The organism is Paraburkholderia caffeinitolerans (genome assembly GCF_902859945.1).
GTDB lineage: Bacteria > Pseudomonadota > Gammaproteobacteria > Burkholderiales > Burkholderiaceae > Paraburkholderia > Paraburkholderia caffeinitolerans.
Genome location: NZ_CADIKL010000004.1, coordinates 56,105 through 286,161 on the forward strand (window position 1 = coordinate 56,105; position 230,057 = coordinate 286,161).

Sequence of the window (230,057 nt, forward strand, 5' to 3'; positions counted from 1 at the left end):
CACGACGCCCGGGATCAGCGCGAGCAGCACCGAGACGCAGCCGATCCACAGCGAGAGCCGCGCGCCGTACATCAGGCGCGAGAGGATGTCGCGGCCCGCTTCGTCGGTGCCGAGAATGAACTTCCAGTTGCCGCCGTCGAGCCAGGCGGGCGGGATCTTCACGAAGTCGCGGTACTGCTCGATGGGGCTGTGCGGCGCGATCAGCGGCGCGAAAACCGCCAGGAACACGAGCAGCAACACGATGATGCCGGCGCCCACGGCGCCCTTGTTGCGCGAAAAGTTCGCCCAGAATTCGCGCAGCACGAGCGCGCGGCCCGAAGGCGGCGTGACGGCGCGGGGCACGCTGTTCTGAATGTCAGCCATCATGCCTCCACGGTTCGATGAGCGGTTTGCGGGTTTTGCATCGTCATGGCGTGATTACCTCGTATGTCGAATGCGCGGATTGAGCACGCCGTACAGCAAATCGACGAACAGGTTCACGACGATCACGAGCGTCGCGATCATGAGAATGCCGCCCTGCACCACCGGATAGTCGCGCCGGCTGATCGCATCGATCAGCCATTTGCCGATGCCGGGCCAGGAGAACAGCGTCTCGGTCAGCACGGCGCCCGCGAGCAGCGTGCCGACCTGCAGGCCGATTACGGTCACCACGGGAATCAGCGCGTTGCGCAGCGCATGCACGACGATCACACGCACAGGCGAAAGGCCCTTGGCGCGCGCGGTGCGGATGTAGTCCTCGCGCAGCACTTCGAGCATGGACGAGCGCGTCATGCGCGCAACCACCGCCAGCGGAATCGTGCCGAGCACGATGGCCGGCAGGATCAGATGCGAGAGTACCGAGCGGAACGCGCCTTCGTCAGTGCCGGGCAGCAGCGAATCGATCAGCATGAAGCCGGTGACGTGCGGGATGTCGAATTCCACGGCGATGCGCCCCGACACCGGCGTCCAGCCAAGCTTGGACGAGAACACCATGATGAGGATGAGGCCCCACCAGAAGATCGGCATCGAATAGCCGGTGAGCGCGGTACCCATCACGCCGTGATCGACGACGGTGCCGCGCCTGAGCGCCGCGAACACGCCGGCGGGCAGGCCCACGGCGAGCGCGAAGATGAGCGCACAGAGCGAGAGTTCGACGGTGGCGGGAAAGCGCGCGAGGAATTCGCCCATCACGCTGGTGTTGGTAATGATCGACGTGCCGAGGTTGCCGTGCAGTGCGCGCCAGACGTAGTGCACGTACTGCATTGGCAGCGGCTCGTCGAGCCCGAGGCGGTGCATGGCCTCGGCGTGCATTTGGGGATCGACGCCGCGCTCGCCCATCATCACTTCGATGGGGTCGCCCGGAATCAGGTGGATGAGCGCGAACGCAAGCAGCGTGATGCCAATGAAGGTTGGGATCACCATGCCGATGCGGCGCAAGACGAAGCGGAACATGTGACGTTCCCCCGAAAGCTTGAAATGAAACGCAACCGGCGACAGGAGCTCGTGACCCCGGTCGCCGGACCATTTTCGCGGGCCCTCGGTGTATGAGTGAAGGCCGCGCGAAAAACTACCCGATAGACATTACTGCATGCCGACGCCGTCGAAGCGCGCATAGCCGAGCGGCTCGATGCGCATGTCGGTCACCTTCTTGCTGACCGGCTGATAGACGGTCGAGTGGGCGATCGGCGAGAACGGCAGTTGCTGCGCGAAGATCTGCTGCGCCTGCTGGTAGAACTTCGTGCGCTGCGCCTGATCGGAGGTCTGGCGGCCCTTCTGGACCAGCTCGTCGAACGGCTTGTAGCACCACTTGCCGAAGTTGTTGCCGTTCACGGCCTCGCAGCCGAGCAGCGTGCCGAGCCAGTTGTCGGGGTCGCCGTTGTCGCCGGTCCAGCCGATCAGCATCGAGTCGTCTTCGCCCGCGTGCGCGCGCTTGATGTACTCGCCCCACTCGTACGTGACGATCTTCGCCTTCACGCCGATCTTGGCCCAGTCGGCCTGGATCATCTCGGCCATCAGGCGTGCGTTCGGGTTGTAGGCGCGCTGCACGGGCATGGCCCAGAGCGTCATCTCAAAGCCGCTGGACAAGCCGGCCTTCGCCAGCAGCGCCTTGGCCTTCTCGGGATCGTACGGCTGCGCCTTCAGGCTCTTGTCGTAGGACCATTGCGTGGGCGGCATCGGGTTGGTCGCGGCCTGGCCCGCGCCCTGATACACCGACTCGATGATCGCCTTCTTGTTGATCGCCATGTCGAGCGCCTGGCGCACTTCGAGCTTGTCCATCGGCTTGTGCTCGACGTTGTACGACAGGTAGCCGAGGTTGAAGCCCGGCTGCGACGGCATGGCGATGTTCGGGTCGGCCTTCAGCGGCGCGATGTCGGCGGGACGCGGATAGCTCATCACCTGGCATTCGTCGCGCTTGAGCTTCTGCACGCGCACGCTAGCGTCGGGCGTGATCGAGAAGATCAGCTTCGAGAGCTTCACCGCACCCGGCTTCCAATAGTCAGGATTGCCATCGAAACGGATGGTCGCGTCCTTCGTGTAGCTCTTGAAGATGAACGGGCCCGTGCCGACCGGATACTGGTTGATGTCGGCGGCCTTGCCGGCCTTCATCAGTTGATCCGCGTATTCAGCCGAGAGAATCGAGGCGAACTCCATCGCCATGTTCTGGATGAACGGCGCGTTCGGCTCGTTCAACGTGAACTTCACCGTGTACGGGTCGACCTTCTCGACCTTCGCGATGAGCTTGTCCAGACCCATGTCGGTGAAGTACGGGAACGACACCGGGTACGCCTTGCGGAACGCGTTGTTCGCGTTGAGCATGCGGTCGAACGTGAACACGACGTCGTCGGCGTTGAATTCGCGCGTGGGCTTGAAGTACGCCGTGGTCTGGAACTTCACGCCATGGCGCAGATGGAACGTGTAGGTCTTGCCATCAGGGGAAACATCCCACGATTGCGCGAGGCCCGGTTCGACCTTGGTGCCGCCGCGCTCGAATTCGACGAGGCGGTTGTAGACGGTGAACGTGGCCGCGGTGAAATCGACGCCCGTGGTGTATTGGGCGGAGTCGAAGCCAGCGGGGCTGCCTTCCGAGCAGTACACGAGCGTCTTGTTCGGGATGCTGCCCGCGGCATGCGCGACGGTGGCCCCTGCAATCGATGCCGCTGCGAGCGCCACGAGCGACGTCATTCGCGCGGCACGCAACAGATTGTTTTCTTTCATGTTTCCTCCAGTTCGGTGCCGGCCTGAGCCAGCGTAGCGCGATCTTACTTGAGCACTGCCTACGCTCACAAGCCGGCCAAAATGACCATCGCGCGCAGGAAATGCCTGGTTGACAGGGTTGCTGCGAGCGGCTTTCCGGGCGATATGCCGGCTCTAGCCGCGCGTGCTCTTCTCATATTCCGCCTTTGTCCCGCTTTTGCCTGCATTTGTTCTCTGAAGCACGATAGCGCGCTGTCATTTTGCTTGCAGTTTCCTTGGCCGGCCGTGCCGGCGCAGACGCCCGCCCAAAAGTTCAGGCTCGGCTTCGGCTGGCCTTGGGTGGCCGTATCAGCCGCTCACCGGCTGCGCGCGAGCGCACCAGTCGCGCCACATGAGGCGGTATGCAGCTTCCATATTGCGCGCAAAGCGTGCGCCGTCCATCAGCGGCGATGCCGCCATGCGCGGGCGCAGGCCCGCGCGCAGCGCGGCGAGACGCGCCGGATCGCGCGCGAGCGAGACCACGAGTTCGACGTACTCGGCATCGCTATGCGCGGCCAGTTCCGCCAGCCCCAGGTTGGCGAGCAGCGAAAGCCCCGCGCGGCCCGCCGCCGAGCGGCCAATGCGCGTGGGCACGGGCACGCCCATCCAGAGCGCATCGAGGCTCGTGGTATGGCCGTTGTAGGGAAACGTGTCGAGCGCGAGATCGACTTTTGCCCAGGTGCGCAGGTAGTCGTCGCGCGGCTGAAAGCCCACGAAACGCACGCGCGCTGGCTCCACGCCGTGAGCCGCGAGACGCGCCAAGAGCCGCTCGCGCGCGGCGCCGGGCGGCGCCATCAGCACGAGCCGCGCCGTGGGCAGCGCCGCGAACACGCCCGACCAGAGCGCGAACGTGGCGTCGGTGAGCTTGCAGGGGTTGTTCAGGCAGCCGAACGTGATGGCGCCGTCGTGTCCCTCGGCCAGCATCGGCAAGCCGTTGACTTCGATGCCGGGCGCGAGCGCGTCGTAGCACCAGAACGTGTCGGGCAGGCGGAGCGTGCGCTCGGTGTACTGATCGTCCACGCCCGGTGCGCCGGGCGGGTCGAGCCACGGATCGGTGAGCCGCCAGCCGATGGCCGCGCTGCCCGTGGTGCCCGGGTAAGCGAGCCACGCCACCTGCACCGGCGCGGGCCGCCGCGCGAACATGAGACGGCGCGCGCCGTCCATGTGCATCGTCAGGTCTACGAGGATGTCGATGCGGTCGTCGTGAATCTGCTGCGCGAGCCGCGCATTGTCGAACTCGCGCACGTCGCGCCAGAGGTCGGCGTGGGCGGCGAGGCGCGCCGTCACCTCGTCCGACTGCGCGACGCTCGAATAGCAGACGATCTCGAACGCCGCGTGATCGTGATGCCGGAACAGCGGCGTCGTGAACAGCATCTGGCAGTGATTGCGAAAGTCCGGCGAGACATAGCCGATGCGCAACCGTCGCTGCGCGTCGGGCGTGGTCGCGTGCGCAACGGGCTGCGCAAGCAAGGCTGCTTCATGCTGCTTCGAAAGTTGCTCGGCAGTGGCGCGGATCGCGTGGCCGTCCTCGGTCGCGAACATCAGACCATACGCGTAGTTGCTGTGCGCGCCGAGGTTGCCGGGCTCGCGCGCGAGTGCTTCGCGATAGCACACGAGCGCCGGCCCGATTTCGCCCGCATGCTTGTGCGCGTTGCCCAGATTGCTCCAGGCGTTGGCTAAATCCGGCTTCAGTTCGAGGGCGCGCGTGAAGCACGTGTGCGCGTCATCGATGCGCGAGAGATCCACGAACACATTGCCGAGGTTGTTCCATGCCGAGGCGTCGTCGGGAGCGAGTTCGAGCGCGCGCTCCAATGCCGCCTGGGCCTCGGCCTGGCGGCCGCGGGTGCGCAACAGGCAGCCGAGATTCGTGAGCACATTGGACGATTCGGGCGTGAGCGTCCGGGCGTGTTCGAGCACCGCCTGCGCTTCGTCCATGCGCTTGAGCGCGATCAGGACGTTCGCGAGATTGTTCCAGGCGTTCACGGCCCCCGGGTCCAGCGCCACGGCGCGGCGCAGCGGCGCCTGGGCGCGCGCCGCGTCGCCGCTCGCGAATAGTGCGCTGCCGTAGTTGTAATGCGCGCCCGCATAGTCGGGCGTAAGCGCCAGCGCCCGCTCGAAGGCGGCCAGCGCGCGCGGGAAGTCGCCCTGGCTCACATGGAGGTTCGCGAGGTTGTTCAGCGCGATCGAAAAATCGGGCTTGAGCGCGAGCGCGCGTTCGAGCGCCGCGAACGCATCTTGTGCCTCAGTGGCCGCGTCGTGGGTGAGCCCAAGGCTCACGAGGAAGTACGGGTCCTCGCGCACCGCGAGCGCGCGCTCGATCAGCGCGCGCGCCGCGAGCCGGTCGCGCGCCGCTTCGAGGATGCCGGCGAGATGCAAGGCATCGGCATCGCGTGCATTGGCCTCGATCAGCCGCTCGCAGCGCGCGCGTGCCTCGTCGAGCGCGCCGGCGCGCCACGCGGCGACAGCATCGGCAAAAGTGCCGGCTTGCGAAAGAGTTTCGGGAACGGAAGTCGTCATGCGCAAAGGCCTGCCGCGCACGACGCATGCCATGGCGCGATTACGTGGGCAAAAAGGAAAGCCTTCGATTATCGGCACCGCGACATCCGTGGCCTTTGACGCAGATCACGTCCGCTAGCTGGAACGGCGGCGCACAAAAAAACCGCGCGGCACCCGGTAAAGGATGCCGCGCGGTTTGCATGGCGCCGCGCGCAGGCGACAGGCCAGGACTCAGCAGGACTCAGGCGCTCACAAATCGAGCCGTTCGCAGATCGCCTTGGTCGCGCCCGCCGCGTTGAGCGTGTAGAAGTGCAGACCCGGCGCGCCGCCTTCGACGAGGCGGCGGCACAGGTCCGTCACCACGTCGAGGCCGAACGCGCGGATCGACTCGCGGTCGTCGCCGAAGCTTTCCAGGCGTCGTGCGACCCAGCGCGGCACTTCCGCGCCGCACATTTCCGAGAAGCGCATGAGCTGCGTGTAGTTCGTGATCGGCATGATGCCGGGCACGATGGGCACGTCCACGCCGAGCTTCTTCGCGTCTTCCACGAAGCGGAAGTACGCGTCGCCGTTGAAGAAGTACTGCGTAATGGCCGAGTCCGCACCGGCCTTCACCTTCTTCGCGAACGCTTCGAGGTCGTGGCGCGGCGAGCGCGACTGCGGGTGGTACTCGGGATAGCCGGCCACTTCGATGTGGAACGCGTCGCCGGTTTCCTCGCGGATAAACGCCACGAGTTCCGACGCATAGCGCAGCTCGCCCACTTCGCCCATGCCCGAAGGCAGGTCGCCGCGCAGCGCCACGATGTGGCGGATGCCGTGCGAGCGGTACTGGCGCAGGATCTCGCGCAGACTTTCCTTCGACGAGCCGATGCACGAAAGGTGGGGCGCCGCATCGACGCCTTCCTTGGCGATTTCGACGATGGTGTCGAGCGTGCCTTGCTGCGTGGAGCCGCCCGCGCCGAAGGTGACCGAGACGAAGCGCGGCTTGAGCGTGAGCAGTTGCGCGCGCGTGGCGCGCAGCTTTTCGACGCCGTCCGGGGTCTTCGGCGGGAAGAATTCGAATGAGAGTTCGATCGGTTTCATGATCGGTTTGGAAATAAGCGGGACCGAAGTGCAAGGCCTCGGTCCGCGCATGCATCAGCCGAGGCTGCGGTTGCCGAAGATCAGCGCCGAGAGCAGCCAGGAGACGATGCTGTAGAGGATCGAGCCGAAGAACGCCGACCAGAAGCCCGACACCTCGAAGCCCTTGAGCAACGATGCCGCCAGCCAGAAGCACAGCGCGTTCACCACGAGAATGAACAGGCCAAGCGTGAGGACGGTCACGGGCAGCGTGAGGATGATGAGCACCGGACGCAGGATCGCGTTGATGAGGCCGAGCACGAGCGCGATGATCAGCGCAGTGCCGAAGCTGCGCACGTGGATCGACGGAACGAGCCAGGTGATGATCAGAAGCGCGAGCGCATTGATCAGCCAGGTCAACAGCACGGTCATGGGAACTCCTTTTGCGTCGTTGTGATGTGTGCCGCCCGTGCGCGGCCGCAAGAGGCACATCGCACGGGCGTTCACACAGCTTCGTTCTGGTCGCTTAAACGCGGCTTAAAAATAAGGGCCGCGCTGTTTCGCGTTCTACAGCGTTGTATCGATTAGTAACCGATTAATAGCGGTAGTGGTTCGGCTTGAACGGACCATTCTTGTCGACGCCGATATACGCAGCCTGGTCGTCGGACAGCACGGACAGGTTCGCGCCGATGCGCGCGAGGTGCAGGCGCGCGACCTTTTCGTCGAGGTGCTTGGGCAGCACGTAGACCTTGTTCTCGTACTTCTCGCCCTGCGTGAACAGTTCGATCTGCGCGAGCGTCTGGTTCGTGAACGAGTTCGACATCACGAACGACGGGTGGCCCGTGGCGCAGCCGAGGTTCACGAGGCGGCCTTCGGCCAGCAGGATCACGCGCTTGCCGTCCGGGAAGATGATGTGGTCGACCTGCGGCTTGATGTTGTCCCACTGGTACTGGCGCGTGGAAGCAACGTCGATTTCCGAGTCGAAGTGGCCGATGTTGCAGACGATCGCGTTATGGCGCATCGCCTTCATGTGGTCATGGCCGATCACGTGGTAGTTGCCGGTGGCCGTCACGAAGATGTCGGCCTTGTCGGCGGCGTATTCCATCGTCACGACGCGGTACCCTTCCATCGCCGCCTGCAGCGCGCAGATCGGATCGATTTCGGTGACCCACACCGTTGCGCCCAGGCCGCGCAGCGATTGCGCGCAGCCCTTGCCCACGTCGCCGTAACCGGCCACGACCGCGATCTTGCCCGCGATCATCACGTCGGTCGCGCGCTTGATGCCGTCCACGAGCGATTCGCGGCAGCCGTACAGGTTGTCGAACTTCGACTTGGTGACCGAATCGTTCACGTTGATCGCCGGGAACGGCAGACGGCCTTCCTTCTCCATCTGGTACAGGCGATGCACGCCGGTCGTGGTTTCCTCGGTCACGCCCTGGATGTGCGAGAGGCGCGTCGAGTACCACGTCGGGTCGATCTCGAGGTGCGCGGCGATCGACTTGTACAGCGCGACTTCTTCTTCGTTCGTCGGCTTGGCGATGACCGAGCGGTCCTTTTCTGCCTTCGAGCCGAGGATCAGCAGGAGCGTGGCGTCGCCGCCGTCGTCGAGGATCATGTTGGCGAACTCGCCGTTCGGCCATTCGAAGATGCGGTGCGAGAACTCCCAGTATTCGTCGAGCGATTCGCCCTTGAACGCGAACACCGGCGTGCCGCCCTGCGCGATCGCAGCGGCAGCGTGATCCTGGGTCGAGAAGATATTGCACGAGGCCCAGCGCACGTCGGCGCCGAGCGCCGTCAGGGTCTCGATCAGGACACCCGTCTGGATGGTCATGTGCAGCGAGCCCGCGATGCGCGCGCCCTTGAGCGGCTGCTGCGCCTTGTACTCTTCGCGGGTTTGCACGAGACCGGGCATTTCGGTTTCGGCGATGTCGAGTTCCTTGCGGCCCCAGCCGGCAAGCGCCATATCGGCAACGACGAAATCCTGGGATGAGTTGTGCATGACTGCGGCGTTCATCACGCCCTCCTTTCTAAAAGTGACTAGAAATTAAAGACGTGAGCGCCGTTTTTCAGTGCGGTCGATTCAGGGAATACAACCGGATTGAGCACCTTCGAGCCTGGCGGATCACAGAAAATCCGTCGCAACGCTCCTCGAAGGCGAGGCGTGATTGTAGCAAAACGGGATGGCTCGCGCGTGACGCGGCGTTTAGCGCGCGAGCACGCCATGCGCGGATTCAGCGCTCCGGTTGCGCGAGGTCGAGCGCGCGCATCTGCCGGACGCTTGCGAACGCGGCTTCGAGAAAGGCCTGCGAGCAGCGCACCGTTTCGGCCGTCGTGACCGTGTCGGCTTGGACGAAGCCCATCTGGATGTTCAGGAAGCGCTCCGCATGAATGCCGTCGTGGTAGTGCATGCGCACCTGCTTTTGGCCCGTGAAGCGGCGCTGCCCAAAAATCTCGCGCAGCGCCCACGAGAACGCGCCGTCTTCGCCGCCGTGGCGGCGGAAAAAATCGTCCATCGGGAAGCCGCCCATTGCGAGAAAGGCGCTGCGGCGGATCACGAGGCTGCTCGGCACCGTGTTGCTGAGCACGACCGCGTATTGCTCGAAGTCAGGATGGCTCGTCAGCCGCTCGGGGAAGCCTGCGTAGTCGACGTCGAGGCGGATCGCCGCTTCGCGCGGGTGCTGCTCCAAGTGCGCATGAGCGGCGGCGAGCGCGCCGGGCAGGTATTCGTCGTCGGCGTCGAGAAACGCGAGGAGCGGCGTTGCCGCGTGCAGCGCCGCCCAGTTGCGCGCACGCGCCGCGCCGCCGTTGCTCGCCGTCTGCAGCAGCTGCACGCGCGGGTCGCGCTGGGCATGCGCGCGGGTGATGGACGCCGAGGCGTCGGTCGAGCCGTCGTCGACGACGAAGATGCGGGCGGCCTCGGGCTGCCCGCGACAGCTTTCGAGCGCGCGCGCCAGTGTGGCGGCGCCGTTGAAGCACGGGATGACGATGGAAATGGGGGACATGAGAGGCGGCGGCGATGGTCGTCGATCCGTGGCAACAAACCGGATCATAGGCGGGTCACAAAATCGCGAAACCCTGGGCGGCCGCCGCGCAACGACTCGCCCGGAAATGCGGCGCGCTTAAACCGGCAGGAAGCCGAGCGCCGGCGCGAGCAGCACCATCACCACGCCCGCGATCATCATCGTGAGGCTCGACACCACGCCTTCCTCGCTGCCCAACTCGCGCGCCTTCGCGGTGCCCACGCCGTGCGCCGCCGCGCCGAACAAGGCGCCGCGCGCGAGCCGCGTGCGAAGCGGCACGAAGCCGAGCACCAGTTCGCCGAACAACATCCCGCACACGCCGGTGGCGATCACGAACAGCGCGGTGAGATCGCGCGGCGCATGAATCTTGTCGGAAACCGCGAGCGCGAACGGCGTGGATACCGAGCGCGTCATCAGACTGCGCTGCAATTCGGGCGACAGGTGCAACAGCTTGGCCAGCGCGAGCGAGCCGCCCACGGCCACCACGATGCCCACCGTCACGCCCACGCTCAGCGAGATCCAGTGGCGCTTGAGCAAGGCGCGGTATTCGTGGATAGGCACGGCGAACGCGACGGTGGCCGGGCCGAGCAGCCACATGAGCCAGCGCGTGTCCTGGAAGTAGACCGGATACGGAATATGGAGCAGCAGCACGATCGCGGCGAGCACGGCCGGCACCGCGACGACCGGCGTGAGCCACGGCGTGCGAAAGCGCGCGTACAACGCCTTCGACGCGAAATAGAGCACGACGGTGACGATGAAGCAGCCGGCGGCGATCAGCCGCGAGGCGTCGTCGGCGAACAGGGATGCGTAGAACGTGGTCATGACGGGGTCATCCTTGTTGTGGGTACGTGAAGATGAAGACGCTCAAGCCGCGTGCCGTGCTTGACGCGCGTGGTGCACGCGGCGCAGCGCGAGGCGGCGCTCCAGCCGCGCGGCCTGATCCACCGCGAAAGCCACGGCCACCATCACCATCAGCGTGCCGCCGATCACCACCAGCGCGAGGCGCCAGCCGTCGGCGCGAAAGAGGCCGCCGTACTGCACCGCCGCCACGGCGGCGGGGATGAAGAACAGCAGCATGTCCGAGAGCAGCCAGTCCGCGCCCGCCTTCACCCAGCGCGGCGTCACGCCGCCGCAAAACAGCAGTGCGAGCAGCAGCACGAGGCCCACCACGCCGCCCGGCACGGGCAGGTGCGCCGTGCGCACGAGCGCATCGGCGGCGACCCAAAGCCCGCAGAGCAGCGCCGCCTGCACGAAAATCCGGCCGGCGCGTGCGAGCCCGCCCGTTGGCGCGGTCCGTGCGGAGGTGTTCGGTGCAGTCATGGCAAACCCTAAGTGACAGTGGAATGGAAGTCAGTATATGGCCCTCATCGACATAAATAAAATGACTTAGAATTATTGAATGCATTCCATAATGGAATACGATAGCCTGACGTGCATCGGGAAACACGAGGAGGCAAAACCATGGAATTGCGCGCGCTTCGCTATTTCATCGAGGTGGTGCGGCAGCAGAGCTTCACGATCGCCGCCGAACATCTGCACGTAACCCAGCCCACCATCAGCAAGATGGTGAAGACGCTGGAGGACGAGACCGGCACCCCGCTGCTGCTGCGCGACGCGCGCCAGATGGTGCTCACCGACGCCGGGCGCATCGTCTATCAGCGTGGCCAGGACGTGCTCGCCGCGCACGCGCGCCTGCAAGCCGAACTCGCCGATCTGGGCACGCTCGGGCGCGGCGAGCTCACCATCGGCATTCCGCCGATGGGCGGGTCGCTGTTCACGCCCGCCATTGCCGCGTTCCGTCAGCGATATCCGAAGATCGAGCTCAAGCTCTTCGAACAAGGCTCGCGCGCGATCGAGGCCGCGCTCATCTCCGGCGAGCTCGAACTGGGCGGCGTGCTGCTGCCGGTCGACCCGGACCAGATCGACGTGCTGCCGATGTCGCATGAACTCCTGTGGCTGGTCGCGCAGCGCGGCTCGCGCTGGGACGGCGCGCGAGGCGTGCCGCTCGCCGATCTCGCCAGCGAGCCGTTCGTGTTCTACGGTGAGAGCCTCGCGCTGAACGACGTCGTGCTCGCCGCCTGCCGCACCGCGGGCTTCACGCCGCAGATCGTGGGCCGCAGCGGCCACTGGGACCTGATGGCGGCACTCGTGCTCGCGGGCGTGGGCATCGCGCTGCTGCCCGCGCCTTATGTGCGCCGGCTCGACGCGGCGCGCTTCACCTGCCTGCCCGTCACCGATCCGCAGATCGAGTGGGACATGGCCATCGGCTGGAAGCGCAACGGCTATCTCTCGCATGCCGCGCGCGCGTGGCTCGGCGTGGCGCGCGAGGAATACGGCAAGCCCTCCACGTTCCTCGATGACTTCGTGCACCCGCCGGGTCTCGAAAAGCCCGCCGACGAGGGGCGCTGACGCTCATCATCTGACGTGCATCGTCTTTGAGTCCGCGCAATGTGAAAGAGCCGTCCGGCTCACGCCGGACAGCTCTTTACGCGCTTTTTTTAGAGGTGGTCTCCTCGCATTGCACGCCGCGTAACGCGCCTTGCGCTTACTGCCTACTCCTTACCGCTTACTGCTGTGCCACGAACTCGATGCGGCGATTGCGGAAACGCCCGCCCTCGGTGTCGTTGCTGTCGATGGGATGGGCTTCGCCGTAACCCTCGGCCGTGAGCGTCGATCCATTCACGCCTTGCGCGACCAGGTACGTACGCACGGCCTGCGCGCGCCGTTTGGAGAGCGCGAGATTACCCGCTTTGTTGCCGGCGTTATCCGAATAGCCCGCCACTTCGACCTTGACCGGCTTGCCTTCCTTCTCGCAGGCCTTGAGCACCTTGGCCGACTGGCGCAGATCCTCGCCCGCCGAAGCCGGAATGGTCGTGCTGCCCGTTGCGAAGTTCACCACTTGCAGGTTGAGCACCTTCACGATGTCGGCCGAAGCACACGAGGCATCCGCGCCGAACAGGCCCTTCACCGCGTCGCGGAACGACTGCGTGGCGTCGGCCACGGCCTTCTGCACGTTGAACACGCCGATGTCGAAGCCCGTGCCGAACAGCGTCTTGAGCTTGTCGAGCCAGCCCAGTTTGGCGTCCGCCGCCGTGCCGCTCAACTCCACGTGCGAGCCGTCGATCTTCACTTCGGCGCCGGGCAGCGCGAGCAGCGGCAGCAGGCCGTCGAGATGCGCGAGCCAGGCGGCGGGCTTCGTTGCGGCATCTACGGTCACGTTGGCGTTGAACTTGCCTTCGCCGAGTTGCTTCGTGAGCGCGTCGATGAGCTGGGTTTTCTCCTCCTGCGTACCCACGGTCGCGGTGATCGTCGGCACGCCAGCCTTGTCGACCGTGACCGAGAAGTGCGAGTCGTTGGTGGGCGCGGGAGCAGCTTCGCTCGCCGCAGAAGCGGCCTCGGCGGCCGATGCTGCATCCGATGCAACCGCAGCCGGCGCAGCGTCCGATGCCTGCGAAGCCGCGACGGCTCCGCTCGCGTCCGATGCAGCTTCCGCCGCCGGCGCGACGCTCGAAGCGGCTTGAGAAGCGGCTTGAGAAGCGGCCTGAGAAGCTGCCTGAGAAGCTGCCTGAGAAGCTGCCTGAGAAGCGCCGGTCTGGGTGGTGTCTTCGGCGTTATCGCGCTGGCACGAGCGCAGCGCGAAGAACGCGATGATCACGGCGATTGCGGCCAGCAGCCACCACAGCCATGAATGTCCGCGCGCGGCGGCCTTGACCGGCGGCGCAGGGTGCACGACGGTCTGCGGCGGCACGGCAGCCGGAACCGGGCGCACGACCGGCTCCGGATGGCTCAGATGCGTCGAGACGTCTTTCAGGCGCGCGATGATCGAATCCGAGAATGCCGCCGCCGAGCCGAGGCCCACGGCTTGCGCAAGGCGGTCGGTGAGGTTCGCGTTGACCGACGAGAGTTGATGGCCGAGCAGCGTGGGCAATTGTCCGACCACGCCCTGCGAGGCCGTGAAGTGATGCTTCAGAATGCCCAGGATCGCCGCGCCGGCCACACCAGTCAGCGAGAAGACCGTCGATTGCGCCGCGCCGGTTTGCGCGGCCACCGCGTCGGCGAGTGCGCCGACATTGACGCCCGCGGCCTTCTGGATCAGCTCGCGGCCCGCGGTTTCGAGCTGGCTCACGCCCGAGGTGCTCGCGAGCAGGTCGGGCAGTTGCTTGCCGATCTGCGCGTTGACGTCCGGCGACATGATGGTGGAAAAGAGGCCGCGCGCCCCCTCGGCCGTGCTGCCGCGCTGCATGATCGCAGCGACGATGGCTGGAGCGGCTGCGCTCGCGACCTTGCGGGCGAGATCGGGCGCGAGGCCGAAGCGGCCAGCGAGTGTGCGCACGACATCGTCGCTCAGAACCGTTTCCAGCAGTTGAAAGACGTTGATGCTCATCGAAGCGGGTTCTCCTGTTCGCGGGCGCGCCAGCTGGCACGCCCAAGTCCGGGGCGATTATAGGGAGTCCGAAATCTCGAAAATGCGGCGAACCCGTACCCCGCACACTCTTTGACGAAAACCTTTCGATCGCGCGGTGCTTCGTCAATGCAAAGCCGAAACGAGGCGCTCGCAAGTGCCCCGGAGAGTCAGAAGCCCGATGTCAGGCGATGACGGTTGGGCTGTGCGTTGTCGTGTCGGCGTGCGCCGCGATGGCCGCGCGCAGTTCGACGTCGCTCTGATCCGCGCGCGTATAAAGCTCGCGGCCGCCCATTTGCGCAAGCGCGGGCGCGTCGAGAATGCGCCGCGCGAGGCGCGCGCCTTGCACCAGCAGATCGAGATCGCGCGCATCGGAGATAAAGCGCGGATCGATCACGGGCGCGGCGCGCGCATCGGCGCTCGCGAGCGTGACCGTGCCGTAGCTCGCCGGGCGCAGCACGCACACGTGCAGCGAGTAGCTGTGGCTCCAGTGCAGGCGGCGGCTATGGTCGTCGACGAGCGCGGTGTTCGCCTCGGGACAGCGCTGCGCCGCCCGAACCGCCGCCTACGATGACGTAGTCGTATTGCATGCCTCCTCCCTTGGTCCGGCGTGACATGCAAAAGGCGTTGAAAGCACGCTTGATGCACGCTCGTTCGATTTCGCTTTTTCGCGCTTTGCAGGAAACGTTGTCGGATCGATTCAGTTTTTATGTCAGAACCTTTCCTCTAATCATCGGACCGTGTAGGCGGCGCGCACGCGACTACCATGAAAGGCCGCAGCGCCCTTCCCACCAGGACCGACCATGAAACAGGATTTGCCCGCAGCACTGGCGCGTGACGACGGCCCCGAAAGCGGCGGTGAGCGTAGCCGTGGCACGCCGGGTTTCCCGGGCGACGATTCGCCTGAATTGCCGCATGAGTCATCGCATGAGTTGCTGCATGCCCTGCACGCTGCGCAGCGCGCGGCCTATCTGCGTGCGCCGTTTCCCGCATGGAGCGAACGCGCGCGCGATCTGAGGGCGCTGCGCGACGTGCTGTTCGCCAATCAGGACGCGCTCGCCGAGGCGATGAACGCCGACTTCGGCCAGCGTTCGAAAGCCGAGGTCGCGCTGGCCGAGTTCATGGTGCTCAAGCAGGAGATCGACGCCGCGCTCAAGCATGGCGAGCGCTGGATGCGCCCGCAGCGCCGCCGCGTCGGCAAATGGCTCGCGCCGGGCCGTGCGCGCGTGGTGCCGCAGCCGCTCGGCGTGGCGGGCATCGTCGTGCCGTGGAACTATCCGCTGCTGCTAGGCGCGAGCCCGCTCGTGTGCGCGCTCGCGGCGGGCAACCGCGCGATGATCAAGATGTCGGAGCTGACGCCGCGCACCTCGGCGCTGTTCGCAGAACTGATCAGTCAGACCTTCGCGCGCGACCATGTGGCGGTCGTGAACGGCGACGCCGCCGTGGGCGCGGCGTTCACGGCGCTGCCGTTCGACCACCTGCTGTTCACAGGCTCGACGCGCGTGGGCCACGAGGTGATGCGCGCGGCTGCCGCGAACCTCACGCCCGTTACGCTGGAGTTGGGCGGCAAGTCGCCCGTGCTGATCGGCGAGCATGCGCGCTTCGACTATGCCGTCGACAGCCTGCTGCTCGGCAAGACGCTGAACGCGGGGCAAACCTGCATCGCGCCCGACTACGTGCTGCTGCCGCGCGGCAGCGAGGACGCCTTCATCGCCCGGGCGCGCACGCGCTTTGGCGAGCTCTACCCCGACTTCGCGAACAACCGCGACTACACGTCGATCATTTCAGCGCGCCACTACGAGCGGCTCGAACGTCTGGCCGACGAAGCGCGCGCCGAAGGTGCGCAACTGCATGCGCTGGGTCCGCGCGACGCCGCCACGCGGCGCTTCGCGCCCGTGATCGTGACGGGCGCGGGCGAGCACACGCAGTTGATGCAGGAGGAAATCTTCGGGCCGCTGCTGCCGCTCGTGCCTTACGACTCGCTCGACGAAGCGCTCCACTATGTGAATGCACGACCGCGGCCGCTGGCGCTCTACCTCTACGCCGACGACGCGCGCACCGTCGAACGCGTGACGCGCGAGACCGTGGCGGGCGGCATGTCGGTGAACGAGACGCTCATGCATATCGCGGCCGAGGGGCTGCCGTTCGGCGGCGTCGGCCCGAGCGGCATGGGCGTGTATCACGGCTACGAGGGCTTCGCCACGTTCTCGCAGATGAAGCCCGTGTTCACGCAGGCGCGGTTGAACGCACGGCGGCTGATCGCGCCGCCTTACGGCAAGCGGTTTGGGTTGCTGATCCGGGCGATGTTGCGGTTCTAGCGGAGGCGCAGGCCGCAAACACCACTAGCGGGGCAGCGCGGGCAGGCGCAACGGGTTGCCCGCGAGCGACTTGGCGTCCGGCATGCGTGATTGCGACGAGGCCTGAGTGGCTTGTGCTGTTTGCGCGGTTTGTTGCGCGTCGCTCTCCGCTGCTTCAAGCCCATGCAGCCACGCCAGCAGTTCCGCCACGGCCTGATATAGCTGCGGCGGGATCTGCGAATCCAGATCCACCTGCATCAGCAGCGAGACCATCTCCGGCGCTTCGTGCACGTAGAGGCCCGCTTCCTTCGCGCGCTGCACGATCATCTCGGCCACGAGCCCATAACCCTTCGCGACCACGCGCGGCGCGCCGTCGCGCGCGACCGGGTCGTCGTAAGCCAGTGCGGCGGCGCTTCGGCGGTGCGTGCGGCTCATCCGAGCTCCCAATCTGTCGAGTCGATGGCGTGAGGTGCATCGGCCGCGTGCGTGGCCGGTGCTGCGTGCGTGGCAACGGCTGCGCGCGCATAGGCGCCGGCGGCCCGCGCGCCATCCACGCCCGCTGTGCCACCCAAGCCACCCAAACCACCCGCACCGCCGATCTCGCGGATCGACAGCCCGGTGAGCGCGAGTCCAAGCGCTTCGAGCCGCCCGCGCAATGCCTCGCTGTGCGCGTTGAGGCGCTGCGCGCCGTCCGGGCTCGCCTGCACGCGCACCGCGAGCGTCGAGCCCGTGAGCGCAAGCTCCGCGTCGACGGTGCCCAGCGCCGGCAGCGCCAGCGTGAGACGCGTGCGCCAGGGCGTTTCGTCTTCGTCCGCGCCGCGCCCTGCGCGCGAGTCGTGCTGAGCGTGGCGCTCGTCGTCGTCCGGCTGAATGGTCCAGTCGAGCCGCACACCCGGCCACGCCTCGCCGGTCCAGCGGAATTCCCCGGTCGCGAGCAAGTCGAGTTGCTGGCGCACGAGCGGCAGCAGCGCCTCGTGCACGCCAACGCCCGCGCCGGCCCCGGCCGGCGTGCGAGTGGCGGGCAGCAGCGCGTCGGCGAGCGCAGCCGCTGTGCCGCCGGCTTCGCGCTCCGCATCGTCGGCGAATGCAGCGGCATGGGTTTCGCCGCGAGCGCCCGAGGCCGCCGCCGTCCCCCCCGCGCCGCCCGCCCGCGCGCCTTGCTGGGTGGCGCTGGGCAGATCAATCCACAGCACGTCATCGATGTCGGCGGCGGCGTGGCTCCTGTCGCCCGGAAATTCGAGCGGCAACTGCGCGCTGCCGCCGGTCAGGCGGTTCTGCGGTTCGTCGGCGAGTTCGCCGGGCGTGCGCTGGCCGCGCAGCCATTGGGCGAGATGCGATTCGTAGAAGAGCCCGCTCGACGCCACCGTCTGAGCGAGCGCGGCCGCGAGCGCGGCGACCTGGCCGGATTGCGCAGCAAGTGCGGTGCGCTGGGCCGCTTGCGCTCCTTGTGCGTCCTGCGTGCCTTGAGACGAGGCGCCTTGCGCGCCGCTTGTGCCACCGGTCATGCCGCCATTCGCAGCGCCATTCGCGCTCCCCGCGCCGTCAGCGCCTTCGGCGCCTTGCGCACTGCCTGGCAGTCCTGCCTGCGGCGCATCAACCGTCGATGCCTCAAGGTCGGCGAGCAACGCGGCCTCCAGCGCCTGGGCCTGAACAGTGGCCCCTGTCTGATCGATGGGATTCGCCAGGCCCGGCAATGGCAGCGAGCCAGCGTCCCCCACCATCGCCTCGCCGGCAGCCGCCGGATCGGCCCAGATCGGCGCGCGCCCGACCACGGCGGGCGTGGCCTCGCCACCCGAGCGGATGATCGCGTCGAGCGCGAGCGCAACGGCGGAAAGCACCGTTTGCGCCGATGCCTGCGGTGAGCCGGCGCTGCGCGGATCGGCCAGCCCGGCTGCGCCGCCCGTGAGCGCCGAAACGCCCGCCTGCGCAGCGCCCGTGCTGCCCTGGGAGCCCGCCGCGCCCAGGCCGCCTATGCGGCTCGCGAGCAGCGCCGCAGCGCTCGTATCGATTCCGTTCATGCGGAGCGTGGCCCGCATGGGCCAGGTTGTGCGCCGCGCGTCCCAAGCGGTGACGCGGCGCTGTCAGTTTTCGTGCACGAGCGTGCCTGCCCGTGCCGGTTCGCGCGCGCCGATCAGAAGCCGCGCACCATCCCGCCCTACCGCGCGCCGTACAGCTCCTGCAACACCCGCGACGGCTGCGCCGTGCCGTGGAAAAGCGCCGCAAGGCGCGCCATGCACGGGCTCGCGAGGTCGCGGATCGCGGCGTCGTCGGCGAGGATCTGGCGGATCAGCTCGTACTTGCGCGTGCGCTCGGCGGCGGTGAGCCGCACGCCGAAATCGGCGTTCTTGAGTGCGTCCACCAAGTGCCGGTACTCCTCCTGAAGGCCGATCAGCTCGTTCCAGCTTGCGCCGCGCGCGGCATGAAGCATTTGCTCCGAGACCGCCGCAATCGCCTCGTAGCGGGCAAAGTAGTCTGCTTTCGAATTCATCTCGTCAATGAACCGGATACCGGCGCGGACGACGCTCTCGCCATCCGCTCCACTTCCGGCGCAATCCCTAACCAGGCTTCCTCGAGCGTCGCAAGCAGGCCATCGACTTCGACCAGCATGGACTCGCTCTGTTGAATGTTCGCTTCGAGCAGACGTCGCGTCATATAGCCGTAAAGTGCGTTCAGGCGCTGCGCGACTTCGCCGCCCGCCTCGACGTTCAACGCCAGCTGAAGCCCGCTTTCGACAATCCGGATGGCCTTGCCGATCGCCTCGCCGCGTGGTCCCACATTGCCCATCTGCAAATGCATGCGGGCCTGCGCAATCGCCTTGCGCGCTCCTTCGTACAAGAGCGCGATCAGCTTGTGCGGACTCGCGCCCATGACCCCTGTTTCGACACCCACGCGTGCATAAGCGTTGGCTCCAGACTGTGCAGGGGAAAACATCGGCGCTTCTCCTTCGAACGTGCGGCTATGGATACGGTGCATCCGGCCCTTTGCCTTGCGTGGCACGAGCCGGGTATAGCCGTGTTATCGGAACGGCGCAGGAGAAGCTTTAATGTCTTCGGCAGGCGCGAAGTGGCGAACCAGGCGCCACGGGGCGCAACGGGGCGCAACGGGGCGCGCTAGACCTGGATCTGCATGATGTCGGTGTAAGCCGCAACGAGCTTGTTGCGCACCTGCAGGCCGAACTGGAAGCCCACATTGGCCTTCTGCATGTCGACCATGACGTCGTTGAGCGAAACGTTGCCGGCCCCGAGTTCGAACGCCTGCGACTCGCCCACGGCCTTTTGCTGGTCGCCGCTGATCTTGTCGATGGACGACTTGAGCGCCGCGGCAAAGCCGCCCGCGGTGGCCGCGCCCGAGCCGACGTCGGCGGCGCTGGTATCACTGGCGCCGCTGGCCGCCTGCGCGGCCATGGACTGCATCTGCGCGAGGGCCGACGTGAGTGGGTTGACTGGCACGGTCATGTTTGCTCCACGAATAAAGAGGGATCGCGCGAGGGCGGATGCCGCCGCCCGGCGAATCCGGCGCGCCTGTGAGTGACAAGCAGTGACAAGCGCAATGCATACAGCGCGCCGAATCTGGAGAGGAGCATAGCAATTCGCCATTTCCGGCAGCCTCGAAACTAGGGGGAAAACCCGGCTCTATTCGCGCAATCGGCTTGCCAGCGGGTGCGGATAATCGCTGTCGTGAAAGTTTCCGCCGCGCGCATGCCGCGCGAGCAGGAACAGCCAGTCTCCCGGAGAAACCCGTCGCATGGATTCGTCTGCCAACTCGTTGATCAACCCCGATGCCCGCGTGGGCCTCGCCACCAGCGGCGCCGCCCCCGGCGTGGCCGCTACCGGCGTGGCGGGCGCAGCGGGTGGCCTCGCGGAGGACCTGGGCGGCGGCTTTGCGCAGCGCCTCGGTTCGCTTTCTTCGCTGCGCAATGTGCGCGGCAACCCGCGCGCGCCGCTCATCGTGGCCGTGGCGGTGCTCGTCGCCGTGGTCGCGGGCCTGATCCTGTGGTCGCGCGCGCCCGACTACAAAGTGCTCTACAGCAATCTCTCGGACCGCGACGGCGGCGCGATCATCACGGCGCTGCAAGCCGCCAACGTGCCGTACAAGCTCTCGGAGGGCGGCGGCGCGATTCTCGTGCCGTCCGAGCAGGTAGCCGAAATGCGCCTGCGCCTCGCCCAGCAGGGCCTGCCCAAGAGCGGCTCGGTGGGCTTCGAGCTGATGGACAACCAGAAGTTCGGCATTAGCCAGTTCGCCGAGCAGGTGAACTACCAGCGCGCTCTAGAAGGCGAGCTCGAGCAAACGATTCAATCGATCCAGAGCGTGAAGTCCGCGCGCGTGCATCTGGCGATTCCGAAGCCCTCGGTGTTCGTGCGCGAGCGCGAAGCGCCCACGGCCTCGGTGCTCGTCAACCTGTATCCCGGCCGCATGCTCGACGAAGGCCAGGTGGCCGCCATCACGCACATGGTCGCCTCGGCCGTGCCCGATCTGCCGGTGCGCAATGTGACCGTGGCCGACCAGGACGGCAACCTGCTCACGCAGAGCGCCGCGAGCGCCGGTCTCGACGCCTCGCAGCTCAAGTACGTGCGCCAGGTCGAGCACGACACCCAGGCGCGCATCGACGCGATCCTCGCGCCCCTGTTCGGCGCCGGCAACGCGCGCTCGCAGGTGAGCGCCGATCTCGACTTCTCGAAGCTCGAGCAGACTTCGGAGAACTACAGCCCGAACGGCAGCCCGCAGCAGGCCGCGATCCGCAGCCAGCAGCAGAGCATTGCCACCGACTCGCAGCAATCGAGCGCCGGCGGCGTGCCGGGCGCGCTCTCGAACACGCCGCCGCAGCCGGCTTCCGCGCCCATCACCGCTCCCGCTGCGGGCGCGAACGGCGCACCGGGCGCCACGCCCGTCTCGGATCACCGCGACACCACCACGAACTACGAGCTCGACAAGACCGTGCGCCACTTCAGCCAGGCGCCGGGCAGCATCAAGCGTCTTTCGGTGGCGGTGGTCGTGAACTATCAGCAGAAGGTGGATGCCAAGGGGCACGCCACGCTGCAGCCGCTCGACGCGCAAAAGCTCGCGCAGGTCGAGCAGCTCGTGAAGGACTCGATGGGCTACGACGCGAAGCGCGGCGACTCGGTGAACGTGGTGAACGCCGCGTTCCAGCAGGAAGTCGATCCGAACGCGAACCTGCCCTGGTGGCGCCAGCCCGACATGCTCGCGCTCGCGAAGCAACTCGCGACGTGGCTCGGCATCGGCGCGGTGGCACTGTTCCTCTACTTCGTGATGGTCAAGCCCGCGCTGCGCCGCGCCTTCCCGCCGCCCGCGCCGGCCGCCGCCCTGCCCGGGCTCGCGGGCCTCGGGGGCCTCGGGGGCAATAGCGAGCCGATGCTGCTCGACGGCCTGCCGTCCGCGGACAAGCTCGAAGGCGCAGCAGACGCCGAGGCAGACCCGGCCCTGCTCGCGCTCGAAAACGACAAACACAAGTTCGAACGCAACCTCGAATTCGCGCGCAGCATCGCGCGTCAGGATCCGAAGATCGTCGCAACCGTGGTCAAGAACTGGGTGAACGATGAACGCTGAAGGAGCCACCAAGAGCGCGCTGCTGCTCATGTCGATCGGCGAGGAAGAGGCCGCGCAGGTCTTCAAGTTCCTCGGCCCGCGCGAGGTGCAGAAGATCGGCGCCGCCATGGCCGCGCTCAAGAACGTCAAGCGCGAAGAGATCGACGCGGTGCTGCAGGAGTTCGTGAAGGAAGCCGAGCAGCACAGCGCGCTCTCGCTCGACTCGAACGACTACATCCGCAGCGTGCTCACCAAGGCGCTGGGCGAGGACAAGGCCGGCGCCGTGATCGACCGCATCCTGCAAGGCGGCGACACGAGCGGCATCGAAGGCCTCAAGTGGATGGATTCGGGCTCGGTGGCCGAACTCATCAAGAACGAGCATCCGCAGATCATCGCCACGATCCTCGTGCATCTGGACCGCGATCAGGCCTCCGAGATCGCCTCGTGCTTCACCGAGCGCCTGCGCAACGACGTGCTGCTGCGCATCGCGACGCTCGACGGCATCCAGCCGCAGGCGCTGCGCGAACTCGACGACGTGCTCACGGGCCTGCTCTCGGGCAGCGACAACCTCAAGCGCAGCCCGATGGGCGGCATCCGCACGGCTGCCGAAATCCTCAACTTCATGACCAGCCAGCATGAGGAAGGCGTGATCGAGAACGTGCGCCAGTACGACGCCGAGCTGGCCCAGAAGATCATCGACCAGATGTTTGTTTTCGAGAACCTGCTCGACCTCGAAGACCGCGCGATCCAGTTGCTGCTCAAGGAAGTGGAATCGGAGTCGCTCATCATCTCGCTCAAGGGCGCGCCGCCCGCGCTGCGCACCAAGTTCCTCTCGAACATGTCGCAGCGCGCCGCCGAACTGCTCGCCGAAGACCTCGACGCGCGCGGCCCTGTACGTGTTTCGGAGGTCGAAGCACAACAACGGCGTATCCTTCAAATCGTTCGCAACCTTGCTGAAAGCGGCCAGATCGTGATCGGCGGAAAGGCGGAAGACGCTTATGTCTGACGAGGCAATGCAGATGGCCGCGCAACCGTCTCACGCGCGCTCCGCGTACCAGCGCTGGGAGATGGCGTCGTTCGACCCGCCGCCCCCGCCGCCGCCGCCGCCCACGCCCGATGAAACGGCCGCGTTCGAGGCGCAGTTGCTGCGCATTCGCGAGAACGCCCATCAGGAAGGCCTGAAGTCGGGGCACGTGGCGGGCCAGGCGCTCGGCTATCAGGCCGGCTACGACCAGGGCCACAAGCAGGGCTTCGAGCAGGGTCGCGAAGAGGCGCGTGCCCAGGCGCGGCAGCTTGCGTTGCTCGCACAACATTTTGCCGAGGCGCTGCAAACGGCCGAAGCGGGCGTGGCCGATACGCTCGTCGAACTCGCGATCGACATTGCGCAGCAGGTGGTGCGCCAGCACGTGCAGCACGACCCGACGGCGCTGGTTGCCGCGGCGCGCGAAGTGCTCGCACACGAGCCGCAACTCACAGGCTCGCCCCAACTCGTGGTGAGTCCCGCCGATCTGCCGGTGGTGGAGGCGTATCTGATGGAAGAACTGCAAGCGCGCGGCTGGTCCGTGCGCACCGATGCGACGCTCGAACGCGGCGGCTGCCGCGCACAGGCTGCGAGCGGCGAAGCGGATGCGGCAATCGGCACGCGCTGGGAGCGCGTGGCGCTGGCGCTCGGCAAGGCACGGCCGTGGTGAGCGCTGGGTGAACACGATGAGCCCCAACCCGCACCAGACCATCCACACGGGCGGCCTCACGCCGCTCGAGCAGGAGCTTGCGCTCGCATCGTTCGGGCCCGGCGCGCACGACCTGGCGCAAACGCACGGAATGCTGGTGGGCGACGACGCGCAAGCCAGCCAGCATGGCGCCGATACAGCCGCACATGCCGTCACTCAAGCCGCCGCGACGCTCGACGCCGTCGAGGCCGCTATCGCCGATGCGGCCGATGCGGCCGATGCAGCCAATGCGGCCGATACCTCCCGCGCAGCGCGGAACGGCGCCGATGCCGGCCACGACAATCCATCGGCCAGCCAGAGCGGCCCGCGTGACCCGGCCGCCGACCCGCGCGTGTCCCACACTCCGCCGCCCAGCTACGACCCGGCCAACCCGCACCTGACCACCTGGAACGCCCGCCTCGCGAGCGTGCGCGCGCGCAACGCGCTGGCCTTGCCGCTGCGCGGCTGCGGCCGTCTCACGCGCGCAGCGGGCCTCGTGCTCGAAGCCGTGGGGCTGCGTCTCGCCGTGGGCGCCGAAGTGATGATCGAACTGCCGCCGGGCAGTTCGCTGCCGATGGCCGAAGCCGAGGTCGTGGGCTTCGCCGGCGACAAGCTCTTTCTGATGCCGACCACCGAAGTCGCGGGCCTCTTGCCCGGCGCGCGGGTCTGGCCGCTGGAAAGCGCGCCGATTGCGGACCCGATGGCCGGCGCCAAGCGCCTGCCGGTGGGCTGGGGGCTGCTCGGGCGCGTGCTCGACGCCTCGGGCCGCCCGCTCGACGGCTTGGGCGCGTTGAATGTGGAAGCCGATGCGCCGCTCACCGCGCCCGTCATCAACCCGCTGAAGCGCGAGCCGATCCACAAGGTGCTCGACGTGGGCGTGCGCGCGATCAACGCGCTGCTGACGGTCGGGCGCGGCCAGCGCATGGGCCTCTTTGCAGGCTCGGGCGTCGGCAAGTCGGTGCTGCTCGGCACCATGGCGCGGGCCACCAGCGCGGAAGTCATCGTGATCGGTCTGATCGGCGAGCGCGGCCGCGAAGTGAAGGAATTCATCGAGCAGATCCTGGGCGTTGACGGCCTCGCTCGCTCGGTTGTGGTGGCCGCGCCCGCCGACGTCTCGCCGCTCCTGCGCATGCAGGCCGCCGCGTACACGACTACGCTCGCCGAATATTTCCGCGACCAGGGCAAGCACGTGCTGCTGCTGATGGATTCGCTCACGCGCTACGCGATGGCGCAGCGCGAGATCGCGCTCGCGATTGGCGAGCCGCCCGCGACCAAGGGCTATCCGCCCTCGGTGTTCGCGAAGCTGCCCGCGCTCGTCGAGCGCACTGGCAACGGCCCCGAAGGCGGCGGCTCGATCACCGCGTTCTACACCGTGCTCACCGAAGGCGACGACCAGCAAGATCCGATCGCCGACTCGGCGCGCGCGATTCTCGACGGCCACATCGTGCTCTCGCGCACGCTGGCCGAAGCGGGCCACTATCCGGCCATCGACATCGAGGCGTCGATCAGCCGCGCGATGACCGCGCTCATCGACGAGCCGCATCTGAACCGCACGCGCGCGTTCAAGCAGATGCTCTCGCGCTACCAGCGCAACCGCGACCTCATCAACGTGGGCGCTTACGTGAGCGGACGCGATGCGGTGCTTGACCGCGCCATCGCGCTGTATCCGCGCATCGAAGCGTTTCTTCAGCAGGGCTTTCGCGAAACCGCGAACTACGAACAAAGCGTCGAGATGCTCGGCGCGCTCATCGGTAATGCACAGGGGACCAGGACATGACGAGGCAGACCGCACTGCAAACCCTCATCGGGCTCGCGCAAGACGATGTCGACACCGCGACGCAAAAACTCGGGCGCGTGCAGCGCGAGCGCGGGGAAATCGAAAAGCAGTTGAAGTCGCTGATCGATTACCGCGACGAGTATCACACGCGCTTCACCGAATCGGCGCGCGCCGGCATGGCCGCCGGCAATGTGCGCAACTTCCAGGCGTTCATCGACACGCTCGACACCGCCATCGAGCAGCAGCGCCGCCTGCTGGATCAAGCCACGCAGCGCGTGGAGGCCGCCAAGCCCGACTGGCAGCGCAGCAAGCAGAAGCTCGGCTCGTACGAGGTGCTGCAATCGCGCCATGACGAGGTGCAGGCGCGCAAGGATGCGCGCACCGAACAGCGCGACGCCGACGAGCACGCCGCCCGCGCGCTGCGCATGCGCAACGCGCATTAGTGAAATTAGTGACTTATTAGTGGCACCGGCGCGTCCGGATCACGTTCAAGAGAGCTAGCAGCATGTCGCTTCTATCCGCAGTCAGTTCGTTGCTCGGCGCCGCCGTGGATGCGGCCACGGGCGCGCAGAGCGGCGCCAGCAATGGCGCCGCCGCGAGCGCTTCCGACCTCGCGAGCCAAGGCTTCGCGCAAACGCTCCAGCAAAGCATTTCCGCGCAGAACGCGCGGAGCGGCGCATTACGCCAGGTAGCCCAGGCCAGTTCGCCACAGCAAGGGGCGCAGGCTTCGGCGAATGCCGCGGGTGCGGGTTCGTCTGCCCACAGCGGCGCGCGCGCGGCTGCGGCGCAGCCTGCTCAATCCACGTCATCCGCGCAAGCGTCCCAGCAGACCGGTAACCGCGCTTCGCACGGCGTCGATCACCGCGCCGACAACGCCCTCGCACGCCAGAAGCAGGCCGAAGCCGCCGGCTCGCAGGCCGCCGCGGCACAGGCTCAGGCGCAGCAAGCCCAACAGGCCATGCAGACGGCGCAGCAGGCGCTCAGCAACGGCGATGCCACTGCCGAGGCCGCGCTCGCGGGCGTAGCCTCGGCGGCAGCCGGAGCAACGGGCGCGAGCACCGACGCGAACGGCATTGGCGGCACCAATGGCACAAGCACCTCGAGCGGCACGGCCGGCGACGGCACGAGCACCGCCAGCGGCGACCCGAAGTCGGTGAGCGACGCGCTGCACGCCGCGCTCGCGACGCTGCGCGGCGGTACGGGCACGCTGAACACGCCGGTTGCGGGCAGCGCTGCCACGCCCCCGGCCAATTCGACGATAGCGGGCAGCTTTGCGGCGCACATGGGCACGCAGGCGAAGGCCAAAACCCTGGGCGCGGGCATCGACGACAAGAACGCCGCCGACAACGCCGCGAAGTCGGTAGCCGCCACGCCGCAGGACGCAGCCGCGCAAAACGCCAATGCCACGCTGGCCGCAGCAGCGCAGCAACAGGCAACGTCCGCGCAACCGGCTGCATCGAGCAGCGCCACCGACGCCCTGGCGGCCGCTCAAGCCGCCGCAGCAGCGGCTCAAGCACAAGCGACCCAGGCCGCCCAGAGCGCGAGCGCCAACCCCGCTGCATCAGCGGCTGCATCCGCCACGCTCGCGCCGCAAGTGGGCACGCCGCCTTGGGAAGACGCGCTTAGCCAGAAAGTGGTGTTCCTCTCGAACGCCCACCAGCAATCGGCGGAACTCACGCTCAATCCCAAGGACCTCGGGCCGTTGCAGGTCGTGCTGCAAGTCGCCGACAACCATGCGCACGCGCTGTTCGTCTCGCAGCACCAGCAGGTGCGCGAGGCCGTGGAGGCCGCGCTGCCGAAGCTGCGCGAACAGATGCAGCAGAACGGCATCGGCCTTGGCAGCGCGAGCGTGAGCGACGGCTTCTCGCGCCAGATGAACCAGCAGGCCCAACAAGACAGCGGCAGCGGCGCGAGCTCGCGCGGATCGCGTGGGTCGGGTTCGGCTGGCGTGGCGGGCATCGGCACGGCCAGTGGCGCGGACAGCGCCACCAACACCGCCGCCACGGCCACGCAGCGTAGCGTGGGCCTGATCGACACGTTTGCCTGAGACGTTCCCGCGCAGTCCCGCGCAGTCCCGCGGTCTCTCGCATCGGCGCAAGCACAGAGCGAGGCGTCGATCCATCGACGCCTCAACCCGCCCATGCCTCGCCGCCCAAGCCGCGCTCGCGCAACAAAGCCGCGAGATAGCCGCAAATCCCCCGTCTATTCCTCCCATCGCTGTAATGCAAAAGCCGGAACAATGCAGGCTGCCGGTATGAATGCGCGCGCGCCATGGCGATCATGGCAATCGGCAACGAAGCGCCGCCCGGCCCCGACAACAGCATGATCCGCACGATCACGACTCACCCAGGCTCACGACCGACATGGCGACCACGACCGCAACCCAGCAAGCCGCGCCCCAGGGCACGCAACCCGGACCGCTGAAGCGCGTCCTTCTCATCGTGCTCATCGCGGTGCTTGCCGCAGGAGCTGCGGGCGGCGGCGTCTGGTTCTTCATGTCGCGCCACGCAGCGAGCGCCCCGGCGGCGAGCGCGCCCCCGCCGCCGGCCGTGCCCGTCTACTACGCGCTCGAGCCGATGACCGTCAATCTGCAATCCGACGACGGCGAGACGCACTATCTGCGCATTGGCCTCACGCTCAAGCTCGACAGCCAGGCGACCCAGGACGCGCTCGCCGCGCACATGCCCGAGATCCGCAGCCGCCTGCTGCTCGCGCTTTCGAACAAACACCCGGCCGATCTCGCGCCGCTCGACGGCAAGCGCGCGCTCGCTACCGAGCTCGCTACGCTGATCGCCCAGCCGTCCGATTCGCGCGGCACGGCCGCTCGCGTCGAAGACGTGCTGTTCACCGAATTCGTCGTGCAATAAGCCCAGCATGAACACGCTCAACATGAACCCGCGCGTTCGCCTGCATGCCGTGCGCGCCAGCGCGCATAGCGTGGATGGCGTGGATAGCGCGCAGCCAATCCGGAGCCTTGCATCATGAGCATGGGTCACGACGAGTTCATGTCGCAGGAGGAGGTCGATGCCCTCCTCAAGGGCGTCACCGGCGAAATCGAAACCGAGGCCGCCCAGACCGAAAAGCCCGGCGTGCGGCCGTACAACATCGCGACGCAGGAACGCATCGTGCGCGGGCGCATGCCCGGCCTCGAAATCATCAACGAGCGTTTCGCGCGTTTGCTGCGTGTGGGCATTTTCAACTTCATGCGCCGCACCGCCGAGATTTCCGTGGGCCCCGTGCGCGTGCAGAAGTACAGCGAATTCACGCGCAACCTGCCGATCCCGACGAACCTGAACCTCGTGCACGTGAAGCCGCTGCGCGGCACGTCGCTGTTCGTGTTCGATCCGAACCTCGTGTTTTTCGTGGTGGACAACCTGTTCGGCGGCGACGGGCGCTTTCACACGCGCGTCGAAGGCCGCGACTTCACGCAGACCGAGCAGCGCATCATCAGCAAGCTGCTCAACCTCGTGTTCGATCACTACACCACCGCTTGGAAAAGCGTGCGCCCGCTCACGTTCGAATACGTGCGCTCGGAAATGCACACGCAGTTCGCCAACGTCGCGACGCCCAACGAAATCGTGATCGTCACGCAGTTTTCGATCGAGTTCGGCTCGACGGGCGGCACGCTGCACATCTGCATGCCCTACTCGATGATCGAGCCGATCCGCGACGTGCTCTCCTCGCCGCTGCAAGGCGAAGTACTCGACGTGGACCGCCGCTGGGTGCGCGTGCTCTCCCAGCAGGTGCAGGCTGCCGAAGTGGAGCTCACCGCGGATCTCGCGCAAGTACCGGTCACGTTCGAGCAGATCCTGAACATGAAAAAAGGCGATGTGCTGCCGATCAACATTCCCGAGCACATCGTCGCCAAGGTGGACGGCGTGCCGGTGATGGAGTGCGGCTACGGAATTTTCAATGGTCAATACGCGTTGCGGGTCCAGAAGATGATCAGCGCAGCCGACACGATGAAGGAAGGTGGATATGAGTGACGTGAACACCCTGCAAGGCAGCGAGCCCGTGCGCGAACCGGCCCCCGCGGCCGATCCAGCTGGCGCAATGGAGATGGACGATTGGGCCGCGGCGCTCGCCGAGCAGAACGGCCACGAAAGCCACGAAGTGGCCGCGCAGCCCGCCGCCGTGTTCCAGCCGCTTTCGAAGGTCGATTCGGGCGCGACGCGCAACGACATCGACATGATCCTGGACATCCCCGTCCAGATGACCGTCGAACTGGGCCGCACCAAGATCGCCATCCGCAACCTGCTGCAGCTCGCGCAGGGCTCGGTGGTGGAGCTCGACGGCCTCGCCGGCGAGCCCATGGACGTGCTCGTGAACGGCTGCCTCATCGCCCAGGGCGAAGTGGTGGTGGTGAACGACAAGTTCGGCATCCGCCTGACCGACATCATCACGCCCTCCGAGCGCATCCGGAAGCTCAATCGATGAAACGCCTTGCCGCATCCGGTTTTGCGCGGCTCAGTGCGCGGATTAGTGCCTTCGCTGGCGCCTGCACATGCGCGTGGCTCGCCGCCGCGCCCGCGCAAGCCGCCGACCTCCAGGCCGTGAACGAAGCCGCACGCTCGGCGTCGAGCGCATCCGCGGTGATCGTGGGCAGCGCGGCGCCCTCGCTCGGCTTCGGCGCGGTGCTGCAAACCGTGTTCGGCCTTCTGCTCGTGATTGGCGTGGTGTTCGGCTGCGCGTGGCTCGCGCGGCGTCTCGGCCTCCAGCACGGCCCGAAGAGCGCGCTCGTGAAGACCGTGGGCGGCGCTTCGCTCGGCGGCAAGGAGCGCGTGGCCGTGGTCGAGATCGGCGACACCTGGCTCGTGCTCGGCGCAGCCCCCGGCAATGTGCGGCTCCTGCACACGATGCCCGCAGGCGAACTGCCTGCCGCCGCCGGTGCTTCAACCGGCTCCATCGCCCTTCAAGGCAACTTCGGACAGCGCTTTCGTGACGCGTTGAAACACGAAGCAGGCAAACGTTTCAAGCGTCACGACGGCGGAGCGCAGTAAATGTACGGCAGCCCCCTTCCAGAGGCGCGCGCTCGCGCGCACACTTCCTTGATCGAGAAAATCTCGCGCGCCGCATTGCCCATTGCGCTGTTGCTCGGCATAGCCGCGGTGGCGATGCTGCTGCCGCACCTCGCGAACGCACAGACGCTTGCGCAGCCGCAAGGCCTGCCTGCCTTCAACACGAGCCCGGGCCCGAACGGCGGCACCACGTATTCGCTGAGCGTGCAGACGATGCTGCTGCTCACGATGCTGTCGTTCCTGCCCGCGATGGTGCTGATGATGACGAGCTTCACGCGCATCATCATCGTGCTCTCGCTGCTGCGCCAGGCGCTCGGCACGACCACCACGCCGCCCAACCAGGTGCTCGTGGGCCTCGCGCTGTTTCTCACGCTGTTCGTGATGTCGCCGGTGCTCGATAAAGCCTACAACGACGGCTACAAGCCGTTCGCCGCCGGCACGCTGCCGATGGACGAAGCCGTGACGCGCGGCGTCGCGCCCTTCAAGACCTTCATGCTGCGCCAGACCCGCGAGTCCGACCTCGCGCTGTTCGCGCGCATCTCGCACGCGGCGCCCATGCAGGGCCCCGAGGACGTGCCGCTCACGCTGCTCGTGCCCTCGTTCGTCACGAGCGAATTGAAGACCGGCTTCCAGATCGGCTTCACGATCTTCATTCCGTTTCTCATCATCGACATGGTGGTGGCGAGCGTGCTCATGTCGATGGGCATGATGATGGTTTCGCCCGCAACGATCTCGCTGCCGTTCAAGCTCATGCTGTTCGTGCTCGTGGACGGCTGGCAACTGCTGATCGGCTCGCTTGCGCAGAGCTTTACCTGAGGTAGCCATGACGCCCGAAACCGTCTTGACCCTTTCGCACGAAGCCATGTACGTGGCGTTGCTGCTGGCCGCGCCGCTGCTGCTCGTGTCGCTCGCGGTGGGTCTCGTGGTGAGCCTGTTCCAGGCGGCCACGCAAATCAACGAAAGCACGCTCTCGTTCATTCCCAAGCTGATCGCGATTGCGGTGACGCTCGTGATTGCGGGGCCGTGGATGCTCACGACGATGCTCGATTACATGCATCACATGTTCGCGAGCATTCCGGCGCTCGCGGGCTGAGCGCGTTTTTGCGTGATCTTTTTGCGCGCGCTTCTCGACATTCACCGACGCTCGCCTGCCGATGTTCACCGTCACCTACGCGCAGCTCAATCTCTGGCTCACGGCGTTCCTCTGGCCGTTCACGCGCATTCTTGCGCTGGTGGCCGCCGCGCCGCTGGTGGGCCATCGCTCCGTGCCCACGCGCGTGAAGATCGGGCTTGCTACGTTCGTTACGCTTATCGTTGCGCCCACGCTTCAGGCGATGCCGCAGGTCACGGTGTTTTCTGCCGAAGGCGTGTGGATTCTCGTCAATCAGTTTCTGATCGGCGCGGCGCTGGGTTTTACGATGCAGATCGTGTTCGCGGTGGTGACGGCGGCGGGCGATTTGATGGGCCTGGGGATGGGGCTGGGTTTTGCGTCGTTCTTCGACCCGCAGGCCAATACATCGACTCCGGCGCTTTCATCGTGGCTCAATATCATGGCCATGCTCGCGTTTCTCGTCTTCGACGGGCATTTGCAGATGATTGCCGCGCTGGTGGAAACGTTTCATAGCGTGCCGGTGTCAGCCAACGTGCTTTCCGGCAATGGCTACCGGCTGATCGTGAATTGGGGCGCGACGGTTTTCAATGCGGGGCTGCTGCTTTCGCTGCCGGTGGTGGTGGCGTTGCTCATCACGAATATCTCGCTTGGCATTTTGAATCGCGCCGCACCGCAGATCGGGATCTTTCAGATCGGGTTTGCGCTCACGATGCTCGTGGGCTTGCTGTTGATTCAGTTGATGATGCCGAATTTGATTCCGTACTTCGCGCGGCTTTTCGATGGCGGGGTCGAGCAGATGGGGCGGGTGGCGGCGGGGTTCAGGCCAGTGCCGTGAGGCACTGCAACGCCAATCACGCCCTATATCGCCGCCGTCAACGTCACCCACGTCTGCTGACGCGCCGCATGCTCGGGCGCGGATCCCGCGCGCATCGCGTAGCTGATCTGCGCCGACACGCGCTTGCCGGTATAGCTCGCGCCAACCCCGTAACCCTGCAATCGCACCGACGCCCCCGTCATGGCGCCATCGTTGCGGATCCGGCCGTGCGCCTCGTCATAGAAGACCTGCAATGCGACACCGGGCAGCGGCGGGATGAACTGGCTCACGCCAACCGAGGCAATTACGCCATCGTCGACAGACGCGGTGTTCTGGTCGTACGCGCGCACGGCCGTCGGCCCACCCAGGCCGAGTTGCTGTGAACCGTTCAGGCTTCGGCTCGCCCATTGGCCATGCACCGAGAGTGTCGCCTGCGTGGTCGACGTCAGCGCTTGAATAAACGTGGCGGTCGGTTCGATCTTCAGGAAATTAGAACGGCGATCCACATACACCGGGTTCGCTGTGGTGTAGTCGTATTCCTTCTGCGTGGTCGTGCCATAGCTCGTCACGAAGCTGTACTGCGTCGCGTTGCGCCGTCCGCCCCACTGGCCGTAGTAGTTGCCGTCGGCGCGCATCGACGCAACGTAATTGCGTTGCCGGCTCTCGAGGATGTTGTCGAGTCGTTCGTCGCTCGTGAACCACGCTTCCATGCTCGCGCCGAGGTCGAGACTCGCATTGGCGGTGCGGATCAGCGGCGAAGAGCCATACACGCTGGCGACGTCGGCACTCCCGGTGCCGAGGCCGCTGAACTCCTCGCCAAGCCGGTAATCGACATGCGAGTACGCGATGCCCGCCCGGCTCGCGCCCAATCCGGTCAGCATGTCGTAGGACAGCCGGCCGAGGCGGGTTCGTCCTTCCTCGCCTGAGCTCGTCTGCATGAAACGCGGCGTGAAGTTGACGCTCGCCTGCAACTGGTCGCCGAGGCCGAGCAGGTTATTGACGCCGCCGGACACGCCGACGCGGCGCCAACCCGCCTGGCGCGACCCCGAGTTGTCGATGGTCGCGGAGGCGTAATAGCGGTCGGCGGGCGTGACGTCGACACCGACGATCGTGCCGCCCGCTTCGGTTCCGGTCGCGAGCGTCGACGACACCGAACCGACGCCCGGAACGCCTTCGACAACCCGCATGTTGCGCTCGATTTCGCGCAGGGTCGGCGTGGCCTCGCTCGTGGTCGCCAGGATGGCCTTGAGCCTTGGCGTCGATACCTTCGAACCGTTCTCCACAGCGACCGATTCCACATGGCCGCGCTCGATGCCGAAGCGCACCACGCCTGCCGTGACGGTCTGCGGCGGCAGCGTCACGCGCACGAGCGTATCGCCGCCGTTGTACAGCACCGTCGTTAGTTCGTCGCGCAGCGCATGCAATTGCGCAAGCGTCACGCTGCGTCCGCGCCATGGTGCGAGGAATGCATCGACGCGCTGCTGCTCCGCTGCGGAAAGCGCGCCGTCAAACGCGAAGGCGTTGACGACGAAGGTGAACTCGCCCTCGGCGGGAGCGGTCTCGGCCGGCGTCGACGGCTGCAAAGCGGGCGCGCGCTCGACTGCGGACTCGCCTTCGATGCCGCGCGTCGTGTCGGCGTTCTGCCGGATCAATGCGCCGGCGTTGGGGAGTTCGAAGGCTTGTGCGGAGACATGCCACGCCGTCAGGCCGAGCAACGGCAGACAGGCAGGGCCGAGGCGATGGCAAAGGTGCCGGTACCGGTTAGAGACTTTCAAGGTGCAAAAGAAAACAAGGGTGCAAATCGGCGCGACCCAATCCGCAAGACGTGCCGGTGGTGCCGGAACGCGAAAGGGAGGAGAGGGAGGACCAATCAGGGAGGGAGCGGCAACGCGTGCCTCTCCCTTGTCGTATGGGCCGGCCAATTGAAGCTAAAGCCGGCTGGAGACGGGCGGCTGCCCGTCTCCGCGACCACCGGAAACGGCGCCGGTGATCGATGCTGCCGTTACTGCCGGTTACTGGCCGCTGCCGTTATCCGAAACGGAAATGGCCTGGGGCAGCGTGATCGTCGGCGCCTTCAGCGTGCCCTGATACTTCGCGAGCCCGGCATCCACCGTGATCGACTTGCCTGCCGTGTTGTTGGCCGCATAGACCGCAACTCCGCGCAGCGCGATGTCAGTGGCCGCGCGAGTCTGCGACGAGGCGTACTGGCCGATCATGCCGGTATAGGCGATGGTCGGAATGCCCGTCCTCGGATCGATCGAGACGCCCGGATCGACGGCCAGCAGAACGCCACCGTTGCGGCTGGTGATGTTGCCCAGCTGGAAGACGCCCTTCGTGCCGGTGCTGCATCCTGCGTCCGCAGGTGTGCAAACACGATTCGTTGCGTGAGCAACGATATCGCCATCGGCATTCACATCGCGCAGCAGGTAGACGGTGTCACCTTCGACCGAGACGGTCTTGCCGGTCAGCAGCCCTGCCTGGAGCGTGCCGCTGGTGCCGATCTTCACGTCCTGACCCGCAGTGGTGCTCACGCCATAGTCCTGCACGACGTTGGAGCCCGCGAGCAAGACCGAGCCCTTGTTGGCCGTCACGTTCGCGTACTGCTTCAGGTTGCCGGGAAGCGCGCCGTCGGCCTGGACCTGCACGTCGCCCGTCGTGGCGGTCACATTGCCATTGATGTTGACGCCCGAGCCCATCATGGTCACGCTGCCGCCCCGGACCTCCGAGTTCGTCGTCAGCGCTCCGTCGCCGACCGCAGCGAGCAGGACGTCGCCGCCCGCGCTCACCCGTTGTGCCCGGAGCTCGCCGGCCGCGGCGATGTTCACGTCTTGACCCGCAACGGTATTGACGCCCGAGGTCTGAATGACGTTGCCGCCGATGAGGTTGACCGAACCCTTGTTGGCCGTCACGTTCGCGAACTGCGTCAGATCGCCGAGCTTGGTGTTGAACGCCTGGATCGACACGTCGCCCTTGGTGGCCGTGATCGGCGCGGTGATCTCGACGCCCGTGCCCTGCATGGCCACGCTTGCGCCGTTGACCTCGCCGGTTACCGCCAGGTCGCCATCGCCCAGCGTGCCCATCTGGATATCGCCGCCCGCAATCACGCGTGCAGTCTGGAGCGTGCCCGTCGCACCGATATTCACGCCGTTGCCGGCATTGGTGCTGACGCCCTTCTTCTGCGTGATGTTGGTGCCCGTGAGGTTGACCGAACCCTGGTTCGCCGCCACGTTCGCGGTCTGATTCAGGTCGCCGTTGCCAAGAGCATCGGACTTGATGGACACGTCGCCCTTCGTGGCGGTAATCCACGAATTGACGTCGACGCCCGTGCCCTGCATCGACACGCTGCTGCCGTTGATGCCGTCGGTGACCTTGATCGGACCCGCTGCGCCAAGCTGCACGTCGCCCGCGGTGTCGATCCGTGCCGTCTGGAGCGCGCCGGTTGCGCCAATATTCACGCCGTTAGCGGCATAGGTGACGTAGCCCTTCTGCGTGACGTTGGTCCCCGTGAGATTGACTGCACCCTTGAACGCCTTCACTTCGCCGTTCTGGTTCAGGTCGCCCTTGCCCAGGGCATCGGCCTTGATCGACACGTCGCCCGTCGAGGCGTTGATCCACGAGTTGATGTCGACGCCCGTGCCCTGCATGGCCACGCTGCCGCCGTTGATCGCGTCGCTGACCGTAATGCCACCCAGTGCGCCCAGTTGGACATCGCCGTTGTTGCCGTTCACCCGTGCGGCCTGAAGCGTGCCGGTCGCGCCAATTTTTACGCCGTTGTTGCCATAGGTGGTAATGCCCTTCTTCTGCAGGACATTGGTGGCCGTGAGGTTGACCGAACCCTGGTTCGACGTCACGCTGGCGTTCTGATTGAGGTCGCCATTACCAAGGCCATTGGCCTTGATGGACACGTCGCCCTTCGTGGCGGTGATCCACGAATTGAGATCGACGCCCGTGCCCTGCATCGACACGCTGCGGCCGTTGACGCCGTCGACGACCTTGACCGGGCCTGCCGCGCCGAGTTGCACGTCGCCCACGGAGTCCACGCGCGCCACCTGCAGCGCGTTGGTTGCGCCGATATTCACGCCGCTGGTGGCCGTATTCACGCCGTCGCCGCCGGCATAGGTGACGTAGCCCAGCTTCTGCGTGACGTTGGTGCCCGTGAGGTTGACCGAACCCCTGAACGCCTTCACGTCCGCGTTCTGGTTCAGGTCGCCCTGGCCGCTCAGGCCCACCGGACCATCGGCCTTGATGGACACATCGCCAGCCGAAGCGGTAATCCACGAATTGACATCGACGCCTGTGCCCTGGATGGCCACGCTGCGGCCGCTGATCGCATCGGTAACCTTGATTGCGCCCGCCGCACCAAGTTTCACGTCGCCCGCGGAGTCGATCCGCGAGGTCTGAAGCGCGTTGCTTGCGCCGATGTTCACGCCGTTGCCGGCATAGGTGACGTAGCCCTTCTGGGTAACGTTGGTGCCCGTGAGGTTGACCGCGCCCTTGAACGCCTTCACTTCCCCGTTCTGGTTCAGGTTACCGGGTCCCGCAGCATCGGCCTTGATCGACACGTCGCCCGTCGAGGCGTTGATCCACGAATTGATGTCGACGCCCGTGCCCTGCATGGCCACGCTGCGGCCGTTGATCGCGTCGTTGACCGCAATGGGACCCGCCGCGCCGATCTGGACATCGCCGTTGGCGCTCACCCGCGCTGCCTGGAGCGCGCCGGTTGCGCCGATATTCACGCCGTTGCCGGCATAGGTGCCGATGCCTCTCTTCTGGGCGATGTTGGTGCCCGTGAGGTTGACCGAACCCTGGTTCGAAGTCACGTTGGCGTTCTGGTTCAGGTCGCCGTTGCCAAGAGCATCGGACTTGATGGACACGTCGCCCTTCGTGGCGGTAATCCACGAATTGACGTCGACGCCCGTGCCCTGCATCGACACGCTGCTGCCGTTGATGCCGTCGGTGACCTTGATCGGACCCGCCGCGCCGATCTGCACGTCGCCCGCGGTGTCGATCCGCGCCGTCTGGAGCGCGCCGGTTGCGCCAATATTCACGCCGTTAGCGGCATAGGTGACGTAGCCCTTCTGCGTGACGTTGGTCCCCGTGAGATTGACTGCGCCCTTGAACGCCTTCACTTCGCCGTTCTGGTTCAGGTCGCCCTTGCCCAGGGCATCGGCCTTGATCGACACGTCGCCCGTCGAGGCGTTGATCCACGAGTTGACGTCGACGCCCGTGCCCTGCATGGCCACGCTGCCGCCGTTGATCGCGTCGCTGACCGTAATGCCGCCCAGTGCGCCCAGTTGGACATCGCCGTTGTTGCCGTTCACCCGTGCGGCCTGAAGCGTGCCGGTCGCGCCGATCTGCACGCCGTTGCCGCCATAGATGCTGGTGCCCTTCTTCTGCGTGACGTTGGTGCCCGTGAGGTTGACCGTGCCCTTCGTCGCTTCCAGGTTCGCGTTCTGGTTCAGGTTGCCTGCACCCGCGCCATCGGCCTTGATGGACAGGTCGCCGGTCGAGGCGGTCATCCACGAATTGATGTCGACGCCGGTGCCTTGCACGGCCACGCTGCGCCCGTTGATCGCTTCGTTGACCGCGACGGCGCCAGTGCCGCCCGCGCCGATCTTGACGTCGCCGCTGCTGCTGATGCGGCCGTTCGACACGACGTCGCCGCCCGCGCTGCCGATCGACACCGAGCCTTGCGAAGTGGTCAGATTCGCGCCTTTCTCGATGGTCACATTGTGGCCGGCGCTGGCGTATTCGCCACCCGACGGCGCCGTGTCGGCGTTGAACGGCGACAGGAGCGGCGGGTAGTTGACCGGCGCGGAGCCGATCGTAATGTCGGTTGCCGCGTTGATGCGGCCGCCCGCGCTGACGTTGCCGTCGAGTTGCGAACCGAGGATGATCGAGCCGCCCTCGCCCGTGGTGGCGCGCGTGGCTTCCAGCGTGCCCGAGTTCTGCACCACCGTGGCGAGCATCGCGCCCGTTGCCGCGGCGTTGAGCTGGACGTTGCCGCCGCTCGCCGTGATCACGCCGCTATTGGCCGCGAGCGCGTTCTGCGCTTCGCGACCGAGCATGACCTTGAAGCCCGAGCCGTTCATCTGCATGGCCACGCCGTCGGCGGCGCCGAGCGTGACGTCCTTCGCGCGAATCGTGCCCTGGTTGGTCGCCTTCGCGCCGAGCAGCACGACCGCTTCGCGCGCGGTGATTTGACCGTCGTTCGAGACGACGCCCTGACCACCGTTCGCGGACAGATTCATGATGCCGGTGACGGGTTCCCCGCCGTCCATGAACTTCTGGCTATCGACGCTGAGCGTCGACGCCACGAGGCTGCCCACGTTCACCTGCGAGGTCTTGCCGAACATCACGCCCGAGGGGTTGACCACGAACACGCGGCCGTTCGCCGTCAGCGCGCCGTCGATCTGGGTGGGCGCCGCCGTCGTCACGCGGTTGAGCACCGCCGAGGTTGCGCTGGGCTGGTTGAACGCCACGCTCTGGTCACGGGCGATGTTGAAGTTGTTCCAGTTGACGACCATCCTGTCGGTGGCCTGATTGATCGTCGTTTTGGTGCCCTGCGTGGCGATCGTGCCGCTGCCCGCCGCGACGACCCCGCCTTCGACCGCGCCAGCGCCGTTTGCATAGCCGAGAGCGGCAGTCAGCATGGCGGGCATGATCGCGAGCCGGAAAGCCGGCTGGTGTGGCGTTCGGGAGCGTCGGTGGCGAATGGACTTGTTGTAGCTCATTTCCTGACCTTGTAACGAGTTCTTTTCATTACCCGGACGGGGCGCTATGGTCTATTCCCACGCCGGGGGCTCTTCGGACTGCTTACATAAGCACATCTGAAAAATGTAAGTAAACGTAAGCAGAGCGAGGATTCTATTGGGTCGAAGGAAAGCGATACGTAAGATGACTCTTAAAAGAACCCGGGCTCAGAGATAAAAAAAGCGGAGGTGCGCCGAATGCGCACCTCCGCTTTTTTATTCAGGAAATGATTCCCAGATTTAACCGTCAGGGATTGATGTACTGGAATAGCGAAAGATTCTGAGTCGCTGCAAAACTCTTCTGCGAAGCTGTCAGTGCATTGGAAAGTTGCGTGTACTGAGCAATGGCCGCAGTCATGTCGGTGCCCGTGAGATCGCTGAGATTCGACGTCACTTGCAACGAATTCGTCGACGTCACCGTTTGCAGCGCCTTCACTTCCTGTTCTCTGCCGCCCACCGACGCCTGGATCGTGACCACGTTCGAGATCGAATTGCCGATTGCGGTTAAACCGCTTTGCAGCGCATTCGTGAGATTCGCGCCGGCCGACGGGCTGCCGTTCACCGGCGTTTGCAGCGCGGCAATCACGCTGTCGATGGTGCTGAACACGCTGCTGTTCTGCGGTGCGGTAGCAGGCGTGACCGAGAACGTATCGCCCGCCACGGGCGTGCCCGAGATCGTCACGTTCATGCCGATATTGCCGGCGGCGCCGAGGTCGATCGGCGAGCCATCCGTGTAGGGTTGATCCGACGCGAGTGTCGTCGCCGGATTGGTCGAGTTGTCCATCACCGAATAGGTGAGCGCGCCGGAGGTGGTGTCGGTGCCGAACTGGATCGACAGCGGATGGCCGTTCGTGGCCTGGGTCGGATCGGTCACCGTGACGCCGCTGATCGTGCCGGTGCCTGTGTTCTTCATGCTGCCGCCGGCGACAGCCTGCGAGCCCACCGCCGAGACGTTCAGGAACACCGCCGCGCCCGTGTCGCTCACCGAGATCTGGCGCGAGCCGCCCACCTGGACCAGGCGCTGGCCCTGGTCGCCGTTATACGTCACGCCGCCGCCGGTGGCGTTGGTGAACACCTGCGCGGTGCTCTTGAATCCCGAGAACAGATAGTTGCCCTGGCCATCGGTGGTGTTGGCGAGCGTGAACAACTGGCTGCGTTCGCCCTGCAATTGCTTGGCGAGCGCCTGGCGGTCGGAGTCGTTGAGCGAGCCGTTGATCGCCGACTGAATCTGCTGGCTGATGGCCTGCAGCGTGGTCGTCACGCTGCCGAGCGTCGAATCCTCGAGCTGCAGCGAGGACAGCGCCATGTTCTGGTTCGACGCGTACTGCGTGAGCGTCGCGCTGGTGGCCGAGAGCTGCACGGCCTGGGCCGCGCCGAGCGGGTTGTCGGCGGGCGTCGAAAGCGATACGCCGGTCGAGATTTGCTGTTGCGTCTGGAGCAGCTGCGATTGCTGGTTCTCCATCGTCGCCACGCTGGACGAATAAAGCTGGGAAGTCGCGATACGCATGGGTCAGCGCCTCACTGGAAGATGCCAAGCAGGGTCTGGAACAGCGAGGCCGCCGTCTGGATCACCTTGCTGTTGGCCTGGTAGAGCTGCTGAAACTGCAGCAGATTGGCGGCCTCTTCGTCGAGGTTGACGCCTTGCACGGACTGCTGCTGCGAAGTGAGCTGCGTGACGAGCGATTGCTGCGAGGTGCTCGACGCCTTCAACTGGCTCGCCGTGTTGCCGATCGTGTTCACGTAGTTCGAGTACGCGTTCGTGAGCGTCTGCGAACCGGCGAACGCCGTGCCCGAGGTGAGGTTCGCGAGCGCGAGCGCATTGCGGCCGTCCTGCGCACCGCTCGTGTTCGGCGCGATGGTGAAGGTGTCGCCGTTCGCGGGCGCGCCCGTCATCGAGAAGCTCACGTTGTTGGCCGTGCCGCTGGTGTCGCCGCTGATGGCGATGGTCGCGCCCGTGCTCGGGTCGTACGGGATCGTCGTGGTGCTGCTCGTGATGGTGTACGGCGTGGGCGTGCTCGAGCCCGGCACCGTGACGGAGACCGTCGAGCCCACCGGGAATCCCGATAGCGTGCCGGTAGTCGATCCCGTGCCCGGAGCCGCATAGCTCAGTTGCAGGCCCGGCGAGGCCACGGCATAGCCCGCGCTGACCGTGCCCTGCGTGACGGTGGCCGTGCCCGTGTTGGTGCCGCCCGCCGTGACTAGAACGGGCGAGGCGGCCGCGATCAGCGACGGATCGCTCGTCGCGACGGCGAAGCTGTCGAGCGCGCCCGCAGTCGGCTGGATCGAGAACGAGTCGCCGTCGTTCATCGTGCCCGTCGACGTGATCGAAAGGCCGCTGCCCGTGGGCGCGAATGGATTGCCCTGGCTCGGCTGGGTGGTGGTCGTGTACGTCGCGTTGGTGGTCGAGTCGGTGAGCGTCCACGTGCCGCCCGCCGCGCTCGAATACGAGAGCGTGTAGTTGTCGGTGGGCGGGTTCGCGGCGTTGGTGAGCGTGGCCGAGACCGCGCCGGTGCTGTTGGGGTTGTTGCCGAGATTAGCCGTGACCACCGGCCCGCTCACGGTAAACAGCGCGCCGCCCGCAGCGCCGCCGAGCGTGAGGCCGAGCGCGTTTTGCTGGTTCACCTGCGCGGCGAAGCTCGTGGCGATCGCGCCCAGTTGCGCCTGCGCCGGGTCCAGCGTGTTCTGCATGAACGAGACGAGGCCGCCCACGGTGCCGCCCTGCAATGCCGCGCTGGAAAGCGGCTGCGCCTTGGCGGTCGAACCGGGCAAACCTTGCCATGCCACGGTCATTTCCGCGGGGTTGGCGTTGGAGGGCTGCGTGGTCAGGTTGTAGTTCTGCCCGCTCACCACGAGCGGCTGGCCGTTGCCGAGAAACACGCTATAGCCGCTGCTGTTCTGCACGACCTGCACGCCCACGAGCTGCGAAAGATTCGACACCGCGAGGTCGCGCTGGTCGAGCAACTGGTTCGGCGGCTGGCCCGCGCTGCTCGCCATCGAAATCTGCGTGTTGAGCTGCGCGATCTGCTGCGTGTAGGTGTTGATCTGCGTGACCGCGTTCGACAACTGCGTGTTCACGCTCTGGCGCATCGCGTCGTACTGCTGGCCGGCGGCGTTGATCTGGTCGGCGAGCGACTGCGCGTCGGACAGCGCGGTCTGACGCGTGGCCGTGCTCGCGGGCGAGTTCGACACGTTCTGCAATCCGGAGAAGAACGTCGTGATCGACGTGGCGATCCCCGAGGTCGGGCTGCCCACGAGGTTCGAGAGCTGCGTGGCGAGCGTGTACGACGCGGTGAGCGCGCTGTTGCCCGATTGCGCATTGTTCAGCGCGGTCGTGAGGTACTGGCTATAGGCGCGCTGCACCGTGGCCGTGGTCACGCCGCCGCCCTGGTAGCCCGAGCCCGTGTACTGGCCGGCCGCTTCCTGGTAGACCGCGGTTTCCACGTTGTAGCCCGGCGTCGACGAATTGCTGATGTTCTGACCGGCGGTGGCAATGCCGACCTGGGCCGCCTGCAACCCGGAGAGCCCGATCGAGAAGATGTTGGACATGCTTGATCCTCAGGAGCGGCCTTGATGCAGTGTGTTCAGGCCGCGTGGATGAACCCATGTAATAACGGCAGCGAGGCGCGGAAATTGAGCGCCTGCATGAGCATGTGTATGTGATTGGGCGCTCGCAGGCCGCGGCCGCCCGCCGTCCGCGGCCCGCTCGCGATGCTCAGGCGCGCTGGAACGCGCGGCGCTTCATTTCGAGCTGCGTGATGTAGCGCTGGAGACTGTTCTCCGCCGCGCCCGGCAGCGCCACGAATCGAAACCCGAGGTGATAGCGCCGCTCGCCATTGGGCAAGTCGATGAAGCGCAGCACCGCAAGCGCGAGATCCACGCGCAGCGTGCCGTGCGAGCGCAAGTCGAGTTCGACGTTCGCGAGCTTCAGCCCCATTTCGAACGTGGCCGCGCGCTCGTCGGTCGTGCGCAGGCCGATGCCGCCGAGCGACAGGTCGTGCACCTCGAACTGGAAGCGCTCGCCGGTGGCGGGCAGCGCGCCCTTGCACAGGCAGGGCTCCAGCACCGGCGTATCGACGCGGAAATACTCGCGGCGCTGCATGTAGAAGAGCACCTCGGGGAAAGCGGCCTCGAACGCGGGGCGGCCTTCGAATTCGGTCTCGCGCGGCGTGGCGGTGGAGAATTCCACCCGCACGCCGTCGGGCGACGCGTGGAACTGGCAGCGCGCACTCGCGAGCACGTCGCGGTTCTGCTCGGGCAATGCGCCCCAGTCGAACACGAAGCTGCGCTCGCGCGTGTTCACGTCGAGGATGCGCGTGACCAACTGACCACCGCCATATTGCAGGGTCAGGAAATCGCCGCGAGTGGCGAGGTTGCGCAACTGCACGCCAACTTCCAGCGGGTTGCGCCGCCCATAGTCGGGGACTTCGTCCTCGGGAGCATGCTGTTGATTCGACTGAACGGTATTCATCGGCCTGGCGGAATTTCGTGGACATGCCGGCGCGCCGTGGGCTGAGCCCCCACACGCCGTCCTGGCGGTTCTCCCCGCCCGTGATTCTTTTGGATCTCGCCTGCATTAGCGGCAAGCGCGGGCGGAAATTTAGGGGGATCGCACAAATATTCCACGCGCTGGCGCACAGGCGCGCGCTCAGGCCATCTGCTGCATGATCGACATGAGCTTTTTCGCGTAGTGCGGGTCAGTCGCGTAGCCCGCGCGCTGCATGCCGTGCGCGAAGCTTTCCGCGCTGCGCGAGTTGTTGATCACCGAGGCGTAGCGCGGGTTGTTCTTGAGCATGCTCGCGTAATCGGCCATCGCGTCGTCGTAGGAGTCGTAGGCGCGGAACTTCTCCACCACGCGGTGCGGCTCGCCGTTCACGTACTCGGTCGTCATGGTCGAGACGGTCTTGCCGGTCCAGTCCTTGGTGGCCTTGATGCCGAACACGTTGTAGCTCGTCGAGCCGTCGGCCTTCATGATCTCGCGCTTGCCCCAGCCCGACTCCAGCGCCGCCTGGCCGACGATGAAGCGCGCCGGAATGCCGGTGGCCGCGCTCGCTTGCTGCGCGCCGCCCGCAAGCTTGTTCACGAAGGCGTCCACCTTTTCGTCGCCGTTGCCGCGCACCGGCGGCGTGAGCGCGCTATTGGCGTCCCAACCCTGCGAGCGGCCCAGCGCGCCGTTCGCAGCGGCGTTGCCGTAGGCGCGGCCCAGCGCGTTCAGCATCGCCAGGTTGCCTTCGTTGCCGTTGCCGCTGCCGCCCGCGCCCGACATCGCGCCGGAAATACCGCCAGCGCCACCCGCACCCGCATCGCCGCCCATGCTGCGCATGAGCTGCTTGATCATCGCGTTCGCCACGCCAATGCCCTTATTCGACATCTGCTGCGCGAGCTGCTGGTCCATCATCGAAACGAACTGCGCGCCGTCCTTCGAGTCGAGCGGGCCGTCGTCGGGCGTCGCGTCGCGCATGCTCTTGAGCATCATCTGCGTGAACACGGCGTCGAACTGCTTCGCGGCCATCTTCACGCCCTGCTGCGGCGAGGCATTGGCGGCGGCGCGCATCGAGTTAAAGCCCTGCACATCCAGCGCGAAGCGGTTCGTGAGGTCGAGGCTGTTGCCGAGATTCGCGTTATCCATGCTGGCTCCCTAAATAATCTGAAGATCGGCGCGCAACGCGCCTGCCGCCTTCATCGCCTGCAGGATCGACATGAGGTCCGCGGGCGTCGCGCCCAGCGCGTTGAGCGCCTTCACGACTTCCGCGAGATTGGCGCCCGCCGTCACGAGCTTGAGCGATCCGTTGTCCTGCTTCAACTGGATCTGCGACTGGCGCGCCGCCACGGTGGTGCCGTTCGAGAACGCGCCGGGCTGGCTCACCGCCGTCTGCGTGTTCACGACCACGGAGAGATTGCCGTGCGCGACCGCGCAGCTATCGAGCGTGACCATCTGGTTCATCACGATCGAGCCGGTGCGCGCGTTGAGAATCACCTTCGCCGCCGGCTGCGCCGGACGCACGTCGAGATTCTGGATTTGCGCGATGAAGCCCACTTGCTCCGCGGGATTGAGCGGGCCGTGCACCTGGATCGTGCGGCCGTCCACGGCCGCCGCGACGCCCTGGCCGAACATGTTGTTGATCGCCGCCACGATGCGCTGGGTCGTGTCGTAATCCATGTCGTTGACTTCCATCTGCAGGATGCCGCCCGCCTGCGTGACGGGCGACGGCACTGCGCGCTCCACGGTTGCGCCGCCCGAGATGCGGCCCGCCGCAAGCTGGTTCACCTGCACCTTGCTGCCGTTGGCCGACGCGCCCGCGCCGCCCACCGCCACATTGCCCTGCGCGATGGCGTAGACCTGGCCATCGGCGCCCTTAAGCGGCGTGAGCAGCAGCGTGCCGCCGCGAATGCTCTTGGCGTTGGCGAGGGAGGACACCGTCACGTCGATCTGCTCGCCGGGTCGCGCGAACGGCGGCAGCGTGGCGGTCACGATCACGGCCGCGACGTTCTTCAACTGCATGTTGTTGAGCGTCTGCGAGGAGCCCGTCGCGCTCGACGTGTTGTTGATCGAGATGCCCAGGTTCGCGAGCATGTTCGCGAGCGTCTGGGTCGTGAACGGCGCCTGGGTGGTCTGGTCGCCGGTGCCGTCGAGACCGACCACGAGGCCATAGCCGATCAGCGGGTTGTCGCGCACGCCGGAGATCGACACGAGGTCTTTCACGCGCTCGGCATGCGCGGGCACGGCGTAGGCCAGCAACGCGCCGCACGCGAAGATGAGGCCGACCACGAAGCCCAGTGCGGTGAGCAGGTCCTTCACGCGCGAGCGGCGCGTGTGGCGGAAACGGATCTTTACCATGGCGCGAGATTCAGGAAAAAGCGTTGCAGCCAGCCCATGGTCTCGGCTTCGTCGATCACGCCTTTCGCGGAGTATTCGATCCTCGCGTCGGCCACATCGGTCGAGAGCACGGAGTTGTCGCCGGCCACGGTGTTCGGGTTCACCACGCCGGAGAAGCGTACGAATTCGTTGCCCTGGTTGATCAGCATCTGCTTTTCGCCCGAGACCACGAGGTTGCCGTTGGGCAGCACGTTCGTCACGGTCACGGTGATCACGCCCGTGAAGGTGTTCGATGCGTTCGCGCCGCCCGTGGCGTCGAACTGGTTCGTGCCTGAAGCCGTGAGATTCATGCGCGTGAAGAAGCCCGGCGCAAAGCCGGCGACCGGCGCGGCCAGGCCCGTGCTGCCGCCGCGCTTGGTGTTCGCGCCCGAGGATTTGGTCGCGTTGATGTTTTCGGAAATGACGATGGTGAGAATGTCGCCGATATTGCGCGGGCGCTGATCCTCGAAGAGCGGCCGTCCTACGTAGCCGGGGTTGTAGATCGACCCCGGCGAGCTGTTGACCGGCGGCGAAGGCGGCACGGCCGTCATCGGCTGCTGGGTGATCGGCTGCCGGTTCGGGATATAGGCGCAGCCCGCCAGCGTGGCGAGCGCGATGGCCGCCACGGTGGTGTGCAGGCTCGCTCGCGCACGCGTGTGCGCGGCGTGCTGGCGAGCGGGGTTTCGTACGGACGGGCTCATGCTCAAACCTGCATCTGGCTCAGCGTCTGCAGCATCTGGTCGGAGGTCGTGACCGCCTTGCTGTTGATCTCGTAGGCGCGCTGCGTCTCGATCATGTTCACGAGCTCTTGCACCACGTTCACGTTCGAGGCTTCCACGTAGCCCTGGTTGAGCGTACCCGAGCCGTTGAGGCCCGGCGTGGTCACCGTGGGCGCGCCCGACGAGGCGGTTTCCGAGAGCAGGTTCTGGCCGTTGCTCTGCAAGCCGGCCGGATTGATGAACATGGCCAGTTGCAGCGAGCCGACCGTGGTGTTGTTCGCCGAGCCGGGCGTGGTGACCGTCACCACGCCGTCGCTGCCGATGGTGAGCGAGGTGGCGTTGGCGGGCACCGTGATGGTGGGCAGCACCGGATAGCCGCTCGACGTCACGAGCTGGCCCTGCGAGTTGGTCTGAAACGAGCCGTCGCGCGTGTAGGCCGTGGTGCCGTCGGGCATCTGCACCTGGAGAAAGCCCGCGCCGTTGATGGCCACGTCTTTCGAGTTGCCGGTCTGCTGCAGGTTGCCCTGGGTGTAGAGGCGCTCGGTGGCGACCTGCTGCACGCCCGTGCCCACCTGGCTGCCCGAGGGCAGCTCGGTGGTCTGCGTGGAGTTCGCGCCCGGCTGGCGCAACGTCTGGTACATGAGGTCCTCGAACACCGCGCGCGAGCCCTTGAAGCCATTGGTGCTCACGTTCGCGAGATTGTTGGAGATCACGTCCATTTGCGCCTGCTGCGCATTCATGCCGGTGGCGGCGATATAGAGCGATCGGTTCACGGTGTCTTTCTCCGGGAAGGCTTAAGGCTTTGGGCTTAAGGCTTGGGCTTAGCTGAAGTTGAGCAGCTGGTTAGCGCTCTGTTCGTTCTGGTCGGCGGTTTGCAGCAGCTTGGTCTGCATTTGAAACTGGCGCGCGTTGTCGATCATCGAGACCATCGCCGCGACCGGACTCACGTTGCTGCCTTCGAGCGACTCGGTTGCAATCTGCACGCTCGGGTCGGCGTCGGCGGGGTTGCCGTCGCCGGTGCGAAACAGGCCATCGTCGCCCCGCGTGAGCGAGCCCGCGGGCGGGTTCACGAACTTGATCTGATCGATCATGGCGATGGCGCTCGCGGGGCTACCCGGCGCAATCGCCGAAACTGTGCCGTCCTGGCCGATCGTGACCGCCGAGCCCGGCGGCACCGCGATCGGGCCGCCGCCGCCGATCACCTGGTAATTCGCGGCGGTCACGAGCTGGCCGTTCTCGTCCACGTGCAGATTGCCCGCGCGCGTGTAGGCCTCGTTGCCGTCCGGGGTCAGCACGGAGATGAAGCCCGAGCCCTGGATGGCGATGTCGAGCGGGTTGCCGGTGCGCGAGATCGCGCCGGGCGTCATGTCCGCGCCGGGCGTGGCCGACAGCACGAAGGTGCGCGTGGTCGTGTTGTTCACGCTCGAACCGTCGCCGAACGACATCGGCACGGAGCGGAAATTCGCGAGCTGCGCGCGAAAGCCCGTGGTCGAAACGTTCGCGAGGTTGTTCGCGACTACGGCCTGCTGCTCGAGCGCCTGGCTGGCGCCCGTCATCGCGGTGTAGATCAGTCGGTCCATGATGTGCCCGGTGTCGTCTTATCAGGAGAGCGTGTGCTTACATCTGCAGCAGCGTCTGGTCGACGGTCTGCTGCGTCTTGATGGTCTGCGCGTTCGCCTGGTAGTTGCGCTGCGCCGTGATCAGGTCGACCAGCTGGTTCGTGAGGTCGACGTTCGACGACTCCACCGCGCCGCCCGTAAGCGTGCCGTGGTTGGTGCTGCCGGGCGTGGAGACCTGCGGCACGCCCGAGGCGGCCGTTTGCTGGAACTGGTTGCCGCCGAGGTTCAACAGCCCGTTCGGATTGTTGAAGTTGGCAAGCACGACCTGGCCGAGCGTCTTGGTCTGGCCGTTCGAGTAGTTGCCGGTGATGGTGCCGTCCGAGCCGATCGTGAAGTTCGACAGCGTGCCGCTCGCATAGCCGTCCTGCGCGAGGTTGTTCACGCCGTTGGCGCTGCCGTACTGCGTCGTGCCCGCGAAGTTCAGCGTGATCGCCTGGTTGGTCTTCGAGCCGTCGGTCGGGTTGATCGTGATGGGAATCTCGCCGAGCGTGGTGGGCGCGCCCGTCGAATCAGCCGTGCTCAGGAGCTTGCCGGCGTTGTCGAACGTCATCGTGCCCACGGCCGTGGACGGCACCGCGCCCGCCGCGCCCGAGTAGACGCTCCACTGCTGGTTGCCGCTCGCGTCGAGGCCGCCCTTCACGAAATACATGTTGATCTGCTGCGTGCCGCCCAGCGAGTCGTAGGCCGTGATCGACGTCGAGTAGTTGTAGGTGTTCGAGTTGGCAGCGTCGAACGGCGTCCCGGCGGGCGTAGTGGACTGCGCGTTGAGGTTCAGCTGCGCCGTGATGCTGGTCGTCGTGACCGGCGAGATATTGGTCGTCGGCACCTGGAGCGGCACCGTCTGCGCCGAGTTCACCACGCCGTTCGTGCCCGCGCCATAGCCCATCAACTGAAGGCCCGAGGCATCGGTGATATAGCCGTCCTTGTTGAGCTGGAACACGCCGTTGCGCGAGTACGTAACCGTGCCGTTGTTCGACATCTGGTAGAAGCCGTTGCCGTTGATGGCGACGTCGAGCGCCTGGCCAGTCGTGGTGATCGTGCCTTGCGAGAAGTTCTGCTGCACTTGCGAAAGCGCCGCGCCCAGGCCGATCTGCGTGTTGACCGCCGTGGCGACGGTGTTCGCGTAGACATCGGCGAACTGCGCGGTGCTCTGCTTGAAGCCCACCGTGTTCGCGTTGGCGATGTTGTTGCCGATGACGTCGAGGTCGTTCGACGCTGCGGCGAGGCCGCTCAATCCTTGCTGGTAGCCCATGAGTATCGACTCCGCTTATGTCTTGTCTGGTTCAGAGAATGCCGGCCACGCCCGAGAGCGAAACCGTCTTGCCGTTGGCGAGCGAGAGGCCCGCGCCGCCGTCCGATTGCTGGATCACGCCCTGCACCTTGCTCGCGACGAGCGCCGTGGCGGTGGCGGCCTGGCCGTTGACGATCGCGCTCGCGCTCACGGTGTAGTTGCCGTCGGCCACCGCGTTGCCCGCCGCATCGGTACCGTTCCAGGTGATGGGCACGGTGCCCGCCGACTGCGCGCCGAGATCGAGCGTGTTGACGACCTGGCCCGCCGAGTTGGTGATCGTGAGCTTCACGTCCGAGGCCGCCGAGGGCAGCGTCACACCCAGTTGCGGCGCCGCGCCGCTCGTCACCGTCATGCTGTTGCCGGGCGCGAGCACGGTCGAGCCGATCAGCAGCGCGGCCTGTGCGTTCTGCCCCGCCGAAAGCTGCGTCGACAGCGACGAGAGCGACGTGTTGAGCTGCTGGATGCCCGTGACCGTGTTGATCTGGGCAAGCTGCGAGGTCATCTGCGAGCTGTCCATCGGATTGGTCGGATCCTGGTTCTGCAACTGCGTGACGAGCAATTGCAGGAAGGTGTTCTGCAAGTCGGTGCCGCTCGTGCTGCCCGTGCCGCTGGTCGAGGATGCGCCCGACGCAGCCGCCGTGGGATTCATGGTGTCGAGCAGTTGCTGCGACACGGTGGCGGTGCTGCCGCCGATGGTGGTGTTGCTGGAGGTCAACGTGGTCTCCGCTCGATGTTTCGGTGTGGTTCGGTGTGCCCTGGGCCCGGATTTCTGCTCAGGTCTCGGCTCAGGTGCCAGCTCAGGTCTCGGCTCAGGTGCCGATGGTCAGGGTCTTGAGCATCAGCGTCTTCGCGGTGTTCAGCGTCTCGATGTTGGCCTGATACGAGCGCGAGGCCGAAATCATGTTCACCATCTCCTGCACCGGGTCCACGTTCGGCATCGAGACGTAGCCGTTGGCGTCCGCTGCGGGGTTGTCGGGCTCGTAGCTCTGCTTCATGGGCGTCGGGTCGTCGATCACGCCGGTCACCTTCACGCCGCCCACCTGCTGGCCCGACGCGGTGCGCGCGCCGCCGAGCGGGTCGACCGCGAACACGACCTGCTTGGCCTTGTAGGGCTGGCCGTCGGGGCCGGTCGTGCTGTCGGCGTTGGCGAGATTGGACGCCGTCACGTTCAGACGCTGCGATTGCGCCGACATGGCGGAGCCCGCAACGCTGAAAATGTTCATCAGGGATGGCATGGTTTCGTTGTCCTTCAGTTCATTCAGTTCGAACCCGACTGGATCGCCGAGAGCATCGTCTTGATCTGTTGTGAAAGCACCGTCATGCCCGACTCGAAATGCAGCGCGTTATCGGCGAACTGCACGCGCTCGGTGTCGAGATCAACCGTGTTGCCGTCGAGCGCGGGCTGCGTCGGGTTGCGGTACATCACCGGGCTCGAGTAGGTGTCGGCCTGGCCGCCGGTCGGGATCAGCTTCGCGTTGCCGGCCATGTGGCCCGCCTCGGTCGCGGCCATCGACATGCCGCTCGTCACGCCCGCGGGCTGCGTCAGCGCGAGCGGCTGGAAGTTGCCGCTTGCGCCGCCCGCTCCACCCGAGGTGGCTACACCCGGCGTAGCCGCACCCGCTTGCTTGAGCGCGCCCGCAAGCGAGGCCGAGAAGTCGACGTCGCGCGCCCGGTAGCCCGGCGTGTCGGCGTTCGCGATGTTCGAGGACAGCAGCGCCTGGCGCGTCGCTCGCACATCGAGCGCTTCGCGGCCAAAGGCGAATTCGGCGTCGAGTTTGTCCAGCATCGGGCGTTCTCCGTGACTCGAATTGAGGGGCTGCATGAGCGCATGCATCGCGCATCCAGCAACGTGGCGAAGCGCACAGACTTTTGCGCATGGAGACGAATGTTAGGCGCGCCTGACAAGAACCAATCGGACGAATAGCCGGTAAAGGCCCCCTCTATTCGACGCAAGCACGCGAGGGCCGCCGCCTAGAATGCGAGGCGTGTCAATGCAATGAATGGAGAACGACGATGCCGCACACAGCCCTCTTTCGCGCGCGCCGCGAGGCTGCGGCGAGCCGCGCGCAGCGCCGTTCGGTCTCGCGTGCGTTCGCTGTGGTGGTTGCGGCGCTGGCCGTGAGCGGCGGCGCGCACGCACAAAGCGAAGCCGAAGCGGCAGGACAGCAGATCTATATTGCGGGCCCCGGCGACCGCGCAGGCTCGGACGCCGCGCGGATGAGCGCGATGCTCGCGCAGGGCGGCGGCGCGGGCTCGAGAGGGGCTGCGGCAAACGCCAACGCGAGCGCTAATGCTTACGCTCAGAACGCGGCCGTGCTCGCGCAAAGCCCGCGACAGGATCAGCAGCAGGATTTCGCGCAAGCGCAAAACCAGCCGGGCATGATCGCGATTCCGGGGCCGGGCGAACGCGGCCGCGCGGGCGATGCCGCAGCACCCGAGATCGTCACGATTCCCGCGCCGGGCACACCGGGCACCTCCGCCGCAGCCACGCCGCCCGCGCTGCGCCCCGCTCTCGCGCGCGCCGTGCAGCCGATGCGCGTGCCAGCGGCGAGTGTGTCTGCAAGCGCGTCTGCGAGCGCATCGGCGTACCCGACTGCCGCCATGAACGGCAACGCAGGCACGGGCGGATTGCAGCGCGTGAATGTCGTCAGGCCGTCTAGCGCAGTCGCTCCGGTCGTCGTCGAGACGGCCGCGCCGGCTGCCGCCGCAAGACTTTCCACCGTGCCGGTAACGCGTGCGCCGGCCGTGACCGCCGCCAATTCCGCGCCCGCCGCGAGCGCCATGGCATACGCCCAGACCGCGCAACTGCCGCCGGGCCAGGAAGACGGCGAACGCATCCGCGCCACCGTGGTCGCGTACCTCCAGCAGCAGGCCGCGGGCTTGCCGGGCAAGGTGAGCGTGAGCGTCGGGCCGGTGTTCCCGCGCGGCCTCGCCGCCTGCGCCGCGCTCGAGCCCTTCATGCCGCCAGGCGCGCGCACGTGGGGCCGCACGACCGTGGGCGTGCGCTGCGTCGGCGCGAAACCGTGGACGCTCTATGTGGTGGGACGCGTGGCCGTCGACATCACCTATTACGTGGCCGCGCGCCAGATCGACGCGGGCCAGATGCTCTCCAGCGCCGACTTCATGCCGCGCGAAGGCGACCTCGCGAGCCTGCCGCAAACCATCATCACGGATCCGACGCAAGCCAACGGCGCGGTCGCGCTCGCGCGCATCACGGCGGGCTTGCCGCTGCGCACCGACATGCTGCGCAGTGCTTCATCGGTGGTGATCGGCCAGACGGTCAAGGTGGTCGCGGTGGGCTCGAATTTCACGATTTCCGCTGAAGGCAGCGTGCTCAACAACGCCGCGCCCGGCCAGATGGTGCGCGTGCGCACGGCCGGCGGGCAGATCATCAGCGGTGTCGTGAAAGACGCGGCAACGGTGCAGGTGCAAATTTAGGGCTCGATTCTCGATCCGAAGAAAAGGCGGGGCGGCGGCAATGTGGGCAAGGACACGTAACAGCATGTAACGGCAGGACTTTCGCGCTAAAGTTCGCGCGAAGCCTTGCCGTTATCAAGGCCATACGGATCAGGAAGCCCAATCGTGAAAATCGACAACTCCAACCGCAATGACGCGCGTTCGCTCCAGGATGGCCCGGCGCGCACGCAGCAAGGCGAATCCGCGAGCGCGCTGGGCGCGGGCGGCACGGCGTCCGGCGCCGCATCGAGCGCCATTGCATCGGGTACGAGCGGAGACACCAACGTGAGTCTTTCGTCGCTGTCCTCTTCGCTGCGTTCGCTCGCGGCAAGCGGCGCCGCCGACATCGACATGGGCCAGGTCCAGTCGATCAAGGACGCCATCAAGAATGGCACGCTGCAAATCGACGCCGGCAAGATCGCCGACGGCATTATCGAAACCGCGCGCGGCCTGCTCAAGCCGGCCTCGGGCGGCTAACCGCGCGGGAGTCTGGCCGTCCAGCAACCCGCATTTTCAGGTGGTCCCCGATGAAAGACGCGCTTCTCGCCACATTGATCGACGAACACGCCGCAGTTGAGGCGTTCGCCTCGCTGCTCGCCTTCGAGGAGAAGGCGCTCACGACGGCGGACGGCATCGATGTGCTGCCGCAGATCGTCGAAAAGAAGACGACGCTCACGCAGCGCATGGCGGGGCTCGAAAAGGCGCGTGACGCACAACTCGCGGGGCTCGGTCTGCCGGCTGGACGCAAGGGCATCGAGATGGCCTGCGACGGCGACTCGCGGCTCGCGGGCCAGTGGGCGCTGCTCAAGGGCTCGACCGAACGCGCGCGCCGACAGAACCTCACGATCGGCATGATGGTTCGCACTCGCATGGAACATAACCGCCGGGCGCTCGCGATTTTGCGGGGAGAAACCGGCAACGGCACGTCGATGTTGTACGGGCCGGATGGACGCCTGCCGGCGTTCGGGCTGTAGCTGGCCCGTTTCCACGCGGCCGGCGGCTGCGTGGGGAATTGAAAAGCCGAAGCGCGGGGGCTTCGGCTTTTTTGTTTTTTGGGCGAACTGTCTAGCGGCAATCGTTACCGGAACGCCCGGGACGCCGTATCAGTGAAACAGCTCGGCATGAGCGAATATTCCGCGACCGACTCCCCCGGCTATGAGCACGCTGCCGTCAGTTAGCAGCGTGGCCGTATGCTGCTCGCGCGCCAGGCTCATGCTGGCTGTCTGCGTCCAGGTGCCCGTGGTGGGATCGTAAAGCTCGGCCGCATAGAGATCGGTCCCGGCTGCCAGCCCGCCAGCGGCCAGCACCCGGCCGTTTGGCAGCAAGGTGGCCGTGAGGAAGTCGCGTGCATGGATCAGGCTGCCGGTCTGCGTCCAGGTCCCCGTAGCGGGGTTGTACCGTTCGGCTGACGACAGCTCGATGTTCCCGTCCGTTCCGGCTATGGCCAGCACCGTGCCGTCGGGCAGCAACACGGCGGCGAAATCGGTGCGCACCTGACTCAGGCTAGCCGTGGGTGACCAGGTGCCCGTTGCTGGGTTGTAGAGTTCCGCCGAAGCGAGGATGCCCGAATCGCCCGTCCCGCCCACGACGAGGACGAGGCCGTTGTTCAGCAGCGTGGCAGTATGGGAAAAACGCGCTTGCGTCATGGCGCCTGTTGGCGACCAGTTTCCCGTCGCCGGGTTGTACAGTTCGGCCGACGACAGCGCTCCCGACTTGCCCTCGCCGCCCGCCACGAGCACGAGGCCGTTGGGCAACAGCGTGGCCGTGTGTGAATCACGCGCATCGCTCATGCTGCCGGTGGACGACCAGCTAGCCGAGGCCGGGTCGTACAACTCCGCCGACGACTGCTCACTGCCCGCGCCCGTTTTGAATCCCCCCGCCACGAGCACGCGGCCATTGGAGAGCAGCGTGGCCGAGTGGGATTGCCGCGCCTGACCCAGGCTGCCCGTCGATGTCCAGGTGTTGGCAACCGGATCGTACAGTTCGGCGGAGGCAGTGACCTGCTTTCTCACTCCGCCAGCGACGAGAACCTGGCCGTTGGGCAACAGTGTGGCCGTGTGCCGGAACCGTGCCTGATTCATTGAGTCAGCCGGTGTCCACTCTCCGGTTGCCGGGGCGTCGACGCCGATGACGATCTGCGTCGTCACGCTGCCCGCGCTGTTGCTGCCGGTAACCGTATAGGTCGTCGGTGGCTGCGCCTTGGTTGGCGTACCGCTGATCTCGCCCGTCTGCGTATTCAGGCTCATTCCGTCAGGTAGCGCGGGCGACACGGAGAAGACGGTGATTTCATCGCCAGTGGACAGCGGCTCGTCGTATGAGATCGGCTGGTCCACAACTTCGACGGGAGCCGGATCCGAATAACCGAGACTCAACGGTGGCTGAGTCACAGCGTGTACCTCGATCGTGAGCTGAATCTCGACGGAATCGACGCTGTTGCTGCCGGTTACCGTGTAGACGGCCGAGGGGCTAACTGTCAGGGGAGTGCCGGAAATGACGCCGGTTTGCGGATTGAACAGAAGCCCAGCAGGCAAGCCCGGCGAGATGCTGTACAGGGTGATTTCTCCGCCAGTGGCAATCGGTGTGTTGGCAATGATCGGTGCGTTGGTCGTATAGATCACAGAGGTGTTCAAGTAGCTCAGGCTTTCCGGGGCGACCGCCTCGGGCTTGACCTCGATCTCGACCCGGACGGACTCGCTACCCGCCGCATTGCCGGCGTTGATCGTATAAATGGTGTCAGGAGAGACGCCGTTTGGCGTGCCGCTGATCGCGCAGGTCTGAGGATCGAGCGATAGCCCCGCGGGCAGAGGCGGCGACACGCTGCACTGTGTGATGGGGCCGCCGCCGCTACTACTGAGCGTATTAGGAATGATTTCAGTGCCTTGCGCATAGACCACGGCAACATCGCGTTCGGTCAACCCGGCCGGCGCCACCAATGCCGTGCCGTTGCTGTTCCCGTTGCCGCTCCCTTGGCAACCCGCGGCCAGCATCACGGCGAGCAGAAGCACGCAGTTCACGGCGCGTCTGAGATGCATGGATTCGACCCTCGCTCAGTCTTATCAGCTTAGGTCGCGTAGCAAAAAAGTCAGCCAAAAACTCGGTTCCGTTGGCTACGTCGGAGACTCAGAGCGGGCCCTGTGGTCAGGAAACATGCCGGCCAATCCCCGGAGTGGACAGGGCATCCGCGTAGCGTCTGAATCGCGCCAGCCCCTCCAGTGAGAGATTGCCCCGGCCACCGAGATCGTTGCGGCACCTCTGATCAGCCTTGAGCAGTACCCGGCGTGCTCGCGTACACAATCCAAAAATATCGCTCTACCCCGGTACGAACGACAGCAGTTCTCGCCGCTCGTCCCTGGTGACTTTGCCGTTGTGCGCACGGTCGATTGTCTCGATCGCGATGAAGCGCGGCACCTTGTCCGGAGCCATCCAGTATCGACGCATCCGCTGCGCCGGGTGGTACAACCTCCAGCCGGTCACTTCCACGTGAAAGGCGTCATAGCGTCCGGCGGGCACATCGATCGCGTCCCGGCTCACGATCTTGCAGTCGAAGCTGACTGCGTCGTGCGTGCCGTTCGGCTGAACGACTCCGAAGCGCGTCCCCCATTCCTTGCCCACCGCATAGTCGCGCGGAAATACCTGATTGTCGTCGTAGCGCGCGCCCTCGATGCTGCGTAGCAGATTGCCGAGCTGATCGGTCATGAAAGCACCGTTGTTGAATTCGACCATGCCGTCGGAGATGCGCGTGACGGTCTGTGTGACTGCGCGCTCGTGACCATTGAGTCGATTCATCACCCTATACGTATAGCGGTCGCCGACGCGCATCACGCCCGCGTCGTAGCTGCCATGGCTGTACGGATTCGCGGGCGATGTCTGAATACGCACGCGCTCCTCGCCTCGCTCGGCGAGCACGCGGTCGAGCGCCGCCTGTGCGATTTCGCTGTAGTGACCGTTCGGGTGCGCCTTCAGGTAAGCGAAGATCGCCTGTGCCGTGCCCTGCTGTTGCGCCTCGTTCCAATCGTCGCGATCCTTTGCGAATTGCGCGTCCAGTTCGCTCTGCGTTGGCGTATGCATGTCGACGGGCGGGACGAAGTAAAAATCGTCTTCGAGCGATGTGCTTTCCCACGGTATCTGCCGGCCCTGCGAGCGCTGGCGAACCGATAGCCGGACGCGCTTGAACACGTCCTCGATTCGCGTGTCGGGGCGGCCAATTTCTTTCAGCAGATTCTCGGTATAGAGGCCGTTCATGCCATCGCCGTCCGATGCGACGTTGCCGGGCGCAGTCGCATAGGCGAGCAGCGTGCGCGGCGGCGCGTCCATCTGGCTCAAGCCCGCGCCGGTCTTGCCGGCCGAGCCGAATGGATTGTCGCGGCAGGCATCGAGGATCACGATGTTGGTCGAACTGTGCGCCCTGCCGAGGCCGTCGAGCAGCGTGCCGAGATCGACCGCCTGGCGCGCGAGGTCGTCTGCGTGAGACAACTTCATGTCTACCGGCAGCAGGTAATTGCGCCAATCGATCTGTATGCCGTGGCCCGCAAAATAGAACAGCGCGGTCGACTGCGCCGATGCGGCCTTGTCGCAGAACGCGCCGATGGCGTCGTCCATCTGCTGACGCGAACTATCGAGGCGCATGTCAACGGCAAAGCCTAGTGAGCGCAGCGCTGCTGCGAGTGCGCGAGCGTCGTTGCTGGGATTATTGAGCGGTGCGGGCGGATAAGCCGCGTTGCCTAGCACGAGCGCCATGCGCGGCGCGGCGGCGTGAGCGGCTTGAACGTGCAGAGCGTTCAGCCATGGGAGCGCGGCCAGGGCGGACAGCTTGCCGAGCGTGGCGCGCTTTTGTGAACGGAATGAGCGCCACGAAAGTCTGCATTTCCGCATTTGAATGCCTCACAGGGTAATGCGAGGAAACTGCGCGATCACTTATTCGATGTCTGTACGCAGCGCCGCATATGGCGATGACGTGGCGGGCGATTGCGGGTCGATAAGCCCGGTTCCCCACGAATCGGCAAAGGCTATAAAACCGATTCACCCTTGATCGACTTCCGGCCAAAGCCGTGGAAACAGAAATCGCAGGCTCTTCAGCGGCAGCGCAAAAGAAAACGCACCTCGTAGCGAAGGCGATTCCAGCAATCCAAAATCGAGCAGCGTGCGCGTGATCCGGCGCGCCAGCACGTCGCTCACATTGACGAAGCCACCCGAGCCGCTCTCGCGAAAAAAAAGCCGAAGCGCCCCCGCGCCCCGGCTTCCCCCCTCCCAGCACTGACCCCATCGGCCCAGCGCCGATTTAATTCTCCGTTCCCGCCCAGGACATCTCCCGCAGCCGCGCCCGCAACCGCGCCACCGCCTGGCTGTGCAACTGGCACACGCGCGACTCGCTCACTTCCAGCACCGCGCCAATCTCGCGCAGATTCAATCCACGCTCGTAATAAAGCGACATCAGCAGCTTCTCGCGTTCGGGCAGCCGCTCGATCGCCTCGACCAGCGCGCCGCGCAGGCTCTCGTCGAGCAGCGCCGAGAGCGGGTCCGAGTGATCGACGCGATAACGGTCGAGGAACGGCTCGTCGTCGGCGGAGCGGTCGAAGTCCTCGTAGTAGATGAGCTGGCTGCCGTGCAGATCCTGCAGCATGCTCTGGTACTCGTCGAGCGGCATCTGCAGATGCTCGGCAATCTCAGTCTCGCTCGCCGCGCGGCCAAGCCGCTGTTCCACCTTGTGCACCGCGCTCTCCACTTCGCGCGAGGTGCGCCGCAGGCTGCGCGGCAGCCAGTCGTTGCTGCGCAGCTCGTCGAGCATCGCGCCGCGAATGCGCTGGCTCGCGTAGGTCTCGAACTGCGCGCCCTGATCTTCCTTGTAACGATTCGCAGCGTCGAGCAAGCCGATCATGCCGGCCTGGATCAAGTCGTCGAGATCCACGCTCGCGGGCATTTTCGCCACGAGCTGGAGTCCCAGCCGCCGCACCAGCGGCGCGTATTTCGCGAGCACTTCTGCCTGCGAAATCTTTCCTTGAGCGTTATACATCTGGCTCTCCTTCCTGTTTCCGTCATGCATGCCGATGCGCGTGCACGGGCGAGTCCGCCCGCCATCCCGCATAAGCCGGCGCGCTCGCGGACGAAACGTCCGCGACGGATGAAACGAATGAATTCGCTGCTTGCTCCGGACTCGCCGGCACGCCCGCCGACGCCAACAGCGCGGGGCGCAGCGGCCAGTGCGGCAGTTCGGCTGCCACGTGGCGAAAATCGCGCGCGGCCGCCGTCGACGGAAACGCATCGACGATGCAGCGCGACAGTTGCAGCGCGCGCGGCATGTGCGGGTCGGCGGCCACGCTGCCCGCGCGCTCGAGCGAGACCGCGAGGTAGCGGCTCGCGACATCGGCGAGATTCTCGAGCGCGGCTTGCGCGTCGGCGGCGCTCGCCACGTGGTTCGCGAGCACGCGGAACTGGCCGATCGCATGCGCGAAATGCAGCCGCTTCATGCAGGCGTAGGCGTCGGTGATCGCCTGCGCGGCCACGCGCATCACGATCAGCACGTCGTGCGCATGCAAGGCGAGCGGCGAGAGCGCGCCTTCGGCGTCGAGCTGCGCGTCGATCAGCACGAAATCGGCGGGGCCGGCCAGCAGCTTGCTCAACGGCGCATCCAACTGCGCGCCCACGCACTGTTCGCGCGGCGCGGCCAGCACGCCGAAACCCAGCGCATGCCGAACTACCGCCTGGTCCAGCGCGATCTCGCCACGCATCACGGCCGCGAAGCTTCGCGTGAGGTTTCCTCCAATACCGCGCGCTTCGCTGCCCGCGCCGCGCATGCCACCGCCAAGCTGAGCGCTCACCGAACGCGGGCCAAGGCACTCGTCAATGACGAGCACGTCCTTGCCCAGCGCGGTCAACGCGGCCGCGAGATTGATCACCACGGTCGTGCGCCCCGGTGCGCCGTGGCCGCCCGTCACTGCGATCACGCGCGAGCCTTCGCGCGCAAGCAGCCGTCGCAGGCCTTCTGCCTGATCGATCACGAACTTATCCAAACCGGACCTCGGGAGCTTGCGTGGCCGAGCGCGTCGAGAGCGCGGAGAGCAGCGCGGGAATGTCGTCCTCGTGCGGCACGAACGGCGAGCGATCGCGCGGCACGCAGAACGCGCTGCGCACGAGAAAGCGGCGCGTGGCCACGTACAAGTTCTCGGGCACCTTCTGGCCCGTGGAGACGTAGTGCACCGGCAGCTTGTAGCGCAGGACCGTGTCGAGCGTGCTGCCGAGGTTGGTCGCCTCGTCGAGCTTGGTGAGGATGCAGCCCGCGAGCGGCGAGTTGTCCGGGCCATGCTGGTACGCCTGCACGACTTCGTTGAGCGTGTCGCCGTGGCTGGTCGCCGAAAGCAGCAGCAGACGCTGCACCGGGCGGCCCGTGCCGCACAGCATGGCGATCTGGTCGGTCACGGCGCGGTCGCGCTGGCTCATGCCGATCGTGTCGATCAGCACGATGTGCTTGTTCTTGAGTTCGGTGAGCGCGAGTTGCAGATCGGCGCCGTCACGCACCGCATGCACCGAGACGCCGAGGATCTTGCCGAAGATACGCAGTTGCTCGTGACCGCCGATACGGTAGCTGTCGGTCGTGAGCAGCGCGACCTTGCTCGCGCCGAAGCGCATCACGCAGCGCGCGGCGAGCTTTGCCGTGGTCGTGGTCTTGCCCACGCCAGTCGGGCCCATCAGCGCGAACACGCCGCCGTGCTCCATGAGCGCTTCTTCGTCTTCGAGCACCGGCAGGTTCGATTCGAGCACCGACTGAACCCACTCCATGCCGGCTTCTTCGGTCTCCACGCTGGGCAGGCGGTCGACCACCATCTTCACGAGCTGCGCCGAAAAGCCGGCCGCGAAAAGCTGCTTCGTGAGCGTGCCCTGCACCGGGCTGCGGCGCTGATGCTCGCCCCACAGCAGGCCCGCGAACTGCTCTTCCATCATGCCGCGCATGGAGGCGAGTTCGTGCATCACGGTTTCGTTGACGACCTGCTCGACGCGCGCGCGGATCGCTTCGCTCACCGTTTGCGCGGTGCTGGGCGTGGCGGGTTGCGCCGGGGTTTGTGCGGCGTGGGCCAGGTTAGCGGCGCCTGCTGCGACGGGCGCCGGGCCGGCCGCATCCGGGCTCTGGCCGATGCTGCGGGCAGCGCGGCGCGCCGCGACGTGTGCGGCCTGGCGCGCCCATTCGGGCGTGTTCGCGTCCACATCGGCGCGATGCACGGGGTCGGCGGCCACGCCGAGGCCTCTCGCCATGGCGGCGGCGGGTGTCATGCCGGACGGTTGGGTCTGATCCTGATTCGCTTGCTGGTTCGCGATGCGGCGCGCGTGGTCGATCAGCCAGGGGTTCGATTCGGCCATCGTGCGCGGCGCGGCCAAGGAATCGGCGGCGGGCTGTGTGGCTTGCATCGGTTGCGCGGCCGACGGCATCTTCGACTGCTGTGCCGCGTGGCCTGCCGCGGCTTCGGACGCTTCGGCGCTCAGCTTCGCCTGGGTGGCCTGGGCGAAGGAGACCGTGGTGTCGTCGCTGTCGTTGCTATCGTCGGCTTCGTCGTGTGCTGTGGTGTTCGCCCCGGCTGCGTTGCGCTCCGCGCCCACCTCCGGGCTCGCGCCGAACACCGACGAGAACACGTCGGGCATGCCGCCGCTTGCGTAGGGATTGCCAGCGGACGTCGCAACGCTCGCGGCAGGCTGTCCGCCGAAAGCCGTGCGCGACGGTTTCGCCGCGAAACTCGCGCCAGCCTGCGACTGAACGCTAGCGGATACAGCGCGGCCGAGAGGCGCCACGCCCAGGGGCGCTGCGCCGTCCGCCGGCGCGAGCGCCGCGAGGTCGCTATCCGCGAGTGCGACGATCTCGACGCTGCCGTCGTCGAGCGTGCGATTCGACAACACGACGGCGTCCGCACCCAGCGCTTCGCGCACGAGGCGCAACGCGTCGCGGCTGGTGCCACCGATGAATTTGCGAATGTTCAAGCCAAGCCCCTGATTGAGGTGAGCGGCCTGTGCCGCCCGTCGTTTGCGTCTGGATTACCGCGGGCCTGGCGTTCTCGCACAAGCCCTTCTCCGATGTTGGAATTATTTCGAAGGTGCGCCCCCGACGATCGGTGGATCAGGGCGGGGAAAGGTGGGTAATTCGGGGGATGGGGGAAGGCCGGGAATCTGGTGTGCTTGAGTGCGGCTTTGCGCATCACCCACTGCAGGCGCTGATCATTGACCGGAACAAGACCAAATATGCGACTAACTATTTGACCTATAATTCGGTCTATTGATCGGTGTCAGCCTGTGCCGATCTCGTCCTGTTCGCAACACTTCGGGAATCTGGAAAATGGAAAGCATTCTGGCAAGAGTATCGATCGGTATTAGCGAGCTGAAAATGAACCCAATGGCAGCAATCGAAAAAGCCGACGGCCCCGTTGCAATCCTCAACCGGAACAAGCCGGTTGCCTATCTGGTCCCGGCCAGCGAATGGGAAGCGATCTGCGACCGTCTCGAAGATATCGAGTTGGCCGAAATCGTGAAATCCCGCGCTGGCGAAGAAGTCGTGAGCGTCAAGCTTGAAGACCTATGAGCTGAAGTTCCACAAATCCGCGCTTAAAGATTGGCAACACCTTGACTCCACAGTGCGTACGCAACTCCGCAAAAAGCTCGTAGAGCGGCTGATTGCGCCTCGCGTAGATTCGGCGCGTCTCAGTAGCATGCCGGATTGCTACAAGATCAAACTGGCAGCGTCAGGCTATCGTCTCGTCTATCAGGTGATTGACGGAGAGCTCGTTGTTCTTGTGATTGCGATCGGCAAGCGCGAGGCAGATCAAGCCTATCGCAAGGCACGCACTCGCCTGGATTAAACGAAGCGGTGAAACGAAGCGGTGAAACGGAAATGGCGAAAGATCGCCGTTTTAACTACCCGCCAGCAAAGGGGCACTGAGACCAGCGCGCTCGCAACCGGGCACGGACGGCTGGTCATGTTGAACGACGCCGAGAAGGGATTCAAGGACGCACTTGAAGGCAAGGTGCAGTCAGAAGAAGCGTTTCGCAATTCGCTGTTGCGTCCTGGTTCACCGAAGTACGCGGGGTGATGGCGAAGAAGTGGCCGGGCGCGTGCCTCCCGCCCCTATCACCCCGCCCCCACCACATTCACCACCCGCACATTGCGCGTATCCGGCACCTCCGCATACGAAAGCACCTTCAACTGCGGCAGACTACGCCGCAAAAAGCGCGAAAGCATCGGCCGCAGCGCATGCTGCACGAGCAGCACGGGCGCAAGACCGAGCGCCTGCTGACGCCCCATCGCCATTTCGGTCTGCGTGAGCAGCGTATGTGCGAGGCCCGGCTCCAGCCCTGGGTTCGGTCCCGAGGTGAGCGTCTGCGAAAGCACGCGTTCGAGATTGGCGTCCAGCCCCATCACCTGCATGTCGGCATTGCCCGGGAACCACTGCTGCGTGATCGCGCGGCCCAGCGAGATGCGCACCGCCGCCGTGAGATCGTGCGCGTCGGGCGAGCGCTGCGCGTGCTCCGCGAGCGACTCCATGATCGTGCGCATGTCGCGGATCGGCACGCCTTCTTCCAGCAGGTTCTGCAACACCTTCTGCAAGGTCGTGACCGCCAGCACCTTCGGCACGAGGTCATCCACGAGCGAGGGCGTGTCCTTCTGCACGCGCTCGATCAGCGCCTGCACTTCGCGGCGGCCAAGCAGCTCGGCGGCGTGCATCACCACGAGGTGATTGAGGTGCGTCGCCACCACGGTGCTCGAATCGACCACCGTGTAGCCGAACACCTGGGCCTGCTCGCGCATGTTCGAGTCGATCCAGATCGCGGGCAGCCCGAAGGCGGGGTCTGTGGTCGGCGTGCCGGGCACCACCGCGCTCACCTGCCCCGGATTGATCGCGAGCCACTGGCCCGGGAACGCCTCGCCCGAGCCCACTTCCACGCCCTTTAGCGCGATGCGGTAGGCATTCGGGCGCAGCTCCAGGTTGTCGCGGATGTGAATGACCGGCGGCAAGAAGCCGATTTCCTGCGCGAACTTCTTGCGGATGCTCTTGATGCGCTTGAGCAGTTCGCCGTCGGTGTTCTTGTCGACGAGCGGAATGATGCGATAGCCCACTTCGAGGCCGAGCGTATCGATGAGCGCCACGTCGTCCCAGCTCGCCTCAGCGTTCTCGACCGGCGCGGCGGCGGCCGGCAGCACGTCCGCGAGCACGGCGCTCGCCTTCTTCGCCTCGGCGTTCTTTTTCAGCACGCGGCCAAGCTGGATCGCGCCCCCGCCCAGCACCAGAAATGCGAAGTGCGGCATACCCGGAATCAGGCCCATCATCAGGATGATGGTGCCGGTGATCATCATCACGCGCGGGTTCGTGAAAAGCTGGCCGGTGAGCTGCGTGCCGATGTCCTCGTTGGTCGCCACGCGCGAGACGATCACGCCCGCGGCCGTCGAGATCACGAGCGACGGAATCTGCGCGACGAGGCCGTCGCCGATGGTCAGCAGCGTATAGGTCTCGCCCGCCGCGGCGATCGGCATGCCGTGCTGCACCACGCCCACGATCAGCCCGCCGATGATGTTGATCGCCATGATCAAGAGGCCCGCGATGGCGTCGCCGCGCACGAACTTGCTCGCGCCGTCCATCGAGCCGTAGAACTCGGCTTCCTGGGCGATCTCGGTGCGGCGCTTGCGTGCGGCCTCCTCGTTGATGAGGCCGGCGTTCAAGTCGGCGTCGATCGCCATCTGCTTGCCGGGCATGGCGTCGAGCGTGAAGCGCGCCGACACTTCCGCAATCCGCCCCGCGCCCTTCGTGATCACCATGAAGTTGATCACCATGAGGATCACGAACACGACGATGCCCACGGCGAAATTGCCGCCCACGAGGAAGTGGCCGAACGACTCGATCACCTTGCCGGCTGCGGCAGGGCCGGTGTGGCCTTCTAGCAGCACGACGCGCGTGGAGGCCACGTTCAGCGACAGACGCAGCAGTGTGGAGAACAGCAGCACGCTCGGGAACGCGGCGAAGTCGAGCGGCTTCATGGTGTACATGCTGACGAGCAGCACCATCACCGAAAGCGCAATGTTGAAGGTGAACAGCAGATCCAGCAGGAACGGCGGCAACGGCAGGATCATCATGCCGAGGATCATGCAGATCAGGATCGGTCCGGCGAGCGCGCGCAGATTCGTGCCTTGCAGCACCTCCGGGCGCCGCGCGAGGAAACCGGTGCGGGCGTTCATTCTGTTGCTCCTTCGTTGCCGTTGCGTGCTGCTTTCCGCGCTTCGTCTTGCGCTTCTTTCCGATTCGCGCCGGCGGTGTTCGATGCGGTGTTGGGTGCGGCGCCCTGCGCGCCGCCGCTGGCCGCGCGCGCCTCGGGCGAGAGCGCTTCGTCGGCTTCCTCGGTGGCGTCTTCGTCGCTCACCACGCCCTTGTCCAGTTCAGGCGGCACGTCGAGGTCGGTGGGCGCCATCGGCACGTCGCCGCCGTGCTCGCGAAAGCGCTTCAACTGATAGACCCACGCCAGCACCTGCGCGACCGCGCCATAAAGCGGGCCGGGAATCTCGCGGTTGATGTCGACGTTGTAATAGAGCGCGCGCGCAAGCGGCGGCGCTTCGAGCAGCGGCACGTTGTGCTCGGTCGCGAGCTCGCGAATGCGCGCGGCCACAAGGTTCACGCCCTTGGCGACCACCTTGGGCGCGCGCATTTCGCCGTCGGCGTACTGGAGCGCGACGGCAAAGTGCGTCGGATTGGTCACCACCACGTCGGCCTTGGGCACCTGCGCCATCATGCGGCGGCGCGCCATCGCGCGCTGCTGCTGGCGAATGCGGCCCTTCACGTGCGGGTCGCCTTCGTTCTCGCGATGCTCGCGCTTCACTTCTTCCTTGGTCATGCGCAGCTTGCGGTGATACGACCAGAGCTGATACGGCACGTCGATGGCGGCCACCACGAACATGCCGGCGACGGTCGTGCCGCAGCACACGGCAACCAGATGGAGCGCTTCGGCGAACGCGCGCGGCGGAGGCTGCATGGCGAGGCCGAGAATCTCGTCGCGCCGCACCCACAGCGCCGATCCCCCGATGCCGCCCACCACGAGCGTCTTCGCGATCGACATGCCAAGCTGGATCGGCCCGTTCACCGAGAAGATGCGCCCGAGCCCCGACACCGGATTGAGGCGGCTGAACTTCATCTCCAGAGACTTAGTCGAGAACAGCCAGCCGCCCAGCGCCATGGGCGCGAGCAGCGCGGCCACGCCGGTCAGCAGCAGCACGGGCAAGAGCGCGATGAGGCCTTCGCGCGCGGCCACGCCGGCGCCCGTGAGCATGCGCTTCGTCTCGAACGCGCCCGCGTGGTTGAAGGTGAGCGCGCCGCGCAGCATCGTCTGCAAATGCTCGCCGATGGTGCCCGAGAGCATCCACGCGCCAAAGCACCCCGCCGAAAGCAGCGCGAACGTGGAAAGCTCCCGCGAACGCGCGACCTGCCCCTCCTCACGCGCCTTTTCGAGGCGCTTGGGAGTGGCTGATTCGGTTTTTTCGAGGTCGCTGTCCTCTGCCACGGATGCTCCGGTCGGCGGCGCACGCACACCCGCCACCCCTGCGGTGACGGCGCACGCCCTTTTTCAGTGAGAGCGATTATTGCCTCGGGGCGCAAGCGGCGATTGACGGATCAGGACGGGGAAACCGGGGTAGTTCGGGAGATGGGATGGCTGCGGGGGCGGGTGCGAGGGTAAGTCCGACGGCAAGAACGAGGCAGGTGTGCGCGCCCGCCGCAGCCGCGGCGGACGCACCGGCAACGGGCGTCAGAACGCGACGTAGGGCGCCTGGCCGTACCCGTAATACACGTAACGCCCATAGAAGAACGGCAAGCCGAGGTCGAGGTTCGCGGTCGAGCCGAACGCCCCGGCGAGGTCGTTGAGCGCGTAATTGGAGCCGCTATTGAGCAGCGCCGCTGCGCTCACCACGTTGAAACTCACGTTGGCCGAGACGTTGTTCTGGTCGGTGAGCGTCGCATTGAGCGTAAGCGGCTTGGCCGGGCAATAGAACGTGCCGAGGTTGCCGCCGCACTGCGCAATGCCGCTATCGGCGAAGAACAGGCCGTTCGAGCCCGAGTCGAGGAATGCGGACTTCAGGGCCCGACCGTTGTACGTACCAGTCATGTTGCCCCCTCCGTCGGTCGCGAAACGCTGCACCGAGGTGGGTATCGCATTGTTCGACTGCGTGCCAATGCCGAATACCAGCGTGCCTGTGGCGGAGGCCTGGCCGTTGTTGGAGATGGGCGGCATCTGCAGGATCACGCCGTTGTTGTCGCCGGGAAAGTTCGCGACGGGATTGGCCACCTGGTTGTTCAGCGCGACGGCCGTGTTCGCGCAGTTGCTGCTGATGGTGCCATTGGGGCATGCGTAGTACATGCTGCCCTGCGCGGAGCTCGCGCAGCTTGAGCCGCAGTCCCACGGCGCGATGCCGATGCCGAGAATGCCGTTCGCGCCGATCGCCTGCACCGAGTTCTGCGACGGGCCGATGTCCGAGCAGTTGCTTGGGACCGTGGAGCTGGCGAGGTCGCCAATCACCTGAATCGGAATGTTGCTGGCCGTCTCGCCACCGATCTTCACGTCTGCGCGGCGCACCGTGCCCCAGGTGTAGCCGTCGGCGAACCCCGTGCATTCGGCGAGCGTGGCGCCGTTGCTGGTGGTCAAGGGCAACGTGCTGCTGAAGTTGCCGAGCGCCGAGGCGACCAGGCGCAGCCCGAACGAGGCCGTGTCCACCTGAATATTGTCGATGGGCTGGCAAGTGCCGGTGTTCGGCACGCAGATGGTCACGCTCACCGTGGGGATATTGGGCACATTGCCGGTGATGCCCCGGTTCACGGTCACGACCACGGTATTCGAGGCGGTGGCGGCGATGGGCGTTTGCTGGGGACCGGCGGGCAACGACGAGGTGTCTCCGCTGCCCCCGGCACTGGAGCTGCTGCCGGAGCCACTGGAGCCGCCGCCACCGCCGCCGCACGCGGCCAGACCCGCCGTCAGGGCGAACAGCACGGCAAAGAGAAAAGCACGCGGCTCGCGCAGGGCGCGAACGAAGGCGCTGGGGATTCCGTGGATGGACACGTTTCGCCTCCCGTTCGTTATTGGATGTCGGACGTGCTGACGCCGGCCGGCAGCGCCTGCGGCAGCCACGCCTCGCCCGAGAAGGCGCCCATATGGCCGCCCGAGTGGACGACGAGGCCGCTGCTCTCGATCGCGCCGGGGCCGCGCACGCCTCTGGCGCGATTGGCTTCCACGCCGGAAACGTACTGCGGGAAATAGTTGCCGAGCAGCGTCGCGAGGTTGGGCGGCTGCGGCCCGTTCCATGCCACGCCGAACACGGTGCCGGCCTGCGAGATGTACTCGCGCACGACGGTGCCGTTCGCGAGCGTGGTCTGCTTCACCGTATAGGCGGCTGCGGAAGCCGGGGATGCCGCACTGGCTTGGGTCGCCTGGCGCACGACCGCGGACGCGGCCCCCTGGCCAGCCGGGCTGATGGCGGCGTTGGGAACATTCGGAACGGTGACGCTCGCGCCCTCGGGCGTGCTCATGGGCGCGCCGCCCAGCGCGGCGCTGGCCGGCTGCGCGATTCCGAATATGCCGATTGCGCACACGAGCGCCCCGGCAAGACGCGATGTTGAGGACATACGGGACGTGCCCGGCGCGGCGGGCACAACGGTTGCAGGGGTGGATGCGTGCGGATACAAGGTGGCCCTCCCTTCCCGGTCGCGCATTCCTCGGCGCACCGCGACGGCAATGAGTAATCGAACTCTAGTATGCCTGCACGAAATGACATTCGGCAGCTAGCCGAGCGGCCAGGTCAGTGCGCCGTCAAGCGGGTCGCGAAGCCATACGAGCGGGAGGCAGCTTGAGAGGCGACCCAACGGGCCGCCACCGCTGCGCGCCAAAGCGCTAGAACCCCAGGCTCGCGAGCAGATCGTCCACTTGCGCCTGATCCTGCACCACGTCGGCCTTGCCTTCGGGATCGATCTGCGGGCCATTCAGGAGCGCCTCGGGGCTGCCCGTGCCGCTGGCCGTCTCCGCGAGCAGCGCGGCTGTCGCCGCAAACTGTTCGCGCCGCTCCGGCGCGATGTTCTCGACCAGCACCGTGAGCAGTTGCTGCTCGATCAGATAGACCACGTCCATGATCTTCTTGATCACCTGGCCGGTCAGGTCCTGGAAATCCTGCGCGAGCATGATGGCGAGCAGCTGCTGGTTGGTCGCCGCCGTGGACTGCGGCACGCCTTCCAGAAACTGGCGCGTGTCGTCCATCAGCGCGCGCACTTCCTCGCGGCCGATCGGCGCGTCGTACCACGTGGTCCAGCGCGCCGAGAGTACTTTGGCATCGCTTTCGAGCTGGACCTGCATCGGCTTGGCCACCTCGATCGCAGTGAGCACGCGCTCGGCGGCCTGCTCCGTCATGTTCGCGACATAGCGCAGCCGGTCGCGCGCGTCGGGCACCGCCTCGGCCGCGCGCTCCACGTGCTTGTCGAGGCCGAGCTCGCGCATGGAATCGCGCAGTGTGCGCGTAAGCTGGCCGATGCGCGCGAGGATGCGGTCCGAAGCGAGCTCGCCCGTTTCGGCGTCGATCTGCTGCATCGCAGGTTGCACGCCGGGCTGCGCTTGTGGCTGCGCTTGTGGCTGCACTTCGGGCGGCACGTCGGTGAACTCGTTCACGTCAGCTCCCGGCCTTCGCCATCTTTTCGAGAATCTTGTTGAGCTTCTCGTCGAGCGTCGCCGCCGTGAACGGCTTCACCACGTAACCGCTCGCGCCCGCCTGCGCAGCGGCGATGATGTTTTCCTTCTTCGACTCCGCCGTCACCATCAGAACCGGCAGCTGCGAAAGCGACGCGTCGGCGCGGATCGCCTTGAGCATCGCGAGGCCGTCGAGGTTCGGCATGTTCCAGTCGGAAATCACGAAGTCGTAGCTGCCGCTGCGCAGGCGCGCGAGGCCCGCTGCGCCGTCCTCGGCTTCGTCGACGTTCGAGTAGCCCAGTTCCTTCAGCAGATTGCGGACGATCCGGCGCATCGTCGGAAAGTCGTCCACCACCAGAATCTTCATTCCCTTATCCATCGCGTTTCCTTCCTCTAAACCATAAATTTGCTACATGCACGGGCCCACGCCCGGCATGCCCCGCATGTACTACACGTACTACACGCGCTGCACGCGCTCGCCCATGCTGGCGAGGCGCAGCATCACCCGGCGGCTCATCTCGGCGAGCGGCGCAATCTCGTCGGCGGCGCCCATCGCGATTGCCTCGCGCGGCATGCCGAACACGATGCAGCTCGCCTCGTCCTGCGCCAGCGTGAAAGCGCCCGCCTGGCGCATCTCCAGCAGGCCCGCCGCGCCGTCGCGGCCCATGCCTGTGAGAATCACGCCGATCGCGTTCTTGCCCGCGTGCAGCGCCGCCGAGCGGAACAGCACGTCCACCGACGGCCGATGCCGGTTCACCGGCGGCTCGTCGGACAGATGGGCGATGTAGTTCGCGCCGCTTCTCGCCAACAGCAAATGCGCGTGGCCCGGCGCGATATAGGCGTGTCCGGGCAGCACGCGTTCGCCGTGCTCCGCTTCCTTCACGGTGATGCGGCACAGGCCGTTCAGGCGCTGCGCGAACGACTTCGTGAAGCCGGGCGGCATGTGCTGCGCGATCAGCACGGCGGGCGCATCGGGCGGCAGCGGCTGGAGCACTTCGCGGATGGCCTCGGTGCCGCCCGTCGACGCCCCGACGATCACCAGCTTCTCGGTCGAGACGAGCGGGTTGTTGAGCATCGGCGCGGCGTGAACCGGCGCGTGCGCGCCATGAGCACTGTGCACACTGGCGGGATGCGCCGCGTGCGCCGCGTGCGCAGCGGCGCCAGGCGTAGCAGCGCCCGAAGCCGCCATCGCAGACGTCGCCGCAACGGCGCCAGCCGGCGCATGCGCCCGCGCAGCCGGACGCACGCGGGCGCGCGAGGCGGCACGCACCTTGTCGGCTAGTTTTTCGGCGTATTCGAGCATGCCGTCGCGAATGCCCACTTTCGGCTTGGTCACGAAGTCGACCGCGCCCAGCTCCAGCGCGCGCAGCGTGATTTCGTTGCCGCGCTCGGTAAGCGAGGACACCATCACGACCGGCATGGGCCGCAGGCGCATGAGCTTCTCGAGAAAGTCGAGCCCATCCATGCGCGGCATCTCGACGTCGAGCGTGAGCACGTCGGGGTTGTGCTGCTTGATGAGCTCGCGCGCCACGAGCGGGTCGGGCGCGGTGGCGACGACGGTCATGTCCGGCTGGCCATTGATGATCTCCGTCATCAGGCTGCGGATCAGCGCCGAATCGTCGACGCATAGAACCTTGATTTTCTGCACAGCGTTCACGCCTCCTCCACTGTCCTGGCGTTGTCTTGACCGGGTGGCCGCGCCCCTGGCGCGCTCGCGCCGAACCATTCGATGCGCGGGCGTGCCGGCGGCGGCGGCGATGATGAAAATGCGGCGGCGTTGCCTGCTCCTGGCGTGCCGGCCGAGGCAATGGCATTACCCGCACTCGCCGCGCCGCCGCGCAAGCCGAACAGCTCGACGCGCGCACGGGCCCGCGCGAGCCGTTCGGCTCGCGCCTCGGGTGTTTGCTGCGCGAGTTGCTGCTCGCGCTCGGCCACGCTCGACTCCTGCGAGAGGCGCAGCTTCTTGACCATGACCTGGCCCGTGCGCGGCAAGAACGCGACCTTGCGCGGATGCGAGCCCTGCAAATCCTCGGCGACGATACGGATGCTCTCGGTCGCCAGATAGCGGCGCACGAACGCGGCGTTGCGGTCGCCGATATTCATGGTCGTCATGCCCGCGAGCACGGCCGCGCCGCCAAACACCTTCGCTTCGAAGCGCTCGCGCCGTCCGCCTGCCTTGATCAGCTCGTTGATGAGCACTTCCATGGCGTAGGCGCCGTAGCGCATTGCGTCGGAGGCGGCGGGCAGCGTGTTGCTGGCATCGGCGCCGTCGTCGGGCAGCATGAAGTGATTCATGCCGCCGATGCCCAACGAGCGGTCCTGGATGCAGGCGGCCACGCATGAACCCAGCACGGTGACGAGCACCATGTCGTCGCCGGTGGTGAAAAACTCGTTGGGCAGCAGCTTCACGCCGGGGCGCTGGAAGTGCGAGTCGAAATAGCGGTTGGCCGCGACCGGCAGGCTCATGCGGCTGCTCCAATCGGTTCGGCCTTCGCGCCGTGACGCGATGCCGCCGTACCCGCGCTTGCATTCACACTCGCGGCGCGCTCGTACACGGTCTGGCCGCGCAGGCGAAACGCCTGCGTCACGTACGTGAAGTTCTCCGAATGACCCGCGAACAACAAGCCGTCCGGCTTCATCAGCGGCTCGAAGCGCGCGAGCACCTGGGCCTGGGTCGGTTTGTCGAAGTAGATCATCACGTTGCGGCAGAAGATGGCGTCGAACGCCGTGCGCAAGCCGTAGTCCGCATCGGTGAGATTCAGTTGCTCGAAGCGGATCATCTGCCGCAATTCCGGGCGCACCTTCACGAGCCCCGCATGTCCGCCCGTGCCCTTGAGGAAGAAGCGCTTCAGGCGTTCCTGCGAGAGATGCTTCACCTGGTCGAACGCATAGACGCCCGCGTCCGCCTTCGCGAGCACTTGAGTGTCGAGATCGGTCGCGAGCACGCGCGCCTCGCGCGCGGCGCGCTCGCCGAGCGATTCGATCAGCGTCATCGCGATCGAATAGGGTTCCTCGCCCGTCGAGGCCGCCGAGCACCACACCGAAACCTGCGAGCGGCGCTGGACGAAATCGGCGAGGATCGGGAAGTGATGCGCCTCGCGAAAGAACGCCGTGAGGTTGGTGGTGAGCGCGTTGGTGAACGCCTCCCACTCGCTCGCGTCGTTGCGCTGCTCGAGTTCGTCGAGATACGCGCGAAAGCTCTCGTGCCCAAGCGCGCGCAAGCGCCGCGCTAGACGGCTGTATGCCATGTCGCGCTTGTGGTCCGAAAGCGAGATGCCCGCGCGGCGGTGGATCAGCGCGCGAATGCGCTCGAAGTCCGCCGACGTGAATTCGAAATCGCGCGCGCTGCCTTCGCCTGGCATGCCTGGCGCGCGCGAGGCGTCGCCACGCTCGACGCGTTCGACCCGTTCCGTGCGGGTAGCGCGGGAAAAACGCAGCGCCTTCATGACACGGCTCCCGCGGCCACGCCCGCCGGCAATGCGCGCGGCGCGCGCGCGGCATACAGCGCCTGCGCTGCCGCGTGGGCCGCGTGGGCCACCTCGCGGTGCGAATCTTGCCGTCCTTGTGCGCTCATGTGCGTTGCCTTGTTCGTTTCAACGTATTTCCGCGTGCTTTTCGCGTGCTTTTCGCGTGCTTTTCGCGTGCTTTTCGCGTGCTTTTCGCGTAGTCGTGCCGGGTCGGGGCGGGTTGCTCAGAACGTTTCCCAGTCGGCATCGTCCTTCACGGACGCCGTAGCGACTGCTGCTTGCGGTTCGATGCGCACGGCGTTGGCCGGCTTTGGCTGCGGCTTCGCCACGGTTGCCGGCTTCGCACTGGCACTCGCTCGCGCCGTGCCGCCAGCCACCGGCGGCGTGTGCTTGACAGCCGTAGCAGCCGAAACTGCCGTGACCGCGACTGCCGGCGCCGTCTTGACCTCGGCCTTCACGGCATGCGCGCCCGCTGCGCGCGCATGAGTGCCGTGACCGCCCGCATGACCGCTCCCATTCGTGCGCCAGTTGCCCAGCACGGCCTGCAAATTGCGCGTCTGTTCTTCGAGCGACGCCGCTGCGGCCGCCGCTTCTTCCACGAGCGCCGCGTTCTGCTGCGTGACGGTGTCCATCTGCGTGACGGCGCGGTTCACCTGCTCGATGCCGCCCGACTGCTCCTCCGAAGCCGCGCTGATCTCTCCCATGATGTCGGTCACGCGACGCACGGCCTGAAGGATTTCCTCCATCGTCGTGCCCGCGCGGCCCACCAGGGCCGATCCGCTCTGCACCTTCTGCGCCGAGTCGTTGATGAGTTCCTTGATTTCCTTCGCCGCGCTCGCACTGCGCTGCGCGAGGCTGCGCACTTCGCCCGCGACCACCGCGAAGCCACGCCCCTGCTCGCCCGCGCGCGCCGCTTCCACGGCGGCGTTGAGCGCGAGAATGTTGGTTTGGAACGCAATGCCCTCGATCACGCTGATGATGTCCACGACCTTTGCCGAGCTCGCGGCAATGTCCTGCATCGTGTCGACGACTTCGCCCACCACCACGCCGCCGCGCGTGGCGATGTCCGACGCGTTGACGGCAAGCTGGCTCGCCTGACGCGCGTTCTCGGCGTTCTGGCGCACGGTGCCGGTGAGCTGTTCCATGCTCGACGCGGTCTCTTGCAGCGAGGCGGCCTGCTGCTCGGTACGCTGCGAGAGGTCGGTGTTGCCCATGGCGATCTCGCGCGCGCCCACGTCGATGGAGCCCGCGCCCGTGTGCACGGCCGACACCAGCGTGACGAGGCTTTCCTGCATGCGCTTGATGCCCGCGAACAGACGTCCGATCTCGTTCTTGCTATAGACCTCGATGCGCTCGGTGAGGTCGCCGTGCGCGATGCGCTCGAACGCCTGCACCGCGTCTTCGAGCGGCTGCACGATGAGGCCGCGCAGCGCGAAGCGGATCGCCACCACGAGCACGAGCGCCACCGCGATCGCCACGCCGATCAGCGTGCGCATGAGCGAATTTTGCGCGCGCGCGCTTTGCTCGCGCGCCTGGGCGCCGTCCTGCATCTGCTGTTCGATCGGCGCGGCCGAGTTGTCGTAGTCGACGAACATCGGGCTGATCTTCGTCTGGGCGATCGCCTGGTACGCGGCGATATCGTATGCGCGCAGCGCCGCAAGTTCGGGCTGCACGCCTTCTTGCAGCAAGGTCGCATGCTTTGCGTTGAGCGTGTCGAGCGCCGTTGCTTCGATGCCGTGTTTGGGCGCGGCCTCGAAAGCCTTCCACGCTTCGTTGGACTTGCCAAGCAGGTATTCAGCTCGCTCGATGACCTTCTTCGCCTCGTCGACCTGGCCCGCCGCGTTAAGCGAGTTCGCGCGGTCGAATGAGACCCGCGCGCGCAGCAGATACGACGACGAATCGCTGAGCGTACGCATCGCGACGAGGTCGCCGCGCGCGATCGTGGCGAGCGAGTCGCTCGCGTTGCCGAGCGCGTACAGCCCGAGCGCGCCGACGATGCCCGTCAGCGCCAAAAGAATGAACGCGACGCCCGTGAGCGTCGTGCGAATCGACCACCTGTTCAGCATCTTGTTTGCTCCTGTCCTGTGCAGCGGTTGTGTGCGCCGGTTATAGGCGCCTCAAGCGCCGAGCGTTTCGATCAGCGCCATCTCGCGGCTCGTCATGAGCTTTTCGATGTCCATCAGGATCAGCATGCGGCCGTCCACGGTGCCGAGCCCCGTGAGGTATTCGGTCGTGAGCGTCGCGCCGAATTCGGGCGCGGGCATGATCTGGTCCGCTTGCAGCGTGAGCACGTCGGACACGCCGTCCACCACCATGCCCACCACGCGATGCGCGACGTTCAGGATGATCACGACGGTCTGATGGTCGTACTCGACACGGCCCAGGTGGAACTTGATGCGCATGTCCACGATCGGCACGATGATGCCGCGCAGGTTGATCACGCCCTTGATGAACTCGGGCGCGTTCGCGATGCGCGTCACGCTCTCGTAGCCGCGAATCTCCTGCACCTTGAGAATGTCGATGCCGTACTCTTCCGCGCCCAGCGTGAAGACGAGGAATTCCTGTCCGCCTGCATCGGCGTGCTGCGCGTCGCGGCGGTGCGCGCCAGCAACGGCGCCCGCTGCGCCGCTGCCCTGGATGGATTGGACTTCTGCCACGTTAGCCCCTGAACGGTTGGGAAATGATTGGTTGATCCGGACTACTACAAGTCTGCTCAGGCGCGCTTATGCCAGTTCGGCGAACGCGCCCGCATTTCTAGCCACAATCGTGGCCGCCTTCGCGGCCGCATGCGCCCCCACGCTCACGCCGTGCGATGCACGCGTTTCGCGGTTGAGCGCGGCCACATCGACGATCAGCGCAACGCTGCCGTCGCCGAGGATGGTCGCCGCCGAGATGCCATGCACCTTGCGATAGTTCGTTTCGAGGTTCTTCACCACGACCTGCTGCTGGCCCACCAGCTCGTCGATGAGCATCGCGAAGCGCCGGCCCTCGGTCTCCATGATGGTGACGATGCCCTGAGTGGGATCCGTGCGCGCGCCCTCCACGTTGAACACATCGTGCAGCGCCACGAGCGGCAGATATTCGCCGCGCACGCGCACCACGCGGTCGCCGTTGGTGACGGTGTAGATGTCTTCGTGGCGCGGCTGCAGCGACTCCATCACAAAGTTCAGCGGCAGGATGAAGATCTCGCTGCCAACCTTCACCGACATGCCGTCGAGAATCGCCAGCGTGAGCGGCAGCACGATGCGCGTCGTGGTGCCCTTGCCCGCGTGCGAGGTGATCTCCACGTGGCCGCCCATCGACTGGATGTTGCGCTTCACCACATCCATGCCCACGCCCCGGCCCGACACGTCGGTCACCTGATCGGCAGTCGAGAAGCCCGGCATGAAGATGAGATTCCAGACCTCCTCGTCGGTCATCGTTTCGCTCACCTGCATGCCCTGCTTGATCGCCTTCGCGAGGATCTTGTCGCGGCGCAAGCCCGCGCCGTCGTCGCTCACCTCGATCACAATGTTGCCGCCGTGATGCGCGGCCGAGAGCACGAGCTGGCCGGTGCCGTCCTTGCCGGAAGCGCGGCGCGCCTCCACCGTTTCGATGCCGTGGTCGAGCGAGTTGCGCACGAGGTGCGTAAGCGGGTCGATGATGCGTTCGATGAGGCTCTTGTCGAGTTCGGTCGCCTGGCCGAACGTGACCAGTTCCACTTCCTTGCCGAGCTTCGCGGCGAGGTCGCGCACGAGACGCGGGAAGCGGCTGAACACGTAGTCCATCGGCATCATGCGGATCGACATCACCGCTTCCTGCAAGTCGCGCGCGTTGCGCTCCAACTGCGCCATGCCGTTGAAGAGGCGGTCGTGCAACGCGGGGTCGAAGCTGCTGGTGGTTTCCGCCAGCATCGCTTGGGTGATGACGAGCTCGCCCACGAGATTGATAAGCTGATCGACTTTCTCCACGCCTACGCGAATCGAGCTGCCTTCGGTCGATGCGGCCGACGCGGCCGCGGCCGCGCGCGGCTTGCGTTCGCTGTCGGCGGCGGCGGGCGCTGCCGGAGTTGCGACCGGAGTGGCCGCGACAGGCGTGGGCGCTTCGGCTTGCACTTGCGGTGCTGCGGGCGCGGGTGCAACGGCTAGTGCCGTTTGCGGCACTGGCTCGAACACCACTGCGGGTTCGGCAACCGCGCTCGCCTCGCCTTGCACGGGCGTGCCGCGCCCGATCACGATCTGGCTTTCGTCGATCACGAAGCAGCACACGGCGACGATGTCGTCGGCGGGCACATCGGTTTCGAGCCACAGCGTGAGATCGTCGCCGGTCTTCACCTGGCCGAGAACGCGGCCCAGATTGCCGAGTTCTTCGGCGAGCAGCGCCTGATCGTTCGCGTCCACGCGGCGCAGCGTGATGCGCAGGTGCGAGCCATCAGCCCCCGCCGGCGCGGCAGCCATCGCTTCGTCCACGACGTGCTCGGGAACGCCGCTCATCGCCGAGGGCAGATTCGCTTCGAACGCGGCGTCGAGATCCTCTTCGGAATCGACGGCGGGCGCGCTCACGGCTGAAGCAACCGCGGCAACCGACACAAACGCCGACGCAGACGCAGGCACAGCAGCCGGCGCGGCAAGGCCACGGCTTTCCGCATACAGCTGCTCGAGCTTCGCGCGCACGGCCGCCGCCGCGGATGCATCGGGCTCAGCGCTCGCGCGATAGGCCGCGAGCTGGTCGGAGAGCACGTCCTTGGTTTCGAGGAACGTGTCGATCATGTCCTTGCGCAGCGCGAGTTCGTGGTTGCGCGCGCGATCGAGCAGCGACTCCAGAATGTGGGTCGTCTCGGTGAGCGCGGTGAAGCCGAACGTCGCCGCGCCGCCCTTGATCGAGTGCGCCGCGCGAAAGATCGCCGCGAGATCCTCGGGATCGGGCTGGCCGACGTTCAGGTTCAGGAGAAGCTGCTCCATCTGCGCGAGCAGCTCGTCCGCCTCGTCGAAAAACGTCTGATAGAACTGTGTGATGTCGAGAGTCATGGCTCTTTCACCGCGATAATTGCGTGGCCGTGGTGTGGCACTGGCCTGCGTAATTCATGTATTCGTTCATTAGCTTGCTTCGCCGAGCGCGCTCGCCAGATCGACGAGCAGCTCGGGGTCCACCGGCTTTTCGATCCATCCCGTCGCACCGGCGTCGCGCACCGCCGCCTTGAAGCCTTCGTCCGACTCCGTGGTCAGCACCAGGATCGGCGTTTCCTGATACGACGGGTTCGCGCGCAGCCGCTTGATCAGGTCGAGCCCGCCCATGCGCGGCATGTACAGGTCGGTGAGCACCAGATCGAAGCGCTGCGCGAGCGCGTGCTCGAGCCCGTCTTCGCCGTCGTTGGCCACCGTCACGTCGTAACCGGCCGAGCCGAACGCCGCACGCAGGATCTCCCGCATGGACGCCGAATCGTCGATTGCCAGAATATTTCTGATCATCCGTTCCTCGTTCGCGTGCTGCTTTGGTGCTCACCGCGCTGTTCATGCGCTGTTCATACGCCAGTCGCCGCGCTCGCGCCGTTATTCCTCGTCGTTATTCCCGTGTTTCGGCCGCCAGCTCCGGCGCCACGGCCTGCGCCACCGGCGCGAGCTTCACGCCGACCGGCGCGGTATTGGGCAATGGCGTCGGCAGCTGCGCCGGCACCCGCGCGGCCGGCACCTTCGCCACGCCGCCCGGACCCGGCACGAGCCCAGGCAACAGCGCCTTGCCCGAACCCGCCGCGTCGTCGGAGAGCGTGGTGGTCGTGGTGTCGTCGCGTGTCAGCGCGTCTTCCGACTTCCGGTTGAGCACGATGATGCTGATGCGGCGGTTCTCGGGATCGAGCGGGTCGGCCTTGTTCAGGTTCTGCGTGGAGGCAAGGCCCAGCACACGCAGCACCTTCGCCTCGTCCATGCCGCCCGCGATCAGCTCGCGGCGCGATGCGTTCGCGCGGTCCGCCGAAAGCTCCCAGTTGCTATAGCCGCGCTCGCCGCCCGCATAGGGCACGGCGTCGGTGTGGCCCTGCACGACGATGCGGTTGGGCACGTCATTCAAGGTCTTGCCGATCGCTTGCAGGATGTCGCGCATGTACGGCTCGACCACGTCGTGCGCGGTCGCGAACATCGGCCGCTTCTGCGAATCGACGATCTCGATGCGCAAGCCCTGCAGCGTGGAGTCGATGCGGATCTGCTGCCGGAACTGGCGCAGCACCGGGTTCGCCTCGATGGCGGCCATCAGCTTGACTTGCAGGTCGTGCAGACGCACCTGCTCCTGGCGCTCGAGCGAGCCTTGCTGCTTGTTCTGCGACTGGTCGTCGGCGTGCGCGACGGCGCGGTCCGCGTGCGCCCTCATGCCGTCGCTGCGGCGCGTGACGCCCTGCTCCTGTGAGGAGATATCGCGCCCGCCGCCCTTCACGATGCTCGAATCCTCGGCGCTGCGCTCGCCGCCCCAGAGCGTGACCTTGAGCGGCTGGTTGAAGTAGTCGGCAATGCCGCGCAACTGCACCGTCGACGCCGACGAAAGCAGCCACATCAGCAGGAAGAACGCCATCATCGCGGTCATGAAGTCCGCGTAGGCGAGCTTCCATGCGCCGCCGTGATGGCCGCCCTTTTTCGGCGCGACGCGCTTCACCACGATGGCGCGATCTTTGTTGCCGCTCATCTCCCGCCTCCCGTCTTCATCGCCTGAATCTGTTGCTTCATGACCGCCGCCGCCCTTGCTTCAATTCGCATGCCGAATTTATTTCGCCTTCATTTCGCTTTCACGCGGCGCACGTGCTCTTCGAGCTCGGTGAACGACGGACGCTCGGTCGAGTACAGCACCTTGCGGCCGAACTCGACGGCAATGGCCGGCGCGTAGCCGTTCAGGCTCGCGAGGATCGTGACCTTGATGCACTGGAACATCTTGGTGGACTCGGCCACGCGCTGCTCGGCGAGGCTCGCGAGCGGGCCGATCAGGCCATACGAAAGCAGAATGCCGAGGAAGGTGCCCACCAGGGCCTGGGCGATCATTTCGCCGAGCACCGCCGGCGGCTTGTCGGCGGATGCCATGGTGTGCACCACGCCCATCACCGCCGCGACGATGCCGAACGCCGGCATCGCGTCGCCCACCTTGGAGAGCGCGTGCGCGGGCCCTTCGCCCTCGGCGTGATGCGTCTCGATCTCCTCGTCCATGAGGCTTTCGATCTCGAAGGCGTTCATGTTGCCGCCCACCATGAGCCGCAGGTAGTCGGTGAGAAATTCGACGATGTGATGGTCGGCCAGGATCTTCGGGTACTGCGTGAAGATCGGGCTCTTCTGCGGATCGTCGATATCGGCTTCGAGCGTGAGCGTGCCTTCCTTGCGCGCCTTCGCGAGCAGGACATAGAGCAGCGCGAGCAGCTCCATGTACACGTCCTTGTTGTACTTGGAGCCCTTGAAGAGCGTAGGCAGGACGCGCAGCGTCGCCTTGATCGTCTTCATGCCGTTGCCGAGGATGAATGCGCCGAGGCCCGCGCCGCCAATCATCAACAGCTCCATCGGCTGCATGAGCGCGGCCAGATGGCCGCCCTCCAGCGCGTAGCCGCCGAAGACGCAGACGATCGTCAAGAGTGTTCCCACGATAATCAGCACTGCCGGGTCCTCACTGGAAAATTGCGCGCGAACCGCCTTCGGCCCGCTCCCTTGATTGGGTTTACGGCACCGGCGCGAAAAATCTTGAGAACGGGCAGACGCGCGGTTTCCGCGCGGGCAAACGTTTGAGGGGTGGTGTTTGAGGGTCGGTTCGGAATGGCGCGCGCAACGGCGCAGCCGGGATCGGTCGGGCTAAAGCGGGCCGCCGGCTCAGCCGGTCTGATCGGCGCTTTGATCGGCCATGAGCATGGCCGAATGAATCTGCGCGGCTTTGCCCTTTTCGGCGAGCGCGCTCAGGATGGCGTGCTCGTCGAAGCGGAAGCGGCACAGGAGCTGACTGGAGGCGGCGAGCCGCACGGCCTGCGCGGCCGTGAGCTGGGTCAGCACGTCGGCCAGCGGCTCCGAGATCCCCATGCGGAACATCCCGTCGGTGCGGTCTTCGCCCAGCAGCCGTTGCGCGAGCAACAGGTACGACAGATTTATTTCATTGATCTCGCTGAGCATGTCGCTTGGCGTCGTCGCGCTCATGGAATCCCCCGAATTCGAAACGTAGCGGCTGGTCAGGCCTGTAACGGAAACGTTTGCTCGTTCGTAGTGATGCTCACAAGGCGCGCGAAGGGCACAAGAGGCACGACTAGCCGAACGGCCCGTTTAGTGGTCGTCCACGCATTGTGGCGAGGGTGCCGGCAAATGGAAATCGGACGGATGCCGCGACGCGATGCGAGAAAAACTTTCCTTTTTATGTAGGAATTTTTCTGACAAGAGAAAGAGGGATCGAGATGAGAGGCGATTCGAATGATGCTTTTCAGATATTTTCGCCAAGCTTCTGCCGATTATAAAAGCCTTTTCATTCATACGTAATAAATCTGTCCACAGGGTCTGACCATATTGAGCGTTCAGGCACGTGAATTGCGGTTCGCCGCGCTTTCGCGCGTCACGCTTTGCAATGTGTACTTACAGGGGGTGTTTCCCGCTGTAACAACATTAAGTGATTGCAAAACAACTCGTATTCCTGATTCGAATGACCATAATCGAGCCTAGGGATTACCCCATACCGAAACATCTGACCGCGCACATTGCCATGTCAGTTGCACGTCACGCGGCAAATGCCCAAGGAGATCTAGCCAATGCGAATCGCACAAATCGCGCCACTTTACGAAGCCGTTCCGCCCAAGCTTTATGGCGGCACCGAGCGCGTCGTGTCCTATCTGACCGAAGCGCTGGTCGACCTCGGCCATGACGTGACGCTGTTCGCCAGCGGCGATTCGGTCACCTCGGCAAAGCTCGAAGCGGCGTGGCCGCGCGCGCTGCGTCTGGACCCGACGATCCGCGACGCGCTCGCCCCGCACATCGTCCTGCTCGAGCGCGTGCGCCGCATTGCGCACGAATTCGACGTGCTGCACTTTCACCTCGACTATCTGCCGTTCCCGCTGTTCTCGACGCTCGACACGCCGTTCGTGACGACGCTGCATGGGCGTCTCGATCTGCCCGAACTGCAGCCGGTGTTCGACTCGTTCTCCGAGGCACCCGTCATTTCGATTTCGGATTCGCAGCGCCAGCCGCTGGGCCAGGCCAACTGGCTGAACACGATCTATCACGGGCTGCCGAAGAACCTGCTCACGCCGCAAACGAGCCGCAAGCCCGAGTACCTCGCGTTCCTCGGCCGCATCTGCCCGGAAAAGCGCGTGGACACCGCGATCAAGATCGCCGCGCTCTCGGGGCTGCCGCTGAAGATTGCCGCGAAGGTGGACAAGGTCGACCAGGACTACTTCAAGACCGAGATCGAGCCGCTGCTTTCGCAGGCGCACGTGGAGTTCGTGGGCGAGATCAACGAAGCGCAGAAGCCGGAATTCCTCTCGGGCGCGAAGGCGCTGCTGTTCCCGATCGACTGGTCCGAGCCGTTCGGCCTCGTGATGATCGAGGCGATGGCGTGCGGTACGCCCGTGGTCGCCTTCAACCGCGGCTCGGTGCCTGAAGTGATCGATCCGGGCGTGACCGGTTATATCTGCGAGGACGTGCAGGGCGCCGTGGCGGCGCTACAAAATATTGATTCTCTTTCACGCGAATCCATTCGCGCACAGTTTGAGCAACGTTTCACGTCGCACATCATGGCCAGCAATTATGTCGAAAGCTATTCGGAGCTAATCGAAGCCACGCGTCGCCCGGTGCTTCGCCGCGTCGCGGCAGCAGGCTGAATGCGAGAAGTGCCTTACGCTGAGATAAAAAGACAAAAAAAGGCCGCGTGAATCGTTTGCGTACAGTCCAATAGCCCGACTATTCGCAGAAAAAAAGAGCCGCATGTTTCATGCGGCTCTTTTTATCCGGATAAGCAAATGCGCCCGGTCAGTCTCTTGTGGCTCATGTAGCCGCGCGGCATTGCTCAAGCTGACAATTGCATAACGCGAAATCAGGCGATCAAATAACGTTCGCGATTCTTGCCCGCGATCCATTTGGGCGGCTTTCCGCGCCCGCTCCAGGTCGCGCCGGTTTTGGGATCCTGATAGCGCGGGGGCAGCGGAGCCTTCTTGGGCGGGCGTCCGCGCTTGGCCGCTGCCGCAAAGCCGAGGTCCTGTGCAGACAGACCATACTCGACGATTTTCTCGCGGATCATCGTGATGACGTCGGCGATTTCGGTGCGTCGTGCGTCGTCGGCCTGCGCCTGGAGTTTGGCGATCTGGGCCTTGAGTTCTGAATATTGTGACATTTGGCTCTCCCCTCATTGTCGATCTAGCTGACTCGAAACGAGATTAGACGTAAATAAGAGAATTGGCAATCGATGCTAATACTGTTTTATCAGGATATTGCCGCATTTAACAATTGCTCATCGGAAGCGGCATTCGATACGCATCTACCGCAATAATAAGAGCAATTACTTCGGAATTGACAATCATTGACACCCGCGCTTTTCGTGAATCCCTAGAATCGGGCCTCTCCTGGTGCCGGCATTTTTTACCCGGCGCCCGTCAAAGACCTTTTCGAGGCATCGCGAAATGCACTTATCCAAACGACTTCTTGCCGAGCTGTTCGGCACTTTCTGGCTCGTGCTCGGCGGCTGCGGCAGCGCCGTGCTCGCCGCTCATTTCGACGGCCCGGTGCAGGGACTCGGCATCGGCTTCGTGGGCGTGGCGCTCGCGTTCGGCCTGACGGTGCTCACCATGGCGTTCGCCATCGGCCATATTTCGGGCTGCCATCTGAATCCCGCGGTTAGCGTCGGGCTCATGGTCGCCGGCCGCTTTCCGGCACGCGATCTCGTGCCGTACGTCGTGGCACAGGTGATCGGCGCCACGCTCGGCGCAGCCGCGCTCGCGTGCATCGCCACCGGCAAGCCGGGCTTCGATCTCGTCGCGAGCGGCTTCGCGACCAATGGCTACGGCGATCACTCGCCGGGCCACTACACGCTCGCCGCGGCGTTTGTCTGCGAAGTCGTATTGACGGCGTTCTTCCTGTTCGTGATCCTCGGTTCGACCGACAAGCGCGCGCCCGCTGGTTTCGCGCCCATCGCCATCGGCCTGTGCCTCACGCTCATCCACCTGATCTCAATCCCGGTCACCAATACGTCCGTGAACCCGGCGCGCTCGACCGGCCCGGCGCTCTTCGTGGGCGGCGAGGCGATCTCGCAACTGTGGCTGTTCTGGGTAGCACCGATCATCGGCGCGGTGATCGCCGGCATCGTCTACCCGCTCATCGCGGGCCGCCGCGAAGCCATGGCTGAAGCGCCGGCTCGCGTACACGCATAACAGGCGCTGCACGGTCTGGCCATACGGGCGCTTCGGCGCCCGTTTTTGCGTTGGCCTTTGCTTTGTTTTTTGCGTTTGCGCTCCGTCATAGCCACGCAAGGCGGCGCAAGCGGCGCTGCTAGAATCGGGCGATTCCATCACCCCGAATTCGAGGCGCACCGCATGAAGCGTTCAGGACATTCGCCGGACCGCCTCGCCGTATCGAAGGCGTGTGCCGCTTTGGCGCCTCGCCGCATCGGACGCAAAGCGGCGATGCTGGCGACGCTGTTCGTGGCGGCCAGCGCCGGCGCGCTCGCGTGTGCGAGCACGGCATTCGCCCAAAGCACGCAGGACATCGAAACACTGGTGTTCGTGCGTCACGGCGAAAAACCCGACGAAGGGCTCGGTCAGCTCAACTGCAAGGGATTGAACCGGGCGCTCGCGCTGCCCGCCGTGATTGCCGCGAAATACGGCAAGCCCGATGCGATCTACGCGCCCGACCCAGGCCAGCAAAAAGACGACCGCGGGCAACACTATTACTATGTGCGCCCGCTCGCGACCGTCGAGCCCACAGCCATCCAGTTCGGACTGCCGATTCAGACGCCGTTTGGCTATGCCCAGACCGACGCGCTAGAGAAAGCGCTGCTCGATCCGGCGTTGCGCGGACGCACGCTGCTGGTCGGGTGGGAACATCGGGAAATCGAGACGCTCGCGCGCAAGATCGTGGCCGAGCATGGCGGGCAGGCGTCGGACGTGCCCAAATGGAAGAGCGCCGATTTCGACAGCATCTACGTGGTGCGCATCGACTGGAGCGGCGCCACGCCGCGCGCACGCTTCAGCCACGATCGTGAAGGTCTCGATGGCCGTTCGGACGACTGTCCGTGCGCGGCGCTTCCCGCGACTCAATAGGCGAGGCGAGTAGCGCCCGGGTTAGCGTGGATTAGGGCGAGTTAGCGCGCCAACTCGTCGTCCAGCGCGAACAGCTTGCGCAAATGATGGGCAACGCCCGCTTCGAAGTTATTGCCGATGCGCGGCACCTGGGGCAGGCGCGCGATCAGGTCGGGATTGGCGTTGTTCATCATGAACGGGTGGCCCGCCGTTTCGAGCAGGTCGATGTCGTTCATGTTGTCGCCAAACGCCACGCACCGCGCGACATCGACATTCAGGCGGTCTAGCACGACGCGCAGCGCGCGCCCCTTGGAGACGCCGGCAACCATCACTTCCAGACAATCGGGCAGGGAGTAGGTGATATAGAGCGTGTCGCCAAACTCGCGCTCGAGGCTGCGCTGAACGTGCGCGAGGTCGGCCGGGTCGCCGATATAAAGCGCCTTGGCAACGCCCGCGCTACCAATCGCACCCAGATCCTCCGTCACCCGATAGGTGAAGCCCGAATCCTGGTGGTAAGCGAGCAGTTCGGGCGCATCGCGGTCGATAAACCACTCCCTGTCGGTGAAGAGGCTCACGATCACGCGGCCATGCACACCCACGGTGTCCGGCGCGACGAGGCGGCGAACCACCGGCTCGGGCAGGTCGCGTGCGTGGATCAGCGCATCGTCCGGGCCATGCACGCGCGCGCCATTCGATGTGATCAGGTACGCGGGAACGCCAAGCAAGCCGCGAATGCTCGCCACGTCGCAATAATGGCGGCCGGTCGCGATGATGAACTGTAGACCGTGCGTGTTGAGCTTATTGAACGTGGCAACCGTGAACGGATCCAGTTGATGGTCGGCGTTGAGCAGCGTTCCGTCGAGATCGGTTGCGATGACCTTGTACATGGCGATTCGGGGGCTGGGGGGAAACCCTGAATGCTAGCACCTGACGGCGGGGGCCGCAGCGGCGGCGACTCGAGCAAGCGCTCCCGGCACCCCGATGCGCGCTTATGCGCCGTTATCCCCCCTACACGCCGCCGAGCCGCTCGCCCTCGCGCCGGGCAAGCATCAAGGCCCCGGAGGCGGAATCGGCGAAGGGGGCGCGCAGGCGCTCGCGCACAACTTGCGGCACCCAATCGCGCAGCGGCTGGCCAAGGCCGCCGGCCAGCGCGGCGGGCAACGCGGCTTCGGGGTCGAGCGCCGAGATCAGGCACGCGACGGCCTCGCCGGCCTCGGCCAGCAACTTCGCCACGAACGGGTGATCGCGGTGCGCGAGCACCACGGGTGCGAGGCTCGCATAAGCGGTCTGATTGGCCGCGCACTGCCAGACGATCAGGCTCTCGCGATCGGCTGCGCCGATATGAGCGAGCAGCGCCCGCGAGAGTGCATCGGGCGTGACGCGGCCATCGAGCGACTGTTGCGCCCACACGATCGCGCGCAGGCCGAACCATGCGCCGCTCGCTTCGTCGCCCGACGGAAAACCGAAGCCGCCCGCGATGCGGCACACGCCATGCGCATCGAGCGCGGCGGCGATGCTGCCCGTGCCGAGCGCCACGACCACGCCCGGCTCGCCACCGTGCGCGCCGAGCAGTGATGTATAGACGTCACTCTCGACCGCGAGCCCTGCAACGGGCGGCGCCGCCGCGAGAAACGCGGCAAGCCAGTCTGGATTGTTCACGCCCGCGAGACCGCAGCCGAGCACGCAGCGCGACCAGTCGAACGCCAGTCCCGCTTGCGTAAAAGCGGCGCGCGCGCCGTCTTCGATCGATTGCCACGCGCGCGCGATGCCGAGTCCAAGCCCGGAAGGTCCTGCGGATGCACGCGTGAGTTCCGCGCCATTGAAGTCGCCCAGCGCGACGCGCGTGCCGGAGCCGCCGCCATCCACGCCGATCAACCAGGAATATTTCTGCATGATGATTGCCGCGCCGCGCGCGAACCGGTGAGTTGATGAGGATCGAGCCGTGAGACTAACGGCTCGGCGCCTTTCGCACAATTGGCCGGACGGCCAGGTGGCGGCGCACAGCCGATCCGCTATCCTTGCTGGGCTACTCGCAAGGAGAATTCACCGTGACACACCGCTGCAACTGGGTATCGGCCGGCGCGTCGCCGCAGTATGTGCAATACCACGATGAAGAGTGGGGCGTACCCTCGCGCGACGACCGGCATCTCTATGAAATGCTCGTGCTCGAAGGCGCGCAGGCGGGACTGTCGTGGTCCACGATCCTCAACAAGCGCGAAGGCTATCGCCGCGCATTCGCCAACTTCGACGTCGATAAAGTCGCGCGCTTCACGCCGAAGCATGTGGAAACGCTCATGCAGGACGCCTCGATCGTGCGCAACCGCGCCAAGATCGAGGCCACCATTCTCAACGCGCGCGCCGTGCAGCAAATTCAGGCGGAGCACGGCTCGCTTGCGGCATTCATCTGGTCGTTCGTCGACAACACCCCCATCCAGAACGACCTGATCTCGTACCGCGACGCGCCTACGTCCACGGAAGTCTCGGACGCACTCAGCAAGGCACTCAAGAAGTATGGCTGCAAGTTCGTCGGCACCACCATCTGCTATGCGTTCATGCAGGCCGTGGGCATGGTCAACGACCATGAACGCGACTGCATGTGCCGCAAAACCTGCGCGGCGCTTGGCGGCGCGAAACCCAAGGCACGGGGCAAGGCCCGCACGGCGGAGGGCGCCTGATACGGCGCTGCGCGAGCGGCGAAACGGCGTAATTTCATCCGGCCTTGGTGCGCGGCCTAACGGTTTTCTTCGCGCGCGCCGTTATAACTGGTAACGGATGCACCTGCGGTTGTTGCGCCGGCAGAAAACGCGACACGGGGAGCGCCTGCTGCGGGGAATGCCCGCCGCAAGGCGTGCGGCAGCGCATCCGCATGACCTCACCGCTGTGCGTCGCGCAGGGGGCTGAAATGAAAAATACGCACTTCCTGACTCATCAGGAGATCTTCGACCACGCCGTGGCGCACCTCCATGGACAAGGGCGCGCAGCGCTCCTGCCTCGCGGCGGCGGTGCCTACCGGGGCGGCTATAGCGGTGGCTCGTGCAACTACGGCGGCTGCCCGGTCGGCAGCTTCATCCGCGCGCGCGACTACATGAGCGCCATGGAAGGCATCCCCGTGCGTTACCTTTCGCGCGCCGAGAACGAGGTGCCGGCCTGGATGGACGTGGGTGTCGCCGCGCTGAAGAAAGCGCTCCTGCGCGCCCACATCAATATTTACGACCCCAATACCGTCGATCTCCTGAGCTGCCTGCAAAACGTCCACGATGTTTTTGGCGTCTGGGAGTGGCACGACCGGTTAGCGTCAATCGCCGCGCAGTTCGGGCTTTCTCCGCAGCGGCTTCAGGACGCTGCCTGAACCCACGGGGCGGAATTGAGCCGATGCAAAAACCGCTGCTAGAAATGCAAACAGCGGCGCAGCTTCTTTCGAAGCATGCGCCGCCGTCTGGCGGAAGCTGAAGCGTGCTCTTAGTGGAGCTTCTTCGGCAGCATCTGGCTGCGCAGACGCTTGTGCAGGCGCTTGACAGCAGCAGCCTTCTTGCGCTTGCGCACGGCCGTCGGCTTTTCGTAAGCTTGACGCTCACGCAGCTCGGCGATCAGGCCGTTCTTTTCGATTGCACGGCGGAAGCGGCGGATGGCCACTTCAAACGGCTCGTTTTCCTTCAGAAGAATCGTCGTCATGTATTTCCTAACTCAATCGCTTAATACGGTTCAAAGGCGCGAATGGCAAAAATCAGGCAAAAGCCAAGTAATGCCACTCACGCACCGGCCCTCCGGTCGTTCGCCACGATGGGGCGCAACGATAGGCAAGGCGGCCACGGAGGCCGGAAAAGAGAAGTAGGGGGTTCACAGCGGAACGCGATCAGGTCGACCTTGCTGCAACACACCTGACCGCCGGTTTGCGGCCGCCAACAGTAACGAACACGGCAACAAAACAGGCAAAGATCTCAATTCACTCTCAATGATATCAGGAAACGATTCGCCCGACCAGGGTTTCTTGATTCTACTCAGACACTTGAGTGGCGGACGCCGTCCGGCGGGCCCGCCACCGACCTTCAGGAGTCCTGGGTAGCGCGCTTTTGCGCCCACCAGGCGGCTCCAAACAGGTTCAACCGAGGCTCAGGCGCTCGCGTCGTTGAGCGCCTGGATGTCCGCCGGGTCGAGTTTCAGACGCACCGCCGCCACGAGGCTGTCGAGTTGCTCGAGCGACGTCGCGCTCGCGATCGGCGCGGTAATGCTGGGCCGCGCGATCAGCCACGCGAGCGCCACGGCCGCCAGCGAACTGCCATGGCGCCCGGCCACGTAATCGAGCGCCGCGAGAATGCGCACGCCACGATGGTCGAGATAACGCTCGACGCGCGAGCCGCGCGTGCTCTTCGCGAGGTCCTCGCGCGAACGGTACTTGCCCGATAGAAAGCCACTCGCAAGGCTGTAATAGGGCACGACCGCGAGTTTCTGCGCGAGCGCCACCGGCTCGATGTCGGCCTCGTAGGCCGAGCGGTCGTACAAGTTGTATTCGGGCTGGACGATCTGGTACGCAGGCAAGCCGGTCTTGTGCGCAAGCGCGAGCGCTTCCTCGATGCGCGCGCCCGTGTAGTTCGACGCGCCCACCACGCGCACCTTGCCGGCCTCGATCAGGCGCTGATACGCGCCGAGCGTCTCTTCAAGCGGCACCTTCTGGTCGTCCTCGTGCGAGAAGTAGACGTCGATATAGTCGGTCCGCAGGCGGCGCAGCGAATCCTCCACCGCGGCCGCGATATTCGCGGCCGAGAGACCGGGACGGCGCGGGTCCTTCGCGACCTTGGTGGCGATCACGACTTTTTCGCGCTTGCCGCTCTGGGCGAACCATTTGCCGATGAGGGTCTCCGATTCGCCGCCCTGGTTGCCAGGTACCCAAGCCGAGTAGACGTCGGCGGTATCGATGAAATTCAGGCCGGCGTCGGTGAACGCGTCGAGAATCGAGAACGAAGTGGCCTCGTCGGCGGTCCAGCCGAACACGTTGCCGCCGAACATGAGCGGTGCGACCTGCAAGGCCGAAGTGCCGATCCTGCGTAGTTCCATGACGTCTCCTTTGCCTTGTTGACCGGCGTGTAGTGCGAGAGCAGAAAGCGTTGAGCATACGCCCGCTCGCGCGATGCCGCAGCGCGGCCGGCCATCGTGACGAATCGCGCGGACACTCGCGCAAAATCTGCACCTCAATAAAAAACCGCGTGGCCGGCATTGCACCGGCCACGCGGCATCCCTCGCGCAATGCACCGCTTGCGCCAATTACGCCAATCAGCCCTTCACCGGACCCGGATCGCTCTGGCTCGGCCGGCCCGTCTCGAGATGGCCCGCGAAGCGGCGCACGACCGTGTCCGACGCGCCGCCCACCGTCGTCGCCGAGATGTTCAGGTCGTACCAGCCGTGGCTCGAACTGAGTTCCCAGTGATCCTGCATGGTCCGGCCGGCCTGCACCGTGTACCGGCGCGAGTGCGCGCTGCTGTACGCGTTGTCGACGGTCACGCTGCACGCGGCCGCGCCGTTGTTGCTCAGTTCGAGATAGACGTGGCGATTGCGCACGTCATAGCCGATGCGCACTTCCGGACTCGCATGATGGCCATCGACCGCGATTTGCACATTGCCCTGGAATTCGCACAGGTAACCGTTCGGGCCGTAGACGGCGAGATGGTATGCACCCTGCGCAATCGACGTGCTCCAGTAATCGGAGAATTGGTCATTTGCGGCGACCGTGTAGCGTCGCGGCGGATTGGCCGGGTTCAGGCGGTCGTAGACGTAGAACGCCGCGCCCGCCGCGCCGGTATTCGCGAAATCGAGCCACAGATTGCCGTCGTGGCCGCTCACCCGGCTGTGAACGAACACTTCGTACGGCAGCGCGCGCGCCGGACGCACGCCGTGCTCCTGCGCCGGCATGGTCTGCTGCGCGGGCACCTGGTACGCCTGACCGGCCGTCTGGATGTGCTTGGGCACCGCGAAGCTCACCGTCGACGTGTCCGGCTTGCCGGAGAAGTCGAACGCGGACGTGAGATCGCCGCAAACCGAACGGCGCCACGCGCTGATGTTGGGCTCCTGCACGCCAAAGCGCGCCTCGAGAAAACGCAGTACCGAGGTGTGATCGAAGGTCTCCGAGCAGACCCAGCCGCCCTTGGACCAGGGCGAAATCACGATCAGCGGCACGCGCGGCCCGAGGCCGATCGGCTGGATGCCGCCGGGGTCAGCGCCCGGAATCAGCGGGCCCATTTCCTGCGGATAGCGGCCGAGATCGAGATATTCGTCGCCGATGTTCGAGAGCAGGCTCGACGACATCATCCCCTGGCCATTCGGCCCGCTTGCGAGCGGCGGCACCGGCGGCACGACGTGGTCGAACAGGCCGTCGTTCTCGTCGTAGTTGAGGATGAACACGGTCTTCGCCCACACGTCCGGATTCGACGTCAGCGCCTCGAGCACCATGTTGATGTAGAACGCGCCGTCGGTCGGCGACGCGGACGGATGCTCGCTGTACTTGTACGGCGAGACAATCCACGACACCTGCGGAAGCTGGTTCGCCTGAACGTCGGCCTTGAAGCCAGCCAGCGAGCGGTCCGTCGCGCCCTTGTCGACGAGCGGGCCGCTCGCGCCTTCCTTCACCTGGAACTTCTTGAAGAACATCAGCGAGTTGTCGGTGTAGTTGTCGGTCGGGTCGCCCGGAATGCCGGTGCCGCCCTGATACACCTTCCAGCTGATGTTCGCGTTCTCGAGACGCTCGGCGTACGTGGTCCACGTGTAGCCGTTCACGTCGTCGCGCTCGCCGATGCCAGGGCCGTTCGGCGGATTGCCGTAGATGTTGCGCGGGTCGATCGTGCCGGTCCACAGGTAGATGCGGTTCGGCGCGGTATCGGCGTGCGCGGAGCAGTGGTACGCGTCGCAGATCGTGAACGCGTCGGCGAGCGCGTAGTGGTACATCACGTCTTCGCGCTTCAGATAACCCATCGTCAGCACGTCCTGCTTCTGGTTCACCCACTGGTCCCATTGGCCGTTGTTCCACGCGAGGTGGCCGGTGCTCCAGCCGTGATTCGTGCCGGGCTGGAATTCAGTGGTCTGCTTCGGATCGAGATAGAACGGCAGCACGTAGGGCGCCGTGGGGCTCAGGCCGCGCGACTGGTAGTGGGAGGTCTGCACCGATGCGGGCGGCTGCTGCCACACCGGCGCACCGCTGGGCAGCAGGTGCGGACGCGGATCGTTGAAGCCGCGCACGCCGCGCAGGCCGCCGAAGTAATGATCGAACGAGCGGTTTTCCTGCATGAAGATCACGACGTGCTCGACGTCCTGAATCGTGCCGGTGCGCGTCGCGGCGGGCATGGCCAGCGCCTTGCGGATCGCGGGCGGAAAGCTCGCATAGGCAGCCATCGCGCCCGCCGACTGGGCAGCAATGCGCAGAAAGTCGCGTCTGTTTTTCGACGACATGGGAGATCCTGTTATTGGGGGAATGGGGAAAAGCGGGGATGCGGTCAGTGAATCAATGCGCGCTGCTCGTGCCGGAACCGGGCGCCCAGTGCATCTCGGGCGCGCCCGGCGGCTTGTCTTCGGCGCCTGGGTTCGCGTTGGCGTCGGCGCCTGCCATCTGCTGGCCAGATTGCGGACTGTTTTGCTCGCTGTTTTGTTGACCGGTTTGCTGACCGGTTTGCTGACTGCGTGCGCTCGGCGAAGCCGACGAGCCATCGCTATCGCTGCCGCCGCACGCGGCCAGCGAGAGAGAAAAAAGAAGCGCCGCCCAAACGGCGCGCGAATCGATTCGACGCATGAGGATCGGTCCGTGGATGACGAATGCGTTCATTAACGCATCGGCGAATGTCCTCGCAGTGACCGGTTCCATCAGGTTTCTTTCGGTGCACCTCAGCTTTTTTGTTCGAAACCGGGTGGGTGCTTGCGCCGGCTCGACGTGCGCGCGCGTCATGCTGCGGACACATCGGCCCGCTACGCTGACGCGCGGGTGAGCCGGAAAAGAGGATGGGATTTTGTTCGATCAGTTGAAGGCGTTCCACGCAACGGTCCGTCAAGGCAGCATCACGCGTGCGGCGCGGCACCTCGGCGTGAGTCAGCCGACCATCGCCGCGCAGATCCGTCAGATCGAGCAGCTATACGGCGTCGAACTGTTCTACCGCAGCGGACGCCGCCTCGCGGTCACCGAAACCGGCATCGCGCTCTTGCCGCTCGTCGAGAAAATGATCGACCTGGAAGCGCAGGCCGACATCATGCTGCGCAACGTCGGCGGCCTGTTCGAAGGTCAATTGCGGCTCGGCGCAACGGGGCCGTACTACATCATGGAAGCGATCGGCCGCTTCTCGAAGGCGCATCCGGCCATTGCGCTCACCTGCCGGATCGGCAATTCGGAAGACATTCTCAACGCGCTTCACGAGTTTCACATCGACCTCGCGGTGTCGTCGCAGCGCAATGACGCCGATGGGCTCGAGCGGCGCGTAATTTCGAGCGATCCGCTCGTGCTCGTCGTGCATCACGGCCATCCGCTTGCGCGCTTCGATGCGATCGACGCCGAGCGCCTGGCCGATGTGCGTCTGCTGATTCGCGAAGCAGGATCGGTCACGCGCCGTTGCACCGAGGAGATTCTTGCGAAGGCCGGGGTCGCGCCAGCTTCGGTCGCGGAGATCGGCAGCCGCGAGGCGATTCGCGAAGCGATCCTGCACGGCGTAGGCGGAAGCATTTTTCCGCGCGGCGAAGCGGAACGGCATCCGGATCTGCGCGTGATTGCGCTGCGCGGCGTGGACACGACCATCGATGAGTACGTTTATTACCTGAAGGCGCGGCGGCAGAGTCCGGCGATTGATGCGTTTCTGGCGTGCCTCGTGCCGGAGGGGAATGGACGGGAACGGGTGGCGGGAATGTTTGAGGCGTCGGTGGGGTGTTGAGGGGGCGATCGCAGAATAGGAGCGGGTGGTGCTCAGCGCCGAGTCCCGCTCCCCACATCTCCAACGATCAAAGGAAAGGACCCGTATAAAGAACGGTTTGCGGCCCTATCCCGCCGTTGTTGCCGTATTTATTCACGACCGTCAGCGTGCCGCCCGCATGCGTATAAATCAGCTTCCCGTACTTTCGGAGGTCCTGATAGCCTGCCTTTTGCGTCTCAAGAGCAATCTTGTGCGCGAGAGCCTGATGATAGGCCCTGCCCGCGAGCGCCTTTTTGCTAAAGGGGCTCGCGTAAGCCTTGGGGTCGGCTCGATATTTATTGTCGATTTTGAGCCATTCTTGCGCCGCCTTGTCACTGTCGATGGCGCTTCTATAAGCCGCCCATTGCTTCATGACCTGGTCGATCTTCGGGCTGCGCAGGAATTCCTCTTTCTCCAGAGCGATATCGATCGCCGCTTCCTGCGCGACGCTCGATGCCCCCGTCGCTTCATCGAATGACACCGCCCCGGTCCTCGCAGTCAGCGTCTTCGTTTATCACGGCAAGCCGGTCTACCAGACCGCCACGGCCGCGTGGACAAAGGCGTCGCAGCGGGCCGGCATTCGCGATTTTCGCTGGCACGATCTGCGGCACACCTGGGCGAGCTGGCATGTGCAACGAGGTACGCCGCTACAGGTGCTCAAGGAGCTCGGCGGATGGGAAACGATGGAGATGGTGCAGCGGTACGCCCACCTGTCGGCTGACCACTTGGCGCATTGGGTGGCACCACTGACAGAACTGCCTGCACCGAAGTTAGCTGCAATCTGGCTGCAATGTCGGACACCGACGAAGAGGGAAAACCGCTGAAAGCCTTACGGCTATTGGCGCGCCCGGCTGGGATCGAACCAGCAACCCCTGCCTTCGGAGGGCAGTACTCTATCCATTGAGCTACGGGCGCATCGAGATGCAGATGCCGCCGGGAGCCCGAGGAAAACGGGGATAGCGACATCGCAATGAGACCGAGAGAATACCCGGTTTCGATGCGGACGTCCACCGCACGCGCCTTGACGGACACGCCCGCCAGCGGCAGGCCACACGCCTCGCCCCCACAATCCGGCACTATTTACCAGAACACCCCCGCTGCGCCGCACCACCTCGGGTAAACGCCCGCTGAAGAGTCCCCGCCTACGGCAACCCGGTGCGAAACCTTGCGTCTATAATCGTCCGTGCTTGATCCATCGCAAGGCTGTTGCCGTCCTGCTGTACCGCTCACCACAATACCAACGGGAGTCGAGACAAGCATGAGCGAAGCACCCCACGGAGCCCCGATCAAAACGCCCGGGCAGTTGATTGCCGCCATCATCGCCGGGTTTGCCGTCCCCATCGTCATCATCATTCTGCTCGCGTACTACGTCGACAACACGACGCGCACCGGCGCAGGCACCGATGAACTCTCCACCGAGCAAGTCGCCGCGCGTATCGCGCCGCTAGCACAGGTGTCGGTGCACGACGCCAATGCGCCGCGCGTCTACAAGACTGGCGAGCAGGTCTATCAGGCCGTCTGCGCCGCGTGTCACGCGAGCGGCGCGGCGGGCGCGCCCAAGTTCGGCAATTCGGGCGACTGGGCGCCGCGCATTTCCCAGGGCTTCGATACGCTCGTAAAAACGGCGCTCGCTGGCAAGGGCGCCATGCCTCCGCGCGGCGGCACGAGCCCCGACGATTACAGCGACTACGAAATCAGCCGGGCCATCGTCTACATGGCGGACCACGGCGGCGCGAACTTCCAGGATCCGCCGCAGCCCGCGCCTGCTGCGGCGGCCGCGAGCACTGCGCCGGCCTCGGGCGCCGATGCAGCCGCCAGCGCGCAAGCTGCGGCTGCGGCAGCGGCCATTGCCGCGATTCCCAAGGAGTCCGCCGCGCCAGCCGCAGGCGGCGCGGGCCAGAGCGCCGACGCCTCGCAGGCGGGCAAGGCGCTTTATCAACAGGTCTGCCAGGCGTGCCACGCTGCTGGCGTGCTCGGCGCGCCGAAGTTCGGCAACAAGGACGACTGGGCGCCGCGCCTGAAAGATCCGATGGACAAGATCTACAACTACGCGTTGCACGGCAAGGGCCAGATGCCACCCAAGGGCGGCTCGAGCGCCACCGACGACCAGGTGAAGGCCGCCGTCGACTACATGGTGAGCGCGGCTAAGTAAGCACATCTTCGCGCGCCGTCGCCGCTACATCGGCTGCGCGAGGTGCAAGCAGCAAGGCGCACAAAGACAAAGGGCTGCATCGCATGCGATGCAGCCCTTGTCACTTGACGGCCCGTAGCGGCAAAAGCCCGCGCGCTCAACCCTTCTGCAGCAACGCCTTCAGGCTGGCGAGCCGGTCCTTCGGCGACATCGGCGCTTCTTCGGCCGTGGGCGGCGGCGCGTCGTCGAGTCCCATCTCGGGGATGAAGCGCGACGCCTCGCACACCACCGTCTCGCGCGCCCGCTTGCGCTTCTTGCACCAGTTCAGATGCAGGCTGCGCTGCGCGCGCGTGATCGCCACGTACATGAGCCGGCGCTCTTCCTCGATGCGCGCGTCGTCGATCACGTCGTCTTCGGAGCCGCCACGGTGCGGCATGATCCCCTCTTCCACGCCCACCAGGAACACGTGCGGGTACTCGAGCCCCTTCGACGCGTGGACGGTCGACAGGCGCACCGCGTCCGGGTCTTCCTCCTTGCCTTCGAGCATCGACATCAGCGCAACGGTCTGAATCAGGCCCATCAGGTTCTTCCCCGTGTCGGCGAGACCGTCGGCGTTGTCATAACCCGTCGCTTCGCTGTCTTCGCCGATTTCTTGCTCGGGCTTCGTGCCCTTGCGCTTGAGCCATTCGAGGAATTCGAGCACGTTCTGCCACTTCGACTGCGCCTGGCGCTCGTCGAACGCGTCGTAGAGATACGCCTCGTAGTGGATCGCGTCCATGAGGTCGTCGAGCACGACCGTCGCCGGGTCCTTCTCCGCGCGCTCGGCGAGGCGCTGCATGAAGTCGCAGAACACGCGCATCGGCTCGACCTGGCGCGCCGAAAGCCGCGCCTCGATGCCGCCCATGTACACGGCCTCGAACAGCGACACCTTCGCTTGCCCCGCGAACGAGCCGAGCGCCTCGAGCGTGGTGTTGCCCACGCCACGGCGCGGCGTGGTGATCGCGCGGATGAACGCGGGATCGTCGTCGTGGTTGGCGATCAGGCGCAGGTACGCACAGATGTCCTTGATTTCGGCTTTGTCGAAGAACGACTGGCCACCCGAGAGCACGTAGGGAATGCGCTCGCGGCGCAGCACCTGTTCGAAGATGCGCGCCTGGAAGTTGCCGCGATAAAGAATCGCGTAGTCGCGAAACTGCGCGCGGCGTTCGAACTTGTGCGCCGAAAGGCGGAACACCACCGATTCGGCTTCGTGCTCTTCGTCGTTGCAGGGCGTGACCGTGATGGTGTCGCCCATGCCGTGCTCGGACCAGAGCTTCTTCTCGAACAGCTTCGGGTTGTTCGCGATGACGTTGTTCGCCGCCGTGAGAATGCGCACCGTCGAGCGGTAGTTCTGCTCGAGCTTGACCACGTGCAGCTTCGGATAGTCCTTGCCGAGCTGTGCGAGATTTTCGATGGTGGCGCCGCGCCAGCCGTAGATGGCCTGGTCGTCGTCGCCCACTGCCGTGAACGCGGCGCGCGGGCCCGCCAGCAGCTTGAGCAACTCGTACTGGCAGGTGTTGGTGTCCTGGTACTCGTCGATCAGCAGATAGCGCAGCTTGTTTTGCCAGCGCTCGCGCACGGGCTCGTTCTTCGCGAAGAGCTCGGTGGGCAGGCGGATCAGGTCGTCGAAATCGACGGCCTGGTAGGCATGCAGTGTCGCCACGTAGTTGCGGTAGACGATGGCGGCCTGGTGCTCGTCCTCGTTCGACGCGGTGGCGAGCGCCTCCTCGGGCATCACGAGGCCGTTCTTCCAGAGCGAGATGATCGACTGGATCTTGCGGATGAACCCTTTATCCGTCGAGCCCACTTGCTCCTGGATCATGGAGAAGCAGTCGTCGGAATCCATGATCGAGAACTGGGGCTTGAGGCCCAGATGCTCGGCTTCCTGGCGCAGGATCTGCACGCCCAGCGAGTGGAAGGTGCAGACCGTGAGCTGGTTGGTCGGCACCTTGCGGCCTTCCTTGCCCGGCGTGGTGAGCGTCTTGCCTTCGAGCAGCTTGCCCACGCGCTCGCGCATTTCGGCGGCGGCTTTATTGGTGAAGGTGACGGCCGCGATATGGCGCGGCTCGAAGCCTTTCGCTTCGATCAGGTGCGCGATCTTCTGCGTGATCACACGCGTCTTGCCGCTGCCCGCGCCGGCGAGCACGAGACAGGGACCGTCGAGATAGCGCACCGCTTCGCTTTGAGCGGGATTCAGGCCTGCGGACATCGTTGCTGGATTGGAAAAACGGGTGGTAAGGCTGGGAGGCGTGCGGCTCTTTCTGACGCTGCGGCTTCGGACGATGGCTGTCAAAGCGCGCGGCAATCCGCACGGCGCGAGGCGCGCAAAATCATGCTGCGGCCTCTCACGCGAGAGGTGCGATGTTAACACGAGGCGGCCTTACGTCGATGCGCGTCGATGCGGCCCCGATGCCGTTGACACGTCGCCCCTGCAACGCGTGCCACAATGACGGGCTCCCGCCACCCGCGGCGGCGGCTCGCGCCGCGCCGCCTCCCTGCTGGAAAGAGGACGCGCTTCATGACTGCCCCCCTGCAAATCGGCCTGATGGGCTATGGCTTCGCCGGCCAGACCTTCCACGCTCCCGTAATCGCCCATAGCGGCGCCGCCACGCTTGCCGCCATCGCGACGAGCCAGGCCGAGCGCGCGCAAGCCGACTACCCGGACACTGCGATCGTCCCCGACCTCGACGCCCTGCTCTCGCTCGACGCCATCGAATGCGTGGTGATCGCCACGCCCAACGACACGCACTACGACCTCGCGCGCCGCACGCTGGAACGCGGCAAGCATGTGCTCGTCGACAAGCCGGTCACGCTCAGCGCCGAGGAAGCGCGCACGCTCGCGGCGATTGCGAAGCAGCGCGGCCTCGTGTTCGCGCCGTTCCACAACCGCCGCTGGGACGGCGATTTCCTCACCGTACGCGATCTGCTCGCAAACGGCACGCTCGGGCGCGTCACGCACTTCGAGTCGCACTTCGACCGCTTCCGCCCTCAGGTGCGCCAGCGCTGGCGCGAGGACGCCACGCGCGGCGGCGGCCTGCTCTACGATCTCGGGCCGCATCTGATCGACCAGGCGCTCGCACTGTTCGGCGCGCCCGAGGCGGTCACGGCGTTCGTCCATACGCGCCGCGAGCGCGCCAGCGCGCCCGACTACGCGCACCTCGTGCTGCGCTACCCGGGCCACGATGCCGTGCTTCATGCAAGCGCGCTGGCCGCGTTCTCGCCGCGCTTCGTGATTCATGGCACGCGCGGCAGCTACCTGAAGAACGGGCTCGATACGCAGGAAGATCAGTTGAAGGCGGGGCTGCGTCCGGGCCAGCCCGGTTTCGGCGACGGCAACGAGGCAGGCCGCCTGCACGCGCTCGCCGACGACGGTACGGAAGCCGAGTGCGCGGTGCCCAACGCGGCCGGCAATTACGCCGATCTCTATCGCGCGCTCGCCGCCGCGATCCGCGATGGCGAGCCGTTCCCGGTGAGCCCGCAGGACGCCATCGACGTGATGAGCATCATCGAGATCGCCACGCAGAGCGCCGCCGAAGGACGCACGATTGCGTTCACGCGCACGGCCTGAGCCGCCCGCGCCGCACCTTGCATTTACCCGACGCGACTGAAAGGTCTGAACAACTGGTTACAAGTAAGCGCCGTTCCCGGGTCATCGGGCGGCGCGCGCGGCACGTTTTGCGGACGTAAGACGTAAAAAATGCAGCAACAACGACCACAAGCTGCAACACAAGGAGAGTCTTCATGACCCGTTTGAACCGTGCCATCCGCTACGCCGCCGCCGGCGCGCTCATCTCGACGCTCGCCGCGTGCGTGGTCAACCAGCCCGCCCCGCGTCCGGTGGTGGTCGCCCCGAATCCCGGCCCGAGCCCGCATGACGTGGCCGTGGAGCGCCTCCATCAGATCGACGGACGCCTCGACAATCTGAGCCGCCGCATCGATATGCGCGTGAATCAGGGCTACTATCCGCCGCCCCAGGGCGCCGCGCTGCATCACCGCCTCGACACGATCCGCGGCGAAGCGCACGACATGGCAAGCCAGCACGGCGGCGGCCTCTCCGCCGACGAGCAGCACGTGCTGAACCAGGAACTGGATACGGCAGCGCGCGCGATCGGAGAGTAATTCGGCACCCATACGGAACCAAACGGCACCGATACGGCACCTGAAGCAGTAAGCCACGCGCCGCCTGCCCCCGATTTTTTCCGCATTGACACACCCGCCAAGCGTCGCGCACAATCGCTGCGCGCGCCGGGAGAGCGCGCCGTTTGCCTCACCCAGCCACTGAGCGGGTGCAGTGCGCGGCGCCGCCGAAGGGGCAACCCACAAACTCTCAGGCAAAAGGACCGTGCGCGCCGGACCGCTGAATCCCCCGCCTCGCATTGATGCGCAGCGCGGCTTTCAGGTCCGCAACTCTGGAGAGCGGCAGTAGAACGACGGCGGATCATCCCGCAGCGTTCAGGCTGCCCACCGAAGGGGCGCGCGCCGTCAAGCATCATTAGCACGGCGCAATCTCTCAGGTATCGAGGACAGAGGGGCCATGCAAGAACCGACCCCAGGCATAGTGCCTGTGGCGTTTCCTGCATGGCCTTTTTCGTTTTCGCGCGATTTTTCGTGACCGCCTGAGGCCCCATGACCGAACTCAAACGCACCCCGCTGAATGACTCGCACCGCGCGCTCAATGCCCGCATGGTCGACTTCGGCGGCTGGGACATGCCCGTCAACTACGGCTCGCAGATCGACGAGCATCGCGCCGTGCGCACCGACGCCGGCATGTTCGACGTCTCGCACATGTGTGTCGTCGACTTCTCGGGCGCGAAGACGCGTGAGTTCTTCTCCCGCGCACTCGCCAACAACGTTGCCAAGCTCACGACGCCGGGCAAGGCGCTCTACTCGTGCATGCTGAACCCCGAAGGCGGCGTGATCGACGACCTGATCGTCTACTACTTCGCCGATGACCAGTTCCGCACCGTGGTCAACGCGGGCACCGCTGAAAAAGACATCGCCTGGTTCGAGAAGCTCAACGCCGAAGGCGGCTTCGGCCTCACCATCACGCCGCGCCGCGATCTCGCGATCGTCGCCGTGCAGGGCCCGAACGCACGCGACAAGGTCTGGCAAGTCGCGCCCTCGTCACGCAGCGCCACCGAAATCCTCAAGCCCTTCAACGCCGCAAAGATCGAAGCCTCGCCGTTCGGCGAGCTGATGGTCGCGCGCACCGGCTACACCGGTGAAGACGGCTTCGAAATCGTGCTGCCCGCCGCCGCCGTGTGCGAGTTCTGGGACGCCCTGCAGCGCCAGGGCGTGAAGCCCTGCGGCCTCGGCGCACGCGACACGCTGCGCCTCGAAGCGGGCATGAACCTCTACGGCCAGGACATGGACGACACCGTCTCGCCGCTCGACGCGGGCCTCGCCTGGACCGTCGACATGAAGGCGCCGCGCGACTTCGTCGGCCGCCCCGTGCTCGAAGCCAACGGCTCTCGCATGGCCTTCGTCGGCCTGATCCTGCAAAAGGAAAACGGCAAGGCCGGCGGCGTGCTGCGCGCGCATCAGAAAGTGCGTACGCCGCAGGGCGAAGGCGAAATCACGAGCGGCACCTTCTCGCCGACGATGCAGGAATCGATCGCCTTCGCGCGCGTGCCCCAGGGCGTGCAACCGGGCGACGTCGTGCAGGTGCTGATCCGCGACAAGGCCCTGCCCGCAAGCGTGGTAAAACTGCCCTTCGTGCGCAACGGCAAGGTGCTCGCCGCCTGATCCGCGCCACGCACGCCCCCCTCTTTCAAGCCATAACAAACCACGCATTGGAGCAACCCATGAGCATCCCGGCCGATCTGAAATACACCGAATCGCACGAGTGGATCCGCACCGAAGCCGACGGCACGCTGACCGTCGGCATCACCGACCACGCGCAGGAAGCGCTTGGCGACATCGTCTTCCTCGAACTGCCTGATGCGGGCCGCGCCGTCGCCGCCGGCGACGCGATTGCCGTGATCGAGTCGGTCAAGGCCGCCTCGGACATCTACGCGCCGGTCGCGGGCGAGATCATCGAATCGAATTCGGCGCTCGTCGACACGCCGGACCAGGTGAACGGCGCCCCGTACGAGTCGTGGCTCTTCAAGATCAAGCCGGCCGCCGGCGCCAAGCTCGACGCGCTGATCGACGCTGCCGCGTACGAAAAGGCCATCGGCGCCTGATCGGCAACCCAGCAGGCAACCCGGCAGGCAACCCCGTCTTAACCTCAACGGCGCAGCGGCACGCACTTCACCCGTGCCGCCCGCGCCGGTAGTAAAACCCGGAATCCCCATGAAGCTCGAACACCCGGATCGTCTGATGAACTCCCCGCTCTCGCTTGCTGCGCTCGAAGCGCACGACGCTTTCGCCGCCCGCCACATCGGCCCCGATTCGGCCGACCAGCAGGCGATGCTCGACGCGCTCGGCTTCGCCTCGCGCGGCGCGCTGATCGATGCGGTGATTCCGGCCAAGATCCGCCGCAACGAGACGCTGCCGCTCGGCCCGTTCTCGCAGCCGCGCTCGGAAGCGGAGGCGATCGCCGCCCTGCGCGCGCTCGCGGACAAGAACCAGGTGTTCCGCTCCTATATCGGGCAGGGCTACTACGACACGCACACGCCGGCCGTGATCCTGCGTAACGTGCTCGAAAACCCGGCCTGGTACACGGCCTACACGCCGTACCAGCCGGAAATCTCGCAGGGCCGCCTCGAAGCCCTGCTGAACTTCCAGCAGATGATCGTCGACTTGACGGGCCTCGCGATCTCGAACGCGTCGCTGCTCGACGAAGCCACCGCCGCCGCCGAAGCGATGACGCTCGTGCAGCGCGTGGGCAAGTCGAAGTCGAACGTATTCTTCGTCGCCGACGACGTGCTGCCGCAAACCATCGAAGTGGTGAAGACGCGCGCGAAGCCGATCGGCGTCGAGGTGAAGGTCGGTCCGGCCGCTGAGGCCGCCAGTGCTCAAGCATTTGGCGTGCTGCTCCAATACCCGGGCGTGAACGGCGATGTGCGCGACTACCGCGAACTCGCCGCCGCGGTCCACGCAGCCGGCGGCTCGGTGATCGCCGCCGCCGACCTGCTCGCGCTCACGATGCTCACGCCGCCCGGTGAATGGGGCGCGGACGTGGCCGTGGGCAACTCGCAGCGCTTCGGTGTGCCGATGGGCTTCGGCGGCCCGCACGCCGCGTACCTCGCGGTGAAGGACGAATTCAAGCGCCAGATGCCGGGCCGTCTCGTCGGCGTGACCGTCGACGCCCAGGGCAACCCGGCGCTGCGCCTCGCGCTGCAAACGCGCGAACAGCACATCCGCCGCGAGAAGGCCACCTCGAACGTCTGCACCGCGCAGGCGCTGCTCGCGATCATGGCGAGCATGTACGCGGTCTATCACGGCCCGCAGGGTCTCAAGCGCATCGCGCAGCGCGTGAACCGCGTCGCAGCCATTCTTGCTGCGGGCGCGAAGCAACTGGGCTACGCGCTCGTCAACGAAGCGTTCTTCGACACGCTCACGTTCGAAGCCGGTGCGCGCACCCAGGCACTGCACGACGCGGCGCTCGCGCGCGGCATGAACCTGCGCCGCGTGAGCGAAACGCGCGTGGGCGTCTCCGTCGACGAAACCACCACGCGTGGCGATCTGGCCGACCTGCTCGCTGTGTTCGCGCAAGCCGCGTTCGCGAGCGTTGCGCCCTCGGTCGACGCACTCGACGCGCAGCTGGCCTCGCAAGAAGCCGCCACGTTCCCGGCTGCGCTCGTGCGCGAAAGCGCATACCTCACGCATCCGATCTTCAACTGCCACCATTCGGAAACGGAAATGCTGCGCTACCTGCGCAGCCTCTCCGACAAGGACCTCGCGCTCGACCGCTCGATGATCCCGCTCGGCTCGTGCACGATGAAGCTCAACGCCACCTCGGAAATGCTGCCGGTCACGTGGCCCGAGTTCGGCCGCATCCACCCGTTCGCGCCCACCGAGCAGACCGTCGGCTATCGCGAGATGGTTGATCAGCTCGAGCAGATGCTGGTGGCGGCCACCGGCTACGCCGCAGTCTCGCTGCAGCCGAACGCGGGCTCGCAGGGCGAGTACGCGGGCCTGCTCATCATCCACGCGTACCATGAGTCGCGCGGCGAAGGCCACCGCAACGTCTGCCTGATTCCCGCTTCGGCGCACGGCACCAACCCGGCTTCGGCGCAGATGGCCGGCATGCAGGTCGTGGTGGTCGCATGCGACGCGCAGGGCAACATCGATCTCGCGGACCTCAAGGCGAAGGCCGAGCAGCACGCGGCGAAGCTCGCGGCGATCATGATCACCTACCCGTCCACGCACGGCGTGTTCGAAGCGAACGTGCGCGAAGTCTGCGAGATCGTGCACGCGCACGGCGGCCAGGTCTACGTGGACGGCGCGAACATGAACGCGATGGTGGGTCTCGCGGCGCCCGGCCAGTTCGGCGGCGACGTCTCGCACCTGAACCTGCACAAGACTTTCTGCATTCCGCACGGCGGCGGCGGACCCGGCGTCGGTCCGGTGGCGGTGGGCGCGCACCTCGCGCAATTCCTGCCGAACCAGCTTTCCTCGGGCTACAAGCGCTCGACCGACCAGGGCAACGGCATCGGCGCGGTGAGCGCGGCGCCTTACGGCTCGGCCTCGATTCTGCCGATCTCGTGGATGTATATCGCGATGATGGGCGCGGCCAACCTCACCGCCGCCACGGAAATGGCGATCCTCAACGCGAACTACGTCGCGAAGAAGCTCGCGCCGCACTATCCGGTGCTCTACAGCGGCCCCGGCGGCCTGGTCGCGCACGAGTGCATTCTCGACCTGCGCCCCATCAAGGATTCGAGCGGCATCACCGTGGACGACGTCGCCAAGCGCCTGATGGACTACGGCTTCCACGCGCCTACCATGAGCTTCCCGGTGCCGGGCACGCTGATGGTCGAGCCGACCGAGTCGGAGTCGAAAGAAGAGCTCGACCGCTTCATCGACGCCATGGTTGCAATCCGTGAAGAAATTCGCGCCGTGGAAGAAGGCCGCGCGGACAAGGAAGACAACCCGCTGCGTCACGCGCCGCATACGGCGGCGGTCGTGGTCGCCAACGAGTGGCCGCACGGCTACTCGCGCGAGCAGGCTGCCTACCCGGTGGCATCGCTGGTCGCGCGCAAGTACTGGCCGCCGGTTGGCCGCGCCGACAACGTCTACGGCGACCGCAACCTGTTCTGCTCGTGCGTGCCGATCGGCGAATACGCGAGCGAAAACGCCGGCCAGGGCGAATAAAACGCACCCGATCGCTCAGGCCATGCAACACGCACAGCCGCCGCGCGCTCCACGCGGAGCCGCGGCGGTTTTTGCACGCCGCACATTTGCCCCCGCAAACTCGCGCCAAACCGTTAACATCACACACCTGTCAGCCTTGAACCAGGGAGTCGCGCATGGCGCGGAAGGTGGGAACGGCCTATGCCGGGCATACCCCGGCGGCAACACAAGCCACGCGGGCCACGAGCGGTGCATCGGGCCGACACGCGCGTGCATTCGTCACGGCCTCGCTGATCGGCATGGGATTTGCTGGTCCGGGCGCGGCGAATCTCGCCCATGCGGCCATGAACTTCTGCGCGGCGCCCGCCCTGCAGACGAGCGAGCGCACCAACGCCGATCCGGGCGTGAAAGCGCTCGTGGCCGAGGTGCAGGCCCACGTGAACGACGTGCCGCATCCGCTTGCGCAACTGCATACGGAAGGCACGCTCCCGCACGAGGGCATCTACGACCAGAGCATGGAGGCCGAGAAGGAACTCGACCTGATGCGCAACGCGGCGCTCGCCTGGCGCGCCACGAGCGACGACCGCTACCTGAAGCTCGTCGACCGCTTTCTGTTCGCGTGGGTCACGACCTATCAGCCGAGCTTCAACCCCATCGACGAAACGCACTTCGACGGGCTGATTCTCGCCTACGACATGACCGCCAGCGCGCTGCCCGTGAAAACGCGCAACGCGACCATGGTGTTCCTGAACAAGTTCGTGAACGGCTACATCAAGCAGGTGGACGCGCAGCCGCGCCCGCTCACGGGCACCTTCGCGAACAACTGGCAAAGCCACCGGGTCAAACTGATAGCGATGACGGCGTTCACGCTCGACAACCGCAAGCTGATTGCGGCGGCGCAGCGACTGTTCATCGAGCAGATTGGCAACAACGTCGCGCCCGACGGCTCGACGCTCGATTTCACGGAACGCGATGCGCTGCACTACGTGACTTACGACCTGGAGCCGCTCGTGTCCGCCGCGCTCGCCGCGCGCCGCCACAACCGCAACTGGCTACCCGAGCGCGGAACCAACGGCGCGACGCTCGCGGGCGCGCTGAACTGGCTCACGCCCTATGCAATGGGCGAGAAGACCCACGAGGAATTCGTGCATTCGAGCGTGCCGTTCGACGCCAAGCGCCGCGAAGCCGGATTGCCCGGCTACACCGGCGCGTGGGATCCGAAGAACGCCGCCGAGCTGTATCACCTGGCCGCCCGACTGGACGGCCGCTATACGCCGATCGCGCTGCGTCTCGCGCCCACGCCGCCTGCGTGGCTGGCCGTCTGTCTGCCGTTGGCGGCGCGCTGAAAAGCGCGCCGTGGTGGCGGTGGGTGCGGCGGGCAGCGAGATCAAGCGCGCGCGGCACTCATTGAAACCGACTAGACGAAGCAGGAGCAGTACCCATGGCAGTAAGCGTTTTCGATCTCTTCAAAATCGGCATCGGGCCGTCGAGCTCGCACACCGTTGGGCCGATGCGCGCAGCGCTGATGTTCGCGGAAGGACTCGAGCGCGACGGGCTGCTCGCGCCCACCGCCTCAGTGAAGTGCGAGCTGTACGGCTCGCTCGGCGCGACCGGCAAGGGCCACGGCACCGACCGCGGCGTGATGCTCGGCCTGATGGGCGATGCGCCCGACACCGTCAACCCCGACACCATCTCCGAGCGCCTCGAGGCCGTGCGCGCCTCGCGCCAGCTCGCGCTGCTCGGCAAACACCCGATCCCGTTCGTGCAGAAAGAGCACATCGCCTTTTATCGCCAGGCGCTGCCCGAGCATCCGAACGGCATGAAACTGCGCGCGCTCGACGCCAGCGGCGCGACACTGCGCGAGAGCACTTATCTTTCCGTGGGCGGCGGCTTCGTGGTCACCGCGGGCGCGGCCAACACCAAAGTGCTGGGTGCCGCGCAGCAACTGCCGCACCCGTTCAGCACGGGCGCGGAAATGCTCGCGATGTGTGCATCGACGGGCAAGAGCATTGCGCAGCTGATGCTCGAAAACGAGCGCATCTGGCATAGCGACGAGGAAATCCGCTCGGGCCTGCTGCGCATCTGGGACGTGATGCAATCGTGCGTCTCGCGCGGCTGCGGCATCAACAACCCCGACGCCGACGGCACGCTGCCCGGCCCGTTCCAGGTGAAGCGGCGCGCCGCGCAGCTCTACAAAGCACTCACCGACCACCCGGAGCGCGCGCTGCAAGACCCGCTTTCGATGATCGACTGGATCAACCTCTACGCGATCGCCGTGAACGAGGAGAACGCCGCCGGCGGTCGCGTCGTGACCGCGCCCACCAACGGCGCAGCGGGCATCATTCCCGCCGTGCTCCACTACTACGTGCGCTTCACGCCCGGCGCCAGCGAGCAAGGCGTGATCGACTTCCTGCTCACGGCCGCCGCCATCGGCATTCTGTACAAACTCAACGCGTCGATCTCGGGCGCGGAAGTCGGCTGCCAGGGCGAAGTGGGCGTGGCCTGCTCGATGGCCGCGGGGGCGCTTGCCGCCGTGTTGGGCGGCACGCCCCTACAAGTGGAGAACGCCGCCGAAATCGGCATGGAACACAACCTCGGCCTCACCTGCGACCCGGTGGGCGGCATGGTGCAAATTCCCTGCATCGAGCGCAACGCCATGGCCTCGGTGAAGGCCGTGAACGCCGCGCGCATGGCACTGCGCGGCGACGGTGCGCACTACGTCTCGCTCGACTCCGTCATCAAGACGATGCGCGAGACCGGCGCCGACATGAAGACGAAGTACAAGGAAACGTCGCGCGGCGGGCTCGCGGTGAACATCGTCGAGTGCTGATGCGCGTGCTTTTCGACGTAACCCGGACGTGACCCGGACCTAAGCTGGACGCAATTCGGACGTACTCACATAACGAACGAAGGAGACTTGACCGTCATGCAGCAGCCGAACGATTCAGCTCGCGTTTCTGATTCAGCGACCGTCACCGGCGCGCGCCTTGTCGTGGACGCGCTCGTCGCCAATGGCGTCGAGCGTGTGTTCTGCGTGCCCGGCGAGAGCTATCTCGCCGTGCTCGATGCGCTCGCCGACGAGACCGCGCGCATCGACACCATCGTGTGCCGCCACGAAGCGGCGGCGGCCAATATGGCGGAAGCGGTCGGCAAGCTCACCGGCAAGCCCGGCATCGCGCTCGTCACGCGCGGCCCCGGCGCGACGCATGCGGCGATCGGCGTGCACACGGCCTATCAGGACTCCTCGCCGATGATCCTGCTGATTGGCCAGGTCGCACGCGATCAGATGGACCGTGAAGCGTTTCAGGAAATCGACTACCGGCGCATGTTCGGGCAAATGGCGAAATGGGTCGCGCAAATCGACGATGCGCGCCGCGTGCCCGAGTATTTGAGCCACGCGTTCCATGTCGCGACGTCGGGGCGCCCCGGCCCGGTCGTGCTCGCGCTGCCCGAGGACATGCTAAGCGGCGCGATTCCCGCAGCGCAAGCGCAGCACACCGCGCCTGCCGCGCAACGCGTGCAGGCGTCGCCGTCGGCCGCGCAGATGGCGCGGCTGCGCGAGTTGCTCGCCACGGCGAAAAAGCCCTTCGTGATCGCGGGCGGCCATGGCTGGACGCGCGAAGCGTGCGCGGACCTGCAGCGCTTCGTCGAGCAATGGCAGTTGCCGGTGGGCCTCGCGTTCCGCTTCCAGGACACGCTCAGCAACGATCACCCGAACTATGCGGGCGATGTGGGGCTCGGCATCAATCCGGCGCTGGCCGCGCGCATCCGCGAAGCCGATGTGCTGCTCGCGCTCGGCCCGCGCCTTGGCGAAGCCACGACCGGCGGCTACGCGCTCCTCGACATTCCGAAGACGAAGCAGACGCTCATCCACGTGCATCAGGGCGCGGAGGAGCTGGGCCGGGTCTATGCCGCCGATCTGCCGATCGTCTCGGGTCTGGCCGAAATCGCGGCGCAACTCGCGGCGCTGCCCGCGCCCGAGGCGCCGGCGTGGGCCGGCTCGGCTCAGGCCGCGCACGAAGCGTATCTCGCATGGCGCGCGCCGCGCCCCATGCCCGGCGACGTGCAACTGGGCGAAGTCATGCAGCAGCTTCGCGCGCGCCTGCCCGACGACGCCATCGTCACGAACGGCGCGGGCAATTACGCGACCTGGCTGCATCGACACTTTGCGTACCGCGATTTCCGCTCGCAGCTCGCGCCCACCAGCGGCGCGATGGGCTACGGCGTGCCTGCCGCGATCGCGGCGAAGTCGCTTTATCCGTCGCGCGCCGTGGTGGCGCTCGCCGGCGACGGCTGCTTCATGATGTCCGCGCCTGAACTGGCGACAGCGATGCAATACGGTCTCGCAGTCGTGTTCATCGTGGTGAACAACGGGCATTACGGCACGATCCGCATGCACCAGGAGCGCAACTACCCGAACCGCGTACACGGCACGCAGCTCACGAACCCCGATTTCGCGGCGTTTGCGCAATCGTTCGGCGCGCACGGCGAAACCGTCACGACGACCGCGCAGTTCGCGCCGGCGCTGGAGCGCGCGCTCAACGCGGGCAAGCCGGCGCTGATCGAGATTCGCGTGACGAAGGAAGCCAGCACGCCGGCTGCGTCACTGGAGCAGATTCGCGAGCAGGGCATCAAGGCGCGCGGGCGATGAGTCGATTGGAGTCCTGAATAAGCTCACCTTGAACGATGAGCACATAAAATAGCCCCGCAGGCTTCAACCCTGCGGGGCTTTTCACATCAACTTGCGGATCGACCGCGAGCGCAGCGCTTACTTGCCGCCCACGCTCTGCAGCGTCGTCCACTTGCCGTCGACAACCTTGTACAGCGTGATGCCGCCGTTCTTCAGGTCGCCCTTCGTGTCGTACGCGAGTTCCTTCGTCGTCACGGCCGGCATGTTGGTCTTCGCGAGGAGCGGCAGGTACTTGGCCGGGTCCGTCGAGTTCGCGGCCTTCATGGCTGCGAACATCGCCATCGCGCCGTCATAGGCGTACGGCGAGTAGGTCTGGACGTCTTCGCCAAAGCGCTTCTTGTACTTGTCGACGTACGTCTTGCCGCCCGGCATTTCTTCCAGCGGCAGGCCCGCGAGCGATGCCACCGTGCCGTTCGCCGCGTCACCCGCGATCTTCAGGAAGGTCGGCGTGTGCACCATCTCGCCGCCCATCAGCGGCGCCGTGATGCCCAGCGACTTCATCTGCTTGACCATCGGGGCAGCTTGCGAGTCGGCGCCGCCGTAGTAGATCAGGTCCGGCTTCTGCGCCTTCAGCTTGGTCAGGATCGACTTGAAGTCCACGGCCTTGTCGTTCGTGTACTCGCGGTCGATGATCGTGCCGCCCGCTTCCTTCGCGGCCTTCGCGAACTGGTCGGCGAGACCCTGGCCGTAGGCCGTGCGGTCGTCAACCACGGCGATCTTCTTCATGCCGAGGCTCTTCACCGCGAACGTGCCCGCCACCGAACCCTGCTGCGTGTCCGAGGTCATCATGCGGAACGTGGTCTTGAAGCCTTGCTGCGTGTATTCCGGCGCCGTCGCCATCGCGATTTCGGGGATGCCGGCGTTCGCGTAGATACGCGAGGCGGGAATCGTCGTGCCCGAGTTGAAGTGGCCGAGCATGCCCTTGATGCCGTCGTCCACGAGCTTCTGCGCGACCGTCGTGCCCGTGCGCGGGTCGGCCTGGTCGTCGGCTGCGTCCAGCACGAAGTGCACCGGCTTGCCGCCGATCACCGGCTTGGTCGCGTTCATGTCCTCGACCGCGAGCGTGATGCCGTTCTGGAAGTCCTTGCCGTAGTGCGCCTGCGCGCCCGTCATCGGGCCGGCGAAACCGATCTTGACGTCCTCCGCTTGCTGCGCGTTTGCCGTCCCCGCCAGCGACAGTGCGGCAACCAGCGTTGCGCCTGCCAGCTGCTTCATGGTGTGTTGCATGTTTTCTCCTTGGTACCTGGTGTATCGAATGAGCGGCGTCGGGCCCCGCCTTTGCCGCTTCCTTGTCCTTCGACGACGTGAAGTCTAGCCAATCGTCATCAGGTTCGCATTGCCGCCTGCCGCGGCGGTGTTCACGCTCACCGAACGCTCCGTGAGCAGACGTTCGAGTGCGTAGTCTTCGTCGCCATTGGCGAGCGCATGTGCCGCCACGCCCTGCACCGAGACGATCGGTCCGCCGCGCTTGGCCACTTCCTTTACGACGCCGAGCAGCTCGTCGCTGTCGCCTTCGAAAAGCACGGCGTCGAATTCCGCGTCAGCGGTCTTCTTCACCGTGACGTGCGCCTTCAGCTCGGCCGGCAGCGCGTTCACGAGCGCTTCGCCTGCCGCACCCTGGAACAGCGCCCGGTTGCCCGTGGCCAGCACGACCGCAAGCTGGGCGCGCGCACCGGTCGGCGTGGACGCCACGCACAGCACCGTGCCGCGCGCCGAAAGCGTGTAGGTGTTGCGCTCGCCGGTCGGCCCCGGCAGCACAGCCGTTGCGCCCGCAAGCACGTATTGCAGATAGCCGTCGCAGCGTGCCGCGAGTGCCGGCTCGCGCTCGGCGATGAGCCAGTCGCGCAGCGTCGTGAGCGTCGCGTGAGTCGATTGCGGCGCGCCGCTTTCCGTCTGTGGCGCATCCACCACGAGCGCCTTCGCGAGCGACTGCGGCAACCCGGCCGGACGCTTGGCCAACAGACGCGAGAGATACAGCGCGCCGCCGGCCTTCGGCCCGGTGCCCGAGAGCCCTTCGCCACCGAACGGCTGCACGCCCACCACCGCGCCAATCACGTTGCGGTTCACGTAGATATTGCCCACGTGCGCACGACCGACCACATGCGCGATCGTTTCGTCGATACGCGTATGGATGCCGAGCGTAAGGCCGTAGCCCGTCGCGCGGATCTGCTCGAGCAGTTTGTCCAACTGGCTGCGGCGATAGCGGATCACGTGCAGCACCGGCCCGAACACTTCGCGCTTGAGCTCTTCGAGGCTGTCGATTTCGATCAGCGTCGGCGGCACGAAAGTGCCTGCAGCGCAGCTCTCCGCCATCGGCATCTGCGTAACCTTGCGGCTCTTTTCGCGCATCGTGCCGATGTGCGTGTCGATGCCGCGCTTCGCTTCCATGTCGATCACCGGGCCCACGTCGATCGACAGACGATCGGGGTTGCCCACCGCGAGTTCTTTCATTGCGCCCGTGAGCATTTCGAGCGTGCGCTCGGCCACGTCTTCCTGAAGGCACAGCACGCGCAGCGCGGAGCAGCGCTGGCCCGCCGAATCGAACGCGCTTTGCAGCACATCGGCGACAACCTGCTCGGCAAGCGCCGACGAGTCGACGATCATTGCATTCTGCCCGCCCGTTTCGGCGATCAGCGGAATCGGCCGGCCATCCGAATCGAGGCGCTGCGAAAGCGTCTTGTTGATGAGGCGCGCGACTTCGGTCGAGCCCGTGAACATCACGGCGCGCGTACGCGCATCGGCCACCAACGCAGCGCCAACCGTTTCGCCGTCGCCCGGCAGCAGTTGCACCGCGCCCGCGGGCACGCCCGCTTCGCGCAGAATGCGCACGGCCTGGGCGGCGATCAGCGGCGTCTGTTCAGCGGGCTTCGCGAGCACCGTGTTGCCAGCGGCGAGCGCGGCGGCCACCTGGCCCATGAAGATCGCCAGCGGGAAATTCCACGGGCTGATACACACCACGGGGCCGAGCGGACGATGCGTGTCGTTCGAGAACTCTTCGCGGATCTGCGTGGAGTAATAACGCAGGAAGTCGATGGCCTCGCGGATTTCCGCCACGGCGTTCGGCAGCGACTTGCCAGCCTCGCGCACGATCAGGCCCATCAGCGTGTGCATCTGCGCTTCGAGCAGGTCGGCGGCGCGCGTGAGACAGTCCGCGCGCGCTTCCACGGGCGTGGCCTGCCAGATCGGCGCGGTCGAGACGGCATGCGTCAGCGCGGCGCTCACGTGCTCACTCGTTGCTTCCACAACGGTTCCCACGAGGTCGCGATGATCGGCGGGATTGCGCACGTCGCGCGCGGCGCCATCGGCAATATCAGCATCGGCGAGCATCGGCGCGGCGCGCCACGGATGATGCGCGCTCGCGAGCAGCGCCGAGGACAGCGAAGCCAGACGATGCTCGTTCGAGAGGTCGAGGCCCATCGAATTCTGGCGCTCGCCGCCATAGAGATGACGCGGCAGCGGAATCTTCGCGTGAGGCGCGCCCGTCGGCACGACCTTCGCGGCTTCGTCGATGGGGTTTGCCACCAGCTCGCTCACCGGCACGGTTTCGTCGGCAATGCGGTTCACGAACGAGGTGTTCGCGCCGTTTTCCAGCAGGCGGCGCACGAGGTACGCAAGCAGCGTTTCGTGCGTGCCGACCGGCGCGTAGACGCGGCACGGACGGTTGAGCTTGCCTTGCGCGAGCGGGCCCGTCACTTCCTCGTACAGCGGCTCGCCCATGCCGTGCAGGCACTGGAACTCGTACTGGCCGGGGTAGTAGTTATTGCCCGCAAGGTGATAGATCGCCGAGAGCGTGTACGCGTTGTGCGTGGCGAACTGCGGATACACCGCATCGGGTGCGTTCAGCAGCTTTTTCGCGCAGGCGATGTACGAAACGTCGGTGTAGATCTTGCGCGTGTAGACCGGATAGCCTTCGAGGCCATCGACTTGCGCGCGCTTGATTTCGGTGTCCCAGTACGCGCCCTTCACGAGGCGCACCATGATGCGGTGACGGCTGCGGCGCGCGAGATCGACGATGTAGTCGATCACGAACGGGCAGCGCTTCTGGTAAGCCTGCACCACGAAGCCGATGCCGTTCCAGCCCGCCAGATCCGGATCGAAGCACAGCGCTTCGAGCAGGTCGAGCGAGAGTTCGAGGCGGTCGGCTTCCTCGGCGTCGATATTGAGGCCGATGTCGTAACGGCGCGCCAGCACGGCGAGCGCACGCACGCGCGGCAGCAGTTCGCTCATCGTGCGTTCCTGCTGCGCGCGCGAATAGCGCGGGTGCAGCGCGGAAAGCTTGATCGAGATGCCCGGGCCTTCGTAGATGCCGCGCCCGCCCGCGGCCTTGCCGATCGCGTGGATCGCCTGCTCATAGGAGGCGTAGTAGCGCTGCGCGTCGGCCTCGGTCGTGGCCGCTTCGCCGAGCATGTCGTACGAGTAGCGAAAGCCCCGCGCTTCGAACTTGCGGCTGTTGGCAAGCGCCTCGGAGATGTTCTCGCCCGTGACGAACTGTTCGCCCATCAGGCGCATGGCCATGTCCACGCCCTTGCGGATCAGCGGCTCGCCGCCCTTGCCGATCATGCGCGTGAGCGCCGAGGACAGGCCCGTCTCGCTGTTGGTCGTGACCAGCTTGCCGGTGATCATGAGGCCCCAGGTGGCGGCGTTCACGAACAGCGAAGGCGCGTGGCCCACGTGCGATTTCCAGTCGCCCTTGCTGATCTTGTCGCGAATCAGCGCGTCGCGCGTGGCGCGGTCGGGAATGCGCAGCAGCGCTTCGGCGAGGCACATCAGCGCGACGCCTTCCTGGCTCGACAGCGAGAACTCGTGGATCAGGCCTTCAACGCCGCCGCCGGTGCCCTTCGCGCGCAGCGCCTCGACGAGTTTCGTCGCGAGCTTCGTCACGTCGCCGGTGAGATTCGCGGGCAGGCGCGCCTCGCCGATCAGGAACGGCACGCACTCCGGCTCCGGGCGACGGTACGCGGCCGTGATGGCCGCGCGCAGCACCGACTGCGGCTGGATGTTCTGGGCGAAATCGAGGAACGGGTGCGACGCTGCTTCTTCGTCGCTGTCGCTGGCGCCCTCGCCGAGATCGGCGGTGCTCACGTGGCCGCTCAGTTCGGGAGGCAACTGGCCGTGCTCGATCTTCTCGAGGTAAGCAAAGATCGCTTGCTTGATGAGCCAGTGCGGAGTGCGCTCGAGGCGCGTGGCGGCATCTTTGAGCCGCGAGCGGAGCAGGTCGTCGACCTTGACGCCAAGGGTGGTGCTAGCCATGTTTCCTTCGCATGCCGGCCGACCCGCACCGGCGAAAGACCAAAAAGTGGCCGAATCGTACGCCTTCAATTAAAAAGGTGCAACCCTCGAAAGCACTTGGTTGCACCAAGCGCGAAGCCTTATGCAGCAAAGGTTTGCGGCCAGCACCGGCCAGTATTGGCCCGCGCGTTGCACTCGGTATTTTCCCTGGCGAACAACAATCAGGTGAACCCTAATCGATTCCGCCGCCGTGCCGTTATACAACCCATGACAGGGGCCGATCAGTGAATCTGGCGCGAAGGTGGAAAAATGGAAAAGTGGCTGGTGGTGATGGGTGTCTGGTGCATGTGCGCGCTGTGCGCCATCTTGTTCATTCGGGGCGCGACCGCGCCGGCCACGCGCAAGGTGCGCGTATCACAAAACGGTCAGGACGAGCGAGAGCGGCGCGCGCAGGCGCACCACGCCGCACGGCGCTGATCAGATATCCAGCGGATCGACTTCGAGGTTCCAGCGCAGCACGCCCCGCAAGGCGCGCAGCGCGGGTTGCCACGCTCGCAGCGTCGCCTGCAGCGCGCCGCGCGACTGGCTCTCCACGAGCAGTTGCGCGCGATGCACGTTCATGACCTTCACGATCGTGAGCGGCACCGCGTCGTAAGCGGTCACGCGCTGCGCGGCCGGGATCGTCGCGAGCGCCTGCGCCGCTTCGGCGAGAAACGCCAGCGCGGCTTCCAGCGTGCGGCCTTCGGCGCGCAGCAACGCCTGATAGACGAACGGCGGCAGATGCGCGTCGCGGCGCTCGGCGATCTGCGAATTCGCGAAGCCCACGTAATCGTGGCGCGCCAGCGCGTGATAGATCGCATGGCGCGGGTAGCGCGTCTGCACGATCACTTCGCCAGGTAGACCTGCGCGTCCGGCGCGGCCGCTCACCTGCATCAACTGTGCGAACAGCCGCTCGCTCGCCCGGAAATCGTGGGAGAAAAGGGCGTTATCGGCATTGAGCACGCCTACCAGCGAGACGCGTTGGAAGTCGTGCCCCTTCGCGATCATCTGCGTGCCCACGAGGATGTCGACGTCGCCGGCGTGCACGTCGGAGAACAGCGCCTGCGCGCTACCCTTGCGGCGCGTGCTATCGGCATCGATGCGCAACACCCGCGCGCCCGGGACCGCGCTCGCCAGCGCCTCCTCGATGCGCTGCGTGCCGCGCCCCATCGGCGCGATATCGACGTTGCCGCAGTCGGGACACGAATGCGGGATGCGCGACTCCCAGCCGCAATGGTGGCAGCGCAGCGCCCGCTCGGGCTTGTGCAGCACCACGTAGGCGCTGCAGCGCGGGCAGCCCGCCACCCAGCCGCAGGCATCGCACGACAGCACGGGGGCATAGCCGCGCCGGTTCAGGAACACGAGACTCTGCTCGCCGCGCTCGAGACGCGCTTTCATCGCCGCGACCAACGGGCCGGAGAGGCCCTCGAACGAAGCGCGGCCTCGCCGGCGCTCTTCTTCCAGGTCGATCAGCTTGACCGCCGGCAGCACCGCATCGGCGATGGCCCGGCGTGACAGCGTGAGGCGCGTGTAGCGGCCCTGCTCGGCCTGCCACCAGCTTTCGAGCGACGGCGTGGCCGAACCCAGCACGACCGGCACGCCCAGTTGCTTCGCGCGCCAGACAGCCAGATCGCGCGCCGAATAGCGCAGCCCTTCCTGCTGCTTGTAGGCAGGGTCGTGCTCCTCGTCCACCACCAGCATGGCCAGACGCGGCAGCGAGGCCAGCACGGCGAGGCGCGTGCCCAGCACGAGCCGTGCGCGCCCCGTGTGTGCGGCCAGCCAATGGCGCGCGCGCTCGCCTTCCGCCAAACCGCTGTGGAGCGTGACGATAGCGTCGTCGGGCAGCACACCCGCGAAGCGCGTGCGGAATGCCGCCTCGAACTGCGGCGTGAGGTTAATTTCGGGGACGAGAACGAGCGCCTGCGCATCCGGCTCGCGTTCGAGCAAGCCTGACAGCGCACGCAGATAAACCTCGGTCTTGCCGCTGCCGGTTACGCCGTGCAGCAGGAACGGCGCGAAGCCGCGCGTCTCGAGGATTGTCTCTACGGCGACAGCCTGTTCGTCGCTCAGCACGGGCAAGAAAACGGCCGCGTCGGCCCCTGCAACGGCATCGCCGGGGCTTCTAGCGCGATCGGCACGGCTTTCCTCGCCATCGCCGGACAGCGAGCGCCCAGCGCCGCCAAACGCCACGCATTCATATTCGACCCAACCCGCCTCGCGCCAGGATTCGAGCGTGACAGCCGCCTTCGGATGCAGCGCGCGGGCATCGGCGAGATCGAACTCACCGGCGTCCGCCAGGGCCTGCGCGAGCCGCCGCAATGCCTGGGCGCGCGCGGGCAGCGCATCGGGCAGGGCGTCGCGTCCCGCTGGCAGCAACCGGTAACGCTCTTCGGGGGCGAGCAAGCGCGGCCAGCGAGCCGGGTCGCGCAGTGCCTGCGGCAGCGCTGGCAGCGCGACCTCACCGAGCCCGCGCTGATAGTAGTCGGCGGCAAAGCCCACGAGCGCGAGCCATTGCGGTGACAGCGGCGGCAAATCCGCGCACACGGCGCTCACATCGCGCAGCTTGTTGGCGGGCACGTCACTGTGAGCACTCACTTCGCAGATCAACCCCACCGCATCGCGGCGGCCGAACGGCACGCGCACCAGCATGCCGGGCTGCGGCGCTGGAGCATCGGGCGGATAGCGATAGTCGTAAAGGGCGGGCAGCGGGTGGTCGAGCGCCACGCGCACAAAGCACGGCGTCATGCGCCGCCCCGACCCGGACGGCACAAACACCGTGCACAGGCGCACTGACGTCCGAAGTTAAAGTAAAACTTCACTTTTCGCGCTAAGTTTTGGATTCCGCAGAACAATCGCGCTCCCGTCGCCGGGCCTGTGGATAACTTTGTTAAGAACTTGGCCACCCCACCTCGCCTGCAAGGTGCCGGGCTCATTATCTGGGACACCGCACAAATGGCCGTGGAGCGCCGAAACCCTTACCTGTCAAGGTCCTGATTGATTGTTCACAGGCCCTGCTGACGCTATGCGGCAATTTTTCCCTCTTGCGCGCCGCAGCGAGGTAAGTGTGTATAAGTCAAGTCTTGACAGCGGCGCAAGGGCATCTGGAGGGCGTCTCGCGCCGGTCGCGAATCAAGCTGGACCCTGATGCCCAGAGCCCAGATCGCTGCGACGCAACAAAATTCAGGCCGCGGCAGCGCGCATGGCGCGGCTATGGCCATGCACTTCATCCACGAGTTCAGCGACGCTCTCCGGCGGCGTGAACTGCGAAATGCCGTGTCCAAGGTTGAACACGTGGCCCGGGTGCACCCCGAAGCTGTCGAGCACCGCGCGCGCCTGCTCGCGAATCGCCGCCGGCGAGGCGAACAGCACCGTGGGATCGAGATTGCCCTGGAGCGCCACACGATCGCCCACGCGCTCGCGCGCACGGCCAAGGTTGACGGTCCAGTCGAGGCCGACTGCGTCGACGCCCGTTTCGGCGATTTCGTCGAGCCACAGGCCGCCACCCTTCGTGAAGGTGATGACCGGCACGCGCTCGCCATCGTGCTCGCGCTTGAGCTGCGCCACTACGCGCTTGATGTATGCAAGCGAGAAGCGCTGGTAGATACCGTCCGCGAGCGCGCCGCCCCAGGTGTCGAAGATCATCACGGCTTGCGCGCCGGCTTCGATCTGCGCATTGAGATACGCGGCCACGGCCTGCGCGTTGACTTCGAGAATGCGCTCCATCAGATCGGGGCGCGCGTAGAGCATTGACTTCACGGTGCGGAAATCGTCCGAGCCGCCGCCCTCCACCATATAGCAGGCGAGCGTCCACGGGCTGCCGGAGAAGCCGATGAGCGGCACACGCTGGCGACCTTGCGCGTCGGTGAGCGCGCGGCGAATCTCGCGCACGGCGTCGGTCACATAGCCGAGCGTCTCGCCGATATCGGGCACCGCGAGCTTCGCGATAGCCTCTTCGCTGCGCAGCGGATGCGCGAACTTCGGACCTTCGCCGGCCTGGAACGAGAGGCCGAGACCCATCGCATCGGGAATCGTGAGAATGTCCGAGAACAGAATGGCGGCGTCGAGAGGATAGCGGTCGAGCGGCTGCAGCGTCACCTCGGTCGCGTAGTCGGGATTCTTGGCGAGGCCGAGAAAGCTGCCCGCGCGGCTGCGCGTGGCGTTGTACTCCGGCAGATAGCGGCCCGCCTGGCGCATCAGCCAGATTGGCGTGTATTCGGTCGGCTGACGCAGCAAGGCGCGCAGGAAGGTGTCGTTCAGAAGAGTGTTTGCCACGGGCGGGAAGCGCTGGTCGCGCAAGATTCGAAAGCAGACGGCCATTCTACCGGAGCCGCCGCCGCGACATGGTGCTGATGGCCGGGATAAGGCGCACGGGACCGCGTGCCGCGCATGCACCCACCAGGTACCCACCAGGTCAGCCGACGCTTAACGCAGGAATACGGGCGGGCTATTATCGGATGCCTTTCCGATCCATTACGTCGAAACCGCTACAAGAGAGGAGACACCCCGCATGAACAAGAAGAAGGTCGCCGCCGCAAGCTCCGCCATTGCCGCGCTGGTCGCCGGCCTCGCTGGGACGCCGGACGCATTTGCGCAGAGCGCGGCCACGCCGGGCGTCGCTACGCCGGGCGCCAGTACGCCCTCGCGGCTCGACGAAGTGCTCTCGCGCGGCACGCTGCGCGTGTGCACGACCGGCGACTACAAACCGTATTCGTTCTACAAGCAGGACGGCACGTTCGAAGGTATCGACATCGACATGGCCGAGTCGCTCGCGAAGTCGCTGGGGGTGAAGGCCGAGTTCGTGAAGACGACATGGTCGAACCTGATGAACGACTTCCTCGCGAAATGCGACGTCGCGGTGGGCGGCGTGTCGACCACGCTCGAGCGGCAAAAGCGCGCGTTCTTCACCGAGGCGTACCAGGTCGACGGCAAGACGCCCATCGTGCGCTGCGACGACGTGGGCAAATATCAAACGGTCGCGCAGATCGACCAGCCTTCAACACGCGTGATCGTGAATCCGGGCGGCACGAACGAACGCTTCGCGAAGCAGTTCTTCCCGCGCGCGAATCTCACCGTCTATCCGGACAACGTAACGATTTTCAAGCAGATCCTCGCCGGCAAGGCGGACGTGATGGTGACTGACGCATCCGAAACGCTTTTGCAGCAGAAGCTCAACCCGGGTCTGTGCTCGGTGCACCCCGACAAGCCATTCCAGTACGGCGAGAAGGCATGGATGGTGCCGCGCGGCGACGTGGTGTTCCAGCAATATGTCGATCAGTGGCTGCACCTCGCACGCGCGAGCGGCGAGTATCAGGCAATCTCCGACAAATGGCTCAAATAAAGTAACGATGCAATAAACTGTGCCGGGACTCATCCCGGCGCAGCATCATTAGCAAAACCATATGATGAGTTGCAACCGCTCGTTGCAATACCATATGAGCAATCCTTGCATCGCACGCATGGATTCAATCGGGAATGCCGATTCGATACGCATAGGCAATCTGCGCTTTTTGCGCAGCCGATTTCCTCTAATGCCCACACAACGGGCCACTCTCCATGCATTTGGAATCACACGTCTAATTCGTGCCCGCGCAGCGTCTGACAGTAGAAAAAAACGCCGGTAAAAATGACTTTCACGAAACGCTCAGGATGGAAAAAAATCCCACAAAGCCTTATCTGACGGGCGTTACAACCTGAAACACTTTGTTACCGCGAAGGTTCATTAATTCGCCCACAATGCCTTCAACGGTTTCAACACGGATGCGGCGCGGTGCAAGTGTGAGCGGACACAATACACCTGCCTGTCGGCGTCATGCCGAAGCCCTGTCAGGGGCATCCTTGTTGGAGCCGTAACCGGCGTTTTGCGTTTCAAGACCCGGCTCCTCCTTTGGTCTCCTCGCGCTAACCCCGTAGCGTGTGGTTTTTAGCGGGCTCCAGGCCCGCTTTTTTTTCGTCTATTTCCCTTCCCACTCGCTTTTATCGTCGATTTGTTTCGATTTAGAGAACAATCGCGCGCGCAAATCTCATTCGCCTGCATTCCTTATTTGATTGCTCGCCGTGTTAGCCGAACGGCTAGTTCGCAACCGATCTGAATCGTCAACCGATTCGTTCGGCATGCAAAACATCAGGTAATTCAGGCCGCTTGTCCATTTTGCGCGTTTCGCGGCGGCGGCATGCCGTGCCGCCGCGAAACACCAACATCACGCGGTCTTCTGCTCGCTGATTTTCAGTTCGTCGATCATGCGCGAGCGCATCACGAACTTCTGCACCTTGCCCGTCACCGTCATCGGCATCTCGTCGACGAAACGGATGTACTTCGGGATCTTGTAGTGCGCAATTTGCCCCTGGCAAAACGCCTGAATCTCCTCGGGCGTGGCGGCTTCGCCCGGGCGCAGCACGATCCATGCGCACACCTCTTCGCCATACTTGGCGTCGGGCACGCCGAACACCTGCACCGACTGCACCTTGGGATGGCGGAACAAGAACTCCTCGATCTCGCGCGGATAGATGTTTTCTCCGCCGCGAATCAGCATGTCTTTCAAACGTCCAACGATATTGCAATAACCTTCGGCGTCGATCGTCGCGAGGTCGCCCGTGTGCATCCAGCCATCGACGATCGCTTCGGCCGTCTTCGCTTCGTCGTCCCAGTAGCCGCGCATCACCGAGTAGCCCTTCGTGCAGAGTTCGCCCGTCTCGCCCACCGGCACGATGTTGCCGAGCGGATCGACGATCTTCACCTCCAGGTGCGGCTGGATCCGCCCCACCGTGGTCGTACGCTTGTCAAACGGGTCGGTCGTCGCGCTCTGAAATGACACAGGGCTCGTCTCCGTCATGCCGTACGCGATCGTGATTTCGGCGAGGTGCATCTTCGAGACCACGCGCTTCATCGTTTCGATCGGACACGGCGAACCCGCCATGATGCCGGTGCGCAGGCGCGTGAGATCGAAGCTCGCAAAGTCAGGGTGATCAAGCTCTGCGATGAACATCGTCGGCACGCCGTGCAGCGCGGTGCAACGCTCCTCAGACACCGCTTCGAGCGTAGCGCGCGGGTCGAACGCCTCGCCCGGAAACACCATCGCCGCGCCAACCGACACACACGCGAGCACGGCAAGCACCATGCCGAAGCAATGGTAAAGCGGCACGGGAATGCATAGCGAATCCTCTTCGCTGAGCCGCATCGCCATGGCGATGAAACGCCCGTTATTGAGCACGTTGCTGTGCGTGAGCGTGGCGCCCTTCGGATTGCCTGTGGTACCGCTCGTAAACTGGATGTTGATGGAGTCGCCGGCGTTAAGCGTCGCACCGATCGCGTCAAGCTCAGCACGGCCGTTGAGTTCGAGCCGCTCCCGCCCCTGCTCGATCAGATCGCCGAAATTCAGCATGCCAGGGGTTTCCGCATCGCACATGCGGATCACCGCACGCAGTTCGGGCAGCTTCGCCGCATGCAAGTCGCCTGGCGTCGCGCTCGCGAGCTCGGGCGCGAGCGTTTGCAGCATTTCGAGGTACTTCGACGTCTTGAAGCTTTCCGCAGCGATGATGGCTTTGCAGCTCACCTTGTTCAGCGCGTACTCGAGTTCGGCAAGACGATAGGCTGGATTGATATTGACGAGCACAGCGCCGATGCGCGCCGTGGCGAACTGCGTAAGCAGCCACTCGAAGCGATTGGGCGACCAGATGCCAACCCGGTCCCCCGCTGTGATGCCAAGCGCCAGCAAACCGGCCGCCGCCACGTCCACTTCCTCTGCGAATTCGCGCCAGGTCCAGCGGATGCCCTGCTCGCGAAACACCACCGCCGGGCGCTCGGGAAAACGCTGCGCGGTCTCGCCGAGAAAAGCACCGATGGTCGCGTTGGAGAGCGGTATATCGCTCCTCCCACGGACATAGGAAAGCCCGTCTTTCGGCGCGATGAGCGCTTCACGCGCACCTGCGGCGTCGATTGCCATGATGGCTGTCTCCCCGGGAGTCTCGCTCCCGATTGAAATAGATTTGAAAACCATTTTGCCACTGCGCGCGCGGCCAGCAGCATCAAGTATTACCCGCAGCGCATGGGTTGCGGATTGCCCGCAGTGCGTCTCCGGCAGCCGCGAACCCATGATTTCGCATTACCTTTCCGTAAACGTCAAGTAGTTTTCTCCCTTGGCCAGACCGCTCCTGTATAGCGGCGTCACTTGCGTTACCCCTGCTCACCCGATCCGGAATCTTGCCATTTTTTGACACTGCGCCGTGCTCTCGCATCGTGGTCCGCTCCCGCCTAGTGGACTTTCCTTTCGGTTCGTAATGAAATAAACGTTACTTTGCAAACATCTCGCGATGTTCCCGTGTTCGGCCAATTTTATTTGCAGTCCAAATTAATCAGGCATCCAGAAGTTCCCCCGCAAAGGAGCAGCGATGAACGTCAGCAATACGTCCAGCTACATTCGTCTGAGCAAGAAAATTTGGGCCGGTGTGCCCGGCTCTGACGCCAACGGGTATTCCGATCCCGCCGATACGATCCAGTACGCGTTCGGTGTGGTGGCGGCAGGCACACGTTTCGCCGACATCGTGCTTGCCGATGGTTCCGTCGATACCAGCCGCTTGATCGGTGGTGCGCTGCTCGTCACGGGGGCGAACGCGGTCGAACTCGCGCTCGCGCCGGGGCGGTACTGGATCCACGAATTCCGCATTGCCCGCAGCGTCAACGGGTCGCTGTGCTACGTGCAGCGCACCGGCTGGGATTTCACCGCCCTCGTCAACGGCGCGCGGCTCGCCCCCACCGACGAACAGGACGGCGCGGTCGCCTTCGAAATCAGCGAGATAGCCGCGGTCGTCGACATCGTCGCGATCAACAAAAGCGTGTGCGTGAAGATCGACAAGCGCTTTAGCTCGAGCGCAGGTTCGGCGCGCAAGGAAGGCATTCTTTTCTTCGGCACCAGTTCGTATCTCGGACTGACACAGCCGCCCCCGGGCTGGGACGGCACCGCCATCGTGCGGCTCGGCCTCACCGATGCGAACGGCGAATTGCGCCTCGACGGCTTTGTGTCAGGCAACAACGTGTTCATCCACGAGGTCGTGCCCAAGGCGTATTACGATGCCGGCGTGCGTCCCGAGAAGATGGACGTCTACAACATTGATGGCTCATTCTGGTACAGCGCCGGTTTTCCCGATGCCCACGAAGTCACACAGGAAGAACTCGAGGCGCTGCTGCATAACCCCAAATTCACACCCGCCGCACGCGAGTTGATCCGCGCGAACGTGCAAGCCGGCGACTGGCTGTTCACCAACCAAAACTACTTCTACCAGCGCCAAGGCGTGATGCGGGTGGAGGTCACCAACAACGACGGGAAAAAGGGCAAGCTGCGGCTCTCAAAGAAGATCTGGGCCGGCGTGCCGGGCTCCGACGCCAACGGCTATTCCGATCCCGATGGCACGATCCAGTACGCGTTCGGGGTCGTGCCCGAGGGTACGCACTACGCGAGCATCGCCAATCCAGACGGCTCCGTCGATGCCAGCAAGTTGATCGGCGGCGTGCTGATGGTGGTTGGCGCGAACGAAGTCGAACTGGCGCTCGCCCCCGGCAAATACTGGCTTTACGAGTTCGTGATCGGCCGCGATGCCGACGGCGTCTCGTTGCAGTTCAGTCAACGCACAGGCTGGGACTTCACGGCAGTCGTGAACGGCGAGCGACGCTCACCGGTAGACGATCAGGACGGCGCCATTGCGTTCGAAATCGGCACGGGCGTGGCCGATGTGGGCATCGTCGGCATCAACAAATCGCTGAGCGTGGAAATCGACAAGCGCATGAGCAGCGGCACGGGCCGCACTGAAGGCGTCCTGTTCTTCGGCACGAGTTCATATCTCGGCCTCACGCAAACCGGCTCGCCGAATTTCGACGGCAACGCCGTGGTCCGCCTCGGTGTGACGGGCGCCGACGGCAAGCTACGTCTAGACGGCTTTGTGTCAGGCAACAACGTGTTCATCCACGAGGTCGTGCCCAAGGCGTATTACGATGCCGGCGTGCGTCCCGAGAAGATGGACGTCTACAACATCGATGGCGCATTCTGGTACAGCGCCGGTTTTCCCGATGCCCACGAAGTCACACAGGAAGAACTCGAGGCGCTGCTGCACAACCCCAAATTCACACCCGCCGCACGCGAGTTGATCCGCGCGAACGTGCATGCCGGCGACTGGCTGTTCACCAACCAGAACTACTTCTACCAGCGCCAAGGCGTGATGCGGGTGGAGGTCACCAACAACGACGGCAAAAAGGGCAAGCTGCGGCTCTCAAAGAAGATCTGGGCCGGCGTGCCGGGCTCCGACGCCAACGGCTATTCCATCCCCGACGAGACGATCCAGTACGCGTTCGGCGTGGTGCCGGCAGGAACGCATTACAGCGACCTCGCCGATGCCGACGGCGCTGTGGACGTGAGCAAGCTGATCGGAGGCGTCCTGATGGTCGTGGGCGCCAGCACGGTCGAGTTGCAACTCACACCGGGTGCGTACTGGCTCTATGAATTCGTGATCGCGCGCGCCAACGATGGCGTCTCGCTGCGCTTCCTCCAGCGCACCGGCTGGGACTTCACGGCGCTCGTCGACGGCGAGCGCCGCGCGCCCATCGACGATGCGGATGGTGCAATCGCGTTCGAAATCGGCGCGCAGACCTCCGTTGTTAACGTGGTCGGCATCAACAAATCGCTGTCAGTTCAGATCGAGAAGCAATTCACGCCCGGCGCGCAGGAGCGCGAGAAGGTCGGCATCCTGTTCCTCGCGACCGACTCGTATCTCGGCATACTGCCTCGCGCCGACAACGGCAACTCTCGCGGCATCGTGCGGCTCGGGGTAACCGGCCAGGGCGGCCAGTTACGGCTCGACGGCTTCACCTCCGGCAACAACGTCTTCATCCACGAGGTGATTCCGCAGGATGCGTATAACGGCGGCATCTTCCCGCTCAGCATGAGCGTTTATCAGCTTGATGGCACGCTTTGGTTCACCTCGCCGTTCGAGGTGCAACGCGTGATGCGCCCGACCGACGTCTGGCACGACACTGACAGTCAGCGACGCCTGACACAGGCCGATGTCGATGCCCTGCTCGCCGACCCGAAGCTCACCGAAGCAGGACGCGATCTGATCCGCAGCAAAGTTCGAGCAGGCGATTATCTGTTTTCGAGCACGCGGTACTTCTCCCAACGCCAGGGCGTCATGCGCGTAACCGTGCTCAATAGCAGCGGCCGGGGCGTATAGGCGCCGCGGCAAGTTCGGCAGGTAAAAAAAAATGGGCTCCCTCGGGAGCCCATTTCACGTCATGCAGCGCTTGAGCACCACATGTGCGCCAGCTTAGTGCTGGTTCATCTTGCGCAGGCGCTGGATCGCCGCGAGCTGCGCGACTGCGTAGGCAAGTTCTGCCTGCGCCGTTGCGTACTCGAGGTTCGAACCCGCGTTCTGCAGTGCCTCTTCGGCACGCTTGCGCGCCTCGCCGGCCTTCGCCTCATCGAGATCCTTACCGCGAATCGCCGTGTCGGCGAGCACCGTTACGGCGCCCGGTTGCACTTCGAGAATGCCGCCGGCGACGAACACGAACTCTTCATCGCCTTCCGCGCCCACGATGCGTACCGCACCCGGACGAATCCGCGTGATGAGCGGCGTGTGGCCCGGCAGAATGCCCAGCTCGCCCGCCTCGCCCGGAAGCGCGACGAACTTCGCCTGGCCGGCGTAGATGCTCTCTTCGGCGCTAACGACGTCTACCTTGATGGTTGCTGCCATATCTGTCGACTCCTGTGTCGGTCGGAGTTGGCGCTTTAGCGCCTACTCCGACCCCATGCACAGCTAGGGTTAATCGGTTGCGGCGGCGGATTGAGTAACGCGTTACTTATACGAGATAACTCATTCCGCCTCTTTGCCTGCAACGCGGACCCTTACTGGATCTTCTTGGCCTTTTCGAAGGCTTCGTCGATCGTGCCGACCATGTAGAACGCCTGCTCCGGCAGGTGATCGCACTCGCCGCCAACGATCATCTTGAAGCCGCGGATGGTTTCCTTCAGCGGCACGTACTTGCCCGGCGAGCCCGTGAAGACTTCCGCGACGTGGAACGGCTGCGAGAGGAAACGCTGGATCTTGCGCGCGCGGGCGACCGACAGCTTGTCTTCCGGCGACAGTTCGTCCATGCCCAGAATCGCGATAATGTCGCGCAGTTCCTTGTAGCGCTGGAGCGTCTGCTGCACGCCACGCGTGATCGAGTAGTGCTCTTCACCAATCACGTTCGGGTCGATCTGGCGCGAGGTCGAGTCGAGCGGATCGACTGCCGGGTAGATACCCAGCGAAGCGATGTCACGCGACAGCACGACGGTTGCGTCCAGGTGGCCGAAGGTCGTGGCCGGCGACGGGTCGGTCAAGTCGTCCGCTGGGACGTACACGGCCTGAACCGAGGTAATCGAGCCCTTCTTCGTCGACGTGATGCGCTCTTGCAGCTTGCCCATCTCTTCTGCCAGCGTCGGCTGATAGCCCACTGCCGAAGGCATACGGCCAAGCAGTGCCGACACTTCGGTACCGGCCAGCGTGAAACGGTAGATGTTGTCGACGAAGAACAGCACGTCGAGGCCTTCGTCACGGAAGTGCTCGGCCATCGTCAGACCGGTCAGCGCGACGCGCAGACGGTTGCCCGGCGGCTCGTTCATCTGGCCGTACACCAGCGCGACCTTGTCCAGAACGTTCGAGTCCTTCATTTCGTGGTAGAAGTCGTTGCCCTCACGGGTACGCTCGCCCACGCCTGCGAACACGGAGAAACCACCGTGTTCCTTCGCGATGTTGTTGATGAGCTCCATCATGTTGACGGTCTTGCCCACGCCAGCACCGCCGAACAGACCGACCTTACCGCCCTTTGCGAACGGGCAGATCAGGTCGATAACCTTGATGCCGGTTTCGAGCAGTTCAGCCGACGGCGACAGCTCGTCGAACGCCGGAGCCTTCTGGTGAATCGCGCGCTTTTGCTCGCTGACGATCGGGCCCGCTTCGTCGATCGGGCGGCCCAGCACGTCCATGATGCGGCCGAGCGTCGGCTTGCCGACCGGCACGCTGATGGGCTCGCCCGTGTTCTTGACCACGGTGCCGCGGCGCAGGCCGTCCGACGCACCCAGACAGATGGTGCGGACAACGCCGTCGCCCAGCTGCTGCTGCACTTCGAGGGTCAGTTCCGACCCTTCGAGAATCAGCGCATCGTAGATCTTCGGCATGGTCTCACGCGGGAATTCCACGTCGATCACCGCGCCGATGCACTGTACGATCTTGCCTTCTACCAAAGCAGTTGTACTCATCGATTTTCCTTTAGATACCTGAATTCTTCACTCGGCCGCTGCTAGCTGCGCATTTGCAACAACGAGCACAGCGGCGCGGTTCGCGTTCGGCTTTGTCCGGTCAGACCGCTGCTGCGCCGCCGACGATTTCCGAAAGTTCCTTCGTAATCGCGGCCTGGCGGCTCTTGTTGTACGAGAGCTGCAGTTCGTTGATGACCGTCTTCGCGTTGTCCGACGCTGCCTTCATCGCAACCATACGGGCCGACTGCTCCGACGCCATGTTTTCCGCCACGGCCTGATAGACCAGGGCTTCGACATAACGCACCAGCAGTTCGTCCACGACGGTTTGCGCGTCCGGCTCGTAGATGTAGTCCCACTGCGACTTCGGCGTCGTGCCGTCGTCGTTGCCTTCGAGGCGCTCGTTCGACAGCGGCAGCAGCTGCTCGATGACCGGCTCCTGCTTCATCGTATTGACGAAGCGCGTGTACGCGAGGTACACCGCGGAGAGCTTGCCTTCCGAGTACTGGTCGAGCTGCACCTTCACCGCGCCAATCAGCTTTTCGAGGTGCGGCGTGTCGCCGAGTTGCACGACGTTCGAGACAACCTTCGCGCGCAGACGGTTCAGGAAACCGAGGCCCTTGCTGCCGATAGCCGTTGCTTCGACCGACGTGCCCGATGCTTCCAGATCCTTGAACTTCTGCAGCGTCGCACGCAGCACGTTAGTGTTCATCCCGCCGCACAGACCCTTGTCGGTCGTGACGAGAATCACGCCGGCGACCTTCGCATCGTTGTTTTCCGTCATGAACGGATGGCGATACTCGGGGTTCGCACGGCTCATGTGCGCAGCGATGTCGCGGACCTTGTCGGCATACGGGCGGGCTGCGCGCATGCGCTCCTGGGCACGGCGCATCTTCGACGCCGCGACCATTTCCATCGCCTTGGTGATCTTGCGCGTGTTTTGCACGCTCTTGATCTTGCCGCGAATTTCCTTCATTCCAGCCATTGCTTGCTCCTTGATCGAAACGGGGCGGGCGCTGTGACCGCCGCAAACCCGCGCCGCTTCAATGTCCGTTTATCGTGGTTGATTCCCGGACGGATCAGTATGCGCCGGACTTCTTGAAGTCCTTGAGTGCCGCGTGGAGCGCGGTCTCGTCGTCCTTCGACAGGTCCTTCTTGTCCTCGATGCGCGCGACGAGGTCAGCGTGCTTCGACTTCAGGTATTCGCGCAGGCCCTTCTCGAACGCCAGGACGTCCTTGACTTCGAGGTCGTCGAGGTAGCCATTGTTCGCTGCGAACAGCGAGACGGCCAGTTCCCACACTTGCAGCGGCTGGTACTGCGGCTGCTTGAGCAGTTCCGTCACGCGGCGGCCGCGCTCGAGCTGCTTGCGGGTTGCTTCGTCGAGGTCCGATGCGAACTGGGCGAATGCCGCGAGTTCACGGTACTGCGCGAGGTCGGTACGGATACCGCCCGACAGCTTCTTCACGACCTTGGTCTGTGCCGCACCACCCACACGCGAGACCGACACACCGGCGTTAATAGCCGGGCGGATGCCTGCGTTGAAGAGGTCGGTTTCCAGGAAGATCTGGCCGTCGGTAATCGAGATCACGTTCGTCGGAACGAATGCGGTCACGTCGCCAGCTTGCGTTTCGATGATCGGCAGTGCCGTCAGCGAACCCGTCTTGCCCTTCACTTCGCCGTTCGTGAACTTCTCGACGTAGTCGGCCGAAACGCGCGCGGCGCGCTCGAGCAGACGCGAGTGCAGATAGAACACGTCACCCGGATAAGCTTCACGGCCCGGCGGGCGGCGCAGCAGCAGCGAGATCTGACGGTATGCCCAAGCCTGCTTGGTCAAGTCGTCATAAATGATCAGGGCGTCTTGACCGCGGTCGCGGAAGTATTCGCCCATCGTGCAGCCGGCGTACGGCGCGAGGTATTGCAGCGCGGCCGATTCCGAAGCCGAAGCGGCAACCACGATCGTGTATTCGATCGCGCCCGTTTCTTCGAGCTTGCGCACCACGTTCTGGATCGACGAAGCCTTCTGGCCGATCGCGACGTAGATACAGATGAGGTCCTTGCCCTTCTGGTTGATGATCGTGTCGACGGCCACTGCGGTCTTGCCGCACTGACGGTCGCCAATGATCAGCTCGCGCTGGCCACGGCCGATCGGCACCATCGAGTCGATCGACTTGAGGCCCGTTTGCATCGGCTGCGACACGCCTTCACGCCAGATCACGCCCGGAGCAATCTTTTCGATTGCGTCGGTCATCTTGGCGTTGACCGGGCCCTTGCCGTCGATCGGGTTGCCGAGCGGATCGACCACACGGCCGACCAGTTCCGGACCCACCGGCACTTCGAGAATGCGGCCCGTCGTCTTGACGATGTCGCCTTCCGAGATGTGCTCGTACTCACCCAGAATCACGGCGCCGACCGAGTCGCGCTCGAGGTTCAGCGCGAGGCCGAAGGTGTTGCCCGGGAATTCGAGCATTTCGCCCTGCATCACGTCCGACAGGCCGTGGATACGCACGATACCGTCGGTCACGGAGATCACGGTGCCCTGGTTGCGAACGTCCGCGCTCGCTTCAAGGCCCTGGATCCGGCTCTTGATCAGCTCGCTGATCTCAGAGGGATTGAGTTGCATTATTCGCTCCTGATGTTCAATTCTGTTGCGTGCCAGCCGCTGCGCCCGATGTTTTTATCGAGGCGCTCAAGCGGTCAAAGCCACCTGCATGCTGGCGAGCCGCGCGCGGACCGAGGTATCGAGGACTTCGTCGCCGACCGTGACGCGTACGCCGCCGATAAGCGACTTGTCGATCTCGACTGCCGGCTTGAGCTTGCATTTGAACTTGCGTTCGAGACTCGCGACGAGGTCGGTCAACTGCGCGCCTTCGAGCGGGTATGCGCTCACGATCAGCGCGTCGGCCGCACCGGCCTTGGCGTTCTTGAGCTCTTCGAACTGTGCGTGAATTTCCGGCAGCAGCGCAAGGCGGTGATTCGCGACCAGCATCTGCACGAGATTTTTGGCCTCGGCCGTATCCTTGAGCGGGGACTTCACAGCTGCAAGCAGCAGTTCCACGACCTGGGCATGGCTCACTTTCGGGCTTGTCGCGACCGACAGCACCTCGGGCAAGGCCGCAACCTGTGCCAGCTCCGTGACGAGCGTGGACCAGGCGGCGGTGTCACCAGCTTCGGCCACGCCAAACAGCGCTTCTGCGTACGGGCGGGCGATGGTTGCAAGTTCGGCCATGATCAGAGCTCAGCTTTCAGTTGATTCAGCAGGTCGGCGTGTGCTGCCTGGTCGACTTCGCGCTTCAGGATCTGCTCGGCGCCTTGCACGGCAAGTGCCGCGACGTCTGCGCGCAGCGCTTCGCGTGCCTTCACGACCTGCTGGTCGGCGTCGGCCTTCGCTTGAGCGATGATGCGAGCCGCTTCGGCTTGTGCCTGGGCCTTGATTTCTTCTGCGACAGCCAGCGCACGCTTTTCTGCGTCAGCGATGCGGCTTTGACCCTCGTTACGGGCCGAAGCGAGTTCTTCGCCAACGCGCTTGTGCGCAGCTTCGAGCTCCGCCTTGCCCTTATCCGCGGCAGCGAGGCCGTCAGCGATCTTCTTCGAGCGCTCGTCGAGGGCGTTGATCAACGGCGGCCACACGAACTTCATCGTGAACCACGCGAGGATCAGGAACACGACCATTTGCGCAAACAGGGTTGCGTTGATATTCACGGTGTTTCCTTTTACGTTGCTATTCCGGGGAGTTGAAACGGCAAGGCGCTCATCGGTTATGAAACTCGATCAGCGCCTCGTCACCCGTTCCGTCCTGCGCCCGCGTCTATAAGTTATAGGTCGGGCGCAACCATCCAGGGAACTTAGCCCGCGAGCTTCGAGAGCAGCGGGTTAGCGAACGCGAACAGCATTGCAACACCCACGCCAATCAGGAACGCCGCGTCGATCAGACCAGCCAGCAGGAACATCTTCGTCTGCAGCGGGTTCATCAGTTCAGGCTGACGTGCGCAGGCTTCGATGTACTTGCCGCCCATCAGGCCGATACCGATACAGGCGCCGATTGCACCCAGGCCGATGATGATGCCGATACCGATGGCCGTGAAACCCTGGATGTTGGCGATGAAAGCTTGCATGATCACTCCTTTGTGAGATTTTTTGGAACTGGGGATTTAAAACTGCAATTCTGGGTTCGACAAGCCCTTAGTGCTTGTCGTGTGCCTGGCCGATGTACACCAGCGTCAGCATCATGAAAATGAACGCCTGCAGCAGAACGATCAGAATGTGGAAGATCGCCCAGACGCTGCCCGCAATCACGTGGCCGATGAAGCCAAGCACCGTCGTGTCCGCACCGAAGCTCCACAGACCGCCCAGCAGCGCGATCAGCAGGAACAACAGTTCGCCTGCATACATGTTGCCGAACAACCGCAGGGCGAGCGAAACCGTCTTGGCGACGAACTCGATGATGTTAAGTGCAAGGTTCGGGATCCACAGGATGGGATGCGCGCCGAACGGGGCCGACAGCAGTTCGTGCACGAAGCCGCCAGGGCCCTTGATCTTGAGGTTGTAATAGATCATCAGCACGAACACGCCGAGCGCGATGCCGAACGTGCCGTTGAGGTCGGCGGTCGGGACGATGCGCTGATGCGGGAACACTTCGCTCAGGCCGAGCCAGCCGATCACGCGGGTCGGCAGGTCGACCGGAATGAAGTCGAGCGAGTTCATGAGCGCGACCCAGATGAACACGAACAGCGCGAGCGGTGCGATGAAGGTACGGTTGCCGTGGACGATGGACTTCGACTGGTCTTCGACCATCTCGACCAGCATTTCGATGGCGCACTGGAAGCGGCCAGGCACGCCCGGCGTAGCCTTGCGCGCAGCGAGACGCAGAATGAGGATGGTCACGATGCCGCAAAGGATCGACCAGAACAGCGTGTCGAGATTCCAGACATGGAAATCGACGATCGACGTCTGGTGCCCAGTGGCAAAGTTCTGCAAGTGGTGCGCAATATACTCGGACGGACCCGGAGCGCTCGTTCCTTCGCTGGCTGCCATATCGTTAAAATCACCCAAATTGTCGAAAATCGGTTTCGGCCACTCCCGCGCAACAACCTGTTGCAGGAACGCACCGCCTCGGACCGTGTCCTACTCCAACATGTGCCAACCACTTGCCGCTTCGTTCGCCTCAACGCCTTCCACATGAAAGGCGGCGCGATGTCAGCTGCGGGTCAGCGCCACGCGAGCGCGATCCAGTATGTCTTCAATACGATCAGGTAAGTGACGAGCAACGGAATCCACTGCACGTCGCGATACCAGAACGCAATGGCAACGAACATCGCAATCGTCGCCCCCATCTTGAATGCTTCGCCGAGCATCCAGTTAAACACCGTGCCGGCCTTGCTCAACTGCTTCAGGCGCGCCGCGAACAGCGCACCGGGCAACCAGCAGATCGCTCCACCCAGCAGCGCGGACAGCACCACTGCGTCCGGCGCAGTCGCCCCCGGCGGCTTATAAAACAGCCACCACAACAAAGCGGCAACCAGGGACAAAACCACTTGCGCTGCCACGACACGAAACGGCGTGACGCGCGACGGGCGGCTCACCTGTGCGCCGAAAAGTTGCTCGGCTTCGACCCGGGTGAGCGGAACGATGTCGTTGTTATCTTGCTGGTCGGCGTCTAGCTGATCCCATCGTGCGTTGTGATCCGTTGTGGAATCAACACGCGCGCTAGCGGCTTGTCCTTTCTCCGTCGCCGCACCCTGCGTCTCTCTGGATGCTTGCGTTCCGCGTTGCGGACCATCGGGCCCTTCATGCGCCTGTGGCGCTTCGTCTGGCCTCTGACCCACCATTACGTTATTCCGGATATTTGGCTTCCGCCCGGTTTCTTGCAGCGCGCTTACGGCCCCGCCAACCAAATAAATCCGGGCGATTGTAAGCGATAGTTGCAGCCAATTCAAGACTTTAGGCCGTTTCATAACACGCATGAAATGCTACTTCATCATGCGGAAAACTCACCATTACGTGCGAGGTAACGGAAACTGTAAGGTCACGCTCGAACGTCAGGAGAGCCAAGCAAAACGGGGCGCGATTTTACCGTGGAAAGACGATTGTGTCGCTGCACTGTGGTTTTTCCGTCAGAAAAAATACAACACTAGTCCGCCACCGAAAACCGCGATTGCCCAAAACGGAATAGCAATCAAGTGAAACGGCAACCACACGCCTTGCTCGCCGGAAAGACGCACGGCAATCAGATTCGCCAGTGAACCGATGGCAAGCCCAAAGCCGCCGACGCTCACGCCAAACGCCAACGCGCGCCAGTCGTGCGTGAAACCCGCGAGCACGATGGCGGCAGGCACGTTGCTGATGCCCTGTGAGAGGATGGCGCCTGCGGCATAGGCGCGAAGTGGCGTCTGCAATCCGAGGTTCGCGAGTGCGTGATGAATCCAAGGCAGCGCGGCGGCGCTGCGCAGCACGATGAACATCAGCACGAAAATCAGCAGCAAAAGCCAGTCGATCTTCAGAACGATTTGCGTGCGCCAGATGAGAAATCCGACCCCGACGCCCGCCAATGCGATGCCCGCATGATGCGTATCGGCAAGCAACACGAACGCAACAAAAAGTAATGCCGCCACGACTGCCAATGCGCGATCGACTGGATGTCGTTCGACATCGATCGTCAAATCGAGTGGCTTCGGCCTGAAAAGCAGTGCTACGAGCACGAACAGCAGCGCCATCAACAGTGCGCAGAGCGGCGCAAGCGACACAACGAAGCGACCAAATGACGCGCCACTTAGTTGCCAAAGAAACAAATTTTGCGGATTGCCTAGTGGCGTGAGCACCGAGCCCGCATTCACGGCGAGCGCGATCACGATGACAAGCCGCTTTAACGGCAGCGGCGTGAGCCGATGTAGCGACAGCACGAGCGGCACCACGACGAAGAGCGCGACATCGTTCGTCACCACCGTCGAGAGCAGCGCCGCGAATGCGACGAGAAGGAATGCAAGCGCGCGCTCGGAGTGAATCCGGTGCACGAGCCGATGTGCCACCCAAGTCAGGAATCCTGAAGATTCCAGCGCCTTGGTGAGGATCAGCAGGCCGGCGAGCGTCATCACCGTTTGCCAGTCGACCAGTGCGGGAAGCGAAGACCATGCACGCGGCGCGCAAATCTGCAATGCAACGAACGCAGCGACGAGTATCGACAAAACCGGCTCGGCAAGCGCGAACGCGCCGAGCCCGCGCAGCAGGCTTAACCGGCCGCGCGTGGCGGCATCGGATTCACGCACCGGAATCGACTCCGGGCGTCGGGTCAAACAGCAGCCTCGCCACGCAGGCGAAGCAGAATACCGTCGAGTGCATCGAGGTCGCCAAAATCGACGGTGAGCTGGCCGCGCCCTCTCCTACCAAGCTTGATCTTGACCGTGGCAGCCAGCAAATCGGACAACTCGTCTTCGAGACGGCGCGTGTCGCGGCCGCCGTCGTGCGCGGCCTTCGCCTTCACTGCGGGCGCAGCCTTGGTGGTGTTCGAAACGAGCTTTTCCGTTTCACGCACCGACATGCGCTTGTTAACCACTTGATTGGCGAGCGTGATCTGCGTGGCCGCATCGACCGCGAGCAACGCACGCGCATGGCCCATGTCGAGGTCGCCCGCGAGCAGCATGGTCTGCACCGGCGCAGCAAGATTCAGCAAACGCAGCAGGTTCGACACCGCGCTGCGCGAGCGCCCCACCGACTCGGCGGCTTGCTCGTGCGTGAAACTGAATTCGTCGAGCAAACGCTGGATGCCCTGCGCCTCTTCGAGTGGATTCAGGTCTTCGCGCTGGATGTTCTCGATCAGCGCCATCGCTGCCGCGGCCTGGTCGGGCACGTCCTTCACGAGGACGGGCACTTCCTTGAGACCGGCAATGTGCGCTGCACGGAAGCGTCGCTCGCCCGCAATGATCTCGTAGCGCTCGGGGCCAACCGGGCGCACCAGAATCGGCTGCATCAGCCCTTGCGCGCGGATGCTCGCGGCGAGCTCCTGAAGCGCGCCTTCGTCCATGCGCGTGCGCGGCTGGTACTTGCCCGCCTGCATCTGCGCGAGCGCGAGCGTGTTGGGCGCGCCCTCGATCTTCACCGCCTCGGTAATGTCCGCGCTGCCGCCGAGCAATGCCTCGAGTCCCCGGCCCAGTCCTTTCTTCCGTGCTACTGCGTTCATCGTGCTTCCCCAGTCTGCGTCAGAGTGCGCGTACGCGCTCGATCATTTCCGCGCCGAATTGCACATAAGCCTGCGCACCGCGCGACGTGCGGTCGAACACCACACCCGGCAAGCCGTAGCTAGGCGCCTCGGCAAGCCGCACGTTGCGCGGAATCACTACGTCGAACACCTTGTCGCCAAAGTGCTCCTTCAACTGCTCAGAAACCTGCTGCTGCAGCGTGATGCGCGGATCGAACATCACGCGCAAGAGACCGATCACCTTCAGGTCGCGATTCATGTTCGCGTGCACCTGCTTGATCGTGTTGACGAGGTCCGAGAGACCCTCGAGCGCAAAGTACTCGCACTGCATCGGGATCACGACACCGTGCGCCGCGCACAGTCCGTTGAGCGTGAGCAAGGACAACGCCGGCGGGCAGTCGATCAGCACGAAGTCGTATTCGTCGTCGACCTCGGCAAGCGCAGCCCTCAAGCGGCGCTCGCGCTGCTCGACCGTCACCAGCTCCACTTCGGCGCCAGCGAGCTCACGATTGGCCGGCAAAACGTCGTAGCCCACCTGCTCAGGACGCTTGCGCGCCTCAGGCACCGAAACGCCGTCGACGAGCACTTCATAAACCGTGTTCTCGCACGCCGCCTTGTCGATGCCGCTGCCCATCGTGGCATTGCCCTGCGGGTCGAGATCGATGAGAAGGACGCGCTGTCCCTGCGATGCGAGGCTCGCGGCGAGATTGACCGTTGTCGTCGTCTTGCCGACGCCGCCCTTCTGGTTCGCAACGCAGAAGATTTTTGCCATCTTTTGGGTGTCCCTTTTACTGCCTTAAAAAGTTTGCTTACGTTACAGCGTAAATGCCGCTGGGCACGCTACCCGGCCATTCAGCCTGGGCCATCACGGCCAGTGAACCACGTTATTGTGTCGGCTCGACCACTACTTCGGTCAGATGCCGCTCAGCATCGAGCATCGGTACCGTCAGACGAATCGTCTGCAGCGTGCGCGCCCCGGCTGGCAAACGCTCGATCTCGGTGTCGGGCCTCACGCCCTTCATCGCCCAGATCGCACCACCGTCTGCAACAAGGTGACGGGCCAGTGTAACGAAATCGGCCAGTTCCGCGAATGCCCGCGAGACGATCAGATCGAATTTTTTTGGCACTTCGATCCCAGGGCGCAGCGATTCGACGCGCCCGGTCACCACGGACAGATTCGCGAGACCCAGTTCGGCCTTGGCCTGCGACTGAAACGCCGATTTCTTCTGCACGATGTCGTTCAGGGTGACTTGCCAGTCCGGGCGCGCAATCGCGAGCACGATGCCCGGCAAGCCGCCGCCTGAGCCCACGTCGAGCACCGAGGCGTCGGCGCGCGTGGGCAAATGCGGCAGGATCGAAAGTGAATCGAGGATGTGCTGAATGAGCATCTGGCGCGGATCGCGAATCGCCGTCAGGTTGTAGACGGCGTTCCATTTCGCCAGCAATGCGACGTAGGCCAGCAGTTGTTCGTGCTGCCGCTCGTTCAGATCGAGGGAGAGCGCCTGCGCGCCCTCCTTCAGCAGCCGTGCGAGGGCGTCGCGGTCCGCGATGCCGGGTTGCCTTGCGCGCCCCGTCATTGAGCCACCGTCGTGTTGTCCGTGCCCTGATCGGACGGGTTCTGGCGCCGGCGGCCGAGGCCACGCTTCAGGTGAACCATCAGCAGCGAGATGGCGGCAGGCGTGATACCCGAAATGCGCGACGCCTGACCGATCGTTTCGGGGCGGAATTGATTCAGCTTCTGACGCGCCTCGAACGACAGACCACGCACCTCAGCGTAATCAATGCCTTCCGGCAGGCGCGTATTCTCGTGGGCACCATTGCGTTCAATCTCATCAGCTTGACGGTCGATATAGCCCTGATATTTGATGCCGATTTCGATCTGCTCCTTAATCTGGGCAAGCAGGATCTCGTCATCGGAGAGCGGCGTTTCAGGCGCACAGGCGCCTTCACGCAGGCCGCACACGCCGTCGTAGCTCACGCCAGGACGGCGCAGCAGATCCGCGAGGTTGTATTCGCGATCAATCGGCTTGCCGAGAAGCGCCGTCGCTTCTTCCGCACCCAGCGTCTTCGGGTTCACCCAAGTCGACTTCAGGCGCTCTGTTTCACGTGAAACAGCATCGCGCTTGCGGCTGAATGCATCCCAACGAACATCGTCGACGACACCGAGCTCACGGCCAATTTCCGTCAGGCGCATATCGGCATTGTCTTCGCGAAGGCTCAAACGGTATTCAGCACGGCTCGTGAACATGCGATACGGCTCGGAAACGCCGCGTGTCACCAGATCATCGACCAGCACCCCAAGGTACGCCTGATCGCGGCGCGGACACCACGCATCCTTACCCTGTACCTGCAAGCCAGCATTGATACCCGCGAGCAGGCCTTGAGCCGCGGCTTCTTCGTAGCCCGTCGTACCATTGATTTGGCCCGCAAAGAACAAACCACTAATCACCTTCGTTTCCAGCGATGCCTTCAGGCCACGCGGATCGAAGTAGTCGTACTCGATTGCATAGCCGGGACGCAGGATGTGAGCTTGCTCCAACCCGCGCATCGAATGCACGAGTTCAAGCTGGACATCGAACGGCAAGCTCGTCGAGATCCCATTCGGGTAGAACTCATTCGTCGTCAGACCTTCCGGCTCCAGGAAGATCTGGTGCGATTCCTTCGATGCGAAGCGGTGAATCTTGTCTTCGATCGACGGGCAATAGCGCGGCCCCACCCCTTCGATCACGCCCGTGTACATCGGCGAGCGGTCTAGACCACCGCGAATAATGTCGTGCGTGCGCTCATTGGTATGCGTAACCCAGCAGGGAATCTGCTTCGGATGCTGCTCTGCCCTGCCGAGAAACGAGAAAACCGGCACCGGATCAAGGTCACCCGGTTGCTCTTCGAGCACCGAAAAGTCGATCGAGCGACCGTCGATGCGCGGCGGCGTGCCCGTTTTAAGGCGCCCTTGGGGCAGTTTCAGCTCTTTCAGGCGCGCCGACAGCGTCACCGCCGCCGGGTCACCGGCGCGGCCGCCCGTGTAGTTGTTCAAACCCACGTGGATCTTGCCGTCGAGGAACGTTCCCGCCGTCAGCACCACCGCGCGAGCGCGGAAGCGGATGCCCACCTGCGTCACCGCCCCGACAACACGGTCGCCTTCGACCATCAGGTCTTCAACCGCCTGCTGAAACAGCCACAGATTCGGCTGATTTTCGAGGCGTCGGCGGATCGCTGCCTTGTACAGGATACGGTCGGCCTGTGCACGCGTCGCCCGCACAGCCGGCCCTTTGGACGAATTGAGAATGCGGAATTGAATGCCGCCCTCGTCGGTCGCAGCAGCCATCGCGCCGCCTAGCGCGTCGATTTCTTTGACCAGATGGCCTTTGCCAATGCCGCCAATCGACGGATTGCAGCTCATTTGGCCGAGCGTTTCAATGTTGTGCGTGAGCAGGAGCGTCTTGACGCCCATGCGAGCGGCGGCAAGCGCAGCCTCAGTGCCGGCGTGACCGCCGCCGACGACGATGACGTCAAATTCTGTGGGAAAAAGCATGGCGGGACCTCACGCACGGACGAATGGACCGCGTGAGCCTTCTCAGAAAAAAGTGGTATGCGCGAATTATAACGGTTTCAGGTTTTGGGCCGCTCACACCCGAATTTTTTGTGTGTGTCGACCAGTGTTAGCGCGTTAGCTCTTGCTCTGGTCCCATGCAAAGCTGTGCGCGCACAAATAAAAAACGGCGTGTTTCACGTGAAACACGCCGCTCTTTTCTACAGAGGTTGACGAGATCAGACCGGCTTTTTAGCCAAACCGAGGTACGTCTCGATCACTCGCGGATTCTGCGCCAACTCTTGCGCTGGCCCTTCAAGCGCCAGATCGCCCGTTTCCAGCACGTAGCCGTAATCGGAGATCTGCAACGCGGCACGCGCATTCTGTTCGATCAGAAGTGTCGCCACGCCCGTCTGTCGCAATGCGCTAATGATGTGGAAGATTTCCTTCACGATCAGCGGTGCAAGCCCAAGGCTAGGCTCGTCGAGCATCAGCAGATCCGGCTTGCCCATCAGTGCGCGGCCAACCGCGAGCATCTGGCGCTCGCCACCCGACAACGTGCCCGCAGCCTGCGCGCGCCGCTCCTTGAGACGCGGAAACAGTTGAAATACGTGATCGAGTTGATCGAGGAAGTTGCGCTCCCCTGCCCGCTTACGGCGATAGGCGCCCAGCACGAGGTTGTCTTCGACGGTCATCGAAGCAAACAGCTCGCGCTTTTCCGGTACCAGACACATGCCGCGCGCGACGCGTCGCTCGATCGGCAGCATGCCGATTTCCTCGCCCAGATAGGCAATCCGCCCGCTCGCATGGCCCGTGACAGGCAGCGAGCCCATGATCGCGTTGAGCAAAGTGGACTTGCCCGCCCCGTTCGGGCCAATCACAGAGACGATTTGCCCCGCGCCCACCTTGATCGCTGCCTTGTGCAGCGCCTCGATCTTGCCGTAACGGACGGCGAGCCCAGAGACTTCGAGTACAGGTCCGCTCATTACTCCACCCCACCCAGATAAGCCTCGAGCACCGCAGGGTCCTGCTGCACCTCTTCCGGCAATCCTTCCGCGATCCGCGTGCCGAATTCCATGACGACCAGGCGGTCGGTGAGATTCATCACGAAATCCATGTCGTGTTCGACCAGCAGCACGCTCATCCCCTCATCTTTCAGCCTGCGCAGCAGGCCGGCCAACTGTTGTTTCTCCTGATAGCGCAAGCCCGCAGCGGGTTCGTCGAGCAACAGCAGGGTCGGATCGCAACACAGCGCTCGCGCAATCTCCAGAATGCGTTGCTGCCCGAGCGCAAGACTGCCGGCCTCGTCGTACATGTGCTGCTCCAGGCCAACGCGGCGAATTTGCGCAGCCGCTTCGCTCATCAGACGGCCTTCCTCCGCAGCATTGAGCTTCACCACACTGCGCAACACGCCCGAATGGCCACGCAGATGCGCGCCGATCGCCACATTCTCCAGCACGGTCATCGTCGGCAGCAGCTTGACGTGCTGGAATGTCCGCCCGATGCCTCGCGCAACGATTTCACGTGAATTCAGACGGTCGATGCGCTCGCCGCGGAACGTAATCGCCCCGCTGGTCGGCTGCAGCACGCCGGTCACGAGATTGAAGGTGGTCGACTTGCCCGCGCCGTTCGGGCCGATCAGGCCGATGATCTGCCCCGCCCTCACCTCGAAACTCACATCGTTGACGGCGACGAGTCCGCCAAACTGCTTGCGCGCCTTATCGACAGTCAGCAGCAATTCTCCCGTTGCAGGCTTGCTGCGCTGCGGCAAAGCCTCGGCATGCTCGGGCACATGGGCCTGCGGCCCGCGCGGAAAGAAGCGCGCCACGAACGGCCACACGCCACGCCGCGCGTATTGCAGCAGCAGCACCATCAAAATGCCAAACACGATGATCTCGAAGTTGCCGTTCTCGCCCAAGAGCTTCGGCAGCAGCGTCTGCAACCAGTCTTGCAGAACGGTGAGGATTGCCGCGCCAAGGACCGCGCCCCATACATGCGCCACGCCACCCACCACGGCCATGAACAGGTATTCGATGCCGTGATTCAAGCCGAACGGCGTCGGGTTCACCGCACGTTGCAGATGGGCGTAGAGGAAGCCGGAAACCGCCGCGAGCACGGCTGCATAAACGAAGATCACGACACGCATCCACGCCGTGTTCACGCCCATCGCCTCGGCCATCAACCCGCCGCCGCGCAGCGCCCGGATGGCCCGGCCTGTGCGGCTATTAAGCAAATTTTGAACAGAGATGACCGACGCCAGCACCACCACCCAGATCAGGTAATAGATATGGCGTCCCGATTCGAGGTTGATGCCGAGCACGTTGAGCACCGGAATGCCGTTGATCCCGTCGTACTTGCCGAGCATGTCGAGGTTGCCGAACAGGAAGAACAACGCGAGGCCCCAGGCGATGGTGCCGAGCGGCAAGAAATGGCCCGACAGCCGCATGGTGACGAGCCCCAGCACGAGCGCGACGAGCGCCGTGATGACGACGCCGACGATCAGCGCAAGCCACGGCGAGACGCCGTATTGCGTGGTCAGGTAAGCCGTCGCATAGGCGCCAAGGCCGACAAACGCGGCCTGCCCAAAGCTCGTCATCCCGCCGATGCCGGTGAGCAGCACGAGCCCAATCGCGACGATCGAATAGAGGCCGATGTAGTTGAGCAGCGTGATCCAGTACTCGGGCACGTGCACGGGGCGTGGCAGCACCGGCAGCGCGAACATGACCACGAGGAACAGCCAGAAGAAGCGGTTCTGCAAGACAAGTCGTTTCATCGCGTCACTCCTCTTCCTCTTCGGCATGCGGCGTGGAAAGGCTGCGCCACAGCAGCACGGGAATGATCAGCGTGAACACGATCACTTCCTTGTAGGAACTCGCCCAGAACGACGAATACGACTCCAGCAGGCCCACGAGCACGGAGCCCGCAGCGGCGAGCGGATAGCTCACGAGGCCGCCTATGATGGCGCCCACGAAGCCCTTCAGGCCGATCAGGAAGCCCGAGTCGTAGTAGATGGTGGTGAGCGGCGCCACGAGCACGCCGCACAGCGCGCCCAGGCCCGCCGCAAGCGTGAATGCGAGCCGCCCAGCCTGCGTCGTGCCGATGCCCACGAGGCGCGCGCCCAGCCGGTTCACCGAGGTCGCGCGCAGCGCCTTGCCCGGAATCGTGCGGTCGAAATAGAAGTACAGCGCGACGATCAGCACCACTGCCGTGCCGATGACCCAGAGGCTCTGCCCCGAGATCGAGAGGCTGCCGACGTTGAACGTGGCATCGGTGAACGCGTTCGTGCGCGAACCCTCAGCGCCGAACATCACGAGCCCGAGCCCCACCATCGCGAAGTGCACGGCCACGATCAGCAGCAGCAGCGTGGTTGCCTCGGCGATCGGCTCGTACGCGAGCCGATAAATGAACGGCCCCATCGGCACGACGATCGCAAGCGTGAGCGCGATCTGCGCGAGCATGGGCAGCGGCTGCCCCGCTACGCCGCGCGTCAGCGCATAGAGTGCGATGGGAAAGAGCAGATACTTGCCTGCGAGCGTCACGAGCGTGCGCGGCGCGTGCTTGCGCCGCTCGGCGTGCCGCACGAGCCCGGCAGTCTCCACGACGAAGCACGCGGCGCCCAGCGCGACGAGCAACCAGCAGGTCGCGGGAAACTTCTGCGATTGCAGCGCGGCCAGTGTGAGCGCGCCGTACGAGACGAACTCGCCCTGCGGAATGAAGATCACCCGCGTCACGGAAAACACCAGCACCAGTGCGAGCGCAAGCAGCGCGTAGATTGCTCCGGTGGTGATGCCGTCCTGCGCGAGGATCGCGGCGATCGATAAATCCATAACCCCTCTTTGTGTAGCGCGTGAAACCTGGTACGTCGGAAATGATAGCGATGCAAGAAAAGCACGCGGCGCAGCTGCCGGGCTGCGCCGCGTTGAAAGAGGCACCGCAAGGACACGGTGCGCGGCCATTGTGAGTGGCCGAAATGAAGCGTGAGTGTTGAGTGCGCGGTGGGCGTTTCACGTGACGCCGCACAGCGTCACGTCACCACGTCGTGCGCGGCGCTCACTCGCCCTGCAACTTCCATTTGCCGTTGACGATCTCGACGATCACGCGCGCGCGCTCGTCGAGGCCGTTGTGGTTGGTCGGCGTGGTGTTCATGATGCCGTGCGAGAGCGGCAGCTCCTTGACGTTCTCGAGCGCGTCGCGCAGCGCCACGCGGAATGCCTCAGTGCCGGGCTGCCCTGACTTCAGTGCGACCGGAATTGCGCGCTGGAGCATCTGGCCCGCGTCCCAGGCGTGGCCGCCGAAGGTCGCCACGGTGCCCGCGCCGTAGGCCTTCTCATAGGCCGCCTTATAGGCGAGCGCCGACGCCTTCACAGGGTTCGAATCAGGCAGTTGATCGGCGACCAGAATCGGGCCGGCGGGCAGGATCTCGCCTTCGCAGTCCTTGCCGCACACACGCAGGAAGTCGTTGTTCGCGACACCGTGCGTCTGATAGATCTTGCCCTTGTAGCCGCGGTCCTTGAGCGTGGTCGCGGGCAGCGCCGCAGGCGTGCCGGAGCCTGCGATCAGCACCGCGTCGGGGTTCGACGACATCAGCTTGAGCACCTGGCCCGTGACCGACGAATCCGCGCGGTTATAGCGTTCGTTCGCGACGACCTTGAGGTTGTGCTTCGCCGCCGCCGCGCCGAACTCCTTGTACCAGCTGTCGCCGTAGGCATCCGTGAAGCCGATGAAGCCCACCGTCTTCACGCCGTGCTTCTCCATGTAGCTCGCGATCGCGTTGGCCATCAGGTCGTCGTTCTGCGGCGTCTTGAAGGCCCATTTACGCTTGTCGTCCATCGGCTGCACGATGGCCGCCGACGCCGCAAGCGAAATCATCGGCGTCTTGCCTTGGGCCACCACGTCGAGCATCGCCAGCGAGTTGGGCGTCACCGAGGAGCCGATGATCGCGTCCACGTGATCTTCGTCGATCAGCTTGTGCGTGTTCTGCACGGCCTTGCTCGTGTCGGAGGCATCGTCGAGCACGATGTACTGCACGCTCTTGCCCGCGATCTCCTTGGGCAGCAGCGCAACGGTGTTTTTCTCCGGAATGCCGAGCGACGCAGCCGGCCCCGTCGCCGAAAGCGTCACGCCAATCTTCACCTGCGCCACGGCCATGCCAGCCGCACCCATCAGCGCCGCTGCGAGTCCGGCGCTAATCGACCTCAAAACCCACTTTTTCGTTTTCATTGCGCGTCTCCAAACGCTTTGTCTGCGTGTTATCGAGCCATCCGGCGCCAATTACTATGATCTTCGTGAAAGCGGCGCTGGCCTCTGAGTGTAGTAACCGGGATGGTGCATGTGATGCATGGTTTTCCCTGCCCGCCCCGGCTCGTTGCATTGGCAACAAAAAAGGCACCTCGATTCGAGCGTGCCTTTTTCGTCCCTTGCTTGCTGTGCTTGCGCGTTCCTCGTGAAACTCAGTCGCCGGCCAGCTTCCACTTGCCGCCGGTAATCTGCACCATCACGCGCGCGCGTTGATCGAGGCCCGCATGATCGGTTGCGCTCATGTCGAAGATGCCATGCGCGCCCGCCACGTCGTGCGACTCTTCAAGCGCCTTGCGCAGCGCCTCGCGGAACGCCTTCGTGCCGGGCTGCCCCGCCTTCAAGGCGACCGGAATCGCGTGCTGCAACAACAAGCCCGCGTCCCACGCGTGGCCGCCGAACGTCGAGATAGAGCCTGCGCCGTAGGCCTTTTCGTAGGCCGCTTTGTACGCAAGCGCCGATTGCTTGACCGGATTCGTTGCCGGCAACTGGTCGGCCACGAGCAGCGGCCCGGCAGGCAGATACGTGCCCTCGCAATCCTTGCCGCACACGCGCAGGAAGTCGTTATTCGCCACGCCGTGCGTCTGATAGATCTTGCCTGCGTAACCGCGCTCCTTGAGTGTCTTCTGCGGCAGCGCGGCCGGCGTGCCCGCGCCGGCGATCAGTACGGCGTCGGGATGCTGGGAGATCATCTTGAGCGCCTGGCCCGTGACCGAAGCGTCGTTACGCGCGAAGCGCTCGTTCGCCACGACCTTGATGTTCTGCTTCGCGGCAGCGGCGCTGAATTCCTTGTACCAGCTCTCGCCATAGGCGTCCGAGAAGCCGATGAAGGCCACCGTCTTCACGCCGTGCGCGGCCATGTGCTGCGCGATGGCGCCAGCCATCAGCTGATCGTTCTGCGGCGTCTTGAACACCCACGCGCGCTTCGCATCCATCGGCTCGACGATCGAGGCCGCGGCGGCCATGGAGATCATCGGCGTACCCGTTTCGGCGGCGACGTCGATCATCGCGAGCGAATTCGGCACCACGGTCGAGCCAATCAGCGCGTCCACGTGATCTTCGCTCGTGAGCTTGCGCGCGTTCTTCACGGCCTGGGTGGAATCGGTGGCGTCATCGAGCACGATGTAGTCGATCTTCTGACCCGCGATTTCCTTCGGCAGCAGCGCGACCGTAAACTTCTCGGGAATCCCCAGCGATGCCGCCGGCCCCGTGGCTGACAGCGTCACGCCGATCTTCACGTCCGCCTGCGCCACACCCGCGGTCGCCGCGAGCACCCCGGTCGCGACACAAGCCGCGCTCATCCAACGCCAAACCAACTGCATCTCGACTCCTTCGATAATCGTTTTCTTTATTGCCCTGGATTTTCAGCGAATCCGGAAAACCATGCCGGCAGATAATGCTGACCGCATGGTCGGCGAATGGCGAGTGTAACGGAGCGATGTTTGGCGCGGCAAGCGCTTTCCAATGGCTTACGGCGCGAATGCAACGCCTGGCGGGATGTTGCGCGCTTTGCGGCAAAACTTGCGTAATTCGGAGTGTGAAGAAATGCGGTTGCAGGCATCGATTATTGGCAATCGACATGCGAAGGTAACGCGAGGGGAAAGAAGAAAAAACCGGAGGGAGAAAGAGATAATCGGGAAGCTAGCGCGCATGCCGGAAAAACGGGCGCACAATATAAAAAGCGCTGCTGGACTCTCATCCAACAGCGCTTCCTTGTCCGGGCACTTTGTGCCTCAGTTGTCTCCTCGTTCTCCACCTGCAAATTTGGTGCATCAGAACTAGACGAGACTTTAAACTTCACCCCCCTTTCGGGCAACTAGCATTTACCCTAGTGGTGCAGTGCGGCACCCGAATCGGGCACTCCGGGGGCATGCCGAAGCGCCATTGTCTCATTGCCGCCCGCGAAACACGATGAAGCAGCTCGCGCCACTTGCTGCACTGCCTTATCAAGCCCGCAACGGCCGCACGCGCGAGACAATCTCGCCAACGATGCCGCGCCGGAATGCCAGCACGCATGCGATGAAGATGAGGCCGGTCACGATCGTCGCCGACTCGCCCAGCGAGCGGAACCATTCCACGCCCGTCAGATGCGCGAGTGCGGTGCCGATGTCGCCGAGCCGGTCTTCGAGCGCCACGATCAACGCCGCGCCCAGCAGCGGCCCGAACAGCGTGCCCATGCCGCCCACGAGCGTCATCAGGATCACGAGGCCGGACATGGTCCAGTAGGCGTCGCCGAGCGTCTCGAAGCCGAGCACGAGCACCTTGAGCGATCCGGCAAGCCCCGCAAGTCCCGCCGAAAGCACGAAAGCGAGCAGCTTGAAGCGGTCGGTGTCGTAGCCAAGCGAAACGGCGCGCGGCTCGTTCTCCTTGATCGCGCCCAGCACCTGCCCGAATGGCGAATGCACGGTCCGCACGATCAACAGGAACGCGAGCACCATCACCACAAGCACGACGTAGTACAGCGTGAGATCGGAGTCGAGCGAGACGATCCCGAACAGCTTGCCGCGCGGCACGCCCTGCAGGCCATCCTCGCCGTGCGTGAACGGCGCCTGCAGGTACACGAAGTACACCATCTGCGCGAGCGCGAGCGTGACCATCGCGAAGTAAATGCCCTGGCGGCGGATCGCGAACAGGCCCACGATCAGCCCGAGCACCGTGCCCGCGACGGTGCCGGCCAGCACGCCCAGCTCGGGCGTGAAGCCGAGCGACTGGATCGTATAGCCGGTGGTGTAGCCCGCCGTCGCGAGGAACATCGCATGCCCGAACGAGAGCAGCCCCGTATAGCCGATCAGCAGATTGAACGCGGCGGCAAAGAGCGCGAAGCACAGCACCTTCATCACGAAGAGCGGATACGCGCCGGCGAAGGGCGCCACGATCAGCCCGATCAACAGCACGCCATAAAGCACTTTTCTTTGCATCACCGTTCCTTGCCGAAGAGGCCAGCGGGGCGAATCAGCAGCACGATCGCCATGATCACGAACACCACGGTCGCGGAAGCCTCGGGCCAGAACACGCGCGTGAATCCTTCGATCACGCCGAGCAGGAGGCCCGTGATGATCGACCCCATGATCGAACCCATGCCCCCGATCACGACCACGGCGAACACCGTGATGATCATCGGCTGGCCCATCAGCGGCGAGACCTGGATGACCGGCGCGGCCAGCACGCCCGCGAACGCGGCGAGCGCGACGCCAAAGCCATAGGTGAGCGTGATCATGAGCGGCACGTTGATGCCGAACGCCTCGACGAGCTTGGGGTTCTCGGTGCCCGCGCGCAGATAGGCGCCAAGGCGCGTCTTCTCGATCACGAACCAGGTGGCGAAACACACGGCCAGCGACGCGACCACGACCCACGCGCGATAGTTGGGCAGATACATGAAGCCGAGATTGGTCGCGCCCGAAAGCGCCTCGGGCACGTCGTACGGCTGCCCCGAGGAACCGTAGATCGAGCGGAACACGCCTTCCACCACGAGCGTGAGCCCGAAGGTCAGCAGGAGTCCATACAAATGATCGAGCCGATAAAGCCAGCGCAGCATCGAACGCTCGATCACCACACCAACGAGACCCACCAGAATGGGCGCGACGAAGATCATCACCCAGTACGGCAAGTTGAAATAAGCGAGGCCCATCCACGTGAGCATCGCGCCCAGCATGAACAACGCGCCGTGCGCGAAGTTGATCACGTTGAGCATGCCGAAAATCACTGCGAGACCCAGGCTCAGGATCGCGTAGAACGAACCGTTCACGAGCCCGAGCAACAACTGGCTCAGCATTGCCGGAAGCGGAATGCCAAAGATCGTCATGAAAGCCGCCATGAATGCCAACAACGGTTACGCACACATGCGGCACGCAGCGCGGGCTTCCCTACTACTACGCCGCGCCGCGTGCCGCATGCCTGACACCCCTGCGTCACACCCTTTGGGTCCGACAAAATGCCAGGGCGCTTACTTCCACAGCGCGCACTTGCTCTCCTGCTTCGTGGTGTAAGCCTGCTCGCCCGGAATCGTCTGCAAGACCTTGTAGTAGTCCCACGGCTTCTTCGATTCGGACGGCTTCTTCACCTCGACCAGATACATGTCGTGAATCAGCACGCCGTCCTGGCGGATATAGCCGTTGTTCGTGTACATGTCATTGACCTTGTTCTTCTTCAACTCCGCCATGACCTTGTCGGCATCGGTCGTGCCAGCCGCCTGCACCGCCTTCAGATACGACGTTGCCGCCGAATAATCGGCCGCCTGCAACTCGGACGGCATCTTCTTCGTCTGCTCGTAGTAGCGCTGCGCCCACTTGCGCGACGCGTCGTTCTGATCCCAGTACCAACCGGTCGTAAGCACGAGGCCCTGCGTGGTCTCGAGCCCGAGGCTATGCACGTCGGGCAGGAACATCAGCAGCGCAGCGGTCTTCATCGTCTTGTTGATGCCGAACTCCTTCGCGGCCTTGATCGCGTTGACCGTGTCGCCGCCGGCGTTCGCGAGACCGAGGATCTGCGCCTTCGACGCCTGCGCTTGCAGCAGGAACGACGAGAAGTCCGACGCCGAGAGCGGATGGCGCACCTCGCCCAGCACCTGGCCGCCGTTCGCCTTCACGACGTCCGCGGTGTTCTTCTCGAGCGACTTGCCGAACGCGTAATCGGCAGTCAGGAAGAACCAGGTCTTACCGCCCTGCTTGAGCACCGCGAGGCCCGTGCCTTTGGCGAGCGCAACCGTGTCGTAGCCGTAGTGGACCGTGTACGGCGTGCACTGCTCGTTCGTCAGCGCATCGGTGCCCGCGCCGGTGTTGATGAAAACGCGCTTCTTCTCGAGCGCAACCTGATTCATCGCCAGCGCGGTCGCCGAATTCGTGCCGCCTAGCAGCAGATCGAGCCCGTCACGGTCGATCCACTCACGCGCCTTCGACGCCGCGATGTCCGCCTTGTTCTGATGGTCGGCGTACACGACCTGGATCGGCTTGCCGAGCACCTTGCCGCCGAAGTCCGCCACCGCCATCTTGATGGCGGTGAGGCCGCCCGGACCGTCGTCATCCGCATAGAGGCCCGACATGTCGGTGATGAAGCCGATCTTCACCGCGTCGTTGGCGGCCTGCGCGGTCCCTGCGCTGAACGCCATCACGGCTGCCGAGGCGGCAAACAGGCCCGCAAGCCGCGCGAACGTGGTTTTCTTCATTGCAGTCTCCTTCATTTGGTTGCGTTGTTATTCAGGAACACTCCATGAACACCGGAGGCAAACGAATCGCGCGGCGCGGTCCTGCGCCCGCACGCGACAAGAGAAATGGGAATTAGACCCCCAAAAGATCGTGCAGCACGGGCATCTTGCCTTCGAGTTCGGCGATGCCGAAGCGCTCGACGATGCGCCCGTGCTCCATCACATAGAAACGGTCGGCGAGCGGCGCCGCGAAGCGGAAGTTCTGCTCGACCATCACGATCGTGTAGCCGCGCGACTTCAGCGTGATGATCATGCGGGCGAGCGTCTGCACGATGACCGGCGCGAGGCCTTCGGAAATTTCGTCGAGCAGCAGCAGGTTCGCGCCGGTGCGCAGGATGCGCGCCACGGCGAGCATCTGCTGCTCGCCGCCCGAGAGCCGCGTGCCCTGGCTGTTGCGGCGCTCCGCGAGATTCGGGAACATCGAGTAAATCTCGTCGAGCGGCATCCCCTTCGCGCCCTTCATGCCGATCGCAGGGGGCAGCAGCAGGTTTTCCTCGCACGAGAGGCTGGAGAAAATGCCGCGCTCCTCGGGGCAATAGCCCACGCCGCAATGCGCGATGCGGTAGGTGGGCATATGGATGGTTTCGCGCCCGCCGATGCGGATCGACCCGGTGCGCCGGCCGGTGAGACCCATGATCGCGCGCAGCGTGGTCGTACGCCCCGCGCCGTTGCGCCCGAGCAGCGTGACGACTTCGCCGCGTTTCACGGAAAAATCGACGCCGTGCAAGATGTGCGATTCGCCATACCAGGTTTGCAGACCCGCGATTTCGAGGGCACTTTCGCCGGATGCCGTATCCACAGTCGTAACGTGTCCTTGCTCGGTCACTGTGCTCATGCGTGCGCACCCACGAGCGCCGCGTCGGCACTGCCCATATACGCCTCAGCCACGAGCGGGTTCTTCGACACTTCCGCGTAGCTGCCCTCGGCCAGCACCTCGCCGCGCTGCAGGACCGTGATGGTGTCGGAAATGCCGGCGATCACGTTCATGTTGTGCTCGACCATCAGGATCGTCCGGCCGTTCGACACTTTCTTGATGAGCGCCGTGACGCGGTCCACGTCTTCGTGACCCATGCCCTGGGTGGGCTCGTCGAGCAGCATGAGTTCGGGCTCCATCGCGAGCGTGGTCGCGATCTCGAGCGCGCGCTTGCGTCCATAGGCAAGCTCAACGGTGGGCACATCGGCGAAATCGGTCAGGCCAACCTGAGTGAGCAGATCCATCGCGCGATCGTCGAGTTCGGCGAGCGTGCGCTCGCTCTTCCAGAAGTGATACGCGGTGCCAAGCTGGCGTTGCAGGCCGATGCGCACGTTCTGCAGCGCAGTCAAATGCGGAAACACCGCCGAAATCTGAAACGAGCGAATGATGCCGCGCCGCGCGATTTGCGCGGGCCGCTCATGCGTGATGTCGATCCCGTTGAAGACAATGCGCCCCGAACTCGGGACGAGGAATTTGGTTAGGAGATTGAAACAAGTGGTCTTGCCCGCGCCGTTCGGCCCAATGAGCGCGTGAATCGAACCGCGGCACACGCGCAGGTTCACCCCGTTGACGGCCGTGAAACCCTTGAACTGTTTCGTGAGGCCGCGTGTCTCCAGAATCGTGTCGCCGAGAATCATGTCCCCTTCCACGCGAAGTAAGGCGTAACACTTCAATCGTTCGTGCTGGGCCGTGCGCAACTTTGCACTGCGCGCCATGTTTGGGCGCGCGTCTGCCAGCTCTCTCATTCCGCGACATTGTCTCGCCAATGATGCAGCGCAATCATTGGGATTTGCACTTACGGGTGAGCAACACGGTCCATATGCGCTCAAAGCGAAACTTGACGACAAATCGCAGCATGAAGACATCATGATGACGTCAACTTGAAAACACCGCGATTACGCGTAAGACGTGCCAAAGCACTTGCGCGGCGCAAGTCCTGGATAGTGATCCGAAACGCGCTTCAAGCAGGCGTCGCGGACGCGCTCACCTCATTGCGCACGTTCGCGGGCGCGGTTGCGCGACGGTCTTCGCGCAACATCTGCGCGGCGCGCTCGGCAATCATCAACGTGGGCGAATTCGTGTTGCCCGAGGTGATGATCGGCATCACCGATGCATCCACGACACGCAAGCCCTGCACGCCGCGCACGCGCAAACGCGCATCGACCACGGCGTCGGCATCGTCGGCGCGGCCCATGCGGCAGGTGCCCACCGGATGGAAGATTGTCGTGCCCACGTTGCCGGCTGCCTCGCGCAGTTGCGCTTCGCTCTGGAAGGCGGGCCCAGGCAGAATTTCCTCGGGTCGATAACCCGCGAGCGCGGCCGAAGCCGCAATGCGGCGCGTAAGGCGCATGGCATTCGCGGCCACGCGCAAGTCCTCCTCGGTCGACAGATAATTCGGCGCAATCACGGGCGCGTCCTCGGGATTGGCCGACGCCGCATGAATGCTGCCGCGCGACGTAGGCTGCAAATTGCAGACCGATGCCGTGAATGCGTTGAAGCGATGCAGCGGCTCGCCGAAGCGATCGAGCGAGAGCGGCTGCACGTGATACTGGAGGTCGGGACGCGTCCTGCTCGCATCCGACTTCGCGAACGCGCCGAGCTGCGAAGGCGCCATCGACATCGGCCCGCTCTGGAACAGCGCGTACTCCATGCCGATCATCAGCTTGCCCCACCAGTGCGCGGAGGCCGTGTTGAGCGTGCGCACGCCGTTCACGCGAAACGCCATGCGCAGTTGCAGATGGTCCTGAAGGTTCTCGCCCACGCCGCGCAGGTCCTGCACGACGCCCACCCCAAGCCGCGCGAGCCGCGCCGCATCGCCCACGCCGGAGCGCTCCAGCAGTTGCGGCGAGTTCACCGCGCCTGCGCTCAGGATGACTTCACACCGCGCTCGTGCGAAATACGCGACATCGCCCCGATATTCCACGCCCACGCAACGCGTGCCTTCGAAGACCACGCGCTCGGTGAGCGCTCCTGTGACCACGGTGAGATTGGGCCGCTTCATGGCTGCCCGCAGGAAAGCCTTCGAGGTGTTCCAGCGCACGCCGTGCTTCTGGTTCACCTCGAAATAGCCGACGCCGCCGTTTGGGCCACCGCTGTCGCCGCGGTTGAAATCGTCGGTGGCGGGAATGCCCTGTTCCTGCGCGGCTTGCGCGAACGATTCGAGAATCTGCCACTTCAAGCGTTGCTTCTCGACGCGCCATTCGCCGCCTGCGCCGTGATACGCATTTGCGCCGCCGTGATGATCCTCGCTGCCGCGAAACACGGGCAGCACCGCATCCCACGACCAGCCCGAGTCGCCGGTCACGCGCGCCCATTCGTCGTAGTCCTCGCGCTGGCCGCGCATGTAGATCATGCCGTTGATCGACGACGATCCACCGAGCACGCGCCCTCGCGGATACGACAGCGCCCGGCCGTTGAGGCCTTCCTCCGCAACGGTTTTGTAGAGCCAGTCCGTGCGCGGATTACCGATGCAGTACAAGTAGCCAACCGGAATGTGGATCCAGTGATAGTCGTCCTTGCCGCCCGCCTCGATCAGCAGCACCGAAACATCGGGGTCTTGCGTGAGGCGGTTGGCGAGCACGCAGCCCGCCGTGCCAGCGCCGACGATCACGTAATCGAATTCGCCTTCCAGGCGGCGCGTGGGTGCGTCGCGTCCTTGCGTGGCCATGGCTGGGTCTCCTTTTGTACTTGCTGTGCTCGCAACGCCTGTTCTGTGCCAATTAGCGTAATCGCGCGAGGCATCGGCGATCCAATGATTAATCCTCAACAGAGATATAAGGCGAGTTAATATCAGCGCATGGACCTGACCTTGTTGCGCGCATTCGTGACGGTCGCGCGAGAGGGCAATCTCACGCGCGCGGCCACGCATCTGCATCTGACCCAGCCGGCCGTGAGCCTGCAGATCAAGCATTTGCAGGAGACGCTCGGCGTCACGCTCTTCACCCGCACCTCGCATGGCCTTGTGCTCACACGCGACGGCCAGGCGTTGCTGCCGCACGCCGAGCGCGCGCTAGCCGCCGCCGGCGATGTGCAGCGCGCCGCCGCCGCGCTGCGCCACGAGGTGCGCGGGCGGCTGCGCATCGGCACCATCCTCGACCCCGCATTCCTGCGCCTCGGCGGCTTCCTGCGCCAGCTGGTGGAAACCTGGCCGCAGATCGAGACGGCCCTGCGTCACGGCATGTCAGGCTGGGTGCTCGACCAGGTGCGCGCCCGCGAACTGGACGTGGGCTATTACATCGGCCAGCCCGCCCCGGACCCCGATACCTTCCACACGCTAACGCTCACGCAATTTCAGTACCGCGTGCTCGCGCCCGCCGGCTGGAAAGACCGCGTCAAAGGTGCGCGTGACTGGCGCGCGCTCGCGGCCCTGCCCTGGATCTGGACGCCACCCGCGTCGGCGCACAACCGGCTGCTTACGGGGCTCTTCGAAGCCGCGCACGCCAAGCCCGTGAAAGTCGCCGAGGTCGACCAGGAGCCGTCGATGCTCGATCTCGTGAAGTCGGGCGTGGGGCTCTCGCTCGCCCGCGACGCCACCGCGATCGCCGAAGCGCACGCGCATGCGCTCACCATCGTCGAAGGCGTGACGGTGCCCACTGAGCTCACTTTCATCACGCTCGCCGCGCGCCGCGACGAGCCCACTATCGCGGCTGCGCTCAAGGCCATCGAAACGCAATGGGCGATATGAGCCGCGCTCATGAACCTGCGCGCGTCAGGGGTGGGTAAAAAAGCGGGTGTAACGGCGCGGTCACACAAGTTTTGCTAGATTCGCAATTCGCTCCGCGTTTTGCGCGCCCTACCTGGCTGATGCACCCGATGGCGCGCGAATGCAGGCATGGAGGCGCGGCGCGTTCCGGGCCTCGTCCATCGTTCCCCGTTCCACAGGAGCTGTGCATGGCCCGCAACATCGAAATCAAAGCCCGCGCCCGTCATTTCGACGCGTTGCGCGAACGCGCCGCCCAACTCGCGCCCGATGCGCCGTTGATTTTTCGCCAGCTCGATTCTTTCTACGACGTGCCGCGCGGCCGCCTGAAGCTGCGCCAGTTCGACGACGGCACGCCGCCCGAGCTGATCTTCTATCAACGCGACGACCGTGACGGCCCGAAGGCTTCGTACTACACACGCAGCCCGGTCACCAATGCCGAGGCGATGCACTCGCTGCTCGCCACGGCGCTTACGACGCGCGGCATCGTTTCGAAGGAGCGTCACGTGTATCTGGCGGGCCGCACGCGCATCCATCTGGACCGCGTGGATGGCCTCGGCGACTTCGTCGAGCTCGAAGTGGTGCTCGGCCCCGAGGACGACGAGCAAGGCGGCGAAGCCGAAGCGCACGCGATGTTCAAACAGCTCGGCGTGGATGAGAGCGATCTGGTGGCCGTGGCCTATGTCGATCTGCTCAACGCGTCGGCCGTAGCGGCCTGAGCAGCCTGCGGCGCCTGCCTTAAAGTCGTCGGACTCAGGGCGCCGCCGCGCCGGGCTCCAGATGCCCGAGCGGCAGCGGACCATTGCGCTTGAACGTCGTGAGCACGATGTTCGAGCGCACGCTGTCCACGCCGGGCACCCTCATCAGCTTCTTCATCACGAACGACGACAGCGCGTTCAGATCCGGCGCCACGATGCGCAGCAAATAGTCGGCGTCGCCCACCACGGCGTGGCATTCGAGCACCTCCGGCAGCACGTCGATCTGCTGCTGGAATTGCTCGATGATCGAATCCCCGTGGTGCTTCAATTTCAGGCTCGTGAACGCCGTCACGCCCAGGCCGAGCTTTTCGGGGCGCAGTACGACGCGATAGCCGTCGATCACCCCCGACGCCTCCAGCCGCTGCAGCCGCCTGCCGATCTGCGAAGGCGAAAGCGGCACCTGCTCGCCCAGTTGCTGATGCGTGGCGCGACCGAAGCGCTGCAAAACGTCGAGCAGCGCGAGGTCGAAATGATCGAGTTCGAGCATGAAAAAATTCCGCATTTATTGATGTATTGATGCTCGATTATTGCATATTAATTCCGATACACACCTTGAATGCGCGCATGCCGCGCCCACTCCGCTCTACACTTGCGTACTAACCCGCATTTTTATCGGAGCACTACGAACATGGCTGCCGCCGCCACCGCGAAGCTGCAAGAGCAGTTCGACGCGGGCCTCACGACCCGTCCCGACTTCACCATCGACCAGCCGCTCGAACGCTACGGCGCGGTCGATCACGCGGTTTGGGAGCAGCTCTACCGGCGGCAGATGGCGTTGCTCGAAGGCCGCGCCTGCGAAGCGTTTATCGAAGGCGCGCAACGCATCGGCCTGAACGTGGCGCACGTGCCCATATTCGATGCCGTGAGCGAACGGCTGATGGCCGCCACCGGCTGGCGCATCGTGGCGGTGCCAGGGCTTGTGCCCGAGCGCATCTTCTTCGAGCATCTGGCTCACCGCCGCTTTCCGGTCACATGGTGGATGCGCCGTCCCGATCAGCTCGATTACCTGCAGGAGCCGGACTGCTTTCACGATCTGTTCGGCCACGTGCCGCTGCTAACGGACCCCGTTTTCGCCGATGCGATCCACGCCTACGGGCGCGCCGCGCTCGCCGTGGACGAATGCGCGCTACCGCTGCTCGCGCGCCTCTATTGGTACACAGTGGAATTCGGCCTCATCCGTGATACAAGCGGCGAAGCCAGCGCGCCGCAGGGCGTAAAGATCTACGGTGCGGGCATCGTGTCGAGCAAGGGCGAATCGCTCTACAGCGTGGAAAGCGCCGCACCCAACCGGCTGGCCTTCGACCTCGAGCGCGTGTTGCGCACGCGTTATCGCATCGACACGTTTCAGAAGACCTATTTCGTGATCGACTCGTTCGCGCAGCTGTTCGACGCGCTCGGCGCGGGCATTGCCGCGCGTCTCGCTCATCCCGCACCGCTCATCGCCGCCGCGCCTTACGCCGCCGGCGACGTGCTGCACAGCGACACGATCTACACGCGCGGCACACGTGAAGGCTGGCTCGACGACGGCGACGTCTGAGCGCCATCCGACCGGACGCGCGAATTGCCACACCCACTACCCGGCTAGCTCGCACGGGTTGCGCATCCGTGAAAAAATGGCTAATCGGCCTGGCGCGTTTGCCGGGCCCGGAATACACCCAGCACAGACAGGTGCCACGATGATCAATCGACTCACGTCCGAAGAGCGCGCCACGCAGCTCGCCGAACTGCGCGGCTGGGATGCCGTCGCGGGCCGCGACGCCATCCAGCGTCATTTCCGTTTCGCCGACTTCAACGAAGCCTTCGGCTTCATGACGCGCGTGGCGATCAAGGCGCAGGAAATGAACCACCATCCCGAATGGTTCAACGTCTACAACCGCGTGGAAATCACGCTTTCGACCCATGAGGCCGACGGCCTCACCACGCGCGACATCCAGCTCGCGCGCTTCATCGATTCGATCGCGCCCGGCCCCCTCGCCGCTTCGGCCTGAATGAAGATCGCGTAAACGCTTTGCGTGCGTCGCGCGTTAGATGGAAACCCGCACGACGCACAGCACGCACAAGCGCTGCAATGAAAGCATAATGCAGGGTATCAGGCGTCCAAACCTTCAGCTTTGAAGGCCATTTTTGAAGAATACGTAAGACTCCCAGGCAGCCCTTGCATGGGGTCTAAACGTTCCGGTGAGAAGACGTTCTGACGCTGTACAATCAGCAGCGCATACGGTCTGGAACGTGCTTCCTGACCCAACGACAACGCGAGTTCGTCGCCGCTCGAAGGCGAGCAGTTGCGCCAGAAGTCGAAACGCGAACTGCGTGCGTAAGTGCTAAACCCATTGTATTTGAGCGAATCCCATGCGACTCCTTCTGATCGAAGACGACCGCCCTATCGCACGCGGTATCCAGTCTAGCCTCGAACAAGCCGGCTTCACGGTCGACATGGTCCACGACGGCATCTTCGCCGAACAGGCACTCACGCAAAACCGTCACGAGCTCGTGATTCTCGACCTCGGCCTGCCCGGCATCGATGGCATGACGCTGCTTTCGCGCTTTCGTCAGAGCAACCGGCACACGCCGGTCATCATCCTCACCGCGCGCGACGAGCTGAACGACCGCGTGCAAGGCCTCAATTCGGGCGCCGACGACTACATGCTCAAGCCGTTCGAACCGGCCGAGCTCGAAGCCCGCATTCGCGCCGTGATGCGCCGCAGCGGCCCGCACGGCGACGTGCCGCGCCCCGAGGTCTCGCTCGGCGGCGTGCGTCTGTCGGGCGTCGACCGCCGCATCTTCAACGACGACAAGCCGCTCGAACTTTCGCCGCGCGAGTTTGCCGTGCTCGAAATGCTGCTGCTGCGTCATGGCCGCGTCGTGAGCAAGGCGCAACTGCAGGATCACCTCACGCACTTCGGCGGCGATCTCGGCGACACCGCGATCGAAGTCTATGTGCACCGCGTGCGCAAAAAGCTCGAAAGCTGCCGTGTCGAGATCGTCACCGTGCGCGGTTTCGGTTACCTGCTGCAGGAAATCCGCCAGGCCGCCTGAGGTTGCCGGGTTACCGGGTTGCCTGTAGCCGTCCGGCGCCATCGTGCGCCGGGCTCAGCGGCGCATGTTCCCATGCGCCGCCATCCCCTCCTTCGCTAGCGCTTCTAGCCCACGCTTCAAGCCCGGCCACGCGCCGGGCTGAAGCCCGTGGCGCGCTGCGCCCCATTGCGCAGACCTCCTGAGCTTTGCGCGCCTGCGTGCCCCAAAAGCGCTTCGACACCACACCGCCGCCCCCCGTCTTTGGCCCGTGCCTGCCTCATGCCAGCTCACCCGCGTAAAATGGGCTCCAAACCATGCGGCGCGCACGTCCCGAACATGCTGCACGCGTAACCCTTCATCGCCCGAACCGACCATGTCCCTACCGGCCGCAACGAGCCTGCGGCGCACGCTATTGCGGCGCCTCGCCGCCCCACTTTCGCTGCTCGCGCTGATGAGCGGCCTGATTGCCTATTGGCTCGCGTGGCAATACACGCAGCACGTGGTCGACCGCTCGCTCGCCGACCTTGCCACGGCCATTTCCAAGCAGATCCAGATCGCCGGCCCCGAAGCGCCCATTACCGTGCCGCCGCTCGCCCAGGCGATGTTCTCCGACCCGGTCGAGCATCTCGTCTACCGCATCAGCGACGGCGAAACCGAAATTGCCGGCGACCACGACCTGCCGCTGCAAGGCACCAACGTGCGGCGCATGCACTTCGCCTACGTGTTCGAGACCCTTTACAAGGGCGTGAGCGTACGTGTCGCGCAGGTGCGCGTGGAGCAGCCCAAAGGCAATCCCATCGTCGTGGAAGTGGGTCAGCCCGTGCATCACCGCTTTCGCATCGCGGCCGAATTCCTCGTGGCAATCATGATGCCGCTGCTGCTGCTGCTGCTCGCCGGCTGGGCGATCGTGTGGCGCGTGGTGAACCAGCAGCTCAACCCGCTCACCGATCTCGCCGACTCGCTCAATCGCCAGACGCATACCTCGCTCGAACCCGTCGACGAAACCTTCGTACCGGTCGAGATTCGTCCGCTTACGGGCGCGCTCAACGCGCTGCTCGGGCGCCTGAAGACCGCCCTCGAAGCCCAGCGCAAATTCATCGCCGACGCCGCGCATCAGTTGCGCACGCCGCTCACGGCGGTGAAGCTGCATGCCGAACAAGCCGTGAATGCACGCGAGCCGCAGAAGGTCAGCGACGCCGTGCGCGAGTTGCGCGCCGCCGCCGACCGCGCGGTGCGGCTCTCCAATCAGTTGCTCTCGCTTGCTCGCGCCGAGCCGGGGGAACAGGCGGCACGCTTCGTCGACATCGACATGGCAGCGCTGGCATTCGAAACTGGCGCCGAGTGGGTGCCGCGCGCGCTCGCGAGCCAGGTCGACCTCGGCTTCCAGCGTCTCGACGATCCCGATAACGACACGCCGCTGATAGTGCGCGGCAACCCCGTGCTACTGCACGAAGTGATCGCCAATCTGCTCGACAATGCGCTGAAGTATTTGCCGCCCGCGCGCCCAGACGGCGGGCGCATTACCGTGACCGTCACGCAGACGCTCACCGATGGCATGCCGATGGCGGAGATCGTGGTCGAGGACAACGGCCGCGGAGTACCGCAAACGCAGCAAGCCGATCTCTTCAAGCGCTTCTTCCGTGGCGACGGTCAAACCGAGAGCGGCGTGGACAGCGGCGCGGGCCTCGGCCTTGCGATCGTGCACGACATCATGACGTTGCATCGCGGCAGCGTGCACTACGATGACGCGGCGGAAGGTGGTGCGCGTTTCATCGTGCGCGTACCGCTCACGAACCGTCCGGCACCCGATGCGAACGACGGCAAGGAAGCGAAACGCATCAAAGATTCGGCCGCCACGGCACACGCCGAAGAAAGCGAAGCCGACGCACCGGACACCGGTCGCTAGCCGACTCAGAAAACCGACTCCAGAAAAGATATGGGCCGCATCCGCGGCCCATATTCATATCGGCAGTTCATCATGACGATGCATGCGTACACGGCCCAGCCGGCCGCCACGCTTACTTCTTTTTCTTGCCCTTCTTCGACTTGCCGCCCTTCTCTTCAGGCGGCGCGAGCATCGTGCCACGACACTTGCGCGCGCCGCACCGGCATTCGTATTCGCGCTTGAGTTTCTTGGTCTGCTTCTCGTCGATCACGAGACCGTAGTCGTAAAAAAGCTCCTCGCCCTCGGCAATATCGCGCAGCGCGTGAATGTACACATGACCGTCGATCTCCTCGGCTTCGCAGTTCGGCGCGCACGAATGATTGATCCAGCGCGCGCTGTTGCCTTTGACCTTGCCGTCGATCACGTCGCCATCGTCGAGCGCGAAATAGAAGGTGTGGTTCGGTTCGTCGGGATTATGCGGATGACGCCGCAATGCTTCCTTCCACGAGATGCGTTCGCCCTTGTATTCGATCAGCCGTTCGCCGGCCTCGATTGCACCGGCCGCAAATACGCCCTTGCCGTGCACGCCTGATTGGCGCACGACGATCCTGCGTACACTCATTGAAGAATCCTTGTGTAGTCATGCCACGCAAACGCGGCGCCTTGTCGGCGCCGCGCTCGTGAGCACGCGTTCAATCGAAAGGCCCGGAAAATCCTGAAGACTCTGAAGACCCTATAGGCGCGCTGCAACCGGCATCGTACACGTTCGCGCCTCTTTCGTTCAACTCGCGTGGCGCTTGCCGGTGCTGCGCTCAGTTGCGTTCTGCATGGCGCATTCAGCGTTGACCGAGCGTTGTCTCGCCGAAGAGCGTCTTGTGCTCGCGAGGCTGCGAGCGCCAGTACTGCGGCGGCGCGTTCACGCTCGCGCCGAGTTGCGCAGCGGCGTGCCATGGCCAGCGCGGATCATAGAGCATCGCGCGTGCCATCGCGATCATGTCGGCATCGCCCGTTTCCAGAATTTGATCGGCCTGCAGCGCGTCGGTGATGAGGCCCACCGCGATCGTGTTCACGCCGGTTTCCTGCTTGACCTTGCGGGCGAATGGCACCTGATAGCCGGGTTCAAGTGGAATCTTCTGCAACGGCGAGACACCGCCGGACGATACGTCGATCCAGTCCACACCACGTGTCTTGAGCGCCTGCGCAAACACGATCGTGTCCTCGGGCGTCCAGCCTCCATCGACCCAATCAGTCGCCGACACGCGCACGCCAATCGGGCGATCGCGCGGGAATTGCGCGCGCACCGCGTCGAACACCTCAAGCGGAAAGCGCATGCGGTTTTCGCGCGAGCCGCCATATTCGTCGCTGCGCTGATTGGCGATCGGCGAGAGAAATTGATGAAGCAGATAGCCATGCGCCGCGTGGATTTCGAGCGCGTCGATGCCGAGGCGCGCCGCACGCCGCGCCGTCGCCGCGAACGCATTGCGCACGCGGTTCAGGCCCGCCGTATCGAGCGCAAGCGGTGGCGTTTCATCGTCCTTGTGCGGTAGATCGGAAGGCGCATGCGGCAACCATCCGCCATCGGCCACGGAAATCAGCTGACCGCCTTCCCAGGGTACGTGGCTCGACGCCTTGCGCCCCGCGTGCGAGATCTGCATGGCGATGCGAATCGGCGAATAGCGGCGGATGGCGGCAATCACCGGCTCGAGCGCGGCTTCGGTCACGTCGTCCCAGAGGCCGAGATCGCCTGGCGTGATGCGGCCGTCCGGCTCCACGGCCGTCGCTTCGATGCACAGCATCGCCGCCCCCGAAAACGCGAGATGGCCAAGGTGGATCATGTGCCAGTCGGTGGCCTCGCCTCGCACCGCCGAGTATTGACACATCGGCGACACGACAATGCGATTGGCGAGCGTCACGCCACGCAGCTCGAGCGGAGTGAAGAGCTTGCTCATGGGAGGAGTGCGAACGGTGTTGGAAGCGTTCGAGAATAGCATGCGCCTTTGACAGGCGCTGACGCGCCCACAGGCGTAGCACGTGCGGAGAAAGACGAAAACGAGGCCGACGCTTCGGGGCTACTTCGCGGGTGCGTCGATGCTCGCGTGATCGGAGGCGTCGAGCCATTCGCCGAACATGCGGCTCGCCTGCGCCTCGAGAGTCGGGCCGTGTTGCGCGGTCTGCGCGCGCAGCAGATTGACGTCGATGCCCGCAGCATCGATCTCGGCGGCATTGCCGATCAGCCAGGGCTCGAAGCGATCGGCGCGCACTTCGGGATGGCATTGCAGGCCGAGCACGTGCGAGCCCCACGAGAACGCCTGGTTTTCGCACAGCGGCGTGGAAGCGAGACGCGTTGCGCCTTGCGGCAGATCGAACGTATCGCCATGCCAGTGCAGCATCGACGTGGCAGCGCCATCCACATGCCGCAGCGGCGAAGCACGGCCCGCGTCGGTGAGCGTGAGCGGCGTCCAGCCAATTTCCTGATGACCGGACGCATAAACGCGCGCACCGAGCACGCGTGCGATGAGCTGCGCGCCGAGGCAAATGCCGAGCGTGGGCAAACCAGCGGCAATGCGCTTTTCGATCAGCCCGGCGATGGGCGCGAGGGTGGGGTAGCGTGCGTCGTCGCAGGCATTGATGGGGCCGCCGAGGATCACCATCAGCGAAGCCGACACGGGATTGAGCGCGCCGACGCGCGCAAAGCCCACATCGACGTAACGTACTGGACGCCCGCGATCGCCAAGCACTCGCTCAAAGCTGCCGAGGTCTTCGAAATATACGTGGCGAATGGCCAATACTTCGCGATTCATCGGCAAATCCTTGGGGTCTGCTACACAATGCAACACCTCGTGCGAGCGGCATGCATGCCGCCATCGCACGATAAGCACACGTTGGAGCACGCATCTGCGTGCAACGATCAAGCGCGCGGGCGCGAAGCACCGCACGCACTCGAACCGGATACTTCTGGCAGGAAGGCCGCCGCAGGCTCCTGCGGCGTCACGTGACGCCGCACGGCCCGCGGAACCGGAACCATTAAGCCGCGAAGATCTTCCAGTTCTTTTTCTGCGTCGTCGCGTCGGCTTCCGCGTACACCGAGCAATCGAGGCGCACGTCGGTGTCGGCCATGTCGATGTTGAGCAGCCCGCAATGATGCGGCGTCTTCTTCGGGTTCTTGCTGGGCTCGAAGTGCGCGCAGGTCAGACACATGCGGTGCTGCGGCATGGCTTCCTGCGACTCCAGCACGTAGACCGTCTTGAGCAGCGTGCGGTAAACCGCCGCTTGCTCATCGGCGCGCAGCGTGCCGACGGCCTTCGAGAGGAAGTCGGGCCATTGTGCGGCCTTCTTCGCGGCCGTGCGGCCACGTGCGGTAAGACGCACCGCAAGCGCGCGGCCGTCGTCGAGCGCGCGGCGCTTTTCGACGAGACCCTTGGTTTCAAGCGTGCTCACCGCATCGCTGGTCGTGGCGGCGGTCAGTGCCGTCTCGCGGGCGATCTCGCCGAGGCGCATCGGCCCCTTGCGCTGCATCAGCAGCACGAGAATTTCACCCTGGGTCGGCGTGAGTCCCGCCCCTTCGGCCCAGTCCCACGCCTGGCTCCGCATTGCCGTGCTCAGTCGCAGCAGGCTATGGGTCACCCGCCCGGCTGCCTGCTCTCCGTATACGCCTTCGCTCATAGTCTTTCGCTGGTTATTTGGCAGCTCGCGCTGCATCGTCAGCCGCCGCAGTACTGGCGACCTTGTGGGAAAGTTCGCGCCCGATCGCTGGGAATCCTCCTGGAAATCGGCCGCACCATCTCAAAAAATTCCTGCTTCGCCGGCGCAAGAAACGCCCGCCGCGCGCAGTCATTCCATCTCTCGCCTCGCAGGCCCGAAGCATCCTTCCCACCCTCGCGCCTGCGCAGCAAAGCGATATTCTATGCGAGAGTGGCGAATCGCACAGCTAACTTATCCAACGCGAATTGTGGATAACCAGTGAGTAAGTACGCCATTGTCTGTGCATGGATTCTCGATGTGGCTCAACTCCGGGCTCTACCGATACCTGGTTATCCCTGATTTTTTCCATCAGCGCAAGCGGAGTCTACCTGCTTGCCGCGAGCGCAGGCCATTGAGTTTTCAGGCATTTTGGCGCTTACTCAGCGGAAATGGCGCGCCTCGTCAGCAACGATTGACTCCGTTTGCGCGAGCATCAAAAAAATAAGAACCCCCTGGCATCTTGCCTGGGACAAAAAAATCTTTTTTTCATGCGGCGCAACGCTCCTCGGGTGGCCCCAAAAACGCGAGGGCAGCTCGCGAGCTGCCCTCTTTTCTCATGCTTTTCAGCCGGCCGGCGTTGCCCGAACGGCACACACGCTCAGGCGCGCCAGCGCAGACATTGCTGCCGCACCGCCTCGTGCAGCGACTTTTCCTCGGCGACCACGCCGCGCAGCCAAGTCGCATCGTTGGTCTGGGCGCGCGCAATCGTGCCGATTTCGGCGAGTGCGCGCGTGGAGCCGAGCGCTTCGCCATGCGGGGCAATCGCGTCGAGCGTGGCCAGAATGTCTTCGGAGATGGTGCGGCGCTCGCCCGTCTGCGGATTGACGCAAGTGCCGGCGAGGCCAAAACGGCATGCCTGGAAGCGGTTGAACGTGTAGACGAGGTAGTCGTCTTCGCGCGGCTGGATCGGCCGGTCTGTCAGCAGATGGCGCGCGAGCGTCTGGATATAGCAGGCAATCGCCGCCGCACGCTCGACCGAGAGCGGCGTGTCCATGACGCGCACCTCGATCGTGCCGAAGCCGGGTTTCGGGCGGATGTCCCAGTAGAAGTCTTTCATGCTGTTGACGACGCCCGTGTGCACCATCTTCGAGAAATACTCCTTGAACTCCTCCCAACTGAGCACGAACGGCGCGCGGCCCGAAAGCGGGAACGCGAACACGGAATTCAGCCGTGCCGAATGAAATCCGGTATCGACGCCCTGCACATAAGGCGACGATGCCGAAAGTGCAATGAAATGCGGAATGAAGCGTGAGAGCGAGTGCAGCAGGAACAGTGCGCTATCGGCATCCGGACAGCCGATATGCACGTGCTGGCCGAACACCGTGAATTGCTTCGCGAGATAGCCGTACAGCTCCGAAAGATACTGAAAACGCGGCGTATCGACGATGCGTCGGTCGCTCCACTGCTGGAACGCATGCGTGCCGCCACCGCACAGGCCGACATTCAGGCGGTCGGCGGCTGTGACCAGCACGTCGCGGATCTTGCGCAGGTCGGCCACGGCCTGCTCGTGATGCGTGCAGATGCCGGTGGAGAGTTCGATCATGCTTTCGGTGATCTCGGGCGTGATGTTGCCCGGAATCTCCTGATCCTTGATGAGGCGCATGAGGTCGCTGCCCGCCTTGGTCAGATCGTAATCGTGTGTGTTGACGACCTGCATTTCGAGTTCGACGCCGAAGGTGAACGGCTTCGAATCGACAAAAGTTTCCAGTGACATGACATCCCCTCTTTCGGCCGCGCCGGGCATCGCTGCCGATCAGGTCGGCGCACGGCGCGGCGGGCGGTGTTTCGTGGCGGCGAGAGCCGCCGCATTCATGCTTCGCCGCGCTCGCCGACAAGCGCGAGCGCGCGGTAGACGAGCCACGGCCCGAGCAATTGCAGCACGACGATCGCGCACATCATGATCGCGCGCAGGCGCGGATCGAACGACGGGTAAAGATCGTAGGTGTCCTCCATAAGCACGAGCGCGAGCGCGGACATGGGCGTGAGCGCAAGACCGAGCGCGACGCCCTGCTTCCATTCGAGCCCGCTCGGCTTCGCGAAGATCAGCACACCGACGAGTTTCGCCACCAGCCGCGCGACGATGAGCCCTGCCGCTGCCACGCCGCCGGCGAGAATGTAATGCCATTCGAAAGTGGTTAGCGTGAGCACGAAAAGAATCACCGTGAGCAGCCAGCCGGCCGTGCCGAAATGCTGCGGCCACAACTGCGGCCGCGCCTCGAAATTCTTCACGATGATGCCCGCGGCCAGCAGGCTCAGAATGGTCGAAAGCTTGAGCAGATGCGCCACGGCGATCGCGAGCAGCACGAGACCGAACAACGCGACGAACGAATGCTCGTCCTGCGGGCTCAAGCGGCGGTAGAACATCATGCAGGCGCGCGCGAGCACATACGCGACAATGATCGAGCCGACCAGCAGGTAGAGCGGCTGCAGGATGGTGGCGAAAACGTTGCCGTAAATTTCCTGGTGCAGCCAACCCGACGCGAGCTTTTCGATCACGACCGCATACATGCTGTTGAGCGCCGTAAGCGTGAGCAGGCGCTGCGTGACCTGGCCTTCGGCGCGCAACTCGGTCTTGAGCTGGATCACCATCGTGGGCGAAGTCGCCATGGCGATCGAAGCCACGACGATGGCGACGATCGCCGGCACCGAAAGGAATAGCAGCACGACGAGCACGAGCACGAAGGTCAGCGTGGCTTCGGCAAGGCTCGAGAGAATGATCCAGGGATTGCGGCGGATCCAGCGCAAGTCGAGCCGGCTGCCGAGTTCGAACAACAACAGGCCGAGCGCGACATCGATCAGCGGCCGCGCGGCATCGGCGGCATCGATGCTGATCACGCCGAAGCCCGCCGAACCGGCAATCAGCCCAATGATGGCGTAGCTCGAAATGCGCGGCAGCCGCCAGGCGCGATAACACAGCTCGCCGACGAGGCCGGCGGCGAGCAGCGCGAGGCCTGCCCAGAATATGCCGTCTGGCTGCAACGGCCAGGCGGGAAAGAACGAAAACGCCGACTTCATCGTAGTGGCTTCTCCTTGGCAGAACGTCTTGCATGGGATCGGACCGGGCGCGGCGCCAGACACCTGACATTTCGCGCCCGGCACACGGTCAAGCCGCATGCGCTGACAGACGAGGCGCGCAGGCTCGCTACCTGATGAGGGCGGCGGCCAGACACGACGGACAACAGCGGGAAACCTCTGCGCCGGCACCGCTCATGCGGCAAACCGCCGGCACGGGCGCGTCCTGTGTGGAGTGTCAGCGCCCGCAATGGGTGAACGAACGCTGCCGACCTTCCTGAGCAATCAGAGTCAGGACATGCGGCATCCGTTCCTTGGACGCGTCGGCCGTCTGTTGCGGCACATGACGCGGAAAAGAACGGCGATTGTGCCATAGCTTTTTTGCAATTGTCCCGCTCGGCCGGTAAAGCTTGGCGAAGCCGGTAAATGCGCCCGTTTCGGCAGGCTTTATCGACAATAAGGAAAAAGTGACCGTTTCGCCAGTGGGGCGGCTAGGCAGGTCAGAACTGCGCGGTAGCCTTGGGCCTTCTCCAGACCGATGGCGTTGGTTTTGGGTTTACGGTTTACCGTATGTATACGTAGTAGCAGTTAACAAAGGCGTGACTTTGCTGTGGATAACCCCTGTATACCTATGTGAATCATCGGCTTGGCGCTCGGACAACCACGCGCGATGTGTGTGAGATGCACTCGGGTATCGAAGAGTAACTTTTGGGCCATGAACATGGCCTGCCGAGTTACCCCGTTTACGTCCACATCGCGTCCACACCGGATTTACCCACAACTCGCGCGGTTATCCACAGGTTTGGGTGAATAACCGTATTGGTCAGGATATTGGTTCGTGGCTAGAGGTTGCGCTGACGCAGGGCGCGCTGGAGAAAGCGTGCGGGATCGACCTGCTCGGCAAGCTCGCGCTCGATGGGCCATGGCTCGCCTTCGAGTTGCGAGGCGATGAGCTCCGCGCCCAGCGCCGCCCACACGAGCCCGCGCGATCCGAACGCGAACGCGCCGTAAAGACCGGGCGCGCGCGGCAAGTCGAGCGGCCACGCACCCGAAAGCCGCTGCGCGTCGCGCCGTGCGGCGGCTTCATCGCCGAGCTGGCCCAGCATGGGCAGGCGGTCGCTCGTGACGCAGCGCAAGGCCACGCGGCCTCGCCAGGGGCTTTGATGAGAAGAATCCAGGGCTGAGGCGTCGGCTGCGGTAGCTTGCAGACCGGGCAGCATGCGCGCGACGCGCTCGATGTTTTCGACGTGACCCGCTTTGCGTAGCGCCGTGCTGGTGTCGTCGACTTCGTAGGTGGCGCCTGTGAGCGTCACGCCGCCTGGCAGCGGCACCGCGTAGCCGTCGCCGATCACGGGCATGCGCAGGGAGCCAAGCGGGCTCCCGTCGAGCAGCGTGAGTTGGCCGCGCACGCTGCGCGTGGGTGCGAAGTCGAGCGCCGCCGCGCGCGCGGCATCGTGCGCGTTGGCGAAGATCACCGCGCCGGCCTGCGCGACGAGCGCGCCGCTTTCATCGAAGACTTGCCAGGTGTCGCCAGCGCGCGCGATGCGCGCGACTTGCACGCCGTAACGCAGATCGATTCGCGCATCCGGGAAGGCGCATGCGGCGGCAAGCTGCGCCCGGCACAGCGAGGCCGGATCGATCGCGCCGCCGCGTGGATAGAACCAGCCGCCCTGCGCGAGCGCGACGCCGGCAATCGACTCAGCCTCTGCGCGGTCGACGCCGCGCACGAATTCCTCGGGATAGCCAAACGATGCGAGCGCTTCGGCGACAGCTCGCGACTCGTCATCGGCGGCGAGATGCAGAAGTCCTGCGTGTGAGCGCACGGGCGCCTCGATTGCGCCATTCGTGCACGCTTGCGCTGCGGCGTCGAGCGCGGCCCAGCGTCGCAATGCGTAGAGAAACCCGGCGCGCGTGATGCGCGACGCGCTGCTGTCGTCGCGCGAAATAAGCGGATGAAACACGCCGGCGGGATTGCCCGAGGCTTCGCGGGCAGGCGCCGCATGCCGCTCGAGCAGCGTGACATGCCAGCCGCGCGCCGCGAGTCGCTCGACTAGCGCGCTGCCCGCGAGCCCGGCGCCGATCACTACCGCGTGCCGTTCGGCGAGTTCCAGCGGCAGCGGCGGTTCGTAACGGCGCACACGCCAGCGTGGTGCGAAGCGGCCAGCCAGCATCGTCCACTTGGTTCCGAAGCCGGTGGTCTTGCGATATTCGAAGCCGTTTTGCTCGAGCGCGCGCTTCACCTCACCCGCGCTGCTCCAGGTTGCGAAGGTGGCCTCTTCGCCGGCGACGCGCGCGAGCGCCTTGAAGATCTGCGGCGACCAGAGTTCGGGATTCTTCGCGGGGGCGAACCCGTCGAGAAAGATAGCGTCGGCGCGCAGCCACATTTTGGGAAGCGTTTCGAGCGCGTCGCCGAACGCGAGCGTGAGCGTGACGCGTCCGCCTTCGAACTCGATCCGGTGTGTGCCAGGGACGAGCATCGGCCAGGCGTCGACGAGTTCGTGTGCAAGACGCGCGATGGACGTACCCGACTCGTGAGAATCATGCGGTGCGTGCGCAACCACCGCGTCGAGCGCCGCGCGCAGATCGTCGCGTGAAAATGGGTGTTTCTCCACCGAGACGAAATGCAGGCGCTCGCAGCGCGCGGGCGCGTTGCGCCAGGCTGCCCAGGTCGCGAGAAAGTTCACGCCCATGCCGAAACCCGTCTCGAGCACGGTGAAAATGCGTTTGTTCTGCCAGCGCTTGGGCAGGCTGTTGCCGCGCAAAAACACATATTCGGCCTGCTCGAAGGCGCCGAAAGTGCTGTGATAGACGTCGTCGAAGCGCGGCGAATACGGCTTGCCGTCTTCGCGAAACGCGAGCGTGGCGGGGATCAGTGTGGCGGTCATGACTCTCGCGTTGGCTGGAAACGGCGGGTCTCGAAGCGCGGGGTGCGGCAGCAAAGGCCCGTGGGTATTGGGTTTGCGGGCGAAAAGCGTTGGCGCGGCACAACGCCGGAAGCGTCAAATTTGCTGGCGCTGCGCCGTCGCAGTGCCGCTTTTTGCATGCGGCGGCCGTCAAAAATACAGGCAGGCGCACAAAACCCGCGCAAACCCCTCTAAATCTTCGAAACCCTTGTCGTTATTGGGTTTGCGCTGCGCTATCATAGCAAGCGCCGCCCAGGGAAGCGGCAGCACGGACGTCGCGGGCCTTCATGGCCGTCGCAACGAAAATACGCCGGAGTGCTCCGGATCCGTAGCTGCTCGACGGCGCGGCACGCGACCGTATAATCGGCGCGTTCGCGCTGTTCGTGTCAACCTAAACACAGAAAGGAACTTCTCAATGAATAAACAGGAACTGATCGACGCCGTCGCAGCACAGACGGGCGCTAGCAAGGCACAAACCGGCGAAACGCTGGACACGCTGCTCGAAGTGGTCAAGAAGGCTGTGTCGAAGGGCGACGCGGTTCAGTTGATCGGCTTCGGCAGCTTCGGTTCGGGCAAGCGCGCAGCCCGTACGGGCCGCAACCCGAAGACCGGCGAAACCATCAAGATTCCCGCAGCCAAGACCGTCAAGTTCACGGCTGGCAAGGCGTTCAAGGACGCCGTCAACAAGCGCTAAGACATTGCCGCTTTAAGTTGACACCCGCCCCTGGCGGGTTTTTTTTCGTCCGCCGGGTTTGCACCCGGCGCGCTCAGTCGTGGCGGTGGACGATTTCTCCGTCGTGATCGTGGTCGTGGTCGTGTTCATCGTCGAAATCCCACGACGGGAACGGGTCGGCATACGCCAGCCAGGCGTCGGGGCCCGCGGCGTATTCGGCGTCTGTCAGAAGGCACGCGTCGAGCTTTGCCTGCCACGCTTCGCGGTCGATATCCACGCCGATCATCACCAGCTCCTGGCGCCGGTCGCCGATGCGCGCGTCGTTCGCGTCGCCGAACCAGTCGGCCGCGATCTCCTTTTCGAGCTCGGCGTCCTGCGGCCACTCCTCGCGCGGCTGCGCGGCCCACCAGGTACCCGCCGGGCCATGGCGGCAGACGCCGCCCGCCTGCGAAAGCGAGCCCGCCACGTCGTTGCGCGTCGCGAGCCAGAAGAAGCCCTTCGAGCGCAGCACGCCCTTCCATTCCTGATTGAGCAGCGCCCACAGACGCTCGGGATGGAACGGCTTGCGCGCCCGATAGACCAAGTTGCCGATGCCGTACTCGTCGGCTTCGCTATGGGCGTGGTGAGCGGCGCCATCGTCGCTATGGTCGTGATCGTGCAGCGAGGCGAGCCAGCCCGGCGCGCTCGCGGCGTCGTCGAAGTCGAAGCGGCCCGTATTGAGCACCTCGGCCAGCGGCACCTGGCCGTGGCGGCTCACCACCTGCACCGCGCGCGGATTGATGCGCGCGAGAATGCGTTGCAGGCGCGCGAGTTCGTCGGCGCTCACGAGGTCGGCTTTGTTGAGCACGAGCACGTCGCAGAATTCCACCTGCTCGATCAGCAGTTCGACGATCGTGCGGTCGTCGGTGTCGCTTGCGGCCACACCGCGCTCGGCGAGCGGATCGGCACTCGCGTAATCGCGCAGGAAGTTGAAGGCGTCCACGACCGTCACCATCGTGTCGAGCCGGGCGATGTCGGCGAGCGTCGTGCCGTCTTCATCGGCGAAGGTGAAGGTTTCGGCGATGGGCATGGGCTCGGCGATGCCGGTCGACTCGATCAGGATGGCGTCGAACCGCTGGCCGGCCTGCGCGGGGTCGGCGAGGCGCCGGATTTCGGCGAGCAGGTCGTCGCGCAGCGTGCAGCAGATGCAGCCGTTGGACAGCTCGACGAGTCGCTCCTCGACATGCGAGAGCGCGGCGGCATCGCGCACGAGCGTGGCGTCGATGTTGACGGCGGCGAGATCGTTGACGATCACGGCCACGCGCAGGCCGGCGCGGTTCGCGAGGACGTGGTTGAGCAACGTGGTCTTGCCCGCGCCCAGAAAGCCGGAGAGTACGGTGACGGGCAGTGGCGGCTGATTCATTGCGATGTGAGATAAAGAAAGGCGGGAATCGGGCCGCGCGCGGCCGCGCGGCGCAAGCCTGCATTTTGCACCATGCGCGCGCGGTGCGCCGACAGCGCGCGTACTAGCCCTGCGTCGGCATGACGGCCAGTACTGTGCCGCTCAGGGCATCAGCTTCCACTTGCGCAAGATGGCCGCAATCTGCTGTGCGTACCGGTCGCGCAACGCCGGCGTCTCGGAGTGATAGGCGCCCACGGCGGCCCAGGTGTTGCCGTACCTGTTCATTTTCTGGCGCAAATGCCAGGCAGCAATGTAGACGTTCTTGCACGGCTGCATGAGCGTACTGGACGAAATGCCATATTGCGCGAGCGTGGGCAGATGAATCGAGTTGATCTGCATCACCCCATAGTCCACCGAACCATTCGTATTCCTGTGCAATGCGTCAGGCGTGTTGTGCGATTCCTGCCAGGCGATGGCGCGCAAAATGAGCGGATTGACCTTCTGGTAGCGGGCCGCCTCGTCGAAACAATCCGCGCGCGCCGGCGTGCTCGCGCCGGCGGCGGCGAGCATCAGAACAGCAACGGTAGTGGCGGATGCAACCTTTTTCATGGCAAGGTCGAGGGACGTTGCGGTAAGCCGGAGCGCAGGTCTGTCTTGCCCGATATGGGGAAAACCCGTGCTTGCGTTGCCTGCTCCGGTCATGGTGCGCAGTGGATGGCCCGTATCATACCGGCGGACCAAGTCGCGTCAAACCAGCCGAATGGTACGCCGGCCAGGACCAGGACGGAGGCGCGGATCGCCCGGCGTGCGGCGGCGCGATTCCCTCCCCGGCACGGGTTCCAATCCTTTCAGAATGCGTCCCCGTGCTGACGGAAGTTAGAGTAAATCCCCAGACGCAATTTCTTTGTGACAAATTCGACATGAAAAGCTGCTACTGTTGCATTTTTTGCTGGTCGTCGATTGCCGGGATGAGGGGCGTCGGCGGGCCGCGGCCAGTAGGCTGTCCGGCCTGAAATCATGAGACGGCCACAGCAAGCACGTTGAGCACGATAAGTACGACTGGCCGGTGGCGTCCGTCCCCGGCCTCGAAATGATACCCATGAGAAGAAATCGTATGGCTTTGCGTCGCGTCGCCAAGGCGCTGCTCGTAAGCGGGCTCCTGGCGGCGCAACTCGCGCACGCCCAGGTCACGCTTAACTTTGTCAACGCCGACATCGACCAGGTGGCGAAGGCCATCGGCGCGGCCACCGGCAAAACGATCATTGTCGATCCGCGCGTGAAGGGGCAGCTCAATCTCGTTTCCGAGAACCCGGTGCCCGAGGACCAGGCGCTCAAGACGCTGCAATCGGCGCTGCGCATGCAGGGCTTCGCGCTCGTACAGGATCATGGCGTACTCAAAGTCGTGCCCGAGGCCGACGCCAAGCTCCAGGGCGTGCCGACCTATGTGGGCAACACGCCCGCGGCGCGCGGCGACCAGGTGGTCACGCAGGTGTTCACGCTGAGGCACGAATCGGCGAACAATCTGCTGCCCGTGCTCCGTCCGCTCATTTCGCCGAACAACACGATCGCCGCGTATCCGGGCAACAACTCGCTCGTCGTGACGGACTATGCGGACAACGTGCGCCGCATCGCCGCGATCATCGCCGGCGTGGACACGGCCGCGGGCCAGCAGGTGCAGGTGGTGCCGCTGCGCAACGCCAACGCGCTCGACATTGCGCCGCAAATTTCGAAGATGCTCGATCCGGGCTCGATCGGCGCCTCGGACCCGTCGCTGAAGGTTTCGGTTGTGGCCGACCCGCGCACCAACTCGCTGATGCTGCGCGCCTCGAACGCACAGCGTCTCAGCGCCGCCGTGCAATTGGCGAAGCAGCTCGACGCGCCAACGAGCATGCCGGGCAATATGCACGTCGTTCCGCTGCGCAACGCCGACGCGGTGCAGCTCGCCAAGACCCTGCGCGGGATGCTCGGCAAGGGCGGAAACGATTCGTCGTCGGGCAATAGCGCGAATTCGTTCAACCAGAACTCGGGTGGCGGTGGCGGCAGTGGCAGCGGCTACGGCAACACCTCGACCGGTCTTTCCGGCACTCCGCCGCTGCCCAGTTCGCTCGGTGGCAGCACTGGCATGTCGTCGGGCAATTCGCTGACGGGCGGCACATCCGGCGGCAGCAACGGCGACTCGTCGTTCGGCGGCGACAAGGACAAGGGCGACGACAATCAGCCTGGCGGCATGATCCAGGCCGATGCGGCGACCAACTCGCTGATCATCACGGCGTCGGATCCGGTGTACCGCAACCTGCGCACCGTGATCGACCAGCTCGATGCGCGGCGCGCGCAGGTCTACATCGAAGCGCTGATCGTTGAGCTCAACTCGAACACCAACGCCAATCTCGGTATCCAGTGGCAGATCGGCAATAGCAACGTAGTGGCCGGGACCAACCTCGCCACCGGCTCCGGCAACAGCATCATCAACCTGACGGCGGCAGCGGCAGGAGCAGCTGCTGGCGTCACCACTGGCGGCCTGGCGGGTGCGCTTGCGGGCTCGGCCGTCCAGCAGGGCCTGAACGTGGGCTGGATCCACAATATTTTCGGTGTGCAGGGGCTCGGCGCATTGCTGCAGGCGCTCTCGCAGACGAGCGACGCCAACGTGCTGTCCACGCCTAACCTCATCACGCTCGACAATCAGGAAGCGAAGATCGTCGTCGGCACGAACGTGCCGATCCAGACCGGCACGTATTCGAACCTCACGAGCGGCTCGACGAGTTCGGCGTTCAACACCTACGATCGCGTCGACGTGGGCTTGACGCTGCACATCAAGCCGCAAATCACCGACGGCGGCATCCTGAAGCTGCAGCTGTACACCGAAGATTCGGCAATCGTAACCGGCACGACCAATGCCACGACCAATCCGGCCGGCCCGAACTTCACCAAGCGTTCGATCCAGTCGACCGTGCTCGCCGACAACGGCGAGATCATCGTGCTCGGCGGCCTGATGCAGGACAACTACCAGGTCAGCAACAGCAAGGTGCCGCTGCTTGGCGACATTCCATGGATCGGCCAGTTGTTCCGCTCGGAAAACAAGACGCGCCAGAAAACCAACCTGATGGTGTTCCTGCGTCCGGTGATCATCAACGATCGCGACACGGCGCAGGCGGTGACGTCGAATCGCTACGACTATATTCAGGGCGTGACGGGTGCGTACCGGTCCGATAACAACCTGATCAAGGACCGGGACGACCCGGTGGTGCCGCCGATGCCGGTTGGCCCGAGCGAAGGCGGTTCGGCGCTGAATCTGTTCGATCTCGACAAGATGCGGCGCGATCAGGCGATGGGCACGGCGTCCGCGCCCGCCGCAGTTCCCGCTAACGCCACGCAGATGCAGCCGGCGTATCCGCAGCAAGGCGCTCCGTCGCAAGCCGTGCCGCCGCAATACGCGCCACCGCAATCGTCGCCGGTGCAGCCGCCGCTCACCGGCCAGCCCAGGGTGCAGCCTTGAGCATGGCCGATACGCCTCGCCCGTCCCCAGCCGCCGCACGCGAAAGCACTGCGCCGCGCGAGGCGCCCTCGCCCGTTGCCGCGCGGCTCGTGCCGTATGGCTTCGCGCGAAGCGGCCAGATCCTCGTCGCACAGCAGCACGCCGACGGGCTCGAGGTGTGGATCAGCGAGCGCACCACGGGTGCGGCGATTGCCGAAATCGCGCGCAATTTCGGCGCGTTCTCGCTCGTGCGCATTCCCGCGGACGAGCTCGCCCAGGCGATCAACCAGGCCTACGCGCGCCAGGATGGCAGCGCGGCGCAGGTGGTGGGCGAAGTGGAAGGCGAAGTCGACCTCTCGCGCCTGATGCAGGACATTCCCGAGGTGGAGGACCTGCTCGAATCCGAAGACGACGCGCCGATCATCCGCATGATCAACGCGCTGCTCACGCAGGCGGCGCGCGAGCAAGCTTCCGACATTCATATCGAGCCTTTCGAGAATGCCTCGGTGGTGCGCTTTCGCGTGGACGGCACACTGCGCGACGTTGTGCGGCCGAAGAAGGCGCTCCATGGCGCGCTGATTTCGCGTATCAAGATCATGGCGCAGCTCGACATTGCCGAAAAACGCCTGCCGCAGGACGGCCGCATCACGCTGCGTGTGGGCGGGCGTCCCGTGGACGTGCGCGTTTCCACCCTGCCCACGGGCCATGGCGAACGCGCGGTGCTGCGTCTGCTGGAAAAGGACGCGCAGCGCCTGAATCTCGAAGCGCTCGGCATGGCCGCCGACACGCTCAAGCAGTTCGACCAGCTGATTGCCAAGCCGCACGGCATCGTGCTCGTGACGGGGCCGACCGGTTCGGGCAAGACCACCACGCTTTATGCGTCGATGTCGCGGCTCGAAACCACCACGACCAACATCATGACCGTCGAGGACCCGATCGAGTACGACCTCGCGGGCATCGGCCAAACCCAGGTGAACGAGCGCATCGGCATGACCTTCGCGCGCGCGCTGCGCTCGATCCTGCGTCAGGACCCGGACATCATCATGATCGGCGAAATTCGCGACCTTGAAACCGCGCAGATCGCCGTGCAGGCCTCGCTCACGGGCCACCTCGTGCTGGCCACGCTGCACACCAACGACGCCGCCTCGGCGGTCACGCGTCTGACCGACATGGGCGTGGAGCCTTATCTGCTGGCTTCGTCGCTGCTCGGCGTGCTGGCGCAGCGTCTCGTGCGGCAACTGTGCCCGCACTGCAAGGAAGAGCGCCTCGAAGACGATGGACGCAAGCGCTGGCATCCGGTCGGTTGCGACCGCTGTGGTCATTCGGGTTACTCGGGGCGGCGCGGCGTGTACGAATTGCTCAACATCGACGAGCCGATTCGCAGCCTCATTCACCGCAATGCCGCCGACGCCGAGATTTTCACCGCGGGCCGCGCGCAGGGCATGCGCACGCTGCGCGACGACGGCGAGCGCTGGCTCGCCGCGGGCACGACCTCACTAGAGGAAGTGCTGCGCGTGACGGGCGGCGCGTAAAGCGCTCAGGCGGAGGCGAAGAAGACGATGCCGGCATTCCGTTTCGAAGCGATCGACGCAGCGGGCAAGGCGCAAAAAGGCGTGCTCGACGCGGACAGCGCGCGCGGCGCGCGTGCGCAGTTGCGCGGTCAGGGCCTCACGCCGCTCGTGGTCGAGCCCGCGGCGACCCGCACGCGCGGCGCACGCGCCCAGCGCCTCGCGCTCGGGCGGCGTCTCTCGCAGCGCGAGCAGGCGATTCTCACGCGCCAGCTCGCGAGCCTGCTGGTGGCGGGGCTGCCGCTTGGCGAAGCGCTCGCGGTGCTCACCGAGCAGTCCGAGCGCGACTACATTCGCGAACTGATGGCCGCGATCCGCGCCGAGGTGCTGGGCGGCCACTCGCTCGCCAACGCACTTGCGCAGCATCCGCGCGACTTTCCCGACATCTACCGCGCGCTCGTCGCGGCGGGCGAGCACACCGGCAAGCTCGGCATCGTGCTCTCGCGCCTCGCCGACTACATCGAGCAGCGCAACGCGCTCAAGCAGAAGATCGTGCTGGCCTTCACCTACCCGACGATCGTGACGATCATCGCGTTCGGCATCGTCACGTTCCTGCTGAGCTATGTGGTGCCGCAGGTCGTGAACGTGTTTGCGAGTACGAAGCAACAGTTGCCGTTCCTGACCATCATGATGATGGCGCTCTCGGGCTTCGTGCGGGAATGGTGGTGGGCCGTGCTGATTGCGGTGGCGATCGTCGCGTGGATCGTGCGCGCGACCTTGCGCCGGCCCGGGCCGCGCCTCGCGTTCGACCGCTGGCTGCTCACGGCGCCGCTCGCGGGCAAGCTCGTGCGCGGCTACAACACGGTGCGCTTCGCGAGTACGCTCGGCATTTTGAGCGCGGCGGGCGTGCCGATCCTGCGCGCACTGCAAGCGGCCGGCGAAACGCTCTCGAACCGCGCCATGCGCATGAATGTGGACGACGCCATCGTGCGCGTGCGCGAAGGCACGTCGCTCTCTCGCGCGCTCGGCAATACGAAGACGTTTCCGCCCGTGCTGGTGCACCTGATTCGCTCGGGCGAGGCGACCGGCGACGTCACGACCATGCTCGATCGCGCCGCCGAGGGCGAGGCGCGCGAACTGGAGCGGCGCACGATGTTTCTCACGAGCTTGCTCGAGCCGCTATTGATTCTGGCGATGGGGGGCGTGGTGCTGGTGATCGTGCTCGCGGTGATGCTGCCGATCATCGAGCTGAACAATCTGGTGCAGTGAATAGCACAGCGCGCCGCGCGTGCGCAAAGCAGCGCTGCGCGCGGAGTCGATCAGCGCACGTAGATGGTGGGACCGGCCGCGTTGGCAGGCAGGAAGACTTCGGAGTGCACGCCGTGGCGGTCGACGACGATCGAGCGGGCGCGCACTTCGGCAAGTGTTCCGTCCGGGCCGATCGGGCCGCCGAGCGCGATGGCCTTGGCCGGGTCGCCGCCGAAGCTCACGATGGCCGCCGCGCCTTGCTTGAGCGCGAGGATGCCGAACAGGTGGATGTCTTGCGCGACGTTGTGCTCGAGCTTGCCGCCAAAGAGCGTGCCGGCCTCGGCAACCGAGATGGGCGCCTGGGCGGCGGCGGCCTGCACCGGAGCGGCGCGCGAGGCTGCGACTTCGAGCGTCCACCACGCAGCCGTGGCGCAGAACACCGCGAACGCGGCGAGTGACAGAAGGCGGATTTGCAGTGGGTTCATGCGCTCCATTGTACGGAGTATTGTGGACGTTTTGATGGCGCACCTCGAGGCCGCGAACGCGGGTCTCAAAGGCGTCATCGTGTGACATTACAATGACCCGTCATGGGCGCGCGAACCCGGTTTCGCGCGCAGAACGAAACAGGGCGCACCGGGGTGCGCCGCAACGATCACTCGTGACCATTCGCGAGCATCAATTGCCAGGAGGGAAGCAACTTATGTCCATATGGACCCGCAGCCATGCCGAAATCGAGCGCCGACGCGCACGTCGCCAGCGCGGTTTTACGCTGATCGAAATCATGGTCGTGATTGCGATCCTCGGTATTCTCGCGGCGCTGATCGTGCCGAAGATCATGAGCCGTCCCGATGAAGCACGCCGTGTCGCCGCGCGCCAGGACATCGGCACGGTCATGCAGGCAATGAAGCTCTACCGGCTCGACAATGGCCGCTATCCCACCCAGGACCAGGGCCTCCAGGCACTGGTGCAAAAGCCCACCACCGACCCGGTGCCGAACAACTGGAAGGACGGCGGCTATCTCGAGCGCCTGCCCAACGACCCGTGGGGCAATCCGTACCAGTATCTGAACCCGGGCGTGCACGGCGAAATCGACGTCTTTAGCTATGGCGCCGACGGCAAGCCCGGCGGCGAAGGCAACGACGCCGACATCGGGTCCTGGCAATAAGGTAACGAATAAACAACGGGAGCCAGCCGGGTTTATCGGGGCCCACCGGGGCTCGATGGGGCTGGATGCAAACGCGCGGCCCCGATTCCCGTTCATCTCCAGCTTCACGTTCCTCATCGCCATGCACTCCCGCCCCCTCCGCAGTCGCAACCGCACGCCGATGCGCACCCCGCACGCGGCGCGCGCACGCTCGGCGGGCTTCACGCTGCTGGAAATGCTGGTCGTGCTGATGATCGCGGGGCTGCTGGTGTCGCTCGCGTCGCTTTCGCTCACGCGCAATCCGCGCACCGATCTGAATGAAGAGGCGCAGCGTCTCGCGTTGTTGTTCGAATCCGCCGGCGACGAGGCGCAGGTGCGGGCGCGCCCTATCGCGTGGCAGCCGGTCGAGGGCGGATTTCGCTTTGACGTGCATACCGAGGACGGCTGGCGTCCGCTGCGCGATGACCTGCTAGGACCGCGCAAGTGGGAAGGCGGCGTGACGGGCGTATCGATCACCTACTCCGGCGACGACGACCTGCATGCGGACCGCCTCGTGTTCGGCACCGAGGCCGTCGAGCAGCCCGTTGAAATCACGCTGTTCTCGGCGGCGGGCCGCGCCACTATCGTTGGTACTGGCGCGGGCCGGTATGAGGTGCGCTGAGATGCACATGGCCACCCGCTTTGTTCCGCGTCGCGCGGCCCGCGCGAGCCGTGCCGCAACAGGCGGCTTCACGATGATCGAAGTGCTGGTCGCGCTTGCCATCGTGGCGATCGCGCTTGCTGCCTCGCTGCGCGCCGTGGGTAGCCTCGCGGCGAGCGAAAGCGATCTGCACCAGCGCCTGCTCGCGGGCTGGAGCGCCGACAATGCGCTCGCGCAACTGCGTCTCGCGCATGCGTGGCCCGAGGTCGGCGAGCTCAGCTTCGACTGCTCGCAAGGCAATCTGCAGCTGACCTGCACGCAGCACGTCACAGCCACGCCCAATCCCGTTTTCCGCCGCGTGGAGGTCTCGGTGGCCACACCGGGCCGCGACGGCAATCTCGCGCAACTCGTCACCGTGCTCGGCAATGAAACGAACCGGTCGCTGTGATCGCGCGATGCGCCGAAAGCGCGTTCCTCCGGGGCCGCTGCACGGGCGGCCGGCCGGGCACGCGGCTTCGCCCAGCGCTTTGCGCGCACGCCGCGCGGCCGGCTTCACGCTGATCGAACTACTCGTTGCCATCGCGATTCTCGCCGTGGTCGCGATCTTGTCGTGGCGCGGCCTCGATCAGATCGTGCGCGGCCGCGACGTCCTCACGCATTCGATGGCGGAAGAGCGTGTGTTCGCGCAGATGTTCGACCAGATGCGCATCGACGCGCGCCAGGCCGTCAGCGACGACGAAGCGGGCGCGCCCGCGGTCTCCGTCGACGGCGGCGCGCTGCAGATCGTGCGCGAGTTCGCCGTGCCGCCCGGCGCGCCGCCGCGTTTGCAGGTGGTGCGCTACCGCGTGAGCAACGGGAGTGTCGTACGCTACGCGTCGCCGCCGCTCGCCAACCTCGGCGACCTGCGGCGCGCGCTGCGTGGTGGCGAGAGTAGCGCATGGAGCGCGTTGCCGATGATGCAGGGCGTGGGCGCGATCGACGCGCGGCTCTACGTGGAGAAGGTGGGCTGGACCTCGGACATGAACCAGGTGCGCTCGCAGATCGCGACGAACAACAGCAGCGTGAAGGTGCCGCAACTCGGCAATGCACCCGTGCCGCGCGCGGTGACGGGGCTCCAGGTGAGCGTCAGTGCGCACTCGCTCGCGCGGCCGGTCACGCGCGTCTTTCTCGTGGGGGAATGAGCATGCGACAGCATCGAATTCTCCGCTTCCCTGCTCGTAACGCAGCTTGTCCCGCTGTACGCGCCACCGCGTGCCGTCGTCGCCAGCGCGGCGCCGCGATCATCACCGCGCTGCTGGTGGTCGCGCTTGCCGCGATTCTCGTCTCGGGCATGCTGTGGCGTCAGCAGGTGCAGGTGCGGCGCATCGAAAATCAGCGGCTGCTCGCGCAGGGACAATGGATCGCGCGCGCCGCGCTCGACTGGACGCGCCTCGTGCTGCGTTCCGAGGGCGACACCTCGGCGGGCGTGACCTATCTGGGCGGCGCGTGGGGCATGCCGGTCGCGAAGACGCGCCTTTCCGACTTCCTGGGCCAGATTGGCCAAGCGCGCGCGGAACAGGGCGCCGACACCTGGCTTTCCGGCTCTATCGAAGACGCGCAGGCGCGCTTCAATCTGCGCAATCTCGTGTCTGCTTCCGCGCCCGGCGCGTTGCAGCTCAATCTCGCGCAGATCCAGGCGTTCGCGCACCTCTTGCAACTGCTTGGCATCGACGGCCAGCTCGCGAAGAATGCAGCCGTCTATCTGCGCGCGGGTCTCGTCCACTCGATCACGCGCTTTCAGACTGGCGCCACGGCCTCGGGCAGCACCGGCACGGCCGGGAGCGCGCAGCAAGTCGAGGGCGGCACGGGAGGCGGTGCGAACTTCACCGACAACCCCGGCCTGTCCGATGCCGACTCCAACAGCGCCGTCGCGCCGCTGCTCATGACGAGCACCGATTCGCTGCTCGACGTGCCAGGCTTCACGCCCGACATCGTCGCGCGTCTGCGCCCGTTCGTGACGGTCCTGCCCACCACGACGCCCGTGAACATGAATACGGCCAGCGCCGAGGTGATCGCGGCGATCGTGCCGGGCATGAGCCTCTCGAGCGCGCAGGCGTTCGTGGCGCGGCGCCAGACTGTGTTCTTCCATAACCTCGCCGACGTGCAGCTCGCGCTGCAAGGCGCGGGGGCCGGACAAACCAGCGTCGACTCGACGCAATGCGACGTCAATACAAGCTATTTTGTGGTCCATGGACGTGTGCAGCACGAGCGCGCCGTGGTGGACCGCACCACGCTCGTGTGGCGCGACCCGCTTACCCATACGACGCGCATCGTGCGCGTGCGCGACGAACCATGAAACCGTACCCGTCCAACATCGAAAAGAGGTGCGTTTGAGCACGCTGATCGTCCTGATGCCGCCGCGCGATCCGGCGGTCCATTCGCAGGAATGGCAACTGCCTGAACTGCCGTTCGTGCTGCTCGACAAAGCGGGCCAGACGCAGCGCGCAGGCCGGGCGGCGCTCGGCCTGTTGCCGAAGGCGTCGGCCACCGTGCTGCTGATCGCCGCGCGCGATCTGCTCATGATTGCCGCCACCGTGCCGCCGCTCAAGGGGCCGCGGCTGCGCCAGGCGCTGCCGAACGTCGTCGAGGATCATCTGATTCAGGACGCGCAGACTTGCCATCTCGCGCTCGATCCCGCGCGCTTGCCCGGCGGGATGCAGACGGTCGCGGCGGTCGATCGCGGGTGGTTTCGCTTCCTCGTCGAAGGCTTTACCGGCTCGGGGCACCGCAACCTGCGTGCGGTGCCGGTGGCGCGCTGCCTGCCCGATGCGGCGAGCGTTGCCGGCGCTGCTGCTGCGCAAGCGCTGCAAGCGGACGCGCACGCAGGCGAGCCCTCCATGCCGGCCGACTCCACCGATTCCGCCGACCATGCCGAAGCCGCCGCCGGTGGCGCAGGCAGTGCCAACGGCGCCGATAGTGCGAGTGGCCCTGTAACGGCTTGCGTATTCGGCCCGGTCATGTCGACTGCGCCCGCGCTGCTGCCTGACGTGGGGACCGCTGTATCAAGCACCACCGCACGCGCATCTGGCGCGCTGCTCGAACTCACGATCGCGCGCGGCGCGACGGCTGAAGGCTTCGCAGTGCCGGCGGCGAGCCTTGCCGCGACTGTGGAGGCGCTGGCCGGCGATGCCCCCGTTACGCGCTACGTGCTGACGGGGGTGCCAGGCGAGCCCGCGAGCGCCGCCGACAAAGCCGCACTCGCGGCTGCGCTGCCCGGCGCGCGGCCGCTCGGCTTCGAGACGCTCGCAAAGCGCGCGCTCGCGTGCAAATTCGACCTCTGCCAGTTCGAGTTCGCGGTGCAGCCGTGGAGTCTCGATCGCGCGACGCTGCGCCGGCTGCGCGTGCCCGTCGTGCTGGTAGCGGCCTCGCTCGTGGTGGCAATCATCGGTGCGAACGTGCAGTGGCTGATGTTTGCGCGTCAGCGCGATGCCATCAACACGCAGATGACCGAACTGCTGCTCAACGCTTTCCCGAAGACCACGGTGGTGCTCGATCCCGCCGGGCAGATGGCGCGCCAGCTTTCGCAACTGCGCGTGGCTGCGGGCGAGCCCTCGCCCGACGATTTCCTCGTGCTCGCCGACGGCTTTGCGCGCTCGCTCGGGCCGGTGCCCGCGAATGCAATTGCGGCGCTCGACTATCACGACCGGCGACTCGACGTGACCTTCAAGCCCGGCGTCAACGTCGACGCCGACTTGAACAAGCGTCTCGCGCGCAATGGTCTTGCGGCTACGCAGGACAGCAGTAGCGGCAAATGGACGATCAGGAGCGCATCGTGAAGACAACCGGTTCGAGCAGCGCATGGGCGCAGACCTTGAGCGACCAGTGGAGCAACTTTTGGGAAGTCCGCACCGCGCGCGAAAAAATGCTGCTGACGTGGGGTGGCGCGGTGCTGGCCGTGGCGATCGGCTATTCGGTGCTTTGGCAGCCGGCGGCGGCCGGCCGCGCGCGCCTGCGCGAGAACTTGCCCGCGATGCAGCGCCAGCTTGCGCAGATGACCGCGCAGGCCGACGAGGCGCGCGCGCTCGCAGGCGCTGCGGCGAGCGTCGCGCCGGGTGGCCAGGCGCTCAAGGATGCGCTCACTGCATCGCTCTCCGACCACGGCATGCCGGGCGCGCAGGTGCAATTGATCGGCACGACGGCGCAGGTGCAAATGAAGAATGCCTCGTTCCCGGCCTGGGCCGCCTGGCTCGACGACGTGCGCAAGCAGTACAAGGTGCAGGTGGTCGAGGCCCATATCACGGCGCTGAAAGCCGACGGCCAGGTCGATTTGACCGCGTCGCTGCAGCCGGCGAACACGCACTAACGCGCGAAACGCGGTCGACCGCGAAGCATGGGAGCGCACTAGGCGCTTTGCTCCAAGTGCGATCGACAGCCTTGCATGGGACCAGAGTAAGAGCTTTGCATGGGGCAGGAGTAAGTGCTGAAGCACTAACTCCTGCCGACAGCTAAAGCACCAACTCTGGTCGACAGGAGATTCCTCGAATGTCTTATTGGATGCGGCGCGCACGCGCCGTGTTGCCCTGGCTATTCGTAGCCGTGTTGTCCGTGGGCGCGGTGCTGCTCGTGCGGCTGCCCGCCGCGTGGATCGCGCCGCAGTTCGCGCGCGCGACCCAGGGCCACGTCAACCTCGTCGATCCGCAAGGCTCGCTCTGGCGCGGCTCGGCCACGCTCATGCTAGCTGCCGGCCACGACGTGCAGGGCGCGACGCTCCTGCCGGGCCGCATCGAATGGAGCACGTCGTTCTGGGCGCTCCTCACGGGCCGCGTGCGCATGCAGATGCGCCAGACCGAGGCCATGCCCGACCCTGTCGACGTCGAAGCGACCTTGCGCGGCGCGACGGTCACGCCAGGCGCGATCGCGGTGCCCGCGTCGTTGCTCGCGGGCCTTGGCGCGCCGTTCAACACGCTCGATCTGGATGGCAATGTGCGGCTCGCGTGGAGCCCCTGGCGCGTATTCGGCACCGATGCGTTCGGGCGGCTGACCGTCACGCTCGGCGACATGAGCTCGCGCGTCTCGCTGGTGAAGCCGCTGGGCTCGTACGAGGCGGTGCTGCAGGCGCAGGGCGCGTCGTCGACGCTCGATCTGAGCACGCAGAAGGGGCCGTTGCTGCTCGACGGGCACGGCACGTTCTCGCGCACGTCGGCATCGTTCAACGGCACCGCGAGCGCGACGCCCGATCAGCGCGAGAATCTGGCGGGGTTGCTGAACCTGCTGGGGCGGCCCACCGGGACCGGAGCCGTGGCGCTGACCTTCATGCGCTAACGCCCTGAATCGCCAGGGTGCATGGTGCAGCCGCGCTTACTGCGGCCGAGCGCCCTGCATCGCCGCGTCCTGCATGGCGCCATGCGAGGAAGGCGCGATGCCCTGCGCACCTGACGCAGCGGCATCTGACGCCGCGACGGGCGCGGGCGCCGCTACACCGCCGGTTTCCTGATCCATCTGCGAGACGTCCCAGCCGCCGCCGAGCGCCTTCACGAGCCCGACCGACGACACCATGCGCTGCCCCGCGATGCTCGCGAGCTTTTGCTGCGCCGTGAACGCGGTGGTCTGCGACGACAGGACGTTCTGGTAATCGGTCGTCCCCGCCTTGTATTCGTTCGTGACGATCCGCAGCGCGTGCTGAGCCGATTCCACGGCCTGCTGCTGCACCACGATTTCCTGTGCGAGGATGCGCTGCGACGCGAGGTTGTCCTCGACGTCCTGGAACGCGGCCAGCACGGTCTGCCGGTAAGCCGCGACCTGCTGGTCATAGGCCGCGCGCGCCGCTTCGGTTTGTGCGCGGCGCAGGCCCGCGTCGAATACCGTGGCCGCAAGCGACGGCCCGAGCGTCCAGAAGCGCGACGGCATGGAAAGCAACTGCGAGAGCACCGAGCTTTCGAAGCCGCCGCTCGCCGAGAGCGTCAGCGTGGGAAAGAACGCGGAGATCGCTATGCCGATCTGCTCGTTCGCGGCCGCCGCCTTGCGCTCCGCCGAGGCGATGTCGGGGCGCCGTTCGAGCAGCGCCGAAGGCATCGTGACCGGCACCGTGGGCGGCGTGGCCGTAAGCGCAGACGCGGGGATCGAGAATGCCGAAGCTGGCTTGCCAACCAGTACGGCAATCGCGTGTTCGTCCTGCGCGCGTGCCACGCCGTTGTCGATGGCGGCGGCTTGCGCCGACTGCAATTGCGTTTGCGCCTGGATCACGTCGGCACGGCCCGCCACACCCTGCGCGTACTGGTTCTGCGTGAGCTGCAGCGACTTCTGATAAGCGGCGACGGTGTCGTCGAGCAGCTTTTGCTGAGCGTCGAGCGAGCGCAGCGCGAACCAGGTTTGCGCGAGCGTGGCCTGCGCCGAAAGGCGCGCGTTGGCCAGATCGGCGGCGGCGCCCTGCTGGCCGGCCTCCTGTGCGCTGACCGTGCGGCTCACTTTGCCCCAGAGATCCGGTTCCCAGGTCGCGTCGAGTCCGAGGTTGACGTTGTTCGAGATCGAGCCGCTGCCCGTAAAGCCGTTGCTATTGGAGTTCGAGACGCGCGCGGGGCTGCGCGCGCGCGAGCCCGAGAACGACGCGCTCACCACCGGGAAATACGCCGCGCGCGCCTCGCCCACCAGCGCGCGCGCCTGGCGATACGCGGCGGCGTATTGCGCGACAGTCTGGTTGCTGGCGTTGAGCTGGTCCATTAGCCCGTTGAGCTGCGCGTCGTCGTAAATGAGCCACCAGGGGCCGCGGTCAGCGGTGTCGGCGGGTTGCGCGGTCTTCCAGCCTTCGGGCGCTTCCTTGTAGGACTCGGGCACTGCCGCAGCCGGCTTGTGATAGTCGGGACCCACGGCGCAGCCGGTCAACTGGAACGTGAGCGCGGCCGCCGCGCACAGCAGGGCAAACCTGGGCGCCTGGCGCACGGCGCGGCTACGGCGAGAAACGTGATGGCCGGGAGGGACGAAACGGCAAGACATGCAAGGAATTCCTGTCGATGCGGCTGGCGAACCGGGCAAACGTCGCGCATAGCCGATGCGCGAACACGCGCGGCGTGGTGCGTCCTGCAGCAATGCGATGGGCCGGCCCGGTTCGAAGGGCTGGCAAGCTGCGGCAATGGTAGCGCACGCGCCGCGCGCAGCGCGGAACCTGCAAGGGTAAGCCGGGAATGGGCGGGGATGTGTTACCGCGCGCCGATCGCAAATTACGCGTCGTTACGGCGCCAGCGACTCAGCGCGTGAACGGCGTGCAGCGCGGCTCTGCCCGCGCGCGTGCGCGCGCCACGCGTGGTGTTGGCGCGGCACGCAACCTGGACGCCGGAACAGGCGGCTTTGGCTGCCGCCGTGGTCGCCGCCGCTGCTTGCATGGCGGCCGCGACTGGGCTCGTTGCGGGCGGCGTGACACCGCTCGCCACCATGGACGTGCCAGCCCCGTCTCGCTGAGCGCGGCGCCGGTCAGCCCACACCATCAGCGCGACGGCAATCGAGCCGCCAGGCAGCACGAACATCGCTGCATAGAGTGCGAACTTGCGCCAACGCGCCGCGCCGCCGGTTTGCATGAAAGCAAGCCGCGCAGTGCAGGAGACCGAGCGGCCGATGCCGCCGAGCGCGTTTTTGAGGTACAGCATGGCGCAATCAACAGGAGAATTGGGGAATACGAGGGGATGAAGTGCTTGCCTGTCATAATATTGACTATGCAATCAAACCACAACACACTTTGCATTGCGTCAAATGTGCTGTTGTTTTTATGCTGCGATGGCGATAAATCGACGGCTGATGCGTCACCTAATTTGCCTGCCCAGGCAGACATATAACGGGCTAGAATTCGCCTGTCTTCGAGATGCATGAGAGCGACTTTCCCATGAGCGACGGTACCTATGTGCCAGGCAAGGTCGGTGTGGTGCCGAGCCTCGGCTATTTCCTGTCGACGGCCCGTAACGTGCTGGCCGCGCGGATGGACCGCGCCGTCGCGCCGCTGGGGCTGACCTCGTCGCAGATCGGCGTGATTTTGCTGCTGTGGTTCGAGCATGCCCGTACGCCCAATGAAATGTCGCGCGTGCTGTCGTACGACACCGGGTCGATGACCCGCATGCTCGACCGGCTGGAGAAAAAAGGCTTTCTCGTACGCCAGCGCAGTCATGCGGACCGTCGTGTGGTCGAACTGGCGCTCACGCCGCTCGGGCGTGACGCCGCGCAGCAATTGCCGGATCTGATCGCCTCGGTGATGAACGACCAGCTACGCGGTTTTTCTGCCGACGAAGTGACCACGCTCGTCAGCCTGCTGCAACGTTTCATCGCGAACGATGCGGACACTTCGATGGTGTGCAGCCATGTCGAAGGCGGCGCGGACGTGCCATCCAAAGCATCTGACGAAGATCACGAGAAGGTATGAGGCGGATGTCGTGGCGTCTTGGCGCCGGATAAATTTCACCTCGACCGCGTCGTATTGCGGATAAATAGCTGTCTGGGCAGTCAATGCCTCGACATGAACTTGCGGACTGCCGCCTGAACCGGAAACCTCGGCAGACGCCGAGCAAGGACCCTGAAAATGGACGCCTCCACCGCCGCGCCTGCCTCTCCCGCACCCCCCGCTCCTGCCAGCGCGGAGCCCGCGCCGTTCTCAGGCGGCAAGCTCGCGCTGCTGACCGTGGGCCTCGCGCTCGGCACCTTCATGGAGGTGCTCGATACCTCGATCGCCAACGTCGCCGTGCCGACCATCTCCGGCACGCTCGGCGTCGCCAACAGCGAAGGCACGTGGGTGATCTCCTCGTATTCGGTCGCCTCGGCAATTGCCGTGCCGCTCACAGGCTGGCTCGCGCGGCGGGTGGGCGAAGTGAGGCTGTTCACGCTTTCGGTGATCCTGTTCACGATCGCCTCGGCGGCCTGCGGTTTCGCTTCCAATTTCGAGACGCTGATCGCCTTCCGTCTTGTGCAGGGCCTTGTTTCCGGCCCGATGGTGCCGCTCTCGCAAACGATCCTCATGCGCTCCTACCCGCCCGAGAAGCGCGGGCTCGCGCTGGGACTCTGGGCCATGACAGTGATCGTCGCGCCCATCTTCGGCCCGGTCATGGGCGGCTGGATCACGGACAACTACACATGGCCGTGGATCTTCTACATCAACGTGCCGATCGGGCTCTTCTCGGGTGCTTGCGCATTCCTGCTGCTGCGCGGGCGCGAAACGAAGACCACGAAGCAGCGCATCGACGCCGTGGGCCTCGCGCTGCTCGTGATCGGCGTGTCGTGTCTGCAGATGATGCTCGACCTCGGCAAGGACCGCGACTGGTTCAACTCGAAGTTCATCGTCGCGCTCGCAATCATCGCGGCGGTATCGCTGGCGTTCATGCTCGCGTGGGAAGCCACCGAGAAGGAGCCGGTCGTCGATCTCTCGCTCTTTCGCGACCGCAACTTCGCGCTCGGCGCGTTGATCATCTCGTTCGGCTTCATGGCGTTCTTCGGCTCGGTCGTGATCTTCCCGCTCTGGCTGCAAACGGTGATGGGCTACACGGCTGGCGTCGCGGGTCTCGCGACAGCGCCGGTGGGCCTGCTCGCGCTCGTGCTCTCGCCACTGATCGGCCGCAATATGCACAAACTCGATCTGCGCATGGTGGCAAGCTTCGCGTTCATCGTGTTCGCCGGCGTATCGCTATGGAACGCCACGTTCACGCTCGACGTGCCGTTCAGCCAGGTGATCTTGCCGCGTCTCGTGCAGGGCATCGGCGTGGCGTGCTTCTTCGTGCCGATGACGACCATCACGCTGTCGAGCATCTCCGATGAGCGCCTCGCGAGCGCTTCGGGGCTGTCCAACTTCTTGCGCACGCTATCGGGCGCGATTGGAACGGCAGCGAGCACGACGTTCTGGGAGAACTCCGCGATCTATCACCACGCGGTGCTTTCGGAGTCGGTGAGTGTGTACTCGCCCAACACCAGCGCGTACAGCGATGCGTTGACGAGTCTCGGCTACGCGGGGCCGAGCCTGACCGCGAAGCTCAATGAAGTGGTAACGGCCCAGGGCTACATGATGGCGACCAACGACTTCTTCCGCATCTCATGCGCGATGTTCGTCGTGCTTGCGGCGCTGGTCTGGATTACGAAGCCCAGAAAGGGAGCGGGACCGGCAATGGGCCACTGATGGCCCACAGACGATCCCGTGAAGACCGCCCGCGATAAACGCGGGCGTGTGCAGTTGCTGCCGTGATGAGCGTGACGCTCGACGTGGTGTCTTAGCGTGCGGTGACACCGCTCGTCTGAATTTCGACGCGGCGATTTTGCGCGCGGCCTGCAGCCGTTGCGTTCGAGGCGACGGGCTTCGTGGCCGCATAGCCGTGAACCTGGTACTGGCCGGCATGCAATCCATGCGACTGCAGATAGTTGCGCACGGTTTCCGCGCGGCGCAGCGAGAGGCGGTCGTTCAGTGCCTTCGAGCCCGTGGAGTCCGTATGGCCGTCGATCACGACCGTGCCGATGTTCACGCCGTCGCTATCTGCGATGAACTTGTCGAGTGCCTGCTTGCCTGCCGGCAGCAGGTTGTACTTGTTGATTTCAAAGTTCGCGTCGGCGTTCAGCGTGACGGTGCGCGGTTGCGTGTCGACAACCGGCGGCGGGGGCGGCGGCGGTGCCTGGACAACGGGCTGCGGCGCCTGGCAAACGAACATGATTTCGCGCGGGTCGTTTTCGGGCTTGAATCCGGACGCGGCGCGGTCGGTCGAGGAGACTCGCAGCGGTTCCTTGTTGCCGCAAATCTCGGTGACCTTCTTCATACAGGCCATCGAGCTTTCCAGCAGGCCCAGACACTGTACGCGGTACGCCTGCGAGCCGTTGGCGAGCGTCACAATGTCGAGGTTGTAGGTCGGGCCTGACGCGGTCGTGCAACCAGCCGCGACGACGATAAGGGCAGCCAGTGCGCTGGCTGGCAGAAGTCGCATTTTCATTTTCTGATTCGAAGGATGGAAGAGGAATGTACTGTCGTCCGGCGCACGCCGAAGCAGAGCCACAATACGACCCCTCGACACGTCACCCAATCAGATAATGCTTAAATGCACAATCGAAGTGATTCGATTCGGAATATGTCCAACCACGCGGTGCGAGCGAGTCGAGCTCACTTGGCTTCATTCGCCGCGCGCGCCCCAACCGACGATGCAGCGCCCGTGTCCGCAGCCTCCGCGTCAGGGTTGTCCGCGTCGTTGCCCGTTCCCTGGATCGGCTGTTCGATGCCCGTGCGCACGTACTGCTTGAACGCCGCGCCGGCCGCCCAAGGATCGGGCTTGCAGCCGAGCGAACTGTCGCAATGGGCCGCGAAGCCGATGGTGGTCGTGCCGTCGCTGTTGTGAGTCCGCGTGATTTCGTAGGCGAGCGCGCGCTTGCCGCCGCCGGGGCCGGCGGTCTGGATCAGCGTGTCGGTTACGGTTTGCACTTCGTACTTCGAATGGTCGCGCACCCAGTCCTGGGCACGTTGCCACCAGATGTCGCACTGCGGCTTGTCGCTGCAGGTGAGCGGCGCGGTGGCGATCTGCATGACGTCGGGGTTGACCTGGCCGCGCGGCGCGCAGGCCGCTAGCGCTGCGCAGAACAGAATCGGCAGGATTCGTTTCATCGTGTGGTTCCTCCCTGTATGGGCTCGCGTCATGCGCGGCCCGGTTATCTTGTGGTTGGCATGCGGGGGCGTCGGCGGATGCCGGGACGTACTGCCCATGCATCGTTGGACCACGCCCGCACGCCGGTGTTTCGAGCAAGTGGAATGCCCGAAACACTCCACAAGCACAGGGTTAAACGCTGTAGCGGTTGAGCGTGAAGGCGCGATACGCGGTCACGAAGGCGTCGAACGAGCCCACTTCTTCACGCTCGAGCTTCGCCTGTTCTTCCAGCGACTCGCGCGCGAGCGCCTCGAATTGTGCCATCGCCTGGGGAGCAAGCGGGCGCGAGAGGAAATGCGCCGCATGGCGCTCGCTTTGCGCGAGCGCAAATTGCAGGAAGGATTGCTGATTGCCGCGCATCGTTTCCAGCACGCGCGCGGAGGGCGTGAGCGATGCATCGGCGAGTTTCGCGCGCTGTGCCGCGACTGAGCGTGCATGCTCGTCGCCACCGCGCAGCGCGTCCAGCACGGCGGCGCTGCGCTCGATCTTCGAAAGCAGCTCGGCGGCCCAATCCTGCATCGAGACCGTGTCGTTGCCACGCTTGAGCTCGAGGCCCGGGCGGCGCCCTTCCTTCGTGACGAGGCCGAAATTCTCGTTCGCCTGTGCGTAGTCGGCTGCGGGCAACGGCGGGCTTTCTTCGAGCGCGCAGGTGAGCAGGTAGGCGTCGAGAAAACGCGCGGCTTCGAGCGAAATGCCGGTGGGCTCGAACGGATCGATGTCCATGCAGCGCACCTCGACGTATTGCACGCCGCGCGCGGCGAGCGCATGCAGCGGCCGCTCGCCCGGATACGTGACGCGCTTCGGGCGGATCGTCGAATAGAACTCGTTTTCGATCTGCAACACGTTGGTGTTGATCTGCACCCACTCGCCGTCGCGATGCGTGCCAATGGCTTCATATGGCGGATACGGTTGGCTCACCGCCTGCGTGAGCGCGTCGAGGTAGCCCGGCAGCGTGTCGTAGTCGGCGTGCAGCGCGGCCTGGCCCGTGGTGTTCGAGTAGCCGAGGTCGCTCATGCGCAGGCTCGTCGCGTAAGGCAGATAGAGCGTGTCGGCGTCGAAGGTGTCGAGCGCGTGCGCGCGGCCGCGCAGGAAGCGCGCATCGAGCGCCGGCGAGGCGCCGAACAGATACATCAGCAGCCAGCTCGTACGGCGGAAGTTGCGGATCAGCGCGAGGTAGCGCTCCGACTGATAGTCGGTCGGCGTGGCCGCAGACTGCTCGTGCGCGTGCAGCGCGCGCCACACGTCTTCGTCAAGCGAATAGTTGTAGTGGATGCCCGCAATGCACTGCATGGTGCGGCCGTAACGCAGTGCGAGCCCCATGCGGTAGACGTACTTGAGGCGGCCGATGTTCGAGCTGCCGTAGTGGGCGATGGGAATGCCGTCGTCGGTGGCGGGCAGGAGGCCCGGCATCGACTCGTTCCACAGCATCTCGCCGTCGCGCGCGAGCGTCGCGTAGACAAAGCGATGGAGCTCGTCGAGCTTCTCGAGCGTGATGGACGCGTCGCGCTCGGCGGGCGTGATGATCTCGACCAGCGCTTCCGAATAGTCGGTCGTGAGCGACGGATGCGTGAGCGCAGAGCCAAGCGCCGCCGAATGCGGCGTCGTGGCGAGCTTGCCATCGCGCGTCACCCGCAGGCTTTCTTTTTCGATGCCGCGCAGACCGCGCGTGAGCGCGTCGCGATGCGGCCCGGCGCTCAGCACGGAAAGGCGCTGCGTGAGAACGTCGTTCGTGCGTGTAGAGGTCGTGTCTGGCATTGAAGGGCGGGTCGGGCTCTGGGCGACGACGCGGTGCTGCACGCGCCGCCGACAAGGGATTTTCGGTAGCGGGCACTTTAACATCTCGCTGAAAGACCTGCTTCGGGCCCCTTCGGGCGGTGCTTTGCGGCCGGCCCGCTAGCCGCCGCGCGCCGCGCCGGCCCGATCGGCGATCTCATTCCACAGGTGCATCGCGGCGTAGGCGCGCCACGGTCGCCAGGCGTCGGTGCGCGCGCGCTGCTGCGTCGCGCGCACGAGCGCGGGGTCGCGCGCGGCGATGGCCTGCATCAGCACGAGGTCGGTGGCGGGCCACGCATCGGCGTCGCGCCAGGCGCGCATTGCCACGTACTCAACCGTCCAGGGGCCGATGCCAGGCAGTGCGAGCAATCCGGCGCGCATGGCGTCGAGGGCGGCGCGCTGGGCGGCGGGATCATTAGCGGGATCACCTTCGGGCTCGTCATGGCGATTGCGCCGCTTGCCGGCGTTACGAGGCGAGGCATCGTGCGCAGGCGCGAGCTCCGGTGCACGTTCCGTGGGACGTTCGATAACGAGCGCCTCGCTCGCCACGGCCGCCGCGAATCCCTGTAGCGCGGCCACCCGTTTGCCCGGCATGCCGATCCCGGCAAGGTCGGCGGCGGCCAGCGCGGCAGGCGTGGGAAAGCGCCATGCGGTGCGCGCATGCGCGTGACCCTCGATGCGCTTGCCCACACGCTCGACGAGTCGCCCCACGATGGTCGTCGCGGCCTTCACGCTCACCTGCTGACCGACGATCGCGCGCACCACGAGTTCGAAGCCCGACCACGCTCCCGGCACGCGCAGCCCCGGCGCGGCGGCGACGAGCGGCGCGAGCCACGGATCAGTGGTAAGGCCCGCGCCTATCGTGGCCGGATTGGCTTGCACGTCGAAGATGCGCGCCAGCGGCGCGGCCAGTGCGGCTGCATGGGCGCTCACCGGCCCATCGACTTCGACAACGAGGCAGTGCTTGCGCGCATGGCGGCGCACGGCGAGCGTGCCGCTCGCGCCATTGAGGTCGATCGCGCGCAGCCACGCGCCGTCCTCCACGGCTTCGACGCCCGGCGTCGCGCGTCCCGCCAGAAAGCGCAGCATGCGTGGCCAGTCGTAGGGTGCGCGAAACGGCAGTTCGAAGGTAGCGCCTGGCTCCGGGCCGTCGCTTCGCGGTTGTTGTGGTTCGTTCGGCAGGACGGCGCTCAAGCGGTGGTCTCCGGCGTCGCGGCACGGCCGCGCTTCGAGTCCCGTTTCGAGTCCCGTTTTGCACCTGGCTTCGTTTCGTGCGATAGCGGGTCGCCGGCCTGTCCTGTGGCCGCGACGTGGACTTCGCCCGCGCGCGCTTCGGCGTCGATCAGCGCCGCCTTGCGCGCGAGCCCCCAGCGGTAGCCGGCGAGCGCCCCGCCCTTTTGCACGACGCGGTGACAGGGAATCGCCAGCGCCACCGGGTTCGATGCGCACGCGCTTGCCACGGCGCGTACCGCGCGCGGCGCGCCGAGCGTTTCGGCGATCTGCGTGTAGCTGCGCGTTTCGCCGTACGGAATACGCTGGAGCGCGTCCCAGACCCGCTGCTGGAATGCCGTCGCGGCGATGTCGAGCGGTAGCTCGATGTGCTCGCTGCGGCCATGCAGATAGGCGTCGATCTGCGCGACGAAAGGCGCGAGTCCCGCCGCGTCCTCGATGCAACGTGCGTTCGAAAAGTCGGCCACTAGATTTGTGCTCAACTCGCCGGGATCGTCGCCGAATGCGATCCGGCAGATGCCCTTGTCCGTTGCCGCGACGAGCACGCGCCCGAGCGGCGTGGCGGCACCCGCATAGCGGATCGTGAGGCCCGCACCTTTCCGGCGGAACGCCGACGGCGCCATGCCCAGCTCTCCCGCCACGCTCTCGTAGAGCCGCGACGACGAGTTGAAGCCCGCGTCGGCGCTCGCGCGCGTGACGTCGGCGCCTTGCGCGAGCGCTTCGCGCAGCACGGCGCCTCGGCGCGCCGCCTGGTATTGGCGCGGTGAGACGCCCAGCACGCGCTTGAAAAGGCGCTGCAGATGGAACGGACTCAGGTGCACGGCCTCGCCGAGCTGCGCGAGTGTGAGACGCGCCTGGGGATCGGCGTCGAGGGCGGTGCAGGCGCGCCGCACGATCTCGAGCTCGCGCGGCAGACCGCCGGGGCGGCAACGCTTGCACTCGCGGTAGCCGGCCGCGCGAGCGGCGTCGGCATCGACGAAGAACTCGACGTTCTCGCGGCGCGGCAGGCGCGATGCGCAGGACGGACGGCAAAACACCCCGGTCGTGCGCACGGCGTAGAAGAACTGGCCGTCGGCGCGCGCGTCGCGCGCCGTGATGGCGGCCCAGCGCTCGCTATCGGTGGTCAATGCGGGGACGGACCCGAAGACAGCGGCGAGCTCGCCGCGAGCGGCGGTCGGAATGGCGTTCATTTCGTGGCTCCCGGAAATGGCGGATTCGATGGTCCCACTGTAACGGCTCGTACACATGCCGGCCTGCCGGATCTTGCGCTGTCGTTCAGATGATCTGGCCCGACGACCAGGCGGCTGATGCCCGGCCAGCAATCGCCTGCCATAAAAGCGAGGTGGCGACTGCGACAATTTCGCCCAATTGCGGGTTTTCCCTTAAAAACTTGTTGCGCCGCGTCAGGTCGCTGTGTATAGTGATTCCTGTCTCCTCCATGTCTCCTCCTGATATGGATTAAGCCCGCTCACAGTAGCGGGCTTTTTTTCGTCCCGCGGTTTCGTCGCCCTTCCCCGCCGCCCGGCGTACGCTCGCTTCGCCATTTTCCGCCTGATTTCCCTCCCCTACACTGTGTGGATCGCGCCCACGTGCGCCGCTTCGGGGAGAACCATGCTTATCCAGATTCGCGAAATCGATCACGTTGTCATTCGCGCGGCCGATCTCGCCGCCATGACGCGCTTCTATTGCGACGTGCTGGGCTGCCGCGTCGAGCGTGAGGAGAAAAAATTGGGGCTCGTGCAATTGCGCGCAGGCCGCTCGCTGGTTGATCTCGCCGCGATCGGCGGTGCGCTCGACCGCGACGGCGGCGCGGCGCCATCAGGCGCTGCCGGCAACATGGATCATCTATGCCTGCGCGTGGAACCGTTCGATGGCGACGCGCTCAAGGCTTGGCTCACGCAGATGGGCGCGCGCCCGGGTGAAGTGGTCGAGCGTTTTGGCGCGGAAGGCTACGGGCCGTCGCTTTATCTGTTCGATCCCGAGGGCAATATGGTCGAGTTGAAAGGGCCCCCGGCACGTTGATTGCGACACGGGCGGCCCGTAAGCACCGGCGGGAGCGCCCGCCAGATCAGACGTTCTCAGGCGCCTTGAAGACGGTCCATTCGACCGCAACGGGCTCGCTCGTGGTATTGCCGATCCATGCAGTGCGGTCCTGCACGGTGCACTGAAGGCGCATCGTCCGTTCCGCCAGAGCTCCGAGCGACGCCGCCACGCCCTCGCCCAGCGACCAGACGGTCACGTTGCGCAGCCGCTCCACCTTGCTGCGCACGCCCTGCCACCAGATATCCGAGGTCCGCCCGCCGTAGGCGATCACGATCACCTCCTCGGCACGCCCGCTCGCTTTGGCGATGCGGCGCTCGTCGGGCTGCCCCACTTCGATCCAGGTCTGCACCGCGCCGGTGTAGTCCTTGCACCAGAGCGAGGGCTCATCGGTGTCCGACAGGCCCTTGCTGAATTCGAGACGATCGCTGGCGAACAGCGCGAACGCGGCGATGCGCACCATCATCCGCTCGTCGGTTTCGGACGGATGACATGCGATGGTGAGCGCATGGTCGGCGTAGTAATGCCGGTCCATGTCCGCGATCTGCAGTTCTGCCTTGTAGATGGTCGATTTGAGTGCCATATCGGATAGGCGCGAATCCCGTGTGAATTCCGCGCCGCGCAAAAGCCGCACATGATAGCGAGTTTCCAGCAGATCCTGTGCCGGATTCATCGGATAGCGACGTACCGGATCATCGCGATGGTCAGTCGCGAAAATGACGGCGCAATGACGGGGGTGAGGCGGATGGGCCGATGATGAGTCGGTTAAAGGCGTACGACCGGCGTACGACCGACTGGATTGAAGGCCCGGTCGGGGCGCGCGAGCCGCCCATGGCGGGCGGCTCGCGGGTACTACGCATTACTGCTTGATGAAGCGGTCGGTGGTCCAGAGGCCTTGGTCGTCGGTGTTCGCCGCATTGACGAACTCGACGTCGTGGCCCACCACGCGCACTATGCGGAACGACTGGTTCTCGGGCGTCGAGAGGCAGCGATAATCGGCGAAATATTCCTGCATTTGCTGGTGCTCGCCAGCCTGCTCGTGCAGGGACACGGCGTCGAGCTTGTCCTTCGAGAGGCAGCCATACGAGCCGGGCTTGAGCTGAACGGTTTGCTGCGGCTTCAATGCGGAATCCTGCGCTTGAGCGGAAACGGCACAAAAGAGACCGGCGGTGAATGCGGTCATCGCGAATAGCATTTTCATGGTTGTCTCCTGTCTTATCAGAGTTGGCACTTTACGGATTACTCCGATTCCGTACAGAGCCGCAGGCTTATACTCAGGTTAGCTATGTATTTAACTTCTACGCAAGACACACTTTTTTAAATCTAGAAGACCGCAAAAGGACTGCAAGAAGAACTTGTGTGCGAGTGCAGCAGTAACGCGCCAAGCTTGACCCAACGCCGATGCAAAATGCGCGAATCCGCCGTTTTCATCCGATTTTCAGCCGCATGACGCGGCGCACATAAAGTCGAGGCGCGGATACCTGGGCGCAAGGCCATTTAGTCAGCGGATGCAGAATAAAAACGATGCCAGCGTCGCGCGGAATGCGTGGTTTTCCCTCGCACCCGGCGCGTAAAGCGCGCCCTCTCCTTCGCTTGCATCGCCGCGATCTTCGTGGATAAATCGGGCTTCCCCACTGGAGAAACCCATGTCCCTCGCTCACTGGTTGCCGTTCGCAATTGCGTCGGCCATTCTCGTCGCCATTCCCGGGCCCACGGTCTTGCTCGTCGTCTCCTACGCGCTTGGCCACGGGCGTCGTTACGCGCTGGCGACGACCGCAGGTGTCGCGCTCGGCGACTTCACCGCCATGACGGCGTCCATGCTCGGCCTCGGCGTGATCCTTGCCGCCTCGGCTGCGCTGTTTTCGATGCTCAAGTGGGTCGGCGCCGCCTATCTGATTTATCTGGGCATCAAGCTCTGGCGCGCCCCCATTGCCGCCGCCGACGCGCCCGATACCTCCGAAACCCGTACGGGCCGAATCTTCGCGCATGCTTACGCGGTCACCGCGCTCAACCCGAAGAGCATCATTTTCTTCGTCGCGTTCGTGCCGCAATTCATCGACCCGCATACGGCCGCGATGCCGCAGATCGTCATATTCGAGGCCACGTTCCTCGCGCTCGCCACGCTCAACGCGTTCGGCTACGCGCTGCTCGCGGCGGCCGCGCGCAAGGCGGTGCGCAGCCCGCGCGTACAGCGCCTCGTCAATCGTACTGGCGGCTCGTTGCTGATTGGCGCGGGGCTTTTCGCGGCCGTCTGGAAGAAGTCGGCGGCCTGAGTACGTGCGGCGGCCCACCTTCGCTCACGGGAATCGATCACCACCTGTCGCGCAAACTGTAGCTTTCCGGCTACAATGAAATTGCAACCGCTTGACAACCGGGAGGTTATCGTGATCGAACACGTAATTCTGGGCGCGTTTCTGGTTATTCCCCTCGTCATTGTCGTTTTCCTGTTTTCGGACGAAATCCTCGAGGAGCATAGGCAGCGCGTGCAAGCGGGGGCTCCTCATATCGATTGGCGTCATCCGCTGCGCAGTATCCTGCACCACTGAGCCCCAGTGGCAGGACTACCACCCGGGCTGAATCCCGGGCAAATCGCTCGCGCGCCACGCGGCTGGCGTCGCTTGCCCCAACCCGCTTGCCCCAACTCATGGCAGACCTGGTGCATGTCGCGATGAATCGATCGCTGCGCGTGCCTGCGCCTGCTGCCAACCCTCGCAATCTGCACGCGTATCCGCGTCATTCATCGCGGACGTAATGCGTCGTTACCACTTGCAGCACCTGTATCCGCGCTTCGCACCCACAATCGCTCGCATGTTTTCGAACGGTTCTCAAGGAGAACGACATGCGAAAGATTGCAGCGGTACTACTGGTAACGGCGGGCTGCCTGGCAGTGACTGGCCCGGCCAGCGCGCACGACCGGGGCGGTGACGTGGTGGGGGCGCTGGTTGGCGGCGCGCTGATCGGCGCGGTGGTAGGCGCCGCGATGACCAGCGCGCCGGCAGTCGTGTATGGGCCGCCGCCGGTCTACGCCGAGCCGGTTCAGGTTGCCGCGCCGGTCTACGCCCAGCCGGCTCCCGTCTATTCCGCCGCGCCGGCGCCCAGCAGCTGTTATGACCAATACTCGGGACGCTATGTGCCGTGCGCGCCGCCGCAACCGGCGCCTCCTCCATACTATGGCGGCTACGGGCAGTCCGACGGCTGGTAAGCCATATAATTCGGCATGCCAATTAATTACGCTGCCGCGTTTTCCGGCAGCGGCCTCTCGCTTACACCAGAACCGCCGGTTCGACGGGCGTGATCTTTAGATTCAACTTTTGAGTGAGGCGAATCACCGTGAATTCGGCCTCGCGCCCGATGCGCGAAGCGTCGAGTAAGCGCTGCAGCGCGTCGATTCCATCGACGGCCATGCCATCGATCGCAACGATCATATCGTCCACCCGCAGGCCACCGAGCGCCGCCGGGCTTCCCTTGACGATTTCCATCACACGCACGCCGCTGGTCGTCTGGAGCTCGAAATAACGCTGCACCTTGCGCGCGATCGGAACCGAGGTCCCGGCAACGCCGACGTGTGCGCGCCGCACGCGCCCGTGAGCAAACAGTTGCGTGATGACCCATTTCGCGGTGTCGATCGCCGTAGCGAAGCAGATGGCCTGCGCGCCGGGAATGATCGCTGTGTTCACGCCGATCACCTGGCCCGCCGAGTTCACGAGCGGTCCGCCGGAATTGCCGGGATTGAGCGCGGCGTCAGTCTGAATCACGTCGTAGATCATGCGGCCCGAGTTCGAGCGCAACGAGCGGCCGAGCGCGGAGACCACGCCGGTGGTGACGGTTTGCGCCAAGCCCAACGGACTGCCCACGGCAATTGCGATCTGCCCGACACGCAACTTCGCCGACTCGCCGAGTTCCGCGTGCGGGAGGACCTCGGACGCACCGATGCGCAGCACGGCGAGGTCGGTGCTTGGGTCGTCGCCGACAAGGTCGGCAGTGTAGGTCGAACCATCGGCAAGCGTGACGCGCAGCGTGCTTGCGCCGTGCACGACGTGGCTGTTGGTCAGCAGATAGCCATCGGGCGTGAATAAAAAACCCGAGCCGCTGCCACCGCGGGCGGCGTCACTGCCGGGTGCCCGGCGCTCGACGGCGATATGGGCAACGGATTGCTGGACGCGCTCGAGCGCGCCGATGACGGTTCGCGAATAGGCGTCGAGCAGGGCGTCGTCGCCTTGGGCGCGGGGAGAGGCGCTGTCAGGCGAAAGGTCGCGAGCGAGATCGTCGATGAAGGAGGGGCGGCTTCCCACGATCAGAATTCTCCGATGAAAGTGGGCCTACATGCAGGTAACAAGAAGCAATTTCAAGATCCCCGCCGAATGCAAAAGCTGGCGGGAAAATACGTATCGAGGGTCGGAAGTTCTTGCCGGCACGAACGTTAACGATTGTCAGATCGACCGCGTAATCATTGATGGCCTCCGGGCGACCCGCGACAATGATTTGGCGGCGACGTCCCCTCGCGCCGTGTAGTTGTAGTTAGTAGTGGCAAGCTCTTGGCCGCGGCTCCTGCCGCGGCATTTTTTTGTCTGCGAATTTATGTGGGGATCGTCGCGGCGCGTGTAAAAAGAAAAAGCCCGCTTCTTGGCGGGCTAATCCATGCTCGGGTTACATGGCGAGGTCAATTGGTGATGCCAGAGCGCAGCGAAGGCGGCTAGCAGGTTTGGCCGGGTAGGTAAGGCGGACGACTCAGGCTGCAGCGTTGGATGCCTGAAGGCGTTCAAGTTGCGTCATGAGCGAGTCGACCGTACGAAACTGGGCATGTGAGAGCTGAGCCGTGTCGAGCAGGTTCGAAAGGCGCTTGTGCCAATAGTCAAACGACAGAATGGGGACCGTGCCCTCCAAAAGCAGAGTCGGCACCATGACGCGCATGATGTGCGCGATTTCCTGATCGATGAATTTCACTTTGCGCCCCCGCAGAACCGTCTATATCTAGTTTTTGGCTACGTGTTGCCACTCTAGTGCGCCGGCGAAGGGTGAACAGCTATCACAATGGATAGGGGCGGAGAGGCCCGCGCAGCCGGTTCGCCGAGCCCTTGCCAGCAGGCGTGTCTAGCCTTCGCGATGACTCATCAGCAGGCTTGAGTCGGGACATATCCTGGTGCCGCGCGGGCGCGCTTAGTGTCGCCAGCCGTGGCCATAGTAGCCGCCGAAGCCGACCCCAATACCGACTGACGGAGCCGCATAGTAGCCGGGCGCATAGCCATATCCGTAAGCCGGCGCCGGTGCGTAGGCATAAGGCGGGGCGACAATGCAGCCGGAGAGGCTTGCGAGCGCCATGGCCAGCGCGATTGCGCAGCAGAGTCGGATTGTCTTCATCGTTTTCTCCCAATGCCCGTATTGTCGGTGGGCGTCTCGTTGGAAAACGAAACGAGTTGTGACGGGAGGTTACGAAGCCACACGCCCCACGTGGCGGGAGCTCCGGGCGGACGGTTTCTGTGCGCGCCGCATAGTTATGCCTGTTGCTTACACTTGCTTTCGATTCCTTACGCTTGTGGATTTTGTGGGAACCTACGATGCGCTATTTCCTGCGCGGTTTTGGCGAAATAGCGTGTCTTGTTTTTAGTGACAGACCGCATTCATATGATTAAATCTGCGGAATGGCCCACAAAAAATGAATTCTTTTGACTTAGTCATTCTGACTTTTCTCACACAAATACACCTTCCGCCAATTGCCGATCACGCAATACGGGTGATTGCAGGGCTTTATACCTTCAAAGGCTTTTTACTGATCCCATTACTGTGGTGGATCTGGTTTCAGCCTGGCGAGCGCCGCGAATGGCGGCGCGAGATGGTACTCGCGACGGTGGCAAGCGGCTTGATTTCGCTTGCGGTTGGCCGTTCCATGGCGCATTTTCTGCCGTTCAGGGAACGACCGATCTTCAATCAGGATTTACACCTGCATTTCGCCATGGAATCGCTGCGCGATAGCGGACTGACCGGCTTCAGTGCTTTTCCGAGCGACCACGCCATGCTATGGGCAGCAATCGCCATGGGGATTTTTCTGGTTTGGCGCACCGTGGGCGTATTGGCGCTTTTATATACGGCGATCTTTATCTGCCTGCCGCGTGCGTATCTCGGCTTTCACCATCCGACTGACCTGCTGGCCGGCGCCGCGATTGGCATTGTCATTACGTGGATCTTGACGCGGGACTCCGTGCGCGAGCGTACCGCCGCACCGGTGCTGCGCTGGGTTATGCGTTTTCCGGGGCCAGCTTCGGTGCTCGGGTTTCTCGTGTGCTTCGAGTTGGTTACGCAGTTCAACGATCTGTTGATGCTCGCCCATTCGGTCGCGAAAGTGATATGAGCGGCGAGGAGGGGCGTTGGCGAGCCGGCGCGGCGCTCATTCCTCGCAGCGAACGTCCTGTTTGCGTACGACGATGATCACCGGATAGGTCCCGCGTTCGAGTTCCACGCGCGTGACCACCGACATCGTTGTGTCACCACTGTCGTCGTACACGCTCACGCGCTCGTTGCGAAGGCTGACCACGCCAACGCAGCCGGACGTGCGTCCTTCCTCGGAAACCTGGCACTGGATGGGATTGTCGGCCAGGTAGCGATATTTGTTGTCGCTCGACTGATATTCGCGAAAGCTTTGCGCCGATCCGCCGATGCCGGTGACGTAGCCGATCGCGCACGACTCCTTCGGGGCGTCACTGGTCGTGGACGTTCCTGCCACTGCGAATGCACTCGTGACTGCAATGGCCACGGAAAATAGCGATGCGACAAAGCGTTTCACTGAGCCGTGTTTCATGGTGTCGACCTTGGGCAACGGGAGACGAGCGGTTACTTGCCGATACAAAATCGGCTGAAAATCACCCCAAGCAAATCATCGGATGTGAATTCGCCGGTGATCGAATTGAGCGACTCCTGCGCGAGCCGTAGCTCTTCGGCAAAGAGATCGAGCGCCTGAGCGTTCTGATCCGCGTGTGCCGCGGCCTGCGCAAGATGTTCACGCGCCGTGCGCAGTGCGATCAGATGGCGCTCGCGCGCGAGATAGACGCTCTGCGCATCCGCCTGCCAGCCCGCGATGCGCAGCAGTTCGGCGCGCAAGAGCGCAACCCCGTCGCCTTGCTTCGCCGATAGGCGCACCTCGCACACCTCATCGGCATCACTCACCTTGCGTTGGGCGACCTCGGGCGCAACGCCGGTCAGATCCGTCTTGTTGAGCACGCGCACGACTGGCACACCCGCGGGAAAGCGCCCGGCAATCGTGTCGTCTTCGGCGGTCATGCCAACCCGCGCGTCGAGCAGGTGCAGCACGACGTCCGCTCGACCGATCTCGTTCCAGGTGCGCTCGATGCCGATCTTCTCGACTTCGTCCTCGGTGTCGCGCAGGCCCGCCGTATCGATCACGTGCAGCGGAATGCCTTCGATCTGGATCGTCTGCGAAATCTTGTCCCGTGTGGTGCCGGCAACGGGCGTGACGATCGCGAGCTCCGCTCCCGCTAGCGCGTTGAGCAGCGACGACTTGCCCACGTTCGGCTGCCCCGCGAGCACGACCGCGAGCCCTTCGCGCAACAGCGCGCCCTGACGCGCCTCCGAAAGCACGTGATCGAGCTGCGCGCGAATCTTCGAGAGCTTGCCGCGCGCGTCGGCGGCCTCCAGGAAATCGATCTCTTCCTCGGGGAAGTCGAGCGTCGCTTCCACGAGCATGCGCAGCGTGACGACGTCGTCCACGAGCGCGTGGATGTCGCGCGAGAACGCACCGTCGAGCGAGCGGCCCGCCGAGCGGGCGGCAGCCTCGGTGCTGGCTTCGATCAAATCGGCAACGGCTTCGGCCTGCGCCAGATCGAGCTTGTCGTTGAGGAACGCGCGGCGCGTGAACTCACCGGGCTCGGCGAGGCGCAGGCCGAACGCGCGGCCCGCGTCGATACAGCGCTGCAGAACAAGTTGCAGCACGATCGGGCCGCCGTGGCCCTGCAATTCGAGCACATGTTCGCCCGTGTACGAATGCGGCGCCGGGAAGTAGAGCGCAATGCCGCGGTCGAGCACCGTGCCCGCGCCGTCAAGGAACGGCACATAGCTCGCATGGCGCGCGCTTAAAGTTTGGCCGGTCAGCGCCTGCATCAACATTTCGGCGGCCGCGGCGCCCGCGCGGCCCGCCGAGATGCGCACCACGCCAATCCCGCCGCGTCCGGGCGCGGTGGCAATGGCGACTATGGGATCGGTATCGGTGGCGAGCATGGCGGACTGGTTCAACGTAATTCGACGAGGTTAGGTGCGGCCGGCGAGGTGTGACCGGCGAGGGCGGCCGACTGGCGAAGTGTCGCGGAAAGCGGCGTACCGACGCTGCGCGGCCTCGCCCGCAAAAGTGCGTGGATTGTAACGCGAGGCACACACGCACTTCCCTTGCGTGTTACGCCAAGATCTATCCACATTTATCTCAATTTAGATAAGATTTGTCTTGAACTAAGTTGAGCATATTGAGAATAAAAACCCTTGAGGTTGGCAAAAACTCCAATTGGAATGGGCATCTAACGATGCCGCAACATTCTTGCGCTGCCTGCATCTTCAGGCGATACATAGCTTTTATAAGCTATGTATCGCCTAATTGGTTGCTAACTTCGGTGAAAGCTGGTTGCACAATTTGAAACATGCCGACCATCGAAGAAAAAGCCGCTTTTTCCGAACGTCTCAAGTTCGCCATGAAGCGCGCCCCTGAAAAGCTGCGTGGCAGCACCGACCTCGCGAACAAGTTCAACCTGCGCCATCACGGCGAGCTGCCTGTATCTCCACAAACTGCTCACAAGTGGCTGAGCGGCCGCACCATTCCCACCAGTGACAAACTGGACACGCTTGCGAAGTGGTTCGACGTGGATGTGCATTGGCTCCATTACGGACCGTCGCCGGGTAACGTCACGGGTGCCGTTCCCTCGCCACGCAAGCCCGACGAAAAATATCCGCTTTCCGAGGAAACACTCGAACTGGCTTCGAAGATCGAGGCGTTGAGCGTGCATCACCGTTATCTGGTTGAAGAGCTGGTTTCGCAGTTCTACGGCACCGGCAAGAAGCTCTAGCTACCAGTATCGCCTGATCGCGCTTTGGCGCGGCAAGCGGACAAAACGCCGCATGCGAGAGGCGCTTTCGCAGCGCAAGCAACAAAAAAGCCGCCCGGTTTGAGCCGGGCGGCTTTATTTTTTGCACGCCTCGTTAAGAGGCGAGGGCGGCAAGTTCAGCGCCGCCACAATGATCAGGCAGCGTCCTTCTTCGGAGCGGCCTTGTTCTTGCCCATCATGCGCGTGATGTAGTACTGCTGTGCGATCGACAGCACGTTGTTCACGACGTAGTAGAGCACGAGGCCGGCCGGGAAGAAGAAGAACATGACCGAGAACGCGATCGGCATGAACATCATCATCTTGGCCTGGACCGGGTCCGGCGGCGTCGGGTTCAGCTTGGTCTGCACGAACATCGAAACGGCCATCAGGACCGGCAGGATGAAGAACGGATCCTGCTGCGAGAGGTCGTGAATCCAGAGAATCCACGGCGCGCCACGCATTTCCACCGACGAGAGCAGCACCCAGTACAGCGAGATGAACACCGGAATCTGGATCACCACCGGCAGACAGCCGCCGAACGGATTCACCTTCTCGGTCTTGTAGAGCTCCATGAGCGCCGCATTCATCTTCTGCGGGTCGCTCTTGAAGCGCTCGCGCAACGCCTGCATGCGCGGCGTGATCTCCTTCATGCGCGCCATCGACTTGTAGCTCGCGGCGGAGAGCGGGAAGAACACGGCCTTGATGAGCAGCGTGAGCAGCACGATTGCCCAGCCCCAGTTGCCCACGTAGCTGTGGATCTTCTCGAGCAGCCAGAACAGCGGCTTGGCGATGATCGTCACCCAGCCGTAGTCCTTCACGAGTTCCAGACCCGGCGCGATGCTTTCGAGCATGCGCTCCTCTTCCGGACCCGCAAAGAGGCGTGCCTGCACGTTGTCGGTCGCGCCCGGCGCGATCGTGCCGAGCGGCTGCTTCACGCCAACGCGGTAGAGGTTCGTGTCGAACTTCTCGACGTAGATGTCACGCTTGGCGCCTTGCTGCGGAATCCACGCGGTCGCGAAGTAGTGCTGCACCATGCCGATCCAGCCGTTGTCGGCCTTGTTGACGTAGTCAGCCTTGTTCTTGTCGATGTCGCTAAACGAGATTTTCTGGAAGTGATGCTCGTTCGAGTACACCGCCGGGCCAATGAAGGTATGCGAGAAACGCGGCGTTTCCACCGGCTCACTGTCGCGCACGAGCTCCATGTAGAGCGTGGGCGAAACGGGCGTGCCGCCGACGTTCTGCACCTTCGTGTCCACGCCGATCACATAGCTGCCCTTCGTGAACGTGTAGGTCTTGGTGACCTTCACGCCGCCCTTTTCAGGCGACTCGAGGCTGATCTGGAACGAGTTGGCGTCGCCGCTCAGCTCGCGCGGGCCGTTGACGGCCGTGTACACGTCGTTGTGATTCGGGAAGTCGCCACCCAGCAGGCCCGTACGCGCGAGGTACGTGTGGTCCTTGGTGTGGTCGAACAGCGTCATGTACTGATCGGGGCTCTTGCCGTCGGCGCTTTCCTTCACGAGCGAAAGCTTCGTGAGCGTGCCGCCGCGCGTGTCGATCTCGCCGTCATAGACGTCGGTGCGGAAGTGCACGAGCTGTGCGGCTGCTTCGGCAGGCTGGGCCGTGGTCGCGGGCGCCTGGCCTGCGCTCGTTGCCGGCAGGTCGGAGGCGGCGTTAGCTGCGTTGGCCGAACTAGTCGGCGAGGCGCCGCTGGCTGCGTTCTGCTGGGTTTGCGTCGCGCTCGGGAAGAACATCGACTGGCGTCCATGGTCGCGCTGCCAGTTGTCGAACAGCATGACCGCTGACATGAAGAAGATGACCCATAGGACGGTGCGTTTGATATCCATGCGTTGTCTCAGTGTCGATGGAGTGGCGCGTCAGCGCTTTTTCGGGGGTGCAGGGGGAACCAGGTCGACGCCGCCCGCTGAAAACGGGTGGCAGCGGCACAGCCGCTTCGCGGCAAGGTAAGTCCCACGCGCGGCGCCATGATACTGGATTGCCTCGCGCGCGTAATCCGAACAGGAAGGGTAAAAGCGGCACCGGTTGCCGAGCAGAGGACTCACGGCAAGCTTGTAGAAGCGCAGTAAAGCGATCAGTACCGTTTGCATGGCGTGGCGGCCGGACAGCTCCGCATGGGAATACGAACCTCGGGCCGTGCCGTCGGGCGCGGTCCGCACAGCGGGACTGCCGGGTTCGTGCACCGTGCTCATGAGCCGGCGGGCCGATCAGGCACCTGCGGCCCGGACTCATGCATGCGGCGCTTCCCGGCTTCACGAGCCGCCTTCTCGAGCAAAGCCTCGATTTCGGTGCGGCACAACGCCTTGAGCGGCGGCGACGAGGCACCCGGCATGGCCTTGCGATCGAATTTCGTGTGCAGGCGCAGCAGCAGGTCGAAACCTTCGAACTGCGCGCGGCGCACGCGAAACGCCTCGCGGGCGATGCGGCGCACCAGGTTGCGCGTGACCGCGCGCGGCGCGTACTTCTTGCCGATCACGAGTCCAAGCCGCGCGTCCTTGCCGGTGGGCCGTCCGTACACGACGAAGTGCTCGGTGCGGCGCCAGGGGCGCAAACGAAAAACGGATGAGAACTCATCCGTTTTCAGTAGCCTTGCGGCTTTCGGGAAAGCGGTCTGCGTTCGCAACAAGGTGGTGCGCGCGTCGTCCGCTTGTTCCGACAGTTTCACGTCAGGCCCGCTATCTTCGATGGTGGTCGATTCTGCTGATAGCGGTGCTATCGACAAAACTGGAAAGCAGCACGCCTTAGATGGCGAGGCGCTTGCGGCCCTTCGCACGGCGCGCGTTGATCACTTTGCGGCCACCGGCGGTCTTCATACGCACGCGGAAGCCATGGGTACGCTTGCGACGGGTAACGGAAGGTTGGTAAGTACGTTTCATGTTGCTCTCACTTGTTGAGAATTGACCGCGGCGAGCATCGCGGAAAAAGCAATGGCCGGTGGTACAAGGGATTGGTTTTCGCGGAACCCGCTATTTAATCCCGATTTTCGTTGGCCGTCAATAGGTTAGAGCATCGCGACGTTCGAATTCCCCTTGGCGGTGTTCTGTCGCCAAATGAGCGGACCACTGCGCGCTGCGTTGATCCGTCCCTGTGGATAACTTCCAGGGAAGGGGATTTCGGCGTTAGAATCTCGGCTATCCCAAGAATCCTGCATGCCGCTCTGGCCCGCCTGCTTGCCGCAAAACCCTTGCCGCGCGGGCGTCCGGAGCATTTGTTGTCGTCCCGTCAGGGCCTCGTTGCATTTGTGCGACATGAACGGCGCGGCAGCAATGTATGCAAACAAAACGACCACAGCAACTCGATGAACGAATTCTGGCAACACTGTTCCGCACTACTGGAGCGCGAGCTGACGCCCCAGCAGTACGTGACGTGGATTAAACCGTTGGCCCCGGTTGCCTTCGATGCTGCGGCAAACACGCTGCAGATCGCCGCCCCGAACCGATTCAAGCTCGACTGGGTCAAGAGCCAGTTTTCGGGCCGCATCACTGATATGGCCCGCGATTTCTGGCAGGCTCCCGTCGACGTGCAGTTCGTCCTCGACCCGAAGGCAGGCATGCGCGCGCCGCTGGCGACCAGCGCACCGGCACCGCGCGCGCCGCTGGCGGCCGCCATGCAGACTGAAGCCGCCCATGTCGTCGGTCGCGCCGCTCAAGCCGCCATGTCCCAGGCAAGCCCGGGCGCGGCGACTTTGGCGGGTCTCTCCGGCATGTCGCACGCTGCCGCGCAAAGCGCCGAAGACGCAGCCGACCTCGATCTGCCGAGCCTCGACGCCAACGAAGCCGCCGCAGGCCGCCGTGGCTGGCGGCCCGGCCAAAGTGCGGCTGCCGCGGCTGCATCGAATGGTGAGCCCGACCCCACTTATGAGCGCTCGAAGCTCAATCCGGTGCTCACGTTCGACAATTTCGTGACGGGTAAGGCAAACCAGCTCGCACGTGCGGCGGCCATCCAGGTGGCCGACAACCCCGGCATCTCGTACAACCCGCTGTTTCTTTACGGCGGCGTGGGCCTCGGCAAGACTCACTTGATCCACGCGATCGGCAACCAGCTCCTGATCGACAAGCCGGGCGCGCGCATCCGCTACATCCACGCGGAGCAGTACGTCTCCGACGTGGTGAAGGCGTACCAGCGCAAGGCATTCGACGACTTCAAGCGCTACTACCATTCGCTCGACCTGCTGCTGATCGACGATATTCAGTTCTTCTCGGGCAAGTCGCGCACGCAGGAAGAGTTTTTCTATGCGTTCGAGGCGCTGGTCGCCAACAAGGCGCAGGTGATCATCACGAGCGACACGTATCCGAAGGAAATCTCGGGTATCGACGACCGCCTGATCTCGCGCTTCGACTCGGGCCTGACCGTGGCGATCGAGCCGCCCGAGCTGGAAATGCGCGTGGCCATCCTGATGCGCAAGGCGCAGTCGGAAGGCGTGAGCCTGAACGAGGACGTGGCGTTCTTCGTCGCCAAGCACCTGCGCTCGAACGTGCGCGAACTCGAAGGCGCGCTGCGCAAGATCCTCGCGTACTCGAAGTTCCATGGCCGCGAAATTTCCATCGAGCTGACCAAGGAAGCGCTCAAGGACCTGCTGACGGTGCAGAACCGCCAGATTTCGGTGGAAAACATCCAGAAGACGGTGGCCGACTTCTACAGCATCAAAGTCGCGGACATGTACTCGAAAAAGCGCCCCGCGAACATCGCGCGGCCGCGCCAGATCGCCATGTACCTGGCCAAGGAGCTCACGCAGAAGAGCCTGCCGGAAATTGGCGAGCTGTTCGGCGGACGCGACCACACGACGGTGCTGCACGCCGTGCGCAAGATTGCCGATGAGCGCACCAAGGACGCCCAGCTCAACCACGAGCTGCACGTGCTCGAGCAGACCCTCAAGGGCTGACGGGCCGGGGCCACCGGCACGGCTCGACCTCGGCGGCGCGACCTGTTTATTTCGCGGATCGCCCCCAATTTAGGGGAGCGGTCCGTTTTCAGGCACAATATGGGTTTATCCGCGCGGCGGCGAGGCCGTCGCGCGGCTTTCACGCCGCGGCCTGCGCTGCAGGGCGGCTCCAGGGTTTGTGGCACCGGGTGAACACCAAGTGAACGCCGGATGCCGACCCTGGGCGGGGTGCGCAGACCGTCACATCAACGAAGGAACTCTATGCAACTGGTCAAGACCGAACGCGATAACCTGCTGAGGCCGCTACAAACGGTGAGCGGCATTGTCGAACGCCGCCACACGTTGCCGATCCTCGCCAATCTGCTGATCACCAAAACCGGTTCCGACGTCTCGTTCCTGTCGACCGACCTCGAGTTGCAGATCACCACGACCGCCGACTTCGGCGTCGGCAACGACCAGGTGGCCACTACCGTCGCCGCGCGCAAGCTGCTCGACATCCTGCGCGCGATGCCCGACGGCCAGGTCACGCTCACGCTCGCCGACAAGCGCCTCACGGTGCAGTCGGGCAAGAGCCGCTTCGCCCTGCAAACGCTCGCCGCGGACGAGTTCCCCACGGTGGCGCAGGCCAAGGACTTCGGCGCGAACCTCTCGGTGCCGCAGAAAACCTTCCGCCAACTGCTCGGCATGGTCTACTTCGCCATGGCGCAGCAGGACATCCGCTACTACCTGAACGGCATGCTGCTGGTGGTGGACGGCGACCAGCTCATGGCCGTGGCCACCGACGGCCACCGCCTCGCGTTCTCGTCGATGAAGATCGAAGGTTCGTTCGCGCGCCAGGAAGTCATCATCCCGCGCAAGACCATTCTCGAACTCCAGCGCCTGCTCGAAGACATCGACGATTCGCTGAAGATCGACATCGGCTCGACGCAGGTGAAGTTCACGTTCGGTCAGGTCGAACTCGTCTCGAAGCTCGTGGAAGGCAAGTTCCCCGACTTCCAGCGCGTGATTCCGAAGGCGCACAAGAACACCTTCCAGATCGGCCGCGAAGAACTGCAACGCTCGCTGCAACGCGCGGCGATTCTAACGTCCGACAAGTTCAAGGGCGTGCGCTGCATCATCGAGCCGGGCCAGCTCAAGATCATGTCGACCAACGCTGACCAGGAAGAGGCGCAGGAAGAGCTGGAAATCGCCTACCAGGGCGACACCATCGACATCGGGTTCAACGTCACGTATCTGCTCGACGTCCTTGCGAACCTGAAGGTCGACACGCTGGAAGTGAGCCTCGGCGACGCCAGCTCCAGCGCGCTCATCACGATTCCCGAAAACGAGGAATTCAAATACGTCGTGATGCCGATGCGCATCTAAAAAACGCGACAGAAGAAGAACACCAGGGGGCGCTGCGCCCCTTTGGCGTTTTTATGGCTTTTCGAAAAAGTCTCGAGCAGTAACACAGGCAGTACGCAGAACCGGAAAAAATCCATGACTGATACGAACAACTCGCAACCCGACAACAGCAGCTATGGCGCCGCGTCAATCCAGATCCTCGAAGGACTGGAAGCGGTGCGCAAGCGGCCCGGGATGTACATCGGCGACACGTCGGACGGCACCGGTCTGCACCACCTCGTCTTCGAAGTGCTCGACAACTCGATCGACGAAGCCCTCGCCGGCTACTGCAACGACATCCACGTGGTGATTCACGCGGACAACTCCATCTCGATCACCGACAACGGCCGCGGCATTCCCACGGACGTGAAGATGGACGACAAGCACGATCCGAAGCGAAGCGCCGCCGAAATCGTGATGACCGAGCTGCACGCGGGCGGCAAGTTCGACCAGAACAGCTACAAGGTCTCGGGCGGCCTGCACGGCGTGGGCGTGTCGTGCGTGAACGCGCTGTCGAGCTTCCTGCGCCTCACGGTGCGCCGCAACGGCAAGAAGCACTTCATGGAGTTCCACCGTGGCGTGCCGCAGAACCGCGTGCTCGAAGAGCGCGACGGTTACACCGTGTCGCCGATGCAACTGCTCGGCGACACCGAGAATCGCGGCACCGAAGTGCACTTCATGGCCGATGAAACCATCTTCGGCAGTGTCGAATACCACTACGACATTCTCGCCAAGCGCATTCGCGAACTCTCGTTCCTGAACAACGGCGTGCGCATTCGCTTGACCGACCAGCGCTCGGGCAAGGAAGACGATTTCGCGTTCGCGGGCGGCGTGAAGGGCTTTGTCGAATACATCAACAAGGCGAAGACCGTTCTGCACCCGAACATCTTCTACATCCAGGGCGAGAAGGACGGCGTGGGCGTGGAAGTCGCGATGCAGTGGAACGACAGCTACAACGAAAGCGTGCTGTGCTTCACGAACAACATTCCGCAGCGTGACGGCGGCTCGCACCTTACAGGTCTGCGCGCGGCCATGACGCGCGTGATCAACAAGTACATCGCCGATAACGAAATCGCGAAGAAGGCCAAGGTCGAAACCTCGGGCGACGACATGCGCGAAGGCCTGTCGTGCGTGCTTTCGGTGAAGGTGCCGGAGCCGAAGTTCAGCTCGCAGACGAAGGACAAGCTGGTTTCTTCGGAAGTGCGTGCGCCCGTGGAAGAAGTCGTGGCGAAGGCGCTGGAAGAGTTCCTGCTGGAAACGCCGAACGACGCCAAGACCATTTGCGGCAAGATCGTCGACGCCGCGCGCGCGCGCGACGCTGCGCGCAAGGCGCGCGAAATGACGCGCCGCAAGGGTGTGCTCGACGGCGTGGGCCTGCCGGGCAAGCTCGCGGACTGCCAGGAGAAGGACCCGGCGAAGTCGGAGGTTTATATCGTCGAGGGTGACTCGGCGGGCGGCTCGGCCAAGCAGGGCCGCGACCGTAAGTTCCAGGCCATCCTGCCGCTGCGCGGCAAGGTGCTCAATGTGGAGAAAGCGCGCTACGACAAGCTGCTCTCCAGCGAGCAGATCGTCACGCTGATTACCGCGCTTGGCTGCGGCATCGGCAAGGACGACTACAACCTGGAAAAGCTGCGCTATCACCGCATCATCATCATGACCGACGCGGACGTGGACGGCGCGCACATCCGTACGCTGCTGCTCACGTTCTTCTATCGCCAGATGCCGGACATGATCGAGCGCGGCTACGTGTACATCGCGCAGCCGCCGCTCTACAAGCTCAAGGCGGGCAAGGACGAGCGTTACCTCAAGGACGACGCCGATCTCAACGCGCACATGCTGCGTCTCGCGCTGCAAGGCTCGGAACTCGTGCCGAACGAAGGCGCGACGCCGATCTCGGGCGACGCACTCGGCGAACTCGCGCGCTCGTACCAGCTCGCGCGCGGCGTGGTGGATCGCCTGAGCCGCCTGTACGACGTGCGCGCGCTCGAAGCGATCATGGACGGCGTGGCGATCGATCTGTCGAGCGAAGCATCGACCGAGGTATCGGCGCGCGCGCTCGAAGCGCAACTGCGTGACGACCCGCTGAAGCCCGAAGTCACGGTGGTGCCGATGTACGACTCGGTGCGCGAGCAACGTTCGCTGCGCGTGGAGCGCCGCCATCACGGCAACGTGAAGGTCTCGGTCATCGACGAGGAATTCCAGCTCACCGCCGATTATCAGCAACTCGTGAACACGGCCAATACGTTCAAGGGCTTGATCGGCAAGAACGCGTTCATCAAGCGCGGCGAGCGCAGCATGGCCGTCACCGACTTCAAGAGCGCAATGAAGTGGCTGATCGCGGATGCCGAGCGCAATGTCTCGAAGCAGCGTTACAAGGGGCTTGGCGAGATGAACCCCGGGCAGCTTTGGGAAACGACGATGGATCCGGCTGTGCGCCGCTTGCTGCGCGTGCAGATTGAGGATGCGATTGCTGCCGATGGCATCTTCACGACGCTGATGGGCGATGATGTTGAGCCGCGTCGGGCGTTTATTGAGAGCAATGCGTTGCGGGCGGGGAATATTGATGTTTGATCGGTTGTGTTGATCGACGCATAAGCTGAGAATCGAAGACCCATAGGTTGAAAAACTTATGGGTCTTTTTCTTTTTTAGTCCTCGCCTGGCGAGCGTTTGAAGCGGGCATCCTCACACCATGCCGTCCACATACTCCGATACGCCGCCTCGATATTCCGCGCGAAGCGCGCTCCGTCCATGAGCGGCGAACCTTGCATGCGCTCGCGCAAACCCGCGCGCAGCGCGGCGAGCCGCGGCAGATCGCGTGCGAGCGCTATCACGATAGCGACGTAGTCAACATCGCTCTGCGCAGCAAGCTCCGATAAACCCAGATTGGCGAGCAGGCAGAGCCCCGCACGGCTTACCGCCGAGCGTCCATAACGCGTAGGCACCGGTACGCCCATCCAGAAGGCATCCAGACTCGTGGTATGGCCGTTGGCCGGAAACGTGTCGAGCGCGATATCGATCTGGTGGTAGGTGCGCAAATAGTCCTCGCGCAACTGAAAGCCGACGAAGCGCACGCGGGCAGCGTCGATGCCATGGGCCGCAAGACGCGTCTCCAGCCGTTCGCGCGCGCTGCCGGGCGGCGCCATCAGGATGAGACGCGCATGGGGCAGCGCGGCGAACACCCCGGACCAGAGCGCCAGCGTTGCGTCGGTGAGTTTGCAGGGGTTGTTCAGACATCCGAACGTGATGTGCCCAGCCGAATGCGCCGAAAGTACCGGTAGCGCCCCCGGATCCAGCTCCGGAGCAAGTGCGTCGTAGCACCAGAACGCATCGGGCAGGCGCAGTGACCGTTCGGTGTACTGGTCGTCGACGTGCGGCATGTCCACAGGATCGAGCCACGGGTCGGTGAGCCGCCATCCGATCGACGGGCTGCCCGTCGTCCCAGGGTAGGCGAGCCACGCGACCTGCACCGGCGCGGGCCGCCGCGCGAACACCAGGCGCCGCGCACCCCCCATGTGCATCGTGAGGTCGACGAGTATGTCGATCCGATCGTCGCGAATCTGCTGTGCAAGGCGCGCGTCGTCGAATTCACGCACGTCGCGCCATATGTCCGCGTGCTTCATCAGGCGCTCGGTCACGTCGTCGCGCTGTGCGCTCAACGCATAGCAGACGACCTCGAACGCCGTGTGATCGTGATGACGCAATAGCGGTGTCGTGAAGAGCGACTGGCAATGGTTGCGAAAATCGGGCGAGACATAGCCAATTCGCAGCGGTCGGTCCGGCTCCGGCGCATTCGCATGGTGTACGTGCGCACTCGCGGCGAGCAGCGCAGCCTCGTGCCGCGCGGAGAACTTCTCTGCCTCCGCGCGAACTGCGTGAGCGTCGTCGGCTGCGAACATCAGTGCGAATAGCAGGTTGCTGTTCGCGCCGATATTGGCGGGATCGCACGCCATCGCCCGGCGATAGCACGCGATGGACGCCTCGATACTGCCGCTCTTGCTCATGGCGTTGCCGAGATTGATGTGCGCGTCAGCGAAATCGGGCTTCAGTTCGATGGCGCGGGAAAACGCCGCCCGTGCTTCGTCGATGCGGCCGCGGCTCATGAAGACGTTGCCGAGGTTGTTCCATGCGGACACCCGGTGCGGGTCAAGCTCGAGCGCGCGTTCGAGTGTCGACTTCGCCTCGTCGATATGGCCCGCTCCCCACAAGACACAGCCCAGATTCGTGAGCACTTCGACCGAGTCCGGCGCGAGCAGGCGCGCGTGCTCCAGAACGACCCGCGCTTCGGTGTTGCGATTCATCGCCAGCAGGGCTTTGGCAAGGTTGTTCCAGGCATTCGCGTGAGTCGGCGCGATTTCAACTGTGCGTCGCAGCACCGCTTCGGCGCGCGCCGGTTCACCCGCGTTCAACAGCATGGCCCCGTAGTTGAAGTGGATGCCCGCATGATCGGGCGCCAGCTCAATCGCGCGTTCGAACAGTCGCGACGCCTGAGCAGCGTCTCCCTGCTCTCCGTAAAGGTGACCGAGATTGTTCAGCGCGATGGGGAAATCCGGCCTCAACTCGATCGCGCGGCCCAACGCGCGGATCGCAATGCTGCGCTCGGCAGCGGACTGGCAAGTCAGGGCCAGGCTCACGAGAAAAAGCGGACTCTCGCGCACTGCGAGCGCGCGGCTAATCAATGCACGGGCCGCTGAACGGTCCCGGCCCAGTTCGAGCAGGCCGGCGAGATGCAGGGCATTGGCATCGTCAGGATTCGCGGCAACAAGCCGCTCGCACATGGCGCGTGCGGCTTCGGTCTCGCCGCGATGCCAGGCGGCCTCGGCGGTTGCGAACGTGTCGCCGGGGAGAAGCGCGCCGGACGCCCCGGTGTTGGAGGTTGCCATGGTTGGAAACGCCGTTGCGCTCCGGCTGGCGATGCAGGTCCGGCACGATGAGGCGTGAAGATGCGGAGCCGCACATTGTCGCGGCGTCGCGGCGCTCTCGAATTGATTTTGAACAAGCGGCCTACGCGCGGGGAGCCGGTCGTGTCTCCCACGGCAACTATCCACAGACCTCTGCGGATAACCCAAGGAAAAGCCCTGGAAATCACTGTGCACGAATCGGGGATAACTTTGCCGCGCGGAAAAACGGGGAAAAGTTGTTAGCAGCAGTCCGGCGTTGTCCTTGAAACGCCCGCAGGGTTATGAATTTCCCACAACCTTGTTTACTCAATAGTTTTTCCCGGTTATCCACAGGAAACCCAGGGGCTTGTTAACTATTACTACGTTTACGTATACATAAATTAAAAAAACCTTAGAACCGTCGCGCCAGAAGCTGCAGGAGCCGCTGGAATGGACCAGCGGCGTCGAGCGAAGCCGATCAAATCAGACGGATATACAACTCCGTACGCAAATCTTCGGGCGCAGCTTCATCCGGCGTATTCAAATAGATTTCGACCGAGGGCATCGAAAAATCGGCTTTGCGCCCGGACTTCGGCAGCCAGTCGTTGTAGAACCACATCCACGCGTCGCCGAGACCCTCATACGGCCCCTTGTGCAGCAGCATCGCGTGCTCGCCGCCACGCAGATGGATTTTCTCGACGGGCGCGATGACGTCGACGTCCGTCGGCTGCTCCAGATGAATGGCCGCTTTCGAACGCAGCTTCGATGCTTCGACCTGGTTGGGATCGTCGTAGAACATGCCGACCATGCGCGCACCCGAGGTGCGCACCTGACGTTCGCCGAGCCATTGCGCGAGCGTATAGAACGCGTCGCCAATCTTCATGTACGGACCCACGTGGCTGACGGCAAGCAGGTCTAGCTGATCGAGGGTGAGGATTTTTACTTCGCGGTGTTGCATGATGGCGTCTCCAGGTTCGACGGCCGCGCCGGCCGCGCAGGTTCATCCGCTTCAAGATAGCACTGCGTTTCGAGAGACGTTCTTTCCCGGATCAGGCACGCCAGATGCAGGCGTCGTTAGAGTTCGCGGAGGTTCACAGGCCGACCCGCCTCACCGGATGCGTGTCGAGCCACGCGCGCTCGTCATCGTCGTAAAGCCGCGAACGCGTGAGAAAGCGCAGCCCGGTGGGCCGCTCCAGCGAGAACATGCCGCCGTTGCCCGGCACCGCGTCGATGATGAGCTGCGTATGCTGCCAGTACTCGAACTGCGCTTCGGTCATATAGAACGGCATTCCGCCGATCTCGCCGAGTTGCACGTCGGCGCTGCCGACCATGAACTCGCCGACGGGAAAGCACATGGGCGCGCTGCCATCACAGCAGCCACCCGATTGATGAAACAGCAGGGAGCCGTGCTCGCGTTCAAGCTGTGCGATCAAGGCGAGCGCGGCTGCTGTTGCGGTAACGCGTGCAACCATATGACGGTTCTCCTTGCTTCGGAGCCAGGCCGGGCGGGAAGGCTGCTCACTCAAGTCGGCCTGGCTGCCCGGCGATCGTGATCGCGATCAGAATCAGAATCAGAAGAAGCCCAGCGGCTTGTCGCTATAACTGACGAGCAGGTTCTTCGTCTGCTGATAATGGTCGAGCATCATCTTGTGGTTCTCGCGGCCGATGCCCGACTGCTTGTAGCCGCCGAACGCCGCATGCGCCGGATACGCGTGATAGCAGTTGGTCCACACGCGCCCAGCCTGAATCTCGCGGCCGAAGCGATACGCGCGCGTGCCGTCACGCGTCCAGACACCGGCGCCCAGACCATAAAGCGTGTCGTTGGCGATTTCCAGCGCTTCCTCCTCGGTCTTGAAGGTCGTCACCGAAACGACCGGGCCGAAGATCTCTTCCTGGAAAATGCGCATCTTGTTGTGGCCGCGAAAGACCGTGGGCTTCACGTAGTAGCCGTCGCCGAGCTCGCCGGCAAGTTTGTTGCGTTCGCCGCCGATCAGGCATTGGGCGCCTTCCTGCTTGCCGAGGTCGACATACGACAGGATCTTCTCGAGCTGCTCCTGCGAGGCCTGCGCGCCGATCATCGTCTTCGGGTCGAGCGGGTGGCCCTGCTGGATCGCGGCCACGCGCTTGAGCGCGCGCTCCATGAAGCGGTCATAGATCTTCTCGTCGATCAGCACGCGCGACGGGCAGGTGCACACCTCGCCCTGGTTAAGCGCGAACATCGCGAAACCCTCGAGCGCCTTGTCGAAGTAGCTGTCGTCGTGGTCGAGCACATCGGCGAAGAAGATGTTCGGGCTCTTGCCGCCCAGTTCCAGCGTCACGGGAATGATGTTCTGGCTCGCGTACTGCATGATCAGGCGGCCCGTGGTGGTCTCGCCGGTGAACGCGATTTTGGCGATGCGGCGGCTCGATGCAAGCGGCTTGCCAGCCTCGAGGCCGAAACCGTTCACCACATTGAGCACGCCCGGCGGCAGCAGGTCCTGAATCAGTTCGACGAGCACGAGCAGCGACGCCGGCGTCTGCTCCGCGGGCTTGAGCACCACGCAGTTGCCGGCGGCGAGCGCGGGCGCGAGCTTCCAGGCGGCCATCAGGATCGGGAAGTTCCACGGGATGATCTGGCCCACCACGCCTAGCGGCTCGTGAAAGTGGTAGGCGACGGTGTCGTGATCGATCTCCGAAATGCCACCTTCCTGCGCGCGCACGCAACTCGCGAAGTAGCGGAAATGGTCGATGGCGAGCGGAATGTCGGCGGCTAGCGTCTCGCGCAGCGGTTTGCCGTTATCGATGGATTCGGCGACTGCGAGCTTTTGCAGGTTCTGCTCGAGGCGATCGGCGATGCGATTGAGCACGTTGGCGCGCTCGGTCGACGAGGCCTTGCCCCACGCGGCCTTGGCCTTGTGCGCGGCGTCGAGTGCGAGTTCGACATCGGCTTCGCGTGAGCGCGGAATCGAGGTGAACGGATGGCCGGTGATGGGCGAGATATCGTCGAAATATTCGCCGCCGAGCGGCGCCACCCATTCGCCGCCGATGAAGTTGCCGTACTGCTTCTTGTAGGGGAATTCGGTGCTCAGAAACTGCATGTCCGCGTGATTCATCTGCGTGCTCCTCGCTTGTCTCTATCGATATGGAAGGGCGCGGGTCTCGATGGTGCTGACCGCCGCGCAACCGGAGCGCATTAACGCCAGAACCATGCCAGCGAGCACGCAATCACGGTGCGGCGGGCGTTTGAGGGATCGTCGGGGCGAAAAAACGGCTTCAGGCGCTGCTTCGCGATTCGAGCGCGCATGCGTTTGTTGTGCCGCGGCGGAACAGCACGGCGCAACGCTGTTCAGAAAATGAACAGTAGAGGAACAACAGGGCCGCCCTGGGGGGATCAGCGTGCGGAAAAATGCGGCGCGCACGGCGCGCATGCTGTAGGCTTTGCACCCGTAACAGCAAGGAGAGTTTGCATGTCGAGCACATTCGTCTGCCGCAATCAGTCGTGCGGCACCCCGTGGGAGCAAAGCGAGGTGGTGATCAAGAACGAGGGCCAAGGGCCCCTGTTCCGGTGTCCGCTGTGCGGCGCCCGTAATTACCTCGAGCAGTTTGAAGACGACGACGGCAACGCCGTCTACGAGCAGGTGGACGGCAAGCCGTTTCTCTAAGCCGGGCGCGCGCCCGCGCGCGGCGTCAGAGGATTTCGGAAGCGAGCGAGATTCCGAAGATCAGGCCGCCAACCAGCCCGAGCGCGCGGCCGACGAGCAGCAGATTCAGGTCTTCGTCGAGCATGCCGGCGTCGCGCCGCTCGCGCAGCACCGTCCGGTGCAGTAGCGGGCGCGGGAACAACAGACACGCCGAAATCAGGGCCGGGACGGCTAGCCGGACGAGTGCGCCGTAATGGCGATCAGACGGGAAATCGGCCCAGACCAGCAGCACAACGAGAAGCGCGGTGATGATTGCGCCGACGATTGCGCCGGCGACGAGTTTGTCGGTGGGATGCCCGTGCATGACAACTGCCCAAGAGTGTTTTTGATGGCACCATCATCTGATGTATGTCAGAAAGACCCCATCGGAGCAGTCCTAAAACACTTGCACAACGGTTGTCGCGGCGCATAAGCAATAAGCATGGCGTGTGCCAGCACACGCATTTTTCGAAGGATTTGCACCTATCCGTTCGAGTAGGCTGGCGTCGCTCCTCCGTCGTCCTACAGTACCGTCATACGAAAAGAAACGCTGTCGTCTACACGGGGAGCACCATGACATTCGTCGAACAAGAAATCGCGCACATTGCACGCGTGATGCCGCTCTCGCTCGCGGGCGACTTCGAAGAGCCGGTCATGGGCGTCGAGTACTGGCGCAATCGGCTGCACACCCTGCTCAAGCAGAATCACCTCACTCACGCTCAGCTTGCGACCGTCGACACGCTTTTGCGTCAGCTCGACGATTTCGAGGCGCTCGGCCGCTGGCTGCCGCAACCGAGGAAGATGGTGGCCCGCTTCCCGGTGCGGATGGGCCGTTTGGCGGTGGTTTGAATCGAGCGCCATGAACTTGGCGCAGAAAAGCAAAAAGCCCGGTCAGAGACCGGGCTTTTTACATGAATTCGCTGGTGGGGCGTGAGTGACTCGAACACTCGACCTACGGATTAAGAGTCCGCTGCTCTACCAACTGAGCTAACGCCCCCAACAGAAGAAAGATTATGCATGGCTTTTTGAGAGTTGGCAAGCCCTTTTCGCAAAATTCCTGAAAAGTAGTCGTTGGGCCGGTGGCGCTTTCGCCGGCGAAGAGCGGGCGCGGCCCTGGCATCGTGTCGGAATTATGTCGCGTTGAGCCATCTGCGATGCCTCCCGGTATGATGTCGCCACGTCGCGTTGATTCCCAGCCGGCGAGCCGCGTCGCGCTACCCGATCCCGCTGTCCGATCCGCCCAGTGGACCCGATCGGGCGACCTTGCCGCGCGGCATGAACTCCAGACCAGAAGGCATAAGACGATGGACGAAAAGGCAATCGACGCGCTGCTCGATCGCGTGCTGGCGCCGTGGGTGAAAGCGCTCAGGATGAGGCCGGTCGAGGTCACGGAGGAGAGCGCCACGATGCGTCTGCCGTTTTCCGGCGAGTTGCGCCATTCGGGCGGCGGGATCTGCGGCCAGGTGTTCATGGCGGCCGCGGATACGGCCATGATCGTCGCCATTACCGCCGCGCTCGGCGAGTTCAAGCCCATGACCACCGTTGCGCTCAACACCAATTTCATGCGCGCGGTGCGCAAGGGCGACGTGACGATCACCGCACGCGTGCTGCGCATGGGCCGCAATCTGGTGTTCGGCGAAATAGAACTCTACGACGAAGAAGGCCGTATGGCCGTCCACGCGACCTCGACTTACGCGCTCCTCGACTAAGCTCTAGCCTTCGGCACGATCTGAAAGGTAGAGGGCGCATGTTCGATCAAGTGGTCTTTGCTGGCGGCGGCAATCGTTGCTGGTGGCAGGCGGGGTTCTGGGACGTCGTACAGCCCGAGCTGCGGATTCGCCCGCGCGTGATTACGGGCATTTCGGCGGGCGCGGCCACCGCCTGCATGCTTTACGTGCGCGACTCACAGTGGGTCATGCGCTATTACGCGCAGGCGCTCAAGCACAACACGCGCAACGCCTATTGGGGCAACCTGCTGCGCGGCGAGTCGGTGTTTCCGCACTACCGCATCTATCGTCAGGCGCTGCTCGACATCTACGGCCCGCACTTCGCGAAGCTGCAGGACGCGCCCGAGATCCGCATCGGCGTTTCGCATCTGCCGCGCTGGCTCGGCGCGCGCAGTGCTGTCGCGGCGGGGCTCATTGCGTACAACATCGAAAAGCACATCCGCAAGACGCTGCATCCCACGCTCGGGCGCAAGCTCGGCTTTCATCCGGAGTTCGTGATCGCGCAGGATTGCGAGCGCGTGGACGATCTCGCCGATCTGGTGCTGCAGTCCTCCTGCACGCCGCCCTTCACGCCGGTTCTGCGCCGCAATGGCCGGCCGGTGCTCGATGGCGGCATGGTCGACAATGTGCCCGTGGGCGCGCTCGACGACACGCCGGGCCGCGTGCTCGTGATGGTGACGCGTCTTTATCCGCGTCCGCCGATGTTCGTTGTGAAACACCGCACGCGAGGGGCGGGCGGTGAAGCCGGCGGCGAGCAGCAGCGTCTGTATGTGCAGCCTTCGGCCAGGGTGCCGATTTCGAGCTGGGACTACACGAGCCCGCAGCAGATGCAGCACGCCTACAACCTCGGCGCCGAGGACGGCGAGCGTTTCCTCGAACGTCTGCCCGAGGTGTTCGAGGCCGCCGCGCACGCGTGAAGGCGCGAAGGTTGCGCGCACCATGAAAAAAGGCGGCCGGGGCCGCCTTTTTCGTTCTTTCGCCGATGATTGTGTGACTAGCGGCGGCGCACGCCCTGCAACGCCTCGGGATTCGCGACGTGCGAGTAATCGCCCGCATCGAACGCGAGGATGTTGCGGAACGCCGCGCCGAAGTAGAGCTCGTAGCTCTCGCGTTCCACATAGCCGATGTGCGGCGTGCAGATCACGTTTTCCATGCGCAGCAGGCTGTAGCCCTGGAGGATCGGCTCGCTCTCGAACACGTCGATGGCCACCATGCCCGGCCGGTTTTGCGAGAGCGCGCCGAGCAGCGCGTTTTCTTCCAGCAGCTCCGCACGGCTGGTATTGACGAGCAGCGCAGTCGGTTTCATGCGCAACAGGTCTTCCTGCTTGACGATGCCGCGCGTGTCGTCGTGCAGGCGCAGGTGCAGCGAGAGGACGTCGCTTTCCTCGAACAGCGCTTCACGGCTCGCGGCTGCTTCGTAGCCGTCGGCGCGCGCGGCTTCGAGCGAGTGCTCGCGGCCCCACACGACCACGCGCATGCCGAACGCCTTGCCGTAGCCGGCCACGAGGCGCCCGATCTTGCCGTAGCCCCAAATGCCGAGCGTCTGGCCGCACAGCACCTGGCCCAGGCCGAAATTGGGCGGCATCGCCGAGGTCTTGAGGCCCGACTGCTGCCACGCGCCTTGCTTGAGGTTGGCCACGTACTGCGGAATGCGCCGCTGCGCGGCCATGATGAGCGCCCACGTGAGTTCGGCGGGCGCGACCGGTGAGCCAGTGCCTTCGAGCACGGCGATGCCGCGCTCGCTGCACGCGGCAAGGTCGATGTGCGGGCCGGCTTTGCCCGTCTGGCTGATCATGCGCAGATGCGGGAGCTTGTCGAGCAGTTGCGAGGGGATGCGCGTGCGTTCGCGGATCAGCACGAGTGCGTCGACTTCCGCGAGGCGGCTCGCGAGTTGGCCGAGACCGCGCACGGTGTTGTTGAAGACCTTGACATCGTGATCGGCAAGCAATTGAAAGCAGTCGAGCTTGCGGACGGCGTCCTGGTAATCGTCAAGGATGGCAATTTTCATGGCAGCTTGGGTGGTAGTGGCGCACATCTCGGTGCGACTCGATGTTTATCTGGTGGTTATCCCACTATGCAGCGCGCGGAAGGCTGGTATGAATACTAGGGTGCCTTCCGGCACGCGGAACGGAACAGGCGGGTATTCCATTTGCTATTCCCTGCTGATGTTTCAGGCAATAGCGCCCGGTACAGCCAGATCGGGTTTGAGTGAGAATTTTCTCCCCTTTTATCAGCTTGAAGGGTTCTGACGCAAGCCGCTTTACAGACGGTTGCGAACCCTCGCTGTCAGGGTCTTGACGACCTGCCTGGCTGCGCGAATGAAGGTGGTGGTTAGCGCGGCCGTGCCTCTCGCATGCAGCGTCGAAAGGGCCTGAATCGATTTTTATAAGCCCCATGGAGACTTATCGATGAATCATCCTGACTTCCCCGCTCAGGCTGCGGTACAAGCGCCGGCTTGGGTTCGGCACCGGAAACTGGTCGAGTGGGTTCAGAGGGTTGCCGCCCATACCCAACCCGAGCGCATCGTCTGGTGCGACGGTTCGCAGGAGGAGTACGACCGTCTGTGTCAGCAGATGGTCGACGCGGGCACGATGCGCCGCCTCAATCCGCAAAAGCGCCCGAACTCGTATCTGGCCTGCTCCACCCCGTCAGACGTGGCGCGCGTGGAGGATCGCACCTTCATTTGCTGCGAGAAGAAGGAAGATGCCGGCCCGACCAACAACTGGATGGCGCCCGCCGAGATGCGTGCGACCCTCGACGGCCTGTTCGCCGGCTCCATGCGCGGTCGCACGATGTACGTCGTGCCGTTCTCGATGGGGCCGCTCGGCTCGCCCATCGCGCATATCGGCGTCGAGCTTTCGGATAGCCCATACGTGGCCGTGAACATGCGCATCATGACGCGCATGGGCCGCGCCGTGTACGACGTGCTTGGCGAGGACGGCACGTTCGTGCCGTGCGTGCATAGCGTAGGCGCGCCGCTGGCGACGGGCGACAAAGACGTGCCGTGGCCGTGTAACGAGACGAAATACATCGTCCATTTCCCGGAAACGCGCGAGATCTGGAGCTACGGTTCGGGCTACGGCGGCAACGCGCTGCTCGGCAAGAAATGCTTTGCGTTGCGCATCGCCTCGACGATGGGCCGCAACGAAGGCTGGCTCGCCGAGCACATGCTGATTCTCGGCGTTCGCTCGCCCGAAGGGCGCAAGTATCACGTTGCGGCGGCGTTCCCTTCGGCGTGCGGCAAGACCAACTTCGCCATGCTGATTCCGCCGGCCGCAATGAACGGCTGGGAAATCACCACGATCGGCGACGATATTGCCTGGATCAAGCCCAGCGCCGACGGCCGTCTCTATGCGATCAACCCGGAGGCCGGCTATTTCGGCGTTGCGCCGGGCACGAGCGAAAAGACCAACTTCAACGCTATGGCGACGCTCAAGGAGAACGTGATCTTCACGAACGTCGCGCTCACCGACGACGGCGACGTCTGGTGGGAAGGCATGACCGACGAGCCGCCCGCGCACCTGATCGACTGGCAGGGCAACGACTGGACGCCGGCCATTGGCAAGGAGACGGGCCGCAAGGCTGCGCATCCGAACGCGCGCTTTACAGCGCCGGCCTCGCAGTGCCCGTCGATCGATCCCGCCTGGGAGGATCCGAAGGGCGTGGCCATTGACGCCTTCCTGTTCGGCGGCCGCCGCTCGACCACCGTGCCGCTCGTGACCGAGGCGCGCGACTGGACCGAGGGCGTGTACATGGCCGCGACCATGGGCTCCGAGACCACGGCGGCGGCGGCGGGGCAGCAGGGCGTGGTGCGGCGCGATCCGTTCGCGATGCTGCCGTTCTGCGGCTACAACATGGCCGATTACTTTGGCCACTGGCTCAAAGTGGGCGAGCGCCTTTCGAAGCTGGGCGCGACGCAGCCGCGCATTTTCTGCGTGAACTGGTTCCGCAAGGGCGAGGACGGCAAGTTCGTCTGGCCGGGTTTCGGCGAAAACATGCGCGTGCTCGAATGGATGGTGCGCCGTATCGAGGGCAAGGCCGAGGGCGCAGGCCATGCGTTCGGCATCTCGCCGCGTTACGACGATCTGAACTGGCATGGCCTGAATTTCACGCCTGCGCAGTACGAGCAGGTGAGCTCGGTCGATGCCGAGGCGTGGCGCGCCGAACTCGCGCTGCACGCCGAGCTTTTCGCCAAGCTCGCCCACGGCTTGCCGCAGGCACTGAGCGACGCGCGTACGGCGCTGGAGGCTCGTCTTTGAGCGTTCAGGCGAAGGGAGGGTGAGTGCTCACTAGCGGCGTTGTTTCAATTCTGGAAACAATCGCCGCTGTAACAATGCGTAATGAGTGACAGTCGCGAAAATCGCAAAGAAATTCCGACAATCTTAGGCAACTTCTGCACGAATTCTCATGTCGTAGGAGAATTCGCGGTTTCCGCTGCCGTCTTTTGGCAGACAAGTAACAGGCAGGAGTTGTCACATGGATCATTTGCAGTCGATGCGAGTATTCGTCAAGGTGGCCGACCTCGGCAGTTTTGCCCGGGCGGCTTCCGCGATGGATATTTCCAATGCGGTTGCAACGCGTCACGTCGCCGACCTCGAAGGGCGTCTCGGCACGCGTTTGCTCAACCGCACGACCCGCAGCCTTTCCCTCACCGAATCGGGCCAAGTCTATCTCGAACGGGCTCGCCAGATTCTCGACGAGCTCGAAGACGTCGAGCAGATGGTGGTGGCGCGCAATCATGAGCCGGTCGGCACGCTGCGCATCGTGGCGCCGGTGGTTTTCGGGCTGCACAATCTCGCGCCCGTGCTGCAGACGTACACGCAGCGCTACCCGCAGGTCGTCCCCGACGTCACGCTGGTCGACCGTCAGGTGGATCTGGTCGAAGAAGGCTTCGACCTGGGCGTCGTGACCGCGCGCCAGATGCGCAGCGCGAGCATCGTCACGCGACGTCTCACCACGGGCTGCATGACCGTATGCGCTACGCCCGCTTATCTGGAGAAGCACGGCACGCCCACGCGCCCCGAGCACCTGATGGAGCATCCGTCGCTGTCTCTGCCCTCGGAGTACTGGGGCGACGAGCGGGTCTTCACGGGGCCGGATGGCGAAGTGCGGGTGCGCCCGAGCAACGTGATCATCGCGAACAACACCGAGATGCTGCGCCAGTTCGCGCTGCTCGGCATGGGCATCACGATCCTGCCGAGCTACCTGATCGGGCGCGACATGACGCGCGGGCGTCTCGTGCGCCTGCTCGGCGAATATCGCTTGCCGCAGGTCGAGATCAACGTCGCGTACCCTAGCCGCCGCCACCTGCCGGCGAAGGTGCGTACATTCATCGATCACCTTGTTGAGCACTTCAGCCAGACGCCGAACAGCCAACTTGGTGAGCAATGGGTCAAGGACGGGCTCTCCCGCCCGGTGAGCGGTGCAGCGCACCCGACGGTGCCCGAGGCATTCGACGGGTCGGAGCCGATTTCCGATTTGCTCGACAGCGAGCTTCATAGTGCGCAAAGCGAGCGTGCCTCGAAGGCGCCGCGCGCGGCGGCGCGCACACGACCGTCGGCGTTGTCGCCGCTATAAGCGTGTTACTTCGCTTATCAAGCGCCTGATTGGTCGCTTTGGTTTGCTTTGGGATGGAAATAAAAAAGCGCAGCTTCGTGAGAAGCTGCGCTTTTTTTGCTGGTGCGCGCCGCAGCACGCAACCGCAGGACCGTGCGATTACGAACCGGTCTTGCGCGCTGCCGTTTTGCGAGCGGCCGTCTTTTTCGCAGGCGCGGTCTTGGCGGCAGCCGTCTTGCGCGCCGGTTTCGCGGTTGCTTCAGCGGCGTCGTTCTCGCTGGCCGCGTCGTTTGCGGCTTCGTCCGCCCCAGCCTTGGCCGTGGACTTCTTCGCAGCGGTTTTGGCGCTCGGCTCTTTCTTCTCGAACTCGAAGCCGATCTTGCCGTCAGACTGCTTCACCAAAAATGCCTTGAAGTTGCGGCCCGTACGCGACGACTTGAAGTTCGTCAGCAAGTCCGTGCGCCCTTCCGACAGCAGCTTTGCCATCTGCTCGCGCGCGATCTCCTGTTGCAGGATCACCTTGCCCGAGCGGAAGTCACAGGTCTTCGGATTCGCGACCGAGTTTTCGCAGACGTAGCTCATGCCATGCTCGAACACGCGGGCCTTGCACTTCGGGCACGCACCCACGGGCTCCTGCTGCGAGAAGTCGGGTGCTTCGCCGTCCTCGCTGCCGGTGTCCTGGCCGAAGTCGAACTCGAGCTTGAAGTTCTTGATCTCGTCGTCGAAGGAGAGCTTGAGGATCGCCGAGAACGGCCGGCCCATCTTGCTGCGGAAGCCCGACAGCGGGCCGATGGTCTTGTTCTGCAGCAGCTCTTCCACTTCCGGGATTTCGAACTGGCGGCCGCCCGGAATCTTCGAGATCGAAAATTCGCACTTCGTGCACGCAAAGCGGCGGTAGTTTTCCTT

General features: G+C 64.8%; 203 protein-coding genes, 2 tRNA genes, 3 pseudogenes and 3 riboswitches (2 of these 211 running past the window's edge). Of the genes and pseudogenes, 74 read left to right on the forward strand and 134 right to left on the reverse strand.

Annotated elements, in window-relative coordinates; all coding sequences use genetic code 11:
• The 10 genes from HV773_RS04905 to HV773_RS04950 form a co-directional block, all read right to left on the reverse strand.
• Positions 1–363: the beginning of an ABC transporter permease subunit gene (locus HV773_RS04905; protein ID WP_129563411.1), read on the reverse strand. It extends 555 nt beyond the left edge of the window; the window shows 363 of its 918 coding nt (coding positions 1–363); its start codon is at positions 361–363; its stop codon lies beyond the left edge, outside the window.
• Between the two features lie 54 nt (positions 364–417).
• Complete coding sequence (locus tag HV773_RS04910; RefSeq protein ID WP_129563075.1) at positions 418–1,431, reverse strand: ABC transporter permease subunit; 1,014 nt, start codon at positions 1,429–1,431, stop codon at positions 418–420.
• A gap of 129 nt (positions 1,432–1,560) precedes the next feature.
• Positions 1,561–3,195 (reverse strand): ABC transporter substrate-binding protein, encoded by a 1,635-nt coding sequence (locus HV773_RS04915; RefSeq protein WP_129563076.1) that lies wholly within the window; start codon positions 3,193–3,195, stop codon positions 1,561–1,563.
• A 327-nt stretch (positions 3,196–3,522) separates the two neighbouring features.
• Positions 3,523–5,730: an O-linked N-acetylglucosamine transferase, SPINDLY family protein gene (locus HV773_RS04920; protein ID WP_160113467.1), complete on the reverse strand. Its 2,208-nt coding sequence runs from the start codon at positions 5,728–5,730 to the stop codon at positions 3,523–3,525.
• A 228-nt stretch (positions 5,731–5,958) separates the two neighbouring features.
• On the reverse strand, positions 5,959–6,789 hold the full coding sequence (gene metF / locus HV773_RS04925; RefSeq protein WP_129563078.1) for a methylenetetrahydrofolate reductase [NAD(P)H]: 831 nt from the start codon (positions 6,787–6,789) through the stop codon (positions 5,959–5,961).
• Between the two features lie 54 nt (positions 6,790–6,843).
• Positions 6,844–7,197: a phage holin family protein gene (locus tag HV773_RS04930; protein ID WP_035532214.1), complete on the reverse strand. Its 354-nt coding sequence runs from the start codon at positions 7,195–7,197 to the stop codon at positions 6,844–6,846.
• A 163-nt stretch (positions 7,198–7,360) separates the two neighbouring features.
• Entirely contained in the window at positions 7,361–8,779 is a 1,419-nt protein-coding gene (gene ahcY, locus HV773_RS04935; RefSeq protein ID WP_129563079.1) for an adenosylhomocysteinase, read from the reverse strand.
• Between the two features lie 33 nt (positions 8,780–8,812).
• Positions 8,813–8,921: riboswitch (S-adenosyl-L-homocysteine riboswitch) on the reverse strand.
• 75 nt (positions 8,922–8,996) lie between these two features.
• Complete coding sequence (locus HV773_RS04940) at positions 8,997–9,767, reverse strand: glycosyltransferase family 2 protein (RefSeq protein ID WP_129563080.1); 771 nt, start codon at positions 9,765–9,767, stop codon at positions 8,997–8,999.
• A 117-nt stretch (positions 9,768–9,884) separates the two neighbouring features.
• Positions 9,885–10,607, reverse strand: a complete 723-nt coding sequence (locus HV773_RS04945) for an LrgB family protein (RefSeq protein WP_129563081.1) — start codon at positions 10,605–10,607, stop codon at positions 9,885–9,887.
• Positions 10,608–10,649: 42 nt separating this feature from the next.
• Entirely contained in the window at positions 10,650–11,105 is a 456-nt protein-coding gene (locus HV773_RS04950; protein WP_129563082.1) for a CidA/LrgA family protein, read from the reverse strand.
• A gap of 141 nt (positions 11,106–11,246) precedes the next feature.
• On the opposite strand from HV773_RS04950, the gene HV773_RS04955 reads away from it, so the two are divergent.
• On the forward strand, positions 11,247–12,194 hold the full coding sequence (locus tag HV773_RS04955; protein WP_129563083.1) for a LysR family transcriptional regulator: 948 nt from the start codon (positions 11,247–11,249) through the stop codon (positions 12,192–12,194).
• Between the two features lie 157 nt (positions 12,195–12,351).
• On the opposite strand, the gene HV773_RS04960 is transcribed toward HV773_RS04955, so the two are convergent.
• Together HV773_RS04960 and HV773_RS04965 are read right to left on the reverse strand one after the other, a co-directional pair.
• Complete coding sequence (locus HV773_RS04960; protein ID WP_175194361.1) at positions 12,352–14,169, reverse strand: OmpA family protein; 1,818 nt, start codon at positions 14,167–14,169, stop codon at positions 12,352–12,354.
• Between the two features lie 223 nt (positions 14,170–14,392).
• Positions 14,393–14,713: pseudogene (locus HV773_RS04965) on the reverse strand (GMC oxidoreductase); the annotation flags it as partial.
• Between the two features lie 277 nt (positions 14,714–14,990).
• Here HV773_RS04965 and HV773_RS04970 point away from each other — a divergent pair.
• Positions 14,991–16,505, forward strand: coding sequence for a coniferyl aldehyde dehydrogenase (locus HV773_RS04970; protein WP_129563086.1), 1,515 nt, complete (start codon positions 14,991–14,993; stop codon positions 16,503–16,505).
• A gap of 24 nt (positions 16,506–16,529) precedes the next feature.
• Here the strand turns inward: HV773_RS04970 and HV773_RS04975 are convergent, their stop codons facing one another.
• From HV773_RS04975 to fliE, 5 genes are all read right to left on the reverse strand, one after another.
• Entirely contained in the window at positions 16,530–16,919 is a 390-nt protein-coding gene (locus HV773_RS04975; RefSeq protein WP_129563087.1) for an EscU/YscU/HrcU family type III secretion system export apparatus switch protein, read from the reverse strand.
• Complete coding sequence (fliK, locus tag HV773_RS04980) at positions 16,916–18,502, reverse strand: flagellar hook-length control protein FliK (protein WP_160113468.1); 1,587 nt, start codon at positions 18,500–18,502, stop codon at positions 16,916–16,918. Before fliK ends, HV773_RS04975 begins: the two co-directional genes overlap by 4 nt.
• Before the next feature lie 137 nt (positions 18,503–18,639).
• On the reverse strand, positions 18,640–18,972 hold the full coding sequence (locus tag HV773_RS04985) for a flagellar protein FliT (protein ID WP_129563089.1): 333 nt from the start codon (positions 18,970–18,972) through the stop codon (positions 18,640–18,642).
• Positions 18,969–19,415 (reverse strand): flagellar export chaperone FliS, encoded by a 447-nt coding sequence (gene fliS, locus HV773_RS04990; RefSeq protein ID WP_129563090.1) that lies wholly within the window; start codon positions 19,413–19,415, stop codon positions 18,969–18,971. Before fliS ends, HV773_RS04985 begins: the two co-directional genes overlap by 4 nt.
• Positions 19,416–19,594: 179 nt before the next feature.
• The gene (gene fliE, locus HV773_RS04995) at positions 19,595–19,939 is read right to left on the reverse strand and encodes a flagellar hook-basal body complex protein FliE (RefSeq protein WP_129563091.1); all 345 of its coding nucleotides are present in this window, start codon (positions 19,937–19,939) and stop codon (positions 19,595–19,597) included.
• Positions 19,940–20,228: 289 nt separating this feature from the next.
• Between fliE and fliF the strand changes: the two genes are divergently transcribed.
• From fliF to HV773_RS05025, 6 genes are all read left to right on the forward strand, one after another.
• Positions 20,229–22,049 carry a flagellar basal-body MS-ring/collar protein FliF gene (gene fliF / locus HV773_RS05000; protein ID WP_129563092.1) on the forward strand — a complete coding sequence of 607 codons (1,821 nt, stop codon included), beginning with the start codon at positions 20,229–20,231 and terminating at the stop codon, positions 22,047–22,049.
• Positions 22,039–23,034, forward strand: a complete 996-nt coding sequence (gene fliG / locus HV773_RS05005; protein WP_129563093.1) for a flagellar motor switch protein FliG — start codon at positions 22,039–22,041, stop codon at positions 23,032–23,034. Before fliF ends, fliG begins: the two co-directional genes overlap by 11 nt.
• Positions 23,027–23,719: a flagellar assembly protein FliH gene (fliH, locus tag HV773_RS05010; RefSeq protein WP_377729682.1), complete on the forward strand. Its 693-nt coding sequence runs from the start codon at positions 23,027–23,029 to the stop codon at positions 23,717–23,719. The genes fliG and fliH overlap by 8 nt, the downstream gene beginning before the upstream one ends.
• Before the next feature lie 16 nt (positions 23,720–23,735).
• The gene (fliI, locus tag HV773_RS05015; protein WP_129563094.1) at positions 23,736–25,514 is read left to right on the forward strand and encodes a flagellar protein export ATPase FliI; all 1,779 of its coding nucleotides are present in this window, start codon (positions 23,736–23,738) and stop codon (positions 25,512–25,514) included.
• Positions 25,511–25,957, forward strand: coding sequence for a flagellar export protein FliJ (fliJ, locus tag HV773_RS05020; protein ID WP_129563095.1), 447 nt, complete (start codon positions 25,511–25,513; stop codon positions 25,955–25,957). Before fliI ends, fliJ begins: the two co-directional genes overlap by 4 nt.
• Positions 25,958–26,019: 62 nt before the next feature.
• Complete coding sequence (locus HV773_RS05025) at positions 26,020–27,561, forward strand: flagellar hook-length control protein FliK (protein ID WP_129563096.1); 1,542 nt, start codon at positions 26,020–26,022, stop codon at positions 27,559–27,561.
• An 82-nt stretch (positions 27,562–27,643) separates the two neighbouring features.
• On the opposite strand, the gene HV773_RS05030 is transcribed toward HV773_RS05025, so the two are convergent.
• Complete coding sequence (locus HV773_RS05030) at positions 27,644–27,853, reverse strand: hypothetical protein (RefSeq protein WP_129563097.1); 210 nt, start codon at positions 27,851–27,853, stop codon at positions 27,644–27,646.
• Positions 27,854–27,877: 24 nt separating this feature from the next.
• On the opposite strand from HV773_RS05030, the gene fliL reads away from it, so the two are divergent.
• The 7 genes from fliL to fliR all read left to right on the forward strand — a co-directional run bounded on the left by fliL (position 27,878) and on the right by fliR (position 32,478).
• Positions 27,878–28,381, forward strand: a complete 504-nt coding sequence (gene fliL, locus HV773_RS05035; protein ID WP_129563098.1) for a flagellar basal body-associated protein FliL — start codon at positions 27,878–27,880, stop codon at positions 28,379–28,381.
• 120 nt (positions 28,382–28,501) lie between these two features.
• On the forward strand, positions 28,502–29,500 hold the full coding sequence (gene fliM / locus HV773_RS05040) for a flagellar motor switch protein FliM (RefSeq protein WP_129563413.1): 999 nt from the start codon (positions 28,502–28,504) through the stop codon (positions 29,498–29,500).
• Positions 29,493–29,951, forward strand: coding sequence for a flagellar motor switch protein FliN (fliN, locus tag HV773_RS05045; protein WP_129563099.1), 459 nt, complete (start codon positions 29,493–29,495; stop codon positions 29,949–29,951). Before fliM ends, fliN begins: the two co-directional genes overlap by 8 nt.
• On the forward strand, positions 29,948–30,514 hold the full coding sequence (gene fliO, locus HV773_RS05050) for a flagellar biosynthetic protein FliO (protein WP_129563100.1): 567 nt from the start codon (positions 29,948–29,950) through the stop codon (positions 30,512–30,514). The genes fliN and fliO overlap by 4 nt, the downstream gene beginning before the upstream one ends.
• A gap of 114 nt (positions 30,515–30,628) precedes the next feature.
• Positions 30,629–31,348, forward strand: coding sequence for a flagellar type III secretion system pore protein FliP (gene fliP / locus HV773_RS05055; RefSeq protein ID WP_227875426.1), 720 nt, complete (start codon positions 30,629–30,631; stop codon positions 31,346–31,348).
• Positions 31,349–31,355: 7 nt separating this feature from the next.
• Positions 31,356–31,625, forward strand: coding sequence for a flagellar biosynthesis protein FliQ (gene fliQ, locus HV773_RS05060; protein WP_129563101.1), 270 nt, complete (start codon positions 31,356–31,358; stop codon positions 31,623–31,625).
• Positions 31,626–31,686: 61 nt separating this feature from the next.
• Entirely contained in the window at positions 31,687–32,478 is a 792-nt protein-coding gene (fliR, locus tag HV773_RS05065) for a flagellar biosynthetic protein FliR (RefSeq protein WP_129563102.1), read from the forward strand.
• 23 nt (positions 32,479–32,501) lie between these two features.
• On the opposite strand, the gene HV773_RS05070 is transcribed toward fliR, so the two are convergent.
• The 14 genes from HV773_RS05070 to HV773_RS05135 all read right to left on the reverse strand — a co-directional run bounded on the left by HV773_RS05070 (position 32,502) and on the right by HV773_RS05135 (position 51,477).
• Positions 32,502–34,172: a ShlB/FhaC/HecB family hemolysin secretion/activation protein gene (locus HV773_RS05070; RefSeq protein WP_227875328.1), complete on the reverse strand. Its 1,671-nt coding sequence runs from the start codon at positions 34,170–34,172 to the stop codon at positions 32,502–32,504.
• 297 nt (positions 34,173–34,469) lie between these two features.
• Positions 34,470–39,191 (reverse strand): beta strand repeat-containing protein, encoded by a 4,722-nt coding sequence (locus tag HV773_RS05075; RefSeq protein WP_129563103.1) that lies wholly within the window; start codon positions 39,189–39,191, stop codon positions 34,470–34,472.
• 265 nt (positions 39,192–39,456) lie between these two features.
• Entirely contained in the window at positions 39,457–40,716 is a 1,260-nt protein-coding gene (gene flgL, locus HV773_RS05080) for a flagellar hook-associated protein FlgL (RefSeq protein ID WP_129563104.1), read from the reverse strand.
• 11 nt (positions 40,717–40,727) lie between these two features.
• Positions 40,728–42,755: a flagellar hook-associated protein FlgK gene (flgK, locus tag HV773_RS05085; RefSeq protein WP_129563105.1), complete on the reverse strand. Its 2,028-nt coding sequence runs from the start codon at positions 42,753–42,755 to the stop codon at positions 40,728–40,730.
• A gap of 166 nt (positions 42,756–42,921) precedes the next feature.
• Positions 42,922–43,677, reverse strand: coding sequence for a flagellar brake protein (locus HV773_RS05090; protein ID WP_129563106.1), 756 nt, complete (start codon positions 43,675–43,677; stop codon positions 42,922–42,924).
• A 177-nt stretch (positions 43,678–43,854) separates the two neighbouring features.
• Positions 43,855–44,835, reverse strand: coding sequence for a flagellar assembly peptidoglycan hydrolase FlgJ (gene flgJ, locus HV773_RS05095; RefSeq protein WP_129563107.1), 981 nt, complete (start codon positions 44,833–44,835; stop codon positions 43,855–43,857).
• 9 nt (positions 44,836–44,844) lie between these two features.
• Positions 44,845–46,044 (reverse strand): flagellar basal body P-ring protein FlgI, encoded by a 1,200-nt coding sequence (locus HV773_RS05100; protein ID WP_129563108.1) that lies wholly within the window; start codon positions 46,042–46,044, stop codon positions 44,845–44,847.
• Positions 46,038–46,763, reverse strand: coding sequence for a flagellar basal body L-ring protein FlgH (locus HV773_RS05105; protein WP_129563109.1), 726 nt, complete (start codon positions 46,761–46,763; stop codon positions 46,038–46,040). Before HV773_RS05105 ends, HV773_RS05100 begins: the two co-directional genes overlap by 7 nt.
• Positions 46,764–46,765: 2 nt before the next feature.
• A complete protein-coding gene (gene flgG, locus HV773_RS05110; RefSeq protein WP_035532159.1) occupies positions 46,766–47,554 on the reverse strand; it encodes a flagellar basal-body rod protein FlgG in 789 nt (262 codons plus the stop codon).
• A gap of 48 nt (positions 47,555–47,602) precedes the next feature.
• Positions 47,603–48,361: a flagellar basal-body rod protein FlgF gene (gene flgF, locus HV773_RS05115; protein ID WP_129563110.1), complete on the reverse strand. Its 759-nt coding sequence runs from the start codon at positions 48,359–48,361 to the stop codon at positions 47,603–47,605.
• A gap of 37 nt (positions 48,362–48,398) precedes the next feature.
• Positions 48,399–49,652, reverse strand: coding sequence for a flagellar hook protein FlgE (gene flgE, locus HV773_RS05120; protein WP_129563111.1), 1,254 nt, complete (start codon positions 49,650–49,652; stop codon positions 48,399–48,401).
• 31 nt (positions 49,653–49,683) lie between these two features.
• The gene (locus tag HV773_RS05125) at positions 49,684–50,340 is read right to left on the reverse strand and encodes a flagellar hook assembly protein FlgD (RefSeq protein WP_129563416.1); all 657 of its coding nucleotides are present in this window, start codon (positions 50,338–50,340) and stop codon (positions 49,684–49,686) included.
• Positions 50,341–50,500: 160 nt separating this feature from the next.
• Entirely contained in the window at positions 50,501–50,926 is a 426-nt protein-coding gene (flgC, locus tag HV773_RS05130; protein ID WP_129563112.1) for a flagellar basal body rod protein FlgC, read from the reverse strand.
• Between the two features lie 23 nt (positions 50,927–50,949).
• Entirely contained in the window at positions 50,950–51,477 is a 528-nt protein-coding gene (locus tag HV773_RS05135) for a flagellar basal body protein (RefSeq protein WP_129563113.1), read from the reverse strand.
• 227 nt (positions 51,478–51,704) lie between these two features.
• Here HV773_RS05135 and flgA point away from each other — a divergent pair, with 227 nt between their 5' ends.
• The 3 genes from flgA (at position 51,705) to HV773_RS05150 (ending at position 54,121) form a co-directional block, all read left to right on the forward strand.
• Positions 51,705–53,129: a flagellar basal body P-ring formation chaperone FlgA gene (flgA, locus tag HV773_RS05140; protein ID WP_227875329.1), complete on the forward strand. Its 1,425-nt coding sequence runs from the start codon at positions 51,705–51,707 to the stop codon at positions 53,127–53,129.
• Positions 53,130–53,273: 144 nt separating this feature from the next.
• Complete coding sequence (gene flgM, locus HV773_RS05145; protein WP_129563114.1) at positions 53,274–53,624, forward strand: flagellar biosynthesis anti-sigma factor FlgM; 351 nt, start codon at positions 53,274–53,276, stop codon at positions 53,622–53,624.
• Positions 53,625–53,674: 50 nt separating this feature from the next.
• A complete protein-coding gene (locus tag HV773_RS05150) occupies positions 53,675–54,121 on the forward strand; it encodes a flagella synthesis protein FlgN (RefSeq protein WP_129563115.1) in 447 nt (148 codons plus the stop codon).
• Positions 54,122–54,250: 129 nt separating this feature from the next.
• Here the strand turns inward: HV773_RS05150 and HV773_RS05155 are convergent, their stop codons facing one another.
• The 6 genes from HV773_RS05155 to flhF form a co-directional block, all read right to left on the reverse strand.
• The gene (locus HV773_RS05155; RefSeq protein ID WP_129563116.1) at positions 54,251–56,179 is read right to left on the reverse strand and encodes a putative Ig domain-containing protein; all 1,929 of its coding nucleotides are present in this window, start codon (positions 56,177–56,179) and stop codon (positions 54,251–54,253) included.
• Between the two features lie 277 nt (positions 56,180–56,456).
• A complete protein-coding gene (locus HV773_RS05160; protein ID WP_129563117.1) occupies positions 56,457–58,019 on the reverse strand; it encodes a caspase family protein in 1,563 nt (520 codons plus the stop codon).
• Between the two features lie 147 nt (positions 58,020–58,166).
• Positions 58,167–58,322, reverse strand: coding sequence for a hypothetical protein (locus HV773_RS05165; RefSeq protein WP_227875330.1), 156 nt, complete (start codon positions 58,320–58,322; stop codon positions 58,167–58,169).
• A 103-nt stretch (positions 58,323–58,425) separates the two neighbouring features.
• A complete protein-coding gene (locus HV773_RS05170) occupies positions 58,426–59,157 on the reverse strand; it encodes an RNA polymerase sigma factor FliA (protein WP_129563118.1) in 732 nt (243 codons plus the stop codon).
• Between the two features lie 22 nt (positions 59,158–59,179).
• Positions 59,180–60,154: a MinD/ParA family ATP-binding protein gene (locus HV773_RS05175; RefSeq protein ID WP_227875331.1), complete on the reverse strand. Its 975-nt coding sequence runs from the start codon at positions 60,152–60,154 to the stop codon at positions 59,180–59,182.
• The gene (gene flhF, locus HV773_RS05180; protein WP_129563119.1) at positions 60,147–62,108 is read right to left on the reverse strand and encodes a flagellar biosynthesis GTPase FlhF; all 1,962 of its coding nucleotides are present in this window, start codon (positions 62,106–62,108) and stop codon (positions 60,147–60,149) included. The genes HV773_RS05175 and flhF overlap by 8 nt, the downstream gene beginning before the upstream one ends.
• Positions 62,109–62,460: 352 nt before the next feature.
• On the opposite strand from flhF, the gene HV773_RS05185 reads away from it, so the two are divergent.
• The gene (locus tag HV773_RS05185; protein ID WP_129563120.1) at positions 62,461–62,703 is read left to right on the forward strand and encodes a type II toxin-antitoxin system Phd/YefM family antitoxin; all 243 of its coding nucleotides are present in this window, start codon (positions 62,461–62,463) and stop codon (positions 62,701–62,703) included.
• Positions 62,690–62,980: a type II toxin-antitoxin system RelE family toxin gene (locus tag HV773_RS05190; protein ID WP_129563121.1), complete on the forward strand. Its 291-nt coding sequence runs from the start codon at positions 62,690–62,692 to the stop codon at positions 62,978–62,980. Before HV773_RS05185 ends, HV773_RS05190 begins: the two co-directional genes overlap by 14 nt.
• Positions 62,981–63,249: 269 nt before the next feature.
• Here HV773_RS05190 and flhA read toward each other — a convergent pair whose 3' ends face one another.
• From flhA to flhD, 17 genes are all read right to left on the reverse strand, one after another.
• Positions 63,250–65,349, reverse strand: coding sequence for a flagellar biosynthesis protein FlhA (gene flhA, locus HV773_RS05195; protein WP_129563122.1), 2,100 nt, complete (start codon positions 65,347–65,349; stop codon positions 63,250–63,252).
• Complete coding sequence (gene flhB, locus HV773_RS05200) at positions 65,346–66,662, reverse strand: flagellar biosynthesis protein FlhB (protein WP_129563123.1); 1,317 nt, start codon at positions 66,660–66,662, stop codon at positions 65,346–65,348. Before flhB ends, flhA begins: the two co-directional genes overlap by 4 nt.
• A 243-nt stretch (positions 66,663–66,905) precedes the next feature.
• Positions 66,906–68,210, reverse strand: a complete 1,305-nt coding sequence (locus HV773_RS05205; protein WP_227875332.1) for a DUF3443 domain-containing protein — start codon at positions 68,208–68,210, stop codon at positions 66,906–66,908.
• 17 nt (positions 68,211–68,227) lie between these two features.
• Positions 68,228–68,773 (reverse strand): DUF2844 domain-containing protein, encoded by a 546-nt coding sequence (locus tag HV773_RS05210; RefSeq protein WP_129563124.1) that lies wholly within the window; start codon positions 68,771–68,773, stop codon positions 68,228–68,230.
• Between the two features lie 265 nt (positions 68,774–69,038).
• Positions 69,039–69,725 carry a protein phosphatase CheZ gene (gene cheZ, locus HV773_RS05215; RefSeq protein WP_129563419.1) on the reverse strand — a complete coding sequence of 229 codons (687 nt, stop codon included), beginning with the start codon at positions 69,723–69,725 and terminating at the stop codon, positions 69,039–69,041.
• Between the two features lie 79 nt (positions 69,726–69,804).
• Positions 69,805–70,200, reverse strand: a complete 396-nt coding sequence (gene cheY, locus HV773_RS05220) for a chemotaxis response regulator CheY (RefSeq protein WP_129563125.1) — start codon at positions 70,198–70,200, stop codon at positions 69,805–69,807.
• A gap of 78 nt (positions 70,201–70,278) precedes the next feature.
• Positions 70,279–71,478 (reverse strand): protein-glutamate methylesterase/protein-glutamine glutaminase, encoded by a 1,200-nt coding sequence (locus tag HV773_RS05225; RefSeq protein WP_129563126.1) that lies wholly within the window; start codon positions 71,476–71,478, stop codon positions 70,279–70,281.
• The gene (cheD, locus tag HV773_RS05230; protein WP_129563127.1) at positions 71,475–72,287 is read right to left on the reverse strand and encodes a chemoreceptor glutamine deamidase CheD; all 813 of its coding nucleotides are present in this window, start codon (positions 72,285–72,287) and stop codon (positions 71,475–71,477) included. Before cheD ends, HV773_RS05225 begins: the two co-directional genes overlap by 4 nt.
• Complete coding sequence (locus tag HV773_RS05235) at positions 72,284–73,267, reverse strand: CheR family methyltransferase (RefSeq protein ID WP_174220067.1); 984 nt, start codon at positions 73,265–73,267, stop codon at positions 72,284–72,286. The genes cheD and HV773_RS05235 overlap by 4 nt, the downstream gene beginning before the upstream one ends.
• On the reverse strand, positions 73,264–73,395 hold the full coding sequence (locus HV773_RS37235; protein WP_281365252.1) for a hypothetical protein: 132 nt from the start codon (positions 73,393–73,395) through the stop codon (positions 73,264–73,266). Before HV773_RS37235 ends, HV773_RS05235 begins: the two co-directional genes overlap by 4 nt.
• A 117-nt stretch (positions 73,396–73,512) precedes the next feature.
• Positions 73,513–75,354, reverse strand: a complete 1,842-nt coding sequence (locus tag HV773_RS05240; RefSeq protein ID WP_129563128.1) for a methyl-accepting chemotaxis protein — start codon at positions 75,352–75,354, stop codon at positions 73,513–73,515.
• 51 nt (positions 75,355–75,405) lie between these two features.
• Positions 75,406–75,945: a chemotaxis protein CheW gene (locus HV773_RS05245; RefSeq protein WP_129563129.1), complete on the reverse strand. Its 540-nt coding sequence runs from the start codon at positions 75,943–75,945 to the stop codon at positions 75,406–75,408.
• A 66-nt stretch (positions 75,946–76,011) separates the two neighbouring features.
• On the reverse strand, positions 76,012–78,294 hold the full coding sequence (gene cheA, locus HV773_RS05250) for a chemotaxis protein CheA (protein ID WP_129563130.1): 2,283 nt from the start codon (positions 78,292–78,294) through the stop codon (positions 76,012–76,014).
• 69 nt (positions 78,295–78,363) lie between these two features.
• Positions 78,364–78,735 carry a response regulator gene (locus HV773_RS05255; RefSeq protein WP_129563131.1) on the reverse strand — a complete coding sequence of 124 codons (372 nt, stop codon included), beginning with the start codon at positions 78,733–78,735 and terminating at the stop codon, positions 78,364–78,366.
• A 94-nt stretch (positions 78,736–78,829) separates the two neighbouring features.
• Positions 78,830–79,936 carry a flagellar motor protein MotB gene (gene motB, locus HV773_RS05260; protein WP_129563132.1) on the reverse strand — a complete coding sequence of 369 codons (1,107 nt, stop codon included), beginning with the start codon at positions 79,934–79,936 and terminating at the stop codon, positions 78,830–78,832.
• A gap of 89 nt (positions 79,937–80,025) precedes the next feature.
• Entirely contained in the window at positions 80,026–80,886 is an 861-nt protein-coding gene (gene motA, locus HV773_RS05265; protein ID WP_129563133.1) for a flagellar motor stator protein MotA, read from the reverse strand.
• A gap of 210 nt (positions 80,887–81,096) precedes the next feature.
• The gene (flhD, locus tag HV773_RS05270) at positions 81,097–81,414 is read right to left on the reverse strand and encodes a flagellar transcriptional regulator FlhD (protein ID WP_129563134.1); all 318 of its coding nucleotides are present in this window, start codon (positions 81,412–81,414) and stop codon (positions 81,097–81,099) included.
• A 599-nt stretch (positions 81,415–82,013) separates the two neighbouring features.
• Here flhD and HV773_RS05275 point away from each other — a divergent pair.
• Positions 82,014–83,081, forward strand: coding sequence for a glycosyltransferase family 4 protein (locus tag HV773_RS05275; RefSeq protein WP_129563135.1), 1,068 nt, complete (start codon positions 82,014–82,016; stop codon positions 83,079–83,081).
• Between the two features lie 212 nt (positions 83,082–83,293).
• Here HV773_RS05275 and HV773_RS05280 read toward each other — a convergent pair whose 3' ends face one another.
• Complete coding sequence (locus tag HV773_RS05280; RefSeq protein ID WP_129563136.1) at positions 83,294–83,590, reverse strand: H-NS histone family protein; 297 nt, start codon at positions 83,588–83,590, stop codon at positions 83,294–83,296.
• A gap of 286 nt (positions 83,591–83,876) precedes the next feature.
• Here HV773_RS05280 and aqpZ point away from each other — a divergent pair, with 286 nt between their 5' ends.
• Both aqpZ and HV773_RS05290 read left to right on the forward strand, forming a co-directional pair.
• Positions 83,877–84,623: an aquaporin Z gene (gene aqpZ / locus HV773_RS05285; protein ID WP_129563137.1), complete on the forward strand. Its 747-nt coding sequence runs from the start codon at positions 83,877–83,879 to the stop codon at positions 84,621–84,623.
• Positions 84,624–84,875: 252 nt separating this feature from the next.
• Positions 84,876–85,511, forward strand: a complete 636-nt coding sequence (locus HV773_RS05290; protein ID WP_377729793.1) for a histidine phosphatase family protein — start codon at positions 84,876–84,878, stop codon at positions 85,509–85,511.
• Between the two features lie 41 nt (positions 85,512–85,552).
• On the opposite strand, the gene HV773_RS05295 is transcribed toward HV773_RS05290, so the two are convergent.
• Positions 85,553–86,377, reverse strand: coding sequence for a Cof-type HAD-IIB family hydrolase (locus HV773_RS05295; RefSeq protein WP_129563138.1), 825 nt, complete (start codon positions 86,375–86,377; stop codon positions 85,553–85,555).
• 121 nt (positions 86,378–86,498) lie between these two features.
• The gene (locus HV773_RS05300; protein ID WP_129563139.1) at positions 86,499–87,383 is read right to left on the reverse strand and encodes a glucosamine kinase nucleotide-binding domain-containing protein; all 885 of its coding nucleotides are present in this window, start codon (positions 87,381–87,383) and stop codon (positions 86,499–86,501) included.
• 155 nt (positions 87,384–87,538) lie between these two features.
• Between HV773_RS05300 and HV773_RS05305 the strand changes: the two genes are divergently transcribed.
• Positions 87,539–88,165: a DNA-3-methyladenine glycosylase I gene (locus HV773_RS05305; protein ID WP_129563140.1), complete on the forward strand. Its 627-nt coding sequence runs from the start codon at positions 87,539–87,541 to the stop codon at positions 88,163–88,165.
• Between the two features lie 227 nt (positions 88,166–88,392).
• On the forward strand, positions 88,393–88,839 hold the full coding sequence (locus tag HV773_RS05310; RefSeq protein WP_129563141.1) for a hypothetical protein: 447 nt from the start codon (positions 88,393–88,395) through the stop codon (positions 88,837–88,839).
• Positions 88,840–88,949: 110 nt separating this feature from the next.
• Here the strand turns inward: HV773_RS05310 and rpsU are convergent, their stop codons facing one another.
• The 4 genes from rpsU to HV773_RS05330 all read right to left on the reverse strand — a co-directional run bounded on the left by rpsU (position 88,950) and on the right by HV773_RS05330 (position 93,414).
• Positions 88,950–89,162, reverse strand: a complete 213-nt coding sequence (gene rpsU / locus HV773_RS05315; protein ID WP_004198205.1) for a 30S ribosomal protein S21 — start codon at positions 89,160–89,162, stop codon at positions 88,950–88,952.
• Positions 89,163–89,600: 438 nt separating this feature from the next.
• On the reverse strand, positions 89,601–90,542 hold the full coding sequence (locus HV773_RS05320; RefSeq protein ID WP_129563142.1) for an aldo/keto reductase: 942 nt from the start codon (positions 90,540–90,542) through the stop codon (positions 89,601–89,603).
• 216 nt (positions 90,543–90,758) lie between these two features.
• Positions 90,759–92,924: a phosphocholine-specific phospholipase C gene (locus HV773_RS05325; RefSeq protein WP_129563143.1), complete on the reverse strand. Its 2,166-nt coding sequence runs from the start codon at positions 92,922–92,924 to the stop codon at positions 90,759–90,761.
• A 52-nt stretch (positions 92,925–92,976) separates the two neighbouring features.
• Positions 92,977–93,414 carry a hypothetical protein gene (locus tag HV773_RS05330; RefSeq protein ID WP_129563144.1) on the reverse strand — a complete coding sequence of 146 codons (438 nt, stop codon included), beginning with the start codon at positions 93,412–93,414 and terminating at the stop codon, positions 92,977–92,979.
• 61 nt (positions 93,415–93,475) lie between these two features.
• Between HV773_RS05330 and HV773_RS05335 the strand changes: the two genes are divergently transcribed.
• Positions 93,476–94,384, forward strand: a complete 909-nt coding sequence (locus tag HV773_RS05335) for a LysR family transcriptional regulator (RefSeq protein WP_129563145.1) — start codon at positions 93,476–93,478, stop codon at positions 94,382–94,384.
• 67 nt (positions 94,385–94,451) lie between these two features.
• On the opposite strand, the gene HV773_RS05340 is transcribed toward HV773_RS05335, so the two are convergent.
• Positions 94,452–94,775 (reverse strand): hypothetical protein, encoded by a 324-nt coding sequence (locus tag HV773_RS05340; RefSeq protein ID WP_129563146.1) that lies wholly within the window; start codon positions 94,773–94,775, stop codon positions 94,452–94,454.
• Between the two features lie 127 nt (positions 94,776–94,902).
• On the opposite strand from HV773_RS05340, the pseudogene HV773_RS05345 reads away from it, so the two are divergent.
• Positions 94,903–95,226 (forward strand): annotated as a pseudogene (locus tag HV773_RS05345) (tyrosine-type recombinase/integrase); the annotation flags it as partial.
• Positions 95,227–95,241: 15 nt separating this feature from the next.
• Here HV773_RS05345 and HV773_RS05350 read toward each other — a convergent pair.
• Positions 95,242–95,317: transfer RNA gene (locus HV773_RS05350), tRNA-Arg, on the reverse strand.
• Between the two features lie 343 nt (positions 95,318–95,660).
• On the opposite strand from HV773_RS05350, the gene HV773_RS05355 reads away from it, so the two are divergent.
• A complete protein-coding gene (locus tag HV773_RS05355) occupies positions 95,661–96,554 on the forward strand; it encodes a c-type cytochrome (RefSeq protein ID WP_175194364.1) in 894 nt (297 codons plus the stop codon).
• Positions 96,555–96,690: 136 nt separating this feature from the next.
• On the opposite strand, the gene HV773_RS05360 is transcribed toward HV773_RS05355, so the two are convergent.
• A complete protein-coding gene (locus tag HV773_RS05360) occupies positions 96,691–98,781 on the reverse strand; it encodes a UvrD-helicase domain-containing protein (RefSeq protein ID WP_129563162.1) in 2,091 nt (696 codons plus the stop codon).
• A gap of 309 nt (positions 98,782–99,090) precedes the next feature.
• Between HV773_RS05360 and HV773_RS05365 the strand changes: the two genes are divergently transcribed.
• The 8 genes from HV773_RS05365 (at position 99,091) to HV773_RS05400 (ending at position 110,463) form a co-directional block, all read left to right on the forward strand.
• Positions 99,091–100,140: an oxidoreductase gene (locus tag HV773_RS05365; RefSeq protein WP_175194366.1), complete on the forward strand. Its 1,050-nt coding sequence runs from the start codon at positions 99,091–99,093 to the stop codon at positions 100,138–100,140.
• Between the two features lie 182 nt (positions 100,141–100,322).
• Positions 100,323–100,691, forward strand: a complete 369-nt coding sequence (locus tag HV773_RS05370; protein WP_129563422.1) for a hypothetical protein — start codon at positions 100,323–100,325, stop codon at positions 100,689–100,691.
• 117 nt (positions 100,692–100,808) lie between these two features.
• Positions 100,809–100,924, forward strand: a riboswitch (glycine riboswitch).
• Positions 100,925–100,971: 47 nt separating this feature from the next.
• Positions 100,972–101,109, forward strand: a riboswitch (glycine riboswitch).
• 89 nt (positions 101,110–101,198) lie between these two features.
• Positions 101,199–102,317 carry a glycine cleavage system aminomethyltransferase GcvT gene (gene gcvT / locus HV773_RS05375; RefSeq protein WP_175194367.1) on the forward strand — a complete coding sequence of 373 codons (1,119 nt, stop codon included), beginning with the start codon at positions 101,199–101,201 and terminating at the stop codon, positions 102,315–102,317.
• Positions 102,318–102,376: 59 nt separating this feature from the next.
• Positions 102,377–102,757 carry a glycine cleavage system protein GcvH gene (gene gcvH, locus HV773_RS05380; RefSeq protein ID WP_129563165.1) on the forward strand — a complete coding sequence of 127 codons (381 nt, stop codon included), beginning with the start codon at positions 102,377–102,379 and terminating at the stop codon, positions 102,755–102,757.
• A 109-nt stretch (positions 102,758–102,866) separates the two neighbouring features.
• Positions 102,867–105,833: an aminomethyl-transferring glycine dehydrogenase gene (gene gcvP, locus HV773_RS05385; protein WP_175194368.1), complete on the forward strand. Its 2,967-nt coding sequence runs from the start codon at positions 102,867–102,869 to the stop codon at positions 105,831–105,833.
• Between the two features lie 278 nt (positions 105,834–106,111).
• Positions 106,112–107,158, forward strand: a complete 1,047-nt coding sequence (locus HV773_RS05390) for an alginate lyase family protein (protein ID WP_129563423.1) — start codon at positions 106,112–106,114, stop codon at positions 107,156–107,158.
• Between the two features lie 95 nt (positions 107,159–107,253).
• On the forward strand, positions 107,254–108,642 hold the full coding sequence (locus HV773_RS05395) for an L-serine ammonia-lyase (protein ID WP_175194369.1): 1,389 nt from the start codon (positions 107,254–107,256) through the stop codon (positions 108,640–108,642).
• 96 nt (positions 108,643–108,738) lie between these two features.
• Positions 108,739–110,463 carry a thiamine pyrophosphate-binding protein gene (locus HV773_RS05400; RefSeq protein ID WP_175194370.1) on the forward strand — a complete coding sequence of 575 codons (1,725 nt, stop codon included), beginning with the start codon at positions 108,739–108,741 and terminating at the stop codon, positions 110,461–110,463.
• 117 nt (positions 110,464–110,580) lie between these two features.
• On the opposite strand, the gene HV773_RS05405 is transcribed toward HV773_RS05400, so the two are convergent.
• On the reverse strand, positions 110,581–111,729 hold the full coding sequence (locus HV773_RS05405) for a branched-chain amino acid ABC transporter substrate-binding protein (RefSeq protein ID WP_129563169.1): 1,149 nt from the start codon (positions 111,727–111,729) through the stop codon (positions 110,581–110,583).
• An 84-nt stretch (positions 111,730–111,813) separates the two neighbouring features.
• A complete protein-coding gene (gene putA, locus HV773_RS05410; RefSeq protein ID WP_129563170.1) occupies positions 111,814–115,752 on the reverse strand; it encodes a trifunctional transcriptional regulator/proline dehydrogenase/L-glutamate gamma-semialdehyde dehydrogenase in 3,939 nt (1,312 codons plus the stop codon).
• 288 nt (positions 115,753–116,040) lie between these two features.
• Between putA and HV773_RS05415 the strand changes: the two genes are divergently transcribed.
• Complete coding sequence (locus HV773_RS05415) at positions 116,041–116,208, forward strand: hypothetical protein (protein WP_174220068.1); 168 nt, start codon at positions 116,041–116,043, stop codon at positions 116,206–116,208.
• On the opposite strand, the gene HV773_RS05420 is transcribed toward HV773_RS05415, so the two are convergent.
• Positions 116,209–118,515: a primosomal protein N' gene (locus HV773_RS05420; RefSeq protein ID WP_129563171.1), complete on the reverse strand. Its 2,307-nt coding sequence runs from the start codon at positions 118,513–118,515 to the stop codon at positions 116,209–116,211.
• A gap of 435 nt (positions 118,516–118,950) precedes the next feature.
• Complete coding sequence (hemE, locus tag HV773_RS05425) at positions 118,951–120,042, reverse strand: uroporphyrinogen decarboxylase (protein ID WP_162497818.1); 1,092 nt, start codon at positions 120,040–120,042, stop codon at positions 118,951–118,953.
• A gap of 235 nt (positions 120,043–120,277) precedes the next feature.
• Between hemE and HV773_RS05430 the strand changes: the two genes are divergently transcribed.
• Positions 120,278–121,108 carry a transporter substrate-binding domain-containing protein gene (locus tag HV773_RS05430; protein ID WP_129563173.1) on the forward strand — a complete coding sequence of 277 codons (831 nt, stop codon included), beginning with the start codon at positions 120,278–120,280 and terminating at the stop codon, positions 121,106–121,108.
• Positions 121,109–121,967: 859 nt separating this feature from the next.
• Here the strand turns inward: HV773_RS05430 and HV773_RS05435 are convergent.
• Positions 121,968–123,710, reverse strand: a complete 1,743-nt coding sequence (locus HV773_RS05435; RefSeq protein WP_129563174.1) for an AMP-binding protein — start codon at positions 123,708–123,710, stop codon at positions 121,968–121,970.
• Between the two features lie 445 nt (positions 123,711–124,155).
• Here HV773_RS05435 and HV773_RS05440 point away from each other — a divergent pair, with 445 nt between their 5' ends.
• Positions 124,156–126,984, forward strand: a complete 2,829-nt coding sequence (locus HV773_RS05440; protein WP_129563175.1) for a hypothetical protein — start codon at positions 124,156–124,158, stop codon at positions 126,982–126,984.
• A 93-nt stretch (positions 126,985–127,077) separates the two neighbouring features.
• Here the strand turns inward: HV773_RS05440 and HV773_RS05445 are convergent, their stop codons facing one another.
• From HV773_RS05445 to HV773_RS05565, 25 genes are all read right to left on the reverse strand, one after another.
• Positions 127,078–127,503 (reverse strand): F0F1 ATP synthase subunit epsilon, encoded by a 426-nt coding sequence (locus HV773_RS05445; RefSeq protein WP_129563176.1) that lies wholly within the window; start codon positions 127,501–127,503, stop codon positions 127,078–127,080.
• 152 nt (positions 127,504–127,655) lie between these two features.
• A complete protein-coding gene (gene atpD, locus HV773_RS05450; protein WP_129563177.1) occupies positions 127,656–129,050 on the reverse strand; it encodes a F0F1 ATP synthase subunit beta in 1,395 nt (464 codons plus the stop codon).
• Positions 129,051–129,150: 100 nt separating this feature from the next.
• On the reverse strand, positions 129,151–130,032 hold the full coding sequence (gene atpG / locus HV773_RS05455) for a F0F1 ATP synthase subunit gamma (RefSeq protein WP_129563178.1): 882 nt from the start codon (positions 130,030–130,032) through the stop codon (positions 129,151–129,153).
• A 94-nt stretch (positions 130,033–130,126) separates the two neighbouring features.
• Complete coding sequence (gene atpA / locus HV773_RS05460; protein ID WP_035523145.1) at positions 130,127–131,668, reverse strand: F0F1 ATP synthase subunit alpha; 1,542 nt, start codon at positions 131,666–131,668, stop codon at positions 130,127–130,129.
• Positions 131,669–131,734: 66 nt separating this feature from the next.
• Positions 131,735–132,274: a F0F1 ATP synthase subunit delta gene (locus HV773_RS05465; protein WP_129563179.1), complete on the reverse strand. Its 540-nt coding sequence runs from the start codon at positions 132,272–132,274 to the stop codon at positions 131,735–131,737.
• Between the two features lie 2 nt (positions 132,275–132,276).
• The gene (locus HV773_RS05470; RefSeq protein ID WP_129563180.1) at positions 132,277–132,747 is read right to left on the reverse strand and encodes a F0F1 ATP synthase subunit B; all 471 of its coding nucleotides are present in this window, start codon (positions 132,745–132,747) and stop codon (positions 132,277–132,279) included.
• Between the two features lie 143 nt (positions 132,748–132,890).
• Complete coding sequence (gene atpE / locus HV773_RS05475) at positions 132,891–133,160, reverse strand: F0F1 ATP synthase subunit C (protein WP_028203308.1); 270 nt, start codon at positions 133,158–133,160, stop codon at positions 132,891–132,893.
• 67 nt (positions 133,161–133,227) lie between these two features.
• Positions 133,228–134,079 (reverse strand): F0F1 ATP synthase subunit A, encoded by an 852-nt coding sequence (atpB, locus tag HV773_RS05480; RefSeq protein ID WP_129563181.1) that lies wholly within the window; start codon positions 134,077–134,079, stop codon positions 133,228–133,230.
• Positions 134,080–134,252: 173 nt separating this feature from the next.
• On the reverse strand, positions 134,253–134,873 hold the full coding sequence (locus HV773_RS05485; protein WP_174220092.1) for an ATP synthase subunit I: 621 nt from the start codon (positions 134,871–134,873) through the stop codon (positions 134,253–134,255).
• A gap of 285 nt (positions 134,874–135,158) precedes the next feature.
• Entirely contained in the window at positions 135,159–136,268 is a 1,110-nt protein-coding gene (locus HV773_RS05490; protein WP_162497826.1) for an SLC13 family permease, read from the reverse strand.
• A gap of 62 nt (positions 136,269–136,330) precedes the next feature.
• Positions 136,331–137,218, reverse strand: a complete 888-nt coding sequence (locus tag HV773_RS05495; RefSeq protein WP_129563183.1) for a ParB/RepB/Spo0J family partition protein — start codon at positions 137,216–137,218, stop codon at positions 136,331–136,333.
• Between the two features lie 19 nt (positions 137,219–137,237).
• Positions 137,238–138,008, reverse strand: a complete 771-nt coding sequence (locus HV773_RS05500) for a ParA family protein (RefSeq protein ID WP_129563184.1) — start codon at positions 138,006–138,008, stop codon at positions 137,238–137,240.
• A gap of 112 nt (positions 138,009–138,120) precedes the next feature.
• Positions 138,121–138,813: a 16S rRNA (guanine(527)-N(7))-methyltransferase RsmG gene (rsmG, locus tag HV773_RS05505; RefSeq protein WP_129563185.1), complete on the reverse strand. Its 693-nt coding sequence runs from the start codon at positions 138,811–138,813 to the stop codon at positions 138,121–138,123.
• The gene (gene mnmG / locus HV773_RS05510) at positions 138,810–140,768 is read right to left on the reverse strand and encodes a tRNA uridine-5-carboxymethylaminomethyl(34) synthesis enzyme MnmG (protein WP_129563186.1); all 1,959 of its coding nucleotides are present in this window, start codon (positions 140,766–140,768) and stop codon (positions 138,810–138,812) included. The genes rsmG and mnmG overlap by 4 nt, the downstream gene beginning before the upstream one ends.
• Before the next feature lie 236 nt (positions 140,769–141,004).
• Positions 141,005–141,751, reverse strand: coding sequence for an ABC transporter ATP-binding protein (locus tag HV773_RS05515; RefSeq protein ID WP_129563187.1), 747 nt, complete (start codon positions 141,749–141,751; stop codon positions 141,005–141,007).
• A complete protein-coding gene (locus tag HV773_RS05520) occupies positions 141,751–143,538 on the reverse strand; it encodes a branched-chain amino acid ABC transporter ATP-binding protein/permease (RefSeq protein WP_129563188.1) in 1,788 nt (595 codons plus the stop codon). The genes HV773_RS05515 and HV773_RS05520 overlap by 1 nt, the downstream gene beginning before the upstream one ends.
• 4 nt (positions 143,539–143,542) lie before the next feature.
• Positions 143,543–144,592 (reverse strand): branched-chain amino acid ABC transporter permease, encoded by a 1,050-nt coding sequence (locus tag HV773_RS05525; protein ID WP_175194371.1) that lies wholly within the window; start codon positions 144,590–144,592, stop codon positions 143,543–143,545.
• Between the two features lie 223 nt (positions 144,593–144,815).
• Entirely contained in the window at positions 144,816–145,985 is a 1,170-nt protein-coding gene (locus HV773_RS05530; RefSeq protein ID WP_129563190.1) for an ABC transporter substrate-binding protein, read from the reverse strand.
• A gap of 230 nt (positions 145,986–146,215) precedes the next feature.
• A complete protein-coding gene (locus HV773_RS05535; RefSeq protein WP_377729796.1) occupies positions 146,216–147,361 on the reverse strand; it encodes an ABC transporter substrate-binding protein in 1,146 nt (381 codons plus the stop codon).
• 645 nt (positions 147,362–148,006) lie between these two features.
• The gene (locus tag HV773_RS05540) at positions 148,007–148,978 is read right to left on the reverse strand and encodes a branched-chain amino acid ABC transporter permease (protein ID WP_129563192.1); all 972 of its coding nucleotides are present in this window, start codon (positions 148,976–148,978) and stop codon (positions 148,007–148,009) included.
• The gene (locus HV773_RS05545) at positions 148,978–149,862 is read right to left on the reverse strand and encodes a branched-chain amino acid ABC transporter permease (RefSeq protein ID WP_129563193.1); all 885 of its coding nucleotides are present in this window, start codon (positions 149,860–149,862) and stop codon (positions 148,978–148,980) included. The genes HV773_RS05540 and HV773_RS05545 overlap by 1 nt, the downstream gene beginning before the upstream one ends.
• A gap of 141 nt (positions 149,863–150,003) precedes the next feature.
• Positions 150,004–151,221 carry an ABC transporter substrate-binding protein gene (locus tag HV773_RS05550; protein ID WP_162497819.1) on the reverse strand — a complete coding sequence of 406 codons (1,218 nt, stop codon included), beginning with the start codon at positions 151,219–151,221 and terminating at the stop codon, positions 150,004–150,006.
• A gap of 112 nt (positions 151,222–151,333) precedes the next feature.
• Entirely contained in the window at positions 151,334–152,095 is a 762-nt protein-coding gene (locus HV773_RS05555) for an ABC transporter ATP-binding protein (protein ID WP_129563194.1), read from the reverse strand.
• Entirely contained in the window at positions 152,092–152,871 is a 780-nt protein-coding gene (locus HV773_RS05560; protein WP_035523188.1) for an ABC transporter ATP-binding protein, read from the reverse strand. Before HV773_RS05560 ends, HV773_RS05555 begins: the two co-directional genes overlap by 4 nt.
• Before the next feature lie 323 nt (positions 152,872–153,194).
• Positions 153,195–154,901 carry a GMC family oxidoreductase gene (locus tag HV773_RS05565; RefSeq protein ID WP_129563195.1) on the reverse strand — a complete coding sequence of 569 codons (1,707 nt, stop codon included), beginning with the start codon at positions 154,899–154,901 and terminating at the stop codon, positions 153,195–153,197.
• Positions 154,902–155,030: 129 nt separating this feature from the next.
• On the opposite strand from HV773_RS05565, the gene HV773_RS05570 reads away from it, so the two are divergent.
• Together HV773_RS05570 and HV773_RS05575 are read left to right on the forward strand one after the other, a co-directional pair.
• Positions 155,031–155,918: a LysR family transcriptional regulator gene (locus HV773_RS05570; protein ID WP_129563196.1), complete on the forward strand. Its 888-nt coding sequence runs from the start codon at positions 155,031–155,033 to the stop codon at positions 155,916–155,918.
• 206 nt (positions 155,919–156,124) lie between these two features.
• Positions 156,125–156,652, forward strand: coding sequence for a class IV adenylate cyclase (locus tag HV773_RS05575; RefSeq protein WP_129563197.1), 528 nt, complete (start codon positions 156,125–156,127; stop codon positions 156,650–156,652).
• 34 nt (positions 156,653–156,686) lie between these two features.
• Here the strand turns inward: HV773_RS05575 and HV773_RS05580 are convergent, their stop codons facing one another.
• The gene (locus HV773_RS05580; protein ID WP_065062258.1) at positions 156,687–157,178 is read right to left on the reverse strand and encodes an Lrp/AsnC family transcriptional regulator; all 492 of its coding nucleotides are present in this window, start codon (positions 157,176–157,178) and stop codon (positions 156,687–156,689) included.
• 141 nt (positions 157,179–157,319) lie between these two features.
• Here HV773_RS05580 and phhA point away from each other — a divergent pair, with 141 nt between their 5' ends.
• Together phhA and HV773_RS05590 are read left to right on the forward strand one after the other, a co-directional pair.
• The gene (gene phhA, locus HV773_RS05585) at positions 157,320–158,228 is read left to right on the forward strand and encodes a phenylalanine 4-monooxygenase (RefSeq protein ID WP_129563198.1); all 909 of its coding nucleotides are present in this window, start codon (positions 157,320–157,322) and stop codon (positions 158,226–158,228) included.
• Between the two features lie 76 nt (positions 158,229–158,304).
• Entirely contained in the window at positions 158,305–158,679 is a 375-nt protein-coding gene (locus HV773_RS05590) for a 4a-hydroxytetrahydrobiopterin dehydratase (RefSeq protein WP_281365253.1), read from the forward strand.
• Between the two features lie 117 nt (positions 158,680–158,796).
• On the opposite strand, the pseudogene HV773_RS05595 reads toward HV773_RS05590, so the two are convergent.
• A pseudogene (locus tag HV773_RS05595) lies at positions 158,797–159,014 on the reverse strand (DUF3717 domain-containing protein); the annotation flags it as partial.
• A gap of 26 nt (positions 159,015–159,040) precedes the next feature.
• Here HV773_RS05595 and HV773_RS05600 point away from each other — a divergent pair.
• The gene (locus HV773_RS05600; protein ID WP_035523205.1) at positions 159,041–159,727 is read left to right on the forward strand and encodes a response regulator; all 687 of its coding nucleotides are present in this window, start codon (positions 159,041–159,043) and stop codon (positions 159,725–159,727) included.
• Between the two features lie 352 nt (positions 159,728–160,079).
• Positions 160,080–161,612, forward strand: a complete 1,533-nt coding sequence (locus tag HV773_RS05605; RefSeq protein ID WP_129563200.1) for a sensor histidine kinase — start codon at positions 160,080–160,082, stop codon at positions 161,610–161,612.
• A gap of 112 nt (positions 161,613–161,724) precedes the next feature.
• Here the strand turns inward: HV773_RS05605 and HV773_RS05610 are convergent, their stop codons facing one another.
• The 7 genes from HV773_RS05610 to mnmC form a co-directional block, all read right to left on the reverse strand.
• Entirely contained in the window at positions 161,725–162,213 is a 489-nt protein-coding gene (locus HV773_RS05610; RefSeq protein ID WP_129563201.1) for an SET domain-containing protein, read from the reverse strand.
• A 214-nt stretch (positions 162,214–162,427) separates the two neighbouring features.
• Positions 162,428–163,540 carry an NADH:flavin oxidoreductase/NADH oxidase gene (locus HV773_RS05615; protein ID WP_129563202.1) on the reverse strand — a complete coding sequence of 371 codons (1,113 nt, stop codon included), beginning with the start codon at positions 163,538–163,540 and terminating at the stop codon, positions 162,428–162,430.
• 120 nt (positions 163,541–163,660) lie between these two features.
• The gene (locus HV773_RS05620; protein ID WP_129563203.1) at positions 163,661–164,392 is read right to left on the reverse strand and encodes a glutamine amidotransferase; all 732 of its coding nucleotides are present in this window, start codon (positions 164,390–164,392) and stop codon (positions 163,661–163,663) included.
• A gap of 223 nt (positions 164,393–164,615) precedes the next feature.
• The gene (locus HV773_RS05625; protein ID WP_129563204.1) at positions 164,616–165,254 is read right to left on the reverse strand and encodes a MarR family winged helix-turn-helix transcriptional regulator; all 639 of its coding nucleotides are present in this window, start codon (positions 165,252–165,254) and stop codon (positions 164,616–164,618) included.
• Positions 165,255–165,930: 676 nt separating this feature from the next.
• The gene (locus HV773_RS05630) at positions 165,931–167,046 is read right to left on the reverse strand and encodes a YbdK family carboxylate-amine ligase (RefSeq protein ID WP_129563205.1); all 1,116 of its coding nucleotides are present in this window, start codon (positions 167,044–167,046) and stop codon (positions 165,931–165,933) included.
• Between the two features lie 95 nt (positions 167,047–167,141).
• Complete coding sequence (locus HV773_RS05635; RefSeq protein WP_129563206.1) at positions 167,142–168,347, reverse strand: cation:proton antiporter; 1,206 nt, start codon at positions 168,345–168,347, stop codon at positions 167,142–167,144.
• Positions 168,348–169,186: 839 nt separating this feature from the next.
• On the reverse strand, positions 169,187–171,229 hold the full coding sequence (gene mnmC / locus HV773_RS05640) for a bifunctional tRNA (5-methylaminomethyl-2-thiouridine)(34)-methyltransferase MnmC2/FAD-dependent 5-carboxymethylaminomethyl-2-thiouridine(34) oxidoreductase MnmC1 (protein WP_129563207.1): 2,043 nt from the start codon (positions 171,227–171,229) through the stop codon (positions 169,187–169,189).
• Between the two features lie 433 nt (positions 171,230–171,662).
• On the opposite strand from mnmC, the gene HV773_RS05645 reads away from it, so the two are divergent.
• On the forward strand, positions 171,663–171,941 hold the full coding sequence (locus HV773_RS05645; RefSeq protein WP_027815965.1) for an HU family DNA-binding protein: 279 nt from the start codon (positions 171,663–171,665) through the stop codon (positions 171,939–171,941).
• Positions 171,942–172,014: 73 nt separating this feature from the next.
• Here the strand turns inward: HV773_RS05645 and HV773_RS05650 are convergent, their stop codons facing one another.
• Positions 172,015–173,322, reverse strand: coding sequence for a GTP-binding protein (locus HV773_RS05650; RefSeq protein ID WP_129563208.1), 1,308 nt, complete (start codon positions 173,320–173,322; stop codon positions 172,015–172,017).
• Between the two features lie 141 nt (positions 173,323–173,463).
• Positions 173,464–173,910 (reverse strand): lytic transglycosylase domain-containing protein, encoded by a 447-nt coding sequence (locus tag HV773_RS05655; RefSeq protein ID WP_129563209.1) that lies wholly within the window; start codon positions 173,908–173,910, stop codon positions 173,464–173,466.
• 505 nt (positions 173,911–174,415) lie between these two features.
• Here HV773_RS05655 and gspD point away from each other — a divergent pair.
• The 3 genes from gspD to gspF are packed head-to-tail and all read left to right on the forward strand — an operon-like array spanning position 174,416 to position 179,550.
• Positions 174,416–176,794, forward strand: coding sequence for a type II secretion system secretin GspD (gene gspD, locus HV773_RS05660; protein ID WP_129563210.1), 2,379 nt, complete (start codon positions 174,416–174,418; stop codon positions 176,792–176,794).
• Between the two features lie 2 nt (positions 176,795–176,796).
• Entirely contained in the window at positions 176,797–178,305 is a 1,509-nt protein-coding gene (gene gspE / locus HV773_RS05665) for a type II secretion system ATPase GspE (protein ID WP_129563211.1), read from the forward strand.
• A gap of 27 nt (positions 178,306–178,332) precedes the next feature.
• Complete coding sequence (gene gspF, locus HV773_RS05670; protein ID WP_129563212.1) at positions 178,333–179,550, forward strand: type II secretion system inner membrane protein GspF; 1,218 nt, start codon at positions 178,333–178,335, stop codon at positions 179,548–179,550.
• Positions 179,551–179,600: 50 nt separating this feature from the next.
• Here the strand turns inward: gspF and HV773_RS05675 are convergent, their stop codons facing one another.
• Positions 179,601–180,014: a general secretion pathway protein GspC gene (locus tag HV773_RS05675; protein ID WP_129563213.1), complete on the reverse strand. Its 414-nt coding sequence runs from the start codon at positions 180,012–180,014 to the stop codon at positions 179,601–179,603.
• Between the two features lie 215 nt (positions 180,015–180,229).
• Between HV773_RS05675 and gspG the strand changes: the two genes are divergently transcribed.
• The 8 genes from gspG to HV773_RS05715 all read left to right on the forward strand — a co-directional run bounded on the left by gspG (position 180,230) and on the right by HV773_RS05715 (position 186,614).
• Positions 180,230–180,694, forward strand: coding sequence for a type II secretion system major pseudopilin GspG (gene gspG / locus HV773_RS05680; RefSeq protein ID WP_129563214.1), 465 nt, complete (start codon positions 180,230–180,232; stop codon positions 180,692–180,694).
• 121 nt (positions 180,695–180,815) lie between these two features.
• The gene (locus HV773_RS05685; RefSeq protein ID WP_129563215.1) at positions 180,816–181,334 is read left to right on the forward strand and encodes a GspH/FimT family pseudopilin; all 519 of its coding nucleotides are present in this window, start codon (positions 180,816–180,818) and stop codon (positions 181,332–181,334) included.
• A 7-nt stretch (positions 181,335–181,341) separates the two neighbouring features.
• Complete coding sequence (gene gspI / locus HV773_RS05690) at positions 181,342–181,761, forward strand: type II secretion system minor pseudopilin GspI (RefSeq protein WP_129563216.1); 420 nt, start codon at positions 181,342–181,344, stop codon at positions 181,759–181,761.
• A 7-nt stretch (positions 181,762–181,768) separates the two neighbouring features.
• The gene (locus HV773_RS05695; protein WP_129563217.1) at positions 181,769–182,494 is read left to right on the forward strand and encodes a PulJ/GspJ family protein; all 726 of its coding nucleotides are present in this window, start codon (positions 181,769–181,771) and stop codon (positions 182,492–182,494) included.
• Between the two features lie 2 nt (positions 182,495–182,496).
• On the forward strand, positions 182,497–183,648 hold the full coding sequence (gene gspK / locus HV773_RS05700; protein ID WP_377729766.1) for a type II secretion system minor pseudopilin GspK: 1,152 nt from the start codon (positions 182,497–182,499) through the stop codon (positions 183,646–183,648).
• A gap of 34 nt (positions 183,649–183,682) precedes the next feature.
• Positions 183,683–185,128, forward strand: coding sequence for a type II secretion system protein GspL (gene gspL, locus HV773_RS05705; RefSeq protein WP_129563219.1), 1,446 nt, complete (start codon positions 183,683–183,685; stop codon positions 185,126–185,128).
• The gene (gene gspM, locus HV773_RS05710; RefSeq protein WP_377729798.1) at positions 185,125–185,655 is read left to right on the forward strand and encodes a type II secretion system protein GspM; all 531 of its coding nucleotides are present in this window, start codon (positions 185,125–185,127) and stop codon (positions 185,653–185,655) included. The genes gspL and gspM overlap by 4 nt, the downstream gene beginning before the upstream one ends.
• Positions 185,656–185,834: 179 nt before the next feature.
• A complete protein-coding gene (locus HV773_RS05715) occupies positions 185,835–186,614 on the forward strand; it encodes a type II secretion system protein N (RefSeq protein ID WP_129563221.1) in 780 nt (259 codons plus the stop codon).
• Positions 186,615–186,650: 36 nt separating this feature from the next.
• Here HV773_RS05715 and HV773_RS05720 read toward each other — a convergent pair whose 3' ends face one another.
• Together HV773_RS05720 and HV773_RS05725 are read right to left on the reverse strand one after the other, a co-directional pair.
• Positions 186,651–188,282, reverse strand: a complete 1,632-nt coding sequence (locus HV773_RS05720) for an efflux transporter outer membrane subunit (protein WP_129563222.1) — start codon at positions 188,280–188,282, stop codon at positions 186,651–186,653.
• A gap of 224 nt (positions 188,283–188,506) precedes the next feature.
• Positions 188,507–188,929, reverse strand: coding sequence for a hypothetical protein (locus HV773_RS05725; RefSeq protein ID WP_129563223.1), 423 nt, complete (start codon positions 188,927–188,929; stop codon positions 188,507–188,509).
• A 233-nt stretch (positions 188,930–189,162) separates the two neighbouring features.
• Here HV773_RS05725 and HV773_RS05730 point away from each other — a divergent pair, with 233 nt between their 5' ends.
• Together HV773_RS05730 and HV773_RS05735 are read left to right on the forward strand one after the other, a co-directional pair.
• On the forward strand, positions 189,163–189,693 hold the full coding sequence (locus tag HV773_RS05730; protein ID WP_129563224.1) for a MarR family winged helix-turn-helix transcriptional regulator: 531 nt from the start codon (positions 189,163–189,165) through the stop codon (positions 189,691–189,693).
• 156 nt (positions 189,694–189,849) lie between these two features.
• The gene (locus tag HV773_RS05735; RefSeq protein ID WP_129563225.1) at positions 189,850–191,430 is read left to right on the forward strand and encodes a DHA2 family efflux MFS transporter permease subunit; all 1,581 of its coding nucleotides are present in this window, start codon (positions 189,850–189,852) and stop codon (positions 191,428–191,430) included.
• A 91-nt stretch (positions 191,431–191,521) separates the two neighbouring features.
• Here HV773_RS05735 and HV773_RS05740 read toward each other — a convergent pair whose 3' ends face one another.
• From HV773_RS05740 to HV773_RS05765, 6 genes are all read right to left on the reverse strand, one after another.
• Positions 191,522–192,229, reverse strand: a complete 708-nt coding sequence (locus HV773_RS05740) for an OmpA family protein (protein ID WP_129563226.1) — start codon at positions 192,227–192,229, stop codon at positions 191,522–191,524.
• A gap of 167 nt (positions 192,230–192,396) precedes the next feature.
• Positions 192,397–192,891 (reverse strand): DUF859 domain-containing protein, encoded by a 495-nt coding sequence (locus HV773_RS05745; protein ID WP_227875335.1) that lies wholly within the window; start codon positions 192,889–192,891, stop codon positions 192,397–192,399.
• Between the two features lie 172 nt (positions 192,892–193,063).
• On the reverse strand, positions 193,064–194,686 hold the full coding sequence (gshA, locus tag HV773_RS05750) for a glutamate--cysteine ligase (RefSeq protein ID WP_129563227.1): 1,623 nt from the start codon (positions 194,684–194,686) through the stop codon (positions 193,064–193,066).
• A 138-nt stretch (positions 194,687–194,824) separates the two neighbouring features.
• Positions 194,825–195,898 (reverse strand): DNA-3-methyladenine glycosylase family protein, encoded by a 1,074-nt coding sequence (locus tag HV773_RS05755; protein WP_227875336.1) that lies wholly within the window; start codon positions 195,896–195,898, stop codon positions 194,825–194,827.
• Positions 195,895–197,124 carry a bifunctional DNA-binding transcriptional regulator/O6-methylguanine-DNA methyltransferase Ada gene (gene ada, locus HV773_RS05760; protein WP_129563228.1) on the reverse strand — a complete coding sequence of 410 codons (1,230 nt, stop codon included), beginning with the start codon at positions 197,122–197,124 and terminating at the stop codon, positions 195,895–195,897. Before ada ends, HV773_RS05755 begins: the two co-directional genes overlap by 4 nt.
• A gap of 85 nt (positions 197,125–197,209) precedes the next feature.
• Complete coding sequence (locus HV773_RS05765; RefSeq protein WP_160113470.1) at positions 197,210–197,374, reverse strand: hypothetical protein; 165 nt, start codon at positions 197,372–197,374, stop codon at positions 197,210–197,212.
• 171 nt (positions 197,375–197,545) lie between these two features.
• Here HV773_RS05765 and HV773_RS05770 point away from each other — a divergent pair, with 171 nt between their 5' ends.
• Entirely contained in the window at positions 197,546–197,956 is a 411-nt protein-coding gene (locus HV773_RS05770) for a VOC family protein (protein ID WP_129563229.1), read from the forward strand.
• A gap of 46 nt (positions 197,957–198,002) precedes the next feature.
• Here HV773_RS05770 and HV773_RS05775 read toward each other — a convergent pair whose 3' ends face one another.
• Both HV773_RS05775 and sap1 read right to left on the reverse strand, forming a co-directional pair.
• On the reverse strand, positions 198,003–198,557 hold the full coding sequence (locus tag HV773_RS05775) for a YaeQ family protein (RefSeq protein ID WP_129563230.1): 555 nt from the start codon (positions 198,555–198,557) through the stop codon (positions 198,003–198,005).
• A 276-nt stretch (positions 198,558–198,833) separates the two neighbouring features.
• Positions 198,834–199,175, reverse strand: a complete 342-nt coding sequence (gene sap1, locus HV773_RS05780) for a surface attachment protein Sap1 (RefSeq protein ID WP_174220069.1) — start codon at positions 199,173–199,175, stop codon at positions 198,834–198,836.
• Positions 199,176–199,620: 445 nt separating this feature from the next.
• Here sap1 and HV773_RS05785 point away from each other — a divergent pair, with 445 nt between their 5' ends.
• From HV773_RS05785 to HV773_RS05795, 3 genes are all read left to right on the forward strand, one after another.
• Complete coding sequence (locus HV773_RS05785) at positions 199,621–200,247, forward strand: LysE family translocator (RefSeq protein WP_129563231.1); 627 nt, start codon at positions 199,621–199,623, stop codon at positions 200,245–200,247.
• Between the two features lie 111 nt (positions 200,248–200,358).
• Entirely contained in the window at positions 200,359–200,520 is a 162-nt protein-coding gene (locus tag HV773_RS05790; protein WP_165976530.1) for a hypothetical protein, read from the forward strand.
• Between the two features lie 293 nt (positions 200,521–200,813).
• Positions 200,814–201,176 carry an ecotin precursor gene (locus HV773_RS05795; RefSeq protein WP_129563232.1) on the forward strand — a complete coding sequence of 121 codons (363 nt, stop codon included), beginning with the start codon at positions 200,814–200,816 and terminating at the stop codon, positions 201,174–201,176.
• Between the two features lie 61 nt (positions 201,177–201,237).
• Here HV773_RS05795 and HV773_RS05800 read toward each other — a convergent pair whose 3' ends face one another.
• The 3 genes from HV773_RS05800 to HV773_RS05810 form a co-directional block, all read right to left on the reverse strand.
• Entirely contained in the window at positions 201,238–202,266 is a 1,029-nt protein-coding gene (locus tag HV773_RS05800) for a S1C family serine protease (protein ID WP_129563233.1), read from the reverse strand.
• 436 nt (positions 202,267–202,702) lie between these two features.
• A complete protein-coding gene (locus HV773_RS05805) occupies positions 202,703–202,918 on the reverse strand; it encodes a hypothetical protein (RefSeq protein WP_129563234.1) in 216 nt (71 codons plus the stop codon).
• Between the two features lie 213 nt (positions 202,919–203,131).
• Positions 203,132–203,332 carry a hypothetical protein gene (locus HV773_RS05810; RefSeq protein WP_129563235.1) on the reverse strand — a complete coding sequence of 67 codons (201 nt, stop codon included), beginning with the start codon at positions 203,330–203,332 and terminating at the stop codon, positions 203,132–203,134.
• A gap of 295 nt (positions 203,333–203,627) precedes the next feature.
• On the opposite strand from HV773_RS05810, the gene HV773_RS05815 reads away from it, so the two are divergent.
• Positions 203,628–204,320 (forward strand): phosphatase PAP2 family protein, encoded by a 693-nt coding sequence (locus HV773_RS05815; protein ID WP_129563236.1) that lies wholly within the window; start codon positions 203,628–203,630, stop codon positions 204,318–204,320.
• Positions 204,321–204,356: 36 nt separating this feature from the next.
• Here the strand turns inward: HV773_RS05815 and HV773_RS05820 are convergent, their stop codons facing one another.
• Entirely contained in the window at positions 204,357–204,767 is a 411-nt protein-coding gene (locus tag HV773_RS05820; protein ID WP_246282214.1) for a hypothetical protein, read from the reverse strand.
• Positions 204,768–204,799: 32 nt separating this feature from the next.
• Complete coding sequence (mnmE, locus tag HV773_RS05825) at positions 204,800–206,200, reverse strand: tRNA uridine-5-carboxymethylaminomethyl(34) synthesis GTPase MnmE (RefSeq protein WP_129563429.1); 1,401 nt, start codon at positions 206,198–206,200, stop codon at positions 204,800–204,802.
• Between the two features lie 410 nt (positions 206,201–206,610).
• Here mnmE and HV773_RS05830 point away from each other — a divergent pair, with 410 nt between their 5' ends.
• Positions 206,611–207,033, forward strand: coding sequence for a transcriptional regulator (locus tag HV773_RS05830; protein WP_129563237.1), 423 nt, complete (start codon positions 206,611–206,613; stop codon positions 207,031–207,033).
• Positions 207,034–207,206: 173 nt separating this feature from the next.
• Here HV773_RS05830 and yidC read toward each other — a convergent pair whose 3' ends face one another.
• The 4 genes from yidC to rpmH form a co-directional block, all read right to left on the reverse strand.
• A complete protein-coding gene (gene yidC, locus HV773_RS05835) occupies positions 207,207–208,895 on the reverse strand; it encodes a membrane protein insertase YidC (RefSeq protein ID WP_129563238.1) in 1,689 nt (562 codons plus the stop codon).
• Positions 208,896–208,925: 30 nt separating this feature from the next.
• Positions 208,926–209,156, reverse strand: a complete 231-nt coding sequence (yidD, locus tag HV773_RS05840) for a membrane protein insertion efficiency factor YidD (protein WP_043287862.1) — start codon at positions 209,154–209,156, stop codon at positions 208,926–208,928.
• A gap of 98 nt (positions 209,157–209,254) precedes the next feature.
• Positions 209,255–209,731, reverse strand: coding sequence for a ribonuclease P protein component (gene rnpA, locus HV773_RS05845; RefSeq protein ID WP_227875337.1), 477 nt, complete (start codon positions 209,729–209,731; stop codon positions 209,255–209,257).
• Positions 209,732–209,807: 76 nt separating this feature from the next.
• The gene (gene rpmH, locus HV773_RS05850) at positions 209,808–209,942 is read right to left on the reverse strand and encodes a 50S ribosomal protein L34 (protein WP_004198824.1); all 135 of its coding nucleotides are present in this window, start codon (positions 209,940–209,942) and stop codon (positions 209,808–209,810) included.
• A gap of 422 nt (positions 209,943–210,364) precedes the next feature.
• Between rpmH and dnaA the strand changes: the two genes are divergently transcribed.
• From dnaA to gyrB, 3 genes are all read left to right on the forward strand, one after another.
• On the forward strand, positions 210,365–211,948 hold the full coding sequence (gene dnaA, locus HV773_RS05855; RefSeq protein ID WP_129560856.1) for a chromosomal replication initiator protein DnaA: 1,584 nt from the start codon (positions 210,365–210,367) through the stop codon (positions 211,946–211,948).
• Between the two features lie 261 nt (positions 211,949–212,209).
• Entirely contained in the window at positions 212,210–213,313 is a 1,104-nt protein-coding gene (gene dnaN, locus HV773_RS05860) for a DNA polymerase III subunit beta (RefSeq protein ID WP_035523302.1), read from the forward strand.
• Positions 213,314–213,427: 114 nt separating this feature from the next.
• Positions 213,428–215,902, forward strand: coding sequence for a DNA topoisomerase (ATP-hydrolyzing) subunit B (gyrB, locus tag HV773_RS05865; protein WP_129560857.1), 2,475 nt, complete (start codon positions 213,428–213,430; stop codon positions 215,900–215,902).
• A 75-nt stretch (positions 215,903–215,977) separates the two neighbouring features.
• Here gyrB and HV773_RS05870 read toward each other — a convergent pair whose 3' ends face one another.
• From HV773_RS05870 to adh, 4 genes are all read right to left on the reverse strand, one after another.
• Entirely contained in the window at positions 215,978–218,212 is a 2,235-nt protein-coding gene (locus HV773_RS05870; protein WP_129563239.1) for an O-linked N-acetylglucosamine transferase, SPINDLY family protein, read from the reverse strand.
• Positions 218,213–218,687: 475 nt separating this feature from the next.
• On the reverse strand, positions 218,688–219,167 hold the full coding sequence (locus HV773_RS05875; RefSeq protein ID WP_129560858.1) for an AraC family transcriptional regulator: 480 nt from the start codon (positions 219,165–219,167) through the stop codon (positions 218,688–218,690).
• A 133-nt stretch (positions 219,168–219,300) separates the two neighbouring features.
• Positions 219,301–219,681: a DUF779 domain-containing protein gene (locus HV773_RS05880; RefSeq protein ID WP_129560859.1), complete on the reverse strand. Its 381-nt coding sequence runs from the start codon at positions 219,679–219,681 to the stop codon at positions 219,301–219,303.
• A gap of 99 nt (positions 219,682–219,780) precedes the next feature.
• Positions 219,781–221,301: an aldehyde dehydrogenase gene (gene adh / locus HV773_RS05885; RefSeq protein WP_129560860.1), complete on the reverse strand. Its 1,521-nt coding sequence runs from the start codon at positions 221,299–221,301 to the stop codon at positions 219,781–219,783.
• A gap of 354 nt (positions 221,302–221,655) precedes the next feature.
• Between adh and HV773_RS05890 the strand changes: the two genes are divergently transcribed.
• On the forward strand, positions 221,656–221,850 hold the full coding sequence (locus HV773_RS05890; protein WP_129560861.1) for a hypothetical protein: 195 nt from the start codon (positions 221,656–221,658) through the stop codon (positions 221,848–221,850).
• A gap of 25 nt (positions 221,851–221,875) precedes the next feature.
• Here HV773_RS05890 and HV773_RS05895 read toward each other — a convergent pair whose 3' ends face one another.
• The gene (locus HV773_RS05895; protein ID WP_129560862.1) at positions 221,876–222,193 is read right to left on the reverse strand and encodes a hypothetical protein; all 318 of its coding nucleotides are present in this window, start codon (positions 222,191–222,193) and stop codon (positions 221,876–221,878) included.
• A 248-nt stretch (positions 222,194–222,441) separates the two neighbouring features.
• Between HV773_RS05895 and HV773_RS05900 the strand changes: the two genes are divergently transcribed.
• Positions 222,442–222,717 (forward strand): hypothetical protein, encoded by a 276-nt coding sequence (locus HV773_RS05900; protein ID WP_175194372.1) that lies wholly within the window; start codon positions 222,442–222,444, stop codon positions 222,715–222,717.
• Positions 222,718–222,789: 72 nt separating this feature from the next.
• Here HV773_RS05900 and HV773_RS05905 read toward each other — a convergent pair.
• Positions 222,790–222,865 (reverse strand) — tRNA-Lys (locus HV773_RS05905).
• A gap of 307 nt (positions 222,866–223,172) precedes the next feature.
• Here HV773_RS05905 and HV773_RS05910 point away from each other — a divergent pair.
• Complete coding sequence (locus HV773_RS05910; RefSeq protein ID WP_129560863.1) at positions 223,173–223,577, forward strand: PaaI family thioesterase; 405 nt, start codon at positions 223,173–223,175, stop codon at positions 223,575–223,577.
• 38 nt (positions 223,578–223,615) lie between these two features.
• Entirely contained in the window at positions 223,616–224,512 is an 897-nt protein-coding gene (locus tag HV773_RS05915) for a patatin-like phospholipase family protein (RefSeq protein ID WP_129560864.1), read from the forward strand.
• Between the two features lie 77 nt (positions 224,513–224,589).
• Here HV773_RS05915 and HV773_RS05920 read toward each other — a convergent pair whose 3' ends face one another.
• The gene (locus tag HV773_RS05920) at positions 224,590–225,603 is read right to left on the reverse strand and encodes a D-2-hydroxyacid dehydrogenase family protein (protein WP_129560865.1); all 1,014 of its coding nucleotides are present in this window, start codon (positions 225,601–225,603) and stop codon (positions 224,590–224,592) included.
• Positions 225,604–226,003: 400 nt separating this feature from the next.
• Here HV773_RS05920 and HV773_RS05925 point away from each other — a divergent pair, with 400 nt between their 5' ends.
• Together HV773_RS05925 and HV773_RS05930 are read left to right on the forward strand one after the other, a co-directional pair.
• Complete coding sequence (locus HV773_RS05925) at positions 226,004–227,854, forward strand: phosphoenolpyruvate carboxykinase (GTP) (RefSeq protein ID WP_129560866.1); 1,851 nt, start codon at positions 226,004–226,006, stop codon at positions 227,852–227,854.
• A 217-nt stretch (positions 227,855–228,071) separates the two neighbouring features.
• Positions 228,072–229,172 carry a LysR family transcriptional regulator gene (locus HV773_RS05930; RefSeq protein WP_129560867.1) on the forward strand — a complete coding sequence of 367 codons (1,101 nt, stop codon included), beginning with the start codon at positions 228,072–228,074 and terminating at the stop codon, positions 229,170–229,172.
• Between the two features lie 138 nt (positions 229,173–229,310).
• Here the strand turns inward: HV773_RS05930 and HV773_RS05935 are convergent, their stop codons facing one another.
• A protein-coding gene (locus HV773_RS05935) for a DNA topoisomerase III (protein ID WP_129560868.1) crosses the window boundary here: on the reverse strand, positions 229,311–230,057 show its 3' portion. It continues 1,902 nt past the right edge of the window; 747 of the gene's 2,649 nt are visible here — the last part of the coding sequence; its start codon lies off the right edge, out of view; its stop codon occupies positions 229,311–229,313.

Bases quoted from the DNA above. Each gene is read 5' to 3' on its own strand.
- HV773_RS04910 (WP_129563075.1), bottom strand. From the start codon at position 1,431: ATGTTCCGCTTCGTCTTGCGCCGCATCGGCATGGTGATCCCAACCTTC.
- HV773_RS04915 (WP_129563076.1), bottom strand. From the start codon at position 3,195: ATGAAAGAAAACAATCTGTTGCGTGCCGCGCGAATGACGTCGCTCGTG.
- HV773_RS04920 (WP_160113467.1), bottom strand. From the start codon at position 5,730: ATGACGACTTCCGTTCCCGAAACTCTTTCGCAAGCCGGCACTTTTGCC.
- metF (WP_129563078.1), bottom strand. From the start codon at position 6,789: ATGAAACCGATCGAACTCTCATTCGAATTCTTCCCGCCGAAGACCCCG.
- HV773_RS04930 (WP_035532214.1), bottom strand. From the start codon at position 7,197: ATGACCGTGCTGTTGACCTGGCTGATCAATGCGCTCGCGCTTCTGATC.
- ahcY (WP_129563079.1), bottom strand. From the start codon at position 8,779: ATGAACGCCGCAGTCATGCACAACTCATCCCAGGATTTCGTCGTTGCC.
- HV773_RS04940 (WP_129563080.1), bottom strand. From the start codon at position 9,767: ATGTCCCCCATTTCCATCGTCATCCCGTGCTTCAACGGCGCCGCCACA.
- HV773_RS04945 (WP_129563081.1), bottom strand. From the start codon at position 10,607: ATGACCACGTTCTACGCATCCCTGTTCGCCGACGACGCCTCGCGGCTG.
- HV773_RS04950 (WP_129563082.1), bottom strand. From the start codon at position 11,105: ATGACTGCACCGAACACCTCCGCACGGACCGCGCCAACGGGCGGGCTC.
- HV773_RS04955 (WP_129563083.1), top strand. From the start codon at position 11,247: ATGGAATTGCGCGCGCTTCGCTATTTCATCGAGGTGGTGCGGCAGCAG.
- HV773_RS04960 (WP_175194361.1), bottom strand. From the start codon at position 14,169: ATGAGCATCAACGTCTTTCAACTGCTGGAAACGGTTCTGAGCGACGAT.
- HV773_RS04970 (WP_129563086.1), top strand. From the start codon at position 14,991: ATGAAACAGGATTTGCCCGCAGCACTGGCGCGTGACGACGGCCCCGAA.
- HV773_RS04975 (WP_129563087.1), bottom strand. From the start codon at position 16,919: ATGAGCCGCACGCACCGCCGAAGCGCCGCCGCACTGGCTTACGACGAC.
- fliK (WP_160113468.1), bottom strand. From the start codon at position 18,502: ATGAACGGAATCGATACGAGCGCTGCGGCGCTGCTCGCGAGCCGCATA.
- HV773_RS04985 (WP_129563089.1), bottom strand. From the start codon at position 18,972: ATGAATTCGAAAGCAGACTACTTTGCCCGCTACGAGGCGATTGCGGCG.
- fliS (WP_129563090.1), bottom strand. From the start codon at position 19,415: ATGTTTTCCCCTGCACAGTCTGGAGCCAACGCTTATGCACGCGTGGGT.
- fliE (WP_129563091.1), bottom strand. From the start codon at position 19,939: ATGACCGTGCCAGTCAACCCACTCACGTCGGCCCTCGCGCAGATGCAG.
- fliF (WP_129563092.1), top strand. From the start codon at position 20,229: ATGGATTCGTCTGCCAACTCGTTGATCAACCCCGATGCCCGCGTGGGC.
- fliG (WP_129563093.1), top strand. From the start codon at position 22,039: ATGAACGCTGAAGGAGCCACCAAGAGCGCGCTGCTGCTCATGTCGATC.
- fliH (WP_377729682.1), top strand. From the start codon at position 23,027: ATGTCTGACGAGGCAATGCAGATGGCCGCGCAACCGTCTCACGCGCGC.
- fliI (WP_129563094.1), top strand. From the start codon at position 23,736: ATGAGCCCCAACCCGCACCAGACCATCCACACGGGCGGCCTCACGCCG.
- fliJ (WP_129563095.1), top strand. From the start codon at position 25,511: ATGACGAGGCAGACCGCACTGCAAACCCTCATCGGGCTCGCGCAAGAC.
- HV773_RS05025 (WP_129563096.1), top strand. From the start codon at position 26,020: ATGTCGCTTCTATCCGCAGTCAGTTCGTTGCTCGGCGCCGCCGTGGAT.
- fliL (WP_129563098.1), top strand. From the start codon at position 27,878: ATGGCGACCACGACCGCAACCCAGCAAGCCGCGCCCCAGGGCACGCAA.
- fliM (WP_129563413.1), top strand. From the start codon at position 28,502: ATGGGTCACGACGAGTTCATGTCGCAGGAGGAGGTCGATGCCCTCCTC.
- fliN (WP_129563099.1), top strand. From the start codon at position 29,493: ATGAGTGACGTGAACACCCTGCAAGGCAGCGAGCCCGTGCGCGAACCG.
- fliO (WP_129563100.1), top strand. From the start codon at position 29,948: ATGAAACGCCTTGCCGCATCCGGTTTTGCGCGGCTCAGTGCGCGGATT.
- fliP (WP_227875426.1), top strand. From the start codon at position 30,629: ATGCTGCTGCCGCACCTCGCGAACGCACAGACGCTTGCGCAGCCGCAA.
- fliQ (WP_129563101.1), top strand. From the start codon at position 31,356: ATGACGCCCGAAACCGTCTTGACCCTTTCGCACGAAGCCATGTACGTG.
- fliR (WP_129563102.1), top strand. From the start codon at position 31,687: ATGTTCACCGTCACCTACGCGCAGCTCAATCTCTGGCTCACGGCGTTC.
- HV773_RS05075 (WP_129563103.1), bottom strand. From the start codon at position 39,191: ATGAGCTACAACAAGTCCATTCGCCACCGACGCTCCCGAACGCCACAC.
- flgL (WP_129563104.1), bottom strand. From the start codon at position 40,716: ATGCGTATCGCGACTTCCCAGCTTTATTCGTCCAGCGTGGCGACGATG.
- flgK (WP_129563105.1), bottom strand. From the start codon at position 42,755: ATGTCCAACATCTTCTCGATCGGGCTCTCCGGGTTGCAGGCGGCCCAG.
- HV773_RS05090 (WP_129563106.1), bottom strand. From the start codon at position 43,677: ATGAATACCGTTCAGTCGAATCAACAGCATGCTCCCGAGGACGAAGTC.
- flgJ (WP_129563107.1), bottom strand. From the start codon at position 44,835: ATGGATAACGCGAATCTCGGCAACAGCCTCGACCTCACGAACCGCTTC.
- HV773_RS05100 (WP_129563108.1), bottom strand. From the start codon at position 46,044: ATGGTAAAGATCCGTTTCCGCCACACGCGCCGCTCGCGCGTGAAGGAC.
- HV773_RS05105 (WP_129563109.1), bottom strand. From the start codon at position 46,763: ATGAGCCCGTCCGTACGAAACCCCGCTCGCCAGCACGCCGCGCACACG.
- flgF (WP_129563110.1), bottom strand. From the start codon at position 48,361: ATGGACCGACTGATCTACACCGCGATGACGGGCGCCAGCCAGGCGCTC.
- flgE (WP_129563111.1), bottom strand. From the start codon at position 49,652: ATGGGCTACCAGCAAGGATTGAGCGGCCTCGCCGCAGCGTCGAACGAC.
- HV773_RS05125 (WP_129563416.1), bottom strand. From the start codon at position 50,340: ATGAATCCCACGGCGGCTGCGTCGGGCGCATCCTCGACCAGCGGCACG.
- flgC (WP_129563112.1), bottom strand. From the start codon at position 50,926: ATGCCATCCCTGATGAACATTTTCAGCGTTGCGGGCTCCGCCATGTCG.
- HV773_RS05135 (WP_129563113.1), bottom strand. From the start codon at position 51,477: ATGCTGGACAAACTCGACGCCGAATTCGCCTTTGGCCGCGAAGCGCTC.
- flgA (WP_227875329.1), top strand. From the start codon at position 51,705: ATGCCGCACACAGCCCTCTTTCGCGCGCGCCGCGAGGCTGCGGCGAGC.
- HV773_RS05150 (WP_129563115.1), top strand. From the start codon at position 53,675: ATGAAAGACGCGCTTCTCGCCACATTGATCGACGAACACGCCGCAGTT.
- HV773_RS05155 (WP_129563116.1), bottom strand. From the start codon at position 56,179: ATGCATCTCAGACGCGCCGTGAACTGCGTGCTTCTGCTCGCCGTGATG.
- HV773_RS05160 (WP_129563117.1), bottom strand. From the start codon at position 58,019: ATGCGGAAATGCAGACTTTCGTGGCGCTCATTCCGTTCACAAAAGCGC.
- HV773_RS05170 (WP_129563118.1), bottom strand. From the start codon at position 59,157: ATGTATAACGCTCAAGGAAAGATTTCGCAGGCAGAAGTGCTCGCGAAA.
- HV773_RS05185 (WP_129563120.1), top strand. From the start codon at position 62,461: ATGGAAAGCATTCTGGCAAGAGTATCGATCGGTATTAGCGAGCTGAAA.
- flhA (WP_129563122.1), bottom strand. From the start codon at position 65,349: ATGAACGCCCGCACCGGTTTCCTCGCGCGGCGCCCGGAGGTGCTGCAA.
- HV773_RS05210 (WP_129563124.1), bottom strand. From the start codon at position 68,773: ATGTCCTCAACATCGCGTCTTGCCGGGGCGCTCGTGTGCGCAATCGGC.
- cheZ (WP_129563419.1), bottom strand. From the start codon at position 69,725: ATGCAGCAGATCGACGCCGAAACGGGCGAGCTCGCTTCGGACCGCATC.
- cheY (WP_129563125.1), bottom strand. From the start codon at position 70,200: ATGGATAAGGGAATGAAGATTCTGGTGGTGGACGACTTTCCGACGATG.
- cheD (WP_129563127.1), bottom strand. From the start codon at position 72,287: ATGAGCCTGCCGGTCGCGGCCAACCGCTATTTCGACTCGCACTTCCAG.
- HV773_RS05235 (WP_174220067.1), bottom strand. From the start codon at position 73,267: ATGAAGGCGCTGCGTTTTTCCCGCGCTACCCGCACGGAACGGGTCGAA.
- HV773_RS37235 (WP_281365252.1), bottom strand. From the start codon at position 73,395: ATGAGCGCACAAGGACGGCAAGATTCGCACCGCGAGGTGGCCCACGCG.
- HV773_RS05240 (WP_129563128.1), bottom strand. From the start codon at position 75,354: ATGCTGAACAGGTGGTCGATTCGCACGACGCTCACGGGCGTCGCGTTC.
- cheA (WP_129563130.1), bottom strand. From the start codon at position 78,294: ATGACTCTCGACATCACACAGTTCTATCAGACGTTTTTCGACGAGGCG.
- HV773_RS05255 (WP_129563131.1), bottom strand. From the start codon at position 78,735: ATGATCAGAAATATTCTGGCAATCGACGATTCGGCGTCCATGCGGGAG.
- motB (WP_129563132.1), bottom strand. From the start codon at position 79,936: ATGAGCGGCAACAAAGATCGCGCCATCGTGGTGAAGCGCGTCGCGCCG.
- flhD (WP_129563134.1), bottom strand. From the start codon at position 81,414: ATGAGCGCGACGACGCCAAGCGACATGCTCAGCGAGATCAATGAAATA.
- HV773_RS05275 (WP_129563135.1), top strand. From the start codon at position 82,014: ATGCGAATCGCACAAATCGCGCCACTTTACGAAGCCGTTCCGCCCAAG.
- HV773_RS05280 (WP_129563136.1), bottom strand. From the start codon at position 83,590: ATGTCACAATATTCAGAACTCAAGGCCCAGATCGCCAAACTCCAGGCG.
- aqpZ (WP_129563137.1), top strand. From the start codon at position 83,877: ATGCACTTATCCAAACGACTTCTTGCCGAGCTGTTCGGCACTTTCTGG.
- HV773_RS05290 (WP_377729793.1), top strand. From the start codon at position 84,876: ATGCTGGCGACGCTGTTCGTGGCGGCCAGCGCCGGCGCGCTCGCGTGT.
- HV773_RS05295 (WP_129563138.1), bottom strand. From the start codon at position 86,377: ATGTACAAGGTCATCGCAACCGATCTCGACGGAACGCTGCTCAACGCC.
- HV773_RS05300 (WP_129563139.1), bottom strand. From the start codon at position 87,383: ATGCAGAAATATTCCTGGTTGATCGGCGTGGATGGCGGCGGCTCCGGC.
- HV773_RS05310 (WP_129563141.1), top strand. From the start codon at position 88,393: ATGAAAAATACGCACTTCCTGACTCATCAGGAGATCTTCGACCACGCC.
- rpsU (WP_004198205.1), bottom strand. From the start codon at position 89,162: ATGACGACGATTCTTCTGAAGGAAAACGAGCCGTTTGAAGTGGCCATC.
- HV773_RS05320 (WP_129563142.1), bottom strand. From the start codon at position 90,542: ATGGAACTACGCAGGATCGGCACTTCGGCCTTGCAGGTCGCACCGCTC.
- HV773_RS05325 (WP_129563143.1), bottom strand. From the start codon at position 92,924: ATGTCGTCGAAAAACAGACGCGACTTTCTGCGCATTGCTGCCCAGTCG.
- HV773_RS05330 (WP_129563144.1), bottom strand. From the start codon at position 93,414: ATGACGCGCGCGCACGTCGAGCCGGCGCAAGCACCCACCCGGTTTCGA.
- HV773_RS05340 (WP_129563146.1), bottom strand. From the start codon at position 94,775: ATGAAGCAATGGGCGGCTTATAGAAGCGCCATCGACAGTGACAAGGCG.
- HV773_RS05355 (WP_175194364.1), top strand. From the start codon at position 95,661: ATGAGCGAAGCACCCCACGGAGCCCCGATCAAAACGCCCGGGCAGTTG.
- HV773_RS05360 (WP_129563162.1), bottom strand. From the start codon at position 98,781: ATGTCCGCAGGCCTGAATCCCGCTCAAAGCGAAGCGGTGCGCTATCTC.
- HV773_RS05365 (WP_175194366.1), top strand. From the start codon at position 99,091: ATGACTGCCCCCCTGCAAATCGGCCTGATGGGCTATGGCTTCGCCGGC.
- gcvT (WP_175194367.1), top strand. From the start codon at position 101,199: ATGACCGAACTCAAACGCACCCCGCTGAATGACTCGCACCGCGCGCTC.
- gcvH (WP_129563165.1), top strand. From the start codon at position 102,377: ATGAGCATCCCGGCCGATCTGAAATACACCGAATCGCACGAGTGGATC.
- gcvP (WP_175194368.1), top strand. From the start codon at position 102,867: ATGAAGCTCGAACACCCGGATCGTCTGATGAACTCCCCGCTCTCGCTT.
- HV773_RS05390 (WP_129563423.1), top strand. From the start codon at position 106,112: ATGGGATTTGCTGGTCCGGGCGCGGCGAATCTCGCCCATGCGGCCATG.
- HV773_RS05395 (WP_175194369.1), top strand. From the start codon at position 107,254: ATGGCAGTAAGCGTTTTCGATCTCTTCAAAATCGGCATCGGGCCGTCG.
- HV773_RS05400 (WP_175194370.1), top strand. From the start codon at position 108,739: ATGCAGCAGCCGAACGATTCAGCTCGCGTTTCTGATTCAGCGACCGTC.
- HV773_RS05405 (WP_129563169.1), bottom strand. From the start codon at position 111,729: ATGCAACACACCATGAAGCAGCTGGCAGGCGCAACGCTGGTTGCCGCA.
- putA (WP_129563170.1), bottom strand. From the start codon at position 115,752: ATGGCTAGCACCACCCTTGGCGTCAAGGTCGACGACCTGCTCCGCTCG.
- HV773_RS05415 (WP_174220068.1), top strand. From the start codon at position 116,041: ATGGAAAAGTGGCTGGTGGTGATGGGTGTCTGGTGCATGTGCGCGCTG.
- HV773_RS05420 (WP_129563171.1), bottom strand. From the start codon at position 118,515: ATGACGCCGTGCTTTGTGCGCGTGGCGCTCGACCACCCGCTGCCCGCC.
- HV773_RS05430 (WP_129563173.1), top strand. From the start codon at position 120,278: ATGAACAAGAAGAAGGTCGCCGCCGCAAGCTCCGCCATTGCCGCGCTG.
- HV773_RS05435 (WP_129563174.1), bottom strand. From the start codon at position 123,710: ATGGCAATCGACGCCGCAGGTGCGCGTGAAGCGCTCATCGCGCCGAAA.
- HV773_RS05440 (WP_129563175.1), top strand. From the start codon at position 124,156: ATGAACGTCAGCAATACGTCCAGCTACATTCGTCTGAGCAAGAAAATT.
- HV773_RS05445 (WP_129563176.1), bottom strand. From the start codon at position 127,503: ATGGCAGCAACCATCAAGGTAGACGTCGTTAGCGCCGAAGAGAGCATC.
- atpD (WP_129563177.1), bottom strand. From the start codon at position 129,050: ATGAGTACAACTGCTTTGGTAGAAGGCAAGATCGTACAGTGCATCGGC.
- atpG (WP_129563178.1), bottom strand. From the start codon at position 130,032: ATGGCTGGAATGAAGGAAATTCGCGGCAAGATCAAGAGCGTGCAAAAC.
- atpA (WP_035523145.1), bottom strand. From the start codon at position 131,668: ATGCAACTCAATCCCTCTGAGATCAGCGAGCTGATCAAGAGCCGGATC.
- HV773_RS05465 (WP_129563179.1), bottom strand. From the start codon at position 132,274: ATGGCCGAACTTGCAACCATCGCCCGCCCGTACGCAGAAGCGCTGTTT.
- atpE (WP_028203308.1), bottom strand. From the start codon at position 133,160: ATGCAAGCTTTCATCGCCAACATCCAGGGTTTCACGGCCATCGGTATC.
- atpB (WP_129563181.1), bottom strand. From the start codon at position 134,079: ATGGCAGCCAGCGAAGGAACGAGCGCTCCGGGTCCGTCCGAGTATATT.
- HV773_RS05485 (WP_174220092.1), bottom strand. From the start codon at position 134,873: ATGGTGGGTCAGAGGCCAGACGAAGCGCCACAGGCGCATGAAGGGCCC.
- HV773_RS05495 (WP_129563183.1), bottom strand. From the start codon at position 137,218: ATGAACGCAGTAGCACGGAAGAAAGGACTGGGCCGGGGACTCGAGGCA.
- HV773_RS05500 (WP_129563184.1), bottom strand. From the start codon at position 138,008: ATGGCAAAAATCTTCTGCGTTGCGAACCAGAAGGGCGGCGTCGGCAAG.
- rsmG (WP_129563185.1), bottom strand. From the start codon at position 138,813: ATGACGGGGCGCGCAAGGCAACCCGGCATCGCGGACCGCGACGCCCTC.
- mnmG (WP_129563186.1), bottom strand. From the start codon at position 140,768: ATGCTTTTTCCCACAGAATTTGACGTCATCGTCGTCGGCGGCGGTCAC.
- HV773_RS05515 (WP_129563187.1), bottom strand. From the start codon at position 141,751: ATGAGCGGACCTGTACTCGAAGTCTCTGGGCTCGCCGTCCGTTACGGC.
- HV773_RS05520 (WP_129563188.1), bottom strand. From the start codon at position 143,538: ATGAAACGACTTGTCTTGCAGAACCGCTTCTTCTGGCTGTTCCTCGTG.
- HV773_RS05525 (WP_175194371.1), bottom strand. From the start codon at position 144,592: ATGGATTTATCGATCGCCGCGATCCTCGCGCAGGACGGCATCACCACC.
- HV773_RS05530 (WP_129563190.1), bottom strand. From the start codon at position 145,985: ATGAAAACGAAAAAGTGGGTTTTGAGGTCGATTAGCGCCGGACTCGCA.
- HV773_RS05535 (WP_377729796.1), bottom strand. From the start codon at position 147,361: ATGAGCGCGGCTTGTGTCGCGACCGGGGTGCTCGCGGCGACCGCGGGT.
- HV773_RS05540 (WP_129563192.1), bottom strand. From the start codon at position 148,978: ATGCAAAGAAAAGTGCTTTATGGCGTGCTGTTGATCGGGCTGATCGTG.
- HV773_RS05545 (WP_129563193.1), bottom strand. From the start codon at position 149,862: ATGACGATCTTTGGCATTCCGCTTCCGGCAATGCTGAGCCAGTTGTTG.
- HV773_RS05550 (WP_162497819.1), bottom strand. From the start codon at position 151,221: ATGAAGAAAACCACGTTCGCGCGGCTTGCGGGCCTGTTTGCCGCCTCG.
- HV773_RS05555 (WP_129563194.1), bottom strand. From the start codon at position 152,095: ATGAGCACAGTGACCGAGCAAGGACACGTTACGACTGTGGATACGGCA.
- HV773_RS05560 (WP_035523188.1), bottom strand. From the start codon at position 152,871: ATGATTCTCGGCGACACGATTCTGGAGACACGCGGCCTCACGAAACAG.
- HV773_RS05565 (WP_129563195.1), bottom strand. From the start codon at position 154,901: ATGGCCACGCAAGGACGCGACGCACCCACGCGCCGCCTGGAAGGCGAA.
- HV773_RS05570 (WP_129563196.1), top strand. From the start codon at position 155,031: ATGGACCTGACCTTGTTGCGCGCATTCGTGACGGTCGCGCGAGAGGGC.
- HV773_RS05575 (WP_129563197.1), top strand. From the start codon at position 156,125: ATGGCCCGCAACATCGAAATCAAAGCCCGCGCCCGTCATTTCGACGCG.
- HV773_RS05580 (WP_065062258.1), bottom strand. From the start codon at position 157,178: ATGCTCGAACTCGATCATTTCGACCTCGCGCTGCTCGACGTTTTGCAG.
- phhA (WP_129563198.1), top strand. From the start codon at position 157,320: ATGGCTGCCGCCGCCACCGCGAAGCTGCAAGAGCAGTTCGACGCGGGC.
- HV773_RS05590 (WP_281365253.1), top strand. From the start codon at position 158,305: ATGGCTAATCGGCCTGGCGCGTTTGCCGGGCCCGGAATACACCCAGCA.
- HV773_RS05600 (WP_035523205.1), top strand. From the start codon at position 159,041: ATGCGACTCCTTCTGATCGAAGACGACCGCCCTATCGCACGCGGTATC.
- HV773_RS05605 (WP_129563200.1), top strand. From the start codon at position 160,080: ATGTCCCTACCGGCCGCAACGAGCCTGCGGCGCACGCTATTGCGGCGC.
- HV773_RS05610 (WP_129563201.1), bottom strand. From the start codon at position 162,213: ATGAGTGTACGCAGGATCGTCGTGCGCCAATCAGGCGTGCACGGCAAG.
- HV773_RS05615 (WP_129563202.1), bottom strand. From the start codon at position 163,540: ATGAGCAAGCTCTTCACTCCGCTCGAGCTGCGTGGCGTGACGCTCGCC.
- HV773_RS05620 (WP_129563203.1), bottom strand. From the start codon at position 164,392: ATGAATCGCGAAGTATTGGCCATTCGCCACGTATATTTCGAAGACCTC.
- HV773_RS05625 (WP_129563204.1), bottom strand. From the start codon at position 165,254: ATGAGCGAAGGCGTATACGGAGAGCAGGCAGCCGGGCGGGTGACCCAT.
- HV773_RS05630 (WP_129563205.1), bottom strand. From the start codon at position 167,046: ATGTCACTGGAAACTTTTGTCGATTCGAAGCCGTTCACCTTCGGCGTC.
- HV773_RS05635 (WP_129563206.1), bottom strand. From the start codon at position 168,347: ATGAAGTCGGCGTTTTCGTTCTTTCCCGCCTGGCCGTTGCAGCCAGAC.
- mnmC (WP_129563207.1), bottom strand. From the start codon at position 171,229: ATGACCGCCACACTGATCCCCGCCACGCTCGCGTTTCGCGAAGACGGC.
- HV773_RS05645 (WP_027815965.1), top strand. From the start codon at position 171,663: ATGAATAAACAGGAACTGATCGACGCCGTCGCAGCACAGACGGGCGCT.
- HV773_RS05650 (WP_129563208.1), bottom strand. From the start codon at position 173,322: ATGAATCAGCCGCCACTGCCCGTCACCGTACTCTCCGGCTTTCTGGGC.
- HV773_RS05655 (WP_129563209.1), bottom strand. From the start codon at position 173,910: ATGAAAAAGGTTGCATCCGCCACTACCGTTGCTGTTCTGATGCTCGCC.
- gspD (WP_129563210.1), top strand. From the start codon at position 174,416: ATGGCTTTGCGTCGCGTCGCCAAGGCGCTGCTCGTAAGCGGGCTCCTG.
- gspE (WP_129563211.1), top strand. From the start codon at position 176,797: ATGGCCGATACGCCTCGCCCGTCCCCAGCCGCCGCACGCGAAAGCACT.
- gspF (WP_129563212.1), top strand. From the start codon at position 178,333: ATGCCGGCATTCCGTTTCGAAGCGATCGACGCAGCGGGCAAGGCGCAA.
- HV773_RS05675 (WP_129563213.1), bottom strand. From the start codon at position 180,014: ATGAACCCACTGCAAATCCGCCTTCTGTCACTCGCCGCGTTCGCGGTG.
- gspG (WP_129563214.1), top strand. From the start codon at position 180,230: ATGTCCATATGGACCCGCAGCCATGCCGAAATCGAGCGCCGACGCGCA.
- HV773_RS05685 (WP_129563215.1), top strand. From the start codon at position 180,816: ATGCACTCCCGCCCCCTCCGCAGTCGCAACCGCACGCCGATGCGCACC.
- gspI (WP_129563216.1), top strand. From the start codon at position 181,342: ATGGCCACCCGCTTTGTTCCGCGTCGCGCGGCCCGCGCGAGCCGTGCC.
- HV773_RS05695 (WP_129563217.1), top strand. From the start codon at position 181,769: ATGCGCCGAAAGCGCGTTCCTCCGGGGCCGCTGCACGGGCGGCCGGCC.
- gspK (WP_377729766.1), top strand. From the start codon at position 182,497: ATGCGACAGCATCGAATTCTCCGCTTCCCTGCTCGTAACGCAGCTTGT.
- HV773_RS05715 (WP_129563221.1), top strand. From the start codon at position 185,835: ATGTCTTATTGGATGCGGCGCGCACGCGCCGTGTTGCCCTGGCTATTC.
- HV773_RS05720 (WP_129563222.1), bottom strand. From the start codon at position 188,282: ATGTCTTGCCGTTTCGTCCCTCCCGGCCATCACGTTTCTCGCCGTAGC.
- HV773_RS05725 (WP_129563223.1), bottom strand. From the start codon at position 188,929: ATGCTGTACCTCAAAAACGCGCTCGGCGGCATCGGCCGCTCGGTCTCC.
- HV773_RS05730 (WP_129563224.1), top strand. From the start codon at position 189,163: ATGAGCGACGGTACCTATGTGCCAGGCAAGGTCGGTGTGGTGCCGAGC.
- HV773_RS05735 (WP_129563225.1), top strand. From the start codon at position 189,850: ATGGACGCCTCCACCGCCGCGCCTGCCTCTCCCGCACCCCCCGCTCCT.
- HV773_RS05740 (WP_129563226.1), bottom strand. From the start codon at position 192,229: ATGAAAATGCGACTTCTGCCAGCCAGCGCACTGGCTGCCCTTATCGTC.
- HV773_RS05745 (WP_227875335.1), bottom strand. From the start codon at position 192,891: ATGAAACGAATCCTGCCGATTCTGTTCTGCGCAGCGCTAGCGGCCTGC.
- gshA (WP_129563227.1), bottom strand. From the start codon at position 194,686: ATGCCAGACACGACCTCTACACGCACGAACGACGTTCTCACGCAGCGC.
- ada (WP_129563228.1), bottom strand. From the start codon at position 197,124: ATGAACGCCATTCCGACCGCCGCTCGCGGCGAGCTCGCCGCTGTCTTC.
- HV773_RS05765 (WP_160113470.1), bottom strand. From the start codon at position 197,374: ATGGAGGAGACAGGAATCACTATACACAGCGACCTGACGCGGCGCAAC.
- HV773_RS05770 (WP_129563229.1), top strand. From the start codon at position 197,546: ATGCTTATCCAGATTCGCGAAATCGATCACGTTGTCATTCGCGCGGCC.
- HV773_RS05775 (WP_129563230.1), bottom strand. From the start codon at position 198,557: ATGGCACTCAAATCGACCATCTACAAGGCAGAACTGCAGATCGCGGAC.
- sap1 (WP_174220069.1), bottom strand. From the start codon at position 199,175: ATGAAAATGCTATTCGCGATGACCGCATTCACCGCCGGTCTCTTTTGT.
- HV773_RS05785 (WP_129563231.1), top strand. From the start codon at position 199,621: ATGTCCCTCGCTCACTGGTTGCCGTTCGCAATTGCGTCGGCCATTCTC.
- HV773_RS05795 (WP_129563232.1), top strand. From the start codon at position 200,814: ATGCGAAAGATTGCAGCGGTACTACTGGTAACGGCGGGCTGCCTGGCA.
- HV773_RS05810 (WP_129563235.1), bottom strand. From the start codon at position 203,332: ATGAAGACAATCCGACTCTGCTGCGCAATCGCGCTGGCCATGGCGCTC.
- HV773_RS05815 (WP_129563236.1), top strand. From the start codon at position 203,628: ATGAATTCTTTTGACTTAGTCATTCTGACTTTTCTCACACAAATACAC.
- HV773_RS05820 (WP_246282214.1), bottom strand. From the start codon at position 204,767: ATGAAACACGGCTCAGTGAAACGCTTTGTCGCATCGCTATTTTCCGTG.
- mnmE (WP_129563429.1), bottom strand. From the start codon at position 206,200: ATGCTCGCCACCGATACCGATCCCATAGTCGCCATTGCCACCGCGCCC.
- HV773_RS05830 (WP_129563237.1), top strand. From the start codon at position 206,611: ATGCCGACCATCGAAGAAAAAGCCGCTTTTTCCGAACGTCTCAAGTTC.
- yidC (WP_129563238.1), bottom strand. From the start codon at position 208,895: ATGGATATCAAACGCACCGTCCTATGGGTCATCTTCTTCATGTCAGCG.
- yidD (WP_043287862.1), bottom strand. From the start codon at position 209,156: ATGCAAACGGTACTGATCGCTTTACTGCGCTTCTACAAGCTTGCCGTG.
- rpmH (WP_004198824.1), bottom strand. From the start codon at position 209,942: ATGAAACGTACTTACCAACCTTCCGTTACCCGTCGCAAGCGTACCCAT.
- dnaA (WP_129560856.1), top strand. From the start codon at position 210,365: ATGAACGAATTCTGGCAACACTGTTCCGCACTACTGGAGCGCGAGCTG.
- dnaN (WP_035523302.1), top strand. From the start codon at position 212,210: ATGCAACTGGTCAAGACCGAACGCGATAACCTGCTGAGGCCGCTACAA.
- gyrB (WP_129560857.1), top strand. From the start codon at position 213,428: ATGACTGATACGAACAACTCGCAACCCGACAACAGCAGCTATGGCGCC.
- HV773_RS05870 (WP_129563239.1), bottom strand. From the start codon at position 218,212: ATGGCAACCTCCAACACCGGGGCGTCCGGCGCGCTTCTCCCCGGCGAC.
- HV773_RS05875 (WP_129560858.1), bottom strand. From the start codon at position 219,167: ATGCAACACCGCGAAGTAAAAATCCTCACCCTCGATCAGCTAGACCTG.
- HV773_RS05880 (WP_129560859.1), bottom strand. From the start codon at position 219,681: ATGGTTGCACGCGTTACCGCAACAGCAGCCGCGCTCGCCTTGATCGCA.
- adh (WP_129560860.1), bottom strand. From the start codon at position 221,301: ATGAATCACGCGGACATGCAGTTTCTGAGCACCGAATTCCCCTACAAG.
- HV773_RS05890 (WP_129560861.1), top strand. From the start codon at position 221,656: ATGTCGAGCACATTCGTCTGCCGCAATCAGTCGTGCGGCACCCCGTGG.
- HV773_RS05895 (WP_129560862.1), bottom strand. From the start codon at position 222,193: ATGCACGGGCATCCCACCGACAAACTCGTCGCCGGCGCAATCGTCGGC.
- HV773_RS05900 (WP_175194372.1), top strand. From the start codon at position 222,442: ATGACATTCGTCGAACAAGAAATCGCGCACATTGCACGCGTGATGCCG.
- HV773_RS05910 (WP_129560863.1), top strand. From the start codon at position 223,173: ATGGACGAAAAGGCAATCGACGCGCTGCTCGATCGCGTGCTGGCGCCG.
- HV773_RS05915 (WP_129560864.1), top strand. From the start codon at position 223,616: ATGTTCGATCAAGTGGTCTTTGCTGGCGGCGGCAATCGTTGCTGGTGG.
- HV773_RS05920 (WP_129560865.1), bottom strand. From the start codon at position 225,603: ATGAAAATTGCCATCCTTGACGATTACCAGGACGCCGTCCGCAAGCTC.
- HV773_RS05925 (WP_129560866.1), top strand. From the start codon at position 226,004: ATGAATCATCCTGACTTCCCCGCTCAGGCTGCGGTACAAGCGCCGGCT.
- HV773_RS05930 (WP_129560867.1), top strand. From the start codon at position 228,072: ATGGATCATTTGCAGTCGATGCGAGTATTCGTCAAGGTGGCCGACCTC.